This window comes from Bacillus mesophilum, assembly GCF_008923265.1.
GTDB classification, from domain to species: Bacteria; Bacillota; Bacilli; order Bacillales; family Cytobacillaceae; genus Cytobacillus; species Cytobacillus mesophilum.
The window spans coordinates 805,493-974,207 of record NZ_WBOT01000002.1 but is presented as its reverse complement, the minus strand read 5'-3'; the positions used below and the strand labels follow the sequence as shown (position 1 = coordinate 974,207).

Here is a 168,715-nt window from a genome sequence, read left to right as displayed (position 1 = left end):
TAACTAATCATTTCGTTTAAATAACGTTTAGCAATTTGAAGTTTCTTTTCCTTGGTAAGATGAGTCATTTATGAGTTCGCCTCCTATTGTTGGAGTGTCCAACAATAGGGGGGCAGTGCACGTGCCGAGGAGGCTCAGCTTCCTCCCCTCGGAAAGCGAGAGTCCGCAGCGCAATGGAACGGGCTTGTTGAAAGGGTAAGACCCCACAGCGTAGGTGGAATGGGCTTCTTTAAATACCAAAATCATATAGTGAATATTTATTTTTTAGAAAGATCATTTTAGTTTTGTTCAGCATTTTTTGTTGCCTTTTTAAATAAAAATTTTAAGCTGGAGTGAAATGATTAACAGTTCATCTTCACTATATTTGAATGCAGTACTGTAATCTTTGAATCAAAGAGCCTCGATCACCTGCAAAATCTATTATAGAAATAGTTTCATAATAGGAATAAGTTTTTCTTTCAAATTGCCAGTCATCATAAAGAACACTTATCTTTAGCTGACTTTTAGGCATAATTTTGCTGGTATCGAAGGATGCAGTCAACTCATGAAATAAGTTATGGCTTAACTCATAAGCTGCAAGTTCAATAGAAAACTTCCCTGCCACACTTTCCCACCAGGTTTGAAATCCTTTAAAGACTTCTTTGTATTCCTGAAAGCTTTCTGGATTGTTCAAAAAAAGCTTCTCGTAAAAAGGGCAGCTTTCATTGTGGAAAATCTCAAGATCTTCCGCATTGCCAGGATCTTTTGAAAGTCGCAAGTTTATTTTATCCCAAAGTACCGACAGTTCATTTTCAAAATCCTCGGCAAGACATTTGAGCTGAGGGATATAAGGAAATTTCAAGTAACCTTTTTCCCCTTCCTTTTGATTCACATATATATTCTGTAAAAATAGTAAAAAGTTAAGTGTATATGGTGTATCCATTCTGATTGTAAATGTTTGTTCTTCCAAGAATCTCACCTTCCTTTTAATTATTGCTTATTTTACTATATTTTGCGTTTTTAATATTAAAAATATAAATTTACCAAAACCATTTCTTTTCTAATTCGTATAAATGATAGGGAGGGAAATGAATGAATCTATTACAAGTAAATATTGCAGCTGCTGGCTATGAAAAAGATGAAGCAAAAATAAAGGATATTGCCTTTGCAATCGGAAAAGGCGAGCTCATCGGACTGATTGGACCAAATGGTGCTGGAAAAAGTACAACCATTAAAACCCTGCTTGGGCTCTTGCCCTATAAAGATGGAGAAATATCATTTAAAGAAAATGCAACGTATTCTTACATTCCTGAGCGGCCCATTTTTTACGATGAATTAACATTATGGGAGCACCTCGATTTTGTTGCAGCAGTAGAAGGACTGGATGATCATACATATAAAGAGAAAGCGAATAAATTGCTGCAGCAATATAAATTAGCTGAACATGCTCATGAATTTCCTGGAAAATATTCAAAGGGAATGCAGCAGAAAGCTATATTAGTATTATCGATGATCACAGACCCGGATATTTATATTATTGATGAGCCATTTATCGGATTAGATCCTAATGCAATGAAGCTTTTTCTTGAATCCATCGAAGAAGAAAGAAAAAGAGGCGCAGGAATTTTAATGTCAACACATGTTTTGGATACAGCAGAAAAGGTATGTGACCGTTTCTTAATGATTCATGAAGGACAGCTGCAGGCGAAAGGCACATTGGCAGACATAAGAGAGCAGTGCTGTTTGCCGAATGCTTCTCTCTTTGATTGTTTTCACCAAATCGCGGAGGGTAAGTTCAATGAATAGCAGCAGTATTTTTCTTCGGAGGCTGAAGGAAAACCAGCGATACAAACGCAAAGTCTGGAGAACTGTGGCAGATTGGACCGTTGTTGTTTATATCATCATACCAGCCATACTTATTGGTATTTTTAGATATATTTCATGGTGGCAGGAGACGCCAGCATGGGCAGAGCCTCTCCACCTATCAATCTTCTTTTTCGGATTATTCCTGCTGTCGTGGTATGGCAATATTCAGACATATGTGGAAGAAGCAGATAAACTATATTTAGTGAAAAGAAGAAAGCTTTTTCTGGGTGTAAAAGTCTTTGGCTATGGTTATTCAGTGGCAGCAGAGGCTTTGGGCACAATTGCTATACTGATTATTCTCTCACCCATTTTTATTGTGAAATTCAATATTGGGATTGGGTTAATTTTTTTGTTATTTTTCTATTTTTTTTCACTCCGCTCCACGATCCTAATTTGTAAATATCATTGGAAAAGGATAGAAAGCCGCTGGATCGGCATGTTCACAGGAATATGTTTATTTGCCGTTTTAGGCGGAATACATCTGGGTGCCTATTCTCTATTTGTGGGTGGAGACCTCTTGAATCTTGTACTGGCTGGTATGAGTTTTATCCTGCTGGTTGGCAGTGTGATTGTTTCCTATCGGGCGCTGCAGCACGTTTCAACGATTGATCATGACATCAAGATGGGACAAGAAAACAAAAACTCAGGCATAAATATGATTTTTACCATTTCACAAGATGTAGAGAAGCCTGTCATCACAAAAAGGAAACGTCCTCTCTTATTTAGAAGATCGAAAAGGATGTTCAAAAAGAGAACAAAGGCAAATGGGTTTACAGAACTTTTTATAAAGGCATTTATACGTAATTACTCTTATTGGCTCAGTTATTTTCAGATGACGTCCGTTGGTGCGGCCGCTATAGTTGTGATACCGCCGCTGTGGATTAAATCCATTATCTTTTTCGCTTACTTGTTCATGATGTATACATGGCTTCAGTCAGTTTGGGATAAGGTCTTTCAAGTCAATCCAATTACAAAGAAATATACAGAAGCTAATGATTACTTTAAAGCAAGAAAAAGAACGATTTTGATTTTATACTTTATTGCGATTCTGCTGCTTATCGGAATCTCCTCAGTGGGATTGTTTATATATTCCTCTTTCTCTATTCTGTATCAAATGCAATAATCAACTATTTTCATCGTTTTGTTTTATAATGTGATGAGAATGAAAAACCTATAAAAAATACATATAAAGATTTCGAGGAGGATGAATCATGAATGTGCTTGACTGGAACAAGGAAGTTAATAATCGAAAAGAAAGCCTGATTAAAGATACGCAAGGTCTTCTGCAAATTAAAAGTGTGCTGGACGAAGAAAATGCAGCAAAAGATGCGCCGCTTGGACAAGGGGTAAAAGAGGCACTGGATTTTATGCTGACACTCGGTGAAAAGGACGGCTTTACAGCCAAAAATGTCGGCAATCTGGCAGGACATTTAGAGTTTGGAGAAGGAGAAGAGATCGTCGGAATTCTATGTCATGTGGATGTTGTTCCAGAAGGGGACGGGTGGTCAAGTAATCCTTTTGGAGCTGAAATTCGTGATGGCAAAATTTTTGCAAGAGGAGCAATTGACGATAAAGGACCAACAATGGCAGCATATTACGGCATGAAGATTGTGAAGGAATTGGACTTGCCTCTTTCCAAAAGAGTTCGCATGATTATAGGCACAGATGAAGAAAGCAATTGGCGCTGTGTGGATCATTATTTTAAGCATGAAGAAATGCCAACACTTGGATTTGCTCCAGACGCTGATTTTCCAATCATTTATGCGGAGAAAGGGATCTCCGACTTTGATATTGTGCAGCTGAAAAAAGAACATAAGGAAGCTGAAAATGTTCAGGCAGAAGTGAACAGCTTTCATTCAGGCTTGAGATATAATATGGTCCCTGATTTTGCGAAGGCTTCATTGCTGATCCACTTTGAACCAACCGAGATTGTGCAAAAGTACTCTGATTTTCTTCGGGATGGAGTTCTTGAAGGTAAATATTATATGGATAATGGAATGTTAATTTTAGAACTTCAAGGAGTATCTGCTCATGGATTAGAGCCTGAAAATGGAAAGAATGCCGGCTTACTGATGGCTAATTTCCTTGCGGGTATTCAGCTTGATGCAGAATCTCAGCATTTTATTACATTTACAAACCGATATTTTTCCGGCGATTCACGCGGGAAAAAGCTTGGAATTGCGTTTGAGGATCACATCACAGGCGAATTAACTGTTAATGTTGGAAAACTTGCTTATACAAAAGAAGAAGGCGGCCGTCTTGGTTTAACTGTAAGATACCCTGTTACGAATGAGATGGATCAGACAAAAGAAAAACTGGACCAGCTATTGGAAGAAAATCGGTTTGCCATTGAAAATTTTTCAGATTCAAAACCTCATCATGTTGCTGAAGATGATTTTCTTATTCAAACGCTTAAAAAGGTGTATCAATTACAGACAGGAGAAGAACCGGAGCTGCTTTCAATCGGCGGCGGCACATATGCACGGTCGTTAAAATCTGGAGTTGCCTTTGGTCCGCTTTTCCCCGGAAGAGAAGACATTGCCCACCAAAAGGATGAATATATGTATATTGAAGATCTGGTAAAGGCTGCCGCGATTTATGCTCATGCAATTTTTGAGCTTGCCAAATAAGAGAATAGGCTGTTAAGATAGCAGAAAGTTTAGTGCTTTAAAGTGCGTTGGCAATTATTAGTGAGGGGTGCTGGAAAAATGGAATATGTCATTGTTAATGGAGAATTCGTAGAACGTTCACAAGCAAAAGTAGATATTGAGGACAGGGGATTTCAATTTGGTGACGGAGTCTATGAAGTTATTCGCGTATATAATGGAAAAATGTTTACGGCAGATGAACATCTAGAACGCCTTCATGTAAGCGGAGAGAAAATTGGTCTGAAGATTCCCTATTCCGTTGAAGAACTTAAAGAACTGCTTGCAGAGCTGATCAGCAAGAATGATTTAAAGCTTGGAACAATCTATATGCAATTTACAAGAGGGGTTTCACCTAGGAATCATCCGTTCCCTGCTGAAACGATTGCACTGGGTTTTACCGCAAATATTAAACATGTCGGACGCCCTTCTGAAAACATGGATAATGGAGTAAAAGCTCTATTAAAAGAAGATGTTCGATGGCTGCTTTGCGATGTGAAAAGCTTAAATCTTCTTGGCAATCTTTTAGCTAAGCAGGAAGCCGTTGCAGCAGGCTGTTTTGAAGCCATTCAGCACCGAGGCGAAACGGTGACAGAAGGCAGTGCCTCCAACATTTCTATTGTTAAGGACGGCAAAGTGTTTACACACCCTGCTACAAATCTCATTCTAAATGGAATTACAAGAAGAGTATTTCTTGATCTGTGTGAAAAAAATCAGATTCCATATGCAGAGGAAGCCTTCACACTTACTGATCTATTAGAGGCTGATGAAGTGTTTTTATCAAGTACCACAGCGGAGATCATGCCGATTATTCATATCAATGATAAGCCAGTCGGAGCAGGTGCGCCTGGACCGGTAACAAAGAAGCTGCAAGAGCTGTTCCTGCACGAGATCGAAGAACAGTGCGGGAAGATTATGTAATGATAGAGACTCCTTCTAGATATTCTAGGAGGAGTTTTTTCTATTCTCTCAGAAAGCAGTAAATTAACAGCATTGAATAAAATACTCCCGCCTCTTTGGAAACTGCCTCCTTCATCTGCTAAAATGAAAAAAATGTATTTTGGAGGTTATTTAGTGGGAAGAGATCATAATTTCTTTGCTTTAAGTTTGCCTGAAGATGTAAAAAGGGAAATGTGGAGTTATTTTGAAACATATAAAGGAAACCTTCCATTTAAAACATGGGTTCACCAGGAAGACTATCATATTACACTTGCCTTTCTTGGCGGAGCGGAGCAAAACATGCTGGCGGAAGCGATCGATCTAGTGAGGAGTTCTCTGCAGCAAGAAGAAATAGGGTCTTTTTCATTACGAATAGATAAGCTTGGTGTATTTGGCCAAGCTGATTCTCCGCGCATATTCTGGGCTGGATTGAAAGAAAGCCCGCCCTTGCATACAGTGAGAAAGGGAGTATACGATGCTTGTTTAAAAGCAGGCTTCCAGCTAGAGACCCGTCCGTTTAAGCCCCATATAACAGTGGCAAGAAGATGGCAAGATGAGTCAGCCTATTCAAAAGAACTTTTTAAGCCTAAGGAATGGATGTTTATGGCAAACGAAGTTGTGTTATACAAAACAAATATGCATCAAACACCAAAATACGAAAGAATAGCCATTTTTCCTTTACGGTAGATATATAATGAGATATAGGCCGGTTTAAGCGAATGCCATGCAGTAAGTTCGCACATTTATAAAAACGAAAAATAGCCTAAGAATAAAAGAAACAAGGCAGGGGCAGAAATGGGACAATTAATTAAATTACAAGACTATGTGTCAAGATATGAGCAGAATATATATTTATACCCTTCCAGATATGTCAGGCTTAAAAAGCAGCAATGGGAAAAACTGCAAGCAGCCTGGGAAAACAAGGATGAGCCATCACCTTTCTTTGAAAGAGCTTTAGTGGAAGAAAATTGGACGCCTGAAGCAGAGGAAAAGCAGATTCTGCAGAAACTAAAAGGTCTTTTTAAAAATGAGCGCAAAGCGGAAGAACCGATGGAGGTACATGCAGCGGAATCAAGCGGCGAAAAGCAAAATCAAGACCAAGCTGATCAGCTGGAATTCAGTGTTTCTTATAGCAGCAGGCCACATTCACTAGAACTTTTAAAACAGCAATTTCTCGATCAGATTTTTCGATTCCAAATGAAATGGGCGAGTTCCACCTTAATGGAAAAATCATTTGTCGATAAAACATTTTACTATAATGAACAGTTAAAGTATTTTCTGCAGCGCTTTCCAGACACCTTTCTTGTCTTATTCCACCCGATTTTTCTGCTGAAAAATGCTCCGGTAGAAACAGAAACGATGGTGATCACACCGACTGAATTATGGTGTATCAGTTTCTTAGAAGAAGAGGAAAATGCAGTGTTTGTGGGGTCTCAGGAACATTTCTGGCTAAAGCGCGGAAAAAATGGCGAAAAGAAAATATTAAATCCGATGCTTGCCTTAAATCGGACTGAAAAGATTGCTAAACAGATTTTTAAACTGCATGATATTGAACTGCCGATCAAAAAAGCAATCATCAGCAGAAATGGTTACATTGATTTCCCAGCTGCGCCAATCGATATTGAATTTATAGAATCAAGAAAATATGATGAATGGTTTCAGAGTATGAGGGGTCTGCGTTCACCTTTAAAGCATATTCAAATGAAAGCAGCATCTCATCTGCTTCAATATTGTCTTACATCCTCCATTCGGCGGCTGGAATGGGAGCAGCAGGATGAATGAGCAGACTGACCAGCTCATATGTATCGTGAATCCGTCTGCGCAAAATGGGGGCTGCCTTAAAATATGGAGAAAACTTGAGGAACAGTTAAAAGCAGAAGACGTCTCTTACATTGCTTATTTTACAAAAGAAAAGAACCATGCTGCCGAACTGACAAAGAAGATTGCAGAACAAAAGCGGGGGAAACCTGTGCTTATTGCAGTGGTTGGCGGTGATGGTACGATGCACGAGGTCATGAATGGTGCGGTGAAGCATAAGAATGTCAAAATCGCCTTTATACCAGGCGGGTCAGGAAATGACTTTTCAAAAGGTTTTCATGTTTCCAGCGATGCCATGACAGCCTTAAAAGAGTTACTGCCTATCAGAGATCAGAAAGGCACATATGTTGATATCGGTATCATATACGAAAAAAACAATAAAGAACCAAATTATTTTATTAACAATATGGGTGCCGGTTTCGATGCCGAGGTTGCTTTTGAGGCGAACCATTCACCTTTTAAGCAGCTGCTAAATGTATTTTCATTAGGCAAGCTGGCATATGTATTAATATTGCTTAAAAGGCTTTTCACATACCGGAGAACGGAATTAGACATAACGATTGATGGGAAACGCTATCAGTTTACTAACGTTTGGTTTGTTGCGATTTCCAATCAGCCATTCTACGGCGGAGGAATGAAGATTGCGCCCCATGCCTCTCCCCTAGATGGCAAGCTCGATATAACCGTTGTTCATCATGTGTCCAGGTTGAAGCTTTTATTTGTATTTCTAACTGTTTTTTCCGGTAATCATGTACATATAAAAGGCGTTGAAATATTTAAGGGAAGGTCGATTCAAGTAGACTCCCGTTCCCAGCTTTCTGTTCATGCAGATGGAGAGGCAGCCGGGAATACCCCGATATCAGTTGCTCTTTTGCCGCGGCAAGTACAAGTTTTGTATGGAATTAATCAGAAGGAAAAAGAGGAGGTTCGGCAGTGTTGATTAAGATTGAAAGGGATTTTGAAGCATATTTAGATGAAATCAGCTTGATAACCATCCTGCTTCCTTATGATTATTATGAAGGAAAATCGGCTGCTTTTTTTATCCAAAAAGATCAAGAAAGAGTCCAGCTTGAATTGCTTGGCAGCGAGCTAATTGAGGAGTATGTAAAGTATTCTTGCAGACTGGAACAGAGTATAGACATTGGATCGGAGTATTGGATTGAAGATGAACATGGAAATAAAACTGATTTACAAATAGGTGCCGTCATTCGCACAGAGGCATTTGATGAGTTATTTTATACAGAGTGCAAATTGGGTTTTACTTATGCAAAAGCAAAGACGTCTTTTGCTCTATGGGCTCCAACAGCTGGGAAGGTGAAACTGAGACTTTATAATGATGATGGCAGTGAGTCACAAGAAGAGCTGATGAATAGAGGAGATAAAGGAGTTTGGGAGCTGACAATCGATGGCGACCTGGAAGGAAGAAAATATACATATCTTGTATGCGTTAATTTACGCTGGCAGGAGGCTGTGGATCCATATGCAGCTGCGCTTACGCCAAACGGAGAGCATGGTGTGATTGTTGATTTGAAAAAGACAGCTATGACGAAAAGAGAGCTGCCAGCGTTAAGCAGTCATGTAGATGCCATAATTTATGAAACACATATTCGTGATTTAACGATCCATCATGATAGCGGTGTAAATCAAAAAGGTTTATATAATGGTGCGGGTGAATTAAACACAAAAAACAGTGGTGGAGGATTGACAGGATTATCATACGCTGCTGACCTTGGTGTAACTCATATTCAATTTCTTCCTTTTCATGATTTTGCAGGCGTTGATGAGGTAAAGAGTAATAACGAATATAATTGGGGCTATAATCCCCTTCATTTTAATGTGCCTGATGGAAGCTATTCAACAGATCCCAGAGATCCTTACGCACGGATTAAAGAATTGAAGGAATTAATATCTACTGTCCATTCATTAGGTTTAAGGGTTATAACAGATGTCGTATACAATCATGTATACGAACGGGAAAGCTCTGCATTTGAGAAGATTGTTCCCGGCTATTTTTTTCGGCATGATGCTTTTGGTATGCCATCAAATGGAACAGGGGTCGGAAACGACATTGCCTCAGAGCGGAAAATGGCGAGGAAATTCATTATCGATTCTGTACTGTTTTGGCAAAAAGAATATCATGTTGACGGTTTCCGCTTTGATTTGATGGGAATCCTCGATGTTAAAACCATGAACCTGATTAGAGAAAAAACAGCTGAAAACGATTCTTCGGTTCTTTTATTGGGAGAAGGATGGGAGTTAAATACACCTATACCAGCAGAGAAAAAAGCGAGTATGCGCAATCAGTCTAAGATGCCGGGAATTGCTCATTTTAATGATCGATTTAGGGATCGAATAAAAGGCAGTACGTTTCATTTATACGATAAAGGCTTTGCGTTAGGAAATGCAGGTTATTACCATGATGCTGCGGAAGTGATCGGCGGCAGTATTGGGATGCTGGATGAGAAGGGATTATTCCTCTCTCCTGAACAGTCCATTAACTATGTGGAAGCCCATGATAATCATACGCTCTGGGATAAGATCACTGCCTGTTTTCCGGATGAAGATGTACACAAATTAATGCTGCGCCATCGATTGTCTACCGTGATGACAATCTTGGCTCAAGGTGTTCCATTTCTTCACAGCGGACAGGAATTTTTCCGCACAAAGCAAGGAGTGGGAAATAGCTACCGTTCTTCAAATGAAATTAATCAGATGGATTGGAGCAGAAAAGAAAAATATGTTGATCATGTAGATTATATTAAAGGGATTCTCTCAATCCGCAAAAAACACGGAGCATTTCGCTTCCGAGAGGCTGAAAGAATTCGAAAGCATCTCCGTATTCTAGAAGAGCGGAAGCCTGTTTTAGGTTTTGCACTGCAGGAAGTAAAGGAGTTTGGAAGCTGGAACCAAATACTAGTGTTCATTAATCCTTTTCATGATGTTTGTATTGCGGATCTCCCCGCAGGAAGGTGGTCTGTAATCGCAAACGATCAATATGCAGGAATAAATGAGCTGGAGGCTGTTTCGAAAAATATGATATTGAAGCCTATCAGCACGTACGTTCTAATTCAGGAGGAAATATAAAAGCTTATGGAGATAGACTTGACGGCTAAAGCCCTAAAGAGATAAAATTTACTATTATAGCTATTGTTGAAATGGAATCAATAGCTTTTTTTTATTGGAAAAATGAAGGAGCTTCAATAAAGCCCTGATGGTTCAAAAACTGTAAAACTTAAATATTTAATTAAAATAATGCATACATGCAACGTTGGGCTTCAGCTGCTGAAGCCTAATTTAGCTATCGAGTAAAGCTGAAGCATAGCAAATTGAAGGTGAACAATCTTGGAACATTTTTTTGGAGAGGAATGGGAAATTGTACCCGCTGGGGGAGCAACTGGTGAAGCTTATTTCGCTCAGTTTGAACAGCAAAGATTATTTCTGAAAAGAAATTCTTCCCCCTTTCTCGCTGTATTATCTGCAGAGGGTATTGTCCCTAAGCTCGTTTGGACAAAGAGAATGGAAAACGGTGATGTGGTAACAGCCCAGCAATGGCTGAATGGCAGAGAGCTGAAAGCAGTGGACATGAATGATGAGCGAGTGGCAAAGCTGTTGAACAAAATCCATTCCTCTAAGCCGCTGCTTGCTATGCTAATGAGGATCGGAAAACCGCCTTTACAGCCTGAAAGCTTATTAAATATGGTTAATACGCAGTTAGATCCTTCACTTAGGCACCATGATTATGTACAAAAGGGCCTTCAATTTTTGCATACATCCATTGAGCAAATTGATTGTGAAGAGGTAACGGTTTGTCATTGTGATGTCAATCATAACAACTGGCTGCTGACTGAGGACAACCAGTTGTATCTAATTGATTGGGATGGTGCCATGATTGCAGATCCAGCCATTGATCTTGGCATGCTTCTTTACTGGTATATTCCTGAAGACCAGTGGGAAGAATGGGTGCAGCGTTATGGTTTACAATTAACAGATCATTTGCGCCTGCGCATGAAGTGGTATGTCATTGCTCAAACGCTTCATTTTATTCAATGGCATAAAAGTAAAGAACGGTATTCTGAAATGGATAAGTGGATAGAATTCCTTACTGCTGTTTTAGACTAAGAATATTGATTGATTTCAGTTACCCATTGTGAGAGCTCCTGCTGATTGGATTCAATATGCTGATCTAATTCCGGTGCAGCGATCCCATTTTGGCTATAGCGGTAAATTTCTTCTAAAACAGGCTGGATATGGCGATCTGAATTGGTTTGAACCATTAAAGATTTGACTAATCGTTCAAGCTGTTCACATTCTGCAACGGAGCCACAGCAATCATTTTGATGATTGCTTAAAATATCTTTTAATAATGAAAACTGATCCTGCTGGTTTAATGGCATAACAGACATCCTTTCTGCCTAAGAATGAATACATTTGCGAATGGTTTTATTTCTAAGCTCTATAAAGCAGAGAAAAAGGGAATCACAACTAGGTTGTGATTCCCTTCTTTATTTATACGTGGCAGAATCTTGAATACATGCTATAAGGGTTGCGCTTAAAGGTTCTGCATGATATGTTTTGAAGGATATTATTTTTTAGGAGTGTCAGTATGCGACAAAGAAACAAGCCTTGGGCTAAAGATAAATTAAATGAATATCCACAATATGTGATCGCTTCGCCACAAGAACATAAAGGCAATTGGGATACTGTTTTTGATCAGAAGCAGCCTCTGCATATCGAAATTGGTACAGGCAAAGGCAGATTTATAACAGGAATGGCAAAGGCAAATCCCCATATTAATTATATAGGCATAGAACTGGCGGACAGTGTGATTGTATCAGCACTGGACCGCATTATTGAGGAAGAAATTCCGAATGTTAAATTAATGAATGTAAACGCAAATGACCTTGAAGAGTTTTTTGCTAAAGGTGATGTGGACCGCGTATATTTAAACTTCTCAGATCCATGGCCTAAATCACGCCATGCTAAAAGAAGGCTGACTTATAAAAGCTTTTTGCAGATTTATGAAAATATTCTCGTGGATCAGGGAGAAATTCATTTCAAGACAGATAACCAAGGGCTATTTGAGTACTCTTTAACAAGCTTTTCAGAATATGGAATGCTGTTAACTTATGTGAGTCTTGATCTGCATAAAAGCGACTATGAAGGAAATATTATGACAGAATATGAAGAAAAATTTTCGAATAAAGGCAGCAGAATTTATCGCTGTGAGGTTCGCTATCAATAAGCTTATCCTTTTTGGATAAGTTTTTTTGTCCCGGTTATTTTTGGAGATAAATTGACATTGCCTTGAATAAATCATATTTACGGCGAAAATAATGACTTTTAGTACACCTTAATATTAAACGAGTTTTAATTAAAAATTTTTAAATCGATGAAGCTTATAAAATCAGCAAACCGCGGCAAATTCAGCCGCGGCACTCATTATACAAGCTTAAATACTTCTAATATCGTTCCTGTTTTTGCGTCTGCAACGAATTCGTATTGCTCAGTGACATCATCCTGCTGTCTGGAAATACCGCCCTTATATACATCATAATGAAGCAGTCCTTTTTCATAAGGCTCAGCCTTCATATGTATCCACGAACCGCTGATTGGACCTTCTTCTTTAAACAGCCTTTTGGCATGATCCAATACTTTATCAGCAGACTGCAATGATTTTTCAGCCAGCAGTTCTTTCGCTGCATAGCCGCTGACAAGGCCGATTCCTAATCCAAGTAAAAATGATCTCCATTTCATGAAAGCACCTCCAAAGATATTTGCTACATTCATCTTATCAAAAAACGTGAATGATACAAACCTATCAATTGAAAAGGTGGCAAGCATTGTGAAAGTTCTGTAAAATAGGATTTATACATAATGCATTCTTTTGCAAAGTGCAAGATAAAGGAGCTAATAAAAATGAATGAAAAAACATTGCAGCTTTTTAAAACATTAACAGAGCTTCCTGGTGCTCCAGGAAATGAGCATGCAGTTCGAAAATTTATGCGTGAGCAGCTGAGCAAAAATAGTGATGAGATTGTTCAAGATCATTTAGGAAGTATTTTCGGTGTAAAACGCGGGGATGCCAATGGACCAACTGTCATGGTTGCCGGTCATATGGACGAGGTTGGCTTTATGGTCACCTCCATTACTGAAAATGGAATGCTGCGCTTTCAGACATTAGGCGGATGGTGGAGCCAAGTATTGCTGGCGCAAAGAGTACAAATCATTACCGATAACGGTCCAATTATTGGTGTCATTGGCTCTATTCCGCCTCATCTTCTCGATGAAGCAAAACGCAGCAAGCCAATGGATATTAAAAACATGCTGATTGATATCGGTGCGGATGACAAAGCAAATGCCATTGAACTTGGCATTAAGCCAGGACAGCAAATCGTCCCATTATGTGACTTTACTCCAATGGCAAATGAAAAGAAAATTTTAGCCAAAGCATGGGATAACCGCTATGGCTGTGGCTTAGCCGTTGAACTTCTTGAAGAAGTAAAGGATGAAAAGCTTCCGAACATCCTTTATTCAGGAGCAACTGTTCAAGAAGAGGTTGGCTTAAGAGGTGCGCAAACAGCAGCTAATATGATTAAACCAGATATCTTCTTCGCGCTTGATGCAAGTCCAGCCAACGATATGTCAGGGAATAAAAATGAGTTTGGCCAGCTTGGCAAAGGGGCATTGCTTCGAATTCTTGACCGTTCTATGGTTACTCACCGCGGAATGCGTGAATTCATTTTAGACACAGCAGAAACAAACAACATTCCATACCAGTACTTTGTTTCTCAAGGCGGCACAGATGCAGGACGTGTCCACGTTTCGAATGAAGGAATTCCTAGCGGTGTTATTGGAATCTGCTCAAGATACATCCATACACACGCATCCATTGTCCATGTTGATGACTATGCTGCAGCGAAGGAACTGCTTGTAAAGCTAGTGAAAGCAAGTGACCGTGCGACAGTAGACTCTATTCGTCAAAATAGCTAAAGGCAGATGATTGAGGCAGCATAGGCTGCCTCTTTATTTATACATATTAAGTGAGGGTTTGAAGATGAAAAAAATAATGATCGGCAGCAAAAACCCAGCAAAAATTCTAGCGGCTGAAACTGCTTTTCAAGAATACCCGGCAGAGCTTTTTTCCATTGATGCTGCTTCAAATGTTAGCGAACAGCCATTTTCTGATGAAGAAACTATAACCGGGGCGATTAACCGTGCCCGCGATGCAATGCAAAAAGGCAGCGGAGAGATTGGCATTGGGTTAGAGGGCGGAGTTGTTGAAACAGAATATGGTCTTTATCTCTGCAATTGGGGAGCTCTTTATGAAGAAGGCCAGCCCCCGATTATTGCAGGAGGAGCAAGGATTCCACTGCCTGAGGAAATAGCTGTAAAGCTGCTGGCAGGTATGGAACTGGGTCCTGTAATGGATGAGTATGCCCAAAAGGAAAATGTACGGAAAAAAGATGGAGCTATAGGAATCTTTACTTCAGGCCGCATTTCTCGGATTGATATGTTTACACATATTTGCAGCATGCTGCTTGGACAATATGAATACAGAAATCGGGCCGAATAGCTAAAAGAGCAGAAAGAAATCCGCAAGTGAATCTTGCGGATTCTGTTTTAGTTAGAAAATACGTACTGAACTACTTGAAGGGCTTGATCTACACGCTCTACCGTAACATGTGCTTTTTGGGATAATTCCTTAAGCGGATGATGCAATGATTCTGGGCGGATCAGAATGAGCGGCTTTCCAAGTGAAACGGCAGCGCTGGCATCCATAGCCGTATTCCATTGCTTATATTTTTCGCCAAATAAAGCAATTACCAAGTCACTTTTTTGTAATAACAGCTCTGTGCGCAAGTTGTTTATGCTTGATGCGGCTTCATCACGAAGAATGTCATTTGGCTGAGTGCCCAGAATTTCCTCTCCAATATAATCAGAGCGGTCATGGTTTTCCATTGGCCCGTAAAATGTGACAGGAAGCTGTAATGCCTCCGCTTTTTCTTTGATCTCTTTTCTCCAGTCAGAATGAATTTCTCCTGCTAAGTAAATTGAAAGCTTCATGGGATCTACCTCCTTTGTAACATCTTACCACTTTTTCCTTCGGCAGCCGATAAATTCGCTCTTCAATTTTCCTTAAAGGGTTGTCAGACGAATATTGGAAAATGTATGATAGAATAGGACAATTGAAATGTTGACAGGGAGGAAAAAAGTATGAGGAAGATTTCGGTCGTTTCCTTGCTCTTACTTCTCAGTATCTTATTCATAAGCGGCTGTTCCGCTTCTTTAAATGAAGAACAAAGTACGATTACTGAGGCAGTTAAGGACGCCTTTCAAACATCACCAGAAAAAACAAACAATGAAAATAAAGATATTGCATTTTACTTGCCTCAAGGTTATGAAATTGAAGATGAATCTGATAACAATGTCATTTTAAACAATGGAAATAATACGTATATTCTTTTTTACAACCAAAACGAAGCATCTGACAGTAAAGTTGTATATGATTCAACACTTAACCAAGGTGATTATGAAGTAAATGAAACGTTTGAAAAAGAAGACGGGTTTGGATTCTTACTAATTAAAGAAGCTGAAGAGAAACTAAATGAAATGACGGTAGGAATCGGCGGTGTAAAGCTTACTACCCAAGCAAAAACAAGTGAACTGTCGGAAACTGCTTCTTCGATGATGGAAATTGCCCAATCCGTTACAGTGAAATAAAAGATGTTACAAAAACACCCTAATGTCCAGTTAGGGTGTTTTTGTAATGGCGACGCACAAGCAGTTATTGGACTTAATTACCTCTATATCCGCAGTGAGTAAGAATTATATAATCCTCTTAGTGAATAGATGTGAGGAGTTTATAGATGTCAGAGGAAGTAACAAGTTATATTGATCGGCCTCTTCTTTTCCTGTTTGGATTAGGATTTTTATTATTAGGGTCAATACTTCAGTATGTTAATCATAGGTTTTTTGAAAAAGATAAATCTTTCTTTTGGTATATTTTTAATAATTGGGAAATATTATGGTGTTTTATAGTTGGAGGCTTTCTAATCCTTTTAGTATTATTGGATTTTTTAGCTAGTTTATAGCCGTCTGTTTGTTTGTATGGGTGGTGGCTGAGGCGGGGAGTTTAGATTGATAAGAGGAATCGTGTCGCCCGGAGTTGAGTGGAATGGTCGGACTGGGCAGTTGAAGGTGGATATTAAAGCCCGAAGTCGAGCGAAGTGGTCGAGTTGGGTAGTTGAATAGGAGTTTCAACAACCGAAGTTAAGCGGAATGACTGAGTTGGATAGTTAAAATAGAGTTTCAACAACCGAAGTCGACTGGAATGTCCGAGTTGGGTAGTTAAAAAGAAGTTTCAACAACCGAAGTTGAGTGGAATGACTGAGTTGGGTAGTTAAAATAGAGTTTCAACAACCGAAGTCGAGCGGAATGACTCAGTTGGGTAGTTAAAAAGGAGTTTCAACAACTGAAGTCGAGCGGAATGACTCAGTTGGGTAGTTAAAATCTCAATGCTGGATACATTCCTCCGCCGTCCTATAAAAATCTGCTGTACAATCAACCAGGACCAAATGAATAAAAAAAATCCCCCAAAATACGCTATAACTGTATTTTGAGGAATCAATTAAAAATGGCTATATCTTTTTTCTTCGCTTCACATTCATTTTTAGCTTCGGTAATTTAAGTTTTAATCCACGTTTTTTCTTTTCTTTCTTACGGCCCTCTTCCACAGCTGTCTCCTCTAAACTAAATAAACTTACTTCCTGCTGGAGATCGCTGGCGATTTGGCTAAGTTCAACTGCAGCCAGGTTAACTTTTGAAATGGCATCAAGTTGTGTTTCGCTTGAGGCAGCTACTTCTTCAGCTGTTGCCGCTGATGTGTTTGATACTAGGAAAACTCCCTCTATCCGGTTGGTTAAAAGGTTGTTGGAGTTTTGTACTTCCTTAACGGCTGATTCAATCGTCTTGGTTTTTCCGCTTATAGAGTGAACATGCAAAACGATGGATTCAAATGCCGTTTTGGTTGATTGAACTGCTTCTCCTTGCCGTGTCTTATAACCATTAAATTTTTCGGACTCCTGCAGAAGCTGGTCCATTTTTTGATTCATGGAAATAATGAGCTGATGAATCGTTTGTGCCTCTGCTTTAGAGCGTTCAGCCAATTTTTTTACTTCAGCAGCAACCACCGCAAACCCTTTACCTGAATCGCCTGCCCGGGCAGCCTCAATGGCAGCATTCAATGCTAATAGGTTTGTGCTTTCTGCAATGTCCTGTATCGTATCCACAATGGATGTAATATTAGATGTGTGTGCAGATGCTTCGCTCACTTTCTCGATTAAATGATTAGATAAAAGAAGAAATTGATCAGAAACCTCCTGTAAATCTCTTGCTGTATGAAGTCCTTGCTGGCCTTGTTTTTCAGTTAAATCAGCATCTGCTGAAATCTCGGAGCTTAATTTCTCAGTTCGTTTGATCGCGGATGAAACCCGTTCAATTTCTGCTCTGCTGTCCTCCAGCTGCACGGATTGCTCCTCAGAGCCAATTGCAATTTGTTTAATTGCGCTATCAACCTCATTTGCCTGTGCTGTCGTTTCCTCTGAAATGGCTGCTAGATGCTGGGAAGACGCCTGTAGTTGTGTAGAGGATTCAAGGATCTGAAAAAAGGATTTTTGCACCTTTTCTGCCATGCCATTAAAGGTTTGAGCGAGCAGGCTTAATTCATCGCTGCCCTTAAATGGAACCCGATAGGCTAAGTTCCCGTTTCCGATTTTTTCTGCTCCTGCCTTTAAGGAAGAGATAGAACTGGTGATATTGCGCATCAAATAGATCCCAATTAGGCTTAATACAAGAACAAGGACAAAGCTTATTGCGTAAATGATCCAGTTAATCAGTTCATTTTGTTTATTGATGTCATTAACAAGAGTCTGCTGATTGGACAGGACAGCTTGTTCTGCTTCAGTAATCGCTTGTTCAATTGCATTTGCTTGTCCATCGAATTGTGCAATAAATTCACCCGTTTGCTGGTAGGAACTGTGTATGGTGGTTAAGGCATTTTGATAATCTGATAATCTTCTTGTTAAATAATCTTTTGAGCTTGCTTCAATATCCTCATCACGATCAATAATAGATTGCAGATTACTGCCAGTTTCTGAAAATGATTGGAATGAATCTTCCTCTCTTGCAGCTAAATATTGCTTTTCGAACATTCTCATTTGGAGCAGCTGTTCATCAATTTCAGGGTTATTCATAAATTGTGTCAGGGATGTGATTTGTTTGGCATTGCTTTCAATTTGACCTTTTAATCCATGCTGATTATTGTAGCCAATTTGTTCATACATGCCCGATAATTCAGTGAAGAGTTTCATATATGTATCAGATATAAGGGCAACAGAATCGAACTGTTCCTTAATTTCTTTATTATCCTGAAGCTTTCCAAGTCTTTCTGCTTCGGCTTTCACTCGAACGATCGTCTGTGCTACTAAGTCAACACTGCTCTGGTCTGGTGCCCGTAAAAATTGCTGTTCATATTTTCTGGTCATAGCCATATTGTACTTGATTTCCTTACTGCTGCTGACTGTTTCTTGAAGTAATTGTTCCTGATCTCTGCTGCTTTCTTGAACCGTGTTTAAAAGAATGATAAATGCTAATAGAAGAACGAGTCCTCCAATGGTCATATACAGAAGAAAACTTAATTTAGCTCGTATGGTCTTCATCAAATCCCCCCTTAAAATTGTCTAGCTGAAAGAGTTGAATAATCTAAAAATATGAAAAATTTGAATTTTTATTTAATTATAGTGCTTAGATCCTGGGAAAACAATACAATCACACATAAATTATCCTAGATAAATTCTATTTTTCTTCATAATTCGACCAGATTCTCAGAAAAAACTAGGTAAATAATACTGAATGGTGAGTATGATTAGACCTTCAGCTCTTCTGTTTGCATTTTATTGGACTGTTAAGGGGAAGATTGATATGATCCTATTAGGTTTAACGTACAGGAGGAGAATATCGTGAAAAAACTTGAGTCTATGGAACAGTTTGAAGAGTTAAAAGCAGAAGGTAAGCATATTTTTCTATTTTCAGCTGATTGGTGCGGCGATTGCCGATTTATTGATCCATTTATGCCTAAAGTTGAAGAAAAGTATGCTGATTATACATTTGTCTACGTAGATCGTGATCAATTCATTGATTTATGTGTGCAGCTAGATGTTTATGGAATTCCAAGCTTTATTGGTTTTGAGGATGGAAATGAACTTGGCCGATTTGTCAGCAAAGATCGGAAGACTCAAGAGGAAATTGAGAAATTTATTGAGTCTTTAAGTAAATAAGATATTTCACCCTCCACCATGCTATGGATGGAGGTTTTTTTCTAAAGTATAGCTAAATACATACTCCATTAGGAGGGGAAACAGATGAAAATGGATAGCAAGAAAATGAAAAAGGCATTACAGGATCGATTAGAAAAGGACAATCGCGAGTTTAGCTTTGATCGTGAAAAAGATCAGCTGCGTGTTGTCAATAAAGAAACGGGTAAAGGGATTACGATCTCACTGCCGGGTATCATCGCTAAGTGGCAGGAGCAAAAGGAAAAAGCCATTGATGAAGTTGTTTATTATGTGGAAGAGGGACTTGAGGCCATGACAGGAGAGCCGGTTTTATCAGGTCATGAGCGCAATATTTTTCCAGTCATACGCTCTACTTCATTTCCATCAGAATCAAAAGAAGACGTTCCCTTTTTAACAGATGAACATACAGCTGAGACAAGGATTTATTATGCTTTAGACCTGGGTAACACATATCGGCTGATTGATGAAGAGCTGCTGTTAAAAGAAGGCTGGGATCGGGGAAGAATAAAGGAAACTGCTCTATTCAATGTCCGGTCACTTTCAGTAAATGCTAAAAAGGATCAAGTGGCAGGAAATGATTTTTATTTCCTAAATAGCAATGATGGATATGACGCCAGCAGGATTTTAAATGAATCGTTTCTGCGAGAAATGGAAGAGAAGGTCGAGGGGAAAATGGCTATTGCTGTTCCCCATCAGGATGTCCTAATCATTTGTGATATTAAAAATGATACAGGCTATGATGTCCTTGCACAGATGACTATGAGCTTCTTTGCGAGCGGCCGTGTACCAATCACCGCCCTATCATTTTTATATGAAGATGGTGAGCTTGAACCGATTTTTATTTTAGGAAAAAATCGGGCAAAAAAATAAAAGAGTTTCTTGGCTGTCCTCATTCTGATGACAGCCTATATTTTTGGCATTATTTGTCTGTGTTAGAAGATATAAATTAGACTTTTTGCATATCGGTAGACCTCATAAAGACCCAATATCTATTTTTATCCCCACATCCTCCAAAATACTGCTAAAATAAGAAGGATAGACTTGCAGAAAGAGATGGTTACATATGAGTTGGTTTAAAAAGATATTTGGATTTTTTCAAGAAGAGGAAGATGTTGATCAAAAACAGATTGAGCCTGAAAAGGTCACATATATGGAACAGAAAAAGGATCATGGGAAAAATGTAGATGCTAAGGTTTTATATCAGTATCCTAAAGGGAAATTCAGGTTTCCGCTTATTCCAGATGAAGAGGTAAAACAGCAGGCGGAAAAAAGACAGACACACAAAACTGCTCCAGAGAAAAAAACAGACGATACCGATAGAGCATACCGTAAACCGCCTGTTCAGAAAGAGAGCGTCAAACCAGAACGGAATGCTGCCGCTAAAATGACGAGGCCATTTCATCCGACAGAGATTCCTTCGCCAATCTATGGGTTCGCTAAACGTCCGGTAAAAGAGCAAATAGAGTTCGAACTTAATAGCGATGCTGAAATTAATATGGATAAAAAAGATATAACAACACACTCAGATGAGCAAAAAGTTAATGAATTTGAACACCAAGCTCAGCAGGAGGAGCACATAGAAAGTGCTCTCACCGTTATTCAAAGTGTGAAACGAAATGAAGAGCCTGCTAAAGTCTATTATGATGAAAAAAATACAGCAGATGAAGAGACGGATCTACACATTCTAGAAGAACATAGAGCAGAGATAGAACCTGTAGCGGATGTGCCTATAAGCTCAGAGGCTCTTTCAAATACCCATTCAATGCTCATTGATGAAAAAATAGACGAGCCAGATGAGATCGAAGTGAAGAAGCAGCCTTTTTCCGAGGAATTTGTTTTAGAAGAGGCGGCACATAAGGAAAAACAAGAAAATACAGAAGCCCCTCACCTCACAGAAAGCGATCATGAAGAAGAATTGCTAAATGAGGAACCCGAGCAAAAACCAAGAAGTTCCCGCAGCCATATTCCGTTTAATGTCATCATGCTGAATAAGGATCGGCAAAAAATGAAGGCTGCTCAGTCTGCTGTTCCATTTAGAGGGAATACTGAGCCAAAGATCCAGGAAGAAAAAGAGAGGATCTCTGCTAATCAGCAGGAGCAAAAGATTGTCCAAAACGCTGTAAATGCAGCACCGCAAACTGCGCAAACGATTGATAATCCGTCTAAACCGATAATGGAACAGCTGGATGATGCCGAAGAATTGCCTTATTATGCTTTTCCATCCAAGGATGTGCTTCTCCCGGGTGTAGCTCCTGAAGAATCATCAGAATGGCTTTTTGAACAGGAAGAGCTTTTGAATTCAACACTTTCTAACTTTAATGTGCGTGCACATGTTGTAAATGTGACTCAAGGGCCGTCCGTTACTCGTTTTGAGGTACAGCCTGAGCCTGGAGTCAAAGTAAATAAAATTACGAATCTGTCAGATGATATTAAATTAAGTCTTGCAGCAAGGGATATTCGGATAGAAGCGCCAATTCCAGGAAAACACACGATTGGCATCGAAGTTCCGAATCATTCCAGCCGGCCTGTTTTTATCAGTGAAATTATTAATAGTGCAGCTTTTCAAGAGGCCAAGTCACCGCTGACAGCAGTCTTAGGTCTCGATATTGCCGGAAATCCGATCGTAACGGATCTGCGGAAAATGCCGCATGGATTGATAGCTGGTGCGACAGGCTCTGGGAAGAGTGTTTGTATAAATACAATTTTGATCAGCCTTTTATATAAGTCGACTCCAGATGAGTTAAAATTACTGCTTATAGATCCAAAAATGGTTGAGCTTGCTCCCTATAATCGAATACCGCATCTTGTCAGCCCAGTCATTACAGATGTGAAGGCTGCCACTGCTGCCTTAAAGTGGGCTGTGGAAGAAATGGAACGCCGCTATGAACTTTTTGCTCACACTGGTGTTCGTGATATCACTCGATTTAATGAGCTTGCAGAGCAGGCCAAACAATATAAGGATAAGCTCCCTTATATTGTGATTGTGATTGATGAGCTTGCGGATTTAATGATGATGTCTCCTGCTGATGTGGAAGAAGCCATCTGCCGGATTGCGCAAAAAGCAAGAGCATGCGGAATTCATTTAATTATTGCCACACAGCGACCATCTGTGGATGTTATAACAGGATTGATTAAGGCGAATGTCCCTACAAGAGTTGCTTTTTCTGTTTCTTCTCAAGTGGATTCCCGCACGATTATTGATATTAGCGGAGCGGAGAAACTGCTTGGGCGAGGAGATATGCTATTTTTAGAAAATGGCTCTTCAAAGCCTGTCAGACTGCAGGGAACCTTTGTATCGGATCAGGAAATCGACGAGGTTGTGGCTCATGTAAGAAAAGAAAGAGAGCCGGATTACTTGTTCGAACAGGAAGAATTGCTGAAAAAAGCAGAAGCTGTTGAGGAAGAGGATGAGCTTTTCTTTGACGCATGTGAATTTATAGTTGCCCAGGGGTCTGCATCTACTTCAAGTCTGCAGAGGAGATTTAAAATCGGCTACAGCAGGGCAGCCCGATTAATCGACATGATGGAGCAATTAGGATATATTACAGAGAACCGTGGCAGTAAGCCAAGAGATGTTCTGATCAGTGCAGCTGATCTTGAAAGTATTTTAGAGGCTAGTACAATAAATTAATACGTGGTATTCTTTATTTGCATTAGAAAACAATATAAATATAACATTTTAGGTGGAATTGACTTAAGGAGCTTTAACAATGAAAGAAATTGAATTGAAGTTGCAAGGCAAGATCAACCGTTTAACAAATAAAACGTTTAAGTTCGATGAGCGTGTCAGGGATGGCTGGTTTTCTGCTGTTTACTTTTTAAAGACAAAGCAAATTGTAGAGAAATATCACTATGAAAAAATTGTAACGATGCAATTTTTTCAAAAAAACCATGCGGTTCTTTGCGGTACAGATGAGGTTATCTCACTAATTAAAACATTTGCGGATAATCCTGAAGAACTGGAAATATATTCATTAAAAGATGGAGATAAGATCTCTCCATTTGAAACGGTGTTAACAATTAAAGGAAATTATAAAACCTTTGGATATCTTGAAGGTCTGATTGATGGGATTTTAGCACGCCGTACTTCTGTTGCTACAAATGTGTACAATGTAGTCAAAGCTGCCGGAGCATCCGGTAAACAGAAGGAAGTTATTTTTATGGGAGACCGTGATGATCATTTCATGACCCAAGCAGGCGATGGCTATGCCGCTCATATTGGCGGTGCAAGCGCAAAAGCAACGCATGCGATGAATGAATGGTGGGGCAAGCAGGGAATGGGCACAATGCCTCATGCTTTAATCCAGTTGTTTGAAGGAGACCTGGTTGCTGCTACAAGAGCATATAAAGAGACTTTTCCTAATGATGATCTTATCGCATTGGTTGATTATAATAACGATGCAGTTGCTGATTCGTTAAAAGTAGCACGGGAGTTTGGAAAGGATTTAAAAGGAGTTCGCGTTGATACTTCCCGCACGATGATTGATCAATATTTCCTGAGAAATCAGCACTTACTTGGAACGTTCGATCCAAGAGGTGTTAATGCCGAATTGATCTTTGCCTTAAGAAAGGCATTGGATGATGAGGGCTTTCAGCATGTGAAAATTGTCGTTAGCGGCGGCTTTAACGAAGACCGTATTTTAGAGTTTGAAAAGCAACGGGTTCCTGTTGATACATATGGTGTCGGTAGCAGCTTATTAAAGGTGAACATTGGTTTTACCGGCGACAATGTCATGATTGATGGGAAGCATGTGGCAAAAGCCGGACGGCGATATCGCCCGAACCCTCGTTTAGAGAAGGAAATATAGGGCATAGTTTTTCAAATCAACTAATGATATAATGAATGAATGCATTTTCATGTTACTATGTTCACGGATAAGAATAGAGGGTAGACAAAGACTTCCCTCTATTCTGATAAATGTACTGACAATTTACTTTAATGCTGTAATGTTCTTAAAAGTTTAAGCCATGTCCTTTAAAGGATATGAGCAAATCTAGATATATGTCATATACTGTGTTACAGATATACGATGGTTGGAGGTTCTTTATATGACTATTTACCATTTCGTAGGGATTAAAGGATCTGGAATGAGCGCACTTGCACAAGTGCTTCATGATATGAATTTACAGGTCCAAGGCTCCGATTATGAAAAACGTTTTTTTACTCAAGCAGCACTAGAGGAAGCTGGAATTAAAATTCTTCCTTTTCAAAAAGAAAATATTGAACCAGGCATGACTGTAATTGCAGGAAATGCTTTTCCTGATACACATGAAGAAATTCAAGAAGCGATGAAGCTGGGCTTGCCGATTGTTCGGTACCACCGTTTTCTTGGCGATTTTCTCCAAAACTTTACAAGCATTGCAGTGACAGGGGCGCACGGCAAAACCTCCACTACAGGCTTGCTTTCGCATGTCCTGCAGGGGGCGAAACCAACTTCTTATTTAATTGGAGATGGAACAGGAAGAGGGAAGGAAGAAGCTGAATATTTTGCGTTTGAAGCCTGCGAATATAGACGCCATTTCCTTTCGTATTCTCCTGACTATGCGATCATGACAAATATTGACTTTGATCACCCTGATTACTTTGCCAATATTGATGATGTATTTTCAGCTTTTCAGGAAATGGCCTGGCAGGTGAAAAAAGGGATATTTGCATATGGTGATGATGAGCAGCTGCAAAAAATTCAAGCGAAAGTTCCAGTTTTATTTTACGGTTTTGGTGAGGACAATGATTTCCAAGCCAGGAATATTGTAAAATCTACTGAAGGAACAACATTTGATGTATTTGTCAGAAATACTTTCTATCATACTTTTTCTATAAATGCATATGGAGATCATAATGTATTGAATTCACTTGGTGTGATTGCTGTCTGTCATTATGAGGAAATTGATGCAGATATTATCCAGGAGCAGCTTTCATCTTTTGGTGGAGTAAAGAGAAGGTTTTCTGAAAAACAGATTGGGTCTCAAGTCATTATTGATGATTATGCACACCATCCAACAGAAATAAAAGTAACGGTAGAGGCTGCTAGACAAAAATTCCCTGAAAAGGAAATTGTTGCTGTTTTTCAGCCGCATACGTTTACTAGAACGCAAACATTTTTATCTGAGTTTGCTGAGAGTTTAAATACAGCAGATAAAGTATATTTATGTGAAATATTCGGTTCTGCACGTGAAAATCATGGAAAGCTTTCCATTGAAGATCTTCAGGAGAAGATTTCCGGCGCAGAAATTTTAACTGAAGAAGATACAGCTGTTCTTAAGAAACATGAAGATAGTGTCATCATATTCATGGGAGCAGGAGATATTCAAAAATTCCAGGCTGCCTATGAGAAACAGTTATTAATGACCTAATATTATTTAAGGTAAATACAATGAAAAAAGGATGCTGGCCCAATGGCCGCATCCTTTTTTTCATTTTAAGGAAGGATTATTAGCACTATGCTTTTGATCGATCATAGAAATGAATGTTCTTATTTTAAGTTTTCAGGGTTCAAAGATTCTAATTCAGGGATTACAAAACGGCCGTCTTTTCGGATGAGAACATCGTCAAAGTAAATCTCTCCTCCGCCGTAGTCTGGGCGCTGAATGTTTACCATATCCCAGTGAATGTTTGAATTGTTGCCGTTCGAAGCTTCGTCATAGCATTGGCCTGGCGTAAAGTGGAAGCTTCCGTCAATTTTTTCATCAAATAAGATATCCTGCATTGGATGAAGAATATATGGATTTACACCTATGGCAAATTCGCCAATGAAGCGGGCTCCTTCATCTGTATCAAAGATTTTATTAATGCGTTCCGTATCGTTTGCTTCCGCTTCTATAATTTTACCGTCCTTAAATGTAAGCTTTACATTTTCAAAAGTGAAGCCTTGATATGGAGAAGGAGTGTTGTAAGTAAGAACACCATTAACAGAATTGCGTACTGGCGCAGTGTAAACTTCTCCATCCGGAATATTCATTTGACCAGAGCACTTAATGGAAGGAATGTCTTTAATGGAGAAAGATAAATCAGTACCAGGACCGGTAATACGTACTTTATCGGTACGGTCCATTAAGGAAACAAGCTGATCCATCGCTTTATCCATTTTTCCATAATCTAAATTACAGACATTGAAGTAAAAATCTTCAAAACCTTCAGTGCTCATTTTCGCTAATTGTGCCATAGAAGCGTTTGGATAGCGGAGTACCACCCATTTAGTTTTTGGAACCCGGATTTCTCTATGTACCATCTTGCCGATTGTAGCACCATGAATCTTCATTTTATCGTCTGGCACATCTGCATGTTCATTAATGTTGTCACCGGAACGAAGTCCGATATAAGCGTCCATGTTTTTCATAACATTTGCTTCAAACTCAGCTGCAAGCTTAAATTGATCTTCTTGTGCACCTAACAATAATGCACGATCTACTTGATGATCCTTGATGGAGACAAAGGGCTGTCCTCCTGCAGCATATGCTTCTCTTACTAGGGCAGTTACAAGCTCTTTTTGTAAGCCGAAGTTTTCAATCAGTACCTTTTCACCCTTTTGCAGGCGCACTGAATAATTGATTAAGTTTTTTGCGAGTTGATCAATTCGTGAGTCTCTCATTTTTTTACCCCCATTAATAAATATACTTGCAATTATTATTGTAACCGAAATAATTCAATTTGTTTATTATTATAAAATTTTCAGCAGATTATGGTAAGATTTAATCAATAGGCTGGTTTATAGTACAAGGCAATGGGTAAATGATAATAACAGCTTGATAAACAGATTCTTCTTGAAAGAAAGACGGAGGTGCACAATGGAAATTATTTTATATGTAAGTGTAGCGGTTATTGCAGTCGCATTTTTAGTGTTGGTTGTATATTTATCAAAAACATTAAAATCCTTGCAGGGGACACTGGAAAGTGTTTCACATACGCTGAATGGGTTGGAGAAACAATTAGATGGAGTCACGAAAGAAACAACAGTGCTTCTACATAAAACCAATTCACTTGCAAGTGATATCCAGCAGAAATCTGAAAGCTTAAATAGTGTCGTATATGCAGTGAAAGAAGTCGGAGATTCAGTTCGACGTTTTAACGGATCTGTCCAGAAAATAACATCTACTGTAAATGATCAACTTGAGCAAAATAAGGACAAGATATCACAAGTTGTTCAGTGGAGCAATGTGCTTCTTGAGATAAAGAATAAGTGGAGAATGAGAAAACCTGATCCATATCAATATGAAATGCAAGAAGATGTTTTGCCGGACAAAAGAGAGAAGGTACGAGTACGAAACTAAATTTGCGGAGGGATGAAAATGAGTAAACAAGATCGCAATCAATTTGATGCGGGTACGGATATGAAAGAAGACAACATGAACACAAAGGATTTTATGATTGGAGCCTTAATCGGAGGAATCATTGGTGCAGGGGCTGCGCTATTGCTTGCACCAAAACCAGGTAAAGAATTGATTCACGATATTAGCGAACAAGCTTCTGTTATAAAGGAAAAAACAAGCAAAATACGCGATACAGCTATGGAAAAAGGAACAGAATTAGCTGGTGCAGCTAAAGAAAAAACGAATGCAGTTTCTTCTTCTGTTTCAAAGCAATCTTCGGAATTAGTTAACAAAGTGAAAGGTTTAACGGCGAAAAATAATCAGGATACTCAATCGGAAGAGACTTCTGAATTACATGCTGTTAAAACTGATAATGAAGTATTTCCTGAGGGGAATTCTCCAGTAAATGATGCGGAAATACAGCTTAAACTTGATGAAACAAAACAAGCTTTTGACGAGACTGAGCTAAAGTATAATCGATAAAACTCGATATTTGTCTTATAAACGGTGAAGTGGTAAGATTACTTCACCGTTTATTATCCTATTTGGAGGTTATTTTAGAATGGAAAGACTAACTAATGTAGAAGCATTTAATGAAGTGATTAAAGCTGGGGGCACTTTTATGCTTTTAAAGCATAGTTCAACCTGTCCAATCAGCCAAGCAGCTTATGAAGAATATGAAAGCTTTTCTGGAGAGCAGCAGGATCTGAAGACATATATATTAATTGTTCAAGATGATCGTCCGTTATCAGATCATATTGCCGAGGAATTTCATATTAAGCATGAATCACCACAATCTATTTTGTTTAAAAATGGAGATGTTGTTTGGCATGCTTCTCATTGGAAAATTACGACTGATTCTTTAGGCAAGGCAATTGAAGAGAATAATTAATATAAGAACGGTTCTGGACTATCCAGAACCGTTTTTTATATACCGTAATTAAAAGGTACTTCTTTGTAAATTTCTGTTCCTTTAACGGCTTTTACATACAAGGCAACGGCAGGAAGGGAGTACAATAAAGTGAATATTAAACCTTTGCCAAATAGCCTTATTTAGAGTGAAGTTTTATTCACATATGTCTGCATCTGTTTAATTGGCCAAACAATTTCCAGCTGATCGCCTGCATTTAACTCATCATAAAATGTTGCGTTTTCTCCATTTTTTAAAAGAAGGAAATTTCCTTTTGCATTTTGCGGCATGGAAATTTCTACTGCTTTAAAAATATCCTGAAAAATGAAAGGCTCTCGTTTAATCTGAATGTATTCTAATTCATCACCGTCAGAGATAATATCCTCTAATGCCAATTCTTCTCCATTTCTTTTAAAAAGGGCAAATGGTTTTTTTAATTGTATTTCTTTATTATTAAAGGTCACTGGCAAAGTGAATTCCAAGGCCATTTGTTTAAGCAGCATTAAATCTTTCAATGTTGGCTCGCTTCTTTTTGTAATAGTGATTTTATCAAAATGATCAATGCCATTATGCACTTTTGCCTGTGAACCATTGCGCAGAAGAGCTCCAGAGAATGACGGAATTATCGTATCTTTTCCATTTATTTTTAATTTGAAGGGCTTTAGTCTGTCCAGTAAATATTCCAGATGCAGTGCTGTGAGCATCTCAGAAATCGTTTCAGGCACGGTACATTCAATCATGTCATGGTCTAAGACATGCTCTTCAATATTTGCTGCTTTGCCGTTGCGTTTGATCATTGCATCAAGAATATATTCCTTGTCGTTCACAGAAATTGTTTTATTTGGAAGCTCATCGATTAAATCCCGAATTAAAACTTCAGCTCTCAAGCCGTCTTGCCCCTTTTTGACAGTAATTTCATCACCGCTTAGGACTTTGTCATCTAATCCGCAGATGTCTCCATTTTTCATTAATAAAGGTGCATCTCCATGAGATCCGGGGATGGTGATCTGATGGCCATTTAAAGATACAATCATGGCTAAACCGGGTTTTCCATATAATTTATTCATTTTTATACCGGCAGCAAGCAAGCAGTCACCAACCGTTAATTTGGTCACCTCAAATAACCGTACTGGCTGTTCATTTACATGAACGGTCTTATATTGTACGGGCGCTTTATGAGCCGCTATGGCAATGCCGATAGGAGTCACTAGTTCTGGTCCGCGTGAGATATGCTCTGAAAGTGTTAAAGCATGAATGGCATCAATGCCGCGAATCGCAACCCTATTGGCAGGCAGCTGCAATTTTTCAGCAATTCGCTCTGCTAATGCAGGCGTCTGGCTGCCTCCTCCAACAAGCATAACGGCTTTAGGCTGCTTGTGATTATTTAACGTTAGGATTTCATCACATATGGATTCTGTTAAACGGTTAATGGCAGGTGAAATCTGTTCAATAATTTCACTTTTTGTTACCTCAGCCTCAAAGCCAAGGATATCTTCAACCATTATGGAATCCTGTGTCAGCAGTTCACGCTTTGCCTGTTCTGCACGCGGAAAATCAAGCAGAAGCTGATCACTAATCGCTTCAGTAATTTCGTCTCCCGCAACTGGAACCATTCCATAAGCGACAACTGTCCCTAAGTCCGTTATCGCAATATCGGAAGTACCGGCGCCAATATCAACAAGCGCGACATTTAGTCTGCGCATTGATTGAGGAATGAGAACATTGATCGCTGCGATAGGCTCAAGCGTGAGTGCTTCCATCTCTAAATCAGAACGATGCAAAGCTGAAATAAGTGATTCAACCACAACCTTTGGCAGAAAAGTGGCAATAATTTCAACAGATGCTTCATTCCCCTGCTGATCAATTAGATTACCAATCTCTTCTCCATCGAGCTTATAATAAAGAATTGAATAGCCGACACAATAGTACATAGCACTCTTTTGAGTTTCTTGATCCTCTGCGACAAGAGCCTGTGCCTGCTGAACGGCACTTAATTCGAGATGTAAAATGTCCTGTTTATTCATCATGGGCTTGCCTTGTATTCCAATCGAAGAGACTGCGCGTTTCGTTTTTAATGAACGTCCAGCTGCAGCCACACTGACTTTTTTTAGTGGCCCGTGTTTTTTCTCCAGCTGCTCCTTAATCTGAATGATGATTTTTGAGACAGCTAACACATCGTGAATTTGCCCATCGAGCATGGCACGTTCCGTATGTTCTTGAATAAGTATATCTATAACATGAAATTGATCTTCCTGCTGTTCAAGGATAATTCCTACAATTGACCGGGTACCGATATCCAGAGCGAACAATTTTTTGGTTTCTTCCAAGGCGTACACCCTCTTTTGACGATTACTTTTACTTTACCGCTTAAAAGCGTTTAATTAATAAAGATAAATATAGTGACATGTTAGAATATTTCCGATATAATAACCCTAATTATAAAAAATGTATCACAAAATGACCGGTCAATAAAGAATAATAAGATGATGCTAATCATTAATGACTTGAGGCCAGGCTAAACAGAAAGGGAAGGGATAACAATGGGTAAAGAGCTTGATCAATTGCGTGACCGTGTGGATGAGATTAATCTGCAGCTATTAAAGTTAATTAACGAAAGAGCAGAACTAGTGCAGGAAATCGGAAAAGTTAAGGAAACACAAGGGGTTTACCGTTATGATCCTGTCCGTGAAAGAAGAATGCTTGATTTAATTAAAGAGAATAATGATGGACCATTTGAAAATTCGACGATTGAGCATATGTTTAAAGAAATTTTTAAAGCTGGACTCGAATTGCAGAAAGATGATCACAGCAAAGCTTTACTTGTTTCCCGTAAAAAGAAATCAGAAAACACAATTGTTGATATCAAGGGGGAAAAGGTCGGAGACGGAAACCCTCATTTAGTTTTCGGTCCATGTGCTGTTGAATCTTATGAACAGGTGGCAACGGTCGCAGAAGCTGTAAAGGCTAAAGGTCTGAAACTATTGCGGGGAGGAGCATTTAAGCCGCGGACATCTCCATATGATTTCCAGGGGTTAGGGCTAGAAGGATTAAAAATTCTAAAAAGAGTGGCTGACGAATATGATCTTGCTGTCATCTCTGAAATTGTAAGTCCTGCAGATATTGAAACTGCCGTTAATTATATCGATGTCATCCAGATTGGTGCCCGCAATATGCAAAACTTTGAACTATTAAAGGCTGCTGGATCTGTTAATAAACCTGTTCTATTAAAAAGAGGGATTGCAGCGACAATCGAAGAATTCATTAACGCTGCAGAGTACATTATGTCTCAAGGAAATGGACAGATTATACTATGTGAGCGCGGTATCCGTACGTATGAGCGTGCTACAAGAAACACGCTTGATATTTCAGCGGTGCCGATTTTAAAGCAAGAAACGCATCTTCCGGTACTTGTTGATGTGACTCACTCTACAGGAAGAAAAGATCTGCTTCTTCCTGCAGCCAAAGCTGCATTGGCGATCGGTGCAGACGGTGTTATGGCTGAGGTTCATCCGGATCCTGCAGTGGCATTATCTGATGCTGCACAGCAAATGGACTTAGAGCAATTCGATCATTTTATGAAAGAGCTGAAAGCAACACCTTTTGCAAGGGTATAATATCTAAGGTAAAAGAAATCCACAGGATATAAATCTTGTGGATTTCTTTATATTCATACAGGGTTTTGAGAAGAGAAATGTTAATTTTTTATTAAACATATGAAAAAGCCATGATCTTTTATGAAAATATCACAGTTTTTTTCAAAAATGAAGGTGTTGACATTGCGACAATTCGCTTCGTGTCGTATGATTATACATAATTAGACATGTGTAGCCTATCACAATATCATTTTTTATGAGTAGGTTACGTGCGCATGCAGTAAAATAACTATATTAAAGCGGAAAACCGTAAATATCGAGGAGTGAATGAAATGAATGTAACAATATATGATGTTGCACGTGAAGCAAACGTTTCAATGGCAACCGTTTCAAGAGTAGTGAACGGAAACCCAAATGTAAAACCGACAACAAGAAAAAAGGTACTTGAAGTAATCGACAGACTTGGCTATCGTCCAAATGCTGTAGCACGAGGACTAGCTAGTAAGAAGACAACAACTGTTGGCGTCATTATTCCTGATATCTCAAGCACGTTTTTTGCAGAGCTTGCACGCGGAATTGAAGATATTGCAACCATGTATAAATACAACATCATTTTGAGCAATTCTGATCAAAATGAAGATAAAGAGCTTCACCTGCTAAATACGATGCTGGGCAAACAGGTTGACGGGATCGTGTTTATGGGTGGAAATATTACAGATGAACATGTAAATGAATTTAAGAAATCTCCTGTTCCGATTGTTTTAGCAGGTTCCATTGAAGAATCAGGCAGTATCCCATCTGTCAATATTGATTATGAGCAGGCTGCTTTTGATGCGACGACTGCGTTAATTGAGAAAGGCCATAAAGATACAGCCCTTGTAGTTGGGCCGCTCCGCGAACCGATTAATGCCGAGAAGAAGCTGGAAGGTTATAAGCGTGCATTAGCTGAGGCTGGCATTTCTTACAGAGAAGAATTAGTTGTTGAAGGGGACGATACTTATGATTCCGGTATCGAAGCATTCGAAAAATTAGTAGAAGCAGATCCAAAACCAACAGCTATTTATGCAGGATCTGATGAGATGGCACTTGGAGTCGTACACGGAGCTCAAGACAAAGGATTTAGTGTTCCTAATGACTTTGAAGTGATCAGTTCCGACAATACAAGATTGACATTGATGGTGCGTCCGCAGCTTACCTCAGTTGTTCAGCCTTTATATGATATTGGAGCTGTTGCAATGAGATTATTAACAAAACTTATGAATAAAGAATCAGTTAGTGATCAAATCGTAGTACTTCCGCACCGTATTGAGCAGCGCGACTCAACAAAATAAGACAATTGCCGATAAAAAAGGTAAGAAAGAGGCGCTTTATTAGGACAAAAGAAAGTGGAGTTTGCAGACAATTACGAAGGCAGCTCTTACTTTAGAACGTACCTAGAAGGCGCCTTAAGCCTATATAGAAATGCGGAGGCGGCTTAAGCTTCATGTACATCTGCATGAAAAGCTTTTTCACTTGGCCAGGACACCGGAAGCATTGGAAATACAAGTCTGTACTTGTACGAAAAGCGGCAATTGTTATTGGTTCAGTTGTTCGTTCGTATTCAGTAACTGCCTGCTCCACTGCTTGACTCTATGTCTTAATCCTTATTAAGTCGTAACTTCTCCGCTAAAATGGCAATTTTGTGCTGATCAGGGAGAGAAATTATGAAAAAGCTGGACATGTTAACACCTATAGGTCTTATGGTCGGATTAGCCCTGCTGCTTTTTGGGATTGCAGCAAATGGAGGAATAGCGGACATCATTTCGTTTATTGATCCTGCCTCCATTTTAATTGTTATAGGAGGACTTGGCGCAGGATTACTGGTCAGTTTTCCTTTGCAGAATGTACGTCACATGTTTACTGTTATTCGTCAGGCGTTCTCTCAGAAAGATGAAAGTCTTGGCGAATTAATTGCTATTTTTGTGAAGTTGGCTGAAAAAGCAAGAAGAGAAGGATTGCTGTCTCTTGAATCAGTGATCGAAGAGGTTGAGGATCCATTTATTCGAAAAGGTGTTTTACTGGCCATAGACGGGATTGAACAGGACGTTATCCATGACATTATGAGTGCTGAAATTACTGCATTAGAAGAACGCCATCGAAAAGGCAGAAGTATTTTAGAAAAAGCAGGAGAGTATGCTCCAGCATGGGGAATGATTGGGACATTAATTGGACTTGTCCTCATGCTTAAAAGTCTTAATGATCCGGAAACATTGGGTCCTAATATGGCGATTGCTCTCTTAACAACCTTATATGGTTCACTTCTGGCAAATTTGTTTTTTATTCCGATTGCTGCAAAGCTTGAGTTAAAGACAGAGCAGGAAGTATTTATGAAACAGATTGTCATTGAAGGAGTCATAGGCGTTCAGTCAGGACAAAATCCCAAAATATTAGAAGAAAAGCTTAGTGCCTTTTTATCTGCCGAAGAAAAAAATCGTTCCGCTGAGATCAGCAGATCTGGGGAGGCACTAGAAAATGAACGTTAAAAAGAGAGGGCCAAAACCTAAAAAGGGCGCGCCGACTTGGATGGTTACCTTCTCTGATCTAGTTACGCTCATTCTAGTATTTTTTATTCTTCTATTTTCCATGTCGCAAATAGACGTTTCTAAATTTCAGGCGATAGCGGAGTCTTTTCGATCAAGAGAAATCTTAGATTTCTACCCTTCTGTTATCGAAAATCAACATCCGGGTGAAGCAAAAGACAGCGATGAAGATGTGAGCAGCAGTTCAGAAGAAGGAACGCTGGATCACTTGCTTACTGAGGTACAGGCATATCTGCAGGAAAACGGCATGGAAGATGTTATTGTTGCCAATAGAACAGAGCGGGGAGTTGTGTTGGTTTTACAAGAGCAGATCCTGTTTGAAACAGGGGAAGCCGATCTAAAAGAACAATCTTTCCCATTCTTAAACAAAGTGGGAACCATGCTTTCAGAAATGCCTAATTTGGTGAAGGTTGAGGGTCATACTGACAGCAGGCCGATCACCACTTACCGCTATCCATCGAACTGGGAATTGTCAGCAGCGCGCTCTGCCAGTGTCATTCGTTATTTAGTTGAGGCACAGCAATTAGACAGCAGCCGCTTTGCGGCAGTTGGTTATGGTGATACGCGTCCAGTAGCTGTAAATGACAGTCCGGAAAATCTGAGCAAAAACCGAAGAGTTGAAATTATTATTTCTGATCCTGCATACAATGAAGAGATTCAGGAAGAGCAATAGAAAACGTTCTGCAGGACCCTCATAGTCCTCAGAACGTTTTTTTGTTAGGCAGCTCTATTCTGCAGAGATCGGTTTTATATCTTTTAATGGATATAAAGCTTTTTCCAATGTAATTTGATTTTTCTCTTCAATTTCTTTTTTTCGGGGAATTGCTTTATAGGCATCCTCTGGGTCATCCCATTCATCTGGTAAAGGAACAGGAGCTTCTTTTGCCCACTTTTCAATCCACTCCGACGGTAATTTTCCGTAACTATTCGAGTTTTCTGTCATTTCAAGCCAGATCAGCGCCCAAGCTCTAGGAACAACACGCCAAATATCGTAGCCTCCCCCGCCAACTGCAATCCATCTGCCCTCACAATATTGGTGAGCTATTTCATGCGCTAGCTTTGGAATTTCACGATAAATTTTCATCGTGGCAGATAAGTGTGTAAGCGGATCCAAAAAATGTGCGTCTGCACCATTTTGAGTAAGAATAATATCAGGCTTAAAAAAGTCAGCAATTTTGCGAAGAGCTGTTTTGTAGGCATTAATCCATGAATCATCCTCTGTAAAGGCATCAACAGGAATATTAAAAGAATAGCCATAGCCTTTTCCTTGTCCCCGTTCATTTACATTTCCTGTTCCGGGAAATAAATAACGGCCAGTTTCATGGATCGAAAACGTACACACATTAGGATCGTCATAAAATGCCCATTGTACCCCATCTCCGTGGTGTGCATCTGTATCAATATACAAAACTCGTGCTTGATATTTTTCTTGCAGATACTTTATGGCAACAGAACTATCATTATAGATGCAAAAACCAGATGCTTTTCCTCTAAAGCCATGATGCAGACCTCCGCCAATATGAAGAGCATGTTTTGCCTTCCCGCTCATGACATAATCAGCTGCAGCTAAAGTTCCACCTACAAGCAAAGAACTGGCTTCATGCATATGGGGAAAAATAGGAGTATCCTCTGTTCCTAAGCCATAATTTTCAGCCGTTTCTTCATTAAGCCTGCCAGCTCCTGCATTTTTTACCGCGTGTATATAGTTTGGATCATGAATAAGCTGCAGTTCTTCATCCAGTGCTAAGCGCGGAGGAATCATAAATCCCTCTTTCAGTGCCCCAATTGATTGAAGTAAACTGACTGTTAATTCTAATCTCTTTTGATTAAAAGGATGGTCTTCGCTGAATTTGTATTTCATTAAATCTTTCGAGTATATAAATATAGAATCATGCATCATAACGGCTTCCCGGAGTGATTTGGCCAGAGCACTTCATATCCTGCTGATGTTAAATCCTTTATGATCGAAAGAGGATTCATCGTTTGAACACGAATGACAATGATTTTAAACTGATCATTCTTTTTATCAGGATAAACAAGCACGCTCTGTATATTCGCTTTTCTTTCCCTAATAATGGATGTGACTTCATATAGCTTACCAGATTTATTTTCTACTCTTACTTCAATATGGGAACCGGGCTGATGAGCACCAGTAAGTTCGACTAAAGTATGAAGAAGATCCGTTTCAGTGACAATGCCAACGAGCTTGTGATTTTTCACAATGGGCAGACAGCTAATCCGATGTTCGTATAAAAGGGCAGATACTTCTGCAACCAAATCAAGTGGGTGCCCAGTAATAATATCTTTTTGCATAAGTAAATGCAGTGGCTTTTGTAATGTACTCATAAATTGATCAGTTTCAAAAATCGATGGAGTTGCATCACGAATATCCCGATCTGTGACAAGTCCAATTAGCTGACCTTGCTCATCAATAATGGGCAAATGGCGGATTTTATTTGCATTCATGATTTTTACAGCGTCACCAATACTATGTTCCTTTGTTAATGTGGTGACGTCTTGTTTCATTATTTCTTCCACAAGCATGCTCTGCCCCACCTTTAGTAAGAAAATATTATTAATACATAAAACGGTTCATAAATCTTAAACGATCAAATTGCTGGATTGAATCAGCTTGAATTCTTTTGCCGATTCTGGCCATTAAACAATTGGCAGGATGTGAACTTATTTCTGGTTCATCTGTTGCATACCATTCCAGTCCGCCTGCATTCATCATTTTTTCCATTACCTTACGATATTCCCATACATTTAGCCCGGTGCCCTTTAGGTCCCAATGCCAATAATATTCAGTTGTAATGATGATATAATCTTCCATCGCATCATCCATCATTGAAACCTTTAACAAATTTTTCCCTGTTCCATAACCGCGGAAACCAGGAATAACCTCAATGGCGCCTAATTCAATTAAATCAGGCATATTTCCTTCTGACCATCTTTCCAGTGGATCTGGGTATAGATAGGTAACATAGCCGACGATCGTATCCCGGCAGCGTGCAATGATAATCCTACCTTCTGGAAGCCCGGCAATTTCAATTAGGGCTTTCTTTTGCTGTTCTGGGGGGCGAAAAGCAGTCAGATCTTTATGAAATTCATATTCTGCTAGTTTGTCTGGTGGTATGGGTCCTTCAATGATTATATTTCCTCCAGGTGTTTTGAGTTCTTTGGCATTATATGTTTTCGGATGCTCCATCAATTCACCGCCTAGTATTTTCATAGTTTAGTTCTATTATACATAAAACTATAATGTATAAAGCGCTTTCACTGAATTTTCTATAAAATTTTTGTGAATATAAACATAAGGATAAATGTAAAAATATATAGTCATTTAGAAGGAATAATATTTTAAAAATTGAGAAAACAAACTATCTATACTATAATAATAGCAAACGAATAAAAGGGGGATTTTGGCATATGAAATTGGAAGCGCTGCCAGTAATTCGAGGGAATTATTATTTGGAAAATTATGATGAGCAATACGCTAGTTATGATTGGTCAGAAGCTGAGAAGAATTTCTCGTGGAGTGAAACGGGTAAAGTAAATCTGGCATATGAAGCCATCGACCGCCATGCTGAGAACTTTAGAAAAAATAAAATCGCTCTTTATTATCGAGATGGAATCAAAAACGAAAAGTATACATTTAAAGAAATGAAAGATCAGTCCAATAAAGCAGGAAATGTTCTTAAGTCCCATGCAAATGTTGAAAAAGGGGATCGGGTATTTATTTTTATGCCACGCTGCCCGGAGCTCTATTTCTCTGTATTAGGTGCGATTAAACTGGGAGCCATTATTGGACCTTTATTTGAAGCATTTATGGAGGGAGCTGTAAAGGATCGTCTTGAGGACAGTGAAGCAAAGGTGCTGATTACAACACCTGAATTGCTTGATCGTGTACCGGTTGACCAGCTGCCGGCATTAAAGTCAATTGTTCTAATCGGGGAAGACATCAAGGAAGAAGGCATATATATTGATTTCAGAAAAAGAATGGAAGAAGCGAGCAAACAGCTGGAGATTGAGTGGGTTGACTTATCAGACGGTCTTATCCTGCATTATACTTCCGGTTCGACTGGGAAGCCAAAAGGAGTATTGCATGTTCATAAAGCGATGGTACAGCATGCTCAGACAGCCAAATGGGTTCTGGATTTAAAAGAGGATGATGTATACTGGTGTACTGCTGATCCAGGCTGGGTTACAGGCACAAGTTATGGAATCTTTGGACCATGGTTAAACGGTGTGTCGAATGTCATTGTGGGCGGGCGCTTCAACCCTGAAACGTGGTACAAGATGATTGAAGAATATGGGGTAACTGTCTGGTATAGCGCTCCAACTGCATTTAGGATGTTGATGGGAGCAGGAGATGAAGTCATTAAAAAATTTGATTTATCGAGCCTGCGCCACATTTTGAGTGTTGGTGAGCCGCTCAATCCTGAAGTGATTAAATGGGGAATGAAGGTATTTGGCCAGCGCATTCATGATACATGGTGGATGACAGAAACAGGTGCACAGCTTATTTGTAATTACCCATCAATGGAGATTAAGCCTGGTTCGATGGGAAAACCAGTCCCAGGTGTTAAGGCAGCTATTGTTGATGACCAAGGAAATGAACTGCCGCCAAACAGAATGGGGAACTTGGCTATTAAAAAAGGCTGGCCATCCATGATGGCTGCGATCTGGAATAACCCGCAAAAATATGAATCTTACTTTATGCCAGGAGATTGGTATGTTTCAGGAGATTCTGCTTATATGGACGAGGATGGATATTTCTGGTTCCAGGGGCGTGTAGATGATGTGATCATGACATCTGGCGAACGTGTTGGTCCATTTGAGGTCGAAAGCAAGCTGTTAGAGCATCCTGCAGTTGCGGAGGCAGGAGTTATTGGGAAGCCAGATCCTGTCAGAGGAGAAATTATTAAAGCTTTTGTTGCTTTAATGGATGGCTATGAAGCATCAGATGAACTCATTGAAGATATTCGCATATTTGTTAAAAAAGGCTTGGCTGCACATGCAGCACCAAGGGAAATCGAATTCCGCGATAAATTGCCTAAAACGAGAAGCGGAAAAATCATGCGCCGTGTTTTAAAAGCATGGGAATTAGAGCTTCCAACAGGCGATTTATCGACAATGGAAGATTAAAAAGGAATTAGCTCCTTTTCAAGGTCATGAATGAAAATCATAAAAAATATAAAAAAGCGCCATTTGGCGCTTTTTTTACGTTTTAAAGAGTGTCTAGCCCCTGAGGCTAGACAATTCTTTTTTATTCAGAATCCCCATCACCAGGCGGTTCCGGCTCATCTGCTCCTCCACCTGCATTCCCATCACCGTCACCTGGATTTTGAGGTGGCTCTGGAGGTGTATCAGGGTTAGGGTCTGGCTCTGTATCTGTATCATTATTTTCAGGAGGCTTTTCGCTGTCAGAATTGTCGGCAGGAGGATTATCCTCTGGTGTGCTGCCGATTTGTACTGAGTTAGAAGGTGCTGATTCCTGACCAGCAATGTCAACGGCCGTTACATAATAGGTGCCATTGCCCGCCTTAAATGACAATGCCTCGCCAGCATGAATCGAAGCAACCTTTCCGCCTCCACCATATATACGGTAGCCAATTACATCATTTTCTGAATGTGCATTCCATGTTAATGTGCTGCCAGAGGACTTAACGGCAGGCGGTGCTGGCACTTTTCCGTTTTCCTCCATTTTGTCATCGGCAACAAGTATTCTGGACCATCGATCTTTTCTAGGAATAAGATCACTTGGATTGACGTTTGATATACCGAATAATTTTTGAATATAATCTGGATTCAAGATCATGCCTGGCTCAGAAAATTCCTCAGGTGTAGATGGAAGAGCCATATATTTTCTGTCTCCGATTCTTACCAGTCGACCTGTACCTAAGCTGTCGTCAGCTTGTGTAGGAACAAATTTTGCATTAAATAGATCTGTTTCCACAAGCCCTGCTGCAGAACATGCTTCGGATGGAAGCAGTCCAGAGATGGCACAGAATGATCTGCTGACGATTCCGCCCGGCATTTTAAAGCTTTCGCTAGGATCTACAAGTTCAGGTGCTATGTCATAGGCAGCGTTCATTAAATCAGCCCATAGATAGTTCGTCCTTAAGCTGTAGTTTAGACCGCCGGACTTTAATGATTTAGGTGTATCATAACCGGTCCATATGCCAAAGGATACATTTGGATTGGAAGCAACAAACCAGGAATCATAAAATTCGTTTCCTGTTCCTGTTTTCCCAGCCCAATCTGAGGCAAACTTCAATCTGCTTTTAATAGATGTAGCTGTCCCGTTATTAATAACATCGCGCATCATATCGATCGTTAAGTATGCAGTTTGCGGACTGAAAACATCAACTGGCTCTACTTCATGCTGAAAGATCGGATTTCCTTCTTTATCTGTTATTTTTTCAATGAGATAGGCATCCACAAACTGTCCGCCATTCGCAAATGTGCCATATGCATTTGTATTTTCTTCTACTGTCACACCATATTCTAAAGATCCAATTGATGTTGCAAGATTGGTATAGTCAGCTTCATAAAGGGAAGTAAAGCCCATTTTAGCAAGATATTCTGCTGGTCTTTGATCAACAATATCTTTATATAGCTTAACAGCGGGCACGTTATAAGATTCTGCTAATGCATAACGTGCGGATACAAGACCGCTATAGGATCTCGTATAGTTGTTCGGCCATGGTCTGCTTAAAGCTGGATTCAAGTGAAGCGGTACGTCAGGCAAAATTGTGCCTGGCGATGCCTTTCCTAACTCCATTGCCGGTGCATAAACAAGCAATGGCTTCATTGTTGAGCCATTCTGCCTGATAGCTCTTGTTGCATGGTTCGTTTGTTCCCGTTCATGATCACGGCCGCCTACGAAGCTGATGATTTTACCGGTTTTATTTTCAATTAAGATAGCTCCTACTTCAACCGGCTCCATGACTTGAACATTTTCTCCAGTTTCAGGGTCTTTAATTGTTTCCCCTTTATCTGGTCCGTAATTTGGATAGTTGTCTTTCACTTTTTGCATGCTGTCATAGATTTCTTTATTAATAGTAGAATGAATTTTATAGCCATTTTGTCTAATATTGCGGTCGGCTAAAGTACGGTATTCTTCTCTTAGCTGGTCATCGTTTTTCAAGTCTTCTTCTTCATATCCATCATTTTCTGCTAATACTGTACTCATGATGTCAACTGCTCGTTTTTCAATTTCAACTGTTAAATAAGGATATTTCTCCAGAGGATTGTCCTCACTCTGTTTTCTGAAATCCTGTGTAATATCATATGCGATCGCTTCATCATATTGTTTTTTACCTATCTGTTCATCATCATACATTCTTTTTAAAACGGTTTTCATTCTGCTGAGTCCAGGCTCTAAACCTTCAGGCTCCTTTAATTCACCAGCCTGTGTAAATGGTGTATAGCCGAAAGGACTTTGAGGAAGACCGGCAATAAAGGCAGCTTGCGGCAAACTTAAATCTTTTGCAGCAACACCAAAAATTCCTTCTGCAGCCGATTGAACTCCTGCAATATTTCTACCAGCAGAATTGCGCCCAAAGGTAGAGACATTCATATAAGCTTCTAGAATTTCTTTCTTATCAAAAAACTTCTCAAGCCTTAAAGCCAGCAGAATTTCTTTAGCTTTCCGTTCAAAAGAAACTTCATTCGTTAAAATCTGATTTTTAATCAGCTGCTGAGTTAAAGTACTTCCTCCAGATTGAACAGAAGAGTTACTGACTTCCTGAAAAAGTGCACGCAGTATTGCTTTAGGAACAACTCCTTCGTGTTCATAAAAGTATTCATCCTCAGTAGCAACAATTGCATTCACTAAATACTCGGAAACATCATCAATCTTTACTTCTTCACGTTCCAGATCTGTTCTAAGCTTTCCTAAATAGACATCGTTTGCAAAATAAAGCTCTGATGTTTCTTCATAGTTGTATATGTCTTTTTTCATATTGTCGTATGAACGAATTGGTTCATCTTTAACAAGTGAAGCAAAGTAGCCTGCGCCAGCTCCGCCTGCAAAGGCTGTACCAAGTACGGCAATAATGATAAATAAGAGCGTCAAATTCCAAATGACCTGGTATGTGATGCTGGCACCTTTGACTGTTTTCTTATCCGTAAAGAAACCGGTTGTCGGCTTTAACTTATCCTTCCATCTTTGAAGAATTTCTTTCATTCGCATCATTCCCCCTAAAATCACATACATTATAGCATAAGTCAAACTGTAATATGACAACGTTCACCATTTATCTGAAATTTCCTTTTATTTCTATCAGGATTATTGAGCGAAGAATGTTATTTTATTAATAATCATGGCGAATTTGCCATCAATCGTTTGCTATAGATGGGGATTCATGTCTGTAGGACGCCAAAGAGGTCTTTGTCGGCAGAACAGGGCGAAATTCAAATAAGTCATATTTAATCCTTATAATATTGACACCAGAATACTAAATATGATAAAACTGCTTTATTAACTAAATAGCTTATGCATTGACGGGAATAAGTAGTGCTTCTATCCCTGTTTCAGAAAGCCGGCGGCTGCTGTGAGCCGGTGCAAATAGAAGGATGAATTACCTCCCTGAGCGTTTTCGCTGTCAACCTGTGTTCGGGCAGTTATAGCAGCGGACGGATCAAACCGTTATTTTTGTTTGAGTGGAGGATTTTTTATCCTCAATCTGGGTGGTACCGCGCAATGTATTTATGCGTCCCTGCAATTTGCAGGGGCGTTTTTTATTTGAATGAAATAGGAGGAAAAATGATGAGCTTGTTAGAGGATTTACAATGGAGAGGAATTGTTTACCAGCAGACAGATGAAGAAGGAATTAAAAATACGCTAAACGATCAGAAAATTTCTTTGTACTGTGGCGTTGACCCGACTGCTGACAGTATGCATATCGGGCATTTGCTTCCATTTCTAACGTTAAGACGCTTTCAAAATGAAGGTCATCGTCCAATTGTGCTTGTTGGCGGTGCAACGGGTTTAATTGGTGATCCGAGCGGTAAGAGTGAAGAACGTAAGCTGCAAACATTAGAAATGGTTCAGCATAATGTCAGCTGCATCAAAAACCAGCTTGAAAATATTTTTGATTTTGAAAGTGAAAATGGCGCAATCATGGTCAATAACTATGATTGGGCAGGCTCAATGGATATTGTTACGTTCCTTCGTGATTTTGGAAAGCACGTTGGCGTCAACTACATGCTGGCTAAGGATACGATTTCTTCACGTTTGGAAACGGGAATTTCCTTTACTGAATTCACTTACACAATCCTGCAGGCGATGGATTTTTACCATCTATACAAAAATCATGATTGCAAAATGCAAATTGGCGGCAGTGATCAATGGGGCAACATTACAACTGGTCTTGAACTCATTCGAAAGATGATGCCTGAAGGTGCAAAAGCATACGGTTTAACCATTCCTCTTGTTACAAAAGCAGATGGAACAAAATTCGGGAAAACAGAAAGCGGTGCAATCTGGCTTGATCCTGAAAAAACAACTCCATACGAGTTTTACCAGTTCTGGATTAACACAGCTGACGCTGATGTTATTAAGTACCTTAAATTTTTCACTTTCTTAACCAGAGAAACAATTGAGGAACTGGAAGAAGCAGTTGCAGCAGAACCGCATTTGCGTAAAGCACAAAAGGCACTTGCTGAAGAAATGACTCGTTTGATTCACGGCGAAGAATCATTGCAGCAGGCTATAAAAATTTCAGCTGCATTATTTAGCGGAGATGTTAAAAGCTTGTCCGCAGCAGAAATTAAGCAAGGCTTCAAGGATGTTCCATCATATGAGCATAATGGCGAAGCTGAAATCAATGTTATTGATCTTTTAATAGAAGCAAAAATTTCACCATCAAAACGTCAAGCTCGTGAAGATGTAACAAATGGAGCAGTTTCCATTAACGGCGAGCGTGTAACAGACACAGCCTACACTCTTTCGGATGATGACCGTATTGAAGGGCAATTTACCATTATCCGCCGCGGGAAAAAGAAGTACTTTTTAATTAAATACTAAAGCAGTATAATTCAAGAATTAAATAAACAACAAAGAGGATGATATGTTCATAATAAGCATATGTCCTCTTTTTTATTATAAGAAAGCAGGCAGGTGAACAATCAATGATATTAACACCGTTAGGGCCAATTAAGATCTTTATTAATGATAATGAAATAGAATACACAGCAAGATCATTAAATAATATGGAAAGGCATTGCCCGAATGTAAACGGCAGGTATTTAATTGAATATGAGTACAAAAGGGAATTTAAAATACAGCATATTAAGTGTTGCATCCCGTCCATAGATGTAAAGGGAGATATAGAAAGCGGAGAAAGACTCGAATCGATCGCTTTCTATAAAGATGACATCAAACTGACCATTGGAGCAGAAGGAGAGTTTCACGAGTATCCTATGTATTTAGATTATAGTGGAGATTATTTAGATAATGGGATTCAATATAAAACATTCCAAGCAACTGCAGCTCGGACATTTAAATTTGGTGTCAGCTGGATTCAGCCTTATACGGAAGAAAATGAGGTTCAAACATGGTTTGGAGCTGATCCAACTATGATGTGAAAGTTGTGGTTAATCTTTTAGCAGGGAAAAAGGCTTTTTATATTGAAATTTAAAGAAAAAGCAGCGTAAACAACTTATGTTAATATTGCTAGATATATCTTGAGATTATTTTTTCTATAAGGAAATCCTCATTTTTTAATAGGAGATGATCAACATGAAAAATGTAACACCGTTCTTGATGTTCCAAAAAGGCGATGCAGAAGAGGCAATGAACTTTTATACTTCAATTATTGAAGATTCCCAAATTACCAGCATTGTCAGATACGGGGCTGGTGAAGATGGACCTGAAGGAACTGTATACCAGGCCACTTTTAACTTAAAGGGGCAGGAGTTTATGTGTATTGACAGTTATATTAAGCATACGTTTGAATTTACACCGTCTTTCTCCATTTATATCAATTGTGATACTGAAGAAGAACTTGATGATCTTTATGGAAAACTAGTTGAGAATGGACAAGAACTTATGCCTATAGGAGACTATGGTTTTAGTAAAAAGTTCGGGTGGGTAAATGACCGCTTCGGTATTTCATGGCAAATAAATCTGCCGCAGGAATGATTTATAATGTATCTTCATTTGCTTGTTGTATCGATAGTAAAAGTCTAGTATATATGAACTGTATATACTAGGCTTTTATTATTTAATGGTAAACATACACTCAAATTTAAAGGACCTCTTACTGCATAACTTCTCCTTTTTCTTTTTATTCATCTTTCTCTTCTTACACAACAGTTATGATCCCTCCTAAAGTTTACAACTTATTACATTACTTTAAGTTATTTACATTATGTTCACAACTTTACATCTTTTTAATATTTTCACTACATTTTATTAATATAGAATTTTTATCATGAGATTTGTGTGGTCACTGATAATATCTATCATTTAGATTACTTATTCTGGTAGATCTTTGTGTAGAAGATAGTGTTATATGAAAATCGGACTATTCTACTTCTTTTATTTGTCATTTCAGCTAAACGCTCAGTTGAAAAATGAAATAAAGGGGAGGGAGGAACTCAAATCAGTATCCTCATAGTTGGAAAACTGAATGATAAAGCTGTATTAATTTCTGATTTTAATAGCCTCAAAGAAAATATATCAACATAGTAATTTATGCCTATCTTCTTCCATAATAAACCACATATTTAAATAAGTACATATTTTCAATACTTCAAAAAAATGCAATTCAACATCTTAGAATGATTGTATTTTAAATGTGCACAAATTCGGTACTATACAATAAGGAGGAATTTGCGATTTATGAAGAAATCATTTTTAAGAACAATTGCGTTGCTCTTAATGCTAACAATGCTCGTTTCGACACTTCCTGTTTATGCGAACGATCAACTTTCCGATATTAAGGGAAGTTTTGCAGAAGAACAAATTCAGTCATGGGTTGATCAAGATTTAGTCAAAGGGTATTCTGATGGTACCTTCAAACCGAACAAATCTATAACTAGAGCAGAATTTATGGTTCTTGTTAACAGAGCTTTTAAGTATAACAAGGAAGCAGAAATCAACTTCAAAGATGTTTCTTCCGACGACTGGTATTACAAAGAAGTATCAAAAGCAATTGCGGCAGGATACTTAGATGGATTCCCAGATCAAACAATGAAGCCTCAAGATTTAATTACACGCCAGGAAGTAGCAAAAATTATTTCAATTATTAATAAGCTGGAAAAAGATGAAGCTGCTGCTGAACTTTTTAAAGACTTCTCATCCATCCCTGCGTGGAGCAAAGGATATATAGGCAGTGTCCGTGCAGCAGACCTTATGGCTGGCTACTTAGACGGAAGCTTTAAACCATTGAATAAAATAACTCGTGCAGAATCAGTTGTTACTTTAAATAATGTACTTGAATTAATTAAGGATTCTGAGCCGAATCCAGATGAAGAACCAGAAGAACCAGAAGAACCAAAACCAACTCCTCCAGAAGAAGATGACACAATTGTTGTGCCACCACCATCTTATCCAGAGGAACCTGGAGTTTCTAAACCATCAAAGCCGGTTGGAACGGATTATGATTTAAATGTGGGTGTTCCTGAGAGTGAGCAGGCGTTCCCTGCAGTAGATTATGGTGAAAATGCTGCTGATTCTGATAAAAAGGATATAGCAGCAACAAATCCTTTTATTAAGATTTTAGACGGATTTGACAAAGTCTGGTCTATGAATCAGCCTGCCTGGAGAAGCGGTGAGGCCTTACAAATTAAGGGTGCAAATGGAGAGTTTGCAAGCTATGGTGACGGACCTACCGTATATTTTGATGGATACAAGAATGACGAAACAAAAGTAGTAGCAGATAAAAAGACATTTGCAAATGAAGAAATTCGAGATGCAGATACTTGGGTCGCAAACATCAAATATGTAGAAGAAGTAACGCAAAATAGAACAGATGAAGAAGCTCTGGCAGCTTATTATGATGATCAGAGAGATAAGATTTATAGTATGATCGATGGATTTGGTCCATTGGCGAATGCTTATGCAGATATTGTTAAACCAGTAACAAGCGTTGTTAGAAAAGTAGAAGACATGAATACATTACTAGAAGAAACAACGGTTGAAGACCAAAGCCAGGGATTAGGAAACGCGGCAAATTCTGACCTTGCAGAAGCTATGGATTTAGTTAGTTTAATCAGATTTAGAAATCCGTCTTCTTCAAATCCTTCTAAGTACTTTTTCTCTTCTCCAAGACCATGGAGAATGAATTCGAATGGTGAAGTAAAAGAAAAGGTTGATGAAAATGGTTTACCTGTTTGGGAAACGATTGGCAGCGGTGAAAAGGATTCAGAACCTTTACCTTCAGGCGGTAAAAAGGAAACAGGTGAAAGACATTACCAGCAGTATGAAACAAATGTAAAAGTAATTCCTGCTTTAAGATATGTAAGAAGAATAGCAGAAGATGGAAGAGGAAAAGACGGTGCGTTCCCAAGCGGACATACAAGTGCATCGTATTTATCTACTTTCGGTTTTGCTTATGCTACTCCGGAAAGATTTTCTGAGTTCTTAACAAGAGCAGCTCAAATGGGAGAAAACCGTATCGTAACAGGTATGCACTCCCCGCTTGATGTAATTGGAGGAAGAATCCAGTCTACAGCAATGACTGCTTATGCATTTAACAAAGCAGAAAACAGAGAAGTTTTAGACAAGGCTTATACAAATGCAGGTGAAGTTTTCGGTGAATTAGCAGCATCTAAAAATATGAGCTTATATGAATATGCGCATACTGTAACTGAAGATTACACGTTCGAAAATGCATACGATGAGCAAAAATGGGAAGATCATGAAGCAAATAAAGCTTTCTACCGTGAAAAAATGACTTATGGATTGCCGCAAACAGGAGTAAAAGGTTTAGCGCCTGAAGTTCCTAAAGGAGCGGAAGTTTTATTAGAAACACGTCAGCCTTATTTAACAGATCAGCAGCGCAGAGAAATTCTTTATACAACTTCAATCGATTCAGGATACCCTGTACTAGACGAATCTAATGGCTGGGGCAGAATCGATTTAGTAACAGCAGCTGATGGGTATGGAGCATTTTTAAACAATGTAACAGTGGATATGGACGCTTCATTAGGCAGATTTAATGCTCAAGACTGGTGGAGAAATAACATCTATGGTAAAGGGATGCTAACGAAAAAAGGCACTGGAACCCTCACTTTAACAGGAGATAACAGCTATACAGGAGGAACTTTGCTGCAAGAAGGAACATTAGAAGCACAATCCTCAACAGCTTTCGGAAATGGCGACCTTTTTGTTGAAAATGGCAGTGTATTAGTATCTGCTGATGAAACTCTTCAATTAAATGGCAAGTTTACGATCGAAGCTGGAAATCTGGATATTGCAATGGACAATAACAATATTCAAATGGATGTTGATGGGATTGCATATCTTGATGGCGGTAATGTGAACTTAGATTTATCTAACTATGAGGTGGGAACCGGAACATCATTTACTCTATTGACTGCAGCTGATGTAATTGGTAAGTTTGATTCTGTAACAGCTGAAGGATACGATGTAAGTGTAACGTATCAGCCAAATAGTATTACTGTGCATCTTGAAGCAAAATAATAAAGAGTAACACCAGATCATTAGAGGCTGGGACATAAGTATTTAACATGACCATAGAACCGAATGAGTACAAAGTGATTCTTTCTACTCATTCGGTTTTTTATTTGAGTTTTTCTTTCTAAACATGAGTGAAATAGAACGGGCTTGTGAAAACTCGCAAACCATGACTATGATTATTGTGTTTTAAAATATTATTTATTTGCAAAATGCAAATAATATGTTATAACTAAAACAGAGGTGAAAATAATGGAAAATCCAAGAGAGCTTTTTCAAATTATGACAAGAAGGTTTGGAATGCTTAATAAAAATTGCTGTTCAAGCGGAGGAAATGACCTTTCGTTAGTGCAAAGTCACATTCTTTATGAAATAGACCGGCTAGATCAGCCCAATGTACAGCAGGTTGCAGATGTATTAGGGATGGACATTACAACATTCAGCAGACAGATACAGACACTGGTTAAAATGAATCTTGTCAATAAATCACAGCTGCCTGAAGATAGAAGAATACATATCCTTTCACTTACAGCAGAAGGGAAATACACAGCAGCTGCTATTGATGCAGAGATGAACCAATACTTAGAAGAAGTGTTTTCGCATATGAACGAGTTTGAGAGAGAAACTGTTCTCCGTTCCATTAAGCTCCTGAATAATGCTATGGCAAAGTCAACAGTATGCTGTAAACCGTTAATATGAGCAAGATGCACCTTGCTCATATTTAAGGAATAATATTTGCATAATGCAAATAAAATGAGGTGATTATTATGTGGAAAGAATTTTTACAAAGTTTTCTTGGAATTGCTCTGGAACTAACAATTTTATTTGTATGTATCTCTTTTTTCATTAATCTGTTTCAAGTGCTGATCCCATATAAAAAAATGGAAAAGCTGATGGAAAAAAGCCATCCGCTGACAAGTGTAATGGCCACACTTGGATTTGCTTTCATCACACCATTTTGTTCATGCTCGACGATACCAATCGTTGTCAATCTATTAAACAAGAAAGTACGTTTTAGTATTGTGGTGATCTTTCTATTTGCTTCGCCAGTTCTGGATCCAACGATTCTCACTCTGATGTCTGCGACTCTGGGCTTTAAAGTTGCAATGACTTATACAGTTGTTACCTCTCTTTTATCTGTTTTAATTGGTTTTACATTAGAGAGAATCGGATTTGAAAGGCATGTTAAAAATGTGGTCATGACAGGATATCAACAAGAAGAAGTCACGTTCTCTATAAAAGGTGCCTTTCTTGAAACCTTACAGCTGATGAAAACTGTATATCCATTTTTAATAGTCGGCGCTGCAATTGGAGCATTGATTCATGGAGTCATTCCAACTCAGTGGATCGCTGCATACCTCGGCGGTGAGGAATGGTGGCTTGTCCCTATAGCTGCGATCATAGGTATTCCGCTATATATTAGGCTTTCCACCATGATACCCATTTCACAAATTATGATCCTTAAAGGAATGGCCCTGGGACCAGTAATGGCGTTAATGATTAGCTCAGCAGGTGCAAGCTTGCCTGAATTAGCTCTATTAAATAGTATATTTAAAAAGAAGTTAGTAATAGCGTTTGTTGCCTCTGTCTTTATGATGGCCACTTTATCAGGATTGTTGTTTTACCTAATTTAGAATAATGGGAGGAATAATGATGAATATCTTAAAAGGTTTATTCGGAAAGAAAGAGAGTTCATGCTGCAATGTGAAGATTGAGGACGTGATAGATGTGGATGATGTAAAACAGAACAGCAAGGAAGAAATAACCAAAGAAGAGTGAGGATTTCTTTATAATCTAACAGAGGAAAAGACGGTAACCAATCGGTGCCGTTTTTTCATTTCTTATTTTTCTTTATGCTAAGCATAAGAAAAGGATTTCTATGGTGATTTCCACATTATTTTCATAAATGATTGACGAAAGTAAACTTTAGTGAAAAAATCACTACAAAAGTAATCAATTAGAACAATTGTAAAAATTCATCACAGACTTGCACAAAAAGTGATGCATTTAAAGGATAAAAGTTGTTATGAAAACGTTTACAAATATTTAGAATACTCAAATATAATAAAGACATAAAGGAGGTTGTAGTCATGTTCCTTGATGACCGAAGTGTAAGTTTATTAAATGAATTGATTAGAACACCTCAAATAAAAAATAAGGAACTTGAAGGGAAATATAAGCTGAGCAGACGGCAAATCTCATATTCATTAGAAAAAATTAATCAATGGCTAAAAACAAAAAATTTAACACCGATTACAAAGAGCAGAAACGGTAACTTTATTATTGATAAAAAAATATTTGAGCATTTTTCAGTCCCTCATCCAACAGGAAATCAATTGGAAGAGTATATCCCAACTGAGAAGGAACGTGCACTTTTAATTATTTTATATTTACTTGGAAAAAGAGAAGAAGTTTCATTGTTTCATATAATTGATCTTTTTAATGTAAGCAAAAACACAGGGATAAGTGATATCAAAGAGGCGTCTGATCACATCAAAAATTATTCTTTATCAATCAGTTATAGCCGAGCTGATGGTTATAAAATTATCGGGGATGAGTTTCAAATCCGAAAGTTACTGATTATAGTCGTTAAATCCGTTTTAAATCTGTTTAATGGACATCAATACTTTGAAAAGATCTTACAGCTTGATATTTCTCCAATGACAAAGAAAGTAAATTCCATTGAAACCTCATTAAACATCCATTTAACGGATGAAAGCTATGAAAGCTTGCCTTACATTTTAGAATTAATTTTCACACGCATTGAACAAGGGCATTTGCTTAACGCAGATTTTCATATTGGTTTAAGAGAGCTGGCTGATACGGAGGAATACTTAGTTACAGAGCTGCTTTTAAAAGAAGATATGGATTTGCCAAAGAGTGAAAGAATATGGCTTACACTTCAACTATTAACCTCTAATGTTCGCTCGTCGGACATTCTTACGGATGAAAGGCTAAATGAGTTGAAAATTGCAATCCTTGATATGCTTGAACTTTTCGAGAAAAAATCATGTATCTTTATACATGATAAAAAGGATATCCTCAATAAATTAATGGTTCATATGAAACCAGCATATTATCGAATAAAATATCATCTTACATTGAAAGAGCATTCCTCGTTTAAGTTGATTGAGGAGTATATGGAATTACATGAGATGGTATCAGCTTCGATCGTTCCGCTTGAAAAATTAATAGGAGAAAAATTTCCAAAAGACGAGCTTGCCTTTATTACTATGTTTCTTGCCGGACAGCTTATTAAACAGGGTGAAGATCTTCATAAAAAGAAACGAGCAGTAGTGATTTGTACGAATGGCCTCACTGTATCAAAGATCATGCAGCAGACATTGAAGGAAATCTTTCCAGAGTTTTATTTTGCTGAAAGTCTGTCTCTAAGACAATTCCAAATGTATCAGCAGGATTATGAGATTGTTTTCAGCACCATTCCCATTCAGTCCTCCCAGCCTGTGTATCTGATCAATCCTCTTATGACATTACATGAAAAAGAATGGCTGCGTAAACAGGTCATCGCCACCATTGATAAAAAAAGCTATGAAAATATTAAGATGACCCAATTAATAGAAACCATTAAACAGAACGCAATTGTAACAGATGAGACTGCATTGATCACTTCGCTTTCCAGTTTATTTCAAGAGAATCAGAAAAGGGAAGTAAAGGACGGCCATATCCATTCATATGGATTGAGACAATTCCTGCCAAGTGATTTCATCCAATATAAAGACAATGTGGAGAATTGGAAAGAGGCAATTAAAATCGCCTGTGAGCCTTTGGTGAAACACAACATTATCAGAGCAGCCTATGTCACAACCTTAATCGAGGAAAATGATCATCAGCATATATACAGTTTTTTAGGAAAAAGTATGGCTATTCCGCATGCAGCAACAGAAAAAGGAGTGCTGGCTGATGCATTTGCAATGCTTATCTTAAAAAATCCGGTAGAGTTTGCAAATGGGCAGAAGATATCCGTTGTTACACCGCTCGCCATTTTTAACCCGAATCGCCACTTAAAGGCCCTATTTCAATTGGCAGATCTTGCAGAGGACGATGTGAAAATGTCTAAATTACTAGATTTGAAGGAGGCTGCTGATGCGTGGCTTATTATCAACGGAAGTTGAGACAGTAGGGGGAAAGACCATGTTTTTTGATAAAAATATTACGTTTATTGACTTAGAAGCCATTGATCGCCGTGATGCAATCAAGAAAATGGCCTTGTCTTTATATGAAGCAAAGTTAGTTTCAGAAACATTTGAAAGAGGCATTTTGGATCGGGAAGATCGTTTTCCAACCGGACTGGCAGTAGGGACACTAGGGATCGCCATTCCACATACAGATGCTGATAAAGTCATTACACCGCAAATTGCTTTTGCCTCATTAAAAAAACCGGTTAAATTCTGTCTGATGGGAACAAGTGATGTAGAAGTTGATGTCTCATTAATTTTCATGCTTGCATTAAAAAAATCCGAGGATCAATTATCGATGCTGCAGAGGTTAATGGAAATCTTTGAAGACCAAAAATTATTAAGAGAATTTGCTGAGTGCGGGAGTCAAGAACGATTAGAGCAATTATTAAATCAGGTTGGACTAAAATAATTTTTTGAAAAAGGGGGATTTATATGGCGGTATTACAATGGTTTGTTGATCTTGGTGCAAGTGTTATGCTACCTATTCTATTGTTTATCTTTGGGATTATATTAGGCACGAAACCTGCCAAGGCATTTAAAGCCGGCTTAACTGTTGGGATTGGATTTGTGGGTTTAAACCTTGTTATTGGATTGTTAACAAACAGCTTAGGACCAGCAGCGAAAGCAATGGTTGATAATTTTGGATTTCAGCTCAGCACAATTGATGTTGGCTGGCCAGCCGCTGCAGCCATTTCTTACGGTACCGCTTTAGGAAGTTTAGCGATTCCATTAGGGATCGGTCTGAATGTAGTCCTATTGCTTGCAGGATTAACAAAAACATTGGACGTTGATATTTGGGATTACTGGCACTGTGCCTTTACGGGATCCCTCGTATACGTTCTAACTGGAAACTTTGCACTTGGCCTATATACAATTGCCATTCATTTAGTTGTCATTTTCTTCCTGGGTGATTTGATTGCAAAGGATATAGAGAAATTCTATGGCTTTCCAAAGATTACATTTCCGCACGGTGCATCTGCTCCATCATATTTAGTAGCGAAGCCATTAAATTGGGTGTTTGATCGAATTCCAGGTTTTAATAAGTTAGAAGCTAATCCTGAAACGATTCAAAAGAAGATTGGTATTTTTGGAGACTCCACCGTAATGGGTGTGTTAATTGGAGTTGTGATAGGTTTCTTAGCAGGCTACAGTGTGAGTGAAGTCATGCAGCTTGCTGTTCAAACAGGAGCAGTGATGATGTTAATGCCTCGAATGGTATCCCTGCTTATGGAAGGGCTTTCACCGATTTCGGAAGCTGCCAGTGAATTTGTTAAAAGACGGATGCCGGGGCGTGATCTTTACATTGGGATGGATAGCGCTTTATCGGTAGGGCATCCTGCTGTTCTATCTGCTTCATTAATTATTGTTCCAATCACCCTGTTTTTAGCTGTCATTTTACCTGGGAACACTGTATTGCCATTTGGTGATTTAGCGACCATTCCTTTCTTAGTGTGTTTGATGACGCCGGTTTTCAGAGGAAATATTATTAGAACGGTTGTAGCAGGAACCATTTATATGGCGGTTGGGTTGCTAATAGCTTCATGGGCGGCGCCATTAATTACTGAGGCAGCTTTGGCTGCAAACTTTGATATGGCAGGGAACTCTAGTATTTCTGCACTAGTTGATGGGGCTGTCTGGACGACATTCATTTTTGTCGGCTTAGCACAGGTTCTCAGCTGGGGCGGGATCACAATCATCGGTGTTATCGCTTTTGCCGGATTAATCTATTTAAATAAAATTAAACCTAAGAGAGAAGCGAAATTAAATGACGACATTGGTGCTAACTTATAATTATTTTTACAAGATTGAAGGTGAAGAAGAATGCTGGAGATTTGGAAACAGTTAGTATGTGACGCAAATAAGGCATTAAAGGATTTGCAGCTAGTAAAATGGACCAGCGGCAATGTCAGTTATCGAGATTATGAGAGTAATAAGGTGGTTATCAAACCAAGCGGAGTCCACTTTGATGTGCTAAAACCAGAGGATATGGTTATTGTTGATTTAGATGGCAATGTCGTTGAGGGCAGACTAAAGCCATCTGTAGATACCGCCAGTCATTTATATGTGTATCGGCATCGTGATGATATTCATAGCATCGTGCACACCCATTCGCCATTTGCAACAAGCTTTGCAATACGCGGGATGGATATCCCTTCATACACAACAACAGCAGCTAATCTGTTTAATGATCGGGTACCTTGTTCTGATTTTGCTGCCATTGGTGAAGAAGATATAGGCAAGCAAATTATCGACCATATCAGTGATTCATCTGCTGTGCTGCTTCGAAACCATGGAGTATTCACTGTTGGCAAAGATATTGAGCATGCTCTAAAGGCTGCTGTCATCTTAGAGGAAACGGCAGAATATGCACATTACGCTACCTTGCATGAACCAGACCTTCAGCCGCTCAGCAAAGAAGTAATCAGACAGTGCAGCTATTTTTATAAAACGGCTTATGGACAAAAAGAAGAAAACAAACTATGAAAAAAGGGTGATAGGAAATGAAAAAATTATTAATTATGTGTGGAACAGGTGTTGCAACATCGACAATCGTTACAGGAAAAGTAAAGTCATGGCTAGAAGATAATGGACTGCAAAATAATGTGAAACTATACCAGTCAAAAATTAGCGAGGAATTAAGCCGTCTTGATGAATATGATATTATTGTGTCAACTACATTGGTTCCGGATAATGTAAAAAGCAGAATCATTGATGGAGTTCCATTACTCACAGGAATGGGCAAAGAAGAGATGTTTGAGAAAATTAAAGCGCAAATTCTGGCATGAATTTTGCAAAATTATCTGTCTGGAGATCCCTTAATGAGCAGGAAATAATTTGTGGGTGCACTCAAAATAAAAGAGGCTGGGACATAAGTAACTAACACACCTATTGAACCGAATGGTAAGGAAGGTCATCTTTCTAATCATTCGGTTTTTTAATTATAATTATAAAATATATTTTATTTGCATGAGTGAAATGGAGCGGAGGGCCCTCGACTCCTGCGGGCCGCAGAGCAAAGGGTGAGACCCCGCAGGAACGAAGTGACGAGGAGGCTCAGCTTGCTCCCCGCGGAAAGCGAGGGTCCGCAGCGCAATGGAACGGTCTTGATTAAATACCGAAACCAAGATATTGAATATTCGTGTTTTAGAAATATAAATTTCGTTTTGTCCCAGCCTCTTTTTGTATGTTCACTCAAAGACTCTGCAGCAGGGTGTCCCATCTAAAATGGGGTGAAAAACGAAACTCTTTTCACTTAGGTGTGTATTAAAAAATAGTAATACTACTACAACTATTTATAAAAACGTAATGAGAGTCCTTCCAAGTGGAGGGGCAGAATATCCATTTCATATTTGATATTGATATCTATTCAAAGAGTTTAACAGCAAGGATATATAGAATAATTATATGGATCGGATAAAACAAATAAAAAAAGTATTTAAGCCCTATGCCTTTTCTTCCGTTATAAAGTAAGATGATTGGAAGGGAGGCAATCATTATCCATTGATATTCACCAAAAGGAAATCCATAGTACGAAAAGAAGCCGTACCCACCTCCAAAAGTTTTAGATAAAAAGATTAGTAAAAGGCAAAAAAGTATATAATTTATTGTTATCATTCTCTTGCTGTTTGATAAATAGAAAATGACACCTAGAAGAACAAACAAGAAGCCACCTTCAACCAGATAAAGATTCCCAAATATTGCACCGTAAAATGGGTACCAAAGGTAGTCACTAATTACAAATAATTCAGAAAGAACTATGCACAGGATTAAAGATGCTATTTGCCATAAAAAGAATATAATAAAAAGTTTTATCTCTTTTTTATCAAGTAAATACATAATAAAGCCAGACAAGAAAAGAGTTGCAAAAAAGTTATTTGAGACAGCCATCCCACCATCTTTACTGAATACAATATGGAGACCTACATTTATTAAGGCCATTATAACACCAGAAATATATAATCGTTTTAAGTATTTTTTAGTATTTGTTGTGTATTTATATCCTAATGCTACACTATAAATAAAGATTGGGGCAGCTAATCTTCCAATCCACCTTAAGAATTCTGGTGTATGTGGTATAAACTGACCTATGTGATCAATTAACATTGCGACCAATGCAATTACTTTTAATAATGTACCTGTCATTATATATACTCCTAAAAAAAGCTAGAGCGTCTATACGAATTAGACGCTCTTAGAATAGTTGCTAACTAAATCCTTAATGTAATTATAATACTTTAATTATCATTTATGGGATTTAAAAACAATTTTTCACTTAACTCGCTGCTTTTTTATTTCCCCTAAAATTAATGGATGCTTTTAATTTAGATAATGTTTTAGTGAGATTATGTAATGCGTCTGTCCACTTTTATTTAGTCCTAAATTAGCCCCACAGCTCTGCATTATACATTATTCTACAAAGCAGAAAATAAAAAAAGCCTAGTCCTTGTTGATATAACAAGGACTAGGCTTTTTCTTAAACTCGTTAATAAAGTATTATTATTAACGAGAGTAGAATTCAACGTTATCGAAATCTCTAGAGTTTGTAAGGATTGGAGGGTTAATTTTGAAAACCCTCCCCAAAACCTCCCCCAAATCAATAATTTAGAGCATTTGAGAAACTTGCTACGGTTTCTGCTTCCAACTCTTTGAATGAGTGACCGTAAATGTCTAAAATCATTTGAGGTGTATTCCCTAATCGGTCAGCGATTGTTTTAACTGGAATTCGCTGGCTGATCAGCACTGTTGCATGTGTATGCCGTAATCCGTGTGGAGTTATTCGTTTTAATCCTGCTTTTTTGGTAATCCGGTCGATACTGTATTTTAAGGTGTTAGATCCAATTGGTTTTCCCGTTTGATAGGAGATGAACACAAAATCCTTTTCAGTTAAATGCATACCAAATGAAAGCATTGTTTCTCTACACCATTTACGATAAACTTTTAATTGACTAACGAGCGCATCATCAATCATAATAGTCCGGTAACTATTCTGAGTTTTTGGAGTGCGCTCTCCCTTTTCATCCCTAGTGCGTTTAATCGTAATAGTTTTGTCCTCAAAGTTAATATCCTCCCACTTTAAACCAAGAGCTTCACCTTTTCTAACACCAGTAAATGCTAACAGAAGAATTAGAGTGTAGTTCGTTATGTTATCTGTTTCTTTGGAAAACTTAAGAAAATGTTTCAATTCTTCTACAGTTAAAAAGTTATCGTCTGATTTTTCATGAGGTATAGATATCTTATTAAATCTATTCCTCGGCAGGATCTCGTCATCCACAGCAGCATTAATAGCAACTTTAAATAAACGATGGAATAATTGGACAGTGCTCCCCTCATATGACTTAAGTAATTCATTTATGAATACTCTTTTATATGTGGACTTGTCCAACTCAGAAAGCTTGTATTTACCGAGCAAAGGCTTCATCTGATATTTAATTGCATTTTCTCTTTGCAATTGAGAAGTAACTTTCCAACCATTCTTATGCGTTTCAAACCAAATATCTAACCACTCACCTACAGTTAAATTCGAGTTTTCTACACGCTTGACCTCACCGTTAATTACTCCAGCCTTTACCTCGAGTAAAGCTCTGTATGCCTCATTTTCAGAAGTAAAACCTTGCTTGTATTTTTCTTTTCGTTTACCAAGAACATCGTAATATTTATATCTGTAGCACCAAAGCTTTTCTTTTTTTGCATTATAGTATGAATACAAATCTTTGTCTTTTTTTGATTTAATTAGTTTCATTATTTTTCTCCCTTTCACGTGGACAGACGCTTAAAAAGGGGAACAAATGCGGCAACACCTCCTTTAAATGATTATATCTTGTATCTATTCTATTCCAACTCTAGTTACATGGTTATTTATTGAATCTAAAGCCAAGTTTATAATCTCGTATGTATTTCGAGCAGTCTCATAATTTAAATTTTCTGGTTCAATTCCATGAGCTATTTTATTTTTAATTGCAATACATTCCCATAAATCAAAAAAGAAATCTTCTTTATGAATATCAAATTCTAAATATTTTTCAAGAGGGCCTACGAGTTTGCCATTAATAGGCATACCAGTTAAATAATCTAAGCCGAATTTATTATCAACTCCCTTTTTCTTGAATGCTAATAAAATTACTTCATTTATTCTTAGTTCAAATCCTTGAAATAGTTCAAGAATACAACCTTTTATTAAATTTTTTCTTAGATCAAGATTTCTTGTAATAGGTATTTGATTTAGCAACATTACAGCATTATTAATATAAATTTGAAACAAAGATTCATTTTCTTTTATTTGTGAATCGTTACTTCTTTTTACTATTGGAACTTTATTTAAATTATTTTCAAGAATAAACCTTTCAAGTGTTTTTAATAATAAAATTTGGTCTTTGGATTCTAAAGAAATAATATTAGCTTCATTATTGATATCTAAATTAGGAAAATCGTTAGTAATTTTTTGTTCGAATTTTGTAATTAAATCGGGATTTATTTCGAGATTATAAAAAATTCTAGCTATGTATGTTTCAATTGTGTCTCTTAATTCTTTTTCGATTTTGTTATTTAGTGGAACTTCATTATCCATAGCTTTTTGTAAATCGTGATCTTTTGCAATTAGCGTTCTAAAATTTTTATCTTCAGATTTTCTGAGTGCAACCTTAACTGCTTCTGTGAAGTCAATATAAGCAGGATCATTTAGAATTTCCTCTTTTGATATCTTACCTTGTCTATTCTTTTCTAGAATATCTAAGTATTTAAATAACGGTTCTTCGTCTATAAGTGAAGCCAATTTTTTAGTGATTTCTGGACCTTTCTCTATATGGGCCAGCCATAATAATCTGTTCACATCTCCGCCTGTTATTTCAACAATTGCCTTGTTTAGTTCTTCAGAAGCAGGTGGATTTTTTCCATTCTGTAATCTACTTAAATATTGTTTTGAAGCTGATAACCCTTTTTCTTGAAGACGTTCTGATAATTGATCAAGGGTTAAGCCAGATTCTTTTATATATTTTTTTAACAATTCCTCATATTTAATTGTTACCGCCTCCTTTAATCTCATTTTATAACGTTGACATTATAATAGCAACAATATGATGTTAATATTTTTATGTTATTTTATTGTTGACATCAAAATGTATAGATGATATCTTTGTATCAACAAAAAGTTAAACAAATAATGTTAACAAAAAAGAGGTGACAAGTAAATGAAAGGTACTTACTCAGAGATGCTTAGATTTGCAATTTTCTCAAACCAAAAATCTCTTGAGGATATTGCGATGGATCTTCGTCAATATGGTTTTAAAACAAATAAATCTCAACTCAGTAAACTTCAAAACGGTAAGATATTGCCGGCCAGTAATAAAATGAATGACGCTCTTGCTGAGATACTAAATATTGATTCACTTGAATTAAAGGCGGCTGCATATAAAGAAAAAATCCCTCCTGAGATTCTTAACAAGATTAAAGAAATTTGCTGATGTTTTTTACTTTCCAATATTGGAGGTGATAATCATGACTATCGCTAAAATCAACGTGGATGTTGATCAAGCAGAAATAAAAAACCAAATAAACGAGAAAATTGCTCTAACCTTAAATGAAGTTCTTTTTACCTGGGACATTGACCAGATGTCAAAAAGAACTTGCATGAGTAAATCTTTTCTTGAGAATGAATTCCTAAGTGATCCACGGATGAAGCTTTTAGAGAGGCGCAAGGAAAAAGGGAAAAGGTATTGGTTTTATGAGGAATCAAAACAAGTGATGAAACAAATTATGGATGAATGGTAAAAAAATAAAAAAAGCGTGGACAGACGCAAATGAAAATAAAGGAGCAGATGAAATGAACAAAGACATTCAGCAGCGGATTGATTACTATGCAAAAAAATGTACTGAACGCATTAAACACAAACCTTCTATATCTTTGCCAAGAAATTTTAAATTCAGGAATGAACGTTTGGCTTTATATAAAATCCGTATGCATCAGCTCATTGAGGAGCAAAAGGAACAACGGAGGATCAAAATTTCAAAAGTAGATGCCTTCGCAGGAATGGGCGAAATAGATCATAAAGTCATGGACGATGAGCTGCATGGATTATTTCATTCAGATCATCGCAACGGCCGCGAAATGACAGATCAATTTTTTCTCAATAGCGATAACACCATCACACTTGAAGTTTATTGGGATGGGAAGCTTGTGCAGGATATTCGTTTTAACAACAGCGGGAAGTTGTCTGAGCAGGGAAGAAAGGTCGTAGATAATCCAATTAATCGGTTTGACCTGATAGGAAAGACTGGAACCATCAGCAGGAATGTGAAAATAATTGATGCCCTCGAATACCCGACAAGTGTAAGCATCCGTGTTCAAGATGAGATGGGTGAGGAATACTGGACCGGGTTAGAGGATGCGGATATAGACCAATAATGGAGTGAGATCATTGCCAGCATTACGTGTTATTAATGGAACACCTAAACCGAAATTCAATTACTTTCGTGCATACTCACGTGCGTTTATGAGCCACATCGAAAGTGCTTTTGATAAGTATGAGACTATCAGTGAATTTGATAGAGAAACACTAAAGAAATTCGTTTTCACGGGTATTAAAATGGTCAATGCGACGAAAAGAGAAAATGCTACCGAGGAAATTCTCATTCATCAATTTTCAATCTACGAAACTGTTAAAGCTGCTAGTAGTCTTTTAACACCCAATGAACTTGAAACGCTTTTTCCGATTGAAAAGAGATATGACGGTGCAAGTTATGGAGCAAAAGATTACTTTTATACGAAAGAAGCAATTAAGAAAATGGGTGAACAAAAACAAATTGGTGAAAATATTGATGATCTGCTATGGGATTATCGAAATCGAGATATAACTGAGTTCGCTATTAATGGCATGAGTATTATGAGCGCAATAGGAAGGTTACATGGGAAAAAGGGCATCATGGAGTCCTTTCTTGAAGAGCAGGGTGTAACTACATATACACTCCATAAAGATGAACAAGGCAAGGAATATTTAACTAACAATGATACTGGTGAGACATCGGCTGTTAAAAAGCCGCGGCCGAGGTATTTGAAAGCAGTACCAAACCATAAAGGAGTGAATTAATTTGAAGGACATTAAACTTATCGGTAAACAAATTATAGCTGGTGTAACTTTCACAGGAATCGAGGGAGGGTTTGGTGAAGACAAAAAAGCAATGTTAGTAAGAGAGATTGCTGAAATTCATGGCAAGAAAATAGGGGACATTAATCGACGTATTAATGATAACCGGAAAAGATTTATTAATGGTGTTGATATTATCGATTTGAAGAACGATGCTTCAAATGCATCGTTAGAGGAAATGGGATTTTCAAGCAGAGATCTCGCTATAAGTAACAATATCTATATCCTTTCCGAAAGAGGATACGCAAAATTACTTAAGATCCTTGAGGATGATAAGGCTTGGGAATTATACGATGAATTAGTAGATAACTATTTTCAGATGCGATCTCAACAACCTAAAACAAAAGCTGAAATGTTTGCACTTGCAAGCCAAGCAATGCTGGAGCAAGAAAGAAGATTATCACAGGTAGAGAGCAGACTTGAAGAAACGGAAAAGAAGCAGGAGAACATTTCAGAAATCCTTGCTTTAAATCCTACTGAATGGCGAAAGAAAATCAATACGATTTTAAACAAGATTGCTAATTCAATAGGCGGCGGCCAAGCCTTTCAGGATGTTCGTAAGGAAAGTTATAAACGATTGGAAGCAAGGGGCAATTACAAGCTTAGTGTCCGCCTTACAAACAAAAAGGGAAAAATGGCTCTGGAAGGTGTTGCGAAATCGAAAATTGATAAGGTGAACTATATGGATGTTATTGCAGATGATGCAAGGCTAACAGAGATCTATCTGTCCGTTGTTAAAGAAATGGCTATTCATTATTCTGTTCAGTTAGAAGGCGTATAAGATGGCAATATTCTGCTTTTGCCTCCTTTGTTTCTTCGTTGGTATTTTCGTCGGTGATTATCATGCAGTTGAGGGGAGAAAAGAAAATGAATAGTGGACAAGCTACTTGTTCAAGGGATATTTCCTTAGAACGGCTTTGGTTGAAGTTGAATGAGGCCTGCGAGTTTTTCGGAGTTGAAGTTTCACATAATAAGAGTTTCATACAGTTGTGGGCAGAGGTCGTTGAAAATACATCGGAAGAAACCCTGGAAGAGTTGTATGAAAAGATTTCTTTTTCAAATAATGAATTGTCGATTCGAATGGGCGAGACAGTCAAGCGGCGGTTAAATCGGTTATATCAATTAGAAGAAGAGGGTGAACTTTGTGAAGTGTAATAAAACGAAGAACCAAGCAGCAGATCCAGTGATCTTAAAGGCAAAGGATCGATTAATTACTTTAGCTTGTGAAAAGTTCGAAGTTGAAATGATACCCGGCAAGGATCCACTGGAACTTTGGAAAGAAGCAGTAAATCAAATGCCAGTAAATCTATTAAAAATGCAAAATCAAATCTTTGAAGAAATAGAAAGCGGGATTTTTAAAGATTTGCAGTCAGTTGTCAAAGCCCGCTTATCCGAGTTAAACGCTTCTCTGTAAAGTGTTGGCGCACTTTACCGTGGATTACTATTTAATCATAAATTCAAAGCAATTGTAGCATCTGATTTTTAAATTTGCAAATGGTAAAGGGAAAGTTTTTCCCTCTTACCATGATTATATGCTGCAGATGGACAAGTATGCCTAGTTTAATAGCAAGAACGGAGGATCAGTATGGCAAGACCCACAAAAGAAGGATTAGACTATTTTCCTTTAGATGTAGATATGGACCAGGACGATAAAGTGGCATTGATTGAAGCGCAGCATGGTGTTACCGGTTTTGCTATTGTGGTGAAGCTTTTTATGAAAATTTATAAGAACGGTTATTTCTATAACTGGACAGAAAAGGAACAGTTACTCTTCTCAAGAATAATTAATGTTGACATTAACTCTGTAATTGAAGTCGTTAATGATTGCATTAAATGGGGTTTGTTTTCTGATGAAATGTATGAGAATCATGCTATTTTAACCTCTAACGGCATTCAAAAAAGATATTTAGAAGCTGCATCGAGGAGACAAAAGGTGAAGATTCCAAGTGACCATCTTCTCCTGTCTCCTTCACAGGTTGATGAATACAAAAACCTCATTATCGAGGGTGTTAATGATGACATTAATAACTATTCAGATGGAGTTAATGACAACACTGGTACACAAAGTAAAGTAAAGGAAAGTAAAGTAAAGAAAAGTAAAGAAAAGAAGAGTAATAAAGACATCAATTTGGAAATTGAAAATTTCCGTCAACGGTATTCAGAAAATCAATTAAAGATTATAGATAACTACCTCGAAATGATTCGACATACAAGGCGAAGTGCAAAGATAGCCGATACTGTTATATTCCAAATGTATGATTCATGGGATAAATATCCAGAGATATGTGTAGAGTACGGATTAAAAACACATACAGATAACCCTTCCCATCACTCGAAAGGCGAAAAATACACGTTAGGAATTATTAGGGGTACTACTGCAGAAGAAGCCTTTAAAAAGCTAGGATCTTCTAATCAATCAAACTCATTGGATTTTAATCAATATGTTTAGGAGGGATTTAGGCAATGGATCGTAAGCAAACTGCCGAGGTGTTACAAACCATTCAAGTGAGTTATCAAGGGAAATTTAATGTGCAGGATCCAGCAAGAACATTAGATGCATGGGAAAAAGCATTAAGAAAACACGCTGCTGAAAAAATATTCGCTAATCTTGATCGTCATATTGAGACGAGTGTTTTCCCTCCAACAATTGCTGATCTTGTGAAAGAAAAACCAGTAGACCGCATGAATGCAATTCCAGATGTAGATGAAACTCGTCGCTATCTTGCTCAGTATGATAAAGAGCTAGAGCTCACAAAAGAGCAGGAGAAGCATATCGAAAACGAAAAAGCCAAGATTAGAAGAATCTTAGGGATAGGTGAACAGCATGCAAACAGCAACTGAGGATTTATTACTGTTCAATTTGGAAGCAGAGCAATTCTTCTTAGGGATTATGCTCACAGATCCAGATTTGCTTAAGGTAACAAGGATAAAGCCGCACCATCTTTCGCCAGGAAAGCATTACAACCTTCTGTGGGCACTGCAGGACCTAGATGTTAAAGGGATACAGATTGATGCGGTTTCTATTCTCGAGCGAGTTGGCCATAAAGCAGATCGTATTGGAGGAGCAAGTTATCTAAACGAATTAAGGATGTCTGTTCCCACAACAGCCAATTATGGTTTTTATGAAAAAGTACTTCTTGAATACTGGCAGAAAAGAGAGGCTGTTCAGATAGCTAATAAGATCAAAGAGGCTTCTATGAATGATGATCCTGCCCAAGTGATCCAAACAGGGATTAATGAGCTTATGCAGCTGGAGGATATTTCAGGGGATGACGATGACGGATCCATTAAAGATGTGTTGCATGACATATACGAAAACCTGTCTTCACCATCCGGTGATTTGACCGGCATTCCTTCCGGCTTCGCTGAACTAGACAGAATGACTAGCGGCTTTCAAAAGCAGGACTTAGTAATAATTGCAGCACGTCCTTCGGTCGGAAAAACTGCCTTTTGTTTAAATATCGCACAGCAAGTATCACAGAATGATGATTATGCGGTCGGTATTTTTAGCTTAGAAATGAGTATGGAAATGTTGTTAATGAGGATGCTGTCCAGCAGCGGAAATATAGATGCTCAAAATATGAGGACCAGAAAACTGGCTGACGCAGAGTGGACTAAACTAACATACGCATTAGGAAAAGTTAGCAATATGAATTTAAATATATTTGATAAGCCCGGTGTAACTGTAAACGAAATCTGGGCAAAAGCAAGGAAAATGAAGCGATTTTATGGTGAACGTAAAATCCTTATCATAATTGATTATCTCCAGTTGATTACTGGATCTGCTAAGCACCGCGGCAACCGCACTCAAGAAATTAGTGAGATCAGCAGAATGCTAAAACATATGGCTCGTGAATTAGATGTCTGTGTGATCGCTCTGAGTCAGCTCTCTCGGGCTGTAGAGCAAAGGCAGGATAAAAGACCAATGATGAGTGATATACGCGAAAGCGGGCAAATTGAGCAGGATGCAGATGTGATTGGCTTCTTGTATCGGGACGATTATTACAACAAAGATTCAGAAGACAAAAACATTATCGAGATCATAATAGGCAAACAGCGTAATGGTCCTACTGGAACAGTACAGCTTGCTTTCGTGAAAGAATACGGTTCGTTTGTGAATTTGGAGCGGAGATATGACCGTTAGGGAGATTTATTCTGAAGCACTCCTAAATGATCTATATGGCCTGCAGATCTTCATCAGATTTCTAGTTTACGAGAAAGGTGTCATAAAGCTAGAGGATGATGGAGAGAAGCTTACATTTTATATGCAAGACCAGTTTCAGACCAAAATGAATGAATACCTAATTGAGTACGAGGAGCGTGAAAAAAATGGCTGATATTTTAGCTGCCTTACTCTCTGTTCGTGAAGTTTTTGTCCATATGCCCAGGCGGTTGGAAGAGGTAAGGCAGGATATAAAGCAATGCGAGCTTGAGATTGATGATTTGCAGCATGTTATGGAATTCGCTTCATTGAGCGCAAGCAAAGGATTTGAAATTTACCGCCAAATGAAAGAGGTAAGGAACAGGCGCCGGCTCCTAAAAAACGAATTGGAAGTGTTAGAAGTGGTTAAGCGGCTCCAATCAGCTGGAAAGCCAACAGAGAAGCAATTAAATCAAGCCATTGGGTGATGTAAGAAAAATCATACAAATACAAGAAAATCGCAAATACTCCATGAGAGTAAGGAGCGATCTACAGGAGCTGGTGAAATGAATAACAAGAAACTTGTCTTGCCAAAAAAAGAAACGATTGATCTAACGGAAAATGCTACATACGTTGTTTCAGATGGGAAGTTAGAAAAATTACCTATGCCGAGAACAGGGTATGGAGAGCATGTTGTTGAATGGCTGGGCGGCCATATGCATAAATCGGTAAATACAGAAGTTAAGAAAGCTGTAAGGAATGAATAAAAACTAGGAGGAAATGACGTGAAAAAAATCATGATTTTGGTTTCAATAATTATTTTAATGGCACTTGCTGGGTGTTCTTTTCAAGAAACGGAACTTTACTATGATGGGAAGCTAAGACCAGTCAGTCAAATCGAAGAAATTATAGCGGACAAACTGGAAGTTGAGAATCCTGATATGGACCTTGAAATTTCTGTATATGAGGAATCAGAGGAGTAAAAACATTTTAAAAGGAGGATTTAGAATTGGATATAACCGAGAAAGTAATCCCTCATATTGAGAAAGCTGTTGGATTGAAATTGTATGACGAACAAAAGCGATATTTATTAAATAAGCACTACCACATAAATGGTGGCAGAGGGGTAGGAAGAACAGTTGCTTATTGTATTAAGTTAGCTTTATCAGGTGGTGAACCTCTTAACATGAGTGAGCCATGGGAATTTAGTGATTATGGCGATGGTTCAAAAAAGTATGCAAAGTTTTTCTTTATCAAGGAATTTATGAGATATAGACAGATGTTGAAAGACTATGGTTTTCCAGTTAGAGAAGTAAAGTATTATCTAGCTGTTTAATTAACCAACTATCGTTAGAAGTTGCCTTATAAATGCAAAGGAGTAAATTATGTTTGTTCTATTTACCATAGTCCTTGCTTTAACGGTTGTATCGATATCAATTTATCTTGATAGGGAGGACGAGAAAATGGCTAAATTTTTCAATCTCATTAATGATTTTATTATTCGTATCTTTAGGATTGATAAAGTCGTTGATTTAATCTTGCGTAAAGAAAAGAAATAAATGTATTGATGTTGCAAAGGAGGAACTAACTTGAAACAACAAAAAGTAGTAAGGACATATCCGGATGGGTGGATTAACTCAACTAAAGCATTAACTGTTGCTTTAAATGATGGTTGGGTAGTGGTAATGTCTAATCCATTCGACTGCGGTAATGGCAAGAAAGGGACAGAATATATTCTGGAAAGGTAATGTCACATATTGTTAGGAGGAAAAAGAATGGGCAAATCAGTAATTTTTGATATTACAAAAGAATCAGTTTCGGACATTGCTGGTCAAATAGCAGAAAAGGATAAGGATAGTATTTTGGTTCTTGCTCCACTGTCGGGAAATGTTTCTGTGCACGCACCAGCCAAGAAAGGCAAAAACAAAGGTTACCATCGTTTAAAGTTAGAGGTTTGGATCCCAGAAGATGCAATCAAAGGCGAGAATGCCTTAGATGATTTTGGAGCTGTTACATTGCTTAGGCTGCCTAAGAAAAGAATTGAAGATCATTTGATAAGAAACCCAAGGGAGGAGGAGTTAATTTGAAAAAACAAAAAATGGTTGAAGACCTACAAAAAGAGTACTCGGAGTATATGAACGAGTTTGGAAATAGTGAATTTATGGATATTGATGCTCACACAAGATGGTCGTTAGAAGCCGGAAGATTGCTAGAGGAAATTCGGATTTTATTAAAAGAAAATGAATGGCTCTATGGGAAGTTAAATCAGATAAGTGATGTAATTGAAAAAGGCAGAGATGAGTCAACGATATTTGTTCCAGAGAAGATGGATACTCATCCAAATACTTAAAGGAGGAGTTAATTTGGAGGAGAAATTTCAGCAAATACTCGATTTGTTTTTAGTAATGGGAATTGTGAGTATGCCTGTCATCACAATTTGTCTGGTTAGCATTGCTGTTGATCTTAGTATTATGAAGAACAGAAGGTAAGTGGAGGGGATTCAAATTGATATACCATGAATTATTAAATGAATACATCAAGAAAAGTGGCTTAAGCCTGCGACAAATCTCTGAACAAATGAAAAATAGAGGTGTGAAAATTGATAAATCTTATATTTCTAAATTGCAAAATGGAGTAGTTAATCCACCTTCTTTAGTAATTACATTAGCTCTAGCTGATGTTACGGGTGGTGAGCCTGAAAAGCTAGTCCAACTTGCCCAATCTGATGGAATATCATCTCAATTTCTTACGGAAATGTTATCAGTAAGTGAAGACCTCATGAAAAAATCCCTTGATCAAAAGTGGTTACTTGAGAAGATGTCAAAGTTAGAAATGCTAGAAAAAGAAAACAAAGAACTTAAAAGCATGGTTTTGTGGTCTGCTCGGCGATTACATAAAACCTATAAAGGATACATTTACGATGATTATGAGAAAGTAACAGGCGAAAAACCAGAAAGATTATAGTCAAATAATTCAATAAGCCTGACGGCCAAGCCGAGGGCATCAATCTTTAGTAGCAAGCAGCTGCTGATGGTTGGTGCCCTTTTTTATGTCTCTGCAACTACTTTTTAAAATAACACTGCAACCAGGAGGCGAATCATGAACACCCTGCAGGATCAATTAAAAATATGGCAGAATGCAAATCCACTTCGTGTCAAAGAAAGCGCACCTAAGAAGCCACAAGATAAGAAAACAGAGCAATTAAAGGATTGGGAATGGCAAGAGCTTATGGGAGCTAATAAGCCAACATACAGACGCTACAGAGGTTCATACAGACAAAAATAAAAGGAGCTGATCATGTGAGGGTGTTAATTGCTGAATATAGAAAATCTCTCCGGATTGCTAAGCAGATGAAACGGATATTCGATAATACAATGGAGCCATCTCTAGAAGCTTTAGAAGAACTAAAGATCATCAACGGCATGATCAGCGACCTGGAATATGCAATTGAATGGATGAAGAGTGGCAGGAACCCGGATGGCCGCCGCGGGGTGGATAAACACGGAGTTTATCTAACCGATCCAGCTTTGCTAGATGTGTTACCTGTTCAAGGAGTCAAGCCTTCAGACAACAAAGAAATGGATAGTTTGCAAAGGGAGCTCGTTGAAGATGCTCTATGTACGCTAACAAAGAGGGAGAGGGATGTGTTCATGATGATCAAGGTGGAAGGATTAACGTATGAGCACACTGCGGATTTGTTGGGGATAAAAAAAAGCACTGTGCAAACTCATTTTGAACGTGCAGAGCAGAAGGTTGAGAAGAGAAAAACGGAAAGTCTTTTCTTAGTATCATAAAAATTATAAAAATAAAATTGACTAATTGAAAATAAATTGATGAATGGGTGAATAGAATATACAGAAAGAGAGGAAGACGTCGGCTAACGGCTTCCTAATTTTTCTTTATAAAATTAGATGTTTTTATGAGGGCCGCAATAGTAATTAATGGTTATCTGCGGCTCTTTCTTCAAAGATAGGCCAATAATTAGACCTATGACAAAGATTACCGGAATCATCCCTTTCACCCCTTTCATTAAAACGGCAAGAAAGCCGTTAACATAGTATATTGATTACAACATTGGCTAATGCCTTATTTTTGAGTCTGTATCAAATTTTTTTGTCGTACAAACCATGTATATATAGGAGCATAAACTAAGCATCCAGGAATGGGTGCTTTTTCGTATTCAGCTCAAATATAACCCAGTAGACAACTTTAATTAGAGTTGTCTTTTTTATTGGAGTGATTGAAATTGACCGATTCATTAGGGTTATCAACTGAACAGTATGATATTGCTAAGAAGAATGGCATCCCTAAACGTACTGTTCAGCGCAGAGTTAAGAATAATTGGCCAATAAAAAAGGCAATATCTGTACCGGTTAGAAAAAAGAGAAGGCCCAAAAAAGATGAAGATATAGAGAAAGCAATAAGTGAAGGAATCACATATGAACAATATCTATACATGTTAAATCGTGTTAACTCATCTAAGGAAGCCGTTTCGTATTGGAGGTTGGTTGCTAAAAAGAACAAAATCTCAGTGGGAGTCTTTAGAAATAGAAGATATGCTGGTTGGGATTTAGAAAGAGCAGCCACCGAACCAACTGATAAAGGTAAATTAAGATCGGATTCGAAGTGGATAGAAAAGGCAATAAAAAATGGAATATCTAAAAAGTTGTTTAAACACCGAGTGGATATTTTAGGATGGTCTCCTGAGGGAGCAGCCACCAGACCAGCAAGAAACCTAAATATTAGAACTGACAGAGAATGGATTAAAGTTGCTAATGGAAATGGAATATCATTTCGCGCCTATACAAATCGAGTTGATAATCTTTTTTGGGATCCAGAAGAAGCTGCGACTACGCCAGTAATGAGTCGAGATGAAGTTGTGGCTCTTGCGATGGAGGGGAAAGAAGCTGCAAATCGAATGATCCAGAAAAGAATTAACCAGGATCCGAACAATCTATTCAAAATTACAGACGAACATAGGAAGATTGCGGCGAGTAATGGAATTAGGACAGGCACTTTGGAAGCTAGAGTTTACAGATACGGTTGGACAGTTCAAGAAGCCATTAGTATTCCATTAAAACGGTGGGTTGATAAACCTGAAGAGTACGAAAAGTATTTACAGCAAGCTATAGATAATGGAATTGAGCAATCCACATTCTATCACAGATTAAAAAGAGGATGGGATATAGTGAAAGCTTCAACAACTTCTACTATACTCCCTTCAACAAAAAAGAAGTTTAGAGAAGAAGATATTGAAACAGCTAAAAAGAACGGAATTAGTTATAAAACTTTCTCAAATAGAGTGTACGATGGATGGTCAACAGAGGATGCGAGCACAATACCTCCATTACCTCGAGGTCAATTCCACAACGAAGAGAGAACGGAAAACGCCCTCAACGGGTTAAAGGGATTCCAAAAGATCTAAGGTTTTTAGAGATAGTGATTGCTTTTTTAAAGTTCAGATGAAAGGAGGGGTACCATTGTTAACGGAAATAGAAAAAGAGGATCTTTATCATAAACATAAAGGGATTGTTTTTTATGTAGCTTATAAGTTTAGGTTTTTAGATAAGGACATTGAAGAAATAAGGGGATGGGGGTTCGTTGGCTTTGTAAAAGCTATTAATCAATACGAGAAGAATCTTGAATGGGATTTTTCATCAATCGCATTTACAGCCGTAAAAAAAGAAATTATTAAAAATTATCTTAAGAGGGGGAGTGTGCCGAAAAGCCAAAGCATGCAAGAAATGGCTTACGTAGGGAAGGAAGGTAAAGGTAAAACTGTAGAAGAATTTCTTGTAGATGAAAATCAACTTTCTTTTGGAATAGTCGATATCTCAGTAATGATCAAAGAAGCTTTGTTTGAGGAGACAGAGAAAAACAGAAGAATGATATTGGATTATTTGTTGGCAGGAAAGGAAGCTGATGTAATTGCCAAGGAATACAAGACAACATCAGTTGTTTTTAGGAAGGTACTTCGAAGAGGACAAGCTCTGATCAAACAGTACCTGGTTAATAATGATGTAATTCTAGATTATTTGATGTACCCAAGTGATGATACAAAAAAAGAGAAAAAAATTATCAATCACAAGGAAATCTCTCGAGATGACTACGGTAAATTTAAATACATTTTTAAGTCTTTCCCTTATTTACGAACTACTGAAATTGCTATTTTGCTTAACACTAGTTCATATGCTGTATCAAATTTACTGGACTACCCAACAGCTGCTTATTATAAAGCTAAAGCGGATGATTCTATAAAACAAAAAGTTCTTCAGTATGTAAAAAAGAAATATCCAGAACGCTTGGCTGGAGAATTAACCATCACTTCAAGCAAAGCAAATTAGCATTTTCAAATTTATTAAAATTCATTCAGTTGTTTTGTTACTGAATTTTATATAGATAAAGAGTATTTACCAATAGGTGCTCTTTACACGGTGGCGGAATAGGTAGACGCACAACCTCAATACTGGGTTAAGCAAAGGTGCAGAGGGTGATACCTTCTTAATCATGCAAGGTGCAAATCCTTGCCCGTGTTTAGGAAAAGAAGTAACAAAGTAGCAGGAAATTCCCTTTTTTTGTCGAAAATACAGACATATTAAGATAAAAAGGGGGATAATATGGAAGCATATAAGAACATTTATTTTCATAAACTGGATATCTATAAACGATTGTTTATCAAGAAAAAGGGGCAAGCTGATACTCAAGCTAAAAATTACTTGGATAGTAAAGGAAGAAACTCATTACTTGATGATATTATTGCAAATCGATTAAAAAACAATTGCATTACAATTAAGGACGAAACTGGATCTAGAATGCTCGAGATTCTCGATCATGATAAGGATTATATTTTCGCCAGAATAGGTAAATTTCAAGATTTACTAACGGTCCATCTTAGAAACAAAAAGACATATGTCCCTGAAGAGATAAGTAGAACAGTTGATCAGGAATTAGAAATATTTACATATTTTTTGATTGATCGTGACAACTATGTAATTTCCTTCCTTAAAGAGCTTTCTGCTCCGCCAATAAGAACCTTGCAATATCTTATTGATAATAACTTCGGGCATCAAGATATCTTTGGCGAAATAAAGGGAGTTATAGTTGAAGATGCTATTCCTTTGTTGAAAGATAAAGATACAATTGGCACAATTTCTTACAAAGTTGCGGTGCCAAGTGACAACGTTTTATCATATGATGACATTGGGTTATCGCAGAAAGAGTTTATTCATTTACGTAATCAAAAGCACGCTGAAATAGAAGTGAAATTAGTTGCTGAAAGAAATAAGTCTGCTTTTGAAAGTGGAAATGGGATAGAGGAAGTGTTGAAAAAGATACTATCACGTACATCGAGGGTAAAAGTCAGAGCAAAAGACGATGGTGGGTATATGCAATCATATGATGTGGTTGAATCTTTATTGACTAAAAGGGTTAAGTTTGAATTCGATAGAGATGCTGAACAGATACAAAAAGAAATATTTTCAAAGTTAAAGACAACTTATGAAACAAATAAACAAGAGATCGTAAATTATGTGAGAAAAGAGTGAGGCCATGAAGAAAAACCATTTAAGGAGAAACAAGTTCAATATTCTGATCAGTTTGGCATTCTTACTGATCTGTTATTTCTTGTTCAAACAAGGTTACTTAAGTGGTGGAGAAAAAGACCCTGGCTTTCATCAAAATTTACTAACAGTTAATACAATATTTTTAGGATTTCTTTTTACCGCCCTAGGAATAATGGTAGGATTTGCAGATAAAAAATTGATAAAAGCTTTGGATCAAGCTGGTTATATGGATAACTATTATAATTCGATTTATTTTGGGCTTTTTTTTCATGGAGTCTCAACAGTCATTTCTACTATAGCCGTAGTTATTTCTCATAATATAATACAAAATGAATTTGTAGTGATACAACAAATCACTTTATTAGGTGGAGTTTTATTTTTTATTAAGTCGATAATAGGGATATTAAAAATTATTGGTGAAATCAGAAATGACATTCAATAACTATCATAATAATACTTAAATGCGTTTCTTAGAAGCGCATTTTTTTATGAAGTTTTTAAATATTGAAACCTTTTAATTTATGTTTTCGTATCCTCTATAAAAAGGGGGATTGTGCATGCTGCTGAAAGTGAAAACATTTTTTAGTTTAACCTATAGGATATTTTTAGCACTAACACTGACTGGATTCGGAGCATTAGTGTTTTTAACATTGGCAAGCAAAGAACTTAGTACTAATACACAAATCTTAACATCAATTTCATTGGTGGCAGTTTTGTTTTCTTTACCAGGTATAATTAACACCTTGGCTGATGAATATAACCCCAAGAAAAAGTTGTACAAGCTTTCTTGTAAGTGTCCTAATTGCCGGCACCTTATTGAGATGGATATGAAGGAAGACTAGTAGGGAGGGAGAGAATTGCAATGTTGATGATAACAGGAGAAAACAATCGGGACTTTAAATTCGACAACAAAGTTGAAGTGGTTGGTCAGATTAACGGAAAAGTAGTAGTGCTTAATGGAGGCAGCCTTTCAGTAAGAGGGCAAATAAACAATGGACTTGTTATTAAAGAGGGGGCAGAAGTTTTTCTTCATGGACAAGTAAATGGTGATGTAATAAATGAAGGAGGCACTCTGTACGTTTTGGGATATATTAACGGAAGGTTGTTTAGAGAAAGAGGAATAACCAACATATATAAAGATGCATTCATAAAAGAAATGTGAGATTTTGTCGTACAAATGATGTATATATAGGAGAATCGTTTTAGCATCCAATTGTGGGTGCTTTTTATTTTGGAGAAAGGAGGTTGATGAATTGAAAAGGTTAGTAGACTCATTTCTTAACCCTATCGTTGCGGTAATTAACGTTTTGGAGTCCAAGGGGTTGGTGACAAAAGAAGAAGTGAACGAGGAAATAAAAAAAATGATAAAAGAGGGCAAGAAAAACTAAAGATTCCTTGCCCCGTGTTTGTTAGGGTTTTATTCCGCGTACTATTAGTGCTGATTGCAAATCATTAGCCATTCGCATTTGAATATCTTCATAGAAGTAATCAAGGATATCGCTTAATGCTGCTGGCAATTTTTCATCATCAATGCCGTGTTTCGTTAGAATTTCTTTTAAAACCTCTTCATACATGTTCTCACCTCTTTTCATAAGAACATAGTTCGACATATGGTCGAAAAGTCCTGTTAATAAATACAACGAAAGAAGGGATCAATGATGGAAAAGAATGCAGCAATCGAGTGTTTGAAAGAAGAAAAATTAAATCTGTTAGAGAATGGAAACCACCTAGATCATTTGATACAACAATATAGTAAAAAGATAGATGAGTTTAATTTGAGAAAACATAAGATTAAAAATGAAATAAATGAAGTTGATCAGGCGATAGCGCGACTTCTAAATCATTAAGATAAAGACTTCATGTTGAATGAAGTCACATATCATTTTTTGAAAGGATCGAGTGCAGTGATAACGATTGATGATTTTTTAAAAATGAAGTTATATATGTATCAACAGAAATATGACCGATTTCGTTTTATCTCTAGAAGAACCAAGAAGAAAAGGATTAAACAAAAAGTTGAATTAAAAGCCACTGTTTCCTTAAGCATGATTGGACATATTAAAAAAATTATTAATATGAGGAATGGTGATGCTGATGTCTGAAATGAAAAAAGAAATGGATGCACCATTACTTCAGGTTGAACTAGATACCTTCGATTCAGTTCCGAAAGTGTTTTATAAAGGAGAAGAGATTACTAATAGGATTTCAGTAAAGCTGGAATGGAAAACAAAAGATCATAAAGCAATAAACAATTGCAGTTTTGAAATTGTTCATGCGGAAAACACGAATGAAAACGATTCGAGTATTAGAACCATTTCGCATAACTCTTTTTGTAATAGGTGATATTCATGTTTAACTTCTACAAAACATCCGTATGGAAATCTAGGCGGGAGAAGATACTTAGGCGAGATAAGTACTGCTGCAGAGAATGTAAAAGGTATGGAAAGAACAGAGAAGCCACAACAGTTCACCATGTCAATCCATTGGAAGACTATCCTCAATGGAGACTGGAAAGTTGGAATCTTATTAGTCTATGCGGCAAGTGTCATGAAAAGATGCATGATCGAATCACTGATAAATTAACAGCGCTAGGCTTGCAATGGGTTGAACGTGTCGAAAGGATGAAGAAGATTGGATGAACAAAAAAGGATGGAGATGTTATTAAGCTTCCTAAGTGAATTGCGGTACCTTGCCGAAGAGATTCCTGGTCAATTTGATGGGCAAATCCAAAGAACGGTTGAAGAAATTTCAGATTTTTTATTGGTTAAGTAAATTTTTTAACCCCCCCACTTTTTTTATTTTTTTTAAAACATCTGGGGACCGAGGGGGGGCGATATTTCCAATAGAGCGGGTTTCCAGAGATTTTTTTTCGGAGGTGAGAGCGTTGACGAAATTGCCATCAAAAGAAACCATCAAGAGAAGAACAATATCTGATATGAAAGAGTTGGGAGTCCATAAAAGTCAGTACAATCGCTTGGTTGACATATATTCTGAATTGGTTTTTCAGTATTTAAAATTGAATCAAGAGTTTGAAGAAGGCGGTTATGAATATGAGACGTATACAGCTGCTGGCGGTGCAAAAAAATCCCCAATTGTTGCAACCCTAGAATCTTTAAGAAAAGATATTTTGGCATACTCCGATCGTCTTTGCCTCAATCCGAAATCAATGGATGCGGTGACGGTTGAGAAGGAACAGAAGTCATCGCTTGCTAGCATCCTTAATAATTTAAATGACTAGCAAGTATAATAATTTTGATATTGTTATGGAGTATGCTAATAGTATTGTAGAAGGTAGAAAGGTAGCAAACAAGGAACAGATACAAGGCTGCCAAAGATTCCTAAATGATTTGAAAAATCCTGATTATGACTTCAACCCTAAAGATGCAGAGTTCGTTATTAATATAATCGAAAAGACTTTTGTTCATCAAAAAGGTGAAAATATGGAAGGGTATCCTTTAAGGGGTACTCCTTTTTTATTGCAGCCCTGGCAAAAGTTTATTGTGTATAATCTCCTTGGTTTTTTTCACAAAGGTACCAAACTTAGGAGATTCAAAGAGGCATTCAATATGCTTCCGCGAAAGCAGGGGAAGACTCCTTTAATGACTGCCCTTGGATGGGGTATGGGCTTACTTGAAAGAATGTCTGGTGCAGAGATTGTTATCGTCGGAGCACAACTAAAACAAGCTTTACAAAGCTTTAACTTCCTCAATTACAACTTGAAAAACATGGGTGAGGAAAAGAACTTCCGTATTTTAGACAACAACCAAGAACATAGCATTAGCGGTGAATTAGGTGACGGATATGTACGAATTGAAACGATTGCTGGTAACAGTGATCGCATGGACTCCCTCAATACTCTTATCCAAATACTTGATGAACTTCATTTGTATCGTAATGCCAGTCAGTACAACACCATTAAGGAGTCGGGTAAGGCTTATCGTAACAGTTTATGCATCGGTATTACTACTGCTGGTGATAACAGTAATAGCTTTTGTTATAACCGTATGGTTTATTGCCAAAAGGTATTAGAAGGAACCGTAAGAGACGAGCAGATGTTTGTTTTCATTGCTAAAGCAGACCAGGACCCAGATACTGGTGAGGTTGATTATACAAATGCTTTAGAACATGAAAAGGCAAACCCAAATTATAATGTTTCTGTTTCAGGGCAGGAATTAATGAATGATGCAATGCAAGCGCAAAATGATCCTCAGCAGCGCAAATCATTTTTAGCTAAGTCGTTAAATATCTATACGTCTGCAATGAAGTCGTATTTTAACATAGATGAATTTAAGGCAAGTGACAAGAAGTTTAATTGGACGGAAGAAGAATTAGTGAAACTCCCTATTGATTGGTATGGAGGGGCAGATCTATCTAAGATGCACGATTTAACAGCAGCTGCATTGTACGGAAAATATAAACACAAGGGAAAGGAAATTGATATCGTGCTAACGCATGCCTTTTTCCCTGTAGTTGCTGCCCATATTAAAGCCGAAGAAGATAACATTCCACTTTTCGGGTGGGAAGATGATGGCTGGCTAACAATGTGTAACACTCCAACAGTTAACTATGACGATGTTATAAAGTGGTTCGTTGATAAAAAGAAAAAAGGTTTTAAAATTAAGCAGATCGGTTTCGACCGTAAGTTTGGACGAGAGTTCTTTCTCGGAATGAAGAAAAAAGGATTTAAAATAGTCGACCAACCTCAATACTTTTACAAGAAATCAGAAGGATTTAGACGGATTGAAAAATCAGCAAAAGATGGCAGTTTATATTATTTTCACTCTCAAGCTTTTGAATATTGCGTTCAGAATGTGCATGCTATCGAAAAGACTGATGACATGATTCAGTTCGAAAAGATAATGCCTGAGCATCGTATAGATATTTTTGATGCGTCGGTTTTCGCAGCTGTCCAAATGCTTGAAGATATGACAAAAGCTTCAGACGCTTCAAGTTGGTTAAAAAGTTAGAAAGGAGGGAGGCGCGCTTGGCTAAAAGAAAAAACAAAAACAAGAGGCAAAATAGGAGTTCGTCAACCACTCAATCTGTCCCTATTACCTTTGGTTTCGGCAATGTAGATACCGTAGGATATACCAGACTGTCTGATAATCCCGATGTTCTGATTGCTGTAGATAAGATAGCAGATTTGGTTTCTAACATGACCATTCATTTAATGGAGAATACAGAAGAAGGTGACAAAAGGGTACGTAATCAATTATCCAGAAAGATTGATGTCGAGCCCTATAGGAATATGACTCGTAAGGGTTGGATTTATAAAATTGTTCGCGATCTATTACTTTATGGTGACGGAAATTCAGTTGTCCATATTGGTGTTGATCCAGTTACAACTTTTATTTCTGATCTCACTCCTTTTCAAATGGGTGCTGTCACATACGAAGACAGGGATGGGGACTATTTTATTCATTATAACGGCAGAGAGTACTCACCAGATGAAGTAATCCATTTCGTAATTAATCCAGATCCTAATTATCCTTATAAAGGTAAGGGGTACAGGGTTGCTCTTCAGGATATTGTTAAGAACCTTAACCAGGCAACTAAGACAAAAAATAATTTCATGAGCGGCAAGTATATGCCTTCTCTAATTATCTCTGTGGATGCCATGACTGAAGAACTTGCCAGCAAAGAAGGCCGCGATAATATTATGGATAAATATTTTGATGAAACGGAAGGTGGTAAACCATGGATAATTCCTGCTGATTTAATCAAGGTTGAACAAGTTAAACCACTATCACTTAAAGATATAGCAATCGTGGAAGGTGCAGAATTAGATAAGAAAACAATTGCTGGACTCATTGGAGTGCCGGCTTTTTTTCTTGGTGTTGGAACTTTCAATAAAGAAGAATTCAACAATTTTATTAACACACGGATTTCTTCTATTGGCCAAATAATTTCTCAGACACTTACTAGAGATTTATTATTTTCACCAAATTGGTTCTTTCGCTTAAATCCTCGTACCTTGTACTCATATGATCTTCCAGAATTGATTGGAGCCGGAGTACAACTGGTGGATCGAAATTCTATGCGGAGGAATGAATTGCGTGATTGGGTTGGTCTTGATCCAGATAGTGAAATGAATGAGCTGATTATTTTAGAAAACTATATTCCTGCAGGATCAATCGGTGATCAAAACAAGCTGAAAGGCGGTAATGAAGATGAATCTAATTAGTGAGTTTGATTATATGCGTTTAAGAGATGCGATTGAACGTTCAAAGGTTGATGAAGAAATTTGGATCATTGCTCGAAACATTCAATCTGCGAAATTTGAATGGGGAAAAATAGAATCTTATTTTAAAAATAGTGATACCAAACCTATTTTTATTACAAATAACGAATATTCACTAGATGGAAAGGATCCATCTAAGGCTTGGATGGTATTAATAAACGGTTGGTGGGAAAACAAAAACGTAGCAAAGCTTTTATCTGATTATATTCCAATGGCTAAGTATTGTTTTCAAATAGGGCATATTCGTTATGCTCCGGAGGGCGGTGATTAATAAATGGAGAAGCGCCATATCCAGTTTAAGTCTGAGCTGCAGACCCGGGCAACTGAAAATGAGAATGAAGGTGTAATTGAAGGATACTTTGTCGTATACGATCAGGAGACTGAATTATGGCCAGGCACATACGAGGAAGTAGCACCTGGTGCCTTTGATGAAAGTCTACGAGCAAAGGATATTATTTGTTTAGACAATCATGATGCGCGAATTGTTTTAGGTTCGTTAAACAGCAAATCACTGGAACTTAAATCAGATAGCAAGGGGTTGTGGGGGACCGCCATTGTGGATTTAGAAGATCCATATGGAAAATCAGCTTATCGGAAAGTGCAAACTGGTAAAGTCCGAGGATGTTCATTTGGTTTCTATCCTATTAGAGAAGAGCGGGTGGAAAAAGAAGATGGTTCTTTTAAGTGGAGAATTGTTGAAGCAGAGTTAATTGAAGTTTCTATTACTGCTTTTCCTGCCTATCCTCAAACGGATATAGCAGCTCGTCAAAAAGATGCAGCGGCAATAAAAAAACAAAAACTTGAGCAAAGAAAAGCTCAATTAAAGGAGAAGATGAAACGTGCCTAACCCAGTATTAATCGGAGCAAAGCTAAAACTAAAAAGAAGTTCTTTGAAAACAGTCGAGGAAACAATTACAGAATTGCTGGCGAAGCGTGATGAGTTATCAGCTTCTATTGATGGCGTTGAATCTGAAGAGGATTTAACAGCAATTGAAGATAGCGTAAAAGAAAATGATGAGGAAATCGAAGGCAAAGAAGAGGAGAAAACAAAACTTGAAGAAGAAATTGATGAGCTCGAAAAAGAACTTGAGCGTTCAAATCAAAAGAAACCAAAAAATCGCAGTAAATTAGGGGGCAATGAGAATATGGATAAAGAACAATTAAAAGAATTACGTTCAGCACTTAATGCTTATGTTCGTTCTAAAGGTGCAGAAGTTCGTGCCGTAGATGGTTTTAAATTAGTAGATGGCGGAGCGTTGGTTCCAGAAGAATTGTTGACTCCAGAAAAGGCTGTTGAGGATGTAGTTGACTTACTACAGTACGTAAAAAAAGTACCTGTTAAAAGCTCTGCTGGTAAATATCCAATTATCAAGAAATCAGGAAACAGAATGAATACTGTACCGGAATTAGAAGCGAACCCTGAGTTGGCAAAACCAGCATTAACTAATGTCCTTTATGAAATTGAAACATACCGTGGATATATTCCTGTATCTCAAGAAGTAATTGATGATGCAGATTACGATATTGTTGGGTTAATTGACGATGAAATTCGTGATCAAGAATTAAATACTCGTAACTTTGCTATTGCAACAGTGCTAAAAACAGCTTCACCAAAAACCATCGGAACACTCGATGAAATTATCACTCTTTTAAACACTGGATTCAAAACTGCATATCAAGTAAGGCTTTATGTGTCTCAATCAATGTTCAATGATTTAGATTTGTTAAAAGATGCGAACGGTCGTTATTTACTTCAAGATGATGTGACAGTAGCTTCTGGAAAACGTTTAAAAGGAAAAGAAGTCGTTGTATTAGATGATGATATGATCGGGGCTCAAGCTGGTGATAAAGTAGGCTTCATTGGAGATGCTAAAGCATTCTGTAAATTCTTTGACCGCAAGCAAGTATCCGTTAAATGGGTAGATAACAACATCTATGGTCAATTGTTAGCTGGATTTGTTCGATTTGATGTGGAGGTTGCTGATACTGCAGCAGGCTATTACATTACATTCACACCAGATGCCGCAGAACCTGCAGGGGCTTAATCCAGTTTGAAAGGATGATATAAATGCCGTACATTGTGATTAAGGATTTTAAGGATTTACAAGATGATAACCATATCTACAGCAAAGGCGACAAGTATCCTCGAAAGGGTCGAGGCAAAAAAGACCGTGTTGAGGAATTAGCCAGCATAAAAAATAAGCAGGGTGTTCCTCTTATAAAAGAAGTGGAAAATGATGAATGAAGAAATTAAGAAAAATCTTTTAACACTCCTAAAATTAGACTTAGGCATCACTCATAATTTGAGAGATGCCTATTTTAATACTATTTTAGAAGGCGCAAAGAAAGAGCTTGAGAGAAAAGGTGTTTTTTGTAATTTTTTGTTTGCGGATGATCAAATGCTGATCGTTGATTATGCTGCCTGGTCTTATCGAAAACGTCAGGAAAATGTTCCTATATCTCGAAATTTACAGATCAGAATAAATAACAGGCTGATCCAGAATGCGGGGCGGTATTAATGCCATCGATCAAATCCAGCTTAGGTAATAATGAGCACATATCACTTGATGATGTGTGCTTTTTAATTACTAAGACATCCAATGAGGATGAATTAGGGCAGAGAGTGCCCGAAACAGAGAAAGAACGGCAAATCTTCTGTTCGAAAACATCGGTTAGTCGAGCTGAATTTTTAGCAGCCGGACAATTAGACCACAAGCCGCAATTAACAATTATTGTTGATTCTGATGAATATGATGGTGAGATTCACCTTCGCTATGGGACTAAGAAATATTCAATATATCGTGTTTTTGTGAGATCAGACGGATTTACTGAGCTTTATTGTGAGGTGCATGCTGGATGACCAGTGTTGATAATATTTCACAGGAGATAATGCGACAACTTCGAGTCTATGCTAACGGAGTTAGAGATGATGTTGAGGAAATTACAGAAGATGTTGCAGATGAGCTTGTATCAGAGCTTAGAACTGATCCAACACCTGAATTAACAGGCGATTACCGAAAAGGCTGGAGAGCAAAAAGAGTAGGAAATAAATTTATAATTCACAATGCAACAGATTATCAATTGACCCACTTACTCGAAAAAGGTCATGCAAAAAAAGGTGGAGGCAGAGTCCCAGCTTACCCTCATATTCGCCCAGCAGAGCAACGGGCTATTGATGAATTTTTAAGAAAGCTTGAAGCGGTACTTGGGCCATGACTCTTGCTGAACTATACCAGATTTTGTTAATGACTAATATTCCTGTAACTTACTCTCACTGGACACCAACTGCAGACAAACCAGTACCGAACCCACCTTACATCTGCTACCTTGTGGACGGATCAGAAAACCTAATGGCAGATAACAAGGTGTATCACAAAATATCAGATACAACCATTGAACTTTACACAAACAAAAAAGATTTAGCTGCAGAAGCGGTAGTTGAAAAAGTCTTGGACGATCATGAGATACCTTATGATTCGGACGAGACTTTTATTGATTCTGAGAAGTTATTTCAAAAAATTTATGAAGTGAGGTTAATATAATGCCAGAAAACAAAGTTACTTTTGGTCTTGAAAACGTTCATTATGCTACTTATACGGAAGGTACTGGCGTGATTACTTACGATACTCCTGTTGCCATCCCAGGCGGTGTAGATATCACACTTACACCTCGTGGTGAACTCACAGAGTTTTACGCCGACAATATGGCTTATTATGTGGCAAACAGCAACCAAGGCTATGATGGTACGTTGAATATCGCCAACATTCCTGAGCAATTCGCCATTGATGCATTAGGAGAAGAAAAGGATGAAATCGATGGTGTAATTTCAGAAGTTGCAGATGCAAAACAAAAACCATTTGCATTGTTATTTCAGTTTGAAGGAGATGCTAAAGCAGTTCGCCATGTCATGTACAATTGCACTGCTAATCGTCCAACTATCTCTTCATCTACTAAAACCAATACTACTGAGCCGAACACAAATGAGCTAACATTTGTAGCAAGCCCAGCTGTTATTGATGGCAAGAAAATGGTTAAAACGAAAACTGGTGCTAATACTTCACCAGCTGTTTACGATGCTTGGTTTGAATCAGTTTATAAGAAAACTCCTGAAGCATAAGAGGTGATCTAATTGGAAAAGACAATTGAAATTGACGGTAAAAAGATAAAACTCAAGAGCACCGGAGCAACAGCTTTACGTTATAAGGCGCAATTCCAGCAGGACTTCTTTAATGATCTATTTAAGCTTGTTAAAGGAGGCAAAATCGAAAAGGATGGCACGATTGATCCTTCCACAATTGAAAGCATGGATTTTGAGTTTTTCTATAACTACACATGGGTGCTTGCGAAACAAGCGGATAAGGAAATTCCAGACCCCATTGAATGGTTGGATGGATTCGATGTTTTTCCTATTATAGATATCATTCCAGAAATCCAAGACTTACTCTATAAAACTATTCAAAGTAAAAAAAAATAGAAAAAACTGAAGGAACGAGTCGTGGGGATACAATCTCAACTGACACGTTCCTTGTTTTATGTCGGCAAGTCGGCTTATCGCTTAATGATCTTGAAGAAATGAGTATAGGCATGTGCCTGGATTACATCGATGAATATGTCGAGATGAACAAGCCAACTAAGGACCAAAAACGAAAAGCATCACAGAAGGACTTCGACTCTTTTTAAAAGTGAGGTGAGAACATGGCAAGCAGAATCAAGGGGATTACGGTTGAAATAGGCGGGGATACAGTCGGTTTAGAGTCAGCACTCAGAGATGTAAATAAACGTACAAAAGAAGTGCAGACTGAGTTAAAAGATGTTGAGCGATTGCTTAAGTTTGATCCGAACAATGTCGATCTACTTGCGCAGCGTCAGCAGTTATTAACTGATGCTATCCAGTCATCTACGGATAAGCTTAATCAATTGCGTACAGCTCAATCACAAGTTGAACAGCAGTTTCAGTCGGGGCAAATTGGAGCAGATCAATATCGCGCTTTTCAGCGTGAATTATTGGCTGCAGAACAGCAAGTTAATAGATTTGAGACAGCATTACAAGACATGCAAACTGAACAGCAACAAGTCGGAGAGCGTACAAGGCAGATGAGCGCTCTATTTGATGCCACGGGCACATCGGTGGAGGATTATGCTAATGTAATTGGCACCAGATTGGTAAGGGCCATTCAAGACGGTACAGCAACAAGCCGAGATCTTGAATATGCTTTTCAACGTATCGGAAGGAATGCAATTGGTGCAAATGGCGATATTGAGAGATTAAGAGCTTCTTTGCAGACTATTAATACAGGTGGATCCATTCAAGATATTCGTCGTGATATGCAACAACTGCAAGCTGAGGCTGAGCAAACGTCTGAATCTGTGGACGGGATAGGAGATAGCCTGGCGGGCGTAGCAGGAGCGTTAGCAGCAGGTGGCGGTATTGGAGCATCTATTGAACAAGCTTTAGATGTTTCTTCATTAAACACTAAAATTGATATCTCAATGGATATAGACGAATCATCAAGAGATGCAGTTAAAGAATCAGTTCGTGGCGTTGTTGCTGTTATCGGTGAAGAAGAAGCGGCGCTTGAAGGCGTAAGACGTCAATGGGCATTGAATAAAGATGCTTCAGACGAAGCGAATGCAGCTGTTATTGATAGTGCAGCAGCCATTACAAAGGCATATGCAGCGGTTGATTTTACGGAATTAATCCAAGAGGGAAACGAAGTAGCTGCAGCCCTAAAATTGTCTAATGAAGAAGCGATGGGGTTAATTAATTCATTGTTGAAAGCTGGGTTTCCTCCTGAACAATTAGACACGATTGCTGAGTATGGACAGCAGATGAAGGATATCGGTTTCTCGACTGCTGAAATTCAATCGATATTTGAAGCGGGGATTAATACAAAAACTTGGAATATCGACAATTTGAATGATGGTGTAAAGGAAGCTCGTTTACAGATGGCCACATTCGGGTTAGAAATCCCTGCAGCACTTCAACCTCTTTTAGATAAAGCGGGTATGTCACAAAAGCAATTCCAAGAATGGGGCAAAGCAGTTGCAGCTGGGGGGGAAGAAGGTTCCCAAGCAATGAGTGATGTTGCAGCTTGGTTAGATACAATTGATAATAAAGAGCTCAAAAATGAACTTGCAACTAAGGTTTTTGGTACCAAGTGGGAAGATCAAGGCGATAATATGATCGCTGTTTTTCGTGGGTTAGAGGATGCTGTAGATAAAACAGACGAAAATTTAATCGGAATGCAAGAAACCATAGATAAAGTCGATGCTGATCCCGCCACTAGAATTGCCCAAGCAATGCAAGATATTAGAGCGGCATCGGAGCCGGCTTTACGAATTATTGCTGACATTATAGGTAAAATTGCTGGGTGGATTTCAGAAAACCCCAAGTTAACTGCAACGATTATTGGTGTAGTAACGGGCATCGGAATTATGGTGGGTACGATTATGGCGTTGGCTCCTATAATTTTCACCCTACAAGCTGGTGTAGCGGCACTCGGGATAACGATGGGGACATTAATTGGTATAATTTCCGGTGTTGCGGTTGGTATTCCTCTATTAATTGCTGCAGGTGTTGCATTGATTACAAATTGGGAAAGCATAGCACAACTGGCTTCATCAGTATGGTCCGGAGTCCAAAATATTGTAACCAAGGCTTTATCAGCTATTCAAGAAGCTTTTTCTGACATCTCTAAAAGTGACTTTATGAATACTATGATTGAAAAAGTAACCTCAGCATTCAGTAATTTCGGGTCAACAGTAATGGGTATCCTACAAGGAGATTTTTCTCAGCTAGGTGAGTTTTTCAAGATGATCTTGCCTACTTTGATCGGCTTTATGGTCGGAGGGATCCCAGGATTGATTATCTCAGCATCTCGTTTCCTTCCAGCAATTGTGGAGGGAATAGAGGGGAACAAGGGTGTTCTGATTGAATCAATCAATGGAATTGTAGCCAGCATAACTGAATTTTTAGAGGTTGGTCTTCCACAATTAGTTGGGGCAGGATTGGAAATTGTTATCAACTTGATTGAGGGAATTATTAGCGCATTACCAATGGTTATTGAGGCAGGTGTCAGTTTACTAAACTCAATTATTGAGGGAATCGGTCTCGTTTTACCTATGATTGTTGATTTGTCGCTTCAAATTATAACTTCATTAGTCACGACTATAGTTGAAGCATTGCCACAAGTGATTGAGGCTGGAATTGGAATACTGAATGCAGTGATTGAGGGAATTGTCTCTGTTCTTCCATTATTGCTTGGCGCGGCACTCCTTCTGATTACTTCTGTAGCAGGCACTTTGATTGAGAATTTGCCGACGATTGTTTCTGCAGGAGTTGATATCCTTACAGCATTAATTGAGGGAGTCGTGAGCATTCTTCCGTCATTAGTAACCATGGCGGTTAATTTAATTATCACAATTGCTTCAACTTTAATTAAAAATTTGCCTAAAATTATTTCTGCTGGTGTCGATGTTTTAATGGCATTAATCGATGGAATCGTTCAGATTTTACCTACCCTAATCACTACGGCGGTCAATTTAGTCGTTCAAATAGCTGGGGCAATAATTAAAAATCTTCCTAAGATTTTATCGGCTGGAAAGGATATTTTGAAGGCGCTGATCAATGGTATTGTTTCGATTGTAGGCACTTTATTGTCCACACTTGCAAGAGAAATTGTAAATCCAATACTGAGAACCTTTAAAAATATCGATTTAGTACAAATCGGTAAGGATATCATTCGCGGTCTGATAAACGGCGTTGCAGGAAGTGCATCTGCCGTCTATAACAAAATTGCTGAGATTGCCAATAACATAAAGAAGAAGTTCACTGGATTGTTTGATATCCATTCTCCTTCCCGTGTATTCGCAGGTTATGGTGAGAATTTAAATGAAGGTCTCATTAAAGGTATCCAGGCAACATCATCTAAGCTTAATAAAGCTGTTGATAATGTTTATGGCAGTTTATCCAGCAGTGTATCTGGCATGACGAATATAAAGGCTGACAGGGAAGCCAGGACGATGGCTGCACAAAGTAGCAACCAACCTATAATGCTAAATATTAATCCAGCACCTGTATATCTCGATAACGGAATGTTTGTAGGTCAAATTGATTTTGACATGATGGATGACGGGTTCGGAACCCGTTTAAATGGTCGAATGATTGTAAATGGAGTGAAGAAGTAATGATTATCTTTGAAAATTTAAATGGTCATACAGTCGATTTGAAAGCAGCAGGTATATATCCATTGCGGCTAACTGTAGATTCGCTGACACCGAGAATTTCCACTGAGATTGTGGAAGGTATGGATGGTCACATCGATTTAGAAACCACATATGAGGGACGCACGATGAGTGCATCTTTTTTTGTTGAATCTAAGTATGGCGTAGATTATTATCAATTGCGCAATCTAGTTTATAACCTTTTTAATGGAAAATCATACTTTTATATCATTGATGAGAATGATCCATCTAAACGCTGGAAGGTAAAAACCTCAGAAAGGTATACGGTTGAAAAACTTAGCTGGATAGCCGGTAACTTCACTGTAAATCTTGTGTCTCCTTCACCCTATGCTGAGTCTGTGAGTATGCCTCATTATCAATTTAAAGACAAATTTTCATTTTACAATAACGGAGACGTTGTTATTGATATGCGTACACAGCAAGACACTGAGATTGAATTTCGTGGTGTGAGTGAGGGGTTAACTATTTCAAATCAGACTACCGGAGATACTTGGTCATATGATGGCTCAACCACTGCAGATGATGTAATTTTGTTAAAAGGTATAAGATCAACAAAAAACGGAACATCTATATTCGGCAATACAAATAAAAAACTTCTAACCTTTGCTCCTCAATGGAATTCAGTGCATATTACAGGTTCCACTGATTTTACTTTAGTTTTTAAAACGAGATTCTATTTTATCTAAAAGCGGGTGATGCTTTTGCTTGTCATAACAGATTTACAAGGTAATACTGAGCCTGCGATTAACTTCAATGGACTAGAAATTAATGAAGAAGTAAACGGTGATTTTTCCCTTTCGTGTACTTTCCTGAGAACTGAGCACAATCGGCATGCCTGGCCGTTAATTGCAGAGGAATCGCTCATTGAGCATGACGGCCATGAATTTAGGATCAAGAATATTAACAAAGGGCATTCTCGTAAGCCAGTATCTGCGCGGCATATATTTTTTGATTTAATTGGTCATCATGTATACAGCATCAATGGGGGCACTAAAACTCCTGGTGATGCTTTTTCTTTTATCCTAGACGGATCAGGATGGACCTTTGAAGTTGTAGACAATATTCCAGCTGCACTCTTGCCTAATTTCGGGGAGGATAATGCGATTTCTCTAATTAGGACTGCATGTATAGCTTTTAATTGTGAGATTAAGATTATGCCAGGTAAGCACATTCAAATATATAAGCAGATCGGTAAAGATGAAGATCACCAGTTTAGGTATAATCACAATATTAAAACGATTAATGAAAATGTTAATACTGATAATTTGTTTACTTCAATACGAGGCTTTGGCGGTAACGGACTCGAAGTGACATATGTATCGCCCAATGCTTCTAAATTTCCACATGCAGATGCAGCAGATCCAGTTCGAGATGAAGAAATTACAGAAGCAGAAACCATGACAGAGATGCTTAAGCAAACCCTTATTGACTATCCGGAAGTGTCAATTGAACTAGAGGCCATTATGCTTGAAGGAGCAGAGTTAGGGGACAAAGTATGGCTTATCCACGAACCCTTAGGAATTGAGTTTCAAACAAGAATAATGGTAAAAAAGAGTCGTCCACAATCTCCATCCGGAGATACCGTCACACTTGGAAACCGTAGGCAACAGATGAGCGATTTGTTGACAGAAACTAAGATTGAAATTAAAGAAAATCAGAAGCAAGTTCAGTCGCGGATTGAGCAGACCAACGAAAGAATTGCTTTAGAAGTAGAAGCATTAAATGAAGGCATTGCTGCAATACAACTAGAATACGACAATGTTTCTATACGAGTTGAGGAATTTGAAAACTCATTAGCACAAATAAATACAAGGGCAGACAACATCTTACTAAGCGTTGCGGATCTGGGTGATGAGATCGATGCAGCGAATGCACAAATAAGCATTCAAGCTGGCCTTATAAGTAGTAAGGTTGAGCAAAGGGATTATAACGGTAATGTGATAGCTTCTTTAATTAATCAATCAGCAGACGCTGTAGAAATTGAAGCGAATAAAATAAATTTAAACGGTATTACCAATGTAGCGGAAACATTAACATTAGGCACAGGGTTTGGTTCTTATGCTCGCATTAATTTTAACGGTAACTATTCCAGTATAAGCACAGATAGCGGTAGCGGCATGGTGTTGTCAATGAGCGGTAACTTAACTTTAGATGCTTTAAACTTGGAGTTTTTTGGAACGCACGTTGATTTAAGTACAGCTAGCAGGATCACCTGGGGAAATAATGGTCCAACGAATGCGCAGTATGCAGCAAATGCAGGAAACGCACAAACCTTAAACGGTTATACAGCCAGCGACTTCAGCAGAAGCGGACACACTCACAGTGGCTATGTACGAGATGCTTTTAGTCAAGGATTAGAATTATATATTGATAATAGTACAGGTAGGATGGTAGTTCGACGAAACGGTTCAGTTTTAGGTGCTGTGCCATGGGCTTAATTAAAATAAAAGGAGATGGTTTATAATGGCTTTAAAAGTAACATTAAATGATGGTAATAGTATTTCGGTTGATGCAAATAGTTTTAATGCAGCAGTAATAGCTGAGGAGTTAAACAAGTCAAGTATTTTTACATTAAATATCGGAAATTTAGTAATTAACAAAAACGTTATTTCTTCACTACATTTAGAAACACAAGAGGGCGCACAAAATAACGTATCAGTTTTATTAAATAATGGGACAAACCTTAATACAGTTGTAGAAAACTATAATTCAAAAGATGTTTCATTAGAGTTAAATAAAAGGCTGCAATTCTTTAGCATTGGTAATGTAGTAATTGACAAGAGGGAATTTAGGTTAATTAGTGATATTTAAGGGTCGTGTAAGTAATAACCTAACACTTGTATTTGCATTGACTGCTGGATATAATAATATTAACAAATGGATTAGGCTAGTTTTAGCTAGAAAAACCCTCTAATTTTTATTAGTGGGTTTTTTTCTTTTCATAAAATATTTAAGCCCTTCCACTTGGAGGGGCTTCTCTTCGTTACTCCTACATTAAATAATTGTATAACTCAATGCAGGTTGGGCATTTGATTAAACAATTTCTCTTTTAAGTAAATACTTCATTTCTGCTGCAGAACCTGCAATTACTTGTGAAAACACACTCACGCATTCCCAGCCTTCTTGCCCTAATTTATTTAATTCTTCGTCTGGATCAACCTTATTTTTCCCCTTAAATAGTCCCCCGGTATTTCCAAAAGTTACGGTTTTGTATTCAAATTTCTTCATGATGTTCCTCCTTCAGTTTATACAAATCATCAACTTTTACGTTTAATAGCATAGAAAGTTTCCATAGTTGCGGCACAGATGGATAGGTTTTTCCTGTGCACCAATTTGATAAAGTATTTGCTGATATACCGAATATATCACATAATTCAACACGACTATATTTTGATTCTTTCACATAAGCACCTACTAGACAAACTACCACTTTTATCACCCAATATATTAATTCGGTACAAGCGATATTAATCCTTTCACAAATTTTTTCAGAAAATCACAATATTTTTGTGATAGACACGCATTATTTAGGTCATTGCCCAATACAATGAACTATACAACGAAGAGGAGAGTGAACAGAAATGGAATTAGATACAAGACATCTGATTTACATTATGATGTGCATGATTGAGGATCAAGAATTTGAGCAGCTGGATCAATTAATTGAAAGTTTTGATGATCAAACATTTGCGACTGTACGTTTTTGGGCGCTTATTCAGAGTATGTTAACCCAAAAAGTTCTAGTGCGTCTAGGCTTAGAATCGGAGGATGAGTGATGGATCCATTTACATTCGGAATCGTCTTTGTAGGAGCCACTGGTGCAGCATTAACCGGCATAGCTTTACTTGGTAACGCTGGTATAAAAATAAACGAGGATGCTTTGAAGATCGTTATGGAGCTTGCTAAATACGGTAGCATTTTATATCTCCTCCAGGAGATCAGCAAGTTTCTATGAATTGTTCATTCTATTGTTCTTTGAAAACTTCATTAGGTGAATTCTTCATTGAAGTATTCACTATTAATTGGCTCAAGTAATTAGCCTTGTCCGTTTTTATTCTTTTTTTGAGCAACTGATATATTATCATATATCTTTTTTCTTCTGTTCCATCAGAAAAAATCGGAGGTGTATTTTTTTGAAATTTCACGATGATATTAACGAAGCTTTTAAACCGTTAAAGGATTTTGTTTCTGAGTTCATGGAAGACAAAGAAGCTAATGAGACAATATCACAGTATATGTACATGTTTCATGATGAAGAGGAGACACATTACAAGCATTTTGGAAGCCGTGAATATTTTCGTATCAACCATGAAGGTAAGGCAAGGGGTAAATTAGAAAATTGGAGAGATTGGGAATGAAAAGCAGAAATGTATGGGAGGAAATATCAACTATCAGTTCCATGCTTTTGGTGGTTTACGAAAATCTGATTGAAATATCAAATGATTACGCAGGAGATGAATTGAAGGTAGTTGCTGGTCAGCTTATGGAAGAAATTCAAAAATTATATCCGCATGATTATTAGGAGGTCAGGGAAATGATCGAATGGTTAGCGTTGCCAGCAGTAGTCGCGGGAGCTGCATTTATTCCCAAGCGTAAAATGTCTGATCAAAGAAAGCTTCAAGTAATATTCGAAAACCGCAAAGTTGGCATTAAAAAGGATGATCACTTTCTATATCCGAAATTACTTAATAAACATGATAAAAACGAGTATGTATCATATTTATATACCTTACCACTAGGGATACCATTCGAAGTGTTTGAATCCTTAAAAACAGCTATTTCTGACGGTTTAAACAAGGATATAGATTTAGAATTTGAAAACGGATTGCTGAAGATAAAAGTCTATAAAAAGAAGTTGCCAGATAAATGGTCTTACACAGATGACTTGCTGACCTCTGGCTGGGAAGTGCCAATGGGTCGCAATCATGATGGTGTGCTTTATCATGACTTTGACAAATACCCTCATATGCTTGTGGGTGGTGTCACGCGCTTTGGCAAGACCGTTTTCATTAAGGAGTCCTTTTATAGTTTGCTCATGAATCAAATGGAGAATGTAGAGTTTTATATATTGGACCTTAAAGGTGGAATGGAATTCGGGAAGTATATAGGCATCCCACAGGTGAAGGCGGTCGCTTCAGACATATTCGAGTCAACGGAACAATTACATGGAATTATTGAAGAGTTAAAAAGCCGGCAGAAGTATATGCGTTCAAAAGGATATACAAATATTGTGGAATCGCCGATCAAGAAACGCACCTTCATTATTGTGGACGAAGGAGCAGAACTGTCACCAGATGTAATCAATGGTAAAGATCAAAAAGCATGCGCTAAGTTTTGCCAGGCAGCCTTATCAGAGATTGCTCGTATAGGTGGAGCTTTAGGATATCGATTAATCTTTTGCACCCAGTATCCCACAAAAGAAGCTGTGCCCATGCAAGTTAAAATGAATATAGTCGCCCGGCTGTCATTCATTGCGGCTGCACAGATTGCCAGCAGAGTTATTTTAGATGATGTGGGAGCTGAAGATTTGCCAAGTATACCAGGAAGGGCAATATACAAAATTGAAAAGAATCGCACCATACAAGTGCCTTATATCGATGACAAATATATGTTTAAGCAAATGGAGGCGAAAGAAGATGCTATTATCAACGCAGGCAAGAATAGAGAGCCTGTTGACCACGATAGACACCCTTGGCATGGCGAAGATAAAGCACCTAATGCAAAAGCATGATCTAAAGAGTTATCGTAATGCCTGCAGGATTGTTAAGCAGCTAGAACCCTATGTACACGTCGCCCTCCACTATAAAGAAAAGGTACTTTACCTTAATAAGCATGGAAGGGAGTTAATCGGATCAAACAAGGAAGTAAAAAAGAATTCGCTTATTGAACATACATTGTTGGCCAACGAAGCATACTTTTACTTCAACTGCCCGATCGATTGGAAAACAGAACATGTCATGGAGTTTGTGCCAGTCAATCCTTCAGGAATAGTTTTTAACGGAATGAAACTAACAGGGAAGAAAATAGTCGCTGATGCTGCCTTTCATAGAAATGGATACCTGCATCTTATTGAAGTCGATAACACGCGCAGCATGATCGATAATAAAAAGAAAATCGATACCTATGCCGATCTGTGGAAGGAGATCCGGAAGCAGTCAGTACCGATTCTTTATATTTTTACAACAAATAATGAACGAAAGAAGAAATTTCAATCATGGCTGCAGGAAAAGAATCTACACAGCCAAGTTATGTGTTTTAACGAAATTTAGTTTGAAGATAGATTAGAAATAAAAAATGACGGTTATTACTAACCGCCAATTTCAAGAATTTATAAGTGTCTGTCCACAGTTATTTGATAATTAAAAAGCTCCCCCAAATCCCCCCCAAATAGATGGGGGATAATACGGAATTATACAAAGCAGACAAAAAAGAAAAATCTCTAAAACCATTGATAAATCAACGTTTCTAGAGATTTTCTTAACGCTCTTTACAAAGCGATTTTATTAACGAGAGTAGAATTCAACGATTAATGATTCGTTGATTTCAGCAGGAAGTTCAGAACGCTCAGGAAGGCGAGTGAATGTTCCTTCTAACTTGTCAGCGTCGAAAGAAACGAAATCAGGTACGAAGTTGTTTACTTCGATTGCTTCTTTCACGATGTCAAGGTTGCGAGACTTTTCGCGAAGTGTGATTGTTTGACCAGGTGCAACACGGTATGATGGGATATCTACGCGAGCTCCATCAACCATGATGTGACCGTGGTTAACGATTTGGCGAGCTTGGCGGCGAGTGCGCGCTAAGCCTAAACGATAAACAACGTTGTCAAGACGTGATTCAAGAAGAATCATGAAGTTTTCACCGTGTTTACCAGCCATTTTACCTGCTTTATCGAACAAGTTGCGGAATTGGCGCTCGTTCACACCATACATGTGACGAAGCTTTTGCTTTTCCTGCAATTGTAAACCGTATTCAGATAATTTTTTACGTTGGTTTGGACCATGTTGTCCAGGAGCGTAAGGACGCTTTTCTAATTCTTTACCTGTACCGCTTAAAGAAATGCCAAGACGGCGAGATAATTTCCAGCTTGGGCCAGTATAACGAGCCATGAGAGACTCCTCCTTTAGTGTTTTTATTTGGGTAAAATAAAAACAGATGCTTACGATCTCTAAGACCATTTTGTTTTCATGTACCTTCGCCCTAGCAGCTAAGGGTTACACAGTACCCCATCCTCAGAATGAAATCTGATTGAGGAACAAAATGAGATCAAAAAGTGTTTGCATAGGCTGCAATATTTTACACAAAGAGTATTATATAATTTTTACCTGCAATAAGTCAATAGGAATCTCCATACTTAAAAAGAAAGTATATCACCAACGGGTTAAAGGGGGTTACAGAAGTGGCGTTTACGGGCTAAGTAAACTTAGGCTAAATATTACATCCATTGTTAGGGAAAAAGCTAACTGTTCTAAAAGAAGTAACTAAACTTGAAGAGAAATTTATAAATCCGAGAAATGGCAATCTGGCATTTTAGACACAGCTTTTAAGAATAATGGGATTGCCTGCAGAAACAATGCAAGCCTGAAATAAGCGGAGAAATTCCTCTTATTTATAAAAAAGCCCTAAAACTAGCTAAAATAGACGGAGGATTTCCAACTATCGCCTTAAAATTGGTGAAACTGGAGGGTTTTGCTATGAATAACCAGAAAAACTACCCTTATTTAAGCCGAAATGAGCATTATTGTGCATTTAACCGGAAAAATTCCGCTTATTATTGACTTCTAAGCCAAAATACCATTGCAGCAGAAAGAAATCTTCAGCTCTTTTGTTAATTGAGATGCAGACTAGTGAAAATAGCACTATATGATTTGCCTTTTCTCAGGGAGCAACTTCTCCATAAAATTTAAGTACAATCTTACCATGATATCGTAAAACGCTAATTAATGAAATTAAATATACAGGATAAGGCAACCTAATGTTATAATATAGGAAAATAGATATAAGAGTGATCGTTGTGAAAGAATCAAGAAAAGAAAGAAACACCCGCTTGGTGCTCATTTTTCTATGTATCAGTGTCACTGTTCTTGCTTTTTTATATGTACAAAATAATAAAGTGATTGATTCAAAAGGCACATATACACCGCTTTATCTAGTTTTAGAACAAGGTACATCTATAAACGAAAATCCTAAAGTGGCATTGTACAAAGAGACAAATCAAGAGCATGTGCTGGCAATCTATGAAGTTGACGTGTCAAATGGCCATAAATTCACAGCTCTTCAGGCAGTCACATTAAAAGGAATTCCAGAAAAACTTACAAATGATGAGTCAAAACAAGGAATATGGGTATATATGAGTAATGATTGGATTTATCTGGATGATTCGCTTGATGCAGCTGAGAAAGATGAGGCATCCAAAATAGAAGATCCTTTATTTAGAGATGAGCTTACAACGATGAAAGTGGAGGAGCTGCATAGACAAGGAGTGCAGGAGCCCATCGCTATTCATTCTTTGGCAGCTGATCAATCTTTATGGCTAGTTGTTCAAAAAAATGGCAGTTTTAGTATAATTGAGAACTTACAGGGTTAAATAACAGTGGGCATGCTGCGTTAAATGTCAGCATGTATAACAGGTGATGATGTTGATGGTCAATACACAGGAAGATCCAATAATAATAAAACTAAAAAGTCACTTCTATGATCTTATTGATACAGAGAGTGGTTTATTTCATTATGATCATATTGTAAATAAAATGCTGACAGCCATTCATTCATTGCTTGAAGTGCCTGGTATCCTTCTTTATAAACGCAATGAACAAGAGCAAGTTCTGCAATTTAAAGCTCCAATTGGCAATATTGATGTGGAGATGTTTCCGAAAAAAATCGACATCCGCTCTATTCCTGACTTTAGCCGCAGCGGTGCACCAATGAACCGGACGAGTTTAATTGAAATTGAAGGAAATGCTTTAATGCTTTTATTGGAAAAGAAAAATCAACTGCTTGGCTGCTTGATTTTTGAGGGGAAAGATCAGGATTTTCATATTTCTGAAGATGTTTTGCAGGTCATTTCAAATGAATGCGGACATTTTTTAGCAAAAATTCAAGAGCTGTCAACTGTGCTCTCTGAGGAGAAGCGATATCAGCAGTTATTTAGGGTTACAGAAAAGTTTCACTCTTCCATGAATATGGATAGTGTTTTAGGTGAGATTATCCAAACCTTGCAGGAGGTTTACCCAACATTCACCTATTATCTGCTTCTTTCACACGACAACAATAATAATACAGACTTGCCTATTAAGGATTTGGAATATGACAGTGAAAATATTTCTGCAATGCAGGCATATGTAACTGGAACGATTCAATTTGAGGATTCTCAGTCGTATGGAAGATCCGTGCTGTATGCACCGTTAATGGGGAAGCAGGGAGTATATGGCGTTTTGCAGGTAATTGCGCCAAACACAGTGAATTTTCCTAAAAATGAGGTCGAGTTTATTTCACTGCTCGCAAATACAGCAGGAAGTGCGCTTGAAAATGCCCAGCTCTATCAGCAATCAAAGCGTCTTATCTCTGACTTGCAGCTAATTAATGAAACTTCCCACCGATTAAATTCTGATCTAAGACTTACTGAAACAATGAAATACATGTCAGAGCAAATTTCGAGTTCGTTCGGTGCCGAGGAAGTCGGCTTCATTTTATTATTAAATGATGGAGAGGATATTAACGTTTTGCAGGGCAGTACTTCTTTCTTCCAGGTAAGAGAATCGGAGAGATATATTCAACTGATGAAAGACAAGATTGCGAAAGAAAGAGAGCCGCTGTTCTTAGGTGACTTTCATTTTCCTGATAGCACAGAAGAAAAAGGCTTTAAATCCATAATGGCCGTTCCGATGGATCAATCGGGCGAATTGAAGGGGTTTGCGCTTGTGATGCATCAGCAGCCGTATCATTTCTCGTTTGAGTCCTTTAAACTGCTGCAATCGCTTATCCATCATTCTACATTGGCTTTTACCAATTCAATGTTAAGAGAAGAGTTAGAAAGAATGGTCGTCACAGATCATCTGACAAAGCTTTTTTCAAGAAGCTATCTTGATAAAAAGATCTATAGCTCCATGAATGAGGATCAAGAAGGAACCTTTATGTTAATTGACATTGACAACTTTAAAAAGGTAAATGACACGTATGGTCATCAAGCTGGTGATGAGGTAATTGTACAGGTCGCCAATTTAATCAGAAAGAATATTCGCGGCTCAGATATAGGAGCACGATGGGGCGGTGAAGAGCTGGCCGTTTATTTGCCAAACGTCGGATTGGAAGCAGGAATTGCTATTGCCAATCGACTCGTACAAAAAGTAGGGAAGACAACAAACCCACAGGTTACCATTTCATGCGGGGTCTCGTATTGGAGCAAAGCAAGTATTGCGGATGTTCAAGAAGAAGATACGTACTCAGCACTGTTTAAGCGTGCAGATAAAGCTCTCTATATAGCAAAAGAAACAGGGAAAAACAAAATGGTTGTCCAAAAAAATTAAGATGTCCACTATGGGCATCTTAATTTTTTTACATTTTAAATGTTATCAGCTCCTAAAAACGCGAAATGGTTTATATAAATAAAAGAAGTTATTACTCTTCCATTTTTTAATAAAGTATCATATTCTAATAAGAGAATAATGTAAACGCTTACAAAAAGAGGGAGAGATTAGCCTATGAAAAAACACCAATTCGAGACAATGACGATTCATGGAGGTTACCGTTCTAATGAATTCAAAGGCAGTCTTGCACCGCCAATCTTTCAAACTTCTACCTTTACCTTTGAAAATGCTGAGCAAGGAGAGAGGCGTTTTTCAGGTGAAGAGGATGGATTTATTTACTCGCGCCTTGGCAATCCAACAGTAGCCAGCTTTGAGCAAAGAATGGCGCAATTGGAACAGGCTGAGGCGGCACTAGCCTTTGGCTCGGGAATGGCCGCGGTTTCTGCGATTCTGCTGTCATTAACACGGGCGGGAGATCATATTTTATGCTCACAAGGTGTGTATGGATGTACATTTGGATTGTTAAAGCTGATGGAAGAAAAATATAAAATTACTCACGATTTTTCTTCAATGAAATCAAGAGATGAACTGCTGCAGGCGATCCGGCCGGAAACAACCTGTCTGTATATTGAAACGCCAATTAATCCAACCATGCAGCTTGTTGATTTGGAAATGGCTGCTGATGTAGGTCGGGAAAAAGGAATACCGGTTGTTGTGGATAATACATTTTGTTCGCCATATTTGCAGAATCCGGTTGCACTTGGGTGTGATATTGTCGTTCATAGTGCAACGAAATATATTAGTGGACATGGGGATGTCATTGCTGGTATCGCAGCAGGCAGTAAGGAAATGATGGCGAAAATTGCCCAGACAACTCAAAAGGATATTGGCGGCGTACTTTCTCCTTTCGATGCATGGCTATTACTAAGAGGCTTAAAAACACTGGCTGTCAGAATGGATCGTCATACCGAAAATGCTGAAAAACTGGCAGCTTTTCTGTGTGATCATGTTAAGGTTGCACAAGTTTATTTCCCAGGCAACTCAAAACACCCTGATTACAGAATAGCAAATAAACAGATGAGAAAGCCTGGCGGATTGATCTCTTTTGAACTAAAGGGAGATAAAAGAGCAGCACAGGCTTTTATGAATGAACTGCAGCTTATCCAGATCGCCGTCAGCCTTGGAGATGCAGAAACGCTGATCCAGCATCCGGCAACGATGACACATGCTTCGGTTCCTCCTGAGGACCGAGTGCAAATGGGAATATCTGATTCGCTGCTGCGCTTATCGGTTGGACTTGAAGCATGGGAAGACCTTCGCGAGGATCTCGAGAATGCATTAGCAAAAATTTAGAGAAAACATCAGATCAGAATCCCACTTATTAGAAAAAGAAATAGGACTGCTCATGGCAGTCCTAAAACGTTGTAAAAATGTAAATGCTGTTTTGATAATGGATTACAAATGTTTAACAAGTTCTTGAACAAATTGTTCAAGCTTGCTTTGGTCAAGTTCATCAAAGCGATTTTTTTCTGGAGAATCAATATCTAAAACTCCAAGAAGCTCACCGTCTTTTATTAAAGGTACAACAATTTCTGATTGTGAGGCAGCATCACAGGCAATATGTCCAGGGAATTGGTGGACATCCTCTACTCTGAATGTTTTCTTTTCTTGTGCAGAGGATCCGCAAACACCTCGTCCTAAAGGAATTCGCACACATGCAGGCAAACCTTGGAAAGGCCCTAACACAAGCTCACCATTTTCTAATACGTAAAAACCAACCCAATTAACTCGGTCTAAAAATTGATTAAGCAAAGCGGAAGCATTGCTTAAATTCGCAATGGTATTCGTTTCCCCTTCAAGCAAAGCGGCAAGCTGTTTAATGACAAGATCGTAATTCTCTTCGCGTGTTCCGCGGTATGTTTCGACGTTAAACATCATGTTTCACCTATCTTTCAAAAAATGTATAGAGATGTATCGCAAAATCACAAGATTCTCGCTGGAATTTGTCGATATGTTTATAAAGGAATCTAGAAATCTTAACAAGAATGTATACATTATAGCAAAGGTAGAAACTCAATGAACAGCAACAAAACTTGAATCTATAGAAAAATTTTTACGATCTTAGCTGATGCAGAAAGAGAGGAAAGATATTGAAAAAAAATGCTCGTGATGCGATCGTGGATGCTGCAGTTAATTTATTTAACCATAAAGGGTTTAAAGGCACTTCAGTACGTGATATTTCGGAAAAGGCAGGTTCAAATTCCGCTAATATCGCTTATTACTTTGGAAATAAGGAAGGTTTATTGGAGTATTGCTTTACAGCTTATTATGAGGGCTATTTGAAAGAAATGGAAAAAGCTGTCGCCTTTCTGGAGGATGGTGCAATCATTTGTTTAAAGAAGACACTTGAAAGAATCATTTATTATCAGTTTGAAAATAGTCAATTAACGCGAATGATCGTGCGGGAAATGTCTTTAGATTCACAGATGGTTCGGGAAATTATGTCTACCTATGCCATGAAGGAAAAATACTTTTTTCAAAACATCTTTGAATACGGCTTTGCTAATGGGGAATTTCGTCAGGAATCTTCAGGCTATTATCTGCTTCAGCTTAAGGGGCTATTGACCATGCCTTTTTTAAATACACATTATATGACAGAAGTGCTGTATCTTCTTCCCCAGGAAAAATATTTTGCTGATAAATATTTGCAGGAATTATACAGCTGGGTCGATGGAAGGATGAACAGCCAGCAGCTGGAGAAACAAATACTGACTGTATCATCATAACTCTAGTATTTAATAGAGATGTTCTTGGCTGAGCATCATAGGCAAACCTTGGCCAAGCTCTTTGACTTGATGTGCATCTGATCCGTAAACAAGTGTTATGCCCATTTCAAGAGCAGCATTTGCTGCCCACAAAGGCGGATATGGTTCCCGGCATAAAGGTTTACTTGAACCGGCGCCATTATAATCAAGCTCATACCCGTTCTGTTTCACCGCTCGCAGAATGGCCATTAAAGTATCCTTAAAATCTTTTTCACTTTGGAATTTTTTCTTAAATTTCTCAACAAGGTTGATATGTCCAATTCGTTTAGGTTTATATTTACCTAAGTCAGCAAGAATAGATAGGGTGACAGTTTGGTAATAGCGCTCATAAATGGCATCAACGCTTCCATATCTCTTGATCATTCCACCAAAAACGTCTGGACTATGATCGAGACAATCATACACACTATCATGCTTTAAAAAGTGAACGGACAGTATGGAATCGTCAATAAGCCTTCCATATTCGTTGAGAAAAGCTTTAATCTCCTGCTCAAATCCTTCAATAAAATCTACTTCTAACCCAGCATTCACAGTGATGCTGCTTTTGTATTTTTCCTTTAATCCATTTACTTCCTTAAAGTAGTCTTCGAGTTGATTCATTGACATAGCACTATCTTTTAAAGGAGTTGGTTCTGAGAACATCCGAGGGAGCGGTGCATGCTCTGTAAAGGATATTTCTTGGAATCCCAGCGATATTGCCTTTATAATATAACTTTCAAGAGGATCTTTTGTTCCGTGTGGACAGTAAGGTGTATGAATATGACCATCTTTTTTCATATACTTTTTTCCCTCCTTGAACTGCATGTTAACGAATGTTAAAGATTTATTGATTTATTTCGATAAAATGTGAAATAAATAGTCAAAAAATGTCGTTTACATGGTATCATAAAAACATTGAATTGAACACGAAAAGTGAAAGTATAGATGGACATACCGGCTCGGAACAGAACAGGGGGCTTTTAAAAAGTGGGATACATAATTGGCGGTATCGTAATTGTCATTCTTATATATTTGACAGGATATTTTTTAAAAAAGAAATACTATAAAGAAGTTGATCGGCTGGAAACATGGAAAATGGATATTATGGACCGACCTGTGCTGGATGAAATGGCAAAGGTCAAACAGCTGAATATGACTGGTCAAACAGAAGAACTGTTTGAAGGCTGGCGCTATAACTGGGATGAGATCGTAACAGCAGAACTTCCAAATGTAGAGGAATATTTGTTTGATGCTGAAGAATCGATTGATAAGTATCGCTTCGGTAAAGCGAAAGAAGCATTAAGTGCGATTGAAAGCAGTCTTGAACGTATTGAAGAACAAATCAAAGCACTTCTAGTTGAAGTAAAGGATCTTGTTGGCAGTGAGGAAAAAAACAGGCTGGAAATTGAAGAACTGAAAGAAAATTATCGGGAAAATAAGAAACTTTTGCTGGCACACAGACATACATTTGGCAAAGCAGAGGAAGTACTGGAAAAGCAATTTGACAAAGCTGCCGAATTATTTGAACAATTTGCCGAAAAAACAGATCAGGGAAATTATTTAGAAGCACGGGAAGTTGTATTGGCGATTCAGGAAATATTGGATCATTTGCAGCAGTGCATGGACTCTATTCCTGAATTACTAATCGAATGCCAGTCTAAGCTTCCTTCTCAAATGGCGGACCTGCGGGATGGATATGAAGAAATGCGGGAAGGCGGTTATATTCTCGATCATATTCAGCTGGAAAAAGACATTGAACAATTTCAGCAAGAGCTCGATAAGCTCCTGGAATCCCTTTATAAAGCAGAGCTTGATTATGTGCAAACTACAGTAGACGATATGAGGGAAAGCATTGATCTATTATATGATCTACTCGAAAAGGAAGTACATGCAAAACATAATCTGCAGCAGGAGGAGCCACTTGTCAGAGAGAGATTATATGATAGCTTAGAAAGCAATAAGGATCTAAAAGGTGAGCTCGACGAAATTTGTGAAAGCTACCATGTGGATCAGCAGGATAAAGAAATACAAATAAAACTTGAAAAAACGTTATCAGCCTTAACAAAAAAATACGATGTTTTGCATCACAAAATAAAAAATCAAGGTTCTGCACAAACGCATCTATTGGAAGAATTCCTGCAAATCAAATCAAGTCTGGATGAAATTTGTCTGGAGCAGGATGTTTTTTCGGAAAAATTACAGGCACTTAGAAAAGATGAAATGACTGCTAGAGAAACAGTGGCAGAATTGAAGAAGACCATGACAGAGGCGGTCAAGCTTGTATCCAAAAGCAATATTCCAGGTTTATCTCAGGAATATAAATATTTGGTGCACGATACTCAAGAAAGCATTGAAAATGTGATGCAAAAACTGGAGGAAAAACCTCTTAATATCCCAACTGTTCAGCAATATCTCGAGGTTGCTGTGATGACAGTGGATAAACTGGCACATTACACGGAAGAAATGATTGAAACGATTCAGCTTGCTGAAAGAGTCATTCAATATGGAAACCGCTATAGAAGTTCATATCCTTCAATCGAAAAAGCCTTACAAGAGGCAGAACAGTCTTTTAGAAGCTACGATTATAAAACATCACTTGAACAGGCTGCCACTTCAATTGAAGAAGTTGAGCCTGGTGCTTTGAAGAAAATAGAAGAGCTTATAAAAGAAGAATAGGACAGTATGAAAAAGGCTTAGTGGTATGAACCTCTAAGCCTTTTTGTATGTACTTTCTTAGTCATCATCTTAAGGAAGCTTCTTTGCGCCCCTAAATAAGGATAAAAAGTATCCAAGGGCTGCTCCGGCAATGGCAGGCATGATCCAGCCGAGCCCTTCTGCATATAAAGGCAGAAACGAAAGGTTCTCACCAATAGCTGAAACATTCACTCCCGCTTCATTAAAACCATCCACAAAGCTGAGTAAACCGGTTGGAAGCAACGCGCAAATATAGACGATAGAGCGGCCTTTAAAAAGATGGTGAAAAAAAGACAAAACAATTAAAACAATTGCAAGCGGATAAATAATAACCAGAACAGGAACAGAAAAAGTAATAAGGTGAGTCAGCCCTGCATTCGCCAGCACGGCACTAAAAAGGGAGAATACAATAACAATCGTCTTATAAGAGAAAGCTGGAAATAACTTTGAGAAATACTCCGCACAAGATGAAACAAGTCCAACGGAGGTTGTTAAACACGCAAAAACGATGGCAGCTGCTAAAATCACGGATCCAAGCGGGCCGAATAAATATTGTACGGTACCTGACAATATCGCTCCGCCATTTTCTTTAAATCCAATTGCTTCTGGTGCAGTTGACCCAATATAAGCAAGAGACACGTAAATGATTGCGAGACCGGCTGCAGCGATGAGACCAGCATATATACATATCTTCATAACTGCTTTCTGGCTGGTTACGCCTAACCCATTAATAGAGCCAATAACAATAATGCCGAAGACTAGAGCGGCAATGGTATCCATCGTTAAGTAGCCTTCAATAAACCCTGTAAAAAAAGCTGTGTCATTATATGTATCTTTTGGGAGGTCTTGATCCCCAAGTGGTGAAATGATGGCTTTTATTACAATGATTCCTAAGATGATTAAAAGCGCAGGTGTTAACACTTTTCCAATCGTATCCACCAGTTTGGTTGGATTCATAGCGAGCCATAGGGTAATGGCGAAAAAGACAGCTGAAAACAGCAGTAATGGCCAAATAGAATTGGAAACGTTTTCACCAAGGAACGGAATAATACCAATTTCATATGAAACAGTAGCAGTCCGCGGTATAGCAAACAGCGGCCCGATCACCAAATACATAGTGACGGTAAAAACAACCCCAAACACAGGATGAACTCTGCTTGCCATTGTTTGGACATCACCTGTTCTGGCAATCGCAATGATCGCCAATAAAGGCAATCCAACACCAGTAATTAAAAAACCGAAAGCAGCAGTCCAGACGGATGTACCGGCCTCCTGCCCCATAAATGGAGGGAAAATCATATTTCCGGCTCCAAAAAATAACGCGAAAAGCATTAGTCCAATCGCAAATATTTGTTTTAAAGATAATGTTTGCTGCTTCAAAAATAGTCCTCCTAAACAATTGCACTATTCTTTCATTCCTCAAAATGTTTAGAACATTAACATAGTAACATGCATTTTAAAAAATAGCAGATTTTAAAATAATTTTAATATTAGAAAAAATATATTGCAATAATATAGAATACCCATTCATTCTATATATCGAAGTTCCTCTATTTATGGTAAGATTGAGAATTGCATAAGGTGGTGACCAATCATGATTTATTTTGATAATAGCGCAACAACGAAACCATATAAAGAAGCCATTCAATCATTTGTAAAGGTAAGTGAAGATTACTATGGTAATCCATCTTCCCTTCATTCATATGGAGCCAGATCTGAAAAGCTGCTCGCACAGGCGCGTGAACAGATGGCTAATTTGCTGAAAGTGGATGCTCAGGAGATCATTTTTACTTCTGGCGGAACTGAAGGCAATAACCTTGCCATAAAAGGAGGCGCACTGGCAAAGCGCGGAAAACATTTGATTACGACTGAAATTGAACATCCTTCTGTTAAGGAAGCCATGAAACAATTGCAGAAACTCGGCTACCAGATTACATTTATACCTGTTGATTCTGATGGAATTGTGGACATTGAGGATATTCGGGCAGCCATTACGAACGATACTGTGCTTGTATCCGTTATGCATGTCAATAATGAGGTCGGATCCATTCAGCCAATTCATGAAATAGGACAAATGCTGATGAGCTATCCAGATATTCTTTTTCATGTTGACCATGTACAGGGAATTGGAAAGGTTTCACTCAATATTAGTCAATGTCACATTGATCTATGTACTATTTCAGCTCATAAATTTCACGGTATAAAAGGCACCGGTGCCTTGTATATACGAAAAGGAGTAAAGATCTCCCCGCTGTTTTCCGGCGGCAGCCAAGAGCAGCAAGTAAGAAGCGGAACCGAAAATTTGCCAGGTGCTGTTGCAATGGCCAAAGCGCTAAGAATGGAATTGACTAAGCAGGAAACAGAATCCAGTACACTTTCTGAAATTAAGCGTTATATCATAGAAGAATTAGGTGTGATGGAGGGTATAACGATTCATACTCCAGCAAATCAAGCTGCGCCACATATCATCAATTTTTCGATAAGCGGTATGAAAGCAGAAGTGTTTGTCCATGCTCTTGCTGAGCATGATATATATATTTCTACAACTAGTGCATGCTCGTCTAAATCAAAAGCAGTCAGCCAGACACTGCTGGCAATGGGTGTGCATGAAGAACTAGCCAAAAGAGCATTGCGAGTGAGTTTATCTTATGAGAATACATTGGAAGAAGCACATTTATTTATTGATGCTGTTAAAAACACAATTACAAGGTTAAGAAAGGTAATGAAATGATGATCAACTATGACCGTATATTAATCCGCTTTGGTGAAATTTCTACTAAAGGGAGAAACCGCAGCAAGTTTTTGGAAAAGTTAAGACAGAATGTAAAGCGAGTGCTACATCAATTCCCGGAAATCAAAATAGAAACACAGCGTGACCGAATGTTTGTTAAATTAAACGGTGCAGATGGGGAAGCTGCTGCACAATGTTTAAAAGAAGTTTTTGGCATTCAATCCTTCAGTCTTGCCATAAAAACTGAACAAGAAATTGATCAAATTAAGGATGCTGCATTGTCCTTGTTTGAGAAGGTGTTTGAAGAAGGTAAAACCTTTAAAATTACATCGAAGCGGGCAGATAAGAAGTTTCAGCTTGATACAGGAGAAATGAATCATACATTTGGCTCCCATATATTAAAAAATGTAGAACATTCAAAGGTTGATGTGAAGAACCCTGATATCAATCTGCAAATTGAAGTGAGAGAAGAAGGCGTTTATTTATCTTGTGAAAATATAAAAGGAGCCGGCGGTCTTCCTGCTGGTTCAGGCGGAAAAGCGATGCTAATGCTCTCAGGCGGAATTGATAGTCCTGTAGCTGGTTATTTAGCAATGAAGAGAGGAATCGAAATTGAGGCTGTCCATTTTCACAGCCCTCCTTTCACAAGTGAACGCGCAAAGCAAAAAGTGATTGATTTAACCGAAAAACTGTCTAAAATTTGCGGGAAAGTCACATTGCATATTGTGCCATTTACTGAGGTGCAGCAAATGATTCAGAAGCAGGTGCCTGAAAATTATACTATGACTTCAACCCGAAGAATGATGCTAACCATAACCGATCAGCTTCGCAAAAGAAATGAAGGTCTTGCTATTATCACGGGTGAAAGTCTAGGACAAGTTGCCAGTCAGACGTTAGAAAGCATGTATGCCATTAATGATGTAACGTCAACACCAGTGCTGCGTCCATTGATTACAATGGATAAGGAAGAAATTGTGGAAATCGCACAAAAAATAGACACGTTTGACATCTCTAATCGTCCTTTTGAAGATTGCTGTACTGTTTTTGTTCCAGCATCCCCAAAAACAAAACCAAAACTTGAGAAAGTTGAGCGGTTTGAGAGCTTTGTTGATTTTACAGAAGCAATATCAAAAGCAGTAAAAGATACCGAAACGCTAACAATTACACCAGGTTTCAGCTATGAAAATGAGGATGAGGATCTATTTTAAGAAGATCTTCATGAATTTACCAATTTAAAAGTGCATACCGCCATGTGATTCTACACATTCTATACTCACAAGGAGGTGAAATCACATGGCAAACAACAACAACTCAAACCAGCTTTTAGTTCCTGGTGTACAACAAGCTCTAGATCAAATGAAGTACGAAATCGCTACTGAATTTGGTGTAAACCTTGGTGCAGAAACTACTTCTCGTGCTAACGGTTCAGTAGGTGGAGAAATCACTAAGCGTTTAGTTCAAATGGCTGAACAACAATTAGGCGGTTACCAAAAATAAAAATAGATAATATGGCTACAAGGAGCAGGGCAAACGCCCTGCTCCTTTTTCTGACTTCATAAAGAGAATTGAGTCTTCCTAGAGAAGAGCCAGGCATTTTTTAAGCTTATTTCTCACACTTTCTTTTGCCAGTACGACGTTTAGATTAATTGTTATAAAGTTGATAAATTTGATTGTTTTGATTTTTAAAAAAATTTAGTATAATGTTGGGAGTATAAACCAATTAAGGAGGATTATCAATATGGAACGTGAAGATTTACTTGCTCCCGAACAGTATAACCTTGTTGAAGAAGTTGAGAAATTCGCAGCTGACCAAAATAAGCTTGCACTCATTTGGGAAAATGAGTTTGGAGAGAAAAAGAATATTACATATCATCGTTTGATGGAAAGAGTGAATAAAGTTGGAAACGCTTTATTGAATCATGGATTGCAAAAGGGAGATACTGTCCTTGTCATCATTCCTCGCTTAATTGAAGCATATGAAGTATATTTAGGTGCATTAAAAATCGGATTAACAGTCCTTCCAAGCTCTGAAATGCTTAGGCCAAAGGATTTGCAATACCGAATAACTCATGGTGATGTGAAGGGTATCATTAGTTATTATCCATTTGTTGATCAAGTCAAAGAGCTTAAAGAAGCAGAACCGTTAGTTAAATTTTCAATTGGTCAAAAAGCAGCTAATTGGTTTTATTTAGATGAAGAGCTGGAATTGGCCTCTTCCACTTTAACAACCGCTGAAACAAATAAAGATGACATGGCATTTTTATCATATACATCGGGTACTACTGGCAATCCAAAAGGGGTTGTCCATACACATGGATGGGCCTTTGCACATTTAAGAACGGCTGCACCTCACTGGCTCTTGATTGAAGAAGGAGATATCGTCTGGGCAACAGCTGGACCTGGCTGGCAAAAATGGGTTTGGAGTCCCTTTTTATCCGTTCTGGGTTCCGGTGCAACTGGTTTTGTTTATAATGGCAAATATGATCCCAAAAAATATTTACAGCTTCTTCAGGATTATAAGGTGAATGTTCTTTGCTGTACACCTACTGAATATCGGTTAATGGCAAAAGTGGATGAAATTGGACAATACCAATTACCTCACCTTCGCAGTGCTGTGTCTGCTGGTGAACCGTTAAATAGAGAAGTGATTGATATTTTTAAGAAATATTTTCAACTCAATGTTCGCGATGGCTATGGTCAGACTGAAAATACATTACTTGTTGGAGTGACAAAGGAAATGGAACTCAGACCTGGTTCAATGGGAAAACCGACACCAGGCAACAGGGTAGACATCATCAATGATGAAGGGAGACCTTGTGAGGCAGGGGAGGTTGGTGATATTGCCGTTCATGTCAGCACACCTGCTTTGTTTAAAAATTATTATAAAGACCCTGAACGAACGTCTATGCAGTTTAGAGGAGAATATTATATAACAGGTGACAAAGCGAAAAAAGATGAAGATGGATACTTTTGGTTTGAAGGACGTGGAGATGACATCATTATTAGCTCGGGCTATACGATTGGGCCATTTGAAGTGGAAGACGCGCTTGTTAAACATCCTTATGTAAAAGAATGTGCTGTCGTCGGCAGCCCGGATGAAGTTCGCGGATCGATCGTGAAGGCATTTGTTATTTTGAAGGATCTGCCCGAGCAAAAAGAGAGCGAGATTATACAGCAGCTGCAGGATCATGTGAAAGAAATGACTGCTCCATATAAATACCCTCGGAAAATTGAATTTGTTGAGGAACTGCCTAAAACGATTTCAGGAAAGATTATGAGAGTGGAGCTGCGGAAAAAAGAACTGGAAAGTGCAGCAAACAAGGTGTGATTTGAGGAAAAGCAGGCGAGGGTGCCTGCTTTTTGTATGGGGGATATTTTTGCGTTGGCGGATATATCAGTGTTTTTGGCGGATAAAATGGAAATAACGGGGGATAAAATTTTTTTACGGCGGATAAATCTAAATAACCGCGGATATTTCAAATAGATGGCGGATATCCGGAAAACCAAAGCTGCAAAACTCCATCTATTCATCATAAAAGCCGCAAATTTTGGCATGCATTGTGGTGTTTCCAATGCATTGTGGCAAAATAAACTTCAAAACCGCAAGATAAAACCTCAAAATGTCATATCATCTGTTCAAAACACACCTTCAGATACTAAAGATTTATTTTGCTTGTCGGTCCTAAACAAGGTGTACTATACTATGTTCAAATTGATATTAAAGGAGCATGGAAAATGGGAACGTTTTGGCATGGGGGAAATATTTATACACTGCAGCAGGAAAATGAACAAGTAGAAGCCATTTATACAGACGGCGGAGTGATTATTGAGACAGGATCATACAATGAACTTTTGGAAAAGTACAAAAATAATCTTGATATGATTGAAGATCTTAAGGGAGCGACCATGCTGCCGGGATTTGTGGATAGTCATATGCATTTAATTGGTCATGGTGAAAGGCTGATCAGACTTGATTTGTCAAAGTGTACATCCAAAGGAGATGTACTTGCAGCTGTTAAGGAATATTCGCTGCAGTTCCCTGCTGGTGAGTGGATTGTTGGAGAAGGCTGGAATGAAAATTTATGGGAAGATCCATCGCCAATCACTTCAGCGGAATTAGACATCTCGGTACCAGACCATCCTGTTTTGCTAAAAAGGGTATGCCGTCATGCATTAACAGCTAATTCTTTGGCCTTAAAACTCGCTGGTATTACAGAAACTACCGATTGTCCTCCAGGTGGTGTGATTGAACTGGGCGACCAAGGGAGGATCAATGGCATATTGAAGGACCAGGCGCAGGATCTGCTATTTTCAGCTGTCCCTCCTGTAACGAAAGCGTACTTGAAAAAGGCACTCCAAGCTGCTATAACGGATGCTTATTCGTTAGGTTTAACAGGATCGCACACCGAAGATCTCAATTATTACAACGGATTTGAATATACATATGAAGCAATACAAGAAGTCATTGAAGATGATCAATATAACTATCGGGCACATTTGCTTGTCCATCATGAAGTTGTTGACGATATGATTGCCAGTGGCCAGCATTTTATGAGCGGTACGGAATGGGTTGAGTTTGGAGCCATGAAAATTTTTGCGGATGGTGCATTAGGAGGGCGTACGGCATTGCTTAGCCATCCTTATGCAGATGATGAAACTACATCTGGGGTGGCCATCTTTTCTCAAGAACAGCTTGATGAGCTCGTAAAAAAAGCACGGGAGTATAACTTGCCTGTAGCGGTTCATGCCATAGGCGACCTGGCCTTTGAAATGGTCGTGAACTCTATTGAAAAATATCCTTTAATTGGGAAGGGGAGAGACCGTCTCATTCATGCGCAAATATTGCGTAAGGAGCTGATCGACCGCATCAAAAATCTCCCGCTTATTCTTGATATTCAGCCGCGGTTTGTTGCTTCTGATTTCCCTTGGGTTGTGGAGCGTGTCGGGCAGGAATACATGAATTATTGCTATGCGTGGAAAACATTATTGGATGAAGGCCTCCATTGTGCAGGCGGCTCCGATGCGCCAATAGAGCCTGTGGATCCGCGGCTTGGCATCCATGCAGCGGTAACGAGAACAAATATTGACAGCAGTGATCGTACGGTTTATAACGAAGAAGAAAGACTTACTGTGTTTGAAGCGGTATCTCTTTTTACAAAAGGAAGCGCATATGCGATCTCACATGAACATGATCGAGGCGTCATTAAGAAAGGAAATCTTGCTGACTTTACCATCCTTGAAGAAAATATATTTATGATTGCTCCGGAAGCGATCGCTTCCATCCCTGTAAAACAAACCGTAATTGGCGGCAAAACAGTATACCGGAATGAGACTGGGAAATAAATATTTTATCCAACTAAACCGAATGATTAGAAATTTTATCTTTCTAACCATTTGGTTTTTTTATTGTGTATCAATATGAGTGAAATGAAGCGAAGGGCAAAACGAATTTGCTGATAGAGTTAAATTTTAATAAAGATTGATAAAAATATATTGCAAGTCTTTTTAACTGCTGTCTATAATAGTAATATTTCGAAAACAGAAAGAATTGAGGATGGAAGATGGGACAAAACGATATTAAAAACGGCGCACTCTATGCTGGATTCTCATATTTATTGTGGGGGATTCTGCCAATCTACTGGAAACTTATTCATCATGTCAATTCAGATGAAATATTGGCAAATCGGATCTTATGGAGTTTCATATTCATGATTTTCATTTTAGTATTTAGCCGAAAATGGGCACCACTTTTACAAACATTAATAGGATTAAAGGCAAATAAAAAGCAGGCTGCCGCCCTTGTTATAGCCTCTGTTTTAATTAGCTGCAACTGGTTTGTTTATATTTGGGCAGTGAATGCTGATCGGATGATTGAAGCGAGTCTTGGCTATTATATTAACCCTCTTGTAAGTGTTTTGCTTGGAATGCTTGTCTTTAAAGAGCGGCTTGGCATTATGCAATATATATCCTTTATATTGGCCTTAGCTGGAGTGCTTATATTAAGCATTTCTTACGGCCAGGTTCCGTGGGCATCCCTTTTGCTTGCTTTTTCTTTTGGTTTTTATGGCCTTGCGAAAAAGCTGATTACCGTTGAACCGGCGATTGGGTTAACATTGGAAACATTAGTAGTTGCACCATTTGCCTTAATCTATTTAATTATTTTATATTCTAATCAATCATTGGCTCTTTTTCACTCGTCAGCAGGGACAGATTTATTGCTGCTTGGAGCAGGGATTGCAACAGCCATTCCTCTGCTGCTTTTTGCAAAAGGGGCACAGAAAATCCCTTTATCCATGCTAGGATTTTTACAATATATTGCTCCAACTATTACCCTGATTTTAGGGGTGTTTGTTTATGGTGAAGCATTTTCATCGGTACACCTCCTGGCTTTCCTATTTATTTGGAGTGCACTGACCGTTTACTCTCTTTCTAAAACGAAGATATATGTACATTGGCAAGAGAAGCGGAAAGAACGAAAGAAAATAGCACTTTAATACAATTGCAAAAGTGCCAGGTCTCTTTGACCTGGCACTTTTTTTGTTTATGATAAGAACGTTCTTTTTACTTTCTCCCAGAAGGAATTGTCTTTTAGTTTAACGGTTTTTATTTCCTTGCCGCTTAGTTTTACGTCAATTTTTTGTACATGCTGAACACTCATTGCTTCGTTGTCCATGGCCATCACAGGATGGTCATTACCGTCTTGAATCACGTTTAAGGTAAGTCTGCGATTTTCACTCAGGATAAAAGAAGAGCCGAGTGTACGATACGTATTGTTGTTAAGTGAAGCAAGTTCACTTACTTGCAGACAAGGAATCATCGGATCTACGACTGCACCAGTTACCGATTTATTGTAAGCAGTACTGCCTGTAGGCGTCGATACAATCATGCCATCTCCTCTGAATGTTTCAAAATGAAGATCATCAATCAGCACGTCCATCGCAAAGGTTTTAACAATGGATGAGCGAATTGTATATTCATTCAGGCAGTAAAAGGATGCCTCATCATCAACCGATACTTCAATAGTCGGGTAGCGGCGAACCTCAATATTTTCACTTTGTGCGGCCTCTATCATTTTGTCTATATCGTCTATTTGGAAATCACAATACATGCTCAAGCTTCCAGTAGTTGAAATCCCGGCATAAAGGCAATCATCTCTAAAACCTGTTTTTCTCACAGCTTGTAAAAACGATCCGTCCCCGCCAATACTGACAATAATATTAGCTTCGGCAGGCTCACTTAAAACATGAAAGCCATTCTCTTTTGCCAAATCGTAAAGAGGCTGAACCATCTCTAATGTCTTCGAATCCTGTTTATGGTAGAAATACATATTACGGCGAGCTGTCATCATTATTCCTCCAGACTAGTATAAATAGAGTAGTGATTCTTTTACTAAGTAAACCTTATTTTGTTATCATAGTGTTGTCATTTCCAGTTTACATGTTTTTGAAACATTTTTAAAGTTTCGTTCGTATGAGTTACTAGCTATTAAAAGGGAGGTTTTTATGTATGAATGGAAAACGCTGGGCAGCTATAGGTATCGCAGTGTTTCTTTTTGGCTTTTCCGTCGTCAGCAGTTTATTGTTCACCTTTAGAGATGCAGAGAGCTCTTTGGCAGAGATGTTCACTTCTGCTTCAGATCCATTTGTTGAAGAAGTGATCGAAGAAGGGAATGCAATGAATAAAATTGCGGTGTTAAATTTGAATGGGACGATTCAGGATACAGGTGAAGCAGGCTCTTTATTGGGAGCAACAGGCTATAATCATCAATCCTTTATGAAAAAGCTGGATTTTGTGAAAGAGGATAACAGCGTAGAGGGAATTATTCTTCGTGTGAATACCCCGGGCGGCGGTGTTGTGGAAAGTGCAGAGATCCACGATAAGATCGTTGAAATTCAGGAAGAAACAGAAAAACCGGTATACATATCAATGGGATCAATGGCTGCTTCTGGCGGATATTACATTTCTGCTCCTGCAGATAAGATCTTTGCCAGTGCAGAAACAATGACAGGTTCTTTAGGTGTTATCATGCAAGGCTATAATTTCTCGGGACTTGCTGAAAACCTTGGAGTGGATTTTGTCACAATCAAAAGCGGGGAATATAAGGACATTATGAGTTCTACAAGAGAAATGACCGAAGAGGAACGGGGCATACTGCAGGATATGATTGATAACTCCTATGACGGCTTTGTAAAAGTAATCTCAGAAGGTCGTGAGATGACAGAAGCAGAGGTCAGGGAGATTGCGGATGGAAGAATTTATGATGGTCGTCAAGCACTTGAATTAAATTTAATCGATGGATTTGGCTATCTTGATGATGTTATACAGCAAATGGAAGATGATTATGATTTAGGCGGGGCTCAAGTTGTTCAATATGCTGATAACGTTGGTTTTGGCTCTTTGTTAAGTATGGGAGTGCAAAAGTTTGCCGGTCCTGAGACAGAAATGGCGGGACTTGTGAATCTATTATCGCATACTCACTCTCCACGCCTCATGTACTTATACGCTGAATAGGAGGTGTTCTCATGACTGATGACAAACGTTTAGATGCAGAACTTGAAAAAAATGAAATACATGCTCAAACAGATGAGTATCCTCCAGCAGATGAAAGCATGCACTCTTCTGCCATGGCAATTCAGCAGACTGGTCATGTGCGATTTGCAGGTTTTTGGATGCGGTTTTGGGCGTATTTAGCCGATATAGTTGTAATAGGCAGCATTGATCGACTCTTAATTAATCCTCTATTTAGATTGCTGGATTTACCTCTATATGAAACAGGCCTTTTTTCAATGATGACCATTGCAACAGCACTGACCTTTTACTTATATTTTGTCCTTATGACCAAGTTTTTCGGTCAGACATTAGGAAAAATGATTTTTGGTTTAAAGGTAGTTCAGTTAAATGGAGAAAAACTATCATGGAATACGGTTCTCTTTAGAGAATGGATTGGCCGTTTCATTTCTGGATATATCATTGTTCTATATGTAATCGTAGCTTTTCTGCCAAAAAAACAAGGATTACATGATCTTTTCGTCGATACAACAGTGGTACATGAAAAATAAGATGACAAAACCTGCTGGTGATTATACCCAGCAGGTTTATTTTTGCCTGAATATGTCCATACTTGCGGCTGAAAGGCTGTGAATGAAGTGAAGTGGCTGCTGATTATTGCTGGTATTCTCCTATTTCTCCTGCTCCTGATCATCTTTACAAAAGTAAAGGTGTATTTGCATTTGTATCATAATAAAGATCAAAATCATATAAAGCTTGAATTTAGGGCATGGTATGGATTAATTAAATATAAAATTGATATTCCGCTCGTTAAAATAGCAGAAGATTCACCAACTCTTGTTGTGAAAGAGAAAACGGCTGCAGGACCAAATGAGAATCAAACAAGCAAAGATACGAAGGAATATTCTGCCGATACATTGCTTGATAGTCTGCATGATACAAAAGAAATATTACATCATGTTGTTTCGTTATATAAAATCATTCAATCTTTTCTCAAAAAAATCACGATTAAAACTTTATCCTGGCATACTCTAGTTGGTGTTGGAGATGCCGCCTTGACTGGCATGATCACCGGTGCATTTTGGAGTGTTAAAGGAAGTTTGCTTGGATTTATCAGCCATTATTTTCGCCTGAAAGCAATACCGGATGTTACGATAACGCCTCAATTTCAATTTGCTGTATCACAAACCGCTTTAACATGTATGTTTCATTTTCGGATCGGGCATGCTATGGTGACAGGAATTAAACTGATTAAATATTGGAAAGGCGGTATGGCAGACTTTCGAACCAAGCCATTATCTGTCTTATCTGATGATAAAACCAATACTGTTTAGTTAGGAGGCGCAGTAAATGTCTGAACATCCAATTCAAGGCTTGATGACTACTGCAATGGAAAATCTTAAGGAAATGATTGATGTAAACACCATCATTGGTGACCCGGTAGAAACACCGGATGGCAGTGTTATTTTAACTGTATCAAAAGTAGGTTTTGGTTTTGCTGCCGGCGGAAGTGAATTTAAGCTTGAAGATAAGAGCGGCGGCCAGGGAGAAACAAAAACGCATCCTTTTGGCGGCGGTAGCGGTGGCGGTGTTTCCATTACACCGATTGCTTTCCTAATTGTAAATGCACATGAAGTGAAAATGGTTCACTTAGATGAAAGCACTCATCTATACGAAAAAATCATTGACCTGGCACCTCAAGCAGTTGAAAAAATTCAGCAAATGTTTAATAAAAAGGATGCCCAGAATCAATCTGGCAATGGGCAGCAAAGTCAAAATCAAAATCAAAATCAAGCCTATAACGGTCCTAAAGAAGATTTACAATTTTAGTATAAAAAAAAGAGTTAACTTCATGATCTTCGAAGTTAGCTTTTTTAATGGCTGGAGTGCAAGTTTTTTATTGAATCAAGAACCTTTTTCTTTGCAAAACCACAGCCGAAAAGCTATGATTTACACTGTACATAACATAAAAGGGAGGATTTAATTATGGCTTCTATTACATTTAAAGGCGGTCCTGTTACTCTGTTAGGACAAGAGGTTAAGGTTGGAGACAAAGCTCCTGAATTTACAGTGCTTGCCAATGACTTATCTCCTGTTACACTTGCAGATTCAAAAGGACAGGTTAGATTAATTAGTGTAGTACCATCCATTGATACTGGTGTATGCGATGCACAAACTCGCCGTTTCAATGAAGCAGCAGCAGAATTGGGCAATGTAAAAGTATTAACAGTTAGTGTTGATCTTCCATTTGCACAGAAGCGCTGGTGTGCAGCAGCAGGTATTGAGCAAGTACAAACGCTATCTGACCACCGTGACCTTTCTTTTGGGGAAGCGTATGGCGTAGCTATAAAAGAACTCCGTCTTTTAGCAAGAGCGGTATTTGTAGTTGATTCTAATGACGAAGTGACATATGTGGAATACGTAAGCGAAGCAACAGATCACCCTGACTATGATGCTGCAATTGAAGCAGCCAAAGCAGCAAAATAAGATAGACAGCCCCGTGCCAAGCGGGGCTTTTTACTGCTTTGTGGCTGGACTTTTTCGTAATTTACAGCGAAGAAGAAGGATCGACGCAGGTGCAAATGTGGAAGAAAGTAAAAGGGCAACTAAGCCTCTGTCTGCGTCTTTCAGACTTGCCAATCGGCAAGTTTTCTTTAATTTTATATTAAATGGTATAAATGATGACAGGTTTCGTTCAAACTTGTGATAATATAGCTTCATCTAATAGATGATGATTTCATAGAACGGGGGAAAGAGGATTGAACAACTTAGCACCGGTGGAGGAACTATTTACTGTTTTTAATGAAACAGCCACCATTATGCAAGAGGAATTTGATTGTACATATTTAGAAGCATTAGCTGAAACAGGGGAAAACTTGTTTCACGGTAGCATACTGCAAGAGGAACTTAGTGAACTGAGTGTGAAAAGGCTCCGTAAAAGCTATGATTCCATTCAGCTTGATCGCTTCAGTTCCGAGGAAATAAGAAAATCGTTTCAGCTTGCTATCTTAAAAGGGATGAAGCAAAACATTCAGCAGAATCACCAAATGACACCAGATTCAATTGGAATGTTCATGGGCTATTTAGCTGATAAATTTTTAAGCGGCAAAGAAATTCACCTGCTTGATCCAGCTGTGGGGACAGGGAACTTGCTGACAACTGTCATCAATCATATGCATAATCGTACAATTGAAGCAACGGGTGTGGAGATTGATGACATCTTAATAAAGCTTGCTTATATTAATGCAAATCTGCAGGAGCATCCGATTCAATTTTTTAATCAAGATGCCCTAGAGCCTTTATTTACCGAACTTGCTGATGCTGTAATATGTGATTTGCCGGTAGGCTACTATCCGAATGATGTAAGAGCTGCTGAATATAAGTTGAAAGCAGATGAAGGCCATGCATATGCACATCACCTCTTTATTGAACAAAGTGTGAATCATGTGAAAGAGGGCGGCTATTTATTTCTGCTCGTACCAAACGGTCTTTTCGAAAGTCAGCTGGCAGGAAAACTTCACGAGTATTTAAAAGAGCATGCCATTATCCAAGGTCTCTTTCAACTGCCGTTAACTCTATTTAAAAATGAACAAGCCGCAAAAAGCATCTTGATCCTGCAAAAGAAAGGTGAAAATGTAAAGCCGCCTAAAGAGGCATTACTAGTTAATCTGCCGAGTCTTTCAAAAGCTCAGGCAGTTGACCGGATCCTTACACAAGTGAATGAATGGATTAAAGAAAATAAGTAGTATTAGAGGCAGGGACATAAGTATATAACACACCTATTGAACCGAATGGTTAGGAAGGTCATCTTTCTAATCATTCGGCTTTTTATTTATAATTATAAATATATTTTATTTACATGAGTGAAATGGAGCGGAGGATCCTCGACTCCTGCGGGCTGCAGAGCAAAGGGTGAGACCCCGCAGGAACGAAGTGACGAGGAGGCTCAGCTTGCTCCCCGCGGAAACCGAGGGTGCGTAGCGCAATGGAACGGTCTTGATTAAATACCGAAACCAAGATATTGAATATTCGTGTTTTAGAAATATTAATTTCGTTTTGTCCCAGCCCCTTTTTCTAGTGTTTATTTAGTGTTAACTCCTTATAAGGACTAATCATTAACGAGAATATTTTGTAGTTAAAAGCAAACTAAATTTCTGATAATTATCAGAATAAAATTACTTTTATAATGTAAACGATAACAATTTGTACTTGCCTTGAAAAAAACGGAAAGCAATGATTAAATGAGAAATTGAGAGATATAAATGATCAGCGTTGAGCAGACTATATTTGTATGTAAACGCAGTTTATAAAGGAGCGGACAAAATGGCAAAAATTATTGCAATTAATGCCGGCAGTTCATCATTGAAATTTCAATTGTTTGAAATGCCTACTGAAGAAGTAATTACAAAAGGTCTAATTGAGAGAATTGGCTTAGATAATGCAGTGTTTAATATTACAGTGAATGGTGAAAAGGTGAAAGAGGTTACAGATATTCCTGATCATGAAGTAGCTGTAAAAATTCTTCTTGATAAATTAACTTCACTTGGAATCATTCAATCATTAGACGAAATTGAAGGAATTGGGCACCGCGTCGTTCATGGCGGAGAAGAATTCCCGGATTCAGCATTAATTACTGAAGAAGTTCTTGCTAAAATAAGCGATCTTTCAGAGCTTGCACCTTTACATAATCCTGCAAATATTACAGGAATTAAAGCGTTCCAGCAAGTTCTTCCAAATGTACCGGCTGTAGCTGTTTTTGATACAGCATTCCACCAGACAATGCCTGAAGCTTCATTTTTATACAGCTTGCCATATGATTACTACACAGAGTATGGAATCCGTAAATATGGTTTCCACGGTACTTCACATAAATATGTATCAGAACGTGCTGCAGAAATGCTTGGCCGTCCGATTGAACAGCTTCGCCTTATATCCTGTCACCTAGGAAATGGTGCGAGTATTGCAGCTATTGAAGGCGGCAAATCAATCGATACATCAATGGGCTTTACGCCTCTTGCAGGGGTAACAATGGGAACAAGATCCGGTAACATCGATCCTGCGCTAATTCCATTCATCATGGAAAAAACAGAAAAAACAGCTGAAGAAGTTCTTGATGTTTTAAATAAAAAGAGTGGTATGCTTGGCGTTTCCGGCTTCTCAAGCGACCTTCGTGATATCGAAGTTCAAGCTAATGAAGGCAATGAAAGAGCTGAGCTTGCACTGCAGGTTTTTGCAGACAGAATTCATAAATATATCGGTTCATATGCTGCAAGAATGTATGGTGTTGATGCTATTATTTTCACAGCTGGTATTGGTGAAAACAGTGACGTTATCCGTGAAAAAGTTCTTCAGGGACTTGAATTCATGGGTGTATACTTCGATCCTGCACTTAACCAAGTACGAGGCAAGGAAGCATTCATCAGCTATCCGCATTCACCTGTAAAAGTTATGGTCATCCCTACGGATGAGGAAGTAATGATTGCACGTGATGTTGTAAGATTAGCGAATTAATTCAATATATATTAGGGGAATCCGCCAGACGATCATTGACTGGACGGGTTCCCTTTTTTTTGTGCGTCTGCTGCAATCGCTCTCTTCTCCTTTTACAGGAGAGGAATTCTGCTATCATGCTATGCTATACTGGGGGTATTAGAAGAAAAATGGTTTCGGAGGGATGAATCATGTCATTGACAGCCAGTGAGCAGAGGGTACTAAATTCAATTCTTGAATGGGAAGAGAAATTGTATAGCTACGAACCAAATGATTTTATGCTTACATATGATAAGTATTTGGAACGTTCATTCTCTATGCTTCCTGAAGAAATACAACAGCAGTTTTTTGCCTCTTTAGATAATTGGCTATTTCATTTACATGCATTGATTCAAGGATCACAGCTGCAGCTGGATGCAAAGGAACGCATCTTAAGCGCAGGCAGAATTTATAATCCTAATATTGAAAAGGTAGAAGATTTACGTTTATTGACCATCGACCAGCTTCAATACATAGCTCAGCAGCAAATTTCAAGGCATCGGATCTATTCACTTGCACAAGGCGGTCTTACTGGTACAGGAAGTGCGATCATGCTTGGCACGGATCTGCCGGCCATGGCTGTCATTAATTTAAGAGCCGTGCAATTAATTGCAATGACATATGGTTTTGAAGTAAATACACCATATGAAATGATGAACTCACTTAAAGTTTTTCATTCCGCATTACTTCCAGCACGTCTGCAGCCCGCTATATGGGAAGAGTTAAAGGCAGATTTGAATAGTGATGAAGAAGAACGTTATTTTTACGAAGGAAAAGAAGATTTAACAGATGTTTCTTGGATGAACCAGCCAATTCAGCAGGTTTTGAAAGGGCTGTTAATCCTGCTTCTCAGAAAAAAATCAATCCAGGGCATTCCTTTTGCCAGCATGGCAATTGGCGCAGGTGCGAACTATGTATTAACAGCAAAAGTCACAGACTTTGCACATAAATACTATCAGCTTAAATACCTAAACGGAAAAGGTGAATGAGGATGAGCCAGCTCGAGCATAAAATGGAAGCACCCAAAATAGTAAAATGTAAGATCATTACGGTTAGTGATACACGTACAAAGGAAACAGATAAGAGCGGACAGCTTATGAATGATCTCCTTAAAGATAACGGCCATCTAATTGTTGACTATGTCATTGTCAAAGATGATGCTGCTTCTATTGCAGATGAAGTAAAAAAAGGGTGTAATTCCCCTGATATTGATGTGATCTTAACAAATGGGGGAACAGGAATCGCCAAAAGAGATGTAACAATCGAGGCCATCTCTGCACTTTATGAAAAAGAAATAACTGGTTTTGGCGAGCTTTTTCGTCTGCTCAGCTATCAAGAAGATATCGGATCGGCTGCCATTCTTTCACGTGCCTCTGCGGGAGTACTTCAAAACAAAGCCATATTTTCTACACCAGGCTCAACTGGCGCCGTGAAATTGGCCATGAACAAACTCATTTTGCCTGAATTAGGTCATGTAGTGCGTGAATTGAAAAAAGATTTATAAAGAAAAGACCGGATAAGCGGAGCTTTTAGCTTAAAAGCAAAATAGAGCTTACTACGAGTTAATAAGAGGATCGGACATAGTATTCAAGCGAGTAATAGAATCGAGTGAGGCTGGACATAAGTATTTAACACAACACAGAACCGAATGATTTGGAAGTGAAACTTTCCAATCATTTGGTTTTTTATTTGTTTAAGATTTAATATTTCTAAACATGAGTGAAATGGAGCGGAGGACCCCACTCGATTCCTGCGTTGACAGCTTTATTATTTGTATATTTTATTATGATCTTTTTATTTTTGTCCCGTTCTATTTTAAATGTCCCAGTATTTCATTTGAGGATATTTCGGTGAGTATACAAATACAGAATATTTAATTTTTATTCAATCGAGTGAATATGTATTGATTTTTATAAAAAAGATTGATAAAGTAATAGCATAATAAATGAATAAAAATATAATATTTTGTATATTTATACGAATAAAACGAAAGGGGATTTAAACAATGACAAATCCAAAAATAGTTCTTGCCTATTCAGGCGGATTAGATACTTCAGTTGCAATTAAATGGCTAGGAGACCAAGGTTATTCTGTAGTTGCCTGCTGCTTGGATGTGGGTGAAGGAAAAGATCTAGACTTTATTAAGGAGAAAGCACTTAAGGTTGGTGCTGTTTCTTCATATGTAATTGATGCAAAAGAAGAATTTGCAAATGAGTTTGCTTTAGTGGCACTTAAAGCCCACGCTCTGTATGAAAATAAGTATCCGCTTGTATCTGCACTTTCAAGACCTTTAATAGCTAAAAAGCTGGTAGAGGTTGCAGAAAAAGAAGGAGCAGTAGCGGTTGCGCATGGATGTACAGGAAAAGGAAATGATCAGGTTCGCTTTGAAGTAGCTATTCAAGCATTAAATCCTGAACTGAAAGTACTTGCGCCAGTTCGTGAATGGAAATGGTCGCGCGAGGAAGAAATTGAGTATGCAAAACAAAAAAATATTCCAATTCCGATTAATCTGGATTCTCCTTATTCCATTGATCAAAATTTATGGGGCAGAAGCAATGAGTGCGGAATTTTAGAAGATCCTTGGGCAGCTCCTCCTGAAGATGCATATGAACTGACATCCAGTTTGGAGCATGCTCCAGATCAAGCAGATATAGTTGAAATCGGATTTGAAAAAGGTGTGCCTGTTAGCCTAAACGGTAAAAAATATTCACTTTCTGAGCTGATCTTAGAATTGAATTTCTTAGCTGGAAAACATGGTGTTGGCCGTATTGATCATGTTGAAAATCGTCTTGTGGGCATTAAATCTCGTGAAGTTTATGAGTGTCCTGGTGCTATGACGCTAATTAAAGCTCATAAAGAGCTTGAAGATTTAACACTCGTAAAAGAGGTTGCTCATTTTAAACCTGTCATTGAAAAGAAAATTGCTGAATTAATTTATGAAGGATTGTGGTTTTCGCAGCTAAAGGATGCACTGCTTGCATTTCTTGAGGAAACACAAACCTATGTTACTGGAACGGTAAGAGTAAAGCTCTTTAAAGGCCATGCTATTATTGAAGGCAGAAAGTCACCGTATTCTCTATATGATGAGAAGCTTGCAACCTATACATCTGATGATGAATTTGACCACAATGCAGCTGTTGGCTTTATTCAGCTTTGGGGACTTCCAACAAAAGTACAGAGCATTGTTCAAAAAGAGAAGAAGGTGACAGTGTGAAAAAGCTTTGGGGAGGCAGATTTACTAAATCTGCTGAAGAATGGGTAGATGAGTTTGGTGCATCCATTTCATTTGATCAGGAACTGGTGCAGGAGGATCTAGAAGGCAGTATAGCGCATGTTACTATGCTTGCCTCTGCCGGCATTATCTCAAAAGATGAAGCTGCTAAAATTAAGGGTGGATTAAACGTGCTTAAGCAAAAGGCAGAGCAGGGAGAATTGCAATATTCTGTTAAGCTGGAGGATATCCATCTAAACCTCGAAAGCATGCTGACAGAGATCGTTGGCCCTGTTGGCGGAAAGCTTCATACAGCAAGAAGCCGTAATGATCAGGTTGCTACAGATATGCACTTATACTTGCGCAGTGAAGTTGGGCAAATCATTCAATTTGTTCAAGAGCTGCAAAAGGCACTGTTAGAAAAGGCTGAAGAACATGTTGAAACATTAATGCCTGGCTATACGCATCTCCAAAGAGCACAGCCCATTTCTTTTGGACATCATTTGATGGCTTATTTTTGGATGCTGCAGCGTGATAAAGAACGCTTAATCGAGAGCTTAAAGCGCATAAATATTTCTCCGCTTGGCGCTGGTGCACTTGCAGGAACAACATTTCCGATTGATCGCATGCAAACAGCAGATTTACTAGGATTTGATGGGATTTACGAAAATAGTCTTGATGCGGTAAGTGACCGTGATTTTATTCTAGAATTCTTATCAAATAGTTCAATCTTAATGATGCACTTGTCTCGCTTAAGTGAAGAATTTATTCTTTGGTCTTCACAGGAGTTTCAATTCATTGAACTTGACGACAGCTTTGCAACAGGAAGCAGTATTATGCCTCAAAAGAAAAATCCTGATATGGCGGAATTAATTCGCGGGAAAACAGGTCGTGTCTATGGCAATTTAGTTGGTTTGCTCACAGTTTTAAAGGGATTGCCGCTGGCATACAACAAAGATATGCAGGAAGATAAAGAAGGCATGTTTGATACAGTTAAAACGGTAGCAGGTTCATTAAAAATCTTTGCTGGAATGGTAAGTACAATGAAGGTGAAGAAGCAGCAAATGGAAAAGGCGACAAGAACAGACTTTTCAAATGCTACTGAACTTGCTGATTATCTTTCGGATAAAGGAATTCCTTTCAGGGAAGCACACGAAATAGTAGGTAAATTAGTTCTGTTATGTGTTGAAAAAGGCTGTTATCTTGGAGATCTGCCGCTTGAAGAGTATAAAAATGCTCATTTCCAATTTAACGAAGACATTTATGAGGTGCTTGACCCTGCTAATGCGGTTCAAAGACGGAACAGCGCAGGTGGTACTGGCTTTAAACAAGTAGAGGCTGCCATAGAAAAAGCAAAAACAATATTAAATCACAATGAAGAGCACGCTGTTTTGTAACAGCGTGCTTTTGTAAATGAAGCGGCATGTGCTTCGTATAGTTAACAATTTATTCAGCTTCTAATTTTGTCCGAACAACTAAAACATCGCATTCCGCATAACGAGTTATATGTTCAGAAACGCTGCCAATAAGGAATCGTTCAACTGCATTCATCCCTGTTGCTCCACAGATAATTAAGTCGACATTATGATTTTTAGCCATCTCTTTAGGCACCTTTACTTTAGGTGAGCCAAAATCGATTTCATAAGTAACTTCATTAACACCTGCTTCTAATGCTGCCTGTCTGTATTTTTCCATCAGTTCTTCAGCGTATTCATTTGCACGGTCTGCAACACTGCGGTCGTAGGCTTCAACATTAGCATATGTGCGTGTATCAACAATATGGGCTACAATAATCTTTGCATTATTCCTCTTTGCTATTTCTATTGCTTTTTTAAAAGCCCAATCTGCTTCAGGCGAACCATCTACAGCAACTAGTATATTTTCATAATTCATAGCCATAAAACTTCTCCTCCTTTGCCTTATTTATACATACCCAAAACTTGTATAACTCTAACAAAAAATCGAACAATATATGGAGAACTTAAAAAAAGGAGCGATAAAGATGAAAAAACAGGATGCAAATAATCAATCTTATTACGAGTTGGATGAAAAAGGCACAAACGAAGTTAGTGAGCAAATTACAAACGCATATAATAGCGGTGTAATTGACTATTCAGAAGAACAAATTCAAAAACAAAATAAGAAAAAGCGTCACTAAAAAGTTCCTCCAGCTAATAAGGGATATATGTCAATGCAAAAAAGCCGTCATTTTTAAAATGATGGCTTTTTTGCAGAAAGCTATTCTCTTCAGAATACTAAATAATTTGCAGTTCCTTTGGAAATTTAGTTAAAACTTCTACCCCATTCTCAGTAACTGCCAGGTCATCTTCAATTCTCACGCCTGCAACTCCTGGTACGTAGATGCCTGGTTCAATTGTAAAGACCATTCCTTTTTCAAGCTGAAGCGGATTGGTTTCAGTTAAGGATGGATATTCATGCACACTGATTCCAAGTCCATGACCTAATCGGTGAGGGAAATATTCTCCATAGCCTGCTTCTCTAATAATATTCCGGGCTGTTAAATCAAGATCAGCAGCTGTCATGCCGGGTCTGCTGGCTTCAACTGCAGCCAGCTGTGCTTTTAGTACGGTATCATAAATCTCTTTTTGCTTATCATTGATGTCACCGAATGCAACGGTTCTTGTTATATCAGAGCAATATCCTTTCCATACAACACCTAAGTCGAAAAGAACAAGATCACCCTTTTTCATCTGAGTCATGCCCGGTGTGCCATGTGGTGAGGCACCGTTAGCTCCAGTCAGAACCATGGTTGAAAAGGACATTTCGTTGACACCTTTTTTCTTGAGTGCAAACTCAATTGCCGCTAATACATCCAGCTCTGTTTTTCCTTCAGCAATCTCCGAACAGCCCACTTCAATGGCATAGTCGGCTAAAGCACATGCTTCTCTGATGATTTCAAGCTCTTGCTCATCCTTCACCATCCGAAGCTTTCTGAGCTTATCTTCTGCTGAAACAAACTGTGCTCCGCTGAAAAGCTGTGTAATGGCTTCATAGCGTTCAACATTCATATGCTCTTTTTCAATTGCTGCCCTGGAAATGTGAGCCGCTCGCTTCTTTACTGCCTGGTGAACTTTCTCCCACGGATTTTCAATATCGCTATAACCAATGATTTCATGTTTCCAGCCTGCTTGTTTAGCGTCTTCTTTTTCCATGGCAGGGCAGACAAGAAATGGCTCTGCATCTTGGAAAACAGCAAGTCCCAGTAACCGTTCATGCGGATCACTGAAAAAACCGCTCAAATAAAAAACATTTTCAGATGACGTGATAAAGCTGAACTGGATATCATTCTCTTTCATCCACTCAGAAACACTATGTAACTTATTATTCATATATGTACCTCCCTAATCGTCCTTACTATGAGAGTAGCAACTAATAAAGGAAAAGTAAATATTAAGAACCTAGTGAGACGGGGATAAAATTTAAAATTCATTTTTCAAAAATTACATAGAATTTATATTTTGCGTTACATAATGGATATAAAAAAAGGGAATAGCAACTGTATGTGGAAGTAGAGAATGAAGAAAAAGTTAAGGAGTGTTGATCTTGAAAGTATCTTATCATGGACATTCAATCGTGAAAATCGAAACAAATGGAAAAACGATTCTTATCGATCCTTTTATTAATGGGAATGAACTAACAGATTTAAAAGCTGAAGATGTAAAAGCAGATGTCATCATTGTCACCCATGGCCATGGCGATCATTTAGGTGATACAGTTGAAATAGCAAAAAAGAATGATGCGTTAGTGATTGGGAATGCAGAGCTTGCTGCCTATTTAGGCTGGCAAGGAGTCAAGACCCATGGAATGAGCATTGGCGGAGCTTATGAATTTGATTTTGGGAAAGTGAAGTTAACACAAGCTATCCACGGAACAGGGTACATTACTGATGACCAGCAAATTATTTATTTAGGGATGCCAGCCGGAGTGCTGTTTATGGCAGAAGGAAAAACCGTATATCATGCGGGAGACACAGCTTTATTCTCAGATATGAAGCTAATTGGGGAGCGTCATCCTATCGATGTAGCATTTTTGCCGATTGGCGATAATTTTACAATGGGCCCTGAAGATGCTGCTTATGCAGCCAAATTATTGCAGGCAAAAACAGTGGTACCAATTCATTTCAATACATTCCCGCCGATTAAACAGGATCCTCATGAATTTATTAAGCTTCTGGATGATCGAAGCGGACAAGTACTAGAGGCCGGCGAATCGATTGATTTGTAGTCAGCTTTTTATTATAAGAGAATGTTGAGCTGCCATCTAACTGTGGAAAGCTAAAAATAGAAAATAAGGCACATGCTTCATTTTAGAGCATGTGCTTTTTGCATGTTTTCAGCATGTCCGCATACATTTTAATGATAGATGTATTAGGAGGGGAAATCATGAACAAAAATCGTTACTTATTATGTTTGCTCTTTTGTGGGCTCATGCTTTATTATGCTGTGCCTCGCTTAAGTATTCAGGCAGGAGGAGAACAAGGCCTATTCTCTGCCGTATGGCTTGCATTTATGCTTATGGCTGTTGCCGGAAATTTAACAGCAATGCTTTACGCTCCAAGACGCACCGCTCGTGCACAAAAAACATTAATCGCTGACAAAAGGAAGATCCGCTCTTATCGCTAGCAGAGCGGCAGACTGAATTGAATATAGACCCTCTTAACCTTATAATAGACTTAGCAATGAGGAGAAGAGGGTGACATGGATTGGCGACGAAACACGAACAAATCCTGCAATATATAGATGAATTGCCCGTTGGGGAAAAAATTTCTGTCAGGCAAATTGCGAAAGCATTATCTGTAAGCGAAGGAACAGCTTACCGGGCCATTAAGGAAGCTGAAAATAAAGGTTACGTAAGTACCATTGAACGTGTAGGCACGATTAGAATCGAGCGGAAGAAAAAAGAAAACATTGAAAAGCTTACGTACGCTGAGGTTGTAAACATCGTTGATGGTCAAGTACTTGGCGGCAGAACCGGGCTCCATAAAACACTCAATAAGTTTGTCATCGGAGCAATGGAGCTCGATGCAATGATGCGTTATACCGGTGCTGGAAACCTCCTGATTATCGGGAACCGGACAAATGCTCATGAGCTGGCTTTAAAAGCAGGTGCGGCAGTGCTTATTACTGGTGGGTTTGATACCGATGAGGATGTGAAGCGAATTGCAGATGAACTGCAGCTCCCGATCATCTCGACTAGCTATGATACATTCACTGTTGCAACCATGATCAATCGGGCGATTTACGATCAGCTCATAAAAAAAGAGATTGTCCTTGTAGAGGACATTTTAACACCTATTGAAGATACGACGGTTCTGAGAACAACTGATACAGTCGAGGATTGGTTTACATATAACCGGCAGACTACCCATAGCCGTTTTCCTGTTGTAGATCATAATGGAAAAGTCTATGGAATGGTTACTTCTAAAGATGTTATGGGCAGAGACCCGCATACTTCTATTGAAAAAATAATGACGAAAAATCCAATGACGGTGGGCGGAAAAACAAGTGTTGCTTCTTCCTCCCATATGATGGTATGGGAAGGTATTGAACTGCTGCCTGTAGTTGATGATGCCAATAAATTAATTGGCATCATCAGCAGGCAGGATGTATTAAAAGCACTGCAAATGATTCAGCGCCAGCCGCAGGTGGGGGAAACGCTGGATGATATCGTTACAAATCAATTTTCCGTCATGAAAGGGAAAGGCAAAGGTGATGATGTATATCAATGCGATGTTACACCGCAAATGACAAATTATCTTGGCACGATTTCTTATGGTGTTTTTACTACGATTGTTTCTGAGGCAGCCAATCGCATTTTGAAAAGCTATAAAAAAGGTGATCTTGTTGTAGAAAATATGACGATCTATTTTCTAAAACCTGTTCAAATTGACAGCACCCTTGATATATTCCCAAAAGTTCTTGAGGTTGGAAGAAAGTTTGGTAAAGTCGACGTTGAAGTCTTTAATGAAGGAATTCTTGTCGGTAAAGCAATGATGATGTGCCAGCTGATTGACAGAAGCTAATGTGATAACTAACTAGAGAATTAAAGCACATCAAAAAGCCCGCCATTTTCTGGCGGGCAAGTAATAACACTTAAACGTTTTATCCTTTTTTATACGCTTCAACCTCTGCTGCTGCATGCGGCAGATGAAATTTATACGCTTTAAAGCCAGTATATAGGCAAAGAACACCGACAATGATAAAAATAGCTGAAACAATATAGGCTGTTGTATTCGGCATTAGAAAGAGCTGGTTTACTCCAAAAATTCCAACAAATGAGCCTAACGCCATTCTGCCTTTTGCAGTAATCCAATGCCTTTCAGCAGGACCTTTAGCCATGAAGGATCTGATCTTGTAGAAAATATAAAGTGAAAACGATACAATCACCAGTATAACGAGTATGGGCATTGTTAAACCTCCAAGTATAATCAATCATATTCATTTTAACGGGAAAAACAGTAAAATTCCAATTATATTTACAATTCAGTAGGCAAAACGATTAAAATCCATTAATATATGATAAAAGTTATTTGGGCGTTTAGAGCGTTAAACTGTTAAAAGATCTTAGGATCAGCTTGATCTGCTGCTGTTTTTTATTTTATCAAATGTATATCCAAAAGGAGTATCTCATGAAAAAGCAAATAATCGAAAAAATAAAACAGTATGAAACCATTATCATACATAGACACGTAAGACCAGATCCAGATGCATATGGCTCTCAAGGCGGTCTGGCTGAGGTGATTCAAGCATCCTTCCCGGAGAAAAAAGTTTATACAGTTGGTCAGGAAGAAGAGACTCTGCACTATCTGCGCAGATTGGACAACATCTCCGATGATACCTTTAAAGGAGCACTTGTTATTGTATGCGATACAGCTAATACAGAACGAATTTGTGACCAGCGCTATACAAAGGGTGATTTTCTAATCAAAATTGACCATCATCCGAATGTGGATCCATATGGAGACATTATGTGGGTAGATACTAATGCCAGTTCCACTAGTGAAATGATCTATGAATTTTATAAGGAAGGCAAGGATGAAGGCCTCCAAATGTCTGATGAAGCAGCTCGTCTTCTATTTGCAGGAATTGTAGGGGATACTGGCAGATTTCTATATCCAAGCTCAACAGAAAAGACATTTGCATATGCAGGTGAGCTAATTCACTATCAATTTTCCCGTACAGAGCTTTTTGACAAAATGTATGAGCTTCAGCCGAATATCGTTAAATTGAATGGTTTTGTACTGCAGAATTTTGAAATGCTCCAACATGGAGCTGCCATGATGGTATTGAAAAAAGAACTGCTCGAAACCTATGATGCTAAACCTTCGCACGCCTCCTTGCTTGTAAGTGAGCTTGGAAACGTTGCAGGCATTAAAGCATGGGTATTTTTTATCGAGGAAAATGATCAAATCCGTGTTCGCCTGCGCTCGAAAGGACCGGTCATCAACACGATTGCTGCTAAATACAACGGGGGCGGCCACCCGCTTGCGGCAGGTGCATCCATTTATTCATGGGATGAAATGAGCTCTGTCATAAAGGATTTAGAAGAGGTTTGCAAAAAGTAAAAAGCTGACAAATGTCAGCTTTTTTGCTTTTTAATTGCAGTTAAGCTTCCTCCTGTCCGAAAGCCTTAGATACTTTCTATTCAAGCTGAAGATTCACATGGATGGAGAAGGTTGTATATACACTCATTTTTTTAATCGTTACTTTATAACGCTTCCCATTGATTTCAAGTGTTTTGTTTTGAATGATTCTTTCAATTAAGCCTAAGCTTGAATGTACGGTTTCAATATCCTTTGCAACCATCATGCTGATTTCTTCTTTTAACGTCTTTTCAGCTTCAAAGACACTGTATACATCCAGTTTATATTTGTTATAGTTATCTATTTTTAAATGGATTTGCTGAACGGTCAATTTTTCTTTATTCTCTTTATTCAGCTTCTTAAATTCTTCCTGCCAAATATCCTTTTCCTTTGTGAGTTCCTGTATTAAGTCCTTTTGACCATCAATTTGTTTACTGTAATCCTCCTGCCATTCTCCAAAGATATACAGAAAAAAAAACCAGCTGACAAATGCACCGATAGCCATCCCTCCTAAAAAGCGCTGCCATGAGGGCTTGCGGTAAAGAGGTGGGATTCTCATTACGAAACATGCTCCTGTGTTAACCAGTTAATCAGCAATGCTCCGGTTTGAGCACCTCCAAGGGCGGAAAGGATGAGCAGGCATTGCTTGAAAAGATCTTTTGTTTGTCCATCTAAAACGCCTCGTTCAAAACTATAAACAGTATCAAATGTCCCGCCAATCGCAGCAATAATCGCCCAGATTCGAATAAGATTCGAAAGACGGAAAACTTCTGTTAGCGGCGGCTTTCCAGTAATAAACGCTGCAAGTGCACCGATGATAGATCCGCCAAGCAAAACACCAAGTGCAATAAAGTAGCTTTCAAACAGTGATGCGAAAAAGGGTTGATTCTCCATATATCTCCATCCTTGTTTAGCATATTCGTAAACATTTATTATTACATCATATGGACATACTGCTTTTTTTATGATGATTGTCTCATTTTTAACAAACCTTGGAGAAATGTCCTTTCATAACGTTCTGTAAATGCATATACATAAGTATCAATTAAAGCTATAAGCATTCAAACTTTCATCACCCTTCCTGCTAAAAGCGGATTCCTTTGCTGCTTAGGATTCTTCCTCATTAGGTACGGTGAATTTAAAAAAGAGAACATATTTTCTTTTTTATATCTCCCGTTCTATAATAAAAGGAATAGAAGAAATAAGGGTGTGATTACAGTGTCTTTTATTCACCTTCATGTGTATAGTGCATATAGCTTGCTGATGAGTACAGCAAAAGTGGAGGACTTGGCTAAACAAGCCAAACAACTTGGCTTTGAGGCGATTGCATTAACAGACAGAAACGTGATGTATGGCGCTGTCTCTTTTTATAAGGAATGCTTAAAAAATGAGATAAAGCCTATTTTAGGTTTAACAGCAGATGTAGTAGATGATGAATCTGAACAGGCAGAGCCATTTCCTTTAGTGTTACTGGCTAGAAATCAAACAGGCTATCAAAATCTGCTGAAGATTTCGAGTGTGATTGGCACAAAATCTCCAGGTGGAATTCCTGCAAGATGGCTAAAGGCATATAACCAAGGCTTAATTATGCTGAGTCCAGGTCTTGAAGGGAAAATTGAGCAGCACTTGATTGATGACGAATACGAAGAAGCGAAAAAGTCAGCCGTTTTCTATCGGGATCTCTGCGATGAGCAGCAGTTTTATTTATCGCTACATGATCATGGAATATCAGCTGAAGAAAAAGTGAGAAATGGGCTAGTGCAAATCAGTTCAGAAACGGGGATTGAGCTAACTGCTGCGAATGCGGTGCATTATTTGCAGAAGGAAGACGCTTTTGCGCAAGACTGCCTGACTTGTATTAAGAACGGTGAAAAGATTCAAGCTGAAGACAGAATGAGACTGCAGGGCGAAGAATACAATCTAAAATCTGCAGCGGAAATGACCGGGCTTTTATCAATGTATCCTGATGCGTTGGAAAATACACTAAAAATCGCTGAGCAATGCAATGTAATGCTTGAGCTGAATGGAGAACATCTGCCAAAATATCCTGCGGCGGATGGTTTGACGTCAGATCAATTATTAGAAAAATTATGCTGGCAAGGGTATCAGGAACGCTATCCGCAGGATACAAAAGTGCATAAGGAACGTCTGGCATATGAATTAAGTATTCTAAAGAAAATGAAATACAGCGATTATTTTTTAATTGTCTATGATTTTATGAAATATTGTCGAGAGCACGAAATTTTAACAGGGCCTGGCCGGGGGTCAGCTGCCGGTTCGATGGTGGCTTATGTTCTTTATATAACAGATGTGGACCCGATCGCTCACGGTTTGCTGTTCGAGCGTTTCTTGAATCCTGAGAGAATTTCTATGCCTGATATCGATATTGACTTTCCAGACCATCGCCGGGATGAAGTGATTCGATATGTGGCCAACAAGTATGGCGAAATGCATGTAGCCCAAATTGTGACCTTTGGAACGATGGCAGCAAAAGCTGCACTGCGGGATGTTGGCAGAGCTTTTGGCTTAAATACAAAGGAGCTGGACAGGCTGTCAAAGTCAGTTCCTTCCAAGCTGGGGATTACACTGAGAGAGGCATATAATTCATCAGAGTCTCTGCGGAGATTTACTGAAGAATCAAGCTTGCATAAACGCCTTTTTGAAACAGCACTAAAACTTGAAGGATTGCCGAGGCATACATCTACACACGCAGCTGGAGTGGTGATCAGCGAAATGCCGCTTGTCTCTGTTGTCCCTATACAGACCGGGCATGATCAAGTGTACCTGACGCAATACTCAATGGAATATTTAGAGAATATAGGTCTCTTGAAAATGGACTTTTTGGGATTAAGAAACTTATCTCTTATTGAAAATATTGTAAACTCCATTAATAGAAAATCAAAAGAAAAAATAGATATTAAGTCCATCCCTGTAAATGACGAACATGTTTTTCAACTGCTGAGCAGCGGCAGAACCAATGGAATTTTTCAGTTTGAATCAGCAGGAATGCAAAGAGTACTGAAAAATTTGCGTCCATCTTCCTTTGAAGATATTGTCGCCGTTAATGCCCTCTATCGTCCAGGTCCAATGGAAAACATTCCTCTCTTTATTGACCGTAAGCATGGGAAACAAGAGATTTCATACTACCATCCTGACTTAAAGCCAATCCTTGAGAACACATATGGTGTCATCGTGTATCAGGAGCAGATTATGCAGATTGCTGCGATGATGGCTGGATTTACTTTAGGGGAAGCAGATATGCTCAGACGGGCAGTGAGTAAGAAACAGAAGGAAGTATTGGATCAAGAACGGACACATTTTGTTGCTGGCGCATTGAAAAAAGGCTATTCAGAGCAAACGGCACACAATATATATGATTTAATTGTGAAATTTGCTAACTATGGATTTAACAGGAGCCATGCGGTTGCGTACAGTTTAATTGCGTATCAGCTAGCTTATCTAAAGGCAAACTACCCGCTCCATTTTATGGCAGCCCTGCTTTCATCTTCTGCAGGCAATGAGGTGAAAATCTCTCAATATATTCGAGAATTAAAGGACTTGAAACTCACTGTGCTGCCTCCATCCATTAATAAAAGCTGGTATACATTTACTGTTGAACAACATTCTGTCCGCTATAGCCTTGGTGCTATTAAAGGAATAGGAGGAAATGTACTAAAGGAAATCTTCAAGGCGCGGGGACAGCAGAAATTTCATGATTTATTTGATTTCTGTATGCGCGTATCTCACAAAATAGCCAATAGGAAAATCATTGAAACACTGATCCATTCCGGAAGCTTTGATGAATTCGGTGAAGATCGGGCCGTCCTTCTTGCCAGCATTGATGCAGCATTGGAGCATGCATTACTTGTGAACCCGAATGATGAGCAGGCTGACTTCTTTTCTGACGGTGAATTTTTCCCGAAACCTAAATATACAATCGTTGATCCACTAACTGCAGAAGCTAAGCTGGCATTTGAAAAAGAAGTGCTGGGGCTGTATTTGTCTGACCACCCTATATCTGTTTATGAAAATGAGCAGGAAAGGATGGGGACGGATATCATCGCTGAATTGGATACATCTGCCCGTCAGGTAAAGTTATTCGTATTTTTAGCAGAGTTAAACAAGATTCGCACTAAAAAGGGCGATACGATGGCGTTTATCACAATTAGTGATCAGAGTGGTGAAGTAGAAGGAGTCATCTTTCCCAATGTCCTTAATCAATATTCGCATCTTCTAAACAAAGGCAGGATTCTCTTCTTATCAGGCAAGCCAGAAGAAAGAGATGGAAAGAAGCAGATCATTGTTCAATCCATTCAGACGCCAGAGCAGGCAATTGCTTCATTTAAGCCGAAAGAGCCTATCCTATATTTAAAGATTACGGAGCAGCAGGAAACAAATGAACAGCTGCGAAAGCTTAAGGAATTGTTTAGAGGAAATCCCGGAGCTGCTTCCGTTATTCTCTATTATGAAAGCAGCGGCAAGAGGATCAAGCTTGGAGAAGAAGATTGTATTCATCCCACTTCAATTTTTATTGATAAGCTAAAAGGTTTATTAGGCAGTGAAAATGTGATATTGAAGCGATAGCCCTTTACATCAAGATCATATATGTTATAGTAGTTGGTGTTAAGATCATTGGTCAGACCACTATGCTTTCTAGAAGAATCTGCTGTAAAACACAGGCACTGCTTCCAATATTGAGGTCTGCAAGCTAAAACATACGAACTTTATAAATAGATTAATTTAATTCGTCTTTTTTGGGACACAGAGGGGTGGATAATTTGACGTTGAGAGAAGAAGCTCTGCATATGCATAGAGTGAATAAGGGAAAACTTGAATCAAAGTCAAAAGTAGAGGTAAAGGACGCCAAGGACTTGAGCTTAGCTTATTCCCCTGGTGTTGCTGAGCCGTGCAAAGAGATATACGATAAGCCTGAAACTGTATATGAATATACAATGAAAGGCAATATGGTAGCAGTTGTTTCCGATGGAACAGCAGTGCTTGGCCTTGGAAATATTGGTCCGGAAGCTGCACTTCCAGTAATGGAGGGCAAAGCGGTCCTATTTAAGAGCTTTGCAGGTGTTGATGCTTTCCCTATTTGCTTAAATACAACGGATATTGATAAAATTGTGGAAACGGTGAAACTGCTTGAGCCTACTTTTGGCGGTGTAAACCTGGAAGATATTGCAGCTCCTAATTGTTTTTATATAGAAGAAAGACTTAAGAAGGAAACCAATATTCCTATTTTTCATGATGATCAGCATGGAACCGCCATTGTGACAGTTGCAGGATTAGTGAATGCATTAAAACTCTCTGGTAAGAAAATGAATGAAATTAAAGTAGTAGCAAACGGTGCGGGTGCAGCAGGCATTGCGATTATTAAGCTGCTGTACAGTTATGGCGTAAGAGAAATCATTATGTGCGATACAAAGGGCGCCATTTATGAAGGCCGTCCGCAAGGTATGAATGAAATTAAAAACGATGTAGCTAAATATACAAACCGAGATAAGAAATCAGGCAGTCTTGCAGAAGTGATATCGGGTGCAGATGTCTTTATTGGTGTTTCAGCTGCTGGTGCATTAACAGCTGACATGGTGAAAACAATGAACGCAGACCCAATCATTTTTGCGATGGCTAACCCCATTCCTGAGATTATGCCAGAAGATGCAAAAGCAGCAGGGGCACTGGTTGTAGGTACGGGACGATCCGACTTTCCGAACCAAGTCAATAACGTTCTTGCTTTTCCAGGCATTTTCCGCGGTGCTCTTGATGTGCGTGCAACTCATATTAATGAAAAAATGAAGGTCGCTGCTGTTGAGGCGATTGCTAGTCTTATAGATGAATCAGATTTGCATGCTGATTATGTTATACCAGGGCCATTTGATTCGAGAGTTGCGCCTGCTGTAGCTGCTGCGGTCGCCAAGGCAGCAATGGAAACTGGGGTAGCACGACTGAAAGTAGATCCTGAAGAAGTAAAAGAGAAAACAATCAGATTAGCTGTTATCGGAAAAAGCGAGTGATGAACTGACGTGTTATCAGCTCAAACCGGATCTAAAATATATGTCGTAATTGTTAAGAAGCTTCGCGAAATGATTGCAGCAGAAAATTTAAAACCTGGAGATAAATTGCCATCTGAACGTGAATTATCCGAACGCCTGAAGGTTGGGCGTTCTTCTGTTCGCGAAGCTTTTCGAGCGCTGGAACTGCTTGGTCTCATCGAAACAAGAAGAGGAGAGGGCACTTTTATACGCGACTTTAAAGGTCATCAGCTTGTACAGGTGCTCAGTACATTTATTCTTCAGGATGAAAAAGCTAAAAAGGATATTAAGGAAACAAAATTTTTAATTGAACTTGACTGCTTATGGCTTATTATGCAAAAAAAGACTCAAGATGAACTCTTCGCTTTTAAAAACTGGACAGAGCAGACGACTTTTACAGATGATGAATTTTTCTATAAAATCATCTTATTGGCAGATAATCATTTGTTTTTAAGAATGTGGGAAATTTTAAAAGACTATTATAATTCGCTCGATTTCCCTGCTGAAGAGCTTCAAAAGCATGATTATCTTCATTTAATTGAAGAACTGCAAACAAAAGAAGAAATGAGAATCCGCGGTGCTTATAAGATGCTAAGAAAGCTTGTCGAATGAAAGCTGACATATTTCAGCACTATTTTTAAATTTAATCGTTTATAGTAGTTGGACAAGAGTAAAATGATGGACGCTAAAGCGATGTTTTTATTTAAATGGTATCTTTATGAAGTAACTATGAATGAACTTTTGAAATGAATGTTAAATAAAACTGACTGATTGCGCCTTTGGGTTTTCGCAATCAGCAACTTTTTATGCATTGGTGGTCAGACCACTGGTGGGGTGGGGAAATTATAATTTTGTATTACTATCAAACGGGGAGGTTTCATCTTGTTTAAAGAGATCTTTACGAAAACCAAAAAGATTAAATATGCAACAATACCATCGGAAGCAGCGAAGCAGGATGTTCCCGAGGGCATTATGACAAAATGTCCAAATTGTAAAAAGATCATGTATTCAAAAGAACTGGTTAAAAATTTGAAGGTTTGTTTAAATTGTGATTTTCATCTTTCCATGAATGCTTCTGAGCGTCTGGAAAGTTTTCTTGATCATGGAAGCTTTGAAGAAATCAATGAAGATATGGTTTCTGAGAATCCATTAAACTTTCCAGGTTATTTAGAAAAACTGGAAAAAGATAGACAAAAAACAAATATCAATGAAGCTGTTGTTACTGGAATCGGGACAGTAGACGACCAGTCCCTTGTTGTTGCCGTGATGGATTCTACCTTCCGCATGGGAAGTATGGGGTCAGTTGTCGGTGAAAAAATTACGCGTGCCATTGAAAAGGCTGATGAACTATCTGTCCCATTTGTAATCTTTACGGCGTCCGGCGGTGCCCGAATGCAAGAGGGAGTACTAAGTCTTATGCAAATGGCCAAAACAAGTGTTGCACTGAAAAGGTTCAGTGACCATGGCGGGTTAATCATTTCCATTATGACACATCCGACTACGGGCGGAGTTTCTGCGAGCTTCGCTTCACTTGGAGATTATAATTTTGCAGAACCTGGTGCATTAATTGGATTTGCAGGCAGAAGAATTATTGAACAAACCATTCGTGAAGATCTTCCAGAGGATTTCCAAACATCTGAGTTTTTACTGAAGCATGGTCAATTGGATGCAGTGATTCATCGGAGCGAGCTGAAAGATCAGCTTTCAAATATTTTATCCATTCATCAGCCAGGAGGTGATTTAGAGTGGTAGGAGAATTAGAATTCGAAAAACCGGTTGTTGAGTTAAAAAAGAAAATTGCCGAGTTAAAGGAATTTACTAAAACAGCAGATGTTGATCTATCAGCAGAAATAACAAAACTGGAGCATCGTCTTGCCAGGCTGGAAGAAGATATCTATGAACACATGAAGCCATGGGATCGGGTACAAATAGCCCGTCATCCGCAAAGACCAACCACTTTAGATTATATTTCTGAGTTGTTTGAAGGTTTTTTTGAATGTCACGGAGATCGTGTATTCGGTGATGATGAGGCTATTGTTGGCGGAATCGCAAGGTTTAAAGGACTGCCGGTGACCGTCATTGGACATCAGCGCGGCAAGGACACAAAGGAAAATATCCGCAGAAACTTTGGAATGCCTCATCCTGAAGGGTATCGTAAAGCAATGCGCTTAATGAAGCAGGCTGAAAAGTTTAATCGCCCTATTATTTGTTTTATTGATACAAAAGGTGCCTATCCAGGAAAAGCTGCTGAAGAACGTGGGCAAAGTGAAGCGATTGCCCGCAATTTGTTTGAAATGGCCAGCTTAACTGTCCCTGTTATTTGCATTGTGATTGGTGAAGGAGGAAGCGGCGGTGCTCTTGCATTAGGAGTTGGGAATCACATTCATATGCTTGAGAACTCAACCTATTCTGTTATCTCACCTGAAGGTGCTGCAGCGATTCTATGGAAAGATTCAACGCAAGCCAAAAAGGCAGCAGAATCCATGAAAATTACAGCTCCAGACTTAAAGGAACTTGGCATTATTGATGAAATTATTCCTGAAGTTAAAGGCGGGGCACATAAAGATATCAAGCAGCAGGCAATTGCAATAGGAGAAATTCTAATATCTTCATTAAAAGAGCTTCTTTCTTTAACAGAAGAAGGTTTAGTTGATCAGCGCTATGGGAAGTATAAACAGATTGGCAAATATTCGTTTTTAAATGATTACATTGGGGTAAAATAAAACGTGCTTACGCACGTTTTTTGTTTTTAATTGAGCTTATAAAGTTATAAATAATAGCATGAGAACGGCAGTACAGCTGATTTGGTACTTTGAGCAATCTCGTTTAGAATAGGAGTTGCAGCTGAAAATCTGAATGCTTTTTCTGCAAATTGACGTGGCAGCAAGTTTGTATGATTAAGCTATGTGAAGATTGCAGTCGGGTTTCTTCTCTTTTACAACCGAGGGAATGCAAGACTTTGTATATGCAGGTTTTCTAATTGTGTCTTAATTTTGTACAAATAAGCGTTTTCATTTCACGGATTATTCCGTCTTTAGTGATTATTTTTTGTTTGAGTTGAGATAGGCTGTTCTTCATGGTATTTTAGAAATATTGATTAATATAGAATAAATGAAGTGTGTAATTATGTAAAGAATATGAAGAATTTACATTATTAGCAAATATGGACTTAAAGTGTTCATAATTCTAAATATGAGGTGAGAAGAACATGAAGAGAATTGGTGTTTTAACGAGTGGGGGAGACTCTCCTGGCATGAACGCCGCGGTTCGTGCAGTCGTGCGTAAAGCAATTTTTCATAATGTTGAGATTTATGGGGTCTACGGCGGATATGCCGGTCTGATCAGCGGCAATATTAAAAAGCTTGAATTAGGATCAGTAGGCGATATTATACATAGAGGCGGCACAATGCTTTATTCAGCAAGATGCGAGGAGTTTAAAACAAAAGAAGGACAGCAAAAGGGAATCGAACAGTTAAAGAAACACGGCATTGATGGGCTTGTCGTAATTGGCGGAGATGGTTCGTATCGCGGTGCGAAAGCATTGACTGAACAAGGTTTCCCATGTGCTGGCGTTCCTGGAACAATTGATAACGATATTAATGGCACTCAATATACAATTGGTTTTGATACTGCATTAAACACTGTTATTGATGCTATTGATAAGATTAGAGACACAGCAACTTCACATGAAAGAACATTTATTATTGAAGTTATGGGCCGAGATGCTGGTGATATTGCTCTATGGGCAGGGCTTGCAGGCGGTGCAGAAACGATCTTAATTCCTGAAGTAGGGTATGATATTCAGGAAATTAAGACACGTCTAATAAAAGGTCATGAGCGTGGAAAGAAACATAGTATTATTGTGGTTGCAGAAGGTGTCTGCAGCGGTGTTGAATTTGCTAAGCAAGTAAAAGAAGTTACCGACTTTGATACGCGTGTATCAGTGCTTGGCCACATCCAGCGCGGAGGATCACCTACAGCATTCGATCGTGTATTAGCAAGCCGTTTAGGAGCACGTGCAGTTGAGCTTCTTTTAGAGGGTAAAGGCGGACGAGCAGTTGGAGTTCAAAACAACAATGTTGTTGATACTCATTTCGAAGAGGTTTTTAATATGAAGCATGAGATTGATACCGATCTATATAAGTTATCTCAAGAATTATCCATATAAAATATAAAAGAGATATTGGAGGAAGAAAAATGCGTAAAACTAAAATTGTATGTACAATTGGTCCTGCCAGTGAAAGCATTGAAAAACTTACACAACTGATTGAAGCCGGTATGAATGTAGCAAGACTTAACTTCTCACACGGTGATTATGAGGAGCATGGCGCGCGGATTAAAAATATTCGCGAGGCAGCTGAAAAGACTGGGAAGACTGTTGCTATTTTATTAGATACAAAAGGTCCTGAAATTCGTACAAACAACATGCAAAATGGTGCGATTGAGCTTGTAGCTGGAAATGATATCATTGTTTCCATGACTGAAGTTGAAGGAACTGAAGATAAGTTTTCTGTTACATATGAAGGTCTTATTGATGATATCCATGTTGGTTCGAAAATTTTATTAGATGACGGCCTGATCGGTCTTGAAGTAACAAAAATTGATAAAGCAACAAGTGAAATTCATACGAAAATCTTAAACAGCGGTACATTGAAAAATAAAAAAGGTGTAAATGTTCCGGGTGTATCAGTAAAGCTTCCTGGAATAACTGAAAAGGATGCAAATGATATTCTTTTTGGAATTGAGCAAAAAGTAGACTTCGTTGCTGCATCATTTGTTCGCAGAGCATCGGATGTTTTGGAAATTCGTCAGCTTCTTGAAGATAACGGAGCGTCTTATATTAACATTATCCCTAAAATCGAAAACCAGGAAGGTGTCGATAACATCGATGAAATCCTTGATGTTTCTGATGGATTAATGGTTGCCAGAGGAGATCTTGGAGTAGAAATCCCGGCTGAAGAGGTTCCTTTAGTTCAAAAGAGCTTAATCAAAAAATGTAATATTCAAGGTAAGCCAGTTATTACAGCAACACAAATGCTTGATTCTATGCAGCGCAACCCACGTCCAACAAGAGCGGAAGCAAGTGACGTAGCCAATGCAATCTTTGATGGTACAGATGCTATCATGCTTTCAGGTGAAACGGCTGCAGGAACATATCCGGTTGAAGCTGTACAAACAATGCACAATATTGCTGCTCGTGCTGAATCTGCACTTAACCATAAAGACATTTTATCGAAGCGCAGTAAGAGCACTGAACATAACATTACAGATGCGATTGGACAATCTGTTGCACATACTGCATTAGATTTAGAAGTAAGTGCAATCATTACAGCTACTGAAAGTGGTCACACCGCTCGAATGATTTCAAAATATAGACCTAAATCTCCAATCGTAGCTGTAACATCCAATGAGTTTGTTTCCCGCCGCTTGGCATTAGTTTGGGGAGTTCATACTCAAGTTGGACCAAAATCAACTTCTACTGACGAAATGTTAGATGTTGCAGTACAAGAAAGCTTAAACAGCGGGATTGTATCATCTGGTGACCTAGTTGTTATTACTGCAGGTGTTCCAGTTGGAGAAGCTGGTACAACGAACCTGATGAAAATTCATGTTGTTGGAGATGTCATTGCCAGAGCTCAAGGGATTGGCAGAAAGACGGCTTATGGGAAAGCAGTTATTGCCCGTACAGCAAAAGAAGCATTAGAGAAAGTAACAGAAGGTTCTATTCTTGTTACGATTGGTACGGATCGTGAAATGGTGCCGGCGATTGAAAAATGCAGTGCCCTTATTACACAAGAAGGCGGACTTACAAGTCATGCGGCTGTAGTTGGCTTAAATGTTGGGGTTCCTGTCATTGTTGGCGTGGAAGACGCAATGAAGTTGATCAAAGATGGACAAGAGATTACTGTTGATGCACGCCGCGGTATTATTTACAATGGCCATGCAAGCGTCCTGTAATAAATAGTAGGCAATTTAACAGGCTGGACTGCACACTGTATTTCAGCATTCAGCATATAAAAACCCGGACAATAAGCAGAGTATCCTCCGTTTTCTGCTTTATTGCCGGGTTTTTTGTTGATTTTATAATCGTATTTTTGTATGGTGAATAGAATTTAGGTTGTAGCGTAAAATAGCCAATAATCTTTTTACTCTGAGGTTCTTTTAATTTCTGATACAATGTTAGTAAGAATAAATAACAGTGAGGTGGCATTATGCGCTACATCCTTTTGACCATATTGATCATCATACCGGTATTAGAGATTACAGCAATTATGCTTTCAGGCAATATAATTGGAATTGGTCCAACACTACTTCTTATTTTTCTCACGGCACTTTTAGGCGGATATTATGCGCGCAAACAAGGACTTGAAACGTTTAGGAAAGCACAAAGGCAGATGCAATACGGAGAAATGCCAGGAGATACGATCATGGATGGAGTCTGTATCTTTGTAGGAGCTATTTTATTATTGCTGCCAGGCTTTTTTACAGACATTCTAGGACTGGTTCTGTTATTGCCCCCAACACGTTCCCTAATTAAAGGGAGACTGTTTAAAGCTATTACAAAACGAGTTAATAAACGTAATATCAAAATTATTACGTAACAAAAAAGAGCACTTTTCAGTGCTCTTTTGTCTTTTTGATCACTTACTTACTTTTCTGTCCCTTTTATAAAAGACCAAATGTCACGAAAGACGTTGGCGCGATGTAGAGTTGAAATGATTACAAGTGTGACCGGACCCGCAATGAGCCCCAGAAATCCAATTAGTTTGAAGCCAACAAAAAGAGAGATAAGTGTTGCCAGCGGATCGAGACCAATGCTTGAGGAAAGGACTTTCGGCTCCATGATCTGCCGCTGTACAATTACGATAAGATACAAAATCCCAAGACCAATCGCCATCCCCATATCACCGGAAATAGCTTCAAAAATAATCCAAGGCACAAAAATTAAACCTGTTCCCAGATAGGGAATAATATCAACAATCCCTGTAATGAGCGCGATTGTAATTGCATAATCGATTCGTAAAATCAACAGGCCGATTAAGATGATGACGGTTGTGAAGGAAACAAGTGTTGCCTGCGCTTTAATAAAACCAAATAAAGCTTTTTTTAGATCAGCAACAACGGTTCTGCTGCTTGATTTTGCCCTTGAAGGAAGAAGTTTTCCAACCGTCCCTGACAGACGGTACCAGTCTTTGCTAATAAAAAAAGTTGCGAGTAATGAAAAGATGATGACGGTTGCAGCATTCGGAAACCATGATAATATATTTGGGATTTTTTCGAAAAAGGACTGAATAAATGTACCTAGTGTACTGCCGAAATTACGGCCTACATTTTCAATATTCGTCATGATTGTGTCCTGCTGTCCGGTTTCTAAATTATTGAAAATGCTGGTTAGTTGGTTATATAGCGGAATGATTTGTCCTGCAAAGAAGAGTTCGATATGTGTAATTAGTGTATCTAAATGTGCAGGTACTACCCTAGATAAATAATCAGCTCCTGAGACGATTTCAGCCACAAGCAGTGTAATCAAGCCGGCGAAAATGGCAAAAATAAGGGTTAACGCAACTAATACTGCCAGAAGTCTGGGCATGCGTCCTTTACTTTCAAGAAAATTCACAACAGGATTAATGAAAAAGGCAATTGCCAGCGCGATGATAAAAGGATATGTAATTTTTGATATGTAGTATAAAGAAAGTAGGCTTAATATAATAATAGCTATGACGAAGAAAAACCTCAGTGTTCGGTTTAGATAAATACTGTTCAATCAATGGCCCCCCTGCTCTTTATTCTGAAAAAAGGTGTTATGATTATATACGACGATCAAACCATAATTACCTTTAAAAATGATGGATAAAGTTATTGCTTTTTAAAACTGAGAGGGTCGATTTCAGGATCATCTTTGACTGGGTAGAAGAACATGTTATTCTATTACCAGGTATTAGCATGAGTGGTCATATAACTATGTTACGATAATTTGTGTAAGGTGGAATAAATAATGATTTCGCAATCTCTTGTTTTCTTATTGTTATTATTGGGAATAAGTATAATAGCTAAAAACCAATCATTGATGCTCGCTGTATTTGTGCTGCTGATTTTAAAGGCTGTTGGCGGTGGGAGTCATCTGTTTTCCTTTATACAATCAAAAGGAATTAACTGGGGCGTCACTATTATTACCATTGCTGTTTTAGCTCCCATTGCGAGCGGTGATATTGGGCTGCGTGATTTAGGAGATGCATTTAAATCACCTTATGCCTGGGTTGCACTCATATCTGGGATTTTGGTCGCTCTTATTGCAAAAGGCGGAGTAACTCTCTTGGCTGAGGATCCGCAAATTACAGTCGCTTTAGTATTAGGGACCATCCTTGCTGTCTCCATATTTAAAGCAGTGGCTGTCGGTCCATTAATTGGTGCAGGAATAGCATATTTACTGATGAAAATAATTGATTTAATCAAATAACATTTTTCTTATAAAACAATTTATTTTATTAATTTAAGTTGTTTTCATTCACAAAAGTCAGATAATTGTTTATAATAGGACTTGTAAGCGCAAACTATTTGTTATTCATCATATTCTCTATTAAAATAGTAAATAACTATTTTTTTGTGTCAAAAAGAAATGTAAGCATTTTCTTTTTTTATTGTATATTCTCGAGCAAGCGCTCAGTCCGGTCAAGGATATAAAAATTTTACTTATCTAGGGGGATCTGTAAAGGATCTATACATAACCTCCTAATCATTTAGCCGACAGCAATAATAGGTTATATATCCAAAATAGTCTGCAAAATGACTGTTTGTGCCGGCATTAAAGCTTAGATTTATCTGAAAATTCATTCGAGAGTATTCAGCAAGATGTTTGTAAACGCTTATGCGTGCAAAGGGTAAGGGGAAATTTTATTACGTAAAGGAGATGTTTTATATGACAGTAACACGCGGACTTGAAGGAATCGTTGCAACACAGTCATCTATAAGCTCAATCATAGACGATACACTAACGTATGTAGGCTATGATATTGATGATTTGGCGGAGAATGCAAGCTTTGAGGAAGTTATTTATTTGTTATGGCACCGCAGTCTTCCAACTAAGGCGCAATTAGAGGAATTTAAATCTCTGCTTGCTGAAAATGCTGAACTGCCTGATGAGGTTCTGCAGCACTTTAAAATGTATCCAATCAATAAAGTTCATCCAATGGCTGCTTTGCGTTCTGCCGTTTCACTGCTTTCTTTATATGATGAAGAAGCAGATTTAATGGATGAGGAAGCAAACTATCGAAAAGCTGTTCGTCTTCAAGCGAAAATGCCGGCAATTGTTACGAGTTTTTCTCGTATTCGTAAAGGGTTAGAGCCAGTGGCGCCGAAGAAAGATTTAGGTTTTGCTGCCAATTTCCTTTATATGCTGACTGGCGAAGAGCCAAAAGATATTGCGATTGAAGCGTTTAATAAAGCTCTAGTGCTCCACGCAGACCATGAGTTGAATGCGTCTACGTTTACTGCCCGTGTATGCGTTGCTACATTATCAGATGTCTATTCTGGTGTAACGGCAGCCATTGGAGCACTTAAAGGACCTCTGCACGGCGGAGCTAACGAAGCGGTTATGAAGATGTTATCTGAGATTGAAACACTTGATAACGTCGACCCGTATATTCGTGAGAAACTTGAGAACAAAGAAAAAATTATGGGCTTTGGGCACCGTGTATACCGTCAGGGTGATCCGCGCGCAAAACATCTGAGAGAAATGTCTAAAAGATTAACAGAACTTACAGGAGAACCTCATTGGTATGAAATGTCTACACAAATTGAAGGCATTGTAACAGGAGAGAAAAACCTGCCTCCGAATGTTGATTTCTATTCTGCGTCTGTTTATCATAGCTTAGGCATTGATCATGATTTATTTACACCAATTTTTGCTGTAAGCCGCGTTTCTGGCTGGTTAGCTCATATTCTAGAACAATATGAAAATAACCGTTTGATCCGTCCTCGTGCTGAATACACAGGACCAGGCATGCAAAAATACGTACCTGTTGAAAACAGAGGCTAATTTCCAGCTGCTGTTACACTTATCTAAATCATGTACAGCATTTTACTTTTCTGTGTATAATTGCTGTGTTAGATTGAAGAGAGCTAAAGGTTAGAGGCAGACCTGCTTTCTGACCTTTCCGCTTTATTATTTTGGCATGAAAACGCGATGTGAAAAGGAAGGGAGAAATGAACATGCAAGGTGAAAAAATTACAGTAAGCAATGGGGTATTAAATGTACCAAATAATCCAATCGTTCCTTTTATTGAAGGAGATGGGATTGGTCCTGATATTTGGGCATCAGCATCGAGGGTTTTAGACGCTGCTGTTGAGAAGGCGTATAACAATGAGCGCAAGATTGTATGGAAAGAAGTTCTTGCTGGTGAAAAAGCATTTAACCAAACAGGTGAGTGGCTTCCATCTGAAACATTAGATACGATTAATGAGTATTTAATTGCGATCAAAGGTCCATTAACAACTCCAATCGGCGGAGGAATTCGGTCTCTTAATGTTGCACTCCGTCAAGAGCTTGACTTGTTTGTTTGTTTACGCCCTGTACGCTGGTTCGAAGGAGTACCTTCTCCAGTAAAACGTCCAGAAGACACAGATATGGTGATTTTCCGCGAAAATACGGAAGACATTTATGCTGGAATTGAATATGCAAAAGGTTCTGACGAAGTGAAAAAGCTTATTTCTTTCCTTCAAGACGAGCTGGGTGTTAATAAAATCCGTTTCCCTGAAACTTCAGGAATTGGCATTAAACCAGTATCAGAAGAAGGTACTTCTCGTTTAGTACGTGCTGCAATTGAATATGCAATCAAAGAAGGACGCAAATCTGTAACACTTGTACATAAAGGCAACATTATGAAGTTTACAGAAGGCGCATTTAAAAACTGGGGTTATGAGCTTGCAGAAAGAGAATACGGAGAAAAAGTATTCACTTGGGCAGAGTATGACCGCATTAAAGATGAAAAAGGTGCAGATGCTGCAAACAAAGCACAAGCTGATGCTGAAGCAGCTGGCAAAATCATTGTTAAAGATTCTATTGCTGATATCTTCTTACAGCAAATCCTTACACGTCCAAGTGAATTTGACGTTGTGGCAACAATGAATCTGAATGGTGATTACATTTCTGATGCTTTGGCAGCACAAGTTGGAGGAATCGGAATTGCACCTGGCGCTAACATTAACTACGAAACTGGCCATGCAATTTTCGAAGCAACACATGGAACAGCACCTAAGTATGCTGGTCTTGATAAAGTAAATCCATCATCTGTGATTCTATCAGGTGTACTATTGCTTGAGCATTTAGGATGGAGTGAAGCAGCAAGCTTAATCCTGAAATCAGTCGAAACAACAATTGCATCTAAAGTTGTAACATATGATTTTGCCCGTTTAATGGATGGAGCAACAGAAGTAAAATGCTCTGAATTCGGAGATGAATTAATTAAAAATATGGGTTAATCCTATTCAATAACTCTTTTGCGAAGGCTGTTCGAATAGAACAGCCTTTTGTTTAAACCGAATATATTCATCATGTGTAGGAGGAATATTTCATGACAATGAGACGAAAAAAAATATCTGTTATCGGCGGCGGATTTACTGGCACAACAACAGCCTTTCTGCTTGCTCAAAAAGAGCTTGGAGATGTCGTGCTGGTTGATATGCCTCAAAATGAAAATCCCACAAAAGGGAAAGCGCTTGATATGCTTGAAGCAAGTCCGGTACAGGGGTTTGATGCAAATATTATCGGTACATCCAATTATGAGGACACGAAGGATTCAGATATTGTCGTGATCACTGCTGGAATTGCACGTAAGCCTGGCATGAGCCGTGATGATTTAGTACAGACAAACCAAAAGGTAATGAAAAGTGTAACACAGGAGATCGTCAAATATTCTCCTAATTCCTATATTATCGTCTTAACAAATCCTGTTGATGCTATGACATATACGGTATTTAAGGAGTCTGGCTTTCCTAAAAATCGTGTGATTGGACAATCAGGGGTATTAGATACTGCACGTTTCCGAACATTTGTAGCGCAGGAATTGAATCTTTCTGTAAAAGATATTACTGGATTCGTATTAGGAGGCCATGGTGATGACATGGTTCCGCTTGTCCGTTATTCATATGCAGGTGGTATTCCGCTGGAAACATTAATACCAGCAGAACGCTTAGAGGCAATTGTTGAACGGACTCGCAAAGGCGGCGGTGAAATCGTTAACCTGCTAGGAAACGGCAGTGCATATTATGCCCCAGCAGCTGCCTTAGTTGAAATGTGTGAAGCCATTATAAAAGACCAGCGCCGTGTACTTCCGGCAATTGCCTACCTGGAGGGTGAATACGGATATGAGGGTATTTATCTCGGTGTTCCGACAATTTTAGGTGCTAACGGGATTGAAAAGATTATTGAGCTTGATTTAGAAGAAAACGAGAAAGCAGCATTGAATCAATCTGTTCATTCTGTTAAGAGCGTCTTAGAGATTCTTGTTTAAAAAGAGAACTGATCGGATTTGACAACATAAAAGGGTTGAAAGAATTGTGACTAGCTGTACAATTCCTTCAATCCTTTTTAATTGTTTCTATTGATAAATAACAAAAAAGAGATAAGGTTCACCTTTTCATATTCATTTTGCTTATCCTGATGATTTATGATAATATGAAATGACAGAATAATAAGTCAACAGTTGATTTTAATATGCTAAAGAAGTCTTTTATTTTGTTCAAAAATGAAACCGCTTACATATTTGTGGAGGTGTTTGCATGCTTTTAGGGAAAAAAAGAAAGATAGGAAGAAAGATTGAAGAGATATCAAAAGGCGAAAAATTAACCTTAACAGAAGTAATTGAGGATAAAGATCTGTTGTTATATCTAGGATTAACAAATGATGCCAACCCTTTATATATTCAGCATGATTATGCTTCACAAACTCCGTATAAGAAACCTATTGTGCCAAGTATCATGTTAAATGGCATGATTACTTCAGCTGTTTCCAAGTACCTTCCCGGCCCGGGCAGCCACATTTTAAAGCAGGACCTTGATTATGTTAAGCCTGTCTATCACTATGCTTCTGTTACTTTTTTATTTGAAGTAACAGCGGTAAACACCACTGAACATACCATCCAACTGAGTGTAATAGGAACAAATGAAGAAAATGAAGTTGTCATTCGAGGAGAACTAGTTGTATGTCCGCCTCATCGGATCCAGCAGATGGATGGAAATGCACTTGATAACTTTTAATTTACTAAAGTTATTAAGGAATATTGAGACTTAAGAAATGAGCCGAAAGATTAGAAGACCCCTTCTAATCTTTCGGTTTTTTTATTGTTGGTTTTTTATTATCAATATGGAGCAGGGCCCAGTTTCCTCTTCAGGGAAAGTTAAAATCAAGAAACAGAATAGTTTGCAAAAACAGTTTTTTAGCAAGAAAAGTTAAGAACAAACGTTTGTTTGCTGTTATAGTGGTAGTAGGCAGGTGACGGAAATGGACTATATAAACTCTATCCAATTAACACTGGATTATATTGAAAATCATATTCATGAACACATATCGTTGGAGCAGCTGGCTGAGATTGCTTGTTTTTCTCCTTTTCATTATCATCGTGTTTTTCAGGCCATGATTGGAGAATCTGTGATGGAATATGTCAGAAAGAGAAGGCTGACAACCGCAGCGGAAAGATTATTTTATACAAATGAAAAAGTGATAGAAATTGCGATCAGCGTTGGGTTTCAATATCATGAATCATTTAATCGGGCATTTAAAAAGTTCTATGGGGTTTCACCAAAGCAATATAGGGGTGCAAAGAAAATGTCCGGTCCGTTAAGAGGAAAAGCCTGCCTAAATAAAAACCCTTTAATAGGAGGACTAGAAATGAAACCAAAACTACTTACGAAACCAGCTTTTCACATCATTGGCTACGAACTTAAAACGAAGAATCAGGATGGTCAAAATAATCAAGATATTCCAGAATTTTGGCAGCAGTATATGAAAAATAAATTAGGAGCTGCGATTCCTAATCCTTTGCACCATAACGAAGAATATGGAATTTGTACAGATTTTAATTCTACTTCAGGTGAGTTTGTTTACATCATCGGAATGGAAGTAGCTGAGGGAACTATTGCACCTGAGGGATTAGTATACAGAAGTTTTCCTGGGCAGGAATATGCAGTGTTTACAACACCGAAAGCAAATGAGGAAATGTTCACTGCATCTATTCAGTCCACCTGGAATTATATCTTCACAGAATGGTTTCCGAAATCAGGATATGAGCATAATGGAACGATTGAATTCGAGTTCTATGATGAACGATGCTATGGTACTGAAGACAAAGAAATGGATATTTATATTCCTGTGAAAAAGGCAGAAAGCTTTTAAGTAGATAGAGGTTCTATAAACATAAAACATATAGTGTTCGATTGGATCATATAACGCCAAAATGCATGGCTCGGGAGGAAGTAAGTTCAATTGATTTCAGAGGGAAACTTCGAGGAACTGTCTGGAAGCGCAAGCCTTCCTCCCTGTGCATGCAAGTGTTCTAATAATAACCTTATTCTTTCTTTTTAGTGAATGACAAAATTGCCTGTTGTATTGAGTTATCGTTAGAGTTCAATATTTTGTTCCTACCCTCCATATTTGCCACATATTTTCTAAAGTACTTTATGTTAAAAAAATTAATTTTCTCTGCCTGACTGAACAAAGTTCCTATTAGACCGACACTTATAAGCCTTATCTTTTATAATGAAAATGCTTACATTAACAGATATTCTTCTGAAAGGGTTGCATTGTAAAGAAGTGTTTATATTATAATAGATTTAGGTAGTTGGGGGCCGCATTGCCGTTTAGCCGGTGATGCTTTTGGGGGAATAAAAATATCGGAGGCTTTTCATGAATAAAAAAGTACTTGTCGTCGATGATGAACAATCTATTGTTACTTTGCTGCAATATAATCTACAGCAAGCTGGATATGATGTTTTAACTGCAGAGGATGGAGAACTGGGGATGGAACTTGCTATTTCAGAAAAACCCGACTTAATTGTTCTCGATTTAATGCTTCCGAAAATGGATGGAATTGAAGTATGCAAACAGCTTAGACAGCAAAAGATAGAAGTGCCTATTTTAATGCTGACGGCAAAGGATGATGAATTTGATAAAGTACTAGGACTTGAATTGGGCGCTGATGATTATATGACGAAGCCATTTAGTCCCCGTGAGGTTGTTGCGCGTGTAAAAGCTATTTTGCGCAGAATACAAACGCAGCCAGAATATGATGTAAGCCAAGCAGAATCTCAGGATTATATTCAAATTGCAGAGCTGAAAATTTATCCGGATCGATACGAAGCTTTTGCAGATGAAGAGCTTTTAGAATTAACACCAAAGGAATTTGAACTTCTGCTTTATCTAGGCAGGCATAAAGGCAGGGTGTTAACAAGAGATCAGCTTTTAAGTGCAGTTTGGAACTATGACTTTGCAGGGGATACACGCATTGTCGATGTTCACATCAGCCATTTGCGAGAAAAAATTGAACATGATACGAAAAAGCCTGTTTATATTAAAACGATTCGCGGACTAGGATATAAACTGGAGGAACCTAAGAAAGAATGATAAATTTCAGATCGAGGCTTTTGTTTGCCCTTATTACCTTAATTATCGCTGTATTAATTTTTCTGGGTATTTTATTAGGGCAGCTTTTTAAAACAAATTCTTTACAGTCCTTTGATGAACGCCTGCAAAATGAGAGTGATCTAGTAAAGAATTATGTCGATGACCAAGGCGGTGTCAACGGACTTAGCGGCGGAAAAGTAAAAGAAATGGCAGATGCATTAAATGTTCAGATTACAATTGCGAATGTTAATGGGAGTATTGTAATTGAGAGCCATGATAAAAACAATGTAAGCAGGCATGAAGCCATTGTTGAGGAAATAACAAATGGAGTCTATAGCTCAGAAGATTTCCTGGAGATTCAAGGCGGTTTTGACTTGAATTATTATTGGCGGCCCATAGGTTCTAGTGAAGATCCTGATGGTTACATTATTTTAAGCACAGCGATCACACAAGTACAAGATGCTTATAGGCAAATCTGGTGGACATTGACCATTAGTCTTGGAGCGGCGCTCTTTATCATTATTCTCCTTGTAACTCGTATAACGTCTAATTATACACAGCCGATCGAGTCAGCTACAAAAGTAGCCATTGAACTGGCAAAAGGGAATTATAGGGCAAGAACATATGAAGATCCACTGAATGAGACAAGTATGTTAAGTAATTCTATAAATATTTTAGCTAGAAATCTGCAGGAAATGGTGAAATCTCAAGAGATTCAGCAAGATCGAATTGAGACATTAATCGAAAACATGGGCAGCGGGCTCGTTCTTATTGATAGCAAAGGCTATATCAATTTAATTAACAGATCTTATAAAGAGATTTTCGAAGTGAAATCTTCCTTTTACTTACATAAGCTGTATTATGATGTGATGGATAATAATGAGTTAACATCCATGGTTGAAGAAGTATTTATGACCGAACATAAAGTGCGCAAACAGCTTCTGATTCCTGTTGGGATTGAAAGAAAGCATTTCGATGTTTCAGGAGTGCCTATTATTGGTACGAATAATGTCTGGAAAGGCGTCTTGCTTGTATTTCATGATATTACAGAGTTAAAGAAACTCGAGCAAATGAGGAAAGACTTTGTTGCAAATGTTTCGCATGAACTGAAAACTCCTATTACATCTATCAAAGGGTTTTCAGAGACTTTGCTGGACGGTGCAATGGAAGATAAGCAGGCATTAACCGACTTCTTAAAAATCATTTTGCAGGAAAGCGATCGTTTGCAATCCCTTATTCAGGACCTGCTGGATTTATCAAAGATTGAGCAGCAGGGCTTTAGTTTGTCTAAAGAAATATTCGATATTCAAGTGATGATGAAAGAAGTTTTGGCTATTATGCATGGAAAATTGGAAGAAAAGGATATCTCTCTTTTCTTTGAGAGGCAGGAATCAGCCGTCTTAATGGAGGGAGATCCAGCTAGGCTCAAACAGGTAATCATCAATTTATTATCAAATGCTATTTCCTATACACCCCAAGGCGGAAGAGTTTCTTTGTCGGTATCAGATGGGCCAAAAAAAGTACATATTAAGGTTCAGGATACAGGTATTGGAATTGATCAAGAGGAAATTCCGCGGATTTTTGAGCGTTTTTATCGAGTTGATAAAGCAAGAAGCAGAAATTCAGGCGGAACCGGATTAGGTCTTGCGATTGTAAAGCATATTGTGGAAGCTCATAAGGGGAAAATCTCTGTTGAAAGTAATGTAGGTGAAGGCACAGCATTTCATATTGAACTTCCAAAAGGGAAAGTTGAAGACCACGTGCGATAGATCTGGAAAAACAGATAAAAAATGAAGGGTTTACATTATATTTACAGTCTTTTTATTTTCTATTTACAATAGACCTTTATAATGATTAGGGAAACCCCTTCATCCAAGGTACCAAAGAAAGGAGAAAGCTTACCCCGCTTTCTCCTTTTCTTTATGCTTTTTTACAATCTTTTCTTCATAGATGAATAACACTCATATGAACTTCGGTGTTTTTAGTCATTCTCTGTCTTCTTGTATTTCCTCATTTGGAATATTCAATATTATATTTAGTGAATTGTAACTTTTATGAAACTTTTCTGTATTCAGCTCGTAATAAAGTTACAGACAAAGAAACAGGGAAGGGGAGTATAAATGGTTAGTTTAAAAAGAATTTATACATTATCGGGTTTGGCGATTGCAATTGTCGTTTTAGCCATTATTGCCTTTACTTCATGGTATACAGTCGATGAATCAGATCAAGCGGTTATTTTAACCTTTGGAGATGCCGAAGACACAATTACCGAACCTGGATTGCATTTTAAAATGCCTTGGCCAATTCAGAGCGTCGAAAAATTATCAAAAGAAACATTCAGTCTCCAGTTTGGTTATGAAGAGCAAGAAGGAGAGATTAAGGACTTTCCTGATGAAACGAAAATGATCACGGGGGATGAGAATATTGTATTAGCAGACCTTGTTGTTCAATGGAAAATTACTGATCCGGAGAAATTCCTTTTCAATGCTGAAGATCCAGAAGAAATTTTATATGATGGTACATCTTCATCACTTCGCAGTATTATCGGAAGTTCACAAATAGATGATGCTCTAACTTCAGGGAAAGCACAAATAGAAGCAGATGTTTGGGATTTATTAACATCACTCGTTGAAAAATATGACATAGGTATTTCCATTTTAGCGGTTAAACTGCAGGATGTAGAGCTGCCTAATGAAGATGTTCGAAAAGCCTTTACCGATGTAACAGATGCACGTGAAACAATGAACACAAAGATCAATGAAGCTGAGAAATACAAGAATCAAAGAATGAATGAGGCACAAGGTGAGGTTTCAGCAATTAAATCCCGCGCACAAGGTGAGCAGGAAGCCAGGCTTCAGGGTGCCCGTGGAGATGTTGCAGTCTTTAACAGTTTATATGAAGAATATAGAAACAGCCCTGAAATCACGAGGGAGCGGTTAATGCTCGAAACGATGGAACAAGTATTGCCGGGTTCTGAGATCTATATCATGAATGATGATGGCAATACGATGAAGTATTTCCCAATCAGACCGTTAGAGAAAGAGCAGCAAAAGCCAGCAGCTGAAGGAAGTGAAAATAATGAGTGATCAAAACATAGTAAATATGAATGAACGCGGAGGCGGGGGAGGCAATCAGCTTAGAAACCGCAAATTTATTAAGTTTGGCATTTTTGCTGTTATTTTCATCGCGATTCTTATTATTTTGTTTATGAACCTCTTTATCGTCAAGGAGGGTGAATACAAAGTAGTCCGCCAGTTTGGAGAAGTTGTCCGCATTGAGAATTCACCAGGTCTTTCGTATAAAATTCCGTTTATCCAAAGCGTAACAACACTGCCAAAGTATCAAATGACATACGATGTATCTGAAGCGGAAATTAATACAAAAGATAAAAAGCGTATGATTATTGACAACTATGCAGTCTGGAAGATAGAAGACCCAATTAAAATGATTTCCAATGCAAGAACGCTTCAAGGCGCAGAAGCAAAAATGGAGGAATTTATATACTCTGTTACGAGAACGCAGCTTGGACAGCTTGATTATGACGAGATTATTAATGATGAGAAGTCTTCTAGAGGATCCATCAACACTGAGATAACAGAGATGGTAAATGACCTTCTTGCAAAAGATAATTATGGTATTTCAGTGACTGATGTACGCATTAAAAGAACAGATCTTCCGCCAGAGAACGAGCAATCTGTGTTTACAAGAATGATTTCTGAACGTGAATCAACTGCACAGGAGTATTTATCCAAAGGGGATGCTCAAAAAAATAAGATCATTGCCGAGACGGATCGGGATGTCACAAAAATGCTGGCAGCTGCAAAAGCTGAAGCTGAACAAATCCGGGCAGAAGGAGAAGCACAAGCAGCAAGAATCTATAATGAAGCTTTTTCCAAAGATCAAAGTTTCTATAGTTTGTATCGAACATTAGAATCTTACAAAAAGACGATCAATGGCGAAACAGTTATTGTTCTGCCATCTGATTCACCATATGCACGCTTGTTGATGGGTTACACTGATACAGAATAAATAGAAACCATACACACAAACCGTTATTTTCCTTTCCTTATCATGACATGATAAAATAAAGGAAATAACGGTTTTTTTAGGCTTATAATACATGATGCCTGAAAAAAATACGGGAGGAAGAAAAGGATGACGAAAAATAAGCTTGTTCTCATAGACGGCAATAGCATCGCTTATCGTGCGTTTTTTGCACTGCCGCTCCTAAACAATGATAAAGGTGTACATACCAATGCTATATATGGCTTTACAATGATGCTGACAAGAATTTTAGAGGATGAAAAACCTTCACATATTCTTGTCGCCTTTGATGCTGGAAAGACGACCTTTCGCCATCAGACCTTCAGCGAATATAAAGGAGGAAGACAGAAAACGCCGCCAGAGCTGTCAGAACAGTTTCCATTTATAAGAGAACTGCTGGATCGCTATAGCATCTCCCGCTATGAATTAGAAAACTATGAAGCCGATGATATTATCGGTACCCTTTCACTTCAGGCGGAAAAGGAAGGCTTTGAAGTGAAAGTGATTTCTGGAGATAAAGATTTAACACAATTAAGCTCCGAAGACACAACAGTTGCGATAACGAAAAAAGGAATTACCGAAATTGAAGAGTATACACCCGCACATATTGAAGAAAAGTATGGGATTACAGCGGATAGAATTATTGATATGAAGGGACTAATGGGAGATAGTTCAGATAATATTCCCGGTGTTCCAGGAGTCGGTGAAAAAACGGCGCTAAAACTTTTAAAAGAATTTGGAACTCTTGAAGACCTGCTGAATTCGATCGATCAGGTAAGTGGTGCCAAGCTAAAAGAAAAGCTTGAACAACATAAGGACCAAGCGATCATGAGCAAACAGCTGGCCACCATTACTAGAGAAGCACCAGTTGAAGTATCTCTGCAGGATTTGCATTATAAAGGATATGAATTAGACCAAGTCAAAAGTTTATATAAAGAACTGGGCTTTAATTCCCTGCTGGACAAGCTTGGTGTTGCCGATGAGGATGCCGAGGAAGAAAGCTTAGAGGAAATTTCGTATACAATTGTCGAGAAAATTGAACAAGCGATGCTGACAGATCACAATGCTTTTTATGTAGAGATACTAGAAGATAATTATCATTATGCTGATATCACAGGTTTTTCAATTGTAAATGAATCAGGAAGTTACTTTATCAGTAAGGAAGCTGCCTTGCAGTCTGAACTGTTTAAAAAGTGGGCGGAAGACCCTGATAAGAAGAAAACCGTTTATGATGCTAAGCGTTCGGAAGTATCACTGCGTCATCATGGCATCCACCTAAAGGGTGTTGACTTTGATCTGCTTTTAGCAACCTATATCATTGATCCATCAGAAACTATTGAAGATGTGGCATCAGTTGCCAAAAAGCACGGATATTCAGCTATTCAATCGGACGAAATTTTCTATGGAAAAGGCGCAAAGCGCAAAGTGCCGGAAAAGGAACAACTGGCCGAGCATCTTGTTCGGAAAGCGTTAGTGCTGGATTCCTTAAAGAATCAGCTGATTGATGAGCTTGAAAAAAATAAGCAATCCGATCTTTTTTACAATCTTGAAATGCCCTTATCCCTTATTCTTGCTGACATGGAGTCATTTGGAATTAAGGTGGATTTGAACCGCTTAAAAGAGATGGGAAAAGAAATCATTTTAAAGTTGGATGAGATTGAAAAAAACATATTTGCCTTAGCCGGTGAAGCCTTTAATATCAATTCTCCAAAACAGCTTGGTGTTATTTTATTTGATAAGCTTGGCCTGCCGGTTATTAAAAAGACAAAAACAGGATATTCCACATCTGCAGATGTTCTTGAAAAACTGGAAGCTGATCATGAAATTATTCGTGAAATCTTACATTATCGCCAGCTTGGCAAACTGCAGTCCACGTACATTGAAGGCTTATTAAAAGTTGTGAATAATGAATCTGAAAAGGTGCATACAAGATTTAATCAGGCCCTCACGCAAACAGGAAGGCTCAGTTCCACGGATCCTAACCTGCAAAATATCCCGATACGTCTGGAGGAAGGCAGAAAAATTAGACAAGCCTTTATTCCTTCTGAGCAAGACTGGGTGATCTTTGCAGCTGATTATTCTCAAATTGAACTAAGAGTGCTGGCTCATATTGCTGATGATGAAAAACTGATCTCTGCTTTTAGAGAAGATCTAGATATCCATACGAAAACGGCAATGGAAGTTTTTCATGTGGAAGCAGAAGATGTTACCTCCAATATGCGCCGCCATGCTAAAGCGGTTAACTTTGGTATCGTATACGGAATAAGTGATTACGGACTTTCTCAAAGCCTCGGGATTACAAGAAAGGAAGCGGGACAATTTATAGAACGTTACCTGGAAAGCTATCCTGGAGTAAAACAATATATGGAAGATATCGTTTATGATGCGAAGCAAAAAGGCTTCGTAACAACACTTCTGCAGCGACGAAGATATCTGCCTGAAATAACAAGCAGGAATTTTAATATGCGCAGCTTTGCTGAGCGAACGGCTATGAATACACCAATTCAAGGCAGTGCAGCAGATATCATCAAAAAAGCAATGATTGACATGGCTGCCAGATTAGAAAAAGAAAAAGCAAAATCTCGTCTTTTGCTTCAAGTACACGATGAATTGATTTTTGAAGCACCAAAAGATGAAATTGAATTGCTTTCTAAAATCGTTCCAGAGGTTATGGAAAACACGGTAGAACTAAAAGTTCCTTTGAAAGTGGACTTTTCCTTTGGTCCAACATGGTTTGATGCAAAATAATAAAAACTAAGTAAAAGATGCAGGTGATAAGAAATGCCAGAATTGCCAGAGGTTGAAACGGTTCGGAGAACACTGAAAGAGCTGATTATCGGAAAAGAAATTAAAGATGTTTCTGTATTTTGGCCAAAAATAATTAAGTTTCCAGAAGAGTTGACTCAGTTTAAGGATGCGCTAATTGGTCAATCCTTTATTGACATTGGCAGAAGAGGGAAGTTTTTAATACTATATACAGAAGGACTGGCACTGATTTCTCATCTGCGAATGGAAGGGAAATACGCATTAACGCAAAGCGATGAGCCAGTTGATAAACATACGCATGTGATTTTTCATTTTACCGATGATACGGAGCTAAGGTATAAAGACGTTCGTAAATTTGGGACAATGCATTTATATAAAAAGGAGGAGGTTTTTCAATATCTTCCTCTTTCCCAGCTTGGGCCAGAGCCAATGACAGAGTCTTTTACACCTGAATTATTAGCGGCAAGGTTTGCTAAAACAGCAAGGCATGTAAAAACGGTCTTGCTTGATCAAAAGACAGTGGTTGGACTTGGGAACATTTATGTAGATGAAACATTATTTCGAGCGAATGTACATCCTGAGAGAGCAGCCAATACTTTAAGTGCAGAAGAAATTGCACGTATTCATACAGAAATAAACCGTACCTTAGAAGATGCAGTCGAGAAGGGCGGCAGCACCATCCGTTCATACATTAATTCACAAGGGCAAATAGGAATGTTCCAGCTTGATTTATTCGTGTATGGCCGGAAAGGCGAACCATGTAAAATATGCGGAACTGCCCTAGAAAGAATCATTACCGGCGGCAGAGGCACTGTTTTCTGCCCAACCTGCCAAACAAAAGAATAAGGCAAGGCGCATCCGCATTTCGATTGTCCAGCTGCAGCGCCTAGCCCTCGAGGTGTCGCCCCTGAGCAAGCGCCTTCCGCATTTCGTGTTGTCCAGCTGCAGGCGCTAGGGGCTCGAGGTCATAAGTCAATCCGCCTAGAAGGTTAAAGAACAACCTTCCAGTCGGCTCGCCTTATGCTTGTGACCCACAGGACGTGGGTTATGCAGACGTTGCCACAGGACGTGGCGCACTTAGTCAGCGTTCCTTATAAGAGCAAGCGCCTTCCGCATTTCTTATTAACACTGGATGGGCTTCTTCCATATACTATCCTAGCGATTGACAGGAAGGAGCTCTATCATATGTCGTATTCATTTACACTTCTATTGCTTGCGTTCGCGGTAAGCTTGGATAGTTTTAGTGTTGGTTTAACTTATGGATTAAGGAAAATGAAAATTCCTATTAAGTCTATCGTGATTATTGCTTGCTGTTCGGCGGTCACTCTTTTTATTGCGATGGGGCTTGGGCATATTATTGTTGAATTTTTGTCGCCTCATGCGGCTGAGCAAATTGGTGGAATCATTCTCATTGCTCTTGGCTGCTGGGTACTGTATCAGTTTTTTCGGCCGGAAAAAGAGAAAGATAAAGACCTGCTTCCCCATGAGAAAACCATTGTCAATTTTGAAATCAAATCACTTGGTCTTGTGGTTCATATTTTAAAGAAACCTATGTCAGCCGATTTTGATAAGTCAGGAACAATTGTGGGAATTGAAGCGATCCTGCTAGGGCTTGCTCTTTCACTAGATGCATTTGGAGCTGGAATTGGAGCGGCTCTGCTTGGATATTCACCTTACTTGCTTGCATTAGCGGTAGCTGTTATGAGTTCCCTCTTTGTTCTGTTTGGACTTAAAATCGGTGCAATATTCTCCAACAGCCTATTTATTCAGCGTTTTTCATTTTTGCCTGGTCTATTGCTGATCATTATAGGTGTTTGGAAAATTTAGGAGAAAGGATTTAACATGTCACTTGTAATTGGATTAACTGGCGGAATAGCCAGTGGGAAAAGTACAGTTTCTTCCATGTTAAAAAAAATGGGATTTACGGTGATTGATGCAGATATAGAAGCTCGTTTAGCAGTTGAAAAAGGGACAGAAGCTTATGAAGAAATTGTGCATCATTTTGGTGAGGATATACTTAACGAAACAGATGAAATTGACAGAGCGAAGTTAGGGTCCATTATTTTTCAAGAAGAAGAACAGCGTTTAAAGCTTAATAGCATTGTGCATCCAGCTGTACGCCAACAGATGCTGCAAAAAAAAGAGGCTGCGATTCAAAAAGGAGAATCACTGATTATCCTTGATATTCCACTTCTTTTTGAAAGTAAGCTGGAATATCTGGCGGATCAGACTTTGTTAATTTATGTTGATGAACAGACGCAATTAGCACGTCTAATGGCAAGAAACAAGCTTACTGAAGATGAAGCAAAAGCACGTATACGTTCACAATTGCCGCTTGCGGATAAAAAGAAGCTTGCGGATGACATCATTTACAACATTGGAACCATTGAAGAGACTCAACATCAATTACTCTCATTATTGAAAAAGTGGGGAATAACGAATCATCACTGACACCAGCTGAAAAAATTTTAGATTACGTCTTTCTTACCTTGCATATCGTCATGCAAGGTTTTTTGTTAGAAAATGGAAAAGAGCAAGAAATCCTTCTTATATGCATATGAATGAAAATGATATTCTTAAATGTGTTATTTAATATATCGCATTAAATGCAATATATGTTATACTAATTGAAGATTAGCAAATTAATAAGTATAACATTAATTTGAAAGGGGTCATCACATCATATGACGGCGAGAATAGCGATTAATGGATTTGGCAGAATTGGGAGAATGGTCTTTAGAAAGGCGATCCTTGATCATAATCTTGAAATTGTAGCGGTCAATGCTAGTTATCCTGCTGAAACTTTAGCACATTTACTTAAATATGATACGAATCACGGAACCTTTGAAGCAGCTATCCAAACAGAGGAAAATGCTTTAATTGTTAATGGCAAAAGAATAAAATTATTAAACAGCAGAGATCCCCTGCAGCTTCCTTGGAATGAACTTGCTATCGACATAGTCATTGAAGCGACAGGTAAATTTAATTCTCGTGATAAGGCAAGTCTTCATCTTGATGCTGGCGCCAAAAAGGTCATTTTAACAGCACCTGGGAAGAATGAGGATGTAACAATTGTTATGGGCGTAAATGAAAGCGCATTAAATATTGAAGAGCATGATATTATTTCAAATGCTTCTTGTACAACAAATTGCCTTGCTCCGGTAGTAAAGGTGCTTGATCAGCGTTTTGGCATTATTAATGGTTTAATGACAACTGTTCATGCTTATACAAACGATCAGAAAAATATTGATAATCCGCATAAGGACTTACGTCGGGCACGTGCTTGCGGACAATCAATCATCCCCACCTCTACAGGAGCTGCGAAAGCTTTATCTTTAGTGCTGCCGCAATTAGAAGGAAGGATACACGGCATGGCTCTAAGAGTGCCAACCCCGAACGTGTCACTTGTTGACCTTGTAGTGGATCTGCAAAAAGAAGTGACGATTGATGAAATCAACGCAGCATTTGCACAAGCCGCAGACAATGAGTTACAGGGTATCCTCGCAATTACAGATGAACCTTTAGTGTCAGTTGATTTTAATACAAATGAACATTCAGCGATTATTGATAGCTTGTCCACGATGCTAATAGGCGAAAATAAAGTAAAAGTTCTGGCCTGGTACGATAATGAATGGGGCTACTCCTGCCGAGTTGTAGATCTGGCAAAACACGTGGCCATGCAGCTTGTTGAGATAAAGAACATAAAGGTAAGTTAATCATTTAAAAAGAAAGCCGAAGATCCTATTCTGTTTATGCAGAGTGGGATTTTTTTGCTATTAAGAATGAAATAAGCTGCGTTTCCTTCTGTAAAATACCAGCTTATATTCCATGGAACCGCTAGCCTCCATTACTAGCGGACATCTTCAGGCGCATTGAGTATCATTTTCTTTGGCGTATATCTCTGCATGTTAGGGCAATAGTAAGAATTGATTCACTTTGCTATTTCCAGGCGGATGTTATAAATGCGAATGGAAGCTGAAAAAGTGTGTCTGTTTCCCTGAAAATTTTCAAATAAAATATTTAATCCTTTTGTTGCAAAAAAATAATAAACAAAGTATACTAATCATCGTGAACTTCTAAAGTAATGGCGGTTGATCACTACTTAAAGGGTTAGGACCTCTCCGGACTAACTTTCCCCCGTGGTAGTAGTACGTCAATATGAACTTAGAATTTCATTTTATTAACGTAAAGGGGGAAATTGAATATGGAAACAATGGGTCGTCACGTAATCTCTGAATTATGGGGATGCGATTTTGAAAAGTTAAATGATATGGAGTATATTGAACAGACGTTTGTAAATGCTGCATTAAAGTCAGGTGCTGAAATTCGTGAGGTGGCATTTCATAAATTTGCTCCACAAGGTGTGAGCGGAGTTGTTATTATCTCTGAGTCACATTTAACGATTCATAGCTTTCCTGAGCATGGCTATGCAAGCATTGATGTTTATACTTGCGGAGATCTTGATCCTAACATTGCTGCTGAGCATATTGCAGAGTCGCTGGGAGCTAGTGCTAGCGAAAACATTGAACTGCCTCGTGGAATGGGTCCTGTTCAAGTGAAGCAATCAAAAGCAAATGTACTTTAATTTAAACAACTAATGAAATTTCAGGAGTGCATAAGATGCACTCCTTTTAATTTTCTCCAAAAAAATAGTACAATAGAGATATATGTACATCATGGAGGAAATAAAATGCCGATTTTACGTCCAATAATGGGCAGATTCGAGAAGCAGTGTGAAACAAGTGATCAACACCTGGATCCAACTCTGCAAACGAGATATTATAAAAAAAATTCATCTGAATTATTTCTATTGCTGGAACAATTACTGCGCAGGAAACAAAATTTGAGAATCATCAGCTCTTCAAGAGAGCATGGAGAAATAGCGGCAGAGCTAAATGGTGCAAAAAAGTGTTTTGCTGTGATTACCGTTACAGGACTTATGCCATTAGAAACAGCAGTGGATATTACTATTTCAACTGAACAGTCTTCACCGCTAGGCATTTATCCAACGCTAAAAAAAGAACTGCTGTCTTTATATGATGCTATAAACAATGAATTTGAATTTATTGGAGCAGGAAGGTACGGAAACAAGTGACAAGTGCTTGTACTGACAACTTCTTTTTTATAAGATAAGTTTAAGGAAAAAATTGATCGTTAATCGGGAGTTGATTGTATGAAATGTCCTTCATGCCACAATAATAATACCCGTGTGCTCGACTCCAGGCCGGTGGATGACGGAAGATCCATCCGAAGAAGACGGGAATGTGAGCAATGCCACTATCGCTTTACGACGTTTGAAAAAGTGGAAGAAATACCGCTTGTTGTCGTAAAAAAGGAAGGCACGAGAGAAGAGTTCAGCCGGGAGAAAATACTGCGCGGATTGATTAAGGCATGTGAGAAACGGCCTGTTGCACTTAAGGAGCTCGAAGCGATTACTGCAGAGGTAGAAGCAGAGCTGCGCAGCAACGGCGTGTCAGAGATCAAAAGTGACGAGGTTGGAGAAATGGTGATGGACAGGCTCGCTAAGGTGGACGATGTCGCCTATGTTCGTTTTGCCTCAGTATATAGACAATTTAAAGACATTAATGTTTTTATTGATGAATTAAAGGAATTAATTAAAAAAGAGCAATAGAGTGTCAGAGCCTAAGAGTGTATGGTGGAATCTCTGGCTCTTTTTTTGCAAGTTAAGGCTATAAAAAGGATTTTCTCTATAATGAAGTGAGGTTGAATACAATTGGCCCAGCATTGGACAGAACTGATACCGATTGATCGATATGCCGTGGCCGCTGGCGGACTGCTGCATGAATACGACAGAAAAATTATGACACTCTTATACCAGCCGCTGATTGGTTCCACCTGCCTGAGTCTTTATATGACGTTATGGGCAGAAGTGGAGGAAAATCGAATCTGGTCGGAGTCAAGCACCCATCATTACTTGATGACAACTATGGGACTGGGGCTTAAAGAAATATATGAGGCAAGGGCAAAGCTTGAAGGCATGGGACTATTAAAGGTTTTTATAAAAAAAGAGGACGACATACGCTCTTTCATATATGAACTGCAGCCCCCCTTATCGCCACAGCAATTCTTTCTAGATGGCATGCTGAATATATACTTATTTAAAAAAGTCGGGAAGACCCAATATGCACGCTTAAAGCGTTTCTTTTCCGATAAAGCGGTACATTCGCAGGAAGGGTACACAGAGGCAACAAAGTCGTTCCAAGATGTTTATATGTCAGGCCACCAAGGGTTAACTCAATATGAGGAGCATGATTTGCAGGAAGATGCGACCTTTATGGGAAGAGATGAATCAGACGGCATTCAGATCAGCATAGATACATTTGACTTTGATCTCCTCATGGCTGGACTAAATGAATCGCTGGTGCCCAAAAATGCCTTAACGAAAAAAGTTAAACTGGCCATTAGTAATCTAGCTTTTTTATACGATATAGATGTATTACAGATGAAAAATGTTATGATAAGTGCCCTTACCGAAAATAATGATATCAATATTGAAGAACTGCGAAAGTCTGCGAGAGATTGGTATCAATTTCAGCACAATGACCAGCTGCCGTCCTTACTGGATCGTACACAGCCAGCAGCACAACGTACAGCACAATCAGCACCAGCATCCAAAGAGGATGAGCTCATATTATACTTAGAAACGACTTCTCCGAGACAATTACTGAAAGATCTGTCGGGAGGAGCCGAGCCTTCCAAAGGCGACTTGAAAATAATTGAGGACGTTCTGTTTCAGCAAAAATTGCTGCCGGCTGTTGTGAATGTGCTTATTCAATATGTTATGTTAAAAACAGATATGAAGCTTACGAAGTCATATGTTGAGAAGATTGCCAGCCATTGGGCCCGCAAGCAAGTAAAAAGGGCTAAAGATGCGATGGAGCTGGCGAAAAACGAACATAGACAATATTTAGAATGGGCTGGGGGAAATAAGACGAGCAAAAGAACGTCGAAAAAACAGCCAATTCGCTCTGAACTTTTGCCTGATTGGTTTGATAATGATGGCGGGGATGTAAAAACCGCAAATGAAGGTCAGGATGAAGAAATGGAAAAGAAAAAGAAAAAAATGCAGGAAGCATTAAAGAAACTGCATTCGGGTGGTGAGTAAAAATGGAGAACATTAATGATACATTAAAGAGGCTCACTGGCAACCAGGACTTTAAAAAAAGATATGAACAGCAGCGGGCAGAAACGCTAAATCATCCAGATATAAAGGCTTTTCTAATTGAGCATCAGCATGAATTAACGGAAGATATGGTGAACAGAAGTCTTATTAAGCTTTATGAGTATTCGAAGCTTAGTAAAGAATGCAACAAATGTCCAAATCTTGAAGGATGCATTAACTTTATGCAAGGCTATCATCCTGAGCTAGTTATCACAAGAGGCCTGATTGATATTAAGTATGATAAATGCCCGCGTAAAGTGATTCACGATGAAAAGCGCAAAAATGAAAGCCTAATTAAAAGC

At 38.4% G+C, this 168,715-nt stretch carries 180 protein-coding genes and 1 other annotated feature (1 of these 181 only partly in view); of the genes, 152 read left to right on the top strand and 28 right to left on the bottom strand.

Annotated features, from left to right (window positions below; translation table 11 throughout):
• Positions 1-358: 358 nt before the first annotated feature.
• Positions 359-841, bottom strand: a complete 483-nt coding sequence (locus F7732_RS09770; protein ID WP_151573657.1) for a hypothetical protein — start codon at positions 839-841, stop codon at positions 359-361.
• Between the two features lie 230 nt (positions 842-1,071).
• Here F7732_RS09770 and F7732_RS09765 point away from each other — a divergent pair, with 230 nt between their 5' ends.
• From F7732_RS09765 to F7732_RS09725, 9 genes are all read left to right on the top strand, one after another.
• Entirely contained in the window at positions 1,072-1,785 is a 714-nt protein-coding gene (locus tag F7732_RS09765; protein ID WP_151573656.1) for an ABC transporter ATP-binding protein, read from the top strand.
• Positions 1,778-2,968 (top strand): ABC transporter permease, encoded by a 1,191-nt coding sequence (locus F7732_RS09760; RefSeq protein WP_161598858.1) that lies wholly within the window; start codon positions 1,778-1,780, stop codon positions 2,966-2,968. Before F7732_RS09765 ends, F7732_RS09760 begins: the two co-directional genes overlap by 8 nt.
• Positions 2,969-3,056: 88 nt before the next feature.
• Positions 3,057-4,475 (top strand): dipeptidase PepV, encoded by a 1,419-nt coding sequence (gene pepV, locus F7732_RS09755; protein WP_151573654.1) that lies wholly within the window; start codon positions 3,057-3,059, stop codon positions 4,473-4,475.
• A gap of 78 nt (positions 4,476-4,553) precedes the next feature.
• The gene (gene dat / locus F7732_RS09750; protein WP_151573653.1) at positions 4,554-5,411 is read left to right on the top strand and encodes a D-amino-acid transaminase; all 858 of its coding nucleotides are present in this window, start codon (positions 4,554-4,556) and stop codon (positions 5,409-5,411) included.
• A 153-nt stretch (positions 5,412-5,564) separates the two neighbouring features.
• Positions 5,565-6,116 (top strand): RNA 2',3'-cyclic phosphodiesterase, encoded by a 552-nt coding sequence (gene thpR / locus F7732_RS09745; RefSeq protein ID WP_240056576.1) that lies wholly within the window; start codon positions 5,565-5,567, stop codon positions 6,114-6,116.
• A gap of 108 nt (positions 6,117-6,224) precedes the next feature.
• A complete protein-coding gene (locus F7732_RS09740) occupies positions 6,225-7,211 on the top strand; it encodes an NERD domain-containing protein (protein WP_151573652.1) in 987 nt (328 codons plus the stop codon).
• Positions 7,204-8,187 carry a diacylglycerol/lipid kinase family protein gene (locus F7732_RS09735; protein WP_151573651.1) on the top strand — a complete coding sequence of 328 codons (984 nt, stop codon included), beginning with the start codon at positions 7,204-7,206 and terminating at the stop codon, positions 8,185-8,187. The genes F7732_RS09740 and F7732_RS09735 overlap by 8 nt, the downstream gene beginning before the upstream one ends.
• Complete coding sequence (pulA, locus tag F7732_RS09730; RefSeq protein WP_151573702.1) at positions 8,184-10,331, top strand: type I pullulanase; 2,148 nt, start codon at positions 8,184-8,186, stop codon at positions 10,329-10,331. Before F7732_RS09735 ends, pulA begins: the two co-directional genes overlap by 4 nt.
• 258 nt (positions 10,332-10,589) lie before the next feature.
• Entirely contained in the window at positions 10,590-11,366 is a 777-nt protein-coding gene (locus F7732_RS09725) for a phosphotransferase family protein (protein WP_151573650.1), read from the top strand.
• Here F7732_RS09725 and F7732_RS09720 read toward each other — a convergent pair.
• Positions 11,363-11,641 carry a YtzH-like family protein gene (locus F7732_RS09720; protein WP_151573649.1) on the bottom strand — a complete coding sequence of 93 codons (279 nt, stop codon included), beginning with the start codon at positions 11,639-11,641 and terminating at the stop codon, positions 11,363-11,365. The two genes, F7732_RS09725 and F7732_RS09720, sit on opposite strands and share 4 nt — an antisense overlap.
• 209 nt (positions 11,642-11,850) lie before the next feature.
• On the opposite strand from F7732_RS09720, the gene trmB reads away from it, so the two are divergent.
• Entirely contained in the window at positions 11,851-12,489 is a 639-nt protein-coding gene (gene trmB, locus F7732_RS09715; RefSeq protein ID WP_151573648.1) for a tRNA (guanosine(46)-N7)-methyltransferase TrmB, read from the top strand.
• 197 nt (positions 12,490-12,686) lie between these two features.
• Here the strand turns inward: trmB and F7732_RS09710 are convergent, their stop codons facing one another.
• Entirely contained in the window at positions 12,687-13,001 is a 315-nt protein-coding gene (locus F7732_RS09710) for a PepSY domain-containing protein (RefSeq protein WP_151573647.1), read from the bottom strand.
• A 162-nt stretch (positions 13,002-13,163) separates the two neighbouring features.
• Between F7732_RS09710 and F7732_RS09705 the strand changes: the two genes are divergently transcribed.
• A complete protein-coding gene (locus F7732_RS09705; RefSeq protein WP_066442964.1) occupies positions 13,164-14,237 on the top strand; it encodes a M42 family metallopeptidase in 1,074 nt (357 codons plus the stop codon).
• A 64-nt stretch (positions 14,238-14,301) separates the two neighbouring features.
• Complete coding sequence (locus tag F7732_RS09700) at positions 14,302-14,820, top strand: DUF84 family protein (protein ID WP_151573646.1); 519 nt, start codon at positions 14,302-14,304, stop codon at positions 14,818-14,820.
• A 47-nt stretch (positions 14,821-14,867) separates the two neighbouring features.
• Here F7732_RS09700 and F7732_RS09695 read toward each other — a convergent pair whose 3' ends face one another.
• Complete coding sequence (locus F7732_RS09695; RefSeq protein WP_151573645.1) at positions 14,868-15,311, bottom strand: YtoQ family protein; 444 nt, start codon at positions 15,309-15,311, stop codon at positions 14,868-14,870.
• 150 nt (positions 15,312-15,461) lie between these two features.
• On the opposite strand from F7732_RS09695, the gene F7732_RS09690 reads away from it, so the two are divergent.
• Both F7732_RS09690 and F7732_RS09685 read left to right on the top strand, forming a co-directional pair.
• The gene (locus F7732_RS09690; protein WP_151573644.1) at positions 15,462-15,968 is read left to right on the top strand and encodes a hypothetical protein; all 507 of its coding nucleotides are present in this window, start codon (positions 15,462-15,464) and stop codon (positions 15,966-15,968) included.
• 146 nt (positions 15,969-16,114) lie between these two features.
• Positions 16,115-16,339 (top strand): hypothetical protein, encoded by a 225-nt coding sequence (locus tag F7732_RS09685; protein ID WP_151573643.1) that lies wholly within the window; start codon positions 16,115-16,117, stop codon positions 16,337-16,339.
• Between the two features lie 546 nt (positions 16,340-16,885).
• Here the strand turns inward: F7732_RS09685 and F7732_RS23415 are convergent.
• Positions 16,886-18,070 carry a methyl-accepting chemotaxis protein gene (locus tag F7732_RS23415; RefSeq protein ID WP_420837682.1) on the bottom strand — a complete coding sequence of 395 codons (1,185 nt, stop codon included), beginning with the start codon at positions 18,068-18,070 and terminating at the stop codon, positions 16,886-16,888.
• Between the two features lie 1,194 nt (positions 18,071-19,264).
• Between F7732_RS23415 and F7732_RS09675 the strand changes: the two genes are divergently transcribed.
• The 5 genes from F7732_RS09675 to murC all read left to right on the top strand — a co-directional run bounded on the left by F7732_RS09675 (position 19,265) and on the right by murC (position 25,954).
• Complete coding sequence (locus F7732_RS09675) at positions 19,265-19,582, top strand: thioredoxin family protein (protein ID WP_151573641.1); 318 nt, start codon at positions 19,265-19,267, stop codon at positions 19,580-19,582.
• 84 nt (positions 19,583-19,666) lie between these two features.
• The gene (locus F7732_RS09670; RefSeq protein ID WP_151573640.1) at positions 19,667-20,470 is read left to right on the top strand and encodes a DUF1444 domain-containing protein; all 804 of its coding nucleotides are present in this window, start codon (positions 19,667-19,669) and stop codon (positions 20,468-20,470) included.
• Positions 20,471-20,663: 193 nt separating this feature from the next.
• A complete protein-coding gene (locus F7732_RS09665; RefSeq protein WP_151573639.1) occupies positions 20,664-23,231 on the top strand; it encodes a DNA translocase FtsK in 2,568 nt (855 codons plus the stop codon).
• Positions 23,232-23,310: 79 nt separating this feature from the next.
• Entirely contained in the window at positions 23,311-24,408 is a 1,098-nt protein-coding gene (locus F7732_RS09660; protein WP_151573638.1) for a nicotinate phosphoribosyltransferase, read from the top strand.
• A 241-nt stretch (positions 24,409-24,649) separates the two neighbouring features.
• Positions 24,650-25,954, top strand: coding sequence for a UDP-N-acetylmuramate--L-alanine ligase (gene murC / locus F7732_RS09655; protein WP_151573637.1), 1,305 nt, complete (start codon positions 24,650-24,652; stop codon positions 25,952-25,954).
• 119 nt (positions 25,955-26,073) lie between these two features.
• Here murC and F7732_RS09650 read toward each other — a convergent pair whose 3' ends face one another.
• A complete protein-coding gene (locus F7732_RS09650) occupies positions 26,074-27,189 on the bottom strand; it encodes an aminopeptidase (RefSeq protein WP_151573636.1) in 1,116 nt (371 codons plus the stop codon).
• A 196-nt stretch (positions 27,190-27,385) separates the two neighbouring features.
• Here F7732_RS09650 and F7732_RS09645 point away from each other — a divergent pair, with 196 nt between their 5' ends.
• The 3 genes from F7732_RS09645 to ytxJ all read left to right on the top strand — a co-directional run bounded on the left by F7732_RS09645 (position 27,386) and on the right by ytxJ (position 28,799).
• Positions 27,386-27,868 (top strand): DUF948 domain-containing protein, encoded by a 483-nt coding sequence (locus F7732_RS09645; RefSeq protein ID WP_151573635.1) that lies wholly within the window; start codon positions 27,386-27,388, stop codon positions 27,866-27,868.
• A gap of 18 nt (positions 27,869-27,886) precedes the next feature.
• Positions 27,887-28,390 (top strand): YtxH domain-containing protein, encoded by a 504-nt coding sequence (locus F7732_RS09640; protein WP_151573634.1) that lies wholly within the window; start codon positions 27,887-27,889, stop codon positions 28,388-28,390.
• A gap of 79 nt (positions 28,391-28,469) precedes the next feature.
• Complete coding sequence (ytxJ, locus tag F7732_RS09635; protein WP_151573633.1) at positions 28,470-28,799, top strand: bacillithiol system redox-active protein YtxJ; 330 nt, start codon at positions 28,470-28,472, stop codon at positions 28,797-28,799.
• 161 nt (positions 28,800-28,960) lie between these two features.
• On the opposite strand, the gene F7732_RS09630 is transcribed toward ytxJ, so the two are convergent.
• Positions 28,961-31,144 carry a cell division protein FtsA gene (locus F7732_RS09630; RefSeq protein WP_151573632.1) on the bottom strand — a complete coding sequence of 728 codons (2,184 nt, stop codon included), beginning with the start codon at positions 31,142-31,144 and terminating at the stop codon, positions 28,961-28,963.
• 213 nt (positions 31,145-31,357) lie between these two features.
• Between F7732_RS09630 and F7732_RS09625 the strand changes: the two genes are divergently transcribed.
• The 4 genes from F7732_RS09625 (at position 31,358) to motS (ending at position 35,662) form a co-directional block, all read left to right on the top strand.
• Positions 31,358-32,431 carry a bifunctional 3-deoxy-7-phosphoheptulonate synthase/chorismate mutase gene (locus tag F7732_RS09625; RefSeq protein WP_151573631.1) on the top strand — a complete coding sequence of 358 codons (1,074 nt, stop codon included), beginning with the start codon at positions 31,358-31,360 and terminating at the stop codon, positions 32,429-32,431.
• 311 nt (positions 32,432-32,742) lie between these two features.
• Entirely contained in the window at positions 32,743-33,741 is a 999-nt protein-coding gene (gene ccpA, locus F7732_RS09620) for a catabolite control protein A (RefSeq protein ID WP_066442980.1), read from the top strand.
• 372 nt (positions 33,742-34,113) lie between these two features.
• On the top strand, positions 34,114-34,932 hold the full coding sequence (motP, locus tag F7732_RS09615) for a flagellar motor protein MotP (RefSeq protein ID WP_151573630.1): 819 nt from the start codon (positions 34,114-34,116) through the stop codon (positions 34,930-34,932).
• Positions 34,922-35,662: a flagellar motor protein MotS gene (motS, locus tag F7732_RS09610; protein ID WP_151573629.1), complete on the top strand. Its 741-nt coding sequence runs from the start codon at positions 34,922-34,924 to the stop codon at positions 35,660-35,662. Before motP ends, motS begins: the two co-directional genes overlap by 11 nt.
• 54 nt (positions 35,663-35,716) lie before the next feature.
• Here motS and F7732_RS09605 read toward each other — a convergent pair whose 3' ends face one another.
• From F7732_RS09605 to F7732_RS09595, 3 genes are read right to left on the bottom strand one after another with little or no spacing between them, the layout of a single operon-like run.
• Positions 35,717-36,889, bottom strand: a complete 1,173-nt coding sequence (locus tag F7732_RS09605; protein WP_151573628.1) for an acetoin utilization protein AcuC — start codon at positions 36,887-36,889, stop codon at positions 35,717-35,719.
• Positions 36,886-37,533 (bottom strand): acetoin utilization AcuB family protein, encoded by a 648-nt coding sequence (locus F7732_RS09600; protein ID WP_151573627.1) that lies wholly within the window; start codon positions 37,531-37,533, stop codon positions 36,886-36,888. The genes F7732_RS09605 and F7732_RS09600 overlap by 4 nt, the downstream gene beginning before the upstream one ends.
• Positions 37,534-37,564: 31 nt before the next feature.
• Entirely contained in the window at positions 37,565-38,197 is a 633-nt protein-coding gene (locus F7732_RS09595) for a GNAT family N-acetyltransferase (RefSeq protein WP_151573626.1), read from the bottom strand.
• 221 nt (positions 38,198-38,418) lie between these two features.
• Here F7732_RS09595 and acsA point away from each other — a divergent pair, with 221 nt between their 5' ends.
• Complete coding sequence (gene acsA / locus F7732_RS09590) at positions 38,419-40,137, top strand: acetate--CoA ligase (protein WP_151573625.1); 1,719 nt, start codon at positions 38,419-38,421, stop codon at positions 40,135-40,137.
• 121 nt (positions 40,138-40,258) lie between these two features.
• On the opposite strand, the gene F7732_RS09585 is transcribed toward acsA, so the two are convergent.
• A complete protein-coding gene (locus F7732_RS09585) occupies positions 40,259-43,183 on the bottom strand; it encodes a transglycosylase domain-containing protein (protein ID WP_151573624.1) in 2,925 nt (974 codons plus the stop codon).
• A 305-nt stretch (positions 43,184-43,488) separates the two neighbouring features.
• Positions 43,489-43,720: a binding site (T-box leader), on the top strand.
• Positions 43,721-43,765: 45 nt separating this feature from the next.
• On the opposite strand from F7732_RS09585, the gene tyrS reads away from it, so the two are divergent.
• From tyrS to F7732_RS09530, 12 genes are all read left to right on the top strand, one after another.
• Complete coding sequence (gene tyrS / locus F7732_RS09580) at positions 43,766-45,025, top strand: tyrosine--tRNA ligase (RefSeq protein ID WP_151573623.1); 1,260 nt, start codon at positions 43,766-43,768, stop codon at positions 45,023-45,025.
• A gap of 104 nt (positions 45,026-45,129) precedes the next feature.
• Positions 45,130-45,585 carry a hypothetical protein gene (locus F7732_RS09575; protein WP_151573622.1) on the top strand — a complete coding sequence of 152 codons (456 nt, stop codon included), beginning with the start codon at positions 45,130-45,132 and terminating at the stop codon, positions 45,583-45,585.
• Between the two features lie 154 nt (positions 45,586-45,739).
• On the top strand, positions 45,740-46,141 hold the full coding sequence (locus F7732_RS09570) for a VOC family protein (protein WP_151573621.1): 402 nt from the start codon (positions 45,740-45,742) through the stop codon (positions 46,139-46,141).
• 702 nt (positions 46,142-46,843) lie between these two features.
• Positions 46,844-49,648: an S-layer homology domain-containing protein gene (locus F7732_RS09565; RefSeq protein ID WP_240056574.1), complete on the top strand. Its 2,805-nt coding sequence runs from the start codon at positions 46,844-46,846 to the stop codon at positions 49,646-49,648.
• A gap of 246 nt (positions 49,649-49,894) precedes the next feature.
• Positions 49,895-50,341, top strand: a complete 447-nt coding sequence (locus F7732_RS09560; protein ID WP_151573620.1) for a MarR family winged helix-turn-helix transcriptional regulator — start codon at positions 49,895-49,897, stop codon at positions 50,339-50,341.
• A 68-nt stretch (positions 50,342-50,409) separates the two neighbouring features.
• The gene (locus tag F7732_RS09555; RefSeq protein WP_151573619.1) at positions 50,410-51,276 is read left to right on the top strand and encodes a permease; all 867 of its coding nucleotides are present in this window, start codon (positions 50,410-50,412) and stop codon (positions 51,274-51,276) included.
• Between the two features lie 19 nt (positions 51,277-51,295).
• The gene (locus F7732_RS23245; protein WP_275670922.1) at positions 51,296-51,421 is read left to right on the top strand and encodes a hypothetical protein; all 126 of its coding nucleotides are present in this window, start codon (positions 51,296-51,298) and stop codon (positions 51,419-51,421) included.
• A 311-nt stretch (positions 51,422-51,732) separates the two neighbouring features.
• Positions 51,733-53,775, top strand: coding sequence for a BglG family transcription antiterminator (locus F7732_RS09550; protein ID WP_151573618.1), 2,043 nt, complete (start codon positions 51,733-51,735; stop codon positions 53,773-53,775).
• The gene (locus F7732_RS09545; RefSeq protein ID WP_151573617.1) at positions 53,747-54,250 is read left to right on the top strand and encodes a PTS sugar transporter subunit IIA; all 504 of its coding nucleotides are present in this window, start codon (positions 53,747-53,749) and stop codon (positions 54,248-54,250) included. The genes F7732_RS09550 and F7732_RS09545 overlap by 29 nt, the downstream gene beginning before the upstream one ends.
• A gap of 23 nt (positions 54,251-54,273) precedes the next feature.
• Positions 54,274-55,632, top strand: coding sequence for a PTS galactitol transporter subunit IIC (locus F7732_RS09540; RefSeq protein ID WP_151573616.1), 1,359 nt, complete (start codon positions 54,274-54,276; stop codon positions 55,630-55,632).
• 30 nt (positions 55,633-55,662) lie between these two features.
• Positions 55,663-56,325: an L-ribulose-5-phosphate 4-epimerase gene (locus F7732_RS09535; protein WP_151573615.1), complete on the top strand. Its 663-nt coding sequence runs from the start codon at positions 55,663-55,665 to the stop codon at positions 56,323-56,325.
• A 17-nt stretch (positions 56,326-56,342) separates the two neighbouring features.
• A complete protein-coding gene (locus F7732_RS09530) occupies positions 56,343-56,627 on the top strand; it encodes a PTS sugar transporter subunit IIB (protein WP_151573614.1) in 285 nt (94 codons plus the stop codon).
• 577 nt (positions 56,628-57,204) lie between these two features.
• On the opposite strand, the gene F7732_RS09525 is transcribed toward F7732_RS09530, so the two are convergent.
• The 3 genes from F7732_RS09525 to F7732_RS09515 all read right to left on the bottom strand — a co-directional run bounded on the left by F7732_RS09525 (position 57,205) and on the right by F7732_RS09515 (position 60,841).
• Positions 57,205-57,984 (bottom strand): TraX family protein, encoded by a 780-nt coding sequence (locus tag F7732_RS09525; RefSeq protein ID WP_151573613.1) that lies wholly within the window; start codon positions 57,982-57,984, stop codon positions 57,205-57,207.
• 451 nt (positions 57,985-58,435) lie between these two features.
• Complete coding sequence (locus F7732_RS09520) at positions 58,436-59,581, bottom strand: tyrosine-type recombinase/integrase (protein WP_151573612.1); 1,146 nt, start codon at positions 59,579-59,581, stop codon at positions 58,436-58,438.
• A gap of 84 nt (positions 59,582-59,665) precedes the next feature.
• Positions 59,666-60,841, bottom strand: coding sequence for a helix-turn-helix domain-containing protein (locus F7732_RS09515; protein ID WP_151573611.1), 1,176 nt, complete (start codon positions 60,839-60,841; stop codon positions 59,666-59,668).
• A 184-nt stretch (positions 60,842-61,025) separates the two neighbouring features.
• On the opposite strand from F7732_RS09515, the gene F7732_RS09510 reads away from it, so the two are divergent.
• From F7732_RS09510 to F7732_RS23235, 30 genes are all read left to right on the top strand, one after another.
• A complete protein-coding gene (locus F7732_RS09510; RefSeq protein ID WP_151573610.1) occupies positions 61,026-61,298 on the top strand; it encodes a helix-turn-helix domain-containing protein in 273 nt (90 codons plus the stop codon).
• A 34-nt stretch (positions 61,299-61,332) separates the two neighbouring features.
• Positions 61,333-61,605, top strand: a complete 273-nt coding sequence (locus F7732_RS09505; protein ID WP_151573609.1) for a hypothetical protein — start codon at positions 61,333-61,335, stop codon at positions 61,603-61,605.
• 52 nt (positions 61,606-61,657) lie between these two features.
• Positions 61,658-62,239: a hypothetical protein gene (locus F7732_RS09500; RefSeq protein WP_151573608.1), complete on the top strand. Its 582-nt coding sequence runs from the start codon at positions 61,658-61,660 to the stop codon at positions 62,237-62,239.
• A 13-nt stretch (positions 62,240-62,252) separates the two neighbouring features.
• Positions 62,253-62,921 (top strand): hypothetical protein, encoded by a 669-nt coding sequence (locus F7732_RS09495; protein ID WP_151573607.1) that lies wholly within the window; start codon positions 62,253-62,255, stop codon positions 62,919-62,921.
• Between the two features lies 1 nt (position 62,922).
• Positions 62,923-63,759 carry an ORF6N domain-containing protein gene (locus F7732_RS09490; RefSeq protein ID WP_240056573.1) on the top strand — a complete coding sequence of 279 codons (837 nt, stop codon included), beginning with the start codon at positions 62,923-62,925 and terminating at the stop codon, positions 63,757-63,759.
• 86 nt (positions 63,760-63,845) lie between these two features.
• On the top strand, positions 63,846-64,133 hold the full coding sequence (locus F7732_RS09485) for a hypothetical protein (protein ID WP_151573606.1): 288 nt from the start codon (positions 63,846-63,848) through the stop codon (positions 64,131-64,133).
• Positions 64,123-64,392 carry a hypothetical protein gene (locus F7732_RS09480; protein ID WP_151573605.1) on the top strand — a complete coding sequence of 90 codons (270 nt, stop codon included), beginning with the start codon at positions 64,123-64,125 and terminating at the stop codon, positions 64,390-64,392. Before F7732_RS09485 ends, F7732_RS09480 begins: the two co-directional genes overlap by 11 nt.
• Before the next feature lie 171 nt (positions 64,393-64,563).
• Complete coding sequence (locus tag F7732_RS09475) at positions 64,564-65,427, top strand: DUF4373 domain-containing protein (protein WP_151573604.1); 864 nt, start codon at positions 64,564-64,566, stop codon at positions 65,425-65,427.
• Between the two features lie 14 nt (positions 65,428-65,441).
• Positions 65,442-65,819, top strand: coding sequence for a replicative helicase loader/inhibitor (locus tag F7732_RS09470; RefSeq protein WP_151573603.1), 378 nt, complete (start codon positions 65,442-65,444; stop codon positions 65,817-65,819).
• A complete protein-coding gene (gene dnaB, locus F7732_RS09465) occupies positions 65,803-67,122 on the top strand; it encodes a replicative DNA helicase (RefSeq protein ID WP_151573602.1) in 1,320 nt (439 codons plus the stop codon). The genes F7732_RS09470 and dnaB overlap by 17 nt, the downstream gene beginning before the upstream one ends.
• Positions 67,112-67,315 (top strand): hypothetical protein, encoded by a 204-nt coding sequence (locus tag F7732_RS09460; RefSeq protein ID WP_151573601.1) that lies wholly within the window; start codon positions 67,112-67,114, stop codon positions 67,313-67,315. Before dnaB ends, F7732_RS09460 begins: the two co-directional genes overlap by 11 nt.
• Positions 67,308-67,607 carry a hypothetical protein gene (locus F7732_RS09455; protein WP_151573600.1) on the top strand — a complete coding sequence of 100 codons (300 nt, stop codon included), beginning with the start codon at positions 67,308-67,310 and terminating at the stop codon, positions 67,605-67,607. Before F7732_RS09460 ends, F7732_RS09455 begins: the two co-directional genes overlap by 8 nt.
• Positions 67,608-67,685: 78 nt before the next feature.
• Positions 67,686-67,886 (top strand): DUF3954 domain-containing protein, encoded by a 201-nt coding sequence (locus tag F7732_RS09450; protein WP_151573599.1) that lies wholly within the window; start codon positions 67,686-67,688, stop codon positions 67,884-67,886.
• A gap of 18 nt (positions 67,887-67,904) precedes the next feature.
• Positions 67,905-68,102 carry a hypothetical protein gene (locus F7732_RS09445; protein ID WP_151573598.1) on the top strand — a complete coding sequence of 66 codons (198 nt, stop codon included), beginning with the start codon at positions 67,905-67,907 and terminating at the stop codon, positions 68,100-68,102.
• A 26-nt stretch (positions 68,103-68,128) separates the two neighbouring features.
• A complete protein-coding gene (locus tag F7732_RS09440; RefSeq protein ID WP_151573597.1) occupies positions 68,129-68,455 on the top strand; it encodes a hypothetical protein in 327 nt (108 codons plus the stop codon).
• A 49-nt stretch (positions 68,456-68,504) separates the two neighbouring features.
• Positions 68,505-68,678 carry a hypothetical protein gene (locus tag F7732_RS22610; protein WP_161598857.1) on the top strand — a complete coding sequence of 58 codons (174 nt, stop codon included), beginning with the start codon at positions 68,505-68,507 and terminating at the stop codon, positions 68,676-68,678.
• 30 nt (positions 68,679-68,708) lie between these two features.
• Positions 68,709-68,867 carry a hypothetical protein gene (locus tag F7732_RS22605; protein ID WP_161598856.1) on the top strand — a complete coding sequence of 53 codons (159 nt, stop codon included), beginning with the start codon at positions 68,709-68,711 and terminating at the stop codon, positions 68,865-68,867.
• Positions 68,868-68,894: 27 nt separating this feature from the next.
• Positions 68,895-69,206 (top strand): hypothetical protein, encoded by a 312-nt coding sequence (locus F7732_RS09435; protein ID WP_151573596.1) that lies wholly within the window; start codon positions 68,895-68,897, stop codon positions 69,204-69,206.
• The gene (locus tag F7732_RS09430; RefSeq protein ID WP_151573595.1) at positions 69,203-69,469 is read left to right on the top strand and encodes a hypothetical protein; all 267 of its coding nucleotides are present in this window, start codon (positions 69,203-69,205) and stop codon (positions 69,467-69,469) included. The genes F7732_RS09435 and F7732_RS09430 overlap by 4 nt, the downstream gene beginning before the upstream one ends.
• 13 nt (positions 69,470-69,482) lie before the next feature.
• Complete coding sequence (locus F7732_RS23240; protein WP_275670921.1) at positions 69,483-69,608, top strand: hypothetical protein; 126 nt, start codon at positions 69,483-69,485, stop codon at positions 69,606-69,608.
• Positions 69,609-69,624: 16 nt separating this feature from the next.
• Positions 69,625-70,083 carry a helix-turn-helix domain-containing protein gene (locus F7732_RS09425; protein WP_151573594.1) on the top strand — a complete coding sequence of 153 codons (459 nt, stop codon included), beginning with the start codon at positions 69,625-69,627 and terminating at the stop codon, positions 70,081-70,083.
• Between the two features lie 135 nt (positions 70,084-70,218).
• Positions 70,219-70,404 carry a hypothetical protein gene (locus F7732_RS09420; RefSeq protein WP_151573593.1) on the top strand — a complete coding sequence of 62 codons (186 nt, stop codon included), beginning with the start codon at positions 70,219-70,221 and terminating at the stop codon, positions 70,402-70,404.
• Positions 70,405-70,418: 14 nt separating this feature from the next.
• Entirely contained in the window at positions 70,419-70,913 is a 495-nt protein-coding gene (locus tag F7732_RS09415) for a sigma-70 family RNA polymerase sigma factor (RefSeq protein ID WP_151573592.1), read from the top strand.
• A gap of 452 nt (positions 70,914-71,365) precedes the next feature.
• Positions 71,366-72,544, top strand: a complete 1,179-nt coding sequence (locus tag F7732_RS09410; RefSeq protein WP_151573591.1) for a hypothetical protein — start codon at positions 71,366-71,368, stop codon at positions 72,542-72,544.
• A gap of 55 nt (positions 72,545-72,599) precedes the next feature.
• Positions 72,600-73,463, top strand: coding sequence for a sigma-70 RNA polymerase sigma factor region 4 domain-containing protein (locus tag F7732_RS09405; RefSeq protein ID WP_151573590.1), 864 nt, complete (start codon positions 72,600-72,602; stop codon positions 73,461-73,463).
• Between the two features lie 273 nt (positions 73,464-73,736).
• Positions 73,737-74,663 carry a hypothetical protein gene (locus F7732_RS09400; protein ID WP_151573589.1) on the top strand — a complete coding sequence of 309 codons (927 nt, stop codon included), beginning with the start codon at positions 73,737-73,739 and terminating at the stop codon, positions 74,661-74,663.
• 4 nt (positions 74,664-74,667) lie between these two features.
• A complete protein-coding gene (locus tag F7732_RS09395; protein WP_151573588.1) occupies positions 74,668-75,123 on the top strand; it encodes a hypothetical protein in 456 nt (151 codons plus the stop codon).
• A gap of 115 nt (positions 75,124-75,238) precedes the next feature.
• The gene (locus tag F7732_RS09390) at positions 75,239-75,523 is read left to right on the top strand and encodes a hypothetical protein (protein WP_151573587.1); all 285 of its coding nucleotides are present in this window, start codon (positions 75,239-75,241) and stop codon (positions 75,521-75,523) included.
• A 20-nt stretch (positions 75,524-75,543) separates the two neighbouring features.
• Positions 75,544-75,843 carry a hypothetical protein gene (locus tag F7732_RS09385; RefSeq protein ID WP_151573586.1) on the top strand — a complete coding sequence of 100 codons (300 nt, stop codon included), beginning with the start codon at positions 75,544-75,546 and terminating at the stop codon, positions 75,841-75,843.
• 91 nt (positions 75,844-75,934) lie between these two features.
• Complete coding sequence (locus tag F7732_RS23235; protein ID WP_275670920.1) at positions 75,935-76,069, top strand: hypothetical protein; 135 nt, start codon at positions 75,935-75,937, stop codon at positions 76,067-76,069.
• Between the two features lie 21 nt (positions 76,070-76,090).
• On the opposite strand, the gene F7732_RS22600 is transcribed toward F7732_RS23235, so the two are convergent.
• Entirely contained in the window at positions 76,091-76,255 is a 165-nt protein-coding gene (locus tag F7732_RS22600; RefSeq protein ID WP_161598855.1) for a hypothetical protein, read from the bottom strand.
• A gap of 84 nt (positions 76,256-76,339) precedes the next feature.
• Between F7732_RS22600 and F7732_RS09380 the strand changes: the two genes are divergently transcribed.
• The 22 genes from F7732_RS09380 (at position 76,340) to F7732_RS09285 (ending at position 91,977) form a co-directional block, all read left to right on the top strand.
• Positions 76,340-76,528, top strand: a complete 189-nt coding sequence (locus tag F7732_RS09380) for a hypothetical protein (protein ID WP_151573585.1) — start codon at positions 76,340-76,342, stop codon at positions 76,526-76,528.
• Between the two features lie 57 nt (positions 76,529-76,585).
• On the top strand, positions 76,586-76,783 hold the full coding sequence (locus F7732_RS09375; RefSeq protein ID WP_151573584.1) for a hypothetical protein: 198 nt from the start codon (positions 76,586-76,588) through the stop codon (positions 76,781-76,783).
• Positions 76,770-77,024, top strand: a complete 255-nt coding sequence (locus F7732_RS09370; protein WP_151573583.1) for a hypothetical protein — start codon at positions 76,770-76,772, stop codon at positions 77,022-77,024. The genes F7732_RS09375 and F7732_RS09370 overlap by 14 nt, the downstream gene beginning before the upstream one ends.
• Positions 77,025-77,029: 5 nt before the next feature.
• Positions 77,030-77,320, top strand: a complete 291-nt coding sequence (locus tag F7732_RS09365; protein ID WP_151573582.1) for an HNH endonuclease — start codon at positions 77,030-77,032, stop codon at positions 77,318-77,320.
• The gene (locus F7732_RS22595) at positions 77,313-77,453 is read left to right on the top strand and encodes a hypothetical protein (RefSeq protein ID WP_161598854.1); all 141 of its coding nucleotides are present in this window, start codon (positions 77,313-77,315) and stop codon (positions 77,451-77,453) included. The genes F7732_RS09365 and F7732_RS22595 overlap by 8 nt, the downstream gene beginning before the upstream one ends.
• A gap of 103 nt (positions 77,454-77,556) precedes the next feature.
• Complete coding sequence (locus tag F7732_RS09360; protein ID WP_240056586.1) at positions 77,557-77,919, top strand: P27 family phage terminase small subunit; 363 nt, start codon at positions 77,557-77,559, stop codon at positions 77,917-77,919.
• 25 nt (positions 77,920-77,944) lie between these two features.
• A complete protein-coding gene (locus tag F7732_RS09355; protein WP_420837677.1) occupies positions 77,945-79,648 on the top strand; it encodes a terminase large subunit in 1,704 nt (567 codons plus the stop codon).
• 17 nt (positions 79,649-79,665) lie between these two features.
• A complete protein-coding gene (locus F7732_RS09350; RefSeq protein ID WP_205068212.1) occupies positions 79,666-80,865 on the top strand; it encodes a phage portal protein in 1,200 nt (399 codons plus the stop codon).
• Complete coding sequence (locus F7732_RS09345) at positions 80,852-81,193, top strand: hypothetical protein (protein ID WP_151573579.1); 342 nt, start codon at positions 80,852-80,854, stop codon at positions 81,191-81,193. The genes F7732_RS09350 and F7732_RS09345 overlap by 14 nt, the downstream gene beginning before the upstream one ends.
• A 3-nt stretch (positions 81,194-81,196) precedes the next feature.
• Positions 81,197-81,769, top strand: coding sequence for an HK97 family phage prohead protease (locus F7732_RS09340; RefSeq protein ID WP_151573578.1), 573 nt, complete (start codon positions 81,197-81,199; stop codon positions 81,767-81,769).
• Positions 81,762-82,967: a phage major capsid protein gene (locus F7732_RS09335; RefSeq protein WP_151573577.1), complete on the top strand. Its 1,206-nt coding sequence runs from the start codon at positions 81,762-81,764 to the stop codon at positions 82,965-82,967. The genes F7732_RS09340 and F7732_RS09335 overlap by 8 nt, the downstream gene beginning before the upstream one ends.
• Positions 82,968-82,990: 23 nt before the next feature.
• Entirely contained in the window at positions 82,991-83,167 is a 177-nt protein-coding gene (locus tag F7732_RS22845) for a hypothetical protein (RefSeq protein WP_192913006.1), read from the top strand.
• Entirely contained in the window at positions 83,160-83,441 is a 282-nt protein-coding gene (locus tag F7732_RS09330; protein WP_151573576.1) for a hypothetical protein, read from the top strand. The genes F7732_RS22845 and F7732_RS09330 overlap by 8 nt, the downstream gene beginning before the upstream one ends.
• Positions 83,441-83,782, top strand: coding sequence for a phage head closure protein (locus tag F7732_RS09325; RefSeq protein WP_151573575.1), 342 nt, complete (start codon positions 83,441-83,443; stop codon positions 83,780-83,782). The genes F7732_RS09330 and F7732_RS09325 overlap by 1 nt, the downstream gene beginning before the upstream one ends.
• A gap of 29 nt (positions 83,783-83,811) precedes the next feature.
• On the top strand, positions 83,812-84,138 hold the full coding sequence (locus tag F7732_RS09320; protein WP_420837676.1) for an HK97 gp10 family phage protein: 327 nt from the start codon (positions 83,812-83,814) through the stop codon (positions 84,136-84,138).
• Positions 84,135-84,464, top strand: a complete 330-nt coding sequence (locus tag F7732_RS09315) for a hypothetical protein (protein WP_151573573.1) — start codon at positions 84,135-84,137, stop codon at positions 84,462-84,464. The genes F7732_RS09320 and F7732_RS09315 overlap by 4 nt, the downstream gene beginning before the upstream one ends.
• Positions 84,464-85,039, top strand: coding sequence for a major tail protein (locus F7732_RS09310; protein ID WP_151573572.1), 576 nt, complete (start codon positions 84,464-84,466; stop codon positions 85,037-85,039). Before F7732_RS09315 ends, F7732_RS09310 begins: the two co-directional genes overlap by 1 nt.
• 12 nt (positions 85,040-85,051) lie before the next feature.
• Positions 85,052-85,396, top strand: a complete 345-nt coding sequence (locus tag F7732_RS09305; RefSeq protein ID WP_151573571.1) for a hypothetical protein — start codon at positions 85,052-85,054, stop codon at positions 85,394-85,396.
• Between the two features lie 221 nt (positions 85,397-85,617).
• Positions 85,618-89,109: a hypothetical protein gene (locus F7732_RS09300; RefSeq protein ID WP_151573570.1), complete on the top strand. Its 3,492-nt coding sequence runs from the start codon at positions 85,618-85,620 to the stop codon at positions 89,107-89,109.
• Positions 89,109-89,852: a phage tail domain-containing protein gene (locus F7732_RS09295; RefSeq protein WP_151573569.1), complete on the top strand. Its 744-nt coding sequence runs from the start codon at positions 89,109-89,111 to the stop codon at positions 89,850-89,852. Before F7732_RS09300 ends, F7732_RS09295 begins: the two co-directional genes overlap by 1 nt.
• Positions 89,853-89,867: 15 nt before the next feature.
• Positions 89,868-91,604 carry a phage tail protein gene (locus tag F7732_RS09290; protein ID WP_161598853.1) on the top strand — a complete coding sequence of 579 codons (1,737 nt, stop codon included), beginning with the start codon at positions 89,868-89,870 and terminating at the stop codon, positions 91,602-91,604.
• Positions 91,605-91,629: 25 nt separating this feature from the next.
• The gene (locus F7732_RS09285; protein WP_151573567.1) at positions 91,630-91,977 is read left to right on the top strand and encodes a hypothetical protein; all 348 of its coding nucleotides are present in this window, start codon (positions 91,630-91,632) and stop codon (positions 91,975-91,977) included.
• 222 nt (positions 91,978-92,199) lie between these two features.
• Here F7732_RS09285 and F7732_RS09280 read toward each other — a convergent pair whose 3' ends face one another.
• Positions 92,200-92,394 (bottom strand): DUF4177 domain-containing protein, encoded by a 195-nt coding sequence (locus F7732_RS09280; RefSeq protein WP_151573566.1) that lies wholly within the window; start codon positions 92,392-92,394, stop codon positions 92,200-92,202.
• Positions 92,381-92,569 (bottom strand): helix-turn-helix transcriptional regulator, encoded by a 189-nt coding sequence (locus F7732_RS09275; protein WP_240056572.1) that lies wholly within the window; start codon positions 92,567-92,569, stop codon positions 92,381-92,383. The genes F7732_RS09280 and F7732_RS09275 overlap by 14 nt, the downstream gene beginning before the upstream one ends.
• A 178-nt stretch (positions 92,570-92,747) precedes the next feature.
• Between F7732_RS09275 and F7732_RS09270 the strand changes: the two genes are divergently transcribed.
• The 6 genes from F7732_RS09270 (at position 92,748) to F7732_RS09250 (ending at position 95,435) form a co-directional block, all read left to right on the top strand.
• Positions 92,748-92,942 (top strand): hypothetical protein, encoded by a 195-nt coding sequence (locus F7732_RS09270; protein ID WP_151573564.1) that lies wholly within the window; start codon positions 92,748-92,750, stop codon positions 92,940-92,942.
• A complete protein-coding gene (locus F7732_RS09265; protein ID WP_151573563.1) occupies positions 92,942-93,121 on the top strand; it encodes a hypothetical protein in 180 nt (59 codons plus the stop codon). The genes F7732_RS09270 and F7732_RS09265 overlap by 1 nt, the downstream gene beginning before the upstream one ends.
• A 178-nt stretch (positions 93,122-93,299) precedes the next feature.
• Entirely contained in the window at positions 93,300-93,524 is a 225-nt protein-coding gene (locus F7732_RS09260; RefSeq protein ID WP_151573562.1) for a hypothetical protein, read from the top strand.
• Complete coding sequence (locus F7732_RS22590; protein ID WP_161598852.1) at positions 93,521-93,688, top strand: hypothetical protein; 168 nt, start codon at positions 93,521-93,523, stop codon at positions 93,686-93,688. The genes F7732_RS09260 and F7732_RS22590 overlap by 4 nt, the downstream gene beginning before the upstream one ends.
• Positions 93,689-93,700: 12 nt before the next feature.
• Positions 93,701-94,897 carry an FtsK/SpoIIIE domain-containing protein gene (locus F7732_RS09255; protein WP_151573561.1) on the top strand — a complete coding sequence of 399 codons (1,197 nt, stop codon included), beginning with the start codon at positions 93,701-93,703 and terminating at the stop codon, positions 94,895-94,897.
• Entirely contained in the window at positions 94,884-95,435 is a 552-nt protein-coding gene (locus tag F7732_RS09250; RefSeq protein WP_161598851.1) for a replication-relaxation family protein, read from the top strand. Before F7732_RS09255 ends, F7732_RS09250 begins: the two co-directional genes overlap by 14 nt.
• A 234-nt stretch (positions 95,436-95,669) precedes the next feature.
• Here F7732_RS09250 and rpsD read toward each other — a convergent pair whose 3' ends face one another.
• Entirely contained in the window at positions 95,670-96,272 is a 603-nt protein-coding gene (rpsD, locus tag F7732_RS09245; protein ID WP_066442997.1) for a 30S ribosomal protein S4, read from the bottom strand.
• A 905-nt stretch (positions 96,273-97,177) separates the two neighbouring features.
• Here rpsD and F7732_RS09240 point away from each other — a divergent pair.
• From F7732_RS09240 to megL, 3 genes are all read left to right on the top strand, one after another.
• Positions 97,178-97,750: a hypothetical protein gene (locus F7732_RS09240; protein ID WP_151573559.1), complete on the top strand. Its 573-nt coding sequence runs from the start codon at positions 97,178-97,180 to the stop codon at positions 97,748-97,750.
• A 55-nt stretch (positions 97,751-97,805) separates the two neighbouring features.
• Positions 97,806-99,689, top strand: coding sequence for a sensor domain-containing diguanylate cyclase (locus tag F7732_RS09235; protein WP_151573558.1), 1,884 nt, complete (start codon positions 97,806-97,808; stop codon positions 99,687-99,689).
• Between the two features lie 174 nt (positions 99,690-99,863).
• Positions 99,864-101,042: a methionine gamma-lyase gene (gene megL, locus F7732_RS09230; RefSeq protein WP_151573557.1), complete on the top strand. Its 1,179-nt coding sequence runs from the start codon at positions 99,864-99,866 to the stop codon at positions 101,040-101,042.
• Positions 101,043-101,144: 102 nt separating this feature from the next.
• Here megL and F7732_RS09225 read toward each other — a convergent pair whose 3' ends face one another.
• A complete protein-coding gene (locus F7732_RS09225; protein WP_151573556.1) occupies positions 101,145-101,624 on the bottom strand; it encodes a GAF domain-containing protein in 480 nt (159 codons plus the stop codon).
• Positions 101,625-101,839: 215 nt separating this feature from the next.
• Between F7732_RS09225 and refZ the strand changes: the two genes are divergently transcribed.
• Positions 101,840-102,475, top strand: coding sequence for a forespore capture DNA-binding protein RefZ (gene refZ / locus F7732_RS09220; protein ID WP_151573555.1), 636 nt, complete (start codon positions 101,840-101,842; stop codon positions 102,473-102,475).
• A 9-nt stretch (positions 102,476-102,484) separates the two neighbouring features.
• Here refZ and hisJ read toward each other — a convergent pair whose 3' ends face one another.
• Entirely contained in the window at positions 102,485-103,291 is an 807-nt protein-coding gene (hisJ, locus tag F7732_RS09215) for a histidinol-phosphatase HisJ (RefSeq protein WP_151573554.1), read from the bottom strand.
• A 189-nt stretch (positions 103,292-103,480) separates the two neighbouring features.
• Here hisJ and ezrA point away from each other — a divergent pair, with 189 nt between their 5' ends.
• Positions 103,481-105,169, top strand: coding sequence for a septation ring formation regulator EzrA (ezrA, locus tag F7732_RS09210; RefSeq protein WP_151573553.1), 1,689 nt, complete (start codon positions 103,481-103,483; stop codon positions 105,167-105,169).
• Between the two features lie 69 nt (positions 105,170-105,238).
• On the opposite strand, the gene brnQ is transcribed toward ezrA, so the two are convergent.
• Positions 105,239-106,567 carry a branched-chain amino acid transport system II carrier protein gene (gene brnQ / locus F7732_RS09205; RefSeq protein ID WP_151573552.1) on the bottom strand — a complete coding sequence of 443 codons (1,329 nt, stop codon included), beginning with the start codon at positions 106,565-106,567 and terminating at the stop codon, positions 105,239-105,241.
• A 214-nt stretch (positions 106,568-106,781) separates the two neighbouring features.
• Here brnQ and F7732_RS09200 point away from each other — a divergent pair, with 214 nt between their 5' ends.
• From F7732_RS09200 to rarD, 6 genes are all read left to right on the top strand, one after another.
• On the top strand, positions 106,782-107,918 hold the full coding sequence (locus tag F7732_RS09200) for a cysteine desulfurase family protein (protein WP_151573551.1): 1,137 nt from the start codon (positions 106,782-106,784) through the stop codon (positions 107,916-107,918).
• Between the two features lie 2 nt (positions 107,919-107,920).
• On the top strand, positions 107,921-109,126 hold the full coding sequence (gene thiI, locus F7732_RS09195; protein ID WP_192913016.1) for a tRNA uracil 4-sulfurtransferase ThiI: 1,206 nt from the start codon (positions 107,921-107,923) through the stop codon (positions 109,124-109,126).
• Between the two features lie 85 nt (positions 109,127-109,211).
• On the top strand, positions 109,212-109,415 hold the full coding sequence (locus F7732_RS09190) for an alpha/beta-type small acid-soluble spore protein (RefSeq protein WP_066443007.1): 204 nt from the start codon (positions 109,212-109,214) through the stop codon (positions 109,413-109,415).
• A gap of 241 nt (positions 109,416-109,656) precedes the next feature.
• Positions 109,657-111,246 carry an acyl-CoA synthetase MbcS gene (gene mbcS / locus F7732_RS09185; RefSeq protein WP_151573550.1) on the top strand — a complete coding sequence of 530 codons (1,590 nt, stop codon included), beginning with the start codon at positions 109,657-109,659 and terminating at the stop codon, positions 111,244-111,246.
• A 407-nt stretch (positions 111,247-111,653) separates the two neighbouring features.
• The gene (locus F7732_RS09180) at positions 111,654-113,261 is read left to right on the top strand and encodes an amidohydrolase (protein ID WP_151573549.1); all 1,608 of its coding nucleotides are present in this window, start codon (positions 111,654-111,656) and stop codon (positions 113,259-113,261) included.
• Positions 113,262-113,479: 218 nt separating this feature from the next.
• Positions 113,480-114,412 (top strand): EamA family transporter RarD, encoded by a 933-nt coding sequence (rarD, locus tag F7732_RS09175; RefSeq protein WP_151573548.1) that lies wholly within the window; start codon positions 113,480-113,482, stop codon positions 114,410-114,412.
• 47 nt (positions 114,413-114,459) lie between these two features.
• Here rarD and F7732_RS09170 read toward each other — a convergent pair whose 3' ends face one another.
• A complete protein-coding gene (locus tag F7732_RS09170) occupies positions 114,460-115,263 on the bottom strand; it encodes an NAD kinase (RefSeq protein ID WP_151573547.1) in 804 nt (267 codons plus the stop codon).
• Between the two features lie 161 nt (positions 115,264-115,424).
• Between F7732_RS09170 and sppA the strand changes: the two genes are divergently transcribed.
• The 11 genes from sppA (at position 115,425) to argH (ending at position 126,563) form a co-directional block, all read left to right on the top strand.
• A complete protein-coding gene (gene sppA / locus F7732_RS09165; protein ID WP_151573546.1) occupies positions 115,425-116,429 on the top strand; it encodes a signal peptide peptidase SppA in 1,005 nt (334 codons plus the stop codon).
• A gap of 98 nt (positions 116,430-116,527) precedes the next feature.
• On the top strand, positions 116,528-116,977 hold the full coding sequence (locus F7732_RS09160) for an RDD family protein (protein ID WP_240056585.1): 450 nt from the start codon (positions 116,528-116,530) through the stop codon (positions 116,975-116,977).
• Between the two features lie 78 nt (positions 116,978-117,055).
• Positions 117,056-117,760, top strand: a complete 705-nt coding sequence (locus tag F7732_RS09155; protein ID WP_338024084.1) for a DUF2953 domain-containing protein — start codon at positions 117,056-117,058, stop codon at positions 117,758-117,760.
• A gap of 16 nt (positions 117,761-117,776) precedes the next feature.
• Positions 117,777-118,256 carry a GerW family sporulation protein gene (gene ytfJ, locus F7732_RS09150; RefSeq protein ID WP_151573544.1) on the top strand — a complete coding sequence of 160 codons (480 nt, stop codon included), beginning with the start codon at positions 117,777-117,779 and terminating at the stop codon, positions 118,254-118,256.
• 156 nt (positions 118,257-118,412) lie between these two features.
• Positions 118,413-118,913, top strand: coding sequence for a thiol peroxidase (gene tpx, locus F7732_RS09145; protein WP_066443017.1), 501 nt, complete (start codon positions 118,413-118,415; stop codon positions 118,911-118,913).
• 272 nt (positions 118,914-119,185) lie between these two features.
• Complete coding sequence (locus F7732_RS09140) at positions 119,186-120,172, top strand: class I SAM-dependent methyltransferase (RefSeq protein ID WP_338024083.1); 987 nt, start codon at positions 119,186-119,188, stop codon at positions 120,170-120,172.
• Between the two features lie 577 nt (positions 120,173-120,749).
• Positions 120,750-121,937, top strand: a complete 1,188-nt coding sequence (locus tag F7732_RS09135; RefSeq protein WP_151573543.1) for an acetate kinase — start codon at positions 120,750-120,752, stop codon at positions 121,935-121,937.
• A gap of 170 nt (positions 121,938-122,107) precedes the next feature.
• Positions 122,108-122,944, top strand: a complete 837-nt coding sequence (locus F7732_RS09130) for an EcsC family protein (RefSeq protein ID WP_066443019.1) — start codon at positions 122,108-122,110, stop codon at positions 122,942-122,944.
• 2 nt (positions 122,945-122,946) lie between these two features.
• Positions 122,947-123,459, top strand: coding sequence for a MogA/MoaB family molybdenum cofactor biosynthesis protein (locus F7732_RS09125; protein ID WP_066443020.1), 513 nt, complete (start codon positions 122,947-122,949; stop codon positions 123,457-123,459).
• A gap of 501 nt (positions 123,460-123,960) precedes the next feature.
• Positions 123,961-125,169 carry an argininosuccinate synthase gene (locus F7732_RS09120; RefSeq protein WP_066443021.1) on the top strand — a complete coding sequence of 403 codons (1,209 nt, stop codon included), beginning with the start codon at positions 123,961-123,963 and terminating at the stop codon, positions 125,167-125,169.
• Positions 125,166-126,563 carry an argininosuccinate lyase gene (gene argH / locus F7732_RS09115; protein WP_151573542.1) on the top strand — a complete coding sequence of 466 codons (1,398 nt, stop codon included), beginning with the start codon at positions 125,166-125,168 and terminating at the stop codon, positions 126,561-126,563. The genes F7732_RS09120 and argH overlap by 4 nt, the downstream gene beginning before the upstream one ends.
• A 49-nt stretch (positions 126,564-126,612) precedes the next feature.
• Here the strand turns inward: argH and F7732_RS09110 are convergent, their stop codons facing one another.
• Positions 126,613-127,065 (bottom strand): universal stress protein, encoded by a 453-nt coding sequence (locus F7732_RS09110; protein WP_151573541.1) that lies wholly within the window; start codon positions 127,063-127,065, stop codon positions 126,613-126,615.
• A gap of 103 nt (positions 127,066-127,168) precedes the next feature.
• On the opposite strand from F7732_RS09110, the gene F7732_RS22840 reads away from it, so the two are divergent.
• A complete protein-coding gene (locus tag F7732_RS22840; protein WP_176215118.1) occupies positions 127,169-127,324 on the top strand; it encodes a hypothetical protein in 156 nt (51 codons plus the stop codon).
• A 97-nt stretch (positions 127,325-127,421) separates the two neighbouring features.
• Here F7732_RS22840 and F7732_RS09105 read toward each other — a convergent pair whose 3' ends face one another.
• Entirely contained in the window at positions 127,422-128,516 is a 1,095-nt protein-coding gene (locus F7732_RS09105; protein WP_151573540.1) for a M24 family metallopeptidase, read from the bottom strand.
• Positions 128,517-128,730: 214 nt separating this feature from the next.
• Here F7732_RS09105 and F7732_RS09100 point away from each other — a divergent pair, with 214 nt between their 5' ends.
• The 3 genes from F7732_RS09100 (at position 128,731) to F7732_RS09090 (ending at position 131,209) form a co-directional block, all read left to right on the top strand.
• Positions 128,731-129,411 carry a metal-dependent hydrolase gene (locus F7732_RS09100; protein WP_151573539.1) on the top strand — a complete coding sequence of 227 codons (681 nt, stop codon included), beginning with the start codon at positions 128,731-128,733 and terminating at the stop codon, positions 129,409-129,411.
• A gap of 158 nt (positions 129,412-129,569) precedes the next feature.
• Positions 129,570-129,809, top strand: coding sequence for a hypothetical protein (locus F7732_RS09095; RefSeq protein WP_151573538.1), 240 nt, complete (start codon positions 129,570-129,572; stop codon positions 129,807-129,809).
• A gap of 80 nt (positions 129,810-129,889) precedes the next feature.
• On the top strand, positions 129,890-131,209 hold the full coding sequence (locus tag F7732_RS09090) for a CBS domain-containing protein (protein ID WP_151573537.1): 1,320 nt from the start codon (positions 129,890-129,892) through the stop codon (positions 131,207-131,209).
• A gap of 79 nt (positions 131,210-131,288) precedes the next feature.
• Here the strand turns inward: F7732_RS09090 and F7732_RS09085 are convergent, their stop codons facing one another.
• Positions 131,289-131,594: a YtpI family protein gene (locus F7732_RS09085; protein ID WP_151573536.1), complete on the bottom strand. Its 306-nt coding sequence runs from the start codon at positions 131,592-131,594 to the stop codon at positions 131,289-131,291.
• Between the two features lie 221 nt (positions 131,595-131,815).
• On the opposite strand from F7732_RS09085, the gene F7732_RS09080 reads away from it, so the two are divergent.
• Positions 131,816-132,751, top strand: a complete 936-nt coding sequence (locus F7732_RS09080) for a DHH family phosphoesterase (protein ID WP_151573535.1) — start codon at positions 131,816-131,818, stop codon at positions 132,749-132,751.
• 76 nt (positions 132,752-132,827) lie between these two features.
• Here F7732_RS09080 and ytrI read toward each other — a convergent pair whose 3' ends face one another.
• On the bottom strand, positions 132,828-133,328 hold the full coding sequence (gene ytrI / locus F7732_RS09075; RefSeq protein ID WP_151573534.1) for a sporulation membrane protein YtrI: 501 nt from the start codon (positions 133,326-133,328) through the stop codon (positions 132,828-132,830).
• Positions 133,328-133,663, bottom strand: a complete 336-nt coding sequence (gene ytrH, locus F7732_RS09070) for a sporulation membrane protein YtrH (protein ID WP_066443031.1) — start codon at positions 133,661-133,663, stop codon at positions 133,328-133,330. The genes ytrI and ytrH overlap by 1 nt, the downstream gene beginning before the upstream one ends.
• 324 nt (positions 133,664-133,987) lie before the next feature.
• Between ytrH and dnaE the strand changes: the two genes are divergently transcribed.
• The 8 genes from dnaE (at position 133,988) to F7732_RS09030 (ending at position 145,406) form a co-directional block, all read left to right on the top strand.
• Positions 133,988-137,353 carry a DNA polymerase III subunit alpha gene (dnaE, locus tag F7732_RS09065; RefSeq protein ID WP_151573533.1) on the top strand — a complete coding sequence of 1,122 codons (3,366 nt, stop codon included), beginning with the start codon at positions 133,988-133,990 and terminating at the stop codon, positions 137,351-137,353.
• Between the two features lie 194 nt (positions 137,354-137,547).
• On the top strand, positions 137,548-138,786 hold the full coding sequence (ystJ, locus tag F7732_RS09060; RefSeq protein WP_151573532.1) for an NADP-dependent malic enzyme: 1,239 nt from the start codon (positions 137,548-137,550) through the stop codon (positions 138,784-138,786).
• A 69-nt stretch (positions 138,787-138,855) separates the two neighbouring features.
• A complete protein-coding gene (locus F7732_RS09055) occupies positions 138,856-139,416 on the top strand; it encodes a FadR/GntR family transcriptional regulator (protein ID WP_151573695.1) in 561 nt (186 codons plus the stop codon).
• 270 nt (positions 139,417-139,686) lie between these two features.
• On the top strand, positions 139,687-140,556 hold the full coding sequence (accD, locus tag F7732_RS09050; RefSeq protein WP_151573531.1) for an acetyl-CoA carboxylase, carboxyltransferase subunit beta: 870 nt from the start codon (positions 139,687-139,689) through the stop codon (positions 140,554-140,556).
• Positions 140,550-141,527 carry an acetyl-CoA carboxylase carboxyl transferase subunit alpha gene (accA, locus tag F7732_RS09045; RefSeq protein WP_151573530.1) on the top strand — a complete coding sequence of 326 codons (978 nt, stop codon included), beginning with the start codon at positions 140,550-140,552 and terminating at the stop codon, positions 141,525-141,527. Before accD ends, accA begins: the two co-directional genes overlap by 7 nt.
• Before the next feature lie 485 nt (positions 141,528-142,012).
• On the top strand, positions 142,013-142,972 hold the full coding sequence (gene pfkA / locus F7732_RS09040) for a 6-phosphofructokinase (protein ID WP_066443036.1): 960 nt from the start codon (positions 142,013-142,015) through the stop codon (positions 142,970-142,972).
• Between the two features lie 29 nt (positions 142,973-143,001).
• Complete coding sequence (gene pyk, locus F7732_RS09035) at positions 143,002-144,762, top strand: pyruvate kinase (protein ID WP_151573529.1); 1,761 nt, start codon at positions 143,002-143,004, stop codon at positions 144,760-144,762.
• Positions 144,763-145,016: 254 nt separating this feature from the next.
• Positions 145,017-145,406: an FxsA family protein gene (locus F7732_RS09030; protein ID WP_151573528.1), complete on the top strand. Its 390-nt coding sequence runs from the start codon at positions 145,017-145,019 to the stop codon at positions 145,404-145,406.
• A 47-nt stretch (positions 145,407-145,453) separates the two neighbouring features.
• Here the strand turns inward: F7732_RS09030 and ytvI are convergent, their stop codons facing one another.
• Positions 145,454-146,569, bottom strand: coding sequence for a sporulation integral membrane protein YtvI (ytvI, locus tag F7732_RS09025; protein WP_151573527.1), 1,116 nt, complete (start codon positions 146,567-146,569; stop codon positions 145,454-145,456).
• A gap of 231 nt (positions 146,570-146,800) precedes the next feature.
• On the opposite strand from ytvI, the gene F7732_RS09020 reads away from it, so the two are divergent.
• The 20 genes from F7732_RS09020 to dnaI all read left to right on the top strand — a co-directional run.
• Complete coding sequence (locus F7732_RS09020; protein WP_151573526.1) at positions 146,801-147,262, top strand: DUF441 domain-containing protein; 462 nt, start codon at positions 146,801-146,803, stop codon at positions 147,260-147,262.
• 459 nt (positions 147,263-147,721) lie between these two features.
• The gene (gene citZ / locus F7732_RS09015) at positions 147,722-148,840 is read left to right on the top strand and encodes a citrate synthase (RefSeq protein WP_151573525.1); all 1,119 of its coding nucleotides are present in this window, start codon (positions 147,722-147,724) and stop codon (positions 148,838-148,840) included.
• 173 nt (positions 148,841-149,013) lie between these two features.
• Positions 149,014-150,282 (top strand): NADP-dependent isocitrate dehydrogenase, encoded by a 1,269-nt coding sequence (icd, locus tag F7732_RS09010; RefSeq protein ID WP_151573524.1) that lies wholly within the window; start codon positions 149,014-149,016, stop codon positions 150,280-150,282.
• A gap of 92 nt (positions 150,283-150,374) precedes the next feature.
• Positions 150,375-151,313 carry a malate dehydrogenase gene (gene mdh, locus F7732_RS09005; RefSeq protein ID WP_151573523.1) on the top strand — a complete coding sequence of 313 codons (939 nt, stop codon included), beginning with the start codon at positions 150,375-150,377 and terminating at the stop codon, positions 151,311-151,313.
• A gap of 268 nt (positions 151,314-151,581) precedes the next feature.
• Entirely contained in the window at positions 151,582-152,058 is a 477-nt protein-coding gene (locus F7732_RS09000; RefSeq protein ID WP_151573522.1) for a MaoC/PaaZ C-terminal domain-containing protein, read from the top strand.
• Between the two features lie 244 nt (positions 152,059-152,302).
• Positions 152,303-153,193: an AraC family transcriptional regulator gene (locus F7732_RS08995; RefSeq protein WP_151573521.1), complete on the top strand. Its 891-nt coding sequence runs from the start codon at positions 152,303-152,305 to the stop codon at positions 153,191-153,193.
• 510 nt (positions 153,194-153,703) lie between these two features.
• Positions 153,704-154,420: a response regulator transcription factor gene (locus F7732_RS08990; protein WP_066443046.1), complete on the top strand. Its 717-nt coding sequence runs from the start codon at positions 153,704-153,706 to the stop codon at positions 154,418-154,420.
• Complete coding sequence (pnpS, locus tag F7732_RS08985) at positions 154,417-156,189, top strand: two-component system histidine kinase PnpS (protein WP_151573520.1); 1,773 nt, start codon at positions 154,417-154,419, stop codon at positions 156,187-156,189. Before F7732_RS08990 ends, pnpS begins: the two co-directional genes overlap by 4 nt.
• A 351-nt stretch (positions 156,190-156,540) precedes the next feature.
• Positions 156,541-157,506, top strand: coding sequence for an FtsH protease activity modulator HflK (gene hflK, locus F7732_RS08980; protein WP_151573519.1), 966 nt, complete (start codon positions 156,541-156,543; stop codon positions 157,504-157,506).
• Positions 157,499-158,449 (top strand): protease modulator HflC, encoded by a 951-nt coding sequence (gene hflC, locus F7732_RS08975; protein WP_151573518.1) that lies wholly within the window; start codon positions 157,499-157,501, stop codon positions 158,447-158,449. The genes hflK and hflC overlap by 8 nt, the downstream gene beginning before the upstream one ends.
• 126 nt (positions 158,450-158,575) lie before the next feature.
• Positions 158,576-161,212, top strand: a complete 2,637-nt coding sequence (gene polA, locus F7732_RS08970) for a DNA polymerase I (RefSeq protein WP_151573517.1) — start codon at positions 158,576-158,578, stop codon at positions 161,210-161,212.
• Positions 161,213-161,245: 33 nt separating this feature from the next.
• On the top strand, positions 161,246-162,076 hold the full coding sequence (gene mutM, locus F7732_RS08965; protein ID WP_151573516.1) for a DNA-formamidopyrimidine glycosylase: 831 nt from the start codon (positions 161,246-161,248) through the stop codon (positions 162,074-162,076).
• 339 nt (positions 162,077-162,415) lie between these two features.
• On the top strand, positions 162,416-163,057 hold the full coding sequence (ytaF, locus tag F7732_RS08960) for a sporulation membrane protein YtaF (RefSeq protein WP_151573515.1): 642 nt from the start codon (positions 162,416-162,418) through the stop codon (positions 163,055-163,057).
• A 15-nt stretch (positions 163,058-163,072) separates the two neighbouring features.
• Entirely contained in the window at positions 163,073-163,681 is a 609-nt protein-coding gene (gene coaE, locus F7732_RS08955) for a dephospho-CoA kinase (RefSeq protein WP_151573514.1), read from the top strand.
• A 233-nt stretch (positions 163,682-163,914) separates the two neighbouring features.
• Positions 163,915-164,946, top strand: coding sequence for a glyceraldehyde-3-phosphate dehydrogenase (locus F7732_RS08950; protein ID WP_151573513.1), 1,032 nt, complete (start codon positions 163,915-163,917; stop codon positions 164,944-164,946).
• 488 nt (positions 164,947-165,434) lie between these two features.
• Entirely contained in the window at positions 165,435-165,815 is a 381-nt protein-coding gene (speD, locus tag F7732_RS08945) for an adenosylmethionine decarboxylase (protein ID WP_066443056.1), read from the top strand.
• A 105-nt stretch (positions 165,816-165,920) separates the two neighbouring features.
• Positions 165,921-166,325 (top strand): hypothetical protein, encoded by a 405-nt coding sequence (locus F7732_RS08940; RefSeq protein WP_151573512.1) that lies wholly within the window; start codon positions 165,921-165,923, stop codon positions 166,323-166,325.
• A 78-nt stretch (positions 166,326-166,403) separates the two neighbouring features.
• Positions 166,404-166,862 (top strand): transcriptional regulator NrdR, encoded by a 459-nt coding sequence (gene nrdR / locus F7732_RS08935; protein ID WP_066443058.1) that lies wholly within the window; start codon positions 166,404-166,406, stop codon positions 166,860-166,862.
• Between the two features lie 102 nt (positions 166,863-166,964).
• The gene (locus F7732_RS08930) at positions 166,965-168,356 is read left to right on the top strand and encodes a replication initiation and membrane attachment family protein (protein ID WP_151573511.1); all 1,392 of its coding nucleotides are present in this window, start codon (positions 166,965-166,967) and stop codon (positions 168,354-168,356) included.
• A 2-nt stretch (positions 168,357-168,358) separates the two neighbouring features.
• Positions 168,359-168,715: the beginning of a primosomal protein DnaI gene (gene dnaI / locus F7732_RS08925; RefSeq protein WP_151573510.1), read on the top strand. The gene runs 573 nt beyond the window's last position; 357 of the gene's 930 nt are visible here — the first part of the coding sequence; it begins with the start codon at positions 168,359-168,361; the stop codon falls past the right edge of the window.

Bases quoted from the DNA above. Each gene is read 5' to 3' on its own strand.
- F7732_RS09235 (WP_151573558.1), top strand. From the start codon at position 97,806: ATGGTCAATACACAGGAAGATCCAATAATAATAAAACTAAAAAGTCAC.
- tpx (WP_066443017.1), top strand. From the start codon at position 118,413: ATGGCTTCTATTACATTTAAAGGCGGTCCTGTTACTCTGTTAGGACAA.
- F7732_RS09555 (WP_151573619.1), top strand. From the start codon at position 50,410: ATGTGGAAAGAATTTTTACAAAGTTTTCTTGGAATTGCTCTGGAACTA.
- murC (WP_151573637.1), top strand. From the start codon at position 24,650: ATGACTATTTACCATTTCGTAGGGATTAAAGGATCTGGAATGAGCGCA.
- F7732_RS09640 (WP_151573634.1), top strand. From the start codon at position 27,887: ATGAGTAAACAAGATCGCAATCAATTTGATGCGGGTACGGATATGAAA.
- F7732_RS09705 (WP_066442964.1), top strand. From the start codon at position 13,164: ATGAATGAAAAAACATTGCAGCTTTTTAAAACATTAACAGAGCTTCCT.
- F7732_RS09690 (WP_151573644.1), top strand. From the start codon at position 15,462: ATGAGGAAGATTTCGGTCGTTTCCTTGCTCTTACTTCTCAGTATCTTA.
- F7732_RS22610 (WP_161598857.1), top strand. From the start codon at position 68,505: ATGTTTGTTCTATTTACCATAGTCCTTGCTTTAACGGTTGTATCGATA.
- F7732_RS09325 (WP_151573575.1), top strand. From the start codon at position 83,441: ATGCCATCGATCAAATCCAGCTTAGGTAATAATGAGCACATATCACTT.
- F7732_RS09765 (WP_151573656.1), top strand. From the start codon at position 1,072: ATGAATCTATTACAAGTAAATATTGCAGCTGCTGGCTATGAAAAAGAT.
- F7732_RS09125 (WP_066443020.1), top strand. From the start codon at position 122,947: ATGAGCCAGCTCGAGCATAAAATGGAAGCACCCAAAATAGTAAAATGT.
- ccpA (WP_066442980.1), top strand. From the start codon at position 32,743: ATGAATGTAACAATATATGATGTTGCACGTGAAGCAAACGTTTCAATG.
- F7732_RS09295 (WP_151573569.1), top strand. From the start codon at position 89,109: ATGATTATCTTTGAAAATTTAAATGGTCATACAGTCGATTTGAAAGCA.
- pfkA (WP_066443036.1), top strand. From the start codon at position 142,013: ATGAAGAGAATTGGTGTTTTAACGAGTGGGGGAGACTCTCCTGGCATG.
- F7732_RS22840 (WP_176215118.1), top strand. From the start codon at position 127,169: ATGAAAAAACAGGATGCAAATAATCAATCTTATTACGAGTTGGATGAA.
- F7732_RS09740 (WP_151573652.1), top strand. From the start codon at position 6,225: ATGGGACAATTAATTAAATTACAAGACTATGTGTCAAGATATGAGCAG.
- F7732_RS08990 (WP_066443046.1), top strand. From the start codon at position 153,704: ATGAATAAAAAAGTACTTGTCGTCGATGATGAACAATCTATTGTTACT.
- F7732_RS09200 (WP_151573551.1), top strand. From the start codon at position 106,782: ATGATTTATTTTGATAATAGCGCAACAACGAAACCATATAAAGAAGCC.
- F7732_RS09180 (WP_151573549.1), top strand. From the start codon at position 111,654: ATGGGAACGTTTTGGCATGGGGGAAATATTTATACACTGCAGCAGGAA.
- F7732_RS09520 (WP_151573612.1), bottom strand. From the start codon at position 59,581: ATGAAACTAATTAAATCAAAAAAAGACAAAGATTTGTATTCATACTAT.
- F7732_RS09355 (WP_420837677.1), top strand. From the start codon at position 77,945: ATGGAGTATGCTAATAGTATTGTAGAAGGTAGAAAGGTAGCAAACAAG.
- F7732_RS09505 (WP_151573609.1), top strand. From the start codon at position 61,333: ATGACTATCGCTAAAATCAACGTGGATGTTGATCAAGCAGAAATAAAA.
- F7732_RS09340 (WP_151573578.1), top strand. From the start codon at position 81,197: ATGGAGAAGCGCCATATCCAGTTTAAGTCTGAGCTGCAGACCCGGGCA.
- F7732_RS09110 (WP_151573541.1), bottom strand. From the start codon at position 127,065: ATGGCTATGAATTATGAAAATATACTAGTTGCTGTAGATGGTTCGCCT.
- F7732_RS09500 (WP_151573608.1), top strand. From the start codon at position 61,658: ATGAACAAAGACATTCAGCAGCGGATTGATTACTATGCAAAAAAATGT.
- F7732_RS09470 (WP_151573603.1), top strand. From the start codon at position 65,442: ATGGATCGTAAGCAAACTGCCGAGGTGTTACAAACCATTCAAGTGAGT.
- pepV (WP_151573654.1), top strand. From the start codon at position 3,057: ATGAATGTGCTTGACTGGAACAAGGAAGTTAATAATCGAAAAGAAAGC.
- polA (WP_151573517.1), top strand. From the start codon at position 158,576: ATGACGAAAAATAAGCTTGTTCTCATAGACGGCAATAGCATCGCTTAT.
- F7732_RS09540 (WP_151573616.1), top strand. From the start codon at position 54,274: ATGGCGGTATTACAATGGTTTGTTGATCTTGGTGCAAGTGTTATGCTA.
- F7732_RS09485 (WP_151573606.1), top strand. From the start codon at position 63,846: ATGAATAGTGGACAAGCTACTTGTTCAAGGGATATTTCCTTAGAACGG.
- rarD (WP_151573548.1), top strand. From the start codon at position 113,480: ATGGGACAAAACGATATTAAAAACGGCGCACTCTATGCTGGATTCTCA.
- dat (WP_151573653.1), top strand. From the start codon at position 4,554: ATGGAATATGTCATTGTTAATGGAGAATTCGTAGAACGTTCACAAGCA.
- F7732_RS09600 (WP_151573627.1), bottom strand. From the start codon at position 37,533: ATGCTTGTGGAAGAAATAATGAAACAAGACGTCACCACATTAACAAAG.
- F7732_RS09190 (WP_066443007.1), top strand. From the start codon at position 109,212: ATGGCAAACAACAACAACTCAAACCAGCTTTTAGTTCCTGGTGTACAA.
- F7732_RS09670 (WP_151573640.1), top strand. From the start codon at position 19,667: ATGAAAATGGATAGCAAGAAAATGAAAAAGGCATTACAGGATCGATTA.
- trmB (WP_151573648.1), top strand. From the start codon at position 11,851: ATGCGACAAAGAAACAAGCCTTGGGCTAAAGATAAATTAAATGAATAT.
- F7732_RS09365 (WP_151573582.1), top strand. From the start codon at position 77,030: ATGTTTAACTTCTACAAAACATCCGTATGGAAATCTAGGCGGGAGAAG.
- F7732_RS22845 (WP_192913006.1), top strand. From the start codon at position 82,991: ATGCCGTACATTGTGATTAAGGATTTTAAGGATTTACAAGATGATAAC.
- F7732_RS08995 (WP_151573521.1), top strand. From the start codon at position 152,303: ATGGACTATATAAACTCTATCCAATTAACACTGGATTATATTGAAAAT.
- F7732_RS09735 (WP_151573651.1), top strand. From the start codon at position 7,204: ATGAATGAGCAGACTGACCAGCTCATATGTATCGTGAATCCGTCTGCG.
- F7732_RS09030 (WP_151573528.1), top strand. From the start codon at position 145,017: ATGCGCTACATCCTTTTGACCATATTGATCATCATACCGGTATTAGAG.
- F7732_RS09435 (WP_151573596.1), top strand. From the start codon at position 68,895: ATGGGCAAATCAGTAATTTTTGATATTACAAAAGAATCAGTTTCGGAC.
- dnaB (WP_151573602.1), top strand. From the start codon at position 65,803: ATGCAAACAGCAACTGAGGATTTATTACTGTTCAATTTGGAAGCAGAG.
- F7732_RS09320 (WP_420837676.1), top strand. From the start codon at position 83,812: ATGCGACAACTTCGAGTCTATGCTAACGGAGTTAGAGATGATGTTGAG.
- F7732_RS09525 (WP_151573613.1), bottom strand. From the start codon at position 57,984: ATGACAGGTACATTATTAAAAGTAATTGCATTGGTCGCAATGTTAATT.
- F7732_RS09380 (WP_151573585.1), top strand. From the start codon at position 76,340: ATGGAAAAGAATGCAGCAATCGAGTGTTTGAAAGAAGAAAAATTAAAT.
- F7732_RS09085 (WP_151573536.1), bottom strand. From the start codon at position 131,594: ATGCCCATACTCGTTATACTGGTGATTGTATCGTTTTCACTTTATATT.
- F7732_RS09270 (WP_151573564.1), top strand. From the start codon at position 92,748: ATGGAATTAGATACAAGACATCTGATTTACATTATGATGTGCATGATT.
- F7732_RS09530 (WP_151573614.1), top strand. From the start codon at position 56,343: ATGAAAAAATTATTAATTATGTGTGGAACAGGTGTTGCAACATCGACA.
- F7732_RS09645 (WP_151573635.1), top strand. From the start codon at position 27,386: ATGGAAATTATTTTATATGTAAGTGTAGCGGTTATTGCAGTCGCATTT.
- ytfJ (WP_151573544.1), top strand. From the start codon at position 117,777: ATGTCTGAACATCCAATTCAAGGCTTGATGACTACTGCAATGGAAAAT.
- F7732_RS09650 (WP_151573636.1), bottom strand. From the start codon at position 27,189: ATGAGAGACTCACGAATTGATCAACTCGCAAAAAACTTAATCAATTAT.
- citZ (WP_151573525.1), top strand. From the start codon at position 147,722: ATGACAGTAACACGCGGACTTGAAGGAATCGTTGCAACACAGTCATCT.
- F7732_RS09400 (WP_151573589.1), top strand. From the start codon at position 73,737: ATGGAAGCATATAAGAACATTTATTTTCATAAACTGGATATCTATAAA.
- F7732_RS09310 (WP_151573572.1), top strand. From the start codon at position 84,464: ATGCCAGAAAACAAAGTTACTTTTGGTCTTGAAAACGTTCATTATGCT.
- F7732_RS09285 (WP_151573567.1), top strand. From the start codon at position 91,630: ATGGCTTTAAAAGTAACATTAAATGATGGTAATAGTATTTCGGTTGAT.
- F7732_RS09665 (WP_151573639.1), top strand. From the start codon at position 20,664: ATGAGTTGGTTTAAAAAGATATTTGGATTTTTTCAAGAAGAGGAAGAT.
- coaE (WP_151573514.1), top strand. From the start codon at position 163,073: ATGTCACTTGTAATTGGATTAACTGGCGGAATAGCCAGTGGGAAAAGT.
- hisJ (WP_151573554.1), bottom strand. From the start codon at position 103,291: ATGAAAAAAGATGGTCATATTCATACACCTTACTGTCCACACGGAACA.
- F7732_RS09370 (WP_151573583.1), top strand. From the start codon at position 76,770: ATGCTGATGTCTGAAATGAAAAAAGAAATGGATGCACCATTACTTCAG.
- F7732_RS22590 (WP_161598852.1), top strand. From the start codon at position 93,521: ATGAAAAGCAGAAATGTATGGGAGGAAATATCAACTATCAGTTCCATG.
- F7732_RS09250 (WP_161598851.1), top strand. From the start codon at position 94,884: ATGCAAAAGCATGATCTAAAGAGTTATCGTAATGCCTGCAGGATTGTT.
- F7732_RS09710 (WP_151573647.1), bottom strand. From the start codon at position 13,001: ATGAAATGGAGATCATTTTTACTTGGATTAGGAATCGGCCTTGTCAGC.
- icd (WP_151573524.1), top strand. From the start codon at position 149,014: ATGCAAGGTGAAAAAATTACAGTAAGCAATGGGGTATTAAATGTACCA.
- F7732_RS09170 (WP_151573547.1), bottom strand. From the start codon at position 115,263: ATGACAGCTCGCCGTAATATGTATTTCTACCATAAACAGGATTCGAAG.
- F7732_RS09135 (WP_151573543.1), top strand. From the start codon at position 120,750: ATGGCAAAAATTATTGCAATTAATGCCGGCAGTTCATCATTGAAATTT.
- F7732_RS09760 (WP_161598858.1), top strand. From the start codon at position 1,778: ATGAATAGCAGCAGTATTTTTCTTCGGAGGCTGAAGGAAAACCAGCGA.
- F7732_RS09595 (WP_151573626.1), bottom strand. From the start codon at position 38,197: ATGGAGCATCCGAAAACATATAATGCCAAAGAACTCAAAACACCTGGA.
- F7732_RS09000 (WP_151573522.1), top strand. From the start codon at position 151,582: ATGCTTTTAGGGAAAAAAAGAAAGATAGGAAGAAAGATTGAAGAGATA.
- F7732_RS09330 (WP_151573576.1), top strand. From the start codon at position 83,160: ATGAATGAAGAAATTAAGAAAAATCTTTTAACACTCCTAAAATTAGAC.
- F7732_RS09450 (WP_151573599.1), top strand. From the start codon at position 67,686: ATGAATAACAAGAAACTTGTCTTGCCAAAAAAAGAAACGATTGATCTA.
- F7732_RS09535 (WP_151573615.1), top strand. From the start codon at position 55,663: ATGCTGGAGATTTGGAAACAGTTAGTATGTGACGCAAATAAGGCATTA.
- F7732_RS09345 (WP_151573579.1), top strand. From the start codon at position 80,852: ATGAATCTAATTAGTGAGTTTGATTATATGCGTTTAAGAGATGCGATT.
- megL (WP_151573557.1), top strand. From the start codon at position 99,864: ATGAAAAAACACCAATTCGAGACAATGACGATTCATGGAGGTTACCGT.
- F7732_RS09575 (WP_151573622.1), top strand. From the start codon at position 45,130: ATGATATTAACACCGTTAGGGCCAATTAAGATCTTTATTAATGATAAT.
- F7732_RS09280 (WP_151573566.1), bottom strand. From the start codon at position 92,394: ATGAAGAAATTTGAATACAAAACCGTAACTTTTGGAAATACCGGGGGA.
- F7732_RS23415 (WP_420837682.1), bottom strand. From the start codon at position 18,070: ATGCGCAATATCACCAGTTCTATCTCTTCCTTAAAGGCAGGAGCAGAA.
- tyrS (WP_151573623.1), top strand. From the start codon at position 43,766: ATGAGCTTGTTAGAGGATTTACAATGGAGAGGAATTGTTTACCAGCAG.
- F7732_RS23245 (WP_275670922.1), top strand. From the start codon at position 51,296: ATGAATATCTTAAAAGGTTTATTCGGAAAGAAAGAGAGTTCATGCTGC.
- F7732_RS09080 (WP_151573535.1), top strand. From the start codon at position 131,816: ATGAAAAAGCAAATAATCGAAAAAATAAAACAGTATGAAACCATTATC.
- F7732_RS08940 (WP_151573512.1), top strand. From the start codon at position 165,921: ATGCCGATTTTACGTCCAATAATGGGCAGATTCGAGAAGCAGTGTGAA.
- F7732_RS09570 (WP_151573621.1), top strand. From the start codon at position 45,740: ATGAAAAATGTAACACCGTTCTTGATGTTCCAAAAAGGCGATGCAGAA.
- F7732_RS09660 (WP_151573638.1), top strand. From the start codon at position 23,311: ATGAAAGAAATTGAATTGAAGTTGCAAGGCAAGATCAACCGTTTAACA.
- F7732_RS09315 (WP_151573573.1), top strand. From the start codon at position 84,135: ATGACTCTTGCTGAACTATACCAGATTTTGTTAATGACTAATATTCCT.
- pyk (WP_151573529.1), top strand. From the start codon at position 143,002: ATGCGTAAAACTAAAATTGTATGTACAATTGGTCCTGCCAGTGAAAGC.
- sppA (WP_151573546.1), top strand. From the start codon at position 115,425: ATGAATGGAAAACGCTGGGCAGCTATAGGTATCGCAGTGTTTCTTTTT.
- F7732_RS09700 (WP_151573646.1), top strand. From the start codon at position 14,302: ATGAAAAAAATAATGATCGGCAGCAAAAACCCAGCAAAAATTCTAGCG.
- F7732_RS09055 (WP_151573695.1), top strand. From the start codon at position 138,856: ATGATTGCAGCAGAAAATTTAAAACCTGGAGATAAATTGCCATCTGAA.
- F7732_RS09420 (WP_151573593.1), top strand. From the start codon at position 70,219: ATGAACACCCTGCAGGATCAATTAAAAATATGGCAGAATGCAAATCCA.
- rpsD (WP_066442997.1), bottom strand. From the start codon at position 96,272: ATGGCTCGTTATACTGGCCCAAGCTGGAAATTATCTCGCCGTCTTGGC.
- F7732_RS09685 (WP_151573643.1), top strand. From the start codon at position 16,115: ATGTCAGAGGAAGTAACAAGTTATATTGATCGGCCTCTTCTTTTCCTG.
- motP (WP_151573630.1), top strand. From the start codon at position 34,114: ATGAAAAAGCTGGACATGTTAACACCTATAGGTCTTATGGTCGGATTA.
- ytxJ (WP_151573633.1), top strand. From the start codon at position 28,470: ATGGAAAGACTAACTAATGTAGAAGCATTTAATGAAGTGATTAAAGCT.
- ytaF (WP_151573515.1), top strand. From the start codon at position 162,416: ATGTCGTATTCATTTACACTTCTATTGCTTGCGTTCGCGGTAAGCTTG.
- F7732_RS09020 (WP_151573526.1), top strand. From the start codon at position 146,801: ATGATTTCGCAATCTCTTGTTTTCTTATTGTTATTATTGGGAATAAGT.
- F7732_RS09560 (WP_151573620.1), top strand. From the start codon at position 49,895: ATGGAAAATCCAAGAGAGCTTTTTCAAATTATGACAAGAAGGTTTGGA.
- F7732_RS22600 (WP_161598855.1), bottom strand. From the start codon at position 76,255: ATGTATGAAGAGGTTTTAAAAGAAATTCTAACGAAACACGGCATTGAT.
- F7732_RS09460 (WP_151573601.1), top strand. From the start codon at position 67,112: ATGACCGTTAGGGAGATTTATTCTGAAGCACTCCTAAATGATCTATAT.
- F7732_RS09385 (WP_151573586.1), top strand. From the start codon at position 75,544: ATGTTGATGATAACAGGAGAAAACAATCGGGACTTTAAATTCGACAAC.
- F7732_RS09095 (WP_151573538.1), top strand. From the start codon at position 129,570: ATGAACAAAAATCGTTACTTATTATGTTTGCTCTTTTGTGGGCTCATG.
- F7732_RS09625 (WP_151573631.1), top strand. From the start codon at position 31,358: ATGGGTAAAGAGCTTGATCAATTGCGTGACCGTGTGGATGAGATTAAT.
- F7732_RS09455 (WP_151573600.1), top strand. From the start codon at position 67,308: ATGGCTGATATTTTAGCTGCCTTACTCTCTGTTCGTGAAGTTTTTGTC.
- hflK (WP_151573519.1), top strand. From the start codon at position 156,541: ATGGTTAGTTTAAAAAGAATTTATACATTATCGGGTTTGGCGATTGCA.
- nrdR (WP_066443058.1), top strand. From the start codon at position 166,404: ATGAAATGTCCTTCATGCCACAATAATAATACCCGTGTGCTCGACTCC.
- F7732_RS09105 (WP_151573540.1), bottom strand. From the start codon at position 128,516: ATGAATAATAAGTTACATAGTGTTTCTGAGTGGATGAAAGAGAATGAT.
- mdh (WP_151573523.1), top strand. From the start codon at position 150,375: ATGACAATGAGACGAAAAAAAATATCTGTTATCGGCGGCGGATTTACT.
- hflC (WP_151573518.1), top strand. From the start codon at position 157,499: ATGAGTGATCAAAACATAGTAAATATGAATGAACGCGGAGGCGGGGGA.
- F7732_RS09565 (WP_240056574.1), top strand. From the start codon at position 46,844: ATGAAGAAATCATTTTTAAGAACAATTGCGTTGCTCTTAATGCTAACA.
- F7732_RS09225 (WP_151573556.1), bottom strand. From the start codon at position 101,624: ATGTTTAACGTCGAAACATACCGCGGAACACGCGAAGAGAATTACGAT.
- F7732_RS09545 (WP_151573617.1), top strand. From the start codon at position 53,747: ATGCGTGGCTTATTATCAACGGAAGTTGAGACAGTAGGGGGAAAGACC.
- F7732_RS09720 (WP_151573649.1), bottom strand. From the start codon at position 11,641: ATGCCATTAAACCAGCAGGATCAGTTTTCATTATTAAAAGATATTTTA.
- acsA (WP_151573625.1), top strand. From the start codon at position 38,419: ATGAAATTGGAAGCGCTGCCAGTAATTCGAGGGAATTATTATTTGGAA.
- F7732_RS09695 (WP_151573645.1), bottom strand. From the start codon at position 15,311: ATGAAGCTTTCAATTTACTTAGCAGGAGAAATTCATTCTGACTGGAGA.
- F7732_RS09160 (WP_240056585.1), top strand. From the start codon at position 116,528: ATGCACTCTTCTGCCATGGCAATTCAGCAGACTGGTCATGTGCGATTT.
- F7732_RS09510 (WP_151573610.1), top strand. From the start codon at position 61,026: ATGAAAGGTACTTACTCAGAGATGCTTAGATTTGCAATTTTCTCAAAC.
- motS (WP_151573629.1), top strand. From the start codon at position 34,922: ATGAACGTTAAAAAGAGAGGGCCAAAACCTAAAAAGGGCGCGCCGACT.
- speD (WP_066443056.1), top strand. From the start codon at position 165,435: ATGGAAACAATGGGTCGTCACGTAATCTCTGAATTATGGGGATGCGAT.
- F7732_RS09395 (WP_151573588.1), top strand. From the start codon at position 74,668: ATGAAGAAAAACCATTTAAGGAGAAACAAGTTCAATATTCTGATCAGT.
- F7732_RS09605 (WP_151573628.1), bottom strand. From the start codon at position 36,889: ATGATGCATGATTCTATATTTATATACTCGAAAGATTTAATGAAATAC.
- F7732_RS08950 (WP_151573513.1), top strand. From the start codon at position 163,915: ATGACGGCGAGAATAGCGATTAATGGATTTGGCAGAATTGGGAGAATG.
- mutM (WP_151573516.1), top strand. From the start codon at position 161,246: ATGCCAGAATTGCCAGAGGTTGAAACGGTTCGGAGAACACTGAAAGAG.
- pnpS (WP_151573520.1), top strand. From the start codon at position 154,417: ATGATAAATTTCAGATCGAGGCTTTTGTTTGCCCTTATTACCTTAATT.
- F7732_RS09475 (WP_151573604.1), top strand. From the start codon at position 64,564: ATGGCAAGACCCACAAAAGAAGGATTAGACTATTTTCCTTTAGATGTA.
- F7732_RS09300 (WP_151573570.1), top strand. From the start codon at position 85,618: ATGGCAAGCAGAATCAAGGGGATTACGGTTGAAATAGGCGGGGATACA.
- ytrH (WP_066443031.1), bottom strand. From the start codon at position 133,663: ATGGAGAATCAACCCTTTTTCGCATCACTGTTTGAAAGCTACTTTATT.
- ytrI (WP_151573534.1), bottom strand. From the start codon at position 133,328: ATGAGAATCCCACCTCTTTACCGCAAGCCCTCATGGCAGCGCTTTTTA.
- F7732_RS09265 (WP_151573563.1), top strand. From the start codon at position 92,942: ATGGATCCATTTACATTCGGAATCGTCTTTGTAGGAGCCACTGGTGCA.
- F7732_RS09130 (WP_066443019.1), top strand. From the start codon at position 122,108: ATGTCATTGACAGCCAGTGAGCAGAGGGTACTAAATTCAATTCTTGAA.
- F7732_RS09585 (WP_151573624.1), bottom strand. From the start codon at position 43,183: ATGAAAGAAATTCTTCAAAGATGGAAGGATAAGTTAAAGCCGACAACC.
- F7732_RS09120 (WP_066443021.1), top strand. From the start codon at position 123,961: ATGACAAATCCAAAAATAGTTCTTGCCTATTCAGGCGGATTAGATACT.
- F7732_RS09255 (WP_151573561.1), top strand. From the start codon at position 93,701: ATGATCGAATGGTTAGCGTTGCCAGCAGTAGTCGCGGGAGCTGCATTT.
- F7732_RS09390 (WP_151573587.1), top strand. From the start codon at position 75,239: ATGCTGCTGAAAGTGAAAACATTTTTTAGTTTAACCTATAGGATATTT.
- mbcS (WP_151573550.1), top strand. From the start codon at position 109,657: ATGGAACGTGAAGATTTACTTGCTCCCGAACAGTATAACCTTGTTGAA.
- F7732_RS09550 (WP_151573618.1), top strand. From the start codon at position 51,733: ATGTTCCTTGATGACCGAAGTGTAAGTTTATTAAATGAATTGATTAGA.